The 212,130-nt window shown below is 34.8% G+C and carries 212 protein-coding genes and 1 riboswitch (1 of these 213 cut by a window edge); of the genes, 112 read left to right on the top strand and 100 right to left on the bottom strand.

All coding sequences use genetic code 11. The features are described 5' to 3' along the window. From ACFSJT_RS12915 to ACFSJT_RS12895, 5 genes are all read right to left on the bottom strand, one after another. On the bottom strand, positions 1-57 hold a 57-nt coding region (locus tag ACFSJT_RS12915), incomplete at its 3' end, for a class I lanthipeptide (RefSeq protein WP_378320708.1). A gap of 77 nt (positions 58-134) precedes the next feature. Then, positions 135-305 (bottom strand): class I lanthipeptide, encoded by a 171-nt coding sequence (locus ACFSJT_RS12910; RefSeq protein ID WP_378320704.1) that lies wholly within the window; start codon positions 303-305, stop codon positions 135-137. Positions 306-432: 127 nt separating this feature from the next. Then, positions 433-1,335 carry a thiopeptide-type bacteriocin biosynthesis protein gene (locus ACFSJT_RS12905; RefSeq protein ID WP_378320703.1) on the bottom strand — a complete coding sequence of 301 codons (903 nt, stop codon included), beginning with the start codon at positions 1,333-1,335 and terminating at the stop codon, positions 433-435. 6 nt (positions 1,336-1,341) lie between these two features. Then, entirely contained in the window at positions 1,342-3,495 is a 2,154-nt protein-coding gene (locus tag ACFSJT_RS12900) for a lantibiotic dehydratase family protein (RefSeq protein ID WP_378320702.1), read from the bottom strand. Positions 3,496-3,532: 37 nt separating this feature from the next. Then, complete coding sequence (locus ACFSJT_RS12895) at positions 3,533-4,741, bottom strand: aspartyl protease family protein (protein WP_378320700.1); 1,209 nt, start codon at positions 4,739-4,741, stop codon at positions 3,533-3,535. Between the two features lie 1,256 nt (positions 4,742-5,997). On the opposite strand from ACFSJT_RS12895, the gene ACFSJT_RS12890 reads away from it, so the two are divergent. The 5 genes from ACFSJT_RS12890 (at position 5,998) to ACFSJT_RS12870 (ending at position 12,081) form a co-directional block, all read left to right on the top strand. Next, positions 5,998-7,752 carry a helix-turn-helix domain-containing protein gene (locus ACFSJT_RS12890; RefSeq protein WP_378320698.1) on the top strand — a complete coding sequence of 585 codons (1,755 nt, stop codon included), beginning with the start codon at positions 5,998-6,000 and terminating at the stop codon, positions 7,750-7,752. A 152-nt stretch (positions 7,753-7,904) separates the two neighbouring features. Continuing rightward, positions 7,905-8,063, top strand: a complete 159-nt coding sequence (locus ACFSJT_RS12885; RefSeq protein WP_378320697.1) for a class I lanthipeptide — start codon at positions 7,905-7,907, stop codon at positions 8,061-8,063. Positions 8,064-8,077: 14 nt separating this feature from the next. Next, entirely contained in the window at positions 8,078-10,243 is a 2,166-nt protein-coding gene (locus ACFSJT_RS12880) for a prolyl oligopeptidase family serine peptidase (protein WP_378320696.1), read from the top strand. 463 nt (positions 10,244-10,706) lie between these two features. Then, positions 10,707-11,615: a tetratricopeptide repeat protein gene (locus ACFSJT_RS12875; protein WP_378320694.1), complete on the top strand. Its 909-nt coding sequence runs from the start codon at positions 10,707-10,709 to the stop codon at positions 11,613-11,615. Positions 11,616-11,646: 31 nt separating this feature from the next. Then, positions 11,647-12,081, top strand: a complete 435-nt coding sequence (locus ACFSJT_RS12870) for a helix-turn-helix domain-containing protein (RefSeq protein ID WP_378320693.1) — start codon at positions 11,647-11,649, stop codon at positions 12,079-12,081. Between the two features lie 57 nt (positions 12,082-12,138). Here the strand turns inward: ACFSJT_RS12870 and ACFSJT_RS12865 are convergent, their stop codons facing one another. The 3 genes from ACFSJT_RS12865 to ACFSJT_RS12855 all read right to left on the bottom strand — a co-directional run bounded on the left by ACFSJT_RS12865 (position 12,139) and on the right by ACFSJT_RS12855 (position 15,078). Next, the gene (locus tag ACFSJT_RS12865) at positions 12,139-12,411 is read right to left on the bottom strand and encodes a hypothetical protein (RefSeq protein WP_378320692.1); all 273 of its coding nucleotides are present in this window, start codon (positions 12,409-12,411) and stop codon (positions 12,139-12,141) included. Positions 12,412-12,878: 467 nt separating this feature from the next. Beyond that, the gene (locus ACFSJT_RS12860) at positions 12,879-14,417 is read right to left on the bottom strand and encodes an Rne/Rng family ribonuclease (RefSeq protein ID WP_378320691.1); all 1,539 of its coding nucleotides are present in this window, start codon (positions 14,415-14,417) and stop codon (positions 12,879-12,881) included. Between the two features lie 370 nt (positions 14,418-14,787). Beyond that, entirely contained in the window at positions 14,788-15,078 is a 291-nt protein-coding gene (locus tag ACFSJT_RS12855; RefSeq protein WP_024768281.1) for an HU family DNA-binding protein, read from the bottom strand. A 129-nt stretch (positions 15,079-15,207) separates the two neighbouring features. On the opposite strand from ACFSJT_RS12855, the gene mutY reads away from it, so the two are divergent. From mutY to ACFSJT_RS12810, 9 genes are all read left to right on the top strand, one after another. Continuing rightward, positions 15,208-16,260, top strand: a complete 1,053-nt coding sequence (gene mutY, locus ACFSJT_RS12850; RefSeq protein ID WP_378320690.1) for an A/G-specific adenine glycosylase — start codon at positions 15,208-15,210, stop codon at positions 16,258-16,260. A 276-nt stretch (positions 16,261-16,536) separates the two neighbouring features. Beyond that, positions 16,537-16,995, top strand: coding sequence for a single-stranded DNA-binding protein (locus ACFSJT_RS12845; RefSeq protein WP_378320689.1), 459 nt, complete (start codon positions 16,537-16,539; stop codon positions 16,993-16,995). A 24-nt stretch (positions 16,996-17,019) separates the two neighbouring features. After that, a complete protein-coding gene (locus ACFSJT_RS12840) occupies positions 17,020-18,351 on the top strand; it encodes a gliding motility-associated protein GldE (RefSeq protein WP_378320688.1) in 1,332 nt (443 codons plus the stop codon). Continuing rightward, entirely contained in the window at positions 18,332-18,907 is a 576-nt protein-coding gene (gldD, locus tag ACFSJT_RS12835; protein WP_378320687.1) for a gliding motility lipoprotein GldD, read from the top strand. The genes ACFSJT_RS12840 and gldD overlap by 20 nt, the downstream gene beginning before the upstream one ends. A gap of 106 nt (positions 18,908-19,013) precedes the next feature. Then, on the top strand, positions 19,014-19,865 hold the full coding sequence (locus tag ACFSJT_RS12830) for a DMT family transporter (protein WP_378320686.1): 852 nt from the start codon (positions 19,014-19,016) through the stop codon (positions 19,863-19,865). A gap of 93 nt (positions 19,866-19,958) precedes the next feature. Continuing rightward, the gene (locus tag ACFSJT_RS12825; RefSeq protein WP_378320685.1) at positions 19,959-20,432 is read left to right on the top strand and encodes a DUF4199 domain-containing protein; all 474 of its coding nucleotides are present in this window, start codon (positions 19,959-19,961) and stop codon (positions 20,430-20,432) included. Positions 20,433-20,536: 104 nt separating this feature from the next. Then, positions 20,537-21,121: a 50S ribosomal protein L21 gene (rplU, locus tag ACFSJT_RS12820; protein ID WP_378320684.1), complete on the top strand. Its 585-nt coding sequence runs from the start codon at positions 20,537-20,539 to the stop codon at positions 21,119-21,121. A 48-nt stretch (positions 21,122-21,169) separates the two neighbouring features. Then, a complete protein-coding gene (rpmA, locus tag ACFSJT_RS12815; RefSeq protein ID WP_210196327.1) occupies positions 21,170-21,430 on the top strand; it encodes a 50S ribosomal protein L27 in 261 nt (86 codons plus the stop codon). Positions 21,431-21,533: 103 nt separating this feature from the next. Next, positions 21,534-21,872 carry a hypothetical protein gene (locus ACFSJT_RS12810; RefSeq protein WP_378320683.1) on the top strand — a complete coding sequence of 113 codons (339 nt, stop codon included), beginning with the start codon at positions 21,534-21,536 and terminating at the stop codon, positions 21,870-21,872. A 70-nt stretch (positions 21,873-21,942) separates the two neighbouring features. Here the strand turns inward: ACFSJT_RS12810 and ahcY are convergent, their stop codons facing one another. After that, positions 21,943-23,259, bottom strand: coding sequence for an adenosylhomocysteinase (gene ahcY, locus ACFSJT_RS12805; RefSeq protein WP_378320682.1), 1,317 nt, complete (start codon positions 23,257-23,259; stop codon positions 21,943-21,945). A gap of 134 nt (positions 23,260-23,393) precedes the next feature. On the opposite strand from ahcY, the gene ACFSJT_RS12800 reads away from it, so the two are divergent. The 8 genes from ACFSJT_RS12800 (at position 23,394) to ACFSJT_RS12765 (ending at position 29,528) form a co-directional block, all read left to right on the top strand. Beyond that, positions 23,394-24,035 carry a 4'-phosphopantetheinyl transferase family protein gene (locus tag ACFSJT_RS12800; RefSeq protein ID WP_378320681.1) on the top strand — a complete coding sequence of 214 codons (642 nt, stop codon included), beginning with the start codon at positions 23,394-23,396 and terminating at the stop codon, positions 24,033-24,035. 82 nt (positions 24,036-24,117) lie between these two features. Continuing rightward, positions 24,118-24,378: a thiamine-binding protein gene (locus tag ACFSJT_RS12795; protein ID WP_378320680.1), complete on the top strand. Its 261-nt coding sequence runs from the start codon at positions 24,118-24,120 to the stop codon at positions 24,376-24,378. Next, entirely contained in the window at positions 24,362-24,994 is a 633-nt protein-coding gene (gene pnuC / locus ACFSJT_RS12790) for a nicotinamide riboside transporter PnuC (protein ID WP_378320679.1), read from the top strand. Before ACFSJT_RS12795 ends, pnuC begins: the two co-directional genes overlap by 17 nt. Next, positions 24,955-25,536: an AAA family ATPase gene (locus ACFSJT_RS12785; RefSeq protein WP_378320678.1), complete on the top strand. Its 582-nt coding sequence runs from the start codon at positions 24,955-24,957 to the stop codon at positions 25,534-25,536. Before pnuC ends, ACFSJT_RS12785 begins: the two co-directional genes overlap by 40 nt. Continuing rightward, entirely contained in the window at positions 25,520-27,085 is a 1,566-nt protein-coding gene (locus ACFSJT_RS12780) for a DUF4301 family protein (RefSeq protein ID WP_378320677.1), read from the top strand. The genes ACFSJT_RS12785 and ACFSJT_RS12780 overlap by 17 nt, the downstream gene beginning before the upstream one ends. Next, a complete protein-coding gene (arfB, locus tag ACFSJT_RS12775; RefSeq protein WP_378320676.1) occupies positions 27,082-27,483 on the top strand; it encodes an alternative ribosome rescue aminoacyl-tRNA hydrolase ArfB in 402 nt (133 codons plus the stop codon). Before ACFSJT_RS12780 ends, arfB begins: the two co-directional genes overlap by 4 nt. 207 nt (positions 27,484-27,690) lie before the next feature. Further along, positions 27,691-28,008 (top strand): hypothetical protein, encoded by a 318-nt coding sequence (locus ACFSJT_RS12770; protein WP_378320675.1) that lies wholly within the window; start codon positions 27,691-27,693, stop codon positions 28,006-28,008. Between the two features lie 170 nt (positions 28,009-28,178). Then, positions 28,179-29,528 carry a sigma-54-dependent transcriptional regulator gene (locus tag ACFSJT_RS12765; RefSeq protein ID WP_378320674.1) on the top strand — a complete coding sequence of 450 codons (1,350 nt, stop codon included), beginning with the start codon at positions 28,179-28,181 and terminating at the stop codon, positions 29,526-29,528. Here ACFSJT_RS12765 and ACFSJT_RS12760 read toward each other — a convergent pair. Then, a complete protein-coding gene (locus tag ACFSJT_RS12760) occupies positions 29,525-31,951 on the bottom strand; it encodes a hybrid sensor histidine kinase/response regulator (RefSeq protein ID WP_378320673.1) in 2,427 nt (808 codons plus the stop codon). The two genes, ACFSJT_RS12765 and ACFSJT_RS12760, sit on opposite strands and share 4 nt — an antisense overlap. A gap of 417 nt (positions 31,952-32,368) precedes the next feature. Here ACFSJT_RS12760 and ACFSJT_RS12755 point away from each other — a divergent pair, with 417 nt between their 5' ends. The 8 genes from ACFSJT_RS12755 to thiH all read left to right on the top strand — a co-directional run bounded on the left by ACFSJT_RS12755 (position 32,369) and on the right by thiH (position 40,980). Beyond that, positions 32,369-34,558 carry a TonB-dependent receptor gene (locus tag ACFSJT_RS12755; RefSeq protein WP_378320672.1) on the top strand — a complete coding sequence of 730 codons (2,190 nt, stop codon included), beginning with the start codon at positions 32,369-32,371 and terminating at the stop codon, positions 34,556-34,558. A 55-nt stretch (positions 34,559-34,613) separates the two neighbouring features. Further along, a riboswitch (TPP riboswitch) is annotated at positions 34,614-34,714 on the top strand. A gap of 71 nt (positions 34,715-34,785) precedes the next feature. Then, positions 34,786-34,986 carry a sulfur carrier protein ThiS gene (gene thiS / locus ACFSJT_RS12750; RefSeq protein ID WP_378320671.1) on the top strand — a complete coding sequence of 67 codons (201 nt, stop codon included), beginning with the start codon at positions 34,786-34,788 and terminating at the stop codon, positions 34,984-34,986. Between the two features lie 37 nt (positions 34,987-35,023). After that, the gene (gene thiC / locus ACFSJT_RS12745; protein WP_378320670.1) at positions 35,024-36,883 is read left to right on the top strand and encodes a phosphomethylpyrimidine synthase ThiC; all 1,860 of its coding nucleotides are present in this window, start codon (positions 35,024-35,026) and stop codon (positions 36,881-36,883) included. A gap of 10 nt (positions 36,884-36,893) precedes the next feature. After that, on the top strand, positions 36,894-37,493 hold the full coding sequence (locus ACFSJT_RS12740) for a thiamine phosphate synthase (protein WP_378320669.1): 600 nt from the start codon (positions 36,894-36,896) through the stop codon (positions 37,491-37,493). A 21-nt stretch (positions 37,494-37,514) separates the two neighbouring features. Then, entirely contained in the window at positions 37,515-38,279 is a 765-nt protein-coding gene (locus ACFSJT_RS12735) for a hydroxymethylpyrimidine/phosphomethylpyrimidine kinase (RefSeq protein WP_378320668.1), read from the top strand. Between the two features lie 12 nt (positions 38,280-38,291). After that, positions 38,292-38,984, top strand: a complete 693-nt coding sequence (locus tag ACFSJT_RS12730; RefSeq protein ID WP_378320667.1) for a thiamine phosphate synthase — start codon at positions 38,292-38,294, stop codon at positions 38,982-38,984. Beyond that, positions 38,977-39,753 carry a thiazole synthase gene (locus ACFSJT_RS12725; protein WP_378320666.1) on the top strand — a complete coding sequence of 259 codons (777 nt, stop codon included), beginning with the start codon at positions 38,977-38,979 and terminating at the stop codon, positions 39,751-39,753. The genes ACFSJT_RS12730 and ACFSJT_RS12725 overlap by 8 nt, the downstream gene beginning before the upstream one ends. A gap of 114 nt (positions 39,754-39,867) precedes the next feature. Next, positions 39,868-40,980: a 2-iminoacetate synthase ThiH gene (thiH, locus tag ACFSJT_RS12720; RefSeq protein WP_378320665.1), complete on the top strand. Its 1,113-nt coding sequence runs from the start codon at positions 39,868-39,870 to the stop codon at positions 40,978-40,980. A gap of 14 nt (positions 40,981-40,994) precedes the next feature. Here the strand turns inward: thiH and ACFSJT_RS12715 are convergent, their stop codons facing one another. Beyond that, a complete protein-coding gene (locus tag ACFSJT_RS12715) occupies positions 40,995-41,432 on the bottom strand; it encodes a hypothetical protein (RefSeq protein ID WP_378320664.1) in 438 nt (145 codons plus the stop codon). A gap of 121 nt (positions 41,433-41,553) precedes the next feature. Between ACFSJT_RS12715 and greA the strand changes: the two genes are divergently transcribed. The 3 genes from greA to ACFSJT_RS12700 all read left to right on the top strand — a co-directional run bounded on the left by greA (position 41,554) and on the right by ACFSJT_RS12700 (position 43,040). Beyond that, positions 41,554-42,030 (top strand): transcription elongation factor GreA, encoded by a 477-nt coding sequence (gene greA, locus ACFSJT_RS12710; RefSeq protein WP_378320663.1) that lies wholly within the window; start codon positions 41,554-41,556, stop codon positions 42,028-42,030. Between the two features lie 206 nt (positions 42,031-42,236). Next, entirely contained in the window at positions 42,237-42,626 is a 390-nt protein-coding gene (locus ACFSJT_RS12705; protein ID WP_378320662.1) for an HIT family protein, read from the top strand. Between the two features lie 3 nt (positions 42,627-42,629). After that, the gene (locus ACFSJT_RS12700) at positions 42,630-43,040 is read left to right on the top strand and encodes an acyl-CoA thioesterase (RefSeq protein WP_378320661.1); all 411 of its coding nucleotides are present in this window, start codon (positions 42,630-42,632) and stop codon (positions 43,038-43,040) included. Position 43,041: 1 nt separating this feature from the next. Here the strand turns inward: ACFSJT_RS12700 and ACFSJT_RS12695 are convergent, their stop codons facing one another. Together ACFSJT_RS12695 and ACFSJT_RS12690 are read right to left on the bottom strand one after the other, a co-directional pair. Then, positions 43,042-43,407 (bottom strand): hypothetical protein, encoded by a 366-nt coding sequence (locus tag ACFSJT_RS12695; RefSeq protein WP_378320659.1) that lies wholly within the window; start codon positions 43,405-43,407, stop codon positions 43,042-43,044. A gap of 85 nt (positions 43,408-43,492) precedes the next feature. Beyond that, positions 43,493-44,680 (bottom strand): sensor histidine kinase, encoded by a 1,188-nt coding sequence (locus ACFSJT_RS12690; RefSeq protein WP_378320658.1) that lies wholly within the window; start codon positions 44,678-44,680, stop codon positions 43,493-43,495. A 134-nt stretch (positions 44,681-44,814) separates the two neighbouring features. Here ACFSJT_RS12690 and ACFSJT_RS12685 point away from each other — a divergent pair, with 134 nt between their 5' ends. From ACFSJT_RS12685 to upp, 4 genes are all read left to right on the top strand, one after another. Then, positions 44,815-45,687, top strand: a complete 873-nt coding sequence (locus tag ACFSJT_RS12685) for a flavin reductase family protein (protein ID WP_378320657.1) — start codon at positions 44,815-44,817, stop codon at positions 45,685-45,687. Between the two features lie 13 nt (positions 45,688-45,700). Continuing rightward, positions 45,701-46,081 (top strand): DUF3127 domain-containing protein, encoded by a 381-nt coding sequence (locus tag ACFSJT_RS12680; RefSeq protein ID WP_378320656.1) that lies wholly within the window; start codon positions 45,701-45,703, stop codon positions 46,079-46,081. A 243-nt stretch (positions 46,082-46,324) separates the two neighbouring features. Further along, positions 46,325-46,969 carry a leucyl/phenylalanyl-tRNA--protein transferase gene (gene aat, locus ACFSJT_RS12675; protein WP_378320655.1) on the top strand — a complete coding sequence of 215 codons (645 nt, stop codon included), beginning with the start codon at positions 46,325-46,327 and terminating at the stop codon, positions 46,967-46,969. Positions 46,970-46,996: 27 nt separating this feature from the next. Next, positions 46,997-47,653, top strand: a complete 657-nt coding sequence (gene upp, locus ACFSJT_RS12670; RefSeq protein ID WP_378320654.1) for a uracil phosphoribosyltransferase — start codon at positions 46,997-46,999, stop codon at positions 47,651-47,653. Here the strand turns inward: upp and ACFSJT_RS12665 are convergent. After that, positions 47,650-48,213: a DNA-3-methyladenine glycosylase I gene (locus ACFSJT_RS12665; RefSeq protein WP_378320653.1), complete on the bottom strand. Its 564-nt coding sequence runs from the start codon at positions 48,211-48,213 to the stop codon at positions 47,650-47,652. The genes upp and ACFSJT_RS12665 overlap by 4 nt on opposite strands. Positions 48,214-48,318: 105 nt before the next feature. Here ACFSJT_RS12665 and ACFSJT_RS12660 point away from each other — a divergent pair, with 105 nt between their 5' ends. Beyond that, complete coding sequence (locus ACFSJT_RS12660; protein WP_378320652.1) at positions 48,319-48,933, top strand: thioredoxin family protein; 615 nt, start codon at positions 48,319-48,321, stop codon at positions 48,931-48,933. Here ACFSJT_RS12660 and ACFSJT_RS12655 read toward each other — a convergent pair whose 3' ends face one another. From ACFSJT_RS12655 to ACFSJT_RS12625, 7 genes are all read right to left on the bottom strand, one after another. Then, entirely contained in the window at positions 48,934-49,548 is a 615-nt protein-coding gene (locus tag ACFSJT_RS12655) for a hypothetical protein (protein ID WP_378320651.1), read from the bottom strand. Between the two features lie 119 nt (positions 49,549-49,667). Further along, the gene (gene truB, locus ACFSJT_RS12650) at positions 49,668-50,375 is read right to left on the bottom strand and encodes a tRNA pseudouridine(55) synthase TruB (protein ID WP_378320650.1); all 708 of its coding nucleotides are present in this window, start codon (positions 50,373-50,375) and stop codon (positions 49,668-49,670) included. A gap of 11 nt (positions 50,376-50,386) precedes the next feature. Next, positions 50,387-51,181, bottom strand: a complete 795-nt coding sequence (locus ACFSJT_RS12645) for an undecaprenyl-diphosphate phosphatase (protein ID WP_378320649.1) — start codon at positions 51,179-51,181, stop codon at positions 50,387-50,389. 65 nt (positions 51,182-51,246) lie between these two features. Further along, positions 51,247-51,513, bottom strand: coding sequence for a DUF3098 domain-containing protein (locus ACFSJT_RS12640; RefSeq protein WP_378320648.1), 267 nt, complete (start codon positions 51,511-51,513; stop codon positions 51,247-51,249). Next, on the bottom strand, positions 51,494-51,844 hold the full coding sequence (locus ACFSJT_RS12635; RefSeq protein WP_378320646.1) for a hypothetical protein: 351 nt from the start codon (positions 51,842-51,844) through the stop codon (positions 51,494-51,496). Before ACFSJT_RS12635 ends, ACFSJT_RS12640 begins: the two co-directional genes overlap by 20 nt. A 61-nt stretch (positions 51,845-51,905) precedes the next feature. Further along, positions 51,906-52,730, bottom strand: coding sequence for a prolipoprotein diacylglyceryl transferase (gene lgt, locus ACFSJT_RS12630; RefSeq protein WP_378320645.1), 825 nt, complete (start codon positions 52,728-52,730; stop codon positions 51,906-51,908). Positions 52,731-52,810: 80 nt separating this feature from the next. After that, positions 52,811-53,689, bottom strand: a complete 879-nt coding sequence (locus ACFSJT_RS12625) for a cell division protein FtsX (protein ID WP_378320644.1) — start codon at positions 53,687-53,689, stop codon at positions 52,811-52,813. Positions 53,690-53,915: 226 nt separating this feature from the next. Between ACFSJT_RS12625 and ACFSJT_RS12620 the strand changes: the two genes are divergently transcribed. The 5 genes from ACFSJT_RS12620 to ACFSJT_RS12600 all read left to right on the top strand — a co-directional run bounded on the left by ACFSJT_RS12620 (position 53,916) and on the right by ACFSJT_RS12600 (position 60,791). Next, positions 53,916-54,845 carry a 2-dehydropantoate 2-reductase gene (locus ACFSJT_RS12620; RefSeq protein ID WP_378320643.1) on the top strand — a complete coding sequence of 310 codons (930 nt, stop codon included), beginning with the start codon at positions 53,916-53,918 and terminating at the stop codon, positions 54,843-54,845. A 136-nt stretch (positions 54,846-54,981) separates the two neighbouring features. Further along, positions 54,982-58,365, top strand: coding sequence for a leucine--tRNA ligase (locus ACFSJT_RS12615; RefSeq protein WP_378320642.1), 3,384 nt, complete (start codon positions 54,982-54,984; stop codon positions 58,363-58,365). A 115-nt stretch (positions 58,366-58,480) separates the two neighbouring features. Further along, the gene (locus ACFSJT_RS12610; protein WP_378320641.1) at positions 58,481-58,747 is read left to right on the top strand and encodes a SemiSWEET family sugar transporter; all 267 of its coding nucleotides are present in this window, start codon (positions 58,481-58,483) and stop codon (positions 58,745-58,747) included. Between the two features lie 128 nt (positions 58,748-58,875). Beyond that, positions 58,876-59,991, top strand: a complete 1,116-nt coding sequence (gene ald, locus ACFSJT_RS12605; RefSeq protein WP_378320640.1) for an alanine dehydrogenase — start codon at positions 58,876-58,878, stop codon at positions 59,989-59,991. A gap of 107 nt (positions 59,992-60,098) precedes the next feature. After that, positions 60,099-60,791, top strand: a complete 693-nt coding sequence (locus ACFSJT_RS12600) for a zinc metallopeptidase (protein ID WP_378320638.1) — start codon at positions 60,099-60,101, stop codon at positions 60,789-60,791. A gap of 477 nt (positions 60,792-61,268) precedes the next feature. Here the strand turns inward: ACFSJT_RS12600 and ACFSJT_RS12595 are convergent, their stop codons facing one another. Together ACFSJT_RS12595 and ACFSJT_RS12590 are read right to left on the bottom strand one after the other, a co-directional pair. After that, a complete protein-coding gene (locus tag ACFSJT_RS12595) occupies positions 61,269-61,739 on the bottom strand; it encodes an Lrp/AsnC ligand binding domain-containing protein (RefSeq protein WP_378320636.1) in 471 nt (156 codons plus the stop codon). A 197-nt stretch (positions 61,740-61,936) separates the two neighbouring features. Continuing rightward, positions 61,937-63,307 carry a saccharopine dehydrogenase family protein gene (locus ACFSJT_RS12590; protein ID WP_378320635.1) on the bottom strand — a complete coding sequence of 457 codons (1,371 nt, stop codon included), beginning with the start codon at positions 63,305-63,307 and terminating at the stop codon, positions 61,937-61,939. Between the two features lie 137 nt (positions 63,308-63,444). Between ACFSJT_RS12590 and ACFSJT_RS12585 the strand changes: the two genes are divergently transcribed. Both ACFSJT_RS12585 and pckA (ACFSJT_RS12580) read left to right on the top strand, forming a co-directional pair. Then, complete coding sequence (locus ACFSJT_RS12585; RefSeq protein ID WP_378320634.1) at positions 63,445-63,843, top strand: DUF423 domain-containing protein; 399 nt, start codon at positions 63,445-63,447, stop codon at positions 63,841-63,843. 68 nt (positions 63,844-63,911) lie between these two features. Next, entirely contained in the window at positions 63,912-65,525 is a 1,614-nt protein-coding gene (gene pckA, locus ACFSJT_RS12580; protein ID WP_378320633.1) for a phosphoenolpyruvate carboxykinase (ATP), read from the top strand. 84 nt (positions 65,526-65,609) lie between these two features. Here the strand turns inward: pckA (ACFSJT_RS12580) and ACFSJT_RS12575 are convergent, their stop codons facing one another. Next, positions 65,610-66,356: a uroporphyrinogen-III synthase gene (locus ACFSJT_RS12575; protein ID WP_378320632.1), complete on the bottom strand. Its 747-nt coding sequence runs from the start codon at positions 66,354-66,356 to the stop codon at positions 65,610-65,612. Between the two features lie 26 nt (positions 66,357-66,382). Then, positions 66,383-67,039: a DUF4271 domain-containing protein gene (locus ACFSJT_RS12570; protein ID WP_378320631.1), complete on the bottom strand. Its 657-nt coding sequence runs from the start codon at positions 67,037-67,039 to the stop codon at positions 66,383-66,385. 91 nt (positions 67,040-67,130) lie between these two features. Between ACFSJT_RS12570 and ACFSJT_RS12565 the strand changes: the two genes are divergently transcribed. From ACFSJT_RS12565 to ACFSJT_RS12555, 3 genes are read left to right on the top strand one after another with little or no spacing between them, the layout of a single operon-like run. Continuing rightward, the gene (locus ACFSJT_RS12565; RefSeq protein ID WP_378320630.1) at positions 67,131-67,862 is read left to right on the top strand and encodes a polyprenol monophosphomannose synthase; all 732 of its coding nucleotides are present in this window, start codon (positions 67,131-67,133) and stop codon (positions 67,860-67,862) included. Then, positions 67,859-69,205: a dihydroorotase gene (locus ACFSJT_RS12560; protein ID WP_378320629.1), complete on the top strand. Its 1,347-nt coding sequence runs from the start codon at positions 67,859-67,861 to the stop codon at positions 69,203-69,205. Before ACFSJT_RS12565 ends, ACFSJT_RS12560 begins: the two co-directional genes overlap by 4 nt. Further along, positions 69,202-69,684, top strand: a complete 483-nt coding sequence (locus ACFSJT_RS12555; protein ID WP_378320628.1) for a DUF4296 domain-containing protein — start codon at positions 69,202-69,204, stop codon at positions 69,682-69,684. Before ACFSJT_RS12560 ends, ACFSJT_RS12555 begins: the two co-directional genes overlap by 4 nt. Here the strand turns inward: ACFSJT_RS12555 and ACFSJT_RS12550 are convergent. Then, a complete protein-coding gene (locus ACFSJT_RS12550) occupies positions 69,659-70,669 on the bottom strand; it encodes an NAD-dependent epimerase/dehydratase family protein (RefSeq protein ID WP_378320627.1) in 1,011 nt (336 codons plus the stop codon). The two genes, ACFSJT_RS12555 and ACFSJT_RS12550, sit on opposite strands and share 26 nt — an antisense overlap. 110 nt (positions 70,670-70,779) lie before the next feature. Between ACFSJT_RS12550 and tyrS the strand changes: the two genes are divergently transcribed. Then, positions 70,780-72,075 carry a tyrosine--tRNA ligase gene (gene tyrS / locus ACFSJT_RS12545; RefSeq protein WP_378320626.1) on the top strand — a complete coding sequence of 432 codons (1,296 nt, stop codon included), beginning with the start codon at positions 70,780-70,782 and terminating at the stop codon, positions 72,073-72,075. Positions 72,076-72,218: 143 nt separating this feature from the next. Here the strand turns inward: tyrS and ACFSJT_RS12540 are convergent, their stop codons facing one another. From ACFSJT_RS12540 to ACFSJT_RS12530, 3 genes are all read right to left on the bottom strand, one after another. After that, positions 72,219-72,668 (bottom strand): YHS domain-containing (seleno)protein, encoded by a 450-nt coding sequence (locus ACFSJT_RS12540; RefSeq protein ID WP_378320625.1) that lies wholly within the window; start codon positions 72,666-72,668, stop codon positions 72,219-72,221. A gap of 123 nt (positions 72,669-72,791) precedes the next feature. Continuing rightward, positions 72,792-73,775 carry a LuxE/PaaK family acyltransferase gene (locus tag ACFSJT_RS12535; protein WP_378320624.1) on the bottom strand — a complete coding sequence of 328 codons (984 nt, stop codon included), beginning with the start codon at positions 73,773-73,775 and terminating at the stop codon, positions 72,792-72,794. Positions 73,776-73,881: 106 nt separating this feature from the next. Then, on the bottom strand, positions 73,882-74,232 hold the full coding sequence (locus tag ACFSJT_RS12530) for a T9SS type A sorting domain-containing protein (protein WP_378320623.1): 351 nt from the start codon (positions 74,230-74,232) through the stop codon (positions 73,882-73,884). 291 nt (positions 74,233-74,523) lie between these two features. On the opposite strand from ACFSJT_RS12530, the gene ACFSJT_RS12525 reads away from it, so the two are divergent. Continuing rightward, positions 74,524-75,930 (top strand): MATE family efflux transporter, encoded by a 1,407-nt coding sequence (locus ACFSJT_RS12525; protein ID WP_378320622.1) that lies wholly within the window; start codon positions 74,524-74,526, stop codon positions 75,928-75,930. Between the two features lie 210 nt (positions 75,931-76,140). Here the strand turns inward: ACFSJT_RS12525 and ACFSJT_RS12520 are convergent, their stop codons facing one another. After that, positions 76,141-76,506: an endonuclease domain-containing protein gene (locus tag ACFSJT_RS12520; RefSeq protein ID WP_378320621.1), complete on the bottom strand. Its 366-nt coding sequence runs from the start codon at positions 76,504-76,506 to the stop codon at positions 76,141-76,143. An 859-nt stretch (positions 76,507-77,365) separates the two neighbouring features. Between ACFSJT_RS12520 and ACFSJT_RS12515 the strand changes: the two genes are divergently transcribed. Together ACFSJT_RS12515 and ACFSJT_RS12510 are read left to right on the top strand one after the other, a co-directional pair. Beyond that, positions 77,366-77,683, top strand: a complete 318-nt coding sequence (locus tag ACFSJT_RS12515; RefSeq protein ID WP_378320620.1) for a hypothetical protein — start codon at positions 77,366-77,368, stop codon at positions 77,681-77,683. A 74-nt stretch (positions 77,684-77,757) separates the two neighbouring features. Beyond that, complete coding sequence (locus ACFSJT_RS12510; protein ID WP_378320619.1) at positions 77,758-77,961, top strand: hypothetical protein; 204 nt, start codon at positions 77,758-77,760, stop codon at positions 77,959-77,961. A 115-nt stretch (positions 77,962-78,076) separates the two neighbouring features. Here the strand turns inward: ACFSJT_RS12510 and ACFSJT_RS12505 are convergent, their stop codons facing one another. The 5 genes from ACFSJT_RS12505 to ACFSJT_RS12485 form a co-directional block, all read right to left on the bottom strand. After that, positions 78,077-79,996, bottom strand: a complete 1,920-nt coding sequence (locus ACFSJT_RS12505; RefSeq protein WP_378320618.1) for a hypothetical protein — start codon at positions 79,994-79,996, stop codon at positions 78,077-78,079. Between the two features lie 15 nt (positions 79,997-80,011). Then, complete coding sequence (locus ACFSJT_RS12500) at positions 80,012-82,861, bottom strand: TonB-dependent receptor (protein ID WP_378320617.1); 2,850 nt, start codon at positions 82,859-82,861, stop codon at positions 80,012-80,014. Positions 82,862-83,365: 504 nt separating this feature from the next. Beyond that, positions 83,366-84,709, bottom strand: coding sequence for a multidrug transporter (locus tag ACFSJT_RS12495; RefSeq protein ID WP_378320616.1), 1,344 nt, complete (start codon positions 84,707-84,709; stop codon positions 83,366-83,368). 33 nt (positions 84,710-84,742) lie between these two features. Continuing rightward, positions 84,743-87,544: a TonB-dependent receptor gene (locus tag ACFSJT_RS12490; RefSeq protein WP_378320615.1), complete on the bottom strand. Its 2,802-nt coding sequence runs from the start codon at positions 87,542-87,544 to the stop codon at positions 84,743-84,745. A 370-nt stretch (positions 87,545-87,914) separates the two neighbouring features. After that, on the bottom strand, positions 87,915-88,274 hold the full coding sequence (locus ACFSJT_RS12485; RefSeq protein ID WP_378320614.1) for a toxin-antitoxin system YwqK family antitoxin: 360 nt from the start codon (positions 88,272-88,274) through the stop codon (positions 87,915-87,917). A 486-nt stretch (positions 88,275-88,760) separates the two neighbouring features. Between ACFSJT_RS12485 and ACFSJT_RS12480 the strand changes: the two genes are divergently transcribed. The 3 genes from ACFSJT_RS12480 to ACFSJT_RS12470 all read left to right on the top strand — a co-directional run bounded on the left by ACFSJT_RS12480 (position 88,761) and on the right by ACFSJT_RS12470 (position 93,063). Next, positions 88,761-91,157, top strand: coding sequence for an inorganic phosphate transporter (locus ACFSJT_RS12480; protein WP_378320613.1), 2,397 nt, complete (start codon positions 88,761-88,763; stop codon positions 91,155-91,157). Between the two features lie 143 nt (positions 91,158-91,300). Then, a complete protein-coding gene (locus ACFSJT_RS12475; RefSeq protein ID WP_378320612.1) occupies positions 91,301-91,984 on the top strand; it encodes a response regulator transcription factor in 684 nt (227 codons plus the stop codon). After that, on the top strand, positions 91,984-93,063 hold the full coding sequence (locus tag ACFSJT_RS12470) for a sensor histidine kinase (RefSeq protein ID WP_378320611.1): 1,080 nt from the start codon (positions 91,984-91,986) through the stop codon (positions 93,061-93,063). The genes ACFSJT_RS12475 and ACFSJT_RS12470 overlap by 1 nt, the downstream gene beginning before the upstream one ends. Here the strand turns inward: ACFSJT_RS12470 and ACFSJT_RS12465 are convergent. Continuing rightward, a complete protein-coding gene (locus ACFSJT_RS12465) occupies positions 93,001-94,056 on the bottom strand; it encodes a glycosyltransferase (protein WP_378320610.1) in 1,056 nt (351 codons plus the stop codon). The two genes, ACFSJT_RS12470 and ACFSJT_RS12465, sit on opposite strands and share 63 nt — an antisense overlap. A gap of 184 nt (positions 94,057-94,240) precedes the next feature. Here ACFSJT_RS12465 and trmB point away from each other — a divergent pair, with 184 nt between their 5' ends. Genes trmB through ACFSJT_RS12450 form a run of 3 tightly spaced genes read left to right on the top strand, consistent with a single transcriptional unit; the run spans position 94,241 to position 95,909 of the window. Next, the gene (trmB, locus tag ACFSJT_RS12460) at positions 94,241-94,915 is read left to right on the top strand and encodes a tRNA (guanosine(46)-N7)-methyltransferase TrmB (protein WP_378320609.1); all 675 of its coding nucleotides are present in this window, start codon (positions 94,241-94,243) and stop codon (positions 94,913-94,915) included. A gap of 14 nt (positions 94,916-94,929) precedes the next feature. Then, positions 94,930-95,559, top strand: a complete 630-nt coding sequence (locus ACFSJT_RS12455; protein WP_378320608.1) for a LysE family translocator — start codon at positions 94,930-94,932, stop codon at positions 95,557-95,559. Next, a complete protein-coding gene (locus ACFSJT_RS12450) occupies positions 95,550-95,909 on the top strand; it encodes an MGMT family protein (protein WP_378320607.1) in 360 nt (119 codons plus the stop codon). The genes ACFSJT_RS12455 and ACFSJT_RS12450 overlap by 10 nt, the downstream gene beginning before the upstream one ends. Positions 95,910-96,050: 141 nt before the next feature. Here ACFSJT_RS12450 and ACFSJT_RS12445 read toward each other — a convergent pair whose 3' ends face one another. Continuing rightward, positions 96,051-96,824 (bottom strand): hypothetical protein, encoded by a 774-nt coding sequence (locus ACFSJT_RS12445; RefSeq protein WP_378320606.1) that lies wholly within the window; start codon positions 96,822-96,824, stop codon positions 96,051-96,053. A 194-nt stretch (positions 96,825-97,018) separates the two neighbouring features. On the opposite strand from ACFSJT_RS12445, the gene ACFSJT_RS12440 reads away from it, so the two are divergent. Further along, entirely contained in the window at positions 97,019-98,158 is a 1,140-nt protein-coding gene (locus ACFSJT_RS12440; RefSeq protein WP_378320605.1) for an Mrp/NBP35 family ATP-binding protein, read from the top strand. A 3-nt stretch (positions 98,159-98,161) separates the two neighbouring features. Continuing rightward, positions 98,162-98,401, top strand: a complete 240-nt coding sequence (locus tag ACFSJT_RS12435) for a NifU family protein (protein ID WP_378320604.1) — start codon at positions 98,162-98,164, stop codon at positions 98,399-98,401. 215 nt (positions 98,402-98,616) lie between these two features. Here the strand turns inward: ACFSJT_RS12435 and ACFSJT_RS12430 are convergent, their stop codons facing one another. The 4 genes from ACFSJT_RS12430 to ACFSJT_RS12415 form a co-directional block, all read right to left on the bottom strand. Continuing rightward, entirely contained in the window at positions 98,617-99,513 is an 897-nt protein-coding gene (locus ACFSJT_RS12430) for a metallophosphoesterase (protein ID WP_378320603.1), read from the bottom strand. A gap of 184 nt (positions 99,514-99,697) precedes the next feature. Continuing rightward, positions 99,698-101,125, bottom strand: a complete 1,428-nt coding sequence (locus ACFSJT_RS12425; RefSeq protein WP_378320602.1) for a tagaturonate reductase — start codon at positions 101,123-101,125, stop codon at positions 99,698-99,700. A 12-nt stretch (positions 101,126-101,137) separates the two neighbouring features. Further along, the gene (gene uxaC / locus ACFSJT_RS12420) at positions 101,138-102,598 is read right to left on the bottom strand and encodes a glucuronate isomerase (protein WP_378320601.1); all 1,461 of its coding nucleotides are present in this window, start codon (positions 102,596-102,598) and stop codon (positions 101,138-101,140) included. Positions 102,599-102,607: 9 nt separating this feature from the next. Beyond that, positions 102,608-103,636, bottom strand: a complete 1,029-nt coding sequence (locus tag ACFSJT_RS12415) for a LacI family DNA-binding transcriptional regulator (protein ID WP_378320600.1) — start codon at positions 103,634-103,636, stop codon at positions 102,608-102,610. Between the two features lie 343 nt (positions 103,637-103,979). Between ACFSJT_RS12415 and ACFSJT_RS12410 the strand changes: the two genes are divergently transcribed. From ACFSJT_RS12410 to ACFSJT_RS12355, 12 genes are all read left to right on the top strand, one after another. Beyond that, positions 103,980-106,847: a TonB-dependent receptor gene (locus tag ACFSJT_RS12410; RefSeq protein ID WP_378320599.1), complete on the top strand. Its 2,868-nt coding sequence runs from the start codon at positions 103,980-103,982 to the stop codon at positions 106,845-106,847. A gap of 5 nt (positions 106,848-106,852) precedes the next feature. Beyond that, positions 106,853-108,367 carry a hypothetical protein gene (locus tag ACFSJT_RS12405; protein WP_378320598.1) on the top strand — a complete coding sequence of 505 codons (1,515 nt, stop codon included), beginning with the start codon at positions 106,853-106,855 and terminating at the stop codon, positions 108,365-108,367. A 120-nt stretch (positions 108,368-108,487) separates the two neighbouring features. Beyond that, positions 108,488-109,849, top strand: coding sequence for a glycoside hydrolase family 28 protein (locus tag ACFSJT_RS12400; protein ID WP_378320597.1), 1,362 nt, complete (start codon positions 108,488-108,490; stop codon positions 109,847-109,849). Positions 109,850-109,853: 4 nt separating this feature from the next. Continuing rightward, complete coding sequence (locus ACFSJT_RS12395; RefSeq protein ID WP_378320596.1) at positions 109,854-111,107, top strand: beta-L-arabinofuranosidase domain-containing protein; 1,254 nt, start codon at positions 109,854-109,856, stop codon at positions 111,105-111,107. Between the two features lie 41 nt (positions 111,108-111,148). Further along, positions 111,149-112,549 carry a glycoside hydrolase family 28 protein gene (locus ACFSJT_RS12390; protein ID WP_378320595.1) on the top strand — a complete coding sequence of 467 codons (1,401 nt, stop codon included), beginning with the start codon at positions 111,149-111,151 and terminating at the stop codon, positions 112,547-112,549. 3 nt (positions 112,550-112,552) lie between these two features. Beyond that, positions 112,553-113,845 carry a mandelate racemase/muconate lactonizing enzyme family protein gene (locus ACFSJT_RS12385; RefSeq protein ID WP_378320594.1) on the top strand — a complete coding sequence of 431 codons (1,293 nt, stop codon included), beginning with the start codon at positions 112,553-112,555 and terminating at the stop codon, positions 113,843-113,845. Positions 113,846-113,866: 21 nt separating this feature from the next. Beyond that, entirely contained in the window at positions 113,867-115,741 is a 1,875-nt protein-coding gene (locus tag ACFSJT_RS12380; RefSeq protein ID WP_378320593.1) for a glycoside hydrolase family 2 protein, read from the top strand. Positions 115,742-115,756: 15 nt separating this feature from the next. Further along, positions 115,757-116,701 carry a hypothetical protein gene (locus ACFSJT_RS12375; protein WP_378320592.1) on the top strand — a complete coding sequence of 315 codons (945 nt, stop codon included), beginning with the start codon at positions 115,757-115,759 and terminating at the stop codon, positions 116,699-116,701. Between the two features lie 124 nt (positions 116,702-116,825). Further along, a complete protein-coding gene (locus ACFSJT_RS12370; protein WP_378320591.1) occupies positions 116,826-117,776 on the top strand; it encodes a hypothetical protein in 951 nt (316 codons plus the stop codon). A gap of 14 nt (positions 117,777-117,790) precedes the next feature. Continuing rightward, entirely contained in the window at positions 117,791-119,362 is a 1,572-nt protein-coding gene (locus tag ACFSJT_RS12365; RefSeq protein WP_378320590.1) for an arylsulfatase, read from the top strand. Positions 119,363-119,387: 25 nt separating this feature from the next. Then, complete coding sequence (locus tag ACFSJT_RS12360) at positions 119,388-121,280, top strand: hypothetical protein (RefSeq protein ID WP_378320589.1); 1,893 nt, start codon at positions 119,388-119,390, stop codon at positions 121,278-121,280. Positions 121,281-121,290: 10 nt separating this feature from the next. Further along, the gene (locus ACFSJT_RS12355; RefSeq protein WP_378320588.1) at positions 121,291-122,526 is read left to right on the top strand and encodes a mandelate racemase/muconate lactonizing enzyme family protein; all 1,236 of its coding nucleotides are present in this window, start codon (positions 121,291-121,293) and stop codon (positions 122,524-122,526) included. A 9-nt stretch (positions 122,527-122,535) separates the two neighbouring features. On the opposite strand, the gene ACFSJT_RS12350 is transcribed toward ACFSJT_RS12355, so the two are convergent. Genes ACFSJT_RS12350 through ACFSJT_RS12305 form a run of 10 tightly spaced genes read right to left on the bottom strand, consistent with a single transcriptional unit; the run spans position 122,536 to position 134,443 of the window. Then, positions 122,536-123,315 (bottom strand): hypothetical protein, encoded by a 780-nt coding sequence (locus tag ACFSJT_RS12350; protein WP_378320587.1) that lies wholly within the window; start codon positions 123,313-123,315, stop codon positions 122,536-122,538. Between the two features lie 9 nt (positions 123,316-123,324). After that, positions 123,325-124,428 (bottom strand): WD40 repeat domain-containing protein, encoded by a 1,104-nt coding sequence (locus ACFSJT_RS12345; RefSeq protein ID WP_378320586.1) that lies wholly within the window; start codon positions 124,426-124,428, stop codon positions 123,325-123,327. A 2-nt stretch (positions 124,429-124,430) separates the two neighbouring features. Next, the gene (locus ACFSJT_RS12340) at positions 124,431-125,855 is read right to left on the bottom strand and encodes a sulfatase (protein WP_378320584.1); all 1,425 of its coding nucleotides are present in this window, start codon (positions 125,853-125,855) and stop codon (positions 124,431-124,433) included. Next, entirely contained in the window at positions 125,855-126,913 is a 1,059-nt protein-coding gene (locus ACFSJT_RS12335) for a hypothetical protein (protein WP_378320583.1), read from the bottom strand. Before ACFSJT_RS12335 ends, ACFSJT_RS12340 begins: the two co-directional genes overlap by 1 nt. A gap of 44 nt (positions 126,914-126,957) precedes the next feature. Further along, a complete protein-coding gene (locus ACFSJT_RS12330) occupies positions 126,958-128,793 on the bottom strand; it encodes a sulfatase-like hydrolase/transferase (protein ID WP_378320582.1) in 1,836 nt (611 codons plus the stop codon). Next, on the bottom strand, positions 128,790-130,193 hold the full coding sequence (locus ACFSJT_RS12325; protein WP_378320581.1) for a sulfatase: 1,404 nt from the start codon (positions 130,191-130,193) through the stop codon (positions 128,790-128,792). Before ACFSJT_RS12325 ends, ACFSJT_RS12330 begins: the two co-directional genes overlap by 4 nt. Continuing rightward, a complete protein-coding gene (locus tag ACFSJT_RS12320) occupies positions 130,190-130,783 on the bottom strand; it encodes an SUMF1/EgtB/PvdO family nonheme iron enzyme (RefSeq protein ID WP_378320580.1) in 594 nt (197 codons plus the stop codon). Before ACFSJT_RS12320 ends, ACFSJT_RS12325 begins: the two co-directional genes overlap by 4 nt. 5 nt (positions 130,784-130,788) lie before the next feature. Further along, positions 130,789-131,958 (bottom strand): mannonate dehydratase, encoded by a 1,170-nt coding sequence (gene uxuA, locus ACFSJT_RS12315; RefSeq protein ID WP_378320579.1) that lies wholly within the window; start codon positions 131,956-131,958, stop codon positions 130,789-130,791. Between the two features lie 15 nt (positions 131,959-131,973). Continuing rightward, the gene (locus ACFSJT_RS12310; RefSeq protein ID WP_378320578.1) at positions 131,974-132,789 is read right to left on the bottom strand and encodes an SDR family oxidoreductase; all 816 of its coding nucleotides are present in this window, start codon (positions 132,787-132,789) and stop codon (positions 131,974-131,976) included. A gap of 10 nt (positions 132,790-132,799) precedes the next feature. Continuing rightward, positions 132,800-134,443: a UxaA family hydrolase gene (locus ACFSJT_RS12305; protein ID WP_378320577.1), complete on the bottom strand. Its 1,644-nt coding sequence runs from the start codon at positions 134,441-134,443 to the stop codon at positions 132,800-132,802. A 118-nt stretch (positions 134,444-134,561) separates the two neighbouring features. Here ACFSJT_RS12305 and ACFSJT_RS12300 point away from each other — a divergent pair, with 118 nt between their 5' ends. The 6 genes from ACFSJT_RS12300 (at position 134,562) to ACFSJT_RS12275 (ending at position 139,799) form a co-directional block, all read left to right on the top strand. Continuing rightward, a complete protein-coding gene (locus ACFSJT_RS12300) occupies positions 134,562-135,560 on the top strand; it encodes a PfkB family carbohydrate kinase (protein ID WP_378320576.1) in 999 nt (332 codons plus the stop codon). Continuing rightward, a complete protein-coding gene (locus ACFSJT_RS12295) occupies positions 135,560-136,225 on the top strand; it encodes a bifunctional 4-hydroxy-2-oxoglutarate aldolase/2-dehydro-3-deoxy-phosphogluconate aldolase (RefSeq protein WP_378320575.1) in 666 nt (221 codons plus the stop codon). Before ACFSJT_RS12300 ends, ACFSJT_RS12295 begins: the two co-directional genes overlap by 1 nt. A gap of 1 nt (position 136,226) precedes the next feature. After that, positions 136,227-137,201 carry a TRAP transporter substrate-binding protein gene (locus tag ACFSJT_RS12290; RefSeq protein ID WP_378320574.1) on the top strand — a complete coding sequence of 325 codons (975 nt, stop codon included), beginning with the start codon at positions 136,227-136,229 and terminating at the stop codon, positions 137,199-137,201. A gap of 29 nt (positions 137,202-137,230) precedes the next feature. After that, a complete protein-coding gene (locus tag ACFSJT_RS12285; RefSeq protein ID WP_378320573.1) occupies positions 137,231-137,680 on the top strand; it encodes a TRAP transporter small permease in 450 nt (149 codons plus the stop codon). Then, the gene (locus ACFSJT_RS12280) at positions 137,677-138,972 is read left to right on the top strand and encodes a TRAP transporter large permease (RefSeq protein WP_378320572.1); all 1,296 of its coding nucleotides are present in this window, start codon (positions 137,677-137,679) and stop codon (positions 138,970-138,972) included. Before ACFSJT_RS12285 ends, ACFSJT_RS12280 begins: the two co-directional genes overlap by 4 nt. 98 nt (positions 138,973-139,070) lie before the next feature. Beyond that, positions 139,071-139,799, top strand: a complete 729-nt coding sequence (locus ACFSJT_RS12275) for a sulfite exporter TauE/SafE family protein (RefSeq protein WP_378320571.1) — start codon at positions 139,071-139,073, stop codon at positions 139,797-139,799. Between the two features lie 29 nt (positions 139,800-139,828). Here ACFSJT_RS12275 and ACFSJT_RS12270 read toward each other — a convergent pair whose 3' ends face one another. Beyond that, positions 139,829-140,014: a hypothetical protein gene (locus ACFSJT_RS12270; RefSeq protein WP_378320570.1), complete on the bottom strand. Its 186-nt coding sequence runs from the start codon at positions 140,012-140,014 to the stop codon at positions 139,829-139,831. A 31-nt stretch (positions 140,015-140,045) separates the two neighbouring features. Further along, positions 140,046-140,315, bottom strand: coding sequence for a heavy-metal-associated domain-containing protein (locus tag ACFSJT_RS12265; protein WP_378320569.1), 270 nt, complete (start codon positions 140,313-140,315; stop codon positions 140,046-140,048). A gap of 147 nt (positions 140,316-140,462) precedes the next feature. Between ACFSJT_RS12265 and ACFSJT_RS12260 the strand changes: the two genes are divergently transcribed. The 5 genes from ACFSJT_RS12260 to ACFSJT_RS12240 all read left to right on the top strand — a co-directional run bounded on the left by ACFSJT_RS12260 (position 140,463) and on the right by ACFSJT_RS12240 (position 144,430). Continuing rightward, on the top strand, positions 140,463-141,245 hold the full coding sequence (locus ACFSJT_RS12260) for an MlaE family ABC transporter permease (RefSeq protein WP_378320568.1): 783 nt from the start codon (positions 140,463-140,465) through the stop codon (positions 141,243-141,245). A 3-nt stretch (positions 141,246-141,248) separates the two neighbouring features. After that, on the top strand, positions 141,249-142,001 hold the full coding sequence (locus tag ACFSJT_RS12255; protein WP_378320567.1) for an ABC transporter ATP-binding protein: 753 nt from the start codon (positions 141,249-141,251) through the stop codon (positions 141,999-142,001). Between the two features lie 20 nt (positions 142,002-142,021). After that, a complete protein-coding gene (locus tag ACFSJT_RS12250; RefSeq protein WP_378320566.1) occupies positions 142,022-143,002 on the top strand; it encodes an MlaD family protein in 981 nt (326 codons plus the stop codon). 85 nt (positions 143,003-143,087) lie between these two features. Next, the gene (locus tag ACFSJT_RS12245; RefSeq protein ID WP_378320565.1) at positions 143,088-143,576 is read left to right on the top strand and encodes a hypothetical protein; all 489 of its coding nucleotides are present in this window, start codon (positions 143,088-143,090) and stop codon (positions 143,574-143,576) included. A 272-nt stretch (positions 143,577-143,848) separates the two neighbouring features. Continuing rightward, positions 143,849-144,430 carry an outer membrane beta-barrel protein gene (locus ACFSJT_RS12240; RefSeq protein ID WP_378320564.1) on the top strand — a complete coding sequence of 194 codons (582 nt, stop codon included), beginning with the start codon at positions 143,849-143,851 and terminating at the stop codon, positions 144,428-144,430. 103 nt (positions 144,431-144,533) lie between these two features. On the opposite strand, the gene ACFSJT_RS12235 is transcribed toward ACFSJT_RS12240, so the two are convergent. From ACFSJT_RS12235 to ACFSJT_RS12205, 7 genes are all read right to left on the bottom strand, one after another. Further along, the gene (locus tag ACFSJT_RS12235) at positions 144,534-145,307 is read right to left on the bottom strand and encodes an LOG family protein (RefSeq protein ID WP_378320563.1); all 774 of its coding nucleotides are present in this window, start codon (positions 145,305-145,307) and stop codon (positions 144,534-144,536) included. Between the two features lie 292 nt (positions 145,308-145,599). Further along, complete coding sequence (locus ACFSJT_RS12230) at positions 145,600-145,965, bottom strand: arsenate reductase family protein (RefSeq protein ID WP_378320562.1); 366 nt, start codon at positions 145,963-145,965, stop codon at positions 145,600-145,602. Between the two features lie 20 nt (positions 145,966-145,985). Then, positions 145,986-146,198, bottom strand: coding sequence for a hypothetical protein (locus tag ACFSJT_RS12225; RefSeq protein ID WP_378320560.1), 213 nt, complete (start codon positions 146,196-146,198; stop codon positions 145,986-145,988). Positions 146,199-146,405: 207 nt separating this feature from the next. Continuing rightward, positions 146,406-147,257, bottom strand: a complete 852-nt coding sequence (locus ACFSJT_RS12220) for a DUF6544 family protein (protein ID WP_378320559.1) — start codon at positions 147,255-147,257, stop codon at positions 146,406-146,408. Next, entirely contained in the window at positions 147,238-147,912 is a 675-nt protein-coding gene (locus ACFSJT_RS12215; RefSeq protein ID WP_378320558.1) for an ABC transporter ATP-binding protein, read from the bottom strand. Before ACFSJT_RS12215 ends, ACFSJT_RS12220 begins: the two co-directional genes overlap by 20 nt. 3 nt (positions 147,913-147,915) lie before the next feature. Continuing rightward, a complete protein-coding gene (locus ACFSJT_RS12210; protein WP_378320557.1) occupies positions 147,916-149,178 on the bottom strand; it encodes an ABC transporter permease in 1,263 nt (420 codons plus the stop codon). After that, positions 149,178-150,260 (bottom strand): efflux RND transporter periplasmic adaptor subunit, encoded by a 1,083-nt coding sequence (locus tag ACFSJT_RS12205; protein ID WP_378320556.1) that lies wholly within the window; start codon positions 150,258-150,260, stop codon positions 149,178-149,180. Before ACFSJT_RS12205 ends, ACFSJT_RS12210 begins: the two co-directional genes overlap by 1 nt. Positions 150,261-150,374: 114 nt before the next feature. On the opposite strand from ACFSJT_RS12205, the gene ACFSJT_RS12200 reads away from it, so the two are divergent. Genes ACFSJT_RS12200 through hpf form a run of 4 tightly spaced genes read left to right on the top strand, consistent with a single transcriptional unit; the run spans position 150,375 to position 154,136 of the window. Then, a complete protein-coding gene (locus ACFSJT_RS12200; protein ID WP_378320555.1) occupies positions 150,375-150,761 on the top strand; it encodes a hypothetical protein in 387 nt (128 codons plus the stop codon). Positions 150,762-150,779: 18 nt separating this feature from the next. Continuing rightward, entirely contained in the window at positions 150,780-153,167 is a 2,388-nt protein-coding gene (gene ppsA, locus ACFSJT_RS12195; RefSeq protein ID WP_378320554.1) for a phosphoenolpyruvate synthase, read from the top strand. A 41-nt stretch (positions 153,168-153,208) separates the two neighbouring features. Continuing rightward, positions 153,209-153,802, top strand: coding sequence for a hypothetical protein (locus tag ACFSJT_RS12190; RefSeq protein WP_378320553.1), 594 nt, complete (start codon positions 153,209-153,211; stop codon positions 153,800-153,802). 31 nt (positions 153,803-153,833) lie between these two features. Beyond that, a complete protein-coding gene (gene hpf, locus ACFSJT_RS12185; RefSeq protein WP_378320552.1) occupies positions 153,834-154,136 on the top strand; it encodes a ribosome hibernation-promoting factor, HPF/YfiA family in 303 nt (100 codons plus the stop codon). A gap of 488 nt (positions 154,137-154,624) precedes the next feature. On the opposite strand, the gene ACFSJT_RS12180 is transcribed toward hpf, so the two are convergent. Next, the gene (locus tag ACFSJT_RS12180) at positions 154,625-155,314 is read right to left on the bottom strand and encodes a hypothetical protein (protein ID WP_378320551.1); all 690 of its coding nucleotides are present in this window, start codon (positions 155,312-155,314) and stop codon (positions 154,625-154,627) included. 349 nt (positions 155,315-155,663) lie between these two features. On the opposite strand from ACFSJT_RS12180, the gene ACFSJT_RS12175 reads away from it, so the two are divergent. Further along, a complete protein-coding gene (locus tag ACFSJT_RS12175) occupies positions 155,664-157,148 on the top strand; it encodes a serine hydrolase (protein ID WP_378320550.1) in 1,485 nt (494 codons plus the stop codon). A gap of 101 nt (positions 157,149-157,249) precedes the next feature. Here the strand turns inward: ACFSJT_RS12175 and ACFSJT_RS12170 are convergent, their stop codons facing one another. After that, entirely contained in the window at positions 157,250-157,726 is a 477-nt protein-coding gene (locus tag ACFSJT_RS12170) for a hypothetical protein (protein ID WP_378320707.1), read from the bottom strand. 21 nt (positions 157,727-157,747) lie between these two features. Then, a complete protein-coding gene (locus tag ACFSJT_RS12165; RefSeq protein ID WP_378320549.1) occupies positions 157,748-158,299 on the bottom strand; it encodes a lipid-binding SYLF domain-containing protein in 552 nt (183 codons plus the stop codon). 239 nt (positions 158,300-158,538) lie between these two features. Here ACFSJT_RS12165 and ACFSJT_RS12160 point away from each other — a divergent pair, with 239 nt between their 5' ends. From ACFSJT_RS12160 to ACFSJT_RS12150, 3 genes are read left to right on the top strand one after another with little or no spacing between them, the layout of a single operon-like run. After that, positions 158,539-159,075, top strand: a complete 537-nt coding sequence (locus ACFSJT_RS12160) for a flavodoxin family protein (RefSeq protein ID WP_378320548.1) — start codon at positions 158,539-158,541, stop codon at positions 159,073-159,075. A gap of 16 nt (positions 159,076-159,091) precedes the next feature. Continuing rightward, entirely contained in the window at positions 159,092-159,487 is a 396-nt protein-coding gene (locus tag ACFSJT_RS12155; RefSeq protein ID WP_378320547.1) for a DUF302 domain-containing protein, read from the top strand. A gap of 27 nt (positions 159,488-159,514) precedes the next feature. Then, positions 159,515-160,015, top strand: coding sequence for a hydrolase (locus ACFSJT_RS12150; protein ID WP_378320546.1), 501 nt, complete (start codon positions 159,515-159,517; stop codon positions 160,013-160,015). A gap of 158 nt (positions 160,016-160,173) precedes the next feature. On the opposite strand, the gene ACFSJT_RS12145 is transcribed toward ACFSJT_RS12150, so the two are convergent. Beyond that, positions 160,174-160,692: a hypothetical protein gene (locus tag ACFSJT_RS12145; RefSeq protein ID WP_378320545.1), complete on the bottom strand. Its 519-nt coding sequence runs from the start codon at positions 160,690-160,692 to the stop codon at positions 160,174-160,176. Between the two features lie 401 nt (positions 160,693-161,093). Here ACFSJT_RS12145 and ACFSJT_RS12140 point away from each other — a divergent pair, with 401 nt between their 5' ends. Beyond that, a complete protein-coding gene (locus ACFSJT_RS12140) occupies positions 161,094-161,768 on the top strand; it encodes a DUF4332 domain-containing protein (RefSeq protein WP_378320544.1) in 675 nt (224 codons plus the stop codon). A gap of 15 nt (positions 161,769-161,783) precedes the next feature. Here ACFSJT_RS12140 and ACFSJT_RS12135 read toward each other — a convergent pair whose 3' ends face one another. From ACFSJT_RS12135 to ACFSJT_RS12120, 4 genes are read right to left on the bottom strand one after another with little or no spacing between them, the layout of a single operon-like run. Then, complete coding sequence (locus tag ACFSJT_RS12135) at positions 161,784-162,278, bottom strand: hypothetical protein (RefSeq protein WP_378320543.1); 495 nt, start codon at positions 162,276-162,278, stop codon at positions 161,784-161,786. Beyond that, positions 162,278-162,943, bottom strand: a complete 666-nt coding sequence (locus ACFSJT_RS12130; protein WP_378320542.1) for a peroxiredoxin — start codon at positions 162,941-162,943, stop codon at positions 162,278-162,280. The genes ACFSJT_RS12135 and ACFSJT_RS12130 overlap by 1 nt, the downstream gene beginning before the upstream one ends. A gap of 26 nt (positions 162,944-162,969) precedes the next feature. Continuing rightward, a complete protein-coding gene (locus ACFSJT_RS12125) occupies positions 162,970-163,731 on the bottom strand; it encodes an SDR family NAD(P)-dependent oxidoreductase (protein ID WP_378320541.1) in 762 nt (253 codons plus the stop codon). 18 nt (positions 163,732-163,749) lie between these two features. Then, complete coding sequence (locus ACFSJT_RS12120; protein WP_378320540.1) at positions 163,750-164,373, bottom strand: WG repeat-containing protein; 624 nt, start codon at positions 164,371-164,373, stop codon at positions 163,750-163,752. Between the two features lie 170 nt (positions 164,374-164,543). On the opposite strand from ACFSJT_RS12120, the gene ACFSJT_RS12115 reads away from it, so the two are divergent. Both ACFSJT_RS12115 and ACFSJT_RS12110 read left to right on the top strand, forming a co-directional pair. Then, positions 164,544-164,807: an SHOCT domain-containing protein gene (locus ACFSJT_RS12115; RefSeq protein WP_378320539.1), complete on the top strand. Its 264-nt coding sequence runs from the start codon at positions 164,544-164,546 to the stop codon at positions 164,805-164,807. 35 nt (positions 164,808-164,842) lie between these two features. After that, complete coding sequence (locus tag ACFSJT_RS12110) at positions 164,843-165,772, top strand: hypothetical protein (protein WP_378320537.1); 930 nt, start codon at positions 164,843-164,845, stop codon at positions 165,770-165,772. Positions 165,773-165,781: 9 nt separating this feature from the next. Here ACFSJT_RS12110 and ACFSJT_RS12105 read toward each other — a convergent pair whose 3' ends face one another. Continuing rightward, positions 165,782-166,054: an acylphosphatase gene (locus tag ACFSJT_RS12105; protein ID WP_378320536.1), complete on the bottom strand. Its 273-nt coding sequence runs from the start codon at positions 166,052-166,054 to the stop codon at positions 165,782-165,784. 293 nt (positions 166,055-166,347) lie between these two features. Here ACFSJT_RS12105 and ACFSJT_RS12100 point away from each other — a divergent pair, with 293 nt between their 5' ends. The 3 genes from ACFSJT_RS12100 to ACFSJT_RS12090 all read left to right on the top strand — a co-directional run bounded on the left by ACFSJT_RS12100 (position 166,348) and on the right by ACFSJT_RS12090 (position 169,012). Then, positions 166,348-166,986 carry a class I SAM-dependent methyltransferase gene (locus ACFSJT_RS12100; protein ID WP_378320535.1) on the top strand — a complete coding sequence of 213 codons (639 nt, stop codon included), beginning with the start codon at positions 166,348-166,350 and terminating at the stop codon, positions 166,984-166,986. Positions 166,987-167,149: 163 nt separating this feature from the next. Next, entirely contained in the window at positions 167,150-167,563 is a 414-nt protein-coding gene (locus ACFSJT_RS12095; protein WP_378320534.1) for an archease, read from the top strand. Beyond that, the gene (locus ACFSJT_RS12090; RefSeq protein ID WP_378320533.1) at positions 167,564-169,012 is read left to right on the top strand and encodes an RtcB family protein; all 1,449 of its coding nucleotides are present in this window, start codon (positions 167,564-167,566) and stop codon (positions 169,010-169,012) included. Here ACFSJT_RS12090 and ACFSJT_RS12085 read toward each other — a convergent pair. The 3 genes from ACFSJT_RS12085 to ACFSJT_RS12075 are packed head-to-tail and all read right to left on the bottom strand — an operon-like array spanning position 169,002 to position 171,484. Then, positions 169,002-169,643, bottom strand: a complete 642-nt coding sequence (locus ACFSJT_RS12085) for a phosphoribosyltransferase (protein ID WP_378320532.1) — start codon at positions 169,641-169,643, stop codon at positions 169,002-169,004. The genes ACFSJT_RS12090 and ACFSJT_RS12085 overlap by 11 nt on opposite strands. Then, positions 169,636-170,292, bottom strand: coding sequence for a dienelactone hydrolase family protein (locus tag ACFSJT_RS12080; protein ID WP_378320531.1), 657 nt, complete (start codon positions 170,290-170,292; stop codon positions 169,636-169,638). The genes ACFSJT_RS12085 and ACFSJT_RS12080 overlap by 8 nt, the downstream gene beginning before the upstream one ends. Positions 170,293-170,302: 10 nt before the next feature. Then, positions 170,303-171,484, bottom strand: coding sequence for a DUF8173 domain-containing protein (locus tag ACFSJT_RS12075; protein ID WP_378320530.1), 1,182 nt, complete (start codon positions 171,482-171,484; stop codon positions 170,303-170,305). 167 nt (positions 171,485-171,651) lie between these two features. Between ACFSJT_RS12075 and ACFSJT_RS12070 the strand changes: the two genes are divergently transcribed. The 6 genes from ACFSJT_RS12070 to ACFSJT_RS12045 all read left to right on the top strand — a co-directional run bounded on the left by ACFSJT_RS12070 (position 171,652) and on the right by ACFSJT_RS12045 (position 176,402). Then, positions 171,652-172,251: a flavin reductase gene (locus tag ACFSJT_RS12070; RefSeq protein WP_378320529.1), complete on the top strand. Its 600-nt coding sequence runs from the start codon at positions 171,652-171,654 to the stop codon at positions 172,249-172,251. After that, complete coding sequence (locus ACFSJT_RS12065; RefSeq protein WP_378320527.1) at positions 172,248-173,423, top strand: M20 family metallopeptidase; 1,176 nt, start codon at positions 172,248-172,250, stop codon at positions 173,421-173,423. The genes ACFSJT_RS12070 and ACFSJT_RS12065 overlap by 4 nt, the downstream gene beginning before the upstream one ends. Then, complete coding sequence (locus ACFSJT_RS12060; protein WP_378320526.1) at positions 173,420-174,439, top strand: hypothetical protein; 1,020 nt, start codon at positions 173,420-173,422, stop codon at positions 174,437-174,439. The genes ACFSJT_RS12065 and ACFSJT_RS12060 overlap by 4 nt, the downstream gene beginning before the upstream one ends. Positions 174,440-174,538: 99 nt before the next feature. Continuing rightward, complete coding sequence (locus ACFSJT_RS12055; protein WP_378320525.1) at positions 174,539-175,132, top strand: hypothetical protein; 594 nt, start codon at positions 174,539-174,541, stop codon at positions 175,130-175,132. Positions 175,133-175,219: 87 nt separating this feature from the next. Next, positions 175,220-175,735, top strand: a complete 516-nt coding sequence (locus ACFSJT_RS12050) for a hypothetical protein (protein ID WP_378320524.1) — start codon at positions 175,220-175,222, stop codon at positions 175,733-175,735. 34 nt (positions 175,736-175,769) lie between these two features. Continuing rightward, positions 175,770-176,402, top strand: a complete 633-nt coding sequence (locus ACFSJT_RS12045) for a hypothetical protein (RefSeq protein WP_378320523.1) — start codon at positions 175,770-175,772, stop codon at positions 176,400-176,402. Between the two features lie 18 nt (positions 176,403-176,420). On the opposite strand, the gene ACFSJT_RS12040 is transcribed toward ACFSJT_RS12045, so the two are convergent. Then, positions 176,421-176,870 (bottom strand): DUF2267 domain-containing protein, encoded by a 450-nt coding sequence (locus tag ACFSJT_RS12040; RefSeq protein ID WP_378320522.1) that lies wholly within the window; start codon positions 176,868-176,870, stop codon positions 176,421-176,423. A 237-nt stretch (positions 176,871-177,107) separates the two neighbouring features. Here ACFSJT_RS12040 and ACFSJT_RS12035 point away from each other — a divergent pair, with 237 nt between their 5' ends. Beyond that, positions 177,108-177,947 (top strand): universal stress protein, encoded by an 840-nt coding sequence (locus ACFSJT_RS12035; RefSeq protein ID WP_378320521.1) that lies wholly within the window; start codon positions 177,108-177,110, stop codon positions 177,945-177,947. A 154-nt stretch (positions 177,948-178,101) separates the two neighbouring features. Here ACFSJT_RS12035 and deoD read toward each other — a convergent pair whose 3' ends face one another. The 9 genes from deoD to ACFSJT_RS11990 form a co-directional block, all read right to left on the bottom strand. Continuing rightward, the gene (gene deoD / locus ACFSJT_RS12030) at positions 178,102-178,800 is read right to left on the bottom strand and encodes a purine-nucleoside phosphorylase (RefSeq protein WP_378320520.1); all 699 of its coding nucleotides are present in this window, start codon (positions 178,798-178,800) and stop codon (positions 178,102-178,104) included. A 2-nt stretch (positions 178,801-178,802) separates the two neighbouring features. Continuing rightward, positions 178,803-179,450: a deoxyribose-phosphate aldolase gene (gene deoC, locus ACFSJT_RS12025; RefSeq protein ID WP_378320519.1), complete on the bottom strand. Its 648-nt coding sequence runs from the start codon at positions 179,448-179,450 to the stop codon at positions 178,803-178,805. A 2-nt stretch (positions 179,451-179,452) separates the two neighbouring features. Beyond that, complete coding sequence (gene trxA / locus ACFSJT_RS12020) at positions 179,453-179,752, bottom strand: thioredoxin (protein WP_378320518.1); 300 nt, start codon at positions 179,750-179,752, stop codon at positions 179,453-179,455. Positions 179,753-179,826: 74 nt separating this feature from the next. Beyond that, entirely contained in the window at positions 179,827-180,717 is an 891-nt protein-coding gene (locus ACFSJT_RS12015; RefSeq protein WP_378320517.1) for an RsiV family protein, read from the bottom strand. Between the two features lie 167 nt (positions 180,718-180,884). Next, positions 180,885-181,382: a ClbS/DfsB family four-helix bundle protein gene (locus tag ACFSJT_RS12010; protein WP_378320516.1), complete on the bottom strand. Its 498-nt coding sequence runs from the start codon at positions 181,380-181,382 to the stop codon at positions 180,885-180,887. Positions 181,383-181,499: 117 nt separating this feature from the next. Further along, the gene (locus tag ACFSJT_RS12005) at positions 181,500-181,796 is read right to left on the bottom strand and encodes a chaperone modulator CbpM (RefSeq protein WP_378320515.1); all 297 of its coding nucleotides are present in this window, start codon (positions 181,794-181,796) and stop codon (positions 181,500-181,502) included. A gap of 4 nt (positions 181,797-181,800) precedes the next feature. Then, on the bottom strand, positions 181,801-182,688 hold the full coding sequence (locus ACFSJT_RS12000; protein ID WP_378320514.1) for a DnaJ C-terminal domain-containing protein: 888 nt from the start codon (positions 182,686-182,688) through the stop codon (positions 181,801-181,803). Positions 182,689-182,715: 27 nt separating this feature from the next. Next, complete coding sequence (locus tag ACFSJT_RS11995) at positions 182,716-183,120, bottom strand: hypothetical protein (protein WP_378320513.1); 405 nt, start codon at positions 183,118-183,120, stop codon at positions 182,716-182,718. A 97-nt stretch (positions 183,121-183,217) separates the two neighbouring features. Further along, positions 183,218-184,309 (bottom strand): site-2 protease family protein, encoded by a 1,092-nt coding sequence (locus ACFSJT_RS11990; RefSeq protein WP_378320512.1) that lies wholly within the window; start codon positions 184,307-184,309, stop codon positions 183,218-183,220. 210 nt (positions 184,310-184,519) lie between these two features. Between ACFSJT_RS11990 and ACFSJT_RS11985 the strand changes: the two genes are divergently transcribed. The 5 genes from ACFSJT_RS11985 to ACFSJT_RS11965 all read left to right on the top strand — a co-directional run bounded on the left by ACFSJT_RS11985 (position 184,520) and on the right by ACFSJT_RS11965 (position 189,797). Beyond that, the gene (locus ACFSJT_RS11985; RefSeq protein WP_378320511.1) at positions 184,520-185,764 is read left to right on the top strand and encodes a PAS domain-containing sensor histidine kinase; all 1,245 of its coding nucleotides are present in this window, start codon (positions 184,520-184,522) and stop codon (positions 185,762-185,764) included. 64 nt (positions 185,765-185,828) lie between these two features. Beyond that, positions 185,829-186,887, top strand: coding sequence for a response regulator (locus ACFSJT_RS11980; RefSeq protein ID WP_378320510.1), 1,059 nt, complete (start codon positions 185,829-185,831; stop codon positions 186,885-186,887). Between the two features lie 86 nt (positions 186,888-186,973). After that, on the top strand, positions 186,974-187,813 hold the full coding sequence (locus ACFSJT_RS11975) for a universal stress protein (protein ID WP_378320509.1): 840 nt from the start codon (positions 186,974-186,976) through the stop codon (positions 187,811-187,813). A 36-nt stretch (positions 187,814-187,849) separates the two neighbouring features. Further along, the gene (hemN, locus tag ACFSJT_RS11970; RefSeq protein ID WP_378320706.1) at positions 187,850-189,214 is read left to right on the top strand and encodes an oxygen-independent coproporphyrinogen III oxidase; all 1,365 of its coding nucleotides are present in this window, start codon (positions 187,850-187,852) and stop codon (positions 189,212-189,214) included. A gap of 217 nt (positions 189,215-189,431) precedes the next feature. Next, positions 189,432-189,797 carry a rhodanese-like domain-containing protein gene (locus ACFSJT_RS11965; RefSeq protein ID WP_378320508.1) on the top strand — a complete coding sequence of 122 codons (366 nt, stop codon included), beginning with the start codon at positions 189,432-189,434 and terminating at the stop codon, positions 189,795-189,797. An 11-nt stretch (positions 189,798-189,808) separates the two neighbouring features. Here ACFSJT_RS11965 and ACFSJT_RS11960 read toward each other — a convergent pair whose 3' ends face one another. From ACFSJT_RS11960 to ACFSJT_RS11945, 4 genes are read right to left on the bottom strand one after another with little or no spacing between them, the layout of a single operon-like run. After that, positions 189,809-190,681: a sterol desaturase family protein gene (locus ACFSJT_RS11960; protein WP_378320507.1), complete on the bottom strand. Its 873-nt coding sequence runs from the start codon at positions 190,679-190,681 to the stop codon at positions 189,809-189,811. A 3-nt stretch (positions 190,682-190,684) separates the two neighbouring features. Beyond that, positions 190,685-191,656, bottom strand: a complete 972-nt coding sequence (locus tag ACFSJT_RS11955) for a sulfurtransferase (RefSeq protein ID WP_378320506.1) — start codon at positions 191,654-191,656, stop codon at positions 190,685-190,687. Further along, on the bottom strand, positions 191,640-192,128 hold the full coding sequence (locus ACFSJT_RS11950; protein WP_378320505.1) for a monoheme cytochrome C: 489 nt from the start codon (positions 192,126-192,128) through the stop codon (positions 191,640-191,642). Before ACFSJT_RS11950 ends, ACFSJT_RS11955 begins: the two co-directional genes overlap by 17 nt. 3 nt (positions 192,129-192,131) lie before the next feature. Further along, a complete protein-coding gene (locus ACFSJT_RS11945; protein ID WP_378320504.1) occupies positions 192,132-193,352 on the bottom strand; it encodes a sulfite oxidase in 1,221 nt (406 codons plus the stop codon). Between the two features lie 197 nt (positions 193,353-193,549). Here ACFSJT_RS11945 and ACFSJT_RS11940 point away from each other — a divergent pair, with 197 nt between their 5' ends. Together ACFSJT_RS11940 and ACFSJT_RS11935 are read left to right on the top strand one after the other, a co-directional pair. After that, positions 193,550-194,812, top strand: coding sequence for an NAD(P)/FAD-dependent oxidoreductase (locus tag ACFSJT_RS11940; protein WP_378320503.1), 1,263 nt, complete (start codon positions 193,550-193,552; stop codon positions 194,810-194,812). A gap of 82 nt (positions 194,813-194,894) precedes the next feature. Further along, positions 194,895-195,509: a DUF6799 domain-containing protein gene (locus ACFSJT_RS11935; protein ID WP_378320502.1), complete on the top strand. Its 615-nt coding sequence runs from the start codon at positions 194,895-194,897 to the stop codon at positions 195,507-195,509. Positions 195,510-195,585: 76 nt separating this feature from the next. Here the strand turns inward: ACFSJT_RS11935 and ACFSJT_RS11930 are convergent, their stop codons facing one another. The 12 genes from ACFSJT_RS11930 to ACFSJT_RS11875 form a co-directional block, all read right to left on the bottom strand. Beyond that, positions 195,586-196,290, bottom strand: coding sequence for a sulfite exporter TauE/SafE family protein (locus ACFSJT_RS11930; protein WP_378320501.1), 705 nt, complete (start codon positions 196,288-196,290; stop codon positions 195,586-195,588). Continuing rightward, a complete protein-coding gene (locus ACFSJT_RS11925) occupies positions 196,291-196,737 on the bottom strand; it encodes a FixH family protein (RefSeq protein ID WP_378320500.1) in 447 nt (148 codons plus the stop codon). It abuts the gene before it with no gap. 254 nt (positions 196,738-196,991) lie between these two features. Further along, the gene (gene ccoG / locus ACFSJT_RS11920; protein WP_378320499.1) at positions 196,992-198,416 is read right to left on the bottom strand and encodes a cytochrome c oxidase accessory protein CcoG; all 1,425 of its coding nucleotides are present in this window, start codon (positions 198,414-198,416) and stop codon (positions 196,992-196,994) included. A 72-nt stretch (positions 198,417-198,488) separates the two neighbouring features. Further along, on the bottom strand, positions 198,489-199,466 hold the full coding sequence (locus tag ACFSJT_RS11915) for a cbb3-type cytochrome c oxidase N-terminal domain-containing protein (RefSeq protein WP_378320498.1): 978 nt from the start codon (positions 199,464-199,466) through the stop codon (positions 198,489-198,491). Next, on the bottom strand, positions 199,463-199,648 hold the full coding sequence (locus tag ACFSJT_RS11910) for a CcoQ/FixQ family Cbb3-type cytochrome c oxidase assembly chaperone (protein WP_378320497.1): 186 nt from the start codon (positions 199,646-199,648) through the stop codon (positions 199,463-199,465). Before ACFSJT_RS11910 ends, ACFSJT_RS11915 begins: the two co-directional genes overlap by 4 nt. Before the next feature lie 4 nt (positions 199,649-199,652). Further along, on the bottom strand, positions 199,653-201,860 hold the full coding sequence (ccoN, locus tag ACFSJT_RS11905) for a cytochrome-c oxidase, cbb3-type subunit I (RefSeq protein WP_378320496.1): 2,208 nt from the start codon (positions 201,858-201,860) through the stop codon (positions 199,653-199,655). A 1-nt stretch (position 201,861) separates the two neighbouring features. Further along, complete coding sequence (ccoS, locus tag ACFSJT_RS11900; protein ID WP_378320494.1) at positions 201,862-202,056, bottom strand: cbb3-type cytochrome oxidase assembly protein CcoS; 195 nt, start codon at positions 202,054-202,056, stop codon at positions 201,862-201,864. 83 nt (positions 202,057-202,139) lie between these two features. After that, on the bottom strand, positions 202,140-203,471 hold the full coding sequence (locus tag ACFSJT_RS11895; protein WP_378320493.1) for a porin family protein: 1,332 nt from the start codon (positions 203,469-203,471) through the stop codon (positions 202,140-202,142). Beyond that, the gene (locus ACFSJT_RS11890) at positions 203,468-204,808 is read right to left on the bottom strand and encodes a porin (protein WP_378320492.1); all 1,341 of its coding nucleotides are present in this window, start codon (positions 204,806-204,808) and stop codon (positions 203,468-203,470) included. Before ACFSJT_RS11890 ends, ACFSJT_RS11895 begins: the two co-directional genes overlap by 4 nt. A 148-nt stretch (positions 204,809-204,956) precedes the next feature. Beyond that, a complete protein-coding gene (gene pckA, locus ACFSJT_RS11885) occupies positions 204,957-206,582 on the bottom strand; it encodes a phosphoenolpyruvate carboxykinase (ATP) (RefSeq protein ID WP_378320490.1) in 1,626 nt (541 codons plus the stop codon). Between the two features lie 31 nt (positions 206,583-206,613). Then, positions 206,614-208,452, bottom strand: a complete 1,839-nt coding sequence (locus tag ACFSJT_RS11880) for an SLC13 family permease (RefSeq protein WP_378320489.1) — start codon at positions 208,450-208,452, stop codon at positions 206,614-206,616. Between the two features lie 96 nt (positions 208,453-208,548). After that, positions 208,549-209,334 (bottom strand): universal stress protein, encoded by a 786-nt coding sequence (locus ACFSJT_RS11875; RefSeq protein WP_378320487.1) that lies wholly within the window; start codon positions 209,332-209,334, stop codon positions 208,549-208,551. A gap of 180 nt (positions 209,335-209,514) precedes the next feature. On the opposite strand from ACFSJT_RS11875, the gene ACFSJT_RS11870 reads away from it, so the two are divergent. Continuing rightward, positions 209,515-209,673, top strand: a complete 159-nt coding sequence (locus ACFSJT_RS11870; RefSeq protein WP_378320486.1) for a hypothetical protein — start codon at positions 209,515-209,517, stop codon at positions 209,671-209,673. Positions 209,674-209,746: 73 nt separating this feature from the next. On the opposite strand, the gene pdxH is transcribed toward ACFSJT_RS11870, so the two are convergent. Continuing rightward, the gene (gene pdxH / locus ACFSJT_RS11865) at positions 209,747-210,352 is read right to left on the bottom strand and encodes a pyridoxamine 5'-phosphate oxidase (RefSeq protein ID WP_378320485.1); all 606 of its coding nucleotides are present in this window, start codon (positions 210,350-210,352) and stop codon (positions 209,747-209,749) included. Further along, a protein-coding gene (locus tag ACFSJT_RS11860) for a heavy metal translocating P-type ATPase (protein WP_378320484.1) crosses the window boundary here: on the bottom strand, positions 210,349-212,130 show its 3' portion. The gene runs 618 nt beyond the window's last position; only the last 1,782 of its 2,400 coding nucleotides appear in the window; its start codon lies beyond the right edge, outside the window — the gene reads right to left on this strand; the stop codon is at positions 210,349-210,351. The genes pdxH and ACFSJT_RS11860 overlap by 4 nt, the downstream gene beginning before the upstream one ends.

Genomic DNA, 212,130 nt, shown 5'->3' with positions numbered 1-212,130 from the left:
GTTTTGCATTTCCTGGTTGCTTAAGTTTGCTACTGTTTTTTTGTTTAAATCTAACATGATAAATAGTTTTTAAAATTAATGCCTACTCTATTAAGGATTTTCGGCAATCTCCTTACAAATTGATTTTTTATCTACTATGCAACCATACCATCGTTGCGCGAGGCATCGATATCCGTATTGCCTTTTCCAATTTCAATTTTCCAGGTACATTGTCTTTTTGTACTCTTAATACAAAGTCCCCCTGTTACCTTTTGTAATTCCTGATTGCTTAAGTTTGCTACTGTTTTTTTGTTTAAATCCAACATACTGTATTTGTTATAAATTATTTTTTTTCTTGATTTTATTTTGAGAACTATCCCATCGATTATTACATCCCCTTTTAGGAGAGATAGTCTCGTTCTGTTTTATTAAATCTGCTTTTAGTTATTTTTTTTATACGGCTATTTTCATAGATTCATTTTCCTTTTTTCTTCTGGCTAGTTGACTATAATAGTATTGGTATAATAGATCATATAACACCCATTCATTCATTCGTTGTTTGGATGGAAACAGTCGATTGCAATGCATATGTAAATAACTGTACATCAAATAATCCGTATCTTTCTGGAGACTTTCTTTGCGTAATTTTCGGATTGTTTTTTTGGCTACACCACGATAACTCAAAGCATAATCTTTTAACAATGGATCTACTTCATGTTGAGAATCAGGTTGTAGTATTTCTTCTATAGATTTTCTGTACTTTCTAAACTTCATGCTCAGTTGTTTTCTGACATTTTTATTTACACCAAACTCATTTCCAAAATCTGTCTTAAGCTCCAGAAGTAAATTGCGTTTTTGTTCCAGATTGTAGTCAAATTCATTGAGCAGCGTGTCAATAGCCTTCATGCCCCATAACCATCTTTTATTTTCATCATCATTCATTGCATTTAGCAGTGTTATCATCATTTCGCTGTTTATATTAAATAGTTCTTCTGAAACCTCCATGGTATAATACCCGTATCGCTCTATCTCTCTGGAGTAGGTGTCCACTTGTATTTTATGAATCAACCGCTCTTCCAACATGGGCTCCAGTATGTTATACAATACTTTGGCTAAAGTTCCTATTTGATTAGTATCTTTTAACCGAAATCTTAATCGCAGGTGGAAATCGGGGTCTGCGTATCTTATAAAAAACCAACTATCGATCATTTCTCTTTCTTGTAAATCACCTATTATGCGGGGTAATTGGTTTTTGATAAAGGTATCTGTCGTTTGAGTACCCATATATATTTTGTACGAGAGCCATTCGCTTCCAATTATAAATTTTCGTTGTATGTCTTTTGTTTTTTCTAACATGATTTCTTATTTGTGAAGAGAGAATATAAATTCATTGTTATACGAATGTTTTCCTTTTTTTACAATCGAATCAAATTCGTTGTATAAATTTTCTTTTAATAAAACTCCCGGTTTATTTTTTATTTCAGATAAGAACATATCTCGGCTTATATCATTTTCTAGATCTATCAACAATTCATTGTCGTAATCGGTTACCAGAAAGACAGAAGGAATTTTATGTTTTTCCTGCCATTTGGTAATACTTTCTTTATTGTTTAGCTGCTTTAACTCTTGACCACTAATCCTCCATCGCGCTGCAGATAAGATGACATTTTTGTACCGTACGCGAGGGTAAAAGGTTTCTTCGAATAAACTATCTCCCCAATCAAAATTTACCGTGCTACGCTGATTTTGAGTTTGCATATCTCCCAAGAACTGATATATAGGTAAAGGAGTATCTTCATAATTGTGTGCGTTTGCCATTTTTGGTTCGATACGTCGGTTTAGCTTTTTGGATCTCAATACAAGGGTGTCATTTTGTACAGAGATGTACAGATCTGAAATATATATTTGCTGATCTAGGGGTAGATTGCTTTGTGCCAAATATGCAATTTCATGTTTTCTAACATTGTTTCTGTACAAGATATTTCCGGTTCTCGATTCTGGGAGGTGTACAATTTCTGCCAATATTCGATCATCTTTCTTTTCTTTTTCTACGATCTCTTCAATAATCTCTTTGATTTCTGAATTGGTGTGGCTAAATCTTCCTAGAAGATAACTTGCCGATGGACCTCCTGTATCTACTATAGAGATCAATGGGCCTTCATTTCTTTCAAAAAGATTACACATTACCGGAAATGTGGTAGGCAAATCATCCCAGTTGTCTTTCAGGTCTTTTAGATCGTTGTCGGTAAAAACAACTTCGTGAGCACTTTTTGATTTTGCTTCCGTAAATTTTTGATTGATTAACGTATCTACTTTACCTAGAGTATATTTATAAGATGTGGTTACGTCTGAATCTTGTGCAGTAGTTCCTGAAAGGCGTAAATCATCTATCAACGGACATACATCAAAAGAACCTTTGTGATTTTGATCATAACCAATACCAGCTTCAACATCTAGTGCTATAGATAATGGAATTTCTTCATCTTCATATCGATCGTAAAATGCCTTTTTAAATTGCTCTAATTTATGTTTTTTAGACGGTCTGGAAAGTTTATTAAGAGCACGTAACCCCATTTGAATATCTTTTGTAATACCACTATCGAGTTCATTTGATTTTGTAATCGTGACCAAGTCAGTTTGAAATAAAAACTTCTTATTGAATGGAATCTCAAATTGTTTCAGAAATTCAATAATATCTTGATAGGGTTTTAAATTCTTATGAGATACTTTCTGATCCAAGACATGGATTAGCTCTTTGACTTCTTTCAACCAACTTACTCCTGTGTTTTTATAGATGTGGTCTAGATAATCACCTCCAGAAACTGTAGGAGATATAGAACTTAGTAAGATTTGGTTATCGATTAGATTATGTATAAAATTCTCGGCATCGGTGCTGCTAATTTCTGGAGAAACAATAGCTTGTGCCAGTTCTGCAATTTTGGCTCCTTTTTCTGCAAGTTTCAAAACTTTTCCAATATACAACGAAGCATCGATGGCAATCATGTAATGGTGTCTTGTAGCATTTTTATAACCGTATTCTATATATCTGTATTTACTACCAATTTTATAAAGACTATTGTTAGGATAGTATGTCAAGTTGTTACGAAGTTGTGGTATACTTTCCAGCTCCTGAACCAAAGAACACAGATAGTTCATATCTAATCTGGTAGTTCTAGTAAACTGTGCAATGTCATTTAGCTCAATATTGGTTTCTCCATTTAACCTTCCAACCGAAATCCCCGCAAATAATCCAAATGGCGTGCATCGATAACCCATACGAGTAATGTATTTTAGAAGCGACGACTCTAATCTTGGGTTGTCGTAATCTTTATCGGTAAGATATTTTTGCATCTCGGCATGAAGTTCTGGAGAGGCTAGAAAAATAGCTTCAGAAACTATTGGATCTTTGCACAGTTCTTTAATCTTTTCCGAAGAGATATCATGTAATACCTTACTCGAAAAAATTGGAGTTCTAAGTACATATCTATCTAGTAAAGTATGTGGTTTTGAATTCATGACGTATTAATTTTATCTACTTCTTTTTTTCTCTTTGTTATTGTAATACTACAGTTTTATTTAAGGTTAACTTGGTGATTACACTATCTCGTTGTATAGTCATATTTATAGTTTTTGCAGCATTATCAACCACTCCATTTTGCAGTGATGTGCACCACTGGTTTTGTGTAACTGTACTGAAATCTACTTCATTAATAGCAAGGATTTGATCTCCTATCTTCAACCCATTTTCATTTGCGCTAGATCCATCTATTATTGATTTTACATACAATTTGTTTTCTTTGAAAGATGGCCCAAAACCATAGGTACTTACCTCAGTATTATTATAAGGTGTTGTTGGGATAAACTTTGCCTTTCTGATATTCCAGTTTAAAATGACACGATAATTCTTTAAGAATTTTAATCCCAGAAGCTTTTGATCCAATCCAGTGAAAGAAACCACCGTATTATGTAACTCTAGATCTCCATAGGATAGATTGTCGATAATTCCGTGGTAAAAAGGTTCAGGTTTTCCTGATCCATATACTCCCACAGAAGTACTACCATTACCTTTTATGTATTGTGATATTCTATTCTTATTGATCAATTTTTGAAGCTCTACTCGAGATAAACTTAAAGCCCCTGTATATCCAGTATCGATACGATTATTTAAGGCAGTTATCCCGTTTACTTTTGCACTTATTGATGGAGTGCCTTGATACCCTACAAAGAAATTAATAGCTTTATGATTTACAGGAATATCCAAAGTATCCTCTGTACTGGTAATGGTAATTTTTTGATTTTTGAAATCAATATCCCATATAGCTTTGCGCATTAGGTTGGCACCAATAATGCCATCCACATTTATACAAGCGATTTCTGGGATTGCATTAAGATCATGAATGGCAGTTATCGTATTTACAAAATCTATATCACCGATTTTGATACTGCCTACCGATGCATATTCGAGTTCCTGACCAGCGCCGTGAACGCCGTATACCATTTCAGAATCCAAAGGCTGTAACGCTAACTCTTGTTGTAACTCTTTAGAAAACACATTAGAAGCACCGGTGTCTAGTATAAAGTCACCTTCTTTACCCGCTACAGATGCTTTGATTACCATAAGCCCTTGTCGGTATTCAAAAGGTACGGTTACTGTAAAAGATGGGTTTACTACGGATCCTGAACTAAGTACTTTTTGGAGCTTTGACCCTCCGCATCCCAGAAACAGGAATATAATTGGCGCTATTTTTAAGAGTGATTTCAAAAGATTTGTGTTTTCTAGGTTAATATTCTTTTTTGTGATTTTTAAAAAGCGAGCATAATTGTCGTTAACAGATCAACCAATAGGGTTGTGATTTCTAAAATACCTTTTGTTAATACTGCAATCATTTTGTTTTTGTTATCGAGTTAAAAATTATTGTTCTTTTTTGTTGTTTTGACTGGAGCAAATATAGGGGCGAAAAAAGCCTGAAAACAAGCCAAGTAAGTCGGGATTCCTGAATACAAACCCGGTATTCTTAGAATCCAGACTTCAGAAATTGTAGTTTAAAGTATTGATATATAATACTTTAAAAATTATTTAGGATTGAATATGTAAAAAACTACAAAACCCAAATGCTAAGACCTCGTTTTCATGAATACAGAGTGTCTTTTTCTTGAAATAAGGGTTTTTGTCAAAGGATATTTATGTAAATATTCGGAGAATACCAGCATATTTTTGCCTTAGATTTTGAGTCGTGAAATGAGCATAAAAGATATTACAAGAACCATCTTTTTAATCATCGTGTTGTTTTCAGTTTTATAGAAATAGCCAGGAAATAGAAAAGTTTGTGATTCCAGATTCTTTTTCACGGTTAACGTGTAATGAATTGAAAAATGAATCATATTCACAGCAAAGAAGAATTAAAAATTAGCAAAAAAGCATGAGCCAATATATAAACGATCTTCGTATGGATTATGTTCTGGAACGTTGGTAACAGGACACCAAATTTAGAAAATATACGATCAAAGCCATCGCCCGGGAGATTGGATTCACTACCACAGAGTCTTTTGCCAAAACTTTTTATAAAAAAACAGGTATTTATCCATCCTATTATATCAAACAGTTACAAACAAATGTGTAAAACTCTTGTAGTGTTAATGTTATCTTAATATGTTATGTCTTTTAAACCATATAAAATAGTATATTTGTTGCTTTATAATGTGTAATTGCACACTATAAAAAATATAAAAAACCCCATTCTTACTTTTTTGAAACCAGTAGTGTACAAACTACATACTGGGTACTACTATATTATGGTGTTCATGTGGCCAGACGCCTCATCGAATAGTTGTTTTTGTATGGCATGGTGCATATAGCCTTACAAAAACTACAATATTAATAGAGTAATTTAAGTAACACTATTACTGGTTTTGCTATACAGTGTAAGTGCTATAAAATATAGTTTACTGAATATCGTTGATAGCATAATGCAACATAGTAACCAGAAAATGGTTACCTAAATGTAAGAAATAATACAAATGAAGAACGTACTACAGATCACCATTCTTATCCTCTTTATTCATATAGAAAACAGTAATGCTCAAACCACCCCAAAATTTACGATCCCGGATTCTTTGGCACATTTGGATTATAATGATTTAAGAGAAAAATCTTACAAACAATTGGAAAGGAATAGTAAATTAGCAAAACAATATGCAAAAATATATTTGAGAAAAGCTAGGGTGGAAGGTAATCAATTGGAAATGGCTATGGGATATGCATTAATTGGATATGCTCATTTTTCCAAACATGAATATGAAAAAAGAATAATGTATTTGGATAGTGCTATTGAAAGTTCAAAGACATTAAAAAACAAAAAATTCCCAGCTTTTTTCTTTATTAACAAAGGTGCGGTTTATGAGAATTCGGGTGATTTTAAAAAAGCATTAGATAACTATTTAGTATCTATTGAATGGTCAAAAAAAAATGAGCATAAGGATTTAGAATATGTAGCAATACATAATATAGGTATTTTGAAACGGAAACTTGGAAAGTATGAAGAAGCAAAGGCTATTTTTAAAAAATGTCTATTATACGATATAAGTAAGGAAAAAATGACTTCACGAGATTCTCTAAGTTATCTTGCTACACTTTCTGAGTTAGTTCAAACTTATCATAGAAATAATGAAATTGATTCTGCTGTTATAACAAATAAGAAAGGATTTAATCCGTCCAAAGGAAAAAATGTTCTTTATTTGTTTAAATTGAATGACGCCCTTCTTCAATATTATGATGGTAAATATAAGGAGGTTATTAAAGATACCGATACGTTGTTACCGATTCTTTTGAAAACTGAAAATAAATATTTATTTCAGAAATCTTATTTAATCAATACCTATTTATATCGAGGGAAATCTTATAAAGCGTTAAATAAATTAGATTCTTCAATTAGTTCTTTCAAACGAATCGATTCACTCCTTCAGGTGGACACTTATACTATTCCTGAGATTAGAACTGTATATACAAATCTAATCAACTATTATAAATCTCAAGGAGATAAGAACCAGCAATTGTTTTACGTAAACAGACTGTTGCGTGCTGATAGTATCCTAGACAGTAATTATAAGTATGTAAGTGATCGATTGGTAAAAGATTATGATACTCCAGAATTGTTACTGCAAAAAGAAGCATTGATTGAAGATCTGGAAGATAAACATACTACTTCTTCTATAGGGATACTAATCTTATCGGTAGTATTAGGTATTGGATGCGTGTTTTTGTTTTTATCTTATAAAAAACAAAAACGCTACCAACAGCGTTTTGAAGAGTTGATGGCCACCAGAACCAAACCTGTTCAAGAGATAAAACAAGAAGTAGAAGAGGTAAAAACTAAAACCACCCCCGCTTCTATCGGTATTTCTGAGGAGATTGTAAATGCCATTTTGGAGCAGCTTGACAATTTTGAACAAAAACAAGGCTATATCAAAATGAATCTTACCACCAGCGGTTTGGCCAGTAAATTTGGTACCAATAGTAAATACTTATCCAAAGTCATCAATACCTATAAGCAAAAAAGTTTTATACAATATATTAATGATTTACGTATCGAGTTCATCGTCGACAAATTAAAAACCGAAGCCAAATACCGAATGTATACCATTAAAGCCCTGGCGACCGAGTCGGGTTTTAATACCACCGAGGCGTTTTCGAAGTCGTTTTATAAGAAAACCGGGATTTATCCCTCGTATTTTATAAAACAGTTTGAAAAACAGCAGGAATACGTTAATCGATAGATAATCAAAAGGTTACGTAGTCTGAATTCGGGAATTAACACTCCGAATTCCTGAATCCAGACACCCACCACCGTCAAAACACCCAATTTTGGATTTTTTCATTCTATATTCGCTTCATCAGAAATAAATATTCACACAAAACAAAAGGAAACATGAAAACAAAAGCAAAAAAACTAAAATTAAATAAAATAGCAGTAGCGAGATTAACAGATGAAGAATTAACAACAATTAAAGGAAATGGTGATGGTGAAAGAAGTTATCCGGGAGACCCTATTTGCCCTGGTATGTTGTTAATTCCTCATGCTTTGTAAACTTTCTTTATAGTATGATTAAAAAACTTGTAATTTTCATCATGTTTGTATCTTGCTCTGATAATGTCAAACAACAACATGTAATTGAAGGTAAACCTGAGGTCAATATATATCATGGTAAAAAGATAAAAGATCCGTACAGAAATTTGGAAAATTTAGAGGATTCTACTGTTCTAAAATGGCTAAAGAATCAAGGTGATTATGCATTTAAAACTCTAGAAAAACTCGATAGAAGACAGTTTTTAATCCAAAAATATAAGGAATTTGATAATCAAAAATTGTTTAGAATAGACAAGTTGAAGAGTTTGACTAATGGCAAGTTTTTTTATATAAAGACAAAAGCAGATGAAAATGTAGGTAAATTATACATGCGAAATAATCTTCATGATGAAGAAATTCTGTTATTTGATCCATCAAAATTTAGAAAGGAAACAAAAGAAACTTATGTAATAGGGAGTTTGCAGCCAGATTGGAATGGTAATAATGTGGTGATTTGTGTTTCACAAGAAGGAGAAGAGTTGTCAGAAGTAATTATTGTTAATTCATTGACAAGAAAAGTTTTTCCAAGGAGTATTAAAAATAATAACTCTCATATTAATGAAGTACAATGGTTACCTGATAATACAGGTTTTGTTTACCTTTATTCTCCGGTTGAAGATCCTAAAAATCCTAATTATGGACTTAATACTAGTTCAAAACTGTTTAAGTTGGAAGAGGATTTTTCTGACTCAATAGAACTTTTTTCGTTGAATAATAATCCACGTTTGTCACTTAAGCCTGAAGACTATCCGCTTTTACATATTCGAAATAAACATGACAATATAGTTTTTGCAGAGGTTAGTGGTTCATCATCTTTTAAGGATATGTATTATAAATCAATTGATGATCTTCTTTCAAAAGATAGCCCCTGGGAGTTATTGTACAGAAAGTCAGATAAGGTTAAAAAAGCAGTTCTAGTAAATAATAAACTGGTTTTTTTGACAGCCAAAAATGCTTCGAATTATAAAATTGCTAGAACCCCAATTGATAACCTTGATTTTGAAACTCCGGAAGTTTTAGTGGCCGAAAATCGGAATTCGGTCATTCAAGATTTTGAAATAACCAAAGATGGGATGTTTTTTGTGAAAGTCAAAAATGGAGTTGATGCGAGACTATATCATTATAGGAACAGTAAAGAAGAAGAGATTGTATTACCTAATCCTTCTGGGAAAATACAGATTAGTTCTAGAGGCCCTAAAGACAATTATCTAGAGATTTCTACTTATGGATGGATTGAAGGTAATACCACTTATCAATATGATGTTACCAATAATACATTTACTAATCTTAATTTAGAACCTAGTATTCATTATAAAGACTTTGAAGATTTGGTGGTAGAAGAGATAGAGGTACCATCGCACGATGGGGTTTTGGTTCCTGTATCGGTTATTTATAAAAAAGGAATTAAAAAGGATGGGAACACCCCAACACTATTTTACGGATATGGATCATATGGGGGTTCAATAAGCCCTTTCTTTTCTCCAAATTTTTTAAGTTGGGTTACTGAAGGAGGTATTCTGACAATAGCCCATGTTCGGGGAGGTGGGGAAAAAGGAGATGATTGGCATAAGGCCGGTTTTAAAACCACTAAACCCAATACCTGGAAGGATATGATTGCCTGTACGGAGTATATGATTAAAGAAGGATATACTAGGCCTGAAAAATCGGCCATATGGGGGACTAGCGCTGGAGGTATCATGGCTGGTAGGGCTATGACGGAGCGACCAGATTTATATGCAGCAGTTATTATGTATTCCCCTTCTACTAATTTAGTGAGGTCGGAAATACAACCTAACGGCCCAAATAGTGTTAAAGAATTTGGTACCGTTAAAATTAGGGAGGAATTTGAAGCTTTGTTAGAGATGGATTCATATCATCATATTAAAAAAGGAGTTAAGTACCCTGCCACTCTTGTCGGGGCAGGAATGAAAGATGGAAGAGTAGTGGTTTGGGATCCAGCTAAATTTATAGCTAGACTGCAAGCATCAAATGTTTCTAACAACCCTATATTATTTGCTGTGGATTTTAAATCAGGTCATGGTGGTATGAGTAGTACACAAAATAAAAGATATGAATTATATGCTAATGCCCTAGCCTTTGCTTTTTGGCAAACAGGCCATCCTGGATATCAACCCGAATAAAATGAGTTAGTGAGTATAAAAAAAACCGGTAGAAACCGGTTTTTTTTGTTTTCTACCCCAGCACGTATATGATACCACGATTATTTCCATATTTTGAGAGGAATATTTAACTCCTATCCATGAGATACTGTTATCTCATCATTATCTATTTGTGTTTTTCTTTTTTTGGATATACCCAAGGATTTCAAATTCCGGATTCGTTGGCAGGTTTAAGTTCTGAAGAGTTAAGGGAGAGGTTTTACTCTAAAAGGTTCGGTTTCATTCTAAATAAAAATAGCAGGATGTATGCGAAGACCTACTTACAAAAAAGTAAACATGAACAAGACACTCTCAATACCGCTCTAGGTTATGCAATGGTGGTTTATACCTTTTCAAATAAGAATGTTGATTTTAAGAAACGGTTTCTTTATTTAGATAGCGCCATTGTGATAACGAAACCATTAAAAATAATGAGTACCCTGCCATGTTCTATCTTAATAAAGGAGCATCTTATGGGATTTATGGAAACTTTAAGAAAGCGATTGATAATTATTTAGAGGTAATAAAATGGTCTACAAAACAAAAAAATGATCGTTTATTAAATATAGCAATCCATAATATTGGATCTTTAAAAAAGAGACTGGGAAAATACAAGGAGGCCAAAGTTCTATTTAAACGTTGTATGTCACAGTCAATTGATAAAGACAAAATGACTAGAGGAGATACGCTAAGGTATCTTGGAAATATGCATGACCTTATACATACTTATAGATTGAGTAATCAGATAGATTCCATGTCTATTTTTAATAAACAAGGACTTGTATTTTCAAAAAAAGAAGAAATTAAATGCTTATTTGAGTTAAATGATTTAATACTTAAATATTATAAAGGTGAATACTCCGTTATAATTACTCAAGCGGATACAATTGTATTGGAAATGTTAAAACCAAAAAACAGGTACTTTCTTTGGAAATCTGATCTAATCAATGCTTATTTATATCAAGGAAAGTCCTATGAGGCCTTATCAGATACTGAAAATGCCATCAAGTATTATAAAAAGATAGATTCTATAGTACATGTATCAAATTATGTGGTCCCAGAAACACGATGGGTATATAAACGATTAATACAGCATCACAAATCATTAGGCGACCGGGATCAGCAATTGGTGTATATTGATAAATTATTGCGTTCTGATAGTATATTGTATAGTAACCACAAGTATGTAAGTGATAAATTGATCAAAGAATATGATACACCCAACTTATTAAAAGAAAAAGAACGACTTATTGCTTCTTTAGAAGGAGATAAAAAAAGATCGTCTGGCAATGTTTTGGTATTATCATTGTTTTTGTTGGTAAACATGGGTGGTTGTTGGGTACTATTACTATAAATAACGTCGCTATAAACAACGATTTTTACAATTGATAGAAACCAAAAACAACCCAGTGGTTGCAAAAGAAAAAGCTGTAAAAAACAAACCTTCTGTTACTAATATAAGTGATGAGGTCCGGGATCATTTGCTCGTCAAGCTACAAAAATTCGAAGAGTCTCGGGGCTATCTTAAGTCCAAGCTCAATACCAAAGACCTAGCTAAAAGCTTTGGGTCGAATTCTAGCTACCTATCGATTGTAGTCAATACCTATAAACAAAAGAGTTTTAGCCAATATATTAACGATCTTTGTATTGATTATGCAGTAGCGCGCCTACAAACTGATACCAAATTCAGGAAATATACGGTCAAAGCCATCGCACAAGAGATCGGTTTTAATACGGCTGAGGCCTTTGCCAAAACCTTTTATAAAAACACAGGGATCTATCCTTCGTATTTTATTAAGCAGTTAGAGAGTAGGGATTAGCTATTAGAAACCGTGCCCTGAGCCTGTCGAAGGGTACCTTACCCTACAAACCTACAATCACCGCACAAATGGATTCAACATATCAGGATCACCGTTTTTATGATAAAACCCAAAGCTAAAACCCACCGATTTTTCATAGATAAAACTCTGCGATGTCATGTCATAAACTACTGGGGCATTAAGTTCACGCATGGTATTAATGGTTCGGTACAATTTGGTTTTTGAGATGCCCAATCGATCGGCCAGCTCGACAGGATTTCCCGTGGCTTGCATTCGTATTAATTGATCAATACGCTCTATAAGCTCGATTTGTTTGATTATTATGTTCATGATACATTCCCTTTTATTTCTTGGTTGTTGGTTAGGTCATGTTCAAACAAATTGTTTTATGGGTGTGTGTGGGGTAAACAACGACCTTTGATGAGATCAAATGTAGTGTGTTCTCCAGCTTAAAAACAAGCCCAGCATATCTGTTTTTATAAAATACGAGTGAAAAAACATATGTTAAGTAATTGATAAACAAGTATTTGTTGAAAAGAGTTCGTTGTTAGAATGTAAAGGGTTATTGTGTAAAAAGTGAGGGGATTAAGATAAGAATGTTCGATATGAAGATACCCTCATTACTGAAAAAAGTTCAGCACAAGGGTTAAACTTCTCCCCTGAGGAGAAGGAATTTTTAATATCTGTTTATACAGTAATTAGTAAATTTTTTTAGATAGACCAATTCAAACGGATGGGATTTTTTATTGGATTTTTCTTAAAACAAAAAACCCGGCTTCATGGGCCGGGTTTTATTTTTACTTTATCAATTCACCATTTTTATCGTGAAAATGATATTCTAAATACGTGTAAGCGTCTCTAGGTACAATCTTAACCCATCGTTTATGGTCAAAAAACCATTTTGATCGGGTCGATGGAAATCCTTTGGTTAAAAAAGCAGCAATAAAAGGATGTGCACTTAATGTGATCTTTTTATGCTCTTTTTTAATTAATTTTTCTAATTCGACCTTTATTTTTTCTACCAAAACAATAGGCGCCTCAACTTCGCCATTCATTCCGTTAGGATCATCCTCACGGGTTTTGATATTCATTTCTGGTCGCACACGCTGTCGCGTGATTTGAATCAAGCCAAATTTACTTGGCGGTAAAATTTTATGCTTCGCTCTATCGTCTTTCATCTCTTCTCTCAAATGATTGAAAAGAGTTCTACGGTTATCGGCATTATTCATATCTATAAAATCGACTACGATAATACCTCCCATGTCTCTAAGACGAAGTTGTCGAGCAACTTCAGCCGCGCTAATTAGATTTACCTCTAGTGCGGTATCTTCTTGATTTTTGGCTTTATTAGAACGGTTACCGCTATTTACATCGATAACATGCATTGCTTCTGTATGTTCGATGACCAAATATGCTCCCTTACTCATCGATACCGTCTTACCAAAACTTGTTTTGATTTGCCGTTCGATACCATGTTTTTCAAAAATAGGTACCTTGGCATTATGAAGCTTTACAATTGACTCCTTTTTTGGCGCAATTTCTTGCAGATACTCTTTGATTCTGTTGTAAAGATCTTCATCATCTACAACAATAGATGTAAAGGTGTCATTAAAAACATCTCTTAATATTGAAGATGCTCTGTTCATTTCACCTAATACTTTTGATGGATGGTGAGCTTTGTATAATTTTTTACACATAGCTTTCCAGCGATCCACCAGGTTTTGCAAATCTTTGTCTAGTTCTGCTACTTTTTTGCCTTCTGCTACTGTACGAACAATAACTCCGAAACCTTTAGGTCTTATACTCTTAACGAGTCTTTTTAATCGTTCTTTTTCTTCAGAGGATTCTATTTTTTGAGAAATAGAAATTCGGTTAGAAAAAGGAACTAAAACTATATATCTTCCTGCAATCGAAAGCTCAGAGCTTATTCGAGGGCCTTTGGTTGATATGGGTTCCTTTACTATCTGTACTAATAGTGATTGATTTGATTTTAACACATTGGTTATAGTACCGTGTTTATCAATATCATCTTCTAAAGGAAAATCCTTTAGAGAATAATTTTTTAATTTACCTGTGCTTACACGTTTGATGAATTTAAGTAAAGAAGATACTTGAGGACCAAGGTCATGATAATGCAAAAATGCATCTTTTTCGTAGCCAACATTTACAAATGCGGCGTTAAGACCAGGGACAGATTTTCTGATTTTGGCAATAAAAATATCACCTACCGAAAAATTACTGTCGTCTTCTTCCTTATGTAATTCAATAAGTTTTCCATCCTTTAATAAGGCAAAATCTGTAGAGGAACCAGATCTGATGATCAATTCTTTGTTCACTCGTATTTAGATTTTAATCTCGATAATAATCGAGACGGATTAAACAATTTTTTCATGATTCAGAAAGTTTTTGTCAGATAAAAAAGACAAAAATCTCTTACATTATGAATTCATAGAACAAAAACTAAGCTCTGTTGCTATTATTTTCACAGGAATTTTTGATAATTCCGTTGAAATAAAACAAATGCATCGGTAGTAGATTTTTGTTTTATTTCGATTTCAAAGAACATTACTTTTAAACAGAAAAAGTAGTTAGAAAACTACTTTTTCTTATGACGGTTGGCTCTTCTTCTTTTTTTACGCTTGTGCGTAGCTACCTTGTGTCTTTTTCGTTTTTTACCACTTGGCATAGTGTACTGTTTATTTATTATTATTTAACTTCTACGTTTGTTTTTACACCTTCTACAAATACTTTAGCAGGTTTAAATGCTGGTATATTGTGTGCAGGAATTTTGATGGTAGTATTTTTTGAAATATTACGTCCCGTTTTTTCTGCTCTTGTTTTGATGATAAAGCTTCCAAATCCTCTAAGATAAACGTTATCTCCGCTCTCTAAAGAACTCTTTACTTCTTCCATAAATGTTTCAACAGTGGCTTGAACATCTCCTTTTTCTATTCCTAGCTTCTCTGAAATTTTTGCTACGATATCTGCTTTAGTCATTATATTCCTATTTAGGGGTTTTTAAATTTTCAAGGGGGCAAATATAAGAATTTAAATTCCAAAATATCAATACTTAAGATGAAATTATCATCTTTAATCGTTTAATTTTACAAAACTAACAATTTTGTGATGAAATTTTCTAAAAAACTCATAACGTGGTACTTACAAAACAAAAGATCAATGCCATGGAGAGAAACTACCGATCCATATCGTATTTGGCTAAGCGAAATAATACTTCAACAGACAAGAGTTGCGCAAGGACTACCTTATTATTTGTCTTTTACTAAGACCTTTCCTACTGTTTTTGACTTGGCTAATGCAAAGGAAGAAGAAGTATTAAAATTATGGCAGGGTTTGGGATACTATTCGCGGGCAAGAAATTTACATGCAACGGCAAAATATGTGGCTAACGAATTAAAAGGAGTGTTTCCCAAGACATATAAGGATCTGTTAGAATTAAAAGGGGTTGGAGATTATACGGCAAGTGCCATTGCTTCGATTTGTTACAAGGAGGCTGTCCCGGTTGTTGATGGAAACGTATATAGGGTATTATCCAGATATTTTGGAATTGAAACTCCTATTAATAGTACCCAGGGAATAAAGGAATACAAAAAGCTTGCTATCGAATTGATGGATCACGAAGATCCTGCGGATTATAATCAAGCTATTATGGAGTTTGGAGCATTGCAATGCAAGCCCAAGAATCCCTATTGTATTGTATGCCCTCTTAATGATAGTTGCGAAGGATTAAAAAAAGGAAAGATTGAAGAATTACCAGTTAAACTAAAAAAACTAAAAGTCAAAAAAAGGTACTTTAATTATTTGGTATACATTATTAATGAGAAGCAAACTATTATACAGCAGCGAACAGGCAATGGAATATGGCAAGGGTTGTACGAATTTCCTTTAGTCGAAAATAATCAAAATAATCTTGAGAGTATTCAGTCTGATAGTATATTTAAAAAAATGGTAAATGGTGTAAAATATGACATTACCTCTTTTAAAGAAGAGCCTATCGTACATAAATTGTCTCACCAGCATTTATACACAAAATTCTACATTATAAAATTGAGTGTCATCCCAAAATTAGAAGGGCATCAGAAAATTGTAAATTATAAAGACATACACAATTATCCGGTTCCTATTCTGCTAGGTAAGTTTATAGATTCTTTTTTTCAGTGAGAAATTGAAGCCAACCCACTATATATAATCAGCTTGAATGGCTAGCTAATTAAATGAAGATTCCTCAACTTTGCTAGTGATAACTTTAATGATCCTCTTAATAATAGTTAACATGATTATTTCGGTTATTGGTTTATCAATTTTTTACTACATTTACTATATAACAACACTGTTTTAGAAGCATATGAAAATAAGAAGCGCATAAATAGCGTTATTTATAAAGGTTTATTATTTCTTTGCAATTCTAAAATTTAAACAACAAACTGTAAACAAACAATGTCTGGAACATTAAATAAGGTAATGCTTATAGGGCATACGGGAGATGAAGTAAAAATGCATTATTTTGAAGGAGGAAATTGCATAGGTAGATTTCCGCTTGCGACTAATGATTCTTATGTGAACAAATCCACAAACGAGAGAGTAACAACCACCGAGTGGCACAATATTGTTGTTAGAAATAAGGCTGCCGAAATTTGTGAAAAATACCTAAAGAAAGGAGATAAAATTTATATAGAAGGTCGTCTTAAGACCAGAAAATGGCAAGACGAGCAGGGTAAAGATAGGTACAGTACTGAAATACAGTGTACAGATTTTACTTTTCTAACACCTAAAAATGAGAACCAACCATCTGGGACTACACCTCAGAATACGCCACAAACGAATCCTCCTGCAGCTAATCCGCAGGTAAGTTCATCTAATACATCAGTAACAGAAGAGGATGATCTTCCGTTCTGATATGTTTAACTAAACAAAGATAATTTGGACCCTGATCCTGAACCGTTATTTATTTCATTATTCGTTTTTGATTTGATGCAAACCTTTAATCTGGCTTTATTGTTGGTTTTACTCTTTTTTTCTGCATTGATATCAGGAAGCGAAGTCGCTTTGTTTTCTTTAACGTCCACAGATTTAAAAGAGGAGGAAAATAGTTCTAAGAATATTAGAATCATATCCAAACTACTAAGCAGTCCTAAAAAGCTTTTGGCAACCATATTGGTGGCGAATAACTTTATCAATATTGCAATAGTTCTTCTATTTGACTCTATTGGCGAAATATATTTTAACAACCTGGATTATACCTGGTTTGGTTGGATCAATGTCAGGTTTGTAGTTGAAGTGGGTGTGGCTACTTTTTTAATTTTGTTATTTGGAGAAATTCTTCCTAAAATCTACGCAAGTAGAAATAGAGTAAAGTTTTCTAATTTTATGGCAAAACCTCTTGGAGTTTTAGACTGGATTTTATCACCAGTAAGTTTTCCAATGCGCAGGATCACAGTCGGTATACATAATCGTCTGGGAAAACAAAAATCCAATTTAAGCGTTGATCAATTGTCTCAGGCCTTAGAGCTTACGTCAGATCATGATACTACAGTAGAAGAAAAGAAAATACTCGAGGGTATTGTATCTTTTGGGAATACTGATACGAAACAGGTAATGAAGCCTCGTATGGATATTTTTGCCCTTAACAATGCCTCTACATACAAAGAAATCATGCCGCAAGTTGTAGAAAATGGATATTCCCGTATCCCTGTATTCGAAGAAAATATTGATAAGGTAATAGGTATTTTATATGTAAAAGATCTATTACCCCATGTTAATAAGACTGATTATGCTTGGACTACTTTATTAAGAGACCCGTACTTTGTTCCAGAAAATAAAAAGCTCGATGATTTACTTAACGATTTTAAAGTTAAAAAGAATCATTTGGCTATCGTTGTTGATGAGTATGGAGGTACAAGTGGGCTGATTTCTCTTGAAGATATTATTGAAGAAATTGTAGGGGATATTAGTGATGAATTTGATGATGAAGATCTTATATTTTCCAAACTTGATGACAATAACTACGTTTTTGAGGGGAGAACAACGTTAAAAGATTTTTATAAAGTCTTAAAGCTCGAAGATAATAGCATTTTTGAGAGTAGAAAAGGAGATTCTGAAACCATTGCAGGTCTTTTATTAGAAATTTCGGGAAGTTTTCCGAGACCAGGAGAGAAAATAGCATTGAATAATTATGTGTTCAAAATAGAAGCTTTGGACAACAAACGAATAAAGCAAGTGAAACTTACGATTAATGAAAAAGAAAACGTATAAACTTTTTGGCATAGCTCTGGCATCGTTGCTCCTATTCTCTTGTGGAGGAGAAATTTTACCAAAACCAAAGGGTATGTTGCGTTTAAGCTATCCATCTCCAAAATATAAAGAAGTGGTATCTGCCTGTCCGTATTCATTTGAGAAGAATGACTTTTCAAAACTACAAAGAGCACAAAGAAATAGAAAATGCTGGTATAACCTTGAGTATAAAAAGCTAAAGGCCACCATGTATATTTCGTATTATCAAGTTCGAAACAACCTGGATTCATTATTAAGGGATGCTCAAAATCTTACACAAGAGCATGTGATTAAGGCAGACGGAATTTTACAGGAACCTTTTGTTGATCCAGAAAATGAAGTATATGGGATGTTTTATGAGGTGTCAGGGGATGCCGCATCTCAGTCTCAGTTTTACCTTACCGATAGTGTTCGGCATTTTGTAGTGGGTTCTATTTATTTTAAAGTAAAGCCTAACTATGACTCCATTCTTCCGGCTGCCGATTATCTGCGTAATGATATGCGACATCTAATGGAGTCATTAAGATGGAAAGAGTAAGCACAAATTTTGGTTAATTTTCTTCCAAAAACAGTTGAATGCATTGAAAATTTTATAATTTTCGCAACTTACGTAAAGGGAAATGCAAAATATAAAACTTAAATGGATGTACTTAATTGTACTATCTCTTATTTGGGGTAGTTCATTTATTCTTATCAAGAAATCACTTATCGGCCTTTCACCATTACAATTGGGAGCACTAAGAACCGTATTTGCTGCCATTTTTTTGTTTTCCATTGGTATAAAAAGTATCAAGACCATTCAAGGGAATGAATGGAAATGGGTAGCTATTTCTGCTTTTGTAGGGACTTTTATACCTGCTTTCTTGTTTGCTTTTGCAGAAACTGAAATTGATAGTGGGATTACTTCTATTCTTAATTCCCTTACACCTTTGATCACATTTGCCTTAGGAATTTTATTATTTGCAATTCGTTTTAACAAGAACCAGCTTATTGGCGTTATTATAGGTTTGGTTGGTAGCATAGGGCTTATCTGGGAAGGCTCAATTATTAATCCCGATCAAAATTATGGCTATGCCTTTCTTGTTATTATTGCCACATTTGGCTACGGAATTAACGTTAATATCATTAAGCGTCATCTACAACATGTTTCACCAATGGCCATTGCTAATGGTAATTTTGTTGTTCTCATAATTCCAGCATTAATTGTATTATTCGCTTCAGACTTTTTTACTACAAGTTTATTTACCGATCTGGATGTGCAAACCAGTATTGCATATATGGCATTATTGGCTATTTTGGGAACAGGGATTGCCAAAATAATGTTTAATAAACTGATTCAGATAAGTACCCCCGTATTTGCAAGTTCTGTTACTTATATAATGCCGATTATTGCCTTATTTTGGGGGTTGTGGGATGGAGAGAAATTTTCGCTATATCAACTATTAGCTTCCGTTGTTATTATATTTGGCGTATATCTCACCAATAAAAACAGGTAATTTCTGAGGGTCTAAGAATTGTTAAATTAACAAGGCTTTAAGGTTAAAAAACTCTTAATTTTCTTACTTTTAAAGAAAAACAAACATGAAATTATGAAAAGATCTACTCTACCCGTTAAATACGGAGTGTTTATTGCCATAGGGCTCATTGTATACTTTTTACTTCTTTCACTTATAGGAGTGCAAACTAATCCCATTTTCAGCTTAGGTAATGGTATTATTGTTGCTTTTGGATTATATGCAGCCATGAAAAAATATAAGAAAGAAAAAGGAGGTGACTTTGATTATCAAAAAGGGTTTATGGCTGGTTTATTTACAGGATTTAATGCTACTATTATTTTTACCATTTTCTTTGCCATATATGTCACGCACATAAATACGAACTTTTTACCCAACATGTTGGCGAATTGGAGCTCTCATTATCATGTGGGAGTAGGTATCGTGGTGTTTATTGCGGCTATAATGGGATTTGCTACTACTTTTGTCCTCACCTTATCTTTTATGCAACTGTTCAAAGAAAGCTGGAATCCAAAAAAAAAACATAACTCTCCCCCTGTAGAGGTGTAAAAAGATTTGTCATTTAATTAATTAGCAGTATATTTGCACCCGCCTATTGAAAAAATAGGCCATGTTCTTTGTATTTAAAATAAATTAATTAAACGTTACGCTATATGTACGCAATTGTAGAGATAGCAGGGCAGCAATTCAAAGTTGCGAAAGACCAAAAAGTATTTGTACATCGTTTAGCAGGAGAAGAAGGAGATAAAGTTTCTTTTGATAAAGTTCTTCTTGCAGCAGATGGAGATAAAGTTACTTTAGGCGCCCCAGCTATAGATGGAGCTCAAGTAGGAGCAAAAATCACGAGACACCTAAAGGGTGATAAAGTTATTGTTTTCAAGAAAAAGAGACGTAAAGGATACCGTGTAAAAAATGGTCACCGTCAAGCTCTTACAGAAATTGTAATTGAAAGTATTGTAACTTCTGGAGCTAAGAAAGCAGCTCCTAAAAAAGAAACTAAAAAAGCTGAGCCAAAAGCCAAGGCCGAAACGCAAGTAAAAGCCAAAGCAACTGCTCCAAAAGCAGAAACCAAGCCTAAGGCTGCAGCTCCAAAGAAAGAAGTTGCTCCAAAAGCAAGCACTGAAGATTTAAGCGCTAAAACAGTAGCTGAATTAAAGGAAATGGCAAAAGCCAAAGGAATATCTGGAATTTCTTCTATGAAGAAAGCAGAGTTAATTGAAGCTTTGCAAGGAAAATAAATAGACGGCAGGTAATACTGTTATTATTAATAATAAAACCTAAAGAAAATGGCTCATAAAAAAGGAGTTGGTAGTTCGAAAAACGGTAGAGAATCAGAATCGAAACGCTTAGGTGTAAAGATATTTGGTGGACAAGCTGCCGTGGCTGGTAACATTATTGTAAGACAAAGAGGTACAGCCCATAAACCAGGTGAAAACGTTTATGCTGGTAAAGATCATACCCTTCACGCCAAAGTGGACGGTATCGTAAAGTTTACTAAGAAAAAGGATAATAAATCTTATGTTTCTATAGAACCATTTGAAGCCTAAGGTATTCTTTGATTGTAATAAAATAATTGACCCTCTTTAGGAAACTAAAGAGGGTTTTTGTTTGACCTTCATTATCTTTAGCTTTAAAATAATAATGTATTATATGAAAACTTTATTGATTAATACCCTGTGGTGTACTCTTTTCCTTGTATTTGTTTCTTTTCAAGTTACCGCACAAGAAATACCCAAATACGATTACCTCGAGGTTATTGTAATTCAAAAAGCTAATAACAGCGGAAAAGTTAAAAGAATAAAAGTGGAAGCACAGCAATCTTTAGAAGGAAAACAAATCACGATAAAACAATTAGAAAAATTAGTAAATACTTCTGATCTACTAAATTTTATGAACGCTGCAAATTGGGAATTTGTAGACAGACAATCAATAGTTTCTGAGGAAAATGATCCCGTTTGGATGAGTTATATTTTTAGGAAGAAAAAGTAAAGGTATAAAAGCAAAAACCCTCACTTTTGCGTGAGGGTTTAGCTATATATTCTAAAAGAGTCTTGAACTTCTAATATCTGTAGTACTCTGGTTTATAAGGCCCTTCAACCGTTACACCAATATATTCTGCTTGTTCTGGTCTTAGGGTTTCTAGTTCCACTCCAAGACGTGCCAAATGTAATTTTGCAACTTTTTCGTCAAGATGCTTAGGTAGCATATACACTTCATTCTTGTAATTTTCAGAATTGTTCCAAAGTTCAATTTGTGCCAATGTTTGGTTGGTAAATGAATTGCTCATCACAAAACTAGGGTGTCCCGTAGCACAACCAAGGTTTACCAAACGTCCTTCGGCAAGAATAATAATATCTTTACCATCAATAGTATATTTGTCTACCTGCGGCTTGATTTCATCTCTGGTGTTTCCATAGTTATTATTTAGCCAAGCCATGTCAATTTCATTGTCAAAGTGACCTATATTACATACGATAGCTTTGTCTTTTAAAGCTTTAAAATGCTGTGCTTGTACAATATCTTTATTACCAGTAGTAGTGATTACGATATCAGCATTTTCGATTACTGTTTCTAGTTTTTTTACCTCAAAACCATCCATAGCTGCCTGTAAAGCACAAATTGGGTCAATTTCTGTTACTGTAACGATTGATCCTGCTCCTCTAAACGATGCTGCGGTACCTTTACCTACATCACCATATCCACAAACCACAACACGTTTACCAGCAAGCATAGTATCTGTGGCTCTACGAATAGCATCTACAGCACTCTCGCGACAGCCATACTTGTTGTCAAATTTAGACTTGGTTACAGAGTCATTTACATTTATAGCAGGCATAGGAAGCGTTCCGTTCTTCATTCTTTCATATAAACGGTGTACTCCTGTAGTAGTTTCCTCAGATAATCCCTTGATCCCATCCACCAACTCTGGATATCTGTCTAGTACCATATTGGTAAGATCTCCACCATCATCAAGGATCATATTTAATGGTTTTCTGTCTTCACCAAAAAATAAGGTCTGCTCAATACACCAGTCAAATTCTTCTTCATTCATACCTTTCCAGGCATACACAGGTATTCCTGCCTCGGCAATTGCAGCAGCAGCTTGATCTTGGGTAGAGAAAATGTTACAAGAACTCCAGGTTACTTCGGCGCCTAGCGCTTGAAGTGTTTCGATAAGCACAGCAGTCTGGATAGTCATATGAAGACAACCAGCAATACGAGCACCTTTAAGAGGTTGCTCATCTTTATACTCTTCACGAAGAGACATCAATCCTGGCATTTCTGCTTCTGCTAATTCAATTTCTTTTCTTCCCCAGGCAGCTAATGAAATATCTTTCACTTTGTAAGGAACATAGGGTACTGTTTTGGTACTCATAGTAGTTTTATTTATGTTTATGAAGTGCATTTTAGTATTTAGCACTAAATTATTCTATTTTCGTTTTTTGAAAAGAAGGCTACAATCCTTCATTTTTCAGTTTGCAAAGGTACATAATAACTTTAAGAATTTAAATGCCTCTTTACAAAACTATAACAGTAGATGAAAGTACTAATGTGTTGATTTGGAAGATTGAAGAAACATATGAGTCACTTTGTGAAGGAATAGAATTGACCCAACATTGTCAGGATCGAGTAGATCATATGAAATCTGAGATTCACCGCAGGGGCTTTATGAGTGTAAGACATTTATTAGCAGTTATGGGATATGTGGATCACGATTTGTATTATGACGAATATGGAAAACCGCATCTTAAAGATGGAAGAAAAATTTCGATCACTCATTCTTTTGAGTTTGCAGGAATTATCATTAGCGATAAAGAAGTGGGGATTGATATCGAAAAACAACGTGAAAAAATTCAGAGTATCGCTCATAAGTTTGTAAAGACTTCTGAGAATGAATATGTAGAAGAGAATAGTATGGATAGAGTTCGAGCGCTAACTATTATCTGGGGGGCTAAAGAATCATTATACAAAATGTATGCAACACCGGGGCTAAGCTTTCAAGAGCATATTTATATTTCTTCGTTTATGCTGGATTATCCTTTTGTTTTTGGTGCAATTAATTATAAAAATGTAATCAGTCATTATGATTTAGCTTTTATAGAATTCGATGGGTATACTTGTGTATATGCCCTGCCAGCTTCTCAAGTTTAATAATTTTTTATTGTATAAAACACTTTTAAAAGTGTAACAATATCTACCTTCGTAAGATCAATAATTAATCTTACTTTACTAAATGCAGGTATCTATAGAACTCACACTTACCCCACTTCAAGATGATTATGAAGAACATATTATTCAATTCATAAAGCGATTACGGGAATCAGAATTTACAGTTTTAGAAAATCCATTAAGTACTCAAATTTATGGGGAATATGACCGAGTAATGGCTTTTGTAACCAAAGAAATAAAATCCGCTTTTGGCGACATGGATCACGTTTTGGTATATATGAAAATGGTAAAAACTAATAGAAGTGATTATGAGCCAAATTTTTGAATACCTATTTGGACAATATGCTGAATATTCTACACTCGATATCTCGTTAGAAATTATTGCTGTTGTTTTTGGTATTGCCAGTGTGTTATTTGCGTGGTTTAACAAAATATGGGTGTATCCAGCGGGTATGATTAGCACGATAATTTATGTGTATTTACTTCTTAAATGGTCTTTACTTGGTGATATGATGATTAACGCATATTACTTTATAATGAGTATTTATGGTTGGTATGTATGGACTCGCAAGATTGACGATACTCACGTTACACCGATCTCAAGAACAACGGCAATGGAAAAAATAGTGGAGGTTTTGATCTTTGTCGCTACCTTAATTTTCGTCTATGTAGTTTATATTACTTTTGATAAATGGAATGATTGGACTGCATATGTTGATACACTAACTACTGCAATATTTTTTGTTGGAATGTGGTTAATGGCAAGAAGAAAAATCGAAAACTGGATTTTTTGGATAATCGGTGATATTATTTCTGTACCATTGTATTTTTACAAAGGGTTTACATTTACTAGTTTTCAGTATATAATTTTTACAATTATGGCATTTTTTGGATATCTGGCATGGAAGAAAAACTTAGACAACAACCTGGCAACTGTATAAAAATTGTACTTTTTGGTCCTGAGTCTTCGGGTAAAACAACGTTATCTAAGCAGTTAGCAGAGCATTACCAGTGCGAGTGGGTTCCAGAATATATGAGAGAATATCTTCAAGAGAAATGGGACAAGTATAGTGAGGTTTGTTCATATGAAGACTTATTGCCAATAGCAGAGGGCCAAATAAAGTTAGAAAACGAATACTCTAAAAAGACAAATAAACTATTAATTTGCGATACCAATCTTTTGGAACTTAAAGTGTACGCTAAAGTATATTTTGAAGGCAAAGTGCCAAAAATATTGAATAAAATTTCACAAGAAAATGTTTACGATTTATATCTTTTAACTTATATTGACACTCCTTGGATAGCTGATGATTTAAGAGATAGACCCCACCAAAGAGAAGAAATGTTTTTGACATTCAAAGCGTCTCTTGATCAATATAATCTTCCATATATTGTTTTAAAGGGAGACAAAGTCTCTAGATTAGAAAAAGCAATACAAACTATAGACGAATTAATAGAGCAAAAAGGTGAATATAACAGATAAGGATATTAGGCTAATTAAATCGAAAGGGTTAACCGTTGACAAAGTACTTTCACAAATAGAAATCTTTAAAAACGGAATTCCCTTTGTACCCTTAAGAAGTGCAGCAACATTGAATAATGGAATTCTTAAATTCACAGAACACTATCAATCTGAATTAACCAAACTATACGATTCTCGAATATCAAACCTTGAAACTATAAAGTTTGTTCCTGCTTCTGGTGCTGCTACTCGAATGTTTAAAGATTTATTTAAATTTTTAGATAATTATGATTTCAAGAAAGAGAGCTTAAACTCTTATACCAATCATGAAAAAGCAAATGCAATACGTCTATTTTTAATAGGTTTAGAAAAATTTCCTTTCTACGATATTGTTATGCAAGAGATAAAGGTTTCCTATCCAAAATTTGAATCTTTATCTGAGGGAAGACAACTTTATATTTTTGTCGAAACGATGCTCAAAGAAAAGGGATTGAATTATGGAGATTTCCCTAAGGGATTGCTTCCTTTTCATAAATATACAGATAGTATAGCAACATCATTTGAAGAACATCTGTATGAAGCTGCAGGATACAATAAAAATCATAAAGGTGAATCTAAGTTACATTTTACAATTTCTAAAGATCATCTCGATGGCTTTAAAGAGGAGTTTGATAGAATCAGGAAAAAAGTAGAAGAAAAAACAAATACTAATTTTAATATTACATACTCTTTTCAAAAACCGGAAACAGATACCATAGCGGTAACAGAAGATAATGAGCCTTTTAGAAAAGAAGATGGTTCTTTATTATTTAGACCAGGAGGACATGGGGCATTGATTGAAAATTTGAATGATCTTAACGGAGATATAATTTACATTAAAAATATTGATAATGTTGTAGTTCGTAAATATCAAGACGAGGTCACAGGTTATAAGAAAGTGTTGGCTGGTAAGTTACTTGAGATTCAGGATGAAGTGTTTAGAATTTTGAACGCTATTGATCAAAAAACCCCTACTGAAGCAGAACTAAAGGACATCAAAAAATTTTTGGTACAGCAGCTTAATGTTAGATTACCACTGGATTTTGATAAGTTTTCAGAGAAATATAAACTAGAGTTCTTAAGAGAGTCTTTAAATCGCCCGATACGTGTTTGTGGAATGGTGATTAATGAAGGAGAACCAGGAGGAGGGCCGTTCTGGATAAAACGAGAAAATGGTAGGTTAATATTACAAATTATAGAGTCTCCACAAATCAATAAAGCAGATAGCAGACAAAAGAATATTTTAGCAAGTTCTACACATTTTAATCCGGTCGATTTGGTTTGTGGAGTTCGGGATTATGAAGGGAATAAGTTCAATTTATTGGATTTTGTAGATCCAGACGCTGGTTTTATTACCAAAAAAAGTATGAATGGCGAGGTACTAAAAGCATTAGAACTTCCCGGTCTATGGAATGGAGCTATGGCAAATTGGATAAGTGTATTTGTTGAAGTACCTATTACTACATTTAACCCGGTAAAAACGGTAAATGATTTGTTGAAATCTGCACATCAGGTAACTCTTTTTTCGTGAATACTTCAAAAATTATAAGTGAGTTAAAATTTAAAGCTGTACGAAGTTCTGGCGCGGGTGGACAGCACGTTAATAAAGTTTCTTCAAAAGTTGAGCTTAGTTTCGATATTACAACTTCAGAGGGACTTACAAACGATGAAAAACTGCTTCTTACTCAAAAATTATCTTCACGCTTAACGAAATCAGGTATTTTGGTCATACAGTGTGGGGATAGTAGGAGCCAGCATAAAAATAAAGAGCTGGTCATACAAAGATTGCTGGATATATTGAAGACAAATCTTCATATTCCTAAAAAACGAATCGCTACAAGACCTTCAAAAACTTCTATCGCTAAACGCTTAGAAAACAAAAAAAAACTGGCCCAAAAGAAAAGTAATCGAAAAAAGCCTCCTATGTAAATTTATCTTCCCATAGAAGTGTGTAATTTTTCTACACTTTTGTGTGTATTCCACGGTTTCTGGTTATTTGATGCAACCATTTATTTAAAATTAAAAACCTGATAATCAAACAAATACATGTTTATCTGATCGATCTCATCTTTTGGAACAATTATTACTTATTAATTATTGTTGATATAACGCAATAACCCAATGAAAAAGTTACCAATGATAGTAGTAATAGTAGTAAGTATCTTTTCTGCACAGGGTGCAATAGCTCAAGACGAATTGGCCATGAATGATGGTAACGAATTTTTTGATTATGAGTATGAGCTGCAAGAATATACTGAGATTAATGTTGTAGAGTTACCGCTTTCAATTCAGGAAACTGCGGCAAAAGATTATCACAGGTTCAAAATCGTAGAAGCATATATGTCTAAAGACAATACCTATAAAATTGTTTTAAAAGATAATAACGATAATACAAAAATTGTATTTGCAAGCGCTAATGGCAAATGGATAAAGCCAAACGACAATAAATCTTAAATCTAGGGGTAGAAAAAGGATATCGTTTTGCAACCAAGGACGATATAAAGTTGTTTAGTGCTAAAAAAGAGACTCACTCCCAAGGGTCTCTTTTTTTATGTTTTTGTTCATACTAAGTTTTTTAAATTGTAATTTTATATCATTAATTTTTAATCAACAAATTCTTAGACATGTCCAAAATACTTATTGTAGAAGATGACGTAGCTTTTTGTACGATGCTCAAGACCTTTTTACAAAAAAAAGATTATGAGGTGGTTACTGCATTCTCCGGCAATGAGGCTGTTCCAAAAATTAAGCAAGATGTTTTCGATGTGGTCTTGGCAGACGTAAGGCTTCCAGACAGGGATGGAATAACATTATTAGAGGAAATTCTTAAGAGCAATCCAAGTACCCAGGTAATAATTATGACTGGTTATGCCGAGATTAATATGGCTGTGAACGCAATTAAACAAGGTGCTTTTGACTATGTTTCTAAACCTTTTAACCCGGATACCATTCTTCAAACAATAGAAAAGGCCCTAAGTGCATCTAGCAATGCAACTCACGTTTTAAATCAGGTTAAAGTAGTTCCAAAGGTTACCAAAAATGTAAATAATTCTTTTGTAAGAGGGGTAAGTGACGCTTCAAAAAAATTGAACGAATATGTTGCTTTGGTGGCACCAACACGTATGTCTGTTCTTATTGTAGGAGATAGCGGAACAGGTAAGGAATATGTTGCCAGTAGTATTCATAAGTCAAGTAAAAGATCAGAAAAACCTTTTGTACCTGTTGATTGCGGAGCTATACCAAAGGAAATTGCTTCCAGTGAATTTTTTGGACATATAAAAGGATCATTTACGGGAGCTGTAAATGATAAAGTCGGACATTTTGAGGCTGCAAATGGAGGCACCTTATTTCTTGATGAGATAGGAAACCTAGGTTATGAATTGCAGGTTCAATTATTAAGAGCCCTTCAGGAAAGAAAAATAAAGCCTGTAGGTAGTAATAAAGAAATTGAGGTTGATATCAGAGTAATAGCGGCTACCAATGAAGATTTAAGCAATGCAGTTAAAGAAGGTGATTTTAGAGAAGATTTGTATCATCGATTGAATGAATTTACAATAAAAGTCCCTCCTCTTAAAGATAGAATTGAGGACTTAATGCTATTTGCGAATCATTTCTTAGAAGAATCTAATATGGAATTGGATAAAAACGTAGTTGGTTTTACAGATGAAGTATTAGAAGCTTTCAAAAAATATGACTGGCCGGGAAATCTTAGAGAACTTAAAAATATAGTAAAACGCTCTGTTCTTCTTTCTCAAAAGGATATGATCACACTAGATATTTTACCCACAGATATTGCCAATGCATCTAAAAGTACAAAACATACATACGGATTATTTAAAAATCAAAACGAGCAGGAGCTTATTTTAGACGCTTTAGAGAAAGCAAACGGAAATAAGGCAAAAGCTGCCAGAATGCTTTCTATAGATCGTAAAACTTTATATAACAAATTGAAACAATACGATATTAGTCTTTAATTTTCGACTTTAAGTTTACTTATTAAATCTTCTATTTTTTCGATTCCACTCTTAGTTAAATACACTATTGATTCTTTATCCAACTCATATTGATCGGGATGCTCTAATTTTATCAAAATAGGAACAACATCCTTTGCCTTTATTTGCTTAAACATTGGAAGCATTTTATGCGCAATTTTTTTGATACCGCTAATATCTTCGTCTTTAACCTTCGTTTTTAACTCTTTCACATTTTCAATTGTACTTTCATAAAATGTATCCAAAATTGCATATAAGGAATCAGAATCACCGTGTGCAAAAAGCATCAGGTCTTCCAAAGAATATGCTTCTTTCGAATCTTCGTCAGATGTAGTACTTGAATATGCTACCAAATCAACACTTAAAATTTCAGCGATAAGATCAATAAGTTCTCCTGGTGCATAGGGTTTTCTTAAGCTTCCAGAAAATCCTGCTTCTTGATATTCTGTAAACGAGGTGCTTGTTCTTCCTGATAATGCGATTACCGGTAAATTAGAATATGATGAATTATTTTTTATAGTTTTTAGTAGTTCAAATCCATCCATTTTTGGCATTTGAATATCAGTAAGGACTAGATCATATTCATTGTTTTGTAAAAATGAAATGGCTTCAATACCATTTTTACAAACATCATACGATAGTCCTGCCAAAGAAGCAACCTCGCTGGTTAATGCGAGCTGACTGGGATCATCATCAACAATCAGAACTTTTTTGTTCGAAAAACTTTGTATTTCAAGAACCTCGTGCTCTTCTTCAGGAGCTAATGAATTTGAAAGCTTTATGGGGATCTGAAAGGTAAATTCACTTCCTTTATCAGGTTTACTATCTAAACTAATGGTACCATCAAGTAACTCTATTATTTTTTTGGTAATGGCAAGACCAAGACCAAATCCTCCATATCTTTTTTCGGTATTTTCATCCCCTTGTGAAAACTCTTCAAATATATATTTTTGCTGTTCTTTTGTAATACCAATTCCAGTATCCTTTACAGAAACAACTAATTGTTTTTCACCTAATCCATTTTCAATAATTTTGCTTTCAACAGTAATAGCACCTTCGTCAGTAAATTTATAAGCGTTATTAACCAGATTAGTTAGCACTTGCTTGATTCTGAAAGGGTCACTTAGAAATTGTTTTTTCAATTGATCATCTGAGCGAATAAAAACATCCAAATTTTTCTTGTCATTAATAGGAATTACGCTAGATATGGTGTTTTCGATAAGTTTCTTTGGGGAGAATGGTAACTCTTCAATTATCATTCTGCCAGCTTCAAGTTTGGATAAATCAAGAAGGTCGTTTACCAGATGAAGGATATAGTCTGACGATTTTTTTAAATGATCCAGATAATGTTTTTGCTTATTATTTAACCCTGTTCTTTCTAGTAAGTCCGAATATCCAATTACTGTATTTAGTGGAGAACGAAGGTCGTGTGTAACAGTATTTATAAGGGATTCACGTGTTTTTAAAAGAGATTCAGTATACGTTTTTTCTGCCTCAAGTTCATTACGGTATTTTTGACTTTTAGAAACATCTTTGGTAATTAGAAATAAGAAAATAACTGCAATCAAGAAACTAATGGCAGCAATAATTAATATGATATTTGAAGTAGTTTCTAACACCTCATTGGAAGCATCCAGACGGGCAAAGTATTGCTTTCGTTCGTTTCGTTCAATAGCAGCAAGTAAATCTCTTAATTGTTTAGTTATAATCTGATCATTCTTAAGAAGATTATCCTCCTTTGCCGAGATTTCACGTTTGTATTTTCTATCCTTTTCTTCAAGTTCTGCCAGAACCTGTTTTACCGATGTTGCCAGAGAATCAACTGTTTGGTTGGTTAATCGTTTAGCATTGTCTTTTTTCGTATATTCAAGAATATCAATAAGTGCTCTTTTGGTACGGGCATCATATTTTCTGAATCTTTCATCATAATTGTCATATCCTCCAAAACTTTTATTTACCTTTTTTAGTTCATCAATTGCAGTCTCGTATAGCCCTTTTTGTTTTCGTTGCTCATAAATTCTAACAAGCTCTTCAAGGTTTTTGTTTTTACTATCGATAAGATCTTTGATACTGTCAATTTTTTTGGTTTGCAGGGTGTCATCTGATATTTCAGAGACTTTGTTAATTGTCTTAAGTATCGTGTCTATCTTTGCTTTGTACGTTTCAAATTTTATGATATCAGAAGTTTGTATGATGTTTCTTGTTAGACTTTCCGCTTCGTACAATCCTGTAATTGCTTCTCCAACCAAGAATAGCTTCTCATTGTTTTCACTTTTTATCTCTGTAATTTGTGTATAGTTGGTTATTTGGCGATAAATTATCCAAAAAGCAGTCACAGCAAGTACCCCCGCAAGCAAATATCCCGCAATGATTTTAAAGGTAACCGATCTTTTCGTATTCTTCATCTTCTTATTTTACCTACTATAATAACTTAAAAAATCAAAAAGCATTGTTTATTTGAGATTCCATTAAATAAAGTTACAATAAATCAACAAAACATAGTATTTTTGACCCGAAATCTCAAAGGGGTGCTTTTTGAAGTTTTGAATATAAGTTCGAAGTTTAAGAACGGTTACTTAAAATTTAAAACTTAATATCTATAATTTCAAACGGCTGAGATCATACCCGATGAACCTGGGCAGGTAATGCTGCCAAGGGACTGCGGAGCAAAAAAGATACTATGTATCTTTTGCGACGAGCGAGATGGTGTGGAGGATGATTATCTAGCTGATACCAAACTCATATCAATAGGCCATCAAGCAGTTATTAAATTTTTAACAATAGAATAATTACCCCTTTTATTCGTAAAAAATCATTTACGAATGAAAAATGTGTTATTTTATCTTACACTTTCGGCACTGAGTATAAACACATGGGCTCAGGAAAAACAAAAAGATTCTTTATCTAAGAAAATTGAAAAACTTGATGAAGTTTTAGTGAAATCTGTACGTGTTGATGCAGATTCACCCATAACTCATTCTAATATATCAAAAGAAGAACTTGCAGAGCGTAATCTTGGTCAGGATATTCCAATTCTTTTGAATTATTTACCAGGAGTGGTAACGACCACTGATGCCGGAACAGGAATTGGATATACGTATATAAGAGTTAGGGGTAGTGATGCTTCAAGGGTGAATGTCACTCTAAACGGAATACCTTTTAACGATGCAGAGAGTCAAGGTACTTTCTGGGTGAACTTACCGGATTTTGCATCTTCAATCGAGGATTTACAGTTGCAAAGAGGAGTAGGTACCTCGACTAATGGTTCTGGCGCTTTTGGAGCAAGTTTAAACTTGCTTACCGATGCTGTTTCAGAAATTGCAAATGCAGAAATTTCAAACTCTTTTGGCTCATTCGGGACCCGAAGACATAATGTTAAGTTTAGTACCGGATTAATTAATGAAAATATTGAGATTGCAGGCCGTCTATCAAATATTGTATCAGATGGATACGTAGATCGAGCTTTTGCAGACTTAAAATCTTACTTTTTACAAGGCTCTTATGTAGATGACAATACATTAATAAAAGCCATAACTTTTGGAGGACATAATATCACTTACCAATCCTGGGATGGTATAGATGCACAAACTTTAGAAAGAGATAGAACTTTTAACCCCATAGGACAATATACCGATGAAGAGGGGAATACTCGTTTTTATGATAATGAAGTTGATGATTACAAACAGGATCATTATCAATTGCATTGGAATCAAAGGTATGATAATCATTGGTCTACAAACCTGGGATTAAATTATACCTATGGGCGAGGATTTTTTGAACAGTATAAAGAAGACGAAGATTTTGCTGATTATGATTTTACGCCTATAGTTATAGGAGGAGAAACAATTAATTCAACAGATCTAGTACGTCGTAGATGGTTAGATAATGACTTTTATGTAATTAATGCTACTGCAAATTATAAAAACAACACTGCAGATATTGATTTTGGGGCTTATTATAGTCATTATGATGGGGATCACTTTGGTGAAGTCATTTGGGCTCAAAATGCTGGAGGGTCTGAAATACGTGATAATTATTACTTCGGAAACGGAAAAAAAGATGAATTCACGATTTTTGGAAAAGCTACCTATAGGATTAATGATCAGTGGAGTACTTTTTTAGATCTACAAGGTCGATTTGTAAATTATGAAACTACTGGCGATGCTTCGACCGGAGAACCACTAGAAGTTGACGAAAACTTTAATTTCTTTAATCCAAAAGCCGGTCTTACCTATCAGATTGATCCCTCAAATCAATTATATGCTTCTTATGCAAGAGCGAATAGGGAGCCAAGAAGAGATGATTTTGAGAATGGGATCAACACTGCCGAGACCTTAAATGATTTTGAATTAGGATGGCGATACAACAATAAAAGAACAGTTGTAAATACAAACCTTTACTATATGCAATATAGAAATCAGTTAGTATTAACTGGTGCATTAGATGATGTGGGAGCACCAATTCGGGAAACCAGCGGAGAAAGTTATCGTTTAGGGATAGAAATTGATGCTGATATCCAAATGTTAAATTCATTTAGAATTAAACCTAATATCGCTCTTAGTACTAATAAAAACAAAGATTTTGTTGCCACTGTAGATGGTGCTGTTACTAATCTTGGAGATACAGAAATTTCATATTCTCCAAGTATAGTTGCGGGTAACATGTTGATTTACCAACCAACAAAAGGTTTACAACTTGGATTTCTTTCAAAATATGTGGGAGAACAACATCTTAGTAACCTGGATAATGACGATCTAAAACTAGATAGCTTCTTTGTTAACGATTTGAACATTGTTTATGAGATCAAAGAAGTCTCTGTTTTCAGATCCATTGTGTTTACAGGATTAGTTAATAATATATTTGATCTCGAATATGAGTCAAATGGCTATTCTTTTGCTTTGGGTGACGTTCCTGATAATCAAAGTCCAACAGGAGTGAGAACAACATATTTTACCGGTTTTTATCCTCAAGCAGGAATCAACTTTCTGGTAGGAGCAACGCTAAAATTTTAGTTAAAACCATGGCTTAAAATAATTTTAAGCCATAGTTTTATTACCTTTATATGTATATAGACTTTAGGGGTGTCCTGGATTTCTGTCCAGGTCTGAGAAATACCCTTTGAACCTGATACGGTTAATGCCGGCGAAGGGAAAAGTTAAGATCACAAACGGTTTATGTGATTTTTCTTCTTCAAAATAGGTATATACGACCTAAAGTTTATGGAATTAATTTAAAAAATATGACCATAAACATAAACAATCAATCTCAAGTTATTTCAAAAAGTAGCTCCATTTCAACCTTACTGGAACAGTTAAATGTATCTTCTAATGGTATTGCTATTGCTGTTAATAACAAAATTATCACCAAAGAAAAATGGGGTCAGACTTTGATACAAAGTTCTGATAATATTACTATCATTAAAGCCACTCAAGGAGGTTAGCGGCACAAAACTTTTCAAAAAACTTAAAACTCATACCATGAAGAAAAAAAGTCCCGTATCACAAGTAAATATGATTACTACCAAACCATTTCCGAATTCAAAAAAAATCTATGTTAAAGGAAATATCTACCCACAAATCAATGTCGCTATGCGGGAGGTTTCCTTAGATGATACCCTTGATAGTTTTACAGGAAAAAAAACACCAAATCAACCGGTAACTATTTATGATACCAGTGGGCCATATACAGATCCTTTGCAGAAAATTGATGTACATAAAGGTATAAAGCGAATACGGGAACAGTGGGTAATGGATCGAGGAGATGTTGAGGAGTTAGATAATTTTTCTTCAAAATATTGTAATGAGAGATTAGAGAATTCCAGTTTGGATCCCATACGATTCAAATACATTCGAAAACCAAAGAAGGCAAAAAAAAGCAAGAATGTTTCGCAAATGTATTATGCAAAACAAGGCATTATTACTCCTGAAATGGAATATGTAGCCATTCGGGAAAACCAAAAAATACACCAGGCAAAACGTATTTCAGAACAACATCCAGGACAAGATTTTGGAGCAAGTATCCCTAAAGTTATTACTCCAGAATTTGTAAGAGATGAGGTTGCAAAAGGAAGAGCAGTAATCCCTTCCAATATAAATCATCCAGAAAGTGAGCCGATGATTATTGGTAGAAACTTCCTGGTAAAAATTAATGCCAATATTGGTAATTCTGCTACAACATCCGGTATTGAAGAAGAAGTAGAAAAAGCAGTTTGGGCTTGCCGTTGGGGAGCCGATAATATTATGGACTTATCTACGGGCAAGAATATTCATGAAACCCGAGAATGGATCATTCGTAACTCACCAGTGCCTATTGGAACAGTACCAATTTATCAGGCTTTAGAAAAGGTAAAAGGCAAAGCCGAAGACCTGACTTGGGAAATTTTTAAAGATACTTTGATCGAGCAAGCAGAACAAGGAGTAGATTATTTTACCATTCATGCAGGAGTACGATTAGCGTACGTACCTATGACTGCCAAAAGAATTACAGGTATTGTTTCTCGAGGAGGATCGATTATGGCCAAATGGTGTTTGGCACATCATCAAGAGAGTTTTTTATATACACATTTTGAAGAAATTTGTGAAATCATGAAAGCTTATGATGTTGCTTTTTCACTTGGGGATGGATTACGCCCTGGATGTATTGCAGATGCTAATGACGAAGCGCAGTTTGCTGAGTTAGAGACGCTTGGAGAACTCACAAAAATAGCATGGAAGCATGATGTGCAAACTTTTATTGAGGGACCTGGGCACATACCTATGCATATGATCAAAGAAAATATGGATAAACAAATAGAAGCCTGTGGAGAAGCTCCTTTTTATACTTTGGGACCGCTAACTACCGATATTGCACCGGGCTATGATCATATAACTTCAGGAATCGGGGCAGCTATGATTGGCTGGTATGGTACTGCTATGTTATGCTATGTAACGCCAAAAGAGCATTTAGGTTTGCCAAATAAAGAAGATGTTCGAACCGGAGTAATTACTTATAAACTAGCAGCTCATGCGGCAGATTTGGCAAAAGGGCATCCGGGAGCTCAGCACAGAGATGATGCATTAAGTAAAGCCCGTTTTGAGTTTCGTTGGGAAGACCAGTTTAATCTTTCTCTTGATCCAGAACTGGCCAGAGCTTATCATGATGAAACATTGCCTGCAGAAGGTGCAAAAATTGCCCATTTCTGTAGTATGTGCGGACCTAAATTTTGCTCAATGAAAATCTCGCAAGAAGTTCGAGATTATGCAGCCAAAAAAGAAATGGATGATCAAAGAGCTATAGAAGCAGGTATGCAGGAAAAGGCCGAGGAGTTCAAAGAAAAAGGAAGCGAAGTTTATTTGTAAAAATGATATTATGCTCATAGTGCTTTCCTCAGAGCGAGAATTAGAAAACGAAGCCCATCAAATCAATAAGCTTTTTGAAAACGATTTAGAAGTACTTCATTTCAGAAAACCAACTTTGGGCTTAGAAGGATATAAAGCGCTGATTCAAAAAATTAACCCGGTATATCATGATCGTATTGTATTACATCAATATCATGAACTAGGTAACTCATTTAAATGTAGAGGTATACATATACAGGAGCGATTAAGAGAAGGCCTAGAGAAGGCCTTAAAAATATATGTGAATGATTACAAAGAAAAAGGATTGACAGTAAGCAGTTCTTTTCATTCTATCAAGGATATCGAAAACTGTTCAGTCGATTTTGACTATGTTTTGCTAAGCCCTGTTTTCGAATCAATTTCCAAAGCAGGTTATCTCGGAAAGAGCTTTGATGTTAATGGTCTAAATCAGTTTGTTATAGGGATGGGAGGAATTAATGAAAATACATTACAAGCAACTTTTGATCTGGGATTTAAAGGTGTAGGAGTTTTAGGAGGAATCTGGAATACCAAAGACTCATTGAAAAGCTTTAAAACTATTTATGAAAAACTCAAAATCATCAAGAAGTAGTTCATTCGCAAAATAGTAATTATGAAAAATCATCCATATGTACTCACTATTGCTGGTTTTGATCCATCTGGCGGAGCAGGAATTACAGCAGATGTCAAAACATTTGAGGCTCTAAAAGTATATGGGTTATCAGTTTGTACTGCAAATACAATTCAAAATGATATTGATTTTAAGGCTTGTTTTTGGATCGATATTGATGTGATAAAAAAACAGATTGAAGTCCTGTGTAACCGGTTTAAAATTACCCATGTGAAAATTGGCATTGTACAACACTGGAAGATATTAAATGAAATCATTGATATTTTAATTGAAAAGAACAAAGAAATAAAGATTATTCTTGACCCAATAATAAGGTCGAGTACTCATTTCAGCTTTCAAGAAATTTCACCAAAACCAGAATCTGTACATCAACTGGATAAGGTGTTAGATAAAATCTATTTGTTAACACCAAATTATCAGGAGATAGAAAAACTGTATGTAGATAAAAGTATACAAGAAACAATTGATCACATAAAGAAGAAAACGAATATCCTTTTAAAAGGAGGACACAGAACAGATGTTATTGGCAAAGATGAATTGTTTATGAAAAACGGAAGTCATTTCACCCTTAATCCCAAGAGACAAAACATTTATGAAAAACATGGTAGCGGTTGTGTTCTTTCTTCGGCAATTACTGCAAATTTGGCATTAGGATTTCCTCTTTTAAAATCATGTTACAGGGCAAAAAAATATACCGAAAACTTTTTAGGTTCAAATAAATCATTATTGGGTTATCACAGCATGTAAGAGTATCAAAGAATGATAAAATCAGAAAATATAGAAAACAAAATTATCTTTCCTATTTGGGACAGACTAAAAGAAGTTTCTCTACAGTATATATCACAAGGAAAAACTCCTCAGGATCACCTACAGAACATCCAAAAAGTTTGTAAAGCTGGTGGTAAGTGGATACAGTTACGTCTCAAGGATGTTGATACCGTTACTTATTTAAATACAGCTTTAGAATGCCGGAATATCTGCGATCAATATGAAGTGATCATGATTATTAATGATAGTGTGGCTACAGCAAAAGCAACCCTGGCCGACGGTGTTCATTTAGGGTTGAAAGACACCAGTATCTCTGAAGCAAGAAAGATTTTGGGAGATAGTTTTATTATTGGCGGTACGGCTAACACTATTGAAGACTGCATGCAACATCTCGAATCTGGGGTAGATTATATAGGATTGGGACCTTTTAGATACACTACTACCAAAAAGAAACTTGAACCAATATTAGGGTTACGTGGCTATAGAAACATTCTTTATAAACTTAAAAAACAAAATGTAAAAGTGCCCATTATAGCAATAGGAGGTATTATTGAACAAGATATTGAGGATCTCATGAAAACAGGAGTTTCTGGAATTGCGGTCTCAAAAATCTTAACCGGTCAAAAAGAGTTAAATCAGAATATAAATAATATAAAAATGCTTATTACCCAAGCCCATGGATAGACTTAAAATCGCAGATAAAGAGTTCTCATCCCGGTTATTTACTGGGACCGGAAAATTTAGTTCTTCTCAAATTATGAGAGATGCTTTGTTAGCTTCAGGAAGTGAATTAATTACTGTTGCATTAAAACGAGTAGATGTAAACAGCGAAAAAGATAATATTGTAAGTCATTTAGATCATCCAAGAATTAATTTATTGCCCAATACCTCAGGAGTTCGTAATGCAAAAGAGGCAGTTTTTGCAGCGCAATTAGCTCGTGAAGCGCTTGAGACGAATTGGATAAAGCTAGAAATTCATCCAGATCCCAAATACCTATTACCTGACCCCATCGAAACTTTAAAAGCAGCTGAGGAACTCGTGAAACTTGGATTTACTGTCATGCCTTACATTCATGCCGATCCGGTTTTGTGTAAACGCTTAGAAGAAGTTGGCGCACAATGCGTAATGCCATTGGGTGCGCCAATAGGCAGCAATAAGGGATTAAAAACTTTGGAGTTTTTAGAAATCATTATTGATCAAAGCAATATACCTGTAATTATTGATGCAGGAATTGGGAGTCCGTCACATGCAGCTTTTGCCATGGAGATAGGGGCAGATGCTGTATTGGTTAACACTGCTATTGCAGTATCTCAGCAGCCGATCAATATGGCCAAAGCATTTAGATTGGCAGTAGAGGCAGGTCGTATAGCGTATAATGCAAAGTTGGCACCGATACAGCAATATGCAGAGGCAAGTAGTCCCTTAACATCGTTTTTGGGTGAAGAAATATAATATGGAATTAAGTTCCTTCTCCCTCGAGGGAGAAGGTTAGGATGAGGGTGTTAAATTAAATCTCCTCACTTTAATCCTCTCCCCAAGGAGAGGAAACTCAAAATAGATAGAAGAATGGATACCTTCAAAAATATATTTGAACAATACGATTGGAACAATACACTTTCTAGTATTTTTTCCAAGACTGAAAACGATGTTATTAATGCTTTGTCCAAAACCAAAAGAGATCTTGAGGATTTTAAAGCTTTAATTTCCCCAGCTGCAAAACCCTATTTAGAAAATATGGCTCAGATGAGTAGCTGTATGACCAAAAAGCGCTTTGGCAATACAATACAGATGTACGCACCTATGTATTTGAGTAATGAGTGTCAAAATATTTGTACGTATTGCGGATTTAGTATAACGAATAAGATTCCCAGAAGAACGTTGACAGATAAAGAGATTCTTATTGAGGTTGATTTCTTAAAATCGAAAGGCTATGATCATATTCTTTTAGTTACCGGAGAAGCTAATAGAACGGTCGGAGTGAACTACATTAAAAATGCAATACAACTTATACAATCAAAATTTGCAAACATTACCATAGAGGTGCAGCCAATGAATCAAGAGGACTATGAACTTTTGATACATCATGGTTTGTATGCTGTATTGGTATATCAAGAAACGTATCATAGAGCAGAATATAAAAAACATCATCCTAAAGGGAAAAAGTCGAATTTCTATTATCGATTAGAAACTCCAGATCGATTAGGTCGCGCCGGAATTCATAAAATAGGCTTGGGTGCTTTGTTGGGATTAGAAGACTGGAGAGCTGATAGTTTTTTTACAGCATTACATTTACAGTACTTGAAAAAAACATATTGGAAAACTAAATATTCAATATCTTTTCCAAGATTGCGACCTCATAGTGGTGGTTTAGAACCAAAAGTAGAAATGACAGACTCAGATTTAGTACAACTTATCTGTGCGTTTAGGTTGCTCGACGAAGATGTAGAATTGTCAATGTCCACCCGAGAGAGTGGGGTTTTTAGGGAAAATGCTGTGAATCTCGGAATTACATCCATAAGTGCTGAGTCAAAAACAAATCCAGGAGGATACGTAATAGAACCACAGTCCTTAAAGCAATTCGAAATATCAGACGAACGATCAACTGAAGAGGTAGTACAAATGTTACAGCGAAAAGGTTTAGCCGTTGTTTGGAAGGACTGGGCCAATAACTGGCAATAAAATCCTAAAGAAAATTAGTTAGAAACGAAAACGGTGTTTCCTTCTTTAACAGCTCTATAACCTAATAAAGGAAACCCGCCTTCTCCTTTAATTTGTTGGCCAAATGCAGCAACATCATAAATATTCTCTTTTCCGTCGCAAGTTGAAGAAAATCGTGTTCCTGTCCCTGAAAGTGTAGAGCATTCAAGATTAGGATCTAGATTAGGATCACTTAATTCATAAGCAAAAAATTGTTGATCATTTTGATTGTAAATAATGACTCCTTTAATTCCTCTTCCAGCGGTACGATCTACAAAAATACCTCCGGGAACCCTAAGATTAACATATTCAGGTAAATTAAGATTAATTTGAAAGTTAAAAGAAACATTGGGTAAAAAAGTATTTCTTTCACCATCATCACTGCTACATGATAAAATCAATATAAAACATACTAAAAAAAGGATCTTCTTCATAACACTATTATTGTTTTGCCAAATTACGTAAATTTGTATTCTTCAGTAAAATTTTTGTTATCTTTGAATAACAAATCCCATACCTATGGGATTTTTTTGTATTTATATAAACGATGAAGTTATGAGCAAAGTATCTTATTACACTGCAGAGGGGCTAAAAAAATTAAGAGACGAATTAAATCATCTTAAAGATATAGAACGCCCAAAGGCATCTCAAGCAATTGCAGAAGCAAGAGACAAAGGAGATTTAAGTGAAAATGCTGAGTATGATGCGGCAAAAGAAGCCCAGGGACTGCTAGAAATGAGAATTTCTAAATTAGAAGAGACATTATCTGGTGCACGTTTGATTGATGAATCTCAATTAGATACTTCAAAAGTCTTGATTCATTCAACAGTAAAGATTAAAAACCAGACCAATGGAGCAGAAATGACCTACAAGTTGGTGGCACAAAGTGAAGCAGATCTCAAATCGGGAAAAATTTCAGTAGATTCACCTATTGGCAAAGGGCTTTTAGGAAAGAGTGTGGGTGAAGTAGCAGAAATACAGGTGCCAAATGGGATTATGAAGTTTGATGTTGTAGAAATTACAAGAGAATAATCTTACCAAGTGAACTATCCTGGGGCAAGACCACGAGGCATCGGTTGGAAATTAATTATGATTTAGCGGCAAGCCACGGAGCATTTAAATCTCGATTATCGAGTAACGCTAAAAGCCTTTTTTGAATTCAAAAAAGGCTTTTTTATAGTTTTCTTATAAATAAATAGAGTATATTTCGATTTAATAATCCAACTAAAATTTTATAAATGCCTACCCTATTCACTAAAATTATTAATGGTGAAATTCCGTCTTATAAAGTTGCCGAAGATGAGAATTTCTATGCTTTTTTGGATATTCATCCTAATGCAAAAGGCCACACATTATGCATACCTAAAAAGGAAGAAGACAAACTGTTCGATCTTGACGAGGAAACGTATCTAGGATTAATGAGTTTCTCACGTAAAGTAGCCAAAGCACTAAAAAAAACAGTATCATGTAAACGTGTTGGTGTTGCCGTTGTCGGGCTTGAAGTGCCTCACGTTCATGTTCACCTGATACCTTTAAACCAGATGAAGGAAATGACATTTGAGCATAAAATTTCTATGACAACTGCTGCATTTGAAGAGTTAGCCTCCGAAATTCAATCGAATTTATAAGGTATGCAGGATTCAGATTTTAAGTTATCCTTGACACTTCGGATCGATTGGAGTGAAATGGATACGTATATGCATGTCAATAATGTTAATTTTATGAAATACATGCAAAGTGCTCGTGTTCAGTTTTGGGAAGTAACCGGGTTGTCTCAACTTTATGAAGAGACCAAAAAAGGTCCGATGTTGGTTTCTACCAAATGTGATTTCAAGCATCCTTTATTTTTTCCTGGGAACGTTATTATCAAAACTAAAGTCGAGTTTATAAAACACTCCAGTTTTGGTTTATATCACAGGCTTTATAATGATGAGGGTATTCTTTGCGCCAAAGGGCATGATGTAGCCGTTTGTTTTGATTTTAATATTGACAAAACGTTTAAAATCACAAAAGAGATACGACAAATAATGGAGAAATATTAATTTAAGAAGTTAGACCTAAAAGATTGGGGTGATAAGCATATACATATCCAACACCAACTATTGCAAGAACTATGAAAAGTAATATATAAAATAAGCCGGTAAATTTTAAAGAAGAGGGTTTAGATGTAATGGTTTTTTTATGGTAATCATACACTCGTTCGATATCCATAGTCCACTGTCCCGGATAAATAGCGTTTTCGCATTTACTGCATTCAATACTTTCAATTACATTTTTTTTGGTTCTCACTAAAAGTTTTGATTTTTGTTTTTCTTGTTTGAACGAAAGTACCATTCCGTCATTCGAATAACATTCAGGACAATTATTGGTAAGGGTTGTTTCTTTAAGGACAATGTATTCTGTTTTCACGGGATTTAATTTAGTGTCTCAATGACTTATAACGCACTGAAGAAAATATTGTTATATCATTTTGCATTAAAACAGGTACAAAGGGTTACACTTTGATCCCTGATTTACGAAGTGTGATCTGAAAAGTAGTTCCTTTATCAATTTCAGAACGTAGAACTTTGATGCGTCCCAGGTGATATTCTTCAATGATTCTTTTGGCTAAGGATAATCCAAGACCCCATCCTCGACTTTTAGAAGTATACCCGGGTTCAAAAATTTTTGTAAACTTACTTTTAGGCAAACCCTTTCCGGTGTCCTTTATATAAATGAATACGCGCTTTGCATCATCGGTAAGGCCAATTTTAAGGTCTCCCTTTCCACGCATGGCATCAATAGCATTTTTAACAAGGTTTTCTATAGTCCAACTAAATAGTTGAGAGTTTAAAGAGACATAAATAGGTTTATCTGGTAAATCAAGGGAAAAGTTAATTAATTTTGAGCTTCTGGATTGCAGATAGGTATAAGCCTCTCTCGTTTCTTCCACTATATCAACTTCCTCCAGATTGGGGATAGATCCAATTTTAGAAAAACGCTCCGTAATCACCTTTAACCTAGAAATATCTTTTTCTATTTCGGTAATATACTCAGGATTTACATGTTCTGCTTTTAGAATCTCATTCCATCCTACCAAAGAGGATAACGGGGTCCCGATCTGATGAGCAGTTTCTTTTGCCATACCCGCCCAAAGTTTGTTTTGCTCACTTGCTTTTGATGTAGTAAAAAAGAAATAAATTACACCTATTAGTAAGAACAAAATTAATGCTATAGCAATGGGATAATATTTTAATTTGTTCAGTATATCAGAGTGCCCGTAGTATATATATTGAACGGTGCCTCGCAGATTTAATTCTATAGGTTTATTTTCTGATTTCAGTTTGCTTAAATATGATTTGAGCCTTTTTTCATTATTAATCAAGGTTTCTGATAAATTTTGGAAATAACTAGGGTCAGGTTTTCCAATAGAATCTCTTATAAAATCTCCACTAGAGTCTGTGATGATAATGGGTATAGATCTGTTTGTTGCTCCAATTAAAATTGACAATTCCAGATAATCATCAGATTGTTCGCTGTTCAAAGCTTTTTGAGATTGAGCCCATATTTCTATTTTGGTGCGTTCATCATCTTTAAGTCGTTGTAAAAATAGTGAAGTACTCCATAATACAAGAGCCGTAATAACAACAACAGCAATGATTATAAAATAGCTTGAAAAATTACGCTCATCAGAGAAGTTCATAAAGAGATGTTAACTAAATCTTAATTATAACGGTTTTAAACAATTTTATTGTCTACAAAATAGAATGCAAAACTTGTTTATACAATAATTTAACGGCCAAAGTTTAATTATCTTTGCTCAATATAAAACAAATTATGATTACAATCGATCCTTCAGCGGTTTCTACAGGAAAATTACATGGTCTTATGTTAGGTGCAGTTGGGCCCAGACCCATTGCTTTTGCCAGTACAATAGATGCAGATGGCAATCCTAATTTATCGCCTTTTAGTTTTTTTAATGTATTTAGTGCAAACCCACCCATTCTTATATTTTCTCCCGCCAGGAGAGTGAGAGACAATACTATTAAACATACGTTAGAAAATGCAAAAAGTACCAAAGAAGTAGTGATTAATATAGTAAACTACAATATTGTTCAGCAAATGTCTTTATCCAGCACTGAATATCCTGGCAGAGTCAATGAATTTGTAAAATCCGGGCTTACTATGGTGCCTTCAGAAAAGATCAATGCTTTTCGAGTTGGTGAATCTCCTGTACAGTTCGAATGTAAGGTAAATGAAATTGTGGCAATGGGTGAAGAAGGAGGTGCCGGAAACCTGATTATTTGCGAAGTATTGTTAATGCATATTAATGAAGAAATTCTTGATGAAAATGAGAGAATTGATCAGCATAAAATAGACCAGGTAGCGCGAATGGGGGGGAATTGGTATACTCGAGCCAACAAAGGTATGTTTGAGGTTCCTAAACCACTAAGTGCAATAGGGATAGGAGTAGATTCGTTACCAGAAGATATTAAGAATAGTAAAGTTTTTACAGGTAACGATTTGGGTAAACTGGCGAATGTAGAAGGTATTCCAACTAAGGAAGATGCACGTACATTTGTTAATAACCGAGATGATATAAAGGTTAAAATAGAGCATGCTAACCAAATAGAAATTCATAAATTTGTAAAGCAATATCTAGATCAAAACGATATAGATACAGCGTGGAATATTTTATCAGCAAAATAACAATATAGTAGAGATGGAAGTACAAGGTAAAGTAAAAATGATAGGTGAGACGCAAACCTTTGGTAGCAATGGTTTTAGAAAGAGAGAGATTGTGGTAACTACAAATGAGCAATACCCGCAACATATTATGGTAGAGTTTATTCAGGACAAATGTGATTTACTAAATAATTTTCAGGTTGGTCAGGATGTAAAGATTAGTATAAATCTTCGTGGTCGTGAATGGGTAAATCCGCAGGGAGAAACTAAGTATTTTAATTCGATTCAGGGATGGAGAATAGAGAATTTACAAGCTGCAGCACCTGCTTCAGGTTCTATTCCACCCACCCCACCTGCAGATACTTTTGAGCCGGCTACAGACTTCTCTGAAGAAGAACATGATGATTTACCATTTTAGGTAAATTTGTAACTATAGATATTATACTAAACTTGTCAAAGTATTGTCGAAGTGTAAAGCAAAAAGTCCGATAGAAATATCGGACTTTTCATATTGTGGTTTTAGGTTAACCTTTTAATAAAACTCAAAAAAGCAATGATGAACAAAATTTATCTTAAAAGGTCTTCACAAATATTGCGATTTTTTTGGTCAATTCAAACAACTGATTGATATTTAACGTTGTATAATAGAGAAACTCGTATTTTGTATATTCTAACAGATTTAATTCAGTTTCCTCCGGCTAGTCACGCAGATGTTGACGGATTATTGGCAATAGGAGGAGATTTATCAATAGCAAGATTGTTAGAAGCTTATAATAACGGTATTTTTCCCTGGTATAGTGCTGATCAACCTATTTTGTGGTTTAGTCCGGATCCAAGAATGGTATTATTTCCAACAGAACTCAAGGTGAGTAAGAGTATGAAACAACTCATCAAAAAGGATCAGTTCAAAGTAACTTTTAATAAAGATTTTGAAAGCGTAATTCATCATTGTGCCCATATTAAAAGAAGAGAACAAGAAGGCACCTGGATAACTAATGAGATGCAAAGAGCATATACAAAGCTACATGAATTAGGACATGCCATCTCTGTTGAGGTTTGGAAAAATGAAGAATTGGCAGGGGGGTTGTATGGAATCTGGCTGGAAAGTAAAAAAATATTTTGTGGAGAAAGTATGTTTTCTTCAGTGAGCAATGCGTCAAAATATGGTTTTATTAAATTAGTTGAAAAATTACAGCAAAAAGAGGTAAAGTTAATTGATTGTCAGGTATACACAGATCATTTGGCCAGCTTGGGAGCCAGAGAAATTCCCAGAGAAGAGTTTTTGAAGTATTTAAGTAATTCGTAACTACAGTAACAGGCTAAAGTAAACGATATGATTGTCCATAATTTGGGGTTAGAAAATTCGGTTTTAAATCAATTTGTATTAGAACTTAGAGATGTCGAAATACAAAAAGATAGTATGCGTTTTAGGAAGAATATAGAACGTATAGGAGAAATACTTAGTTATGAACTAAGTAAAAAACTGGATTATGAAAACGAAAAGGTCCAAACACCTTTAGGGACCAAAGAAGTATCTGTTCCCAATAATGAACTTGTGCTCTGTTCGATCCTGAGAGCGGGATTGCCATTACATCAAGGGTTGTTGAATTATTTTGATAAAGCCGAAAATGCATTTATTTCTGCATATCGGGATCATAAAAATGATGATGAAGATGATTTTGATATCATTGTAGAATATTTAGCTTCTCCATCACTACAAAATAAAACGCTAATTCTGGCCGACCCGATGTTGGCGACAGGCAAAACTTTGGAAAATACATTTAGAGCAATGCAGAATCATGGTACTCCCAAACAAATTCATATGGTTTCTGTAATTGGGTCAGAGCAGGGCGTAGCGCATGTAAAAAATGTATTTCCCGAAAATACACATCTGTGGATTGCAGCAATAGATGAAAAACTGAGTAATCGCAGTTATATCATTCCCGGGCTAGGAGATGCCGGGGATTTGTCTTTCGGGATAAAACTCTAGACCTGACTATATCTAAAACAATCGATCGTATGATCATTAACCATACCCGTAGCTTGCATAAATGCGTACATTATTGTAGATCCAACAAACTTGAAACCGCGTTTTTTTAGATCTTTACTCATTTTATCAGAAATCTCTGTTTTGGCTGGGCTATCTTTATGATGTTTCCATTTATTTTGAACAGGTTTGTTATTTACAAAACTCCAAATATAGCTATCAAAACTACCAAATTCTTCCTGAATTTTTATAAAATTTTGAGCGTTGGTAATAGCAGAATTAACTTTCAATTTATTGCGAATAATACCTGCATTTTGAAGTAATGCTGACTTTTTTCTTTCATCATATCGTGCAACAATTCGATAATCAAAGTTATCAAAAGCTATTCTGAAATTATCTCTTTTGCGTAAAATAGTGATCCAACTTAATCCCGCCTGAAAGGTTTCTAATACCAAAAATTCAAATAAAAGTTGCTCATCGTGTACAGGTACTCCCCACTCATGATCATGGTAAGCTTCATAAAGAGAATCTCCTACACACCATCCACATCTTTGTTTTTGCATATCCTAAGCTTTGAATTTTAAATATACTATTTTCGTGAAGAATTTTGCATATTGTAAGTTTTAAAGATAACAATCGTCTTACCAGGATAGCATTGAGCAATGATTATGGAAGAAACTAAAACGATGACAGTAAATAAATTAATTGAAGAAGGAATCAACAACTCTTATTCTTATCAGGAATATAAACAATTGGTAAGTGATCTATTGGCCAAAGGAAAATCAACTGGTCACAAGCAATCTGAAGCATTAACCAATTATAGTATGCTTAATGATCGAAGAATGAAACGTCTGGATAAAACTCTAAAAATAGATAAATCAATAACTGAGGTATTCTCTAGCACTAATACGAAGGTAACATGGTTGGTGCTGTCTGAAGGTTGGTGTGGTGATGCTGCTCAATCGTTACCGGTAATTAATACATTGGCACGATTAAACGAAGGAATAGATTTTAAGATTATTTTGAGAGATGATCATGACGAATTAATGAACAATTTTTTAACTAATGGAGGAAAAGCGATACCAAAATTGATAGCATACGACACTCAAAATCAAAAAGTATTAAATACGTGGGGTCCTAGGCCGTCGATAGCTACAAAAATGGTAAACGACTACAAAGCTCAAAACGGTAGTTTAGATCCACAATTCAAACAGGATTTACAGGTATGGTACAATAAAGACCGTGGGGTCAATATTGCCCAGGATTTAGTACAATTATTATGATTAATTACTATAATTAAAATAATAGGTAATAGACCCCTGTTGTTCTTCTATAGTGGTGCGTGAAAATAATGCTTTTCTAGCATAGTTCATAGCATTATCAAAAAGGCATTCGTTACGTGTAGTAGACCTTTTTTTGTCGACCTTTGCATCTACTACATATCCGTTTTTATTTACTTCAATTTTTACTACTACTTTACCGCTTCCGTTACACGTGTACACGGGATTTGGTAGTTCGACAGATTTCCTGCCTTTTAGGCTGTAGGTAAGAGAACTATTTCGATTATTAGTTTCTTCATCCTCTGGTTTTACTTCTTCCTTTTTGGCCTCATCGTTTTTGTCTTCTTCCAATGGGACTTCACTATCCTCATTAATTAAGGCCTCTTCACTTTGAGCCATATCTTCGGTCTCAGTCAGTGATTTAATACGCTGTTCAATCTCATCGTGATCTTCAAAATCCTCATTAAATGCGTTATGAGTTCTTTTGTTGGCATCGAGTTGCCTATTTTCTTGGGCAATAAGTTCTTCTTCGGGTTGCTGCTCTTTTTCTTGCTCTGCCAAAAATTCTTCAGGAATTTCCATCATAATTTCAGCTTGTTCTTTTTGCTTTTTTATCATATTGATATTGTATAAGCTAAGAACAAAGATTCCCATCAACATTGATGTGATAATTAGGGCTTTATGTTTCTCTATGAACTCCATAAGTGTATGTATAACTAATTTTCTTCCACAATATTTTATGTAGTTTTAATTTTTGCCGGTAACTGTTTAATAAAAGATTCCATATTAGTTGCGTTTTCAACAGAAAATGCTCCTATTCTGGTCCTTCTTAATGCAGTTAGGTGCCCCCCGCTATTTAAAGTTTTTCCGAAATCGTGTGCCAAAGATCTAATATATGTTCCCTTGCTACAGACCACTCTAAAATCTACCTCGGGCAGTGCAATCCTTGTGATTTCAAATTGTGCTATAGTAATTTTTCGTGGTTTTATTTCTACTGCTGAGCCTTCTCTTGCATACTCATATAATCGTTTTCCATCTTTTTTTAAGGCCGAAAACACAGGTGGGTATTGTTCTATTTCGCCTATAAAATGAGAAGTAGCTTCTTTTATATTGTTTTCTGTAATATGATCGATTGGAAATGTTTGGTCTATTTCGGTTTCAAGATCATATGATGGTGTTGTTGCTCCAAGAGTAATTGTGCCTATGTATTCTTTTGCCTGCCCTTGAAACTCCTGAATTCGTTTTGTAAATTTTCCTGTGCAAATGATAAGAAGACCAGATGCTAAAGGATCTAATGTTCCTGCGTGTCCTACTTTAATTTTTTTGATCCCGAAATTTTTTCGAATAGCCCAACGAAGTTTGTTTACAACCTGGAAAGAAGTCCATTGCAATGGCTTATCGATCAAAATAATTTGACCGTCTTTATAGTCTTGTTCGGTTAACATTATATATGGGGCTATTTAATAAAACCAAAAATGATGGCCAATAAGCCAACAAGAATACAATATACGGCAAAATAAGTTAACTTACTCTTTTTCACCAAAGAAATCATCCATGTACATGCGAATAGCCCCGAAACAAACGCAGCCATAAAACCAACAATAACAGCTATATTATTTTCTGAGGAAAACACAAGATCACCGCTTAAAATATCTTTAGCTATTTTACCAAAAATTAGTGGAATTACCATCAAGAAAGAAAAACGTGCTGCTTTGGTTTTATCATTGCCCAATAATACCGAAGTAGAAATAGTAGCACCACTTCTTGAAATACCTGGTAGCATAGCAATCGCCTGCGCAATACCAATAACAAAGGCATTTGAAGTACTTACTGGTTTTCTGGTGCTTTTGGCTTTATCAGCAAACCATAATAGGGCAGCAGTAATAAGCAACATAAAGCCCACAAACATAACATTGCCACCAAAAAGTTGTTCTAACTGTTCTTCAAAAAACAATCCTACGAGCACAGCAGGGATCATAGAGATGATAATTTTGATAGAAAATAAAGTTTCTTCGTTTTTTTTGAATTTCAACAAACCATTCAAGATGGTCCAGATATCCCTTCTAAAAACTACAATGGTACTTAATGCAGTGGCAAAATGAAGTACTACGGTAAAAAGTAAGGATTCTTCTGGGATGCTAGTGTCACCAAGTATAGCTTTGCCTAATTCTAAATGACCGCTTGAAGAAACCGGTAAAAATTCTGTAAGACCTTGTACTATACCTAATATAATCGCATCAATGATTTCCATGAAATATGAAGGGTTTTCTTAAAAATTGATGCAAATATATAATTACAGAAAGATAAATTACTGAATTACTGTTTTTTCTTCTTATCCGGATTTAAAAGAATAGCATAGACTTCGATACCAAAACCTATTAACACAATAGTTGGAGCCAGTCTAATCCTTCTGAAGTTGTAGATCTCTGGATTAAAAACATTAGGATTGTCACTACCTCCTCCTGCCATAAGAATAAATCCTAATGCGATCACAGCGATTCCGATAGCCATGACAACATAGTTCTTCTTGCCAAAAACATAATCTGGTTTGTGAGGAGTGTTTTTATTTTGTTGTTTGCTCATGAATGTCATTATTTATTTTATTAAATACTACCTTGTCACCAATCATTATTTTGGCAATATGTCCCATGTTTCCATCACGGGTAAAGATAGTCCATCTTTCGATAGCATACAAAGTAACCTTTTTATTAAGAATATTGCTGCTCAATTGTTCAACGGTTAAGCCATGTAATAACCCCCTGTTTATATAGTAGTAATGATCATCATTTTCTAAGGTGATTACAATATCATATCCCGAAGCTTCTTGCACTTTGGTAACAATGCCTTCGATTTTTAGAACATCGTCAGGCTGTATATTGCGCACGGGTCTAAAGGTTTGAATAACAACTGCCATAAATACAATAAAAAGTATTGAAGCACTTAAAAACCATATTTTACCAATTTTACCCATAAAGTTAAATAACTACTTCATTTTTTTGTTTACTTAAGATCAGAAGAACAATTCCCCCAATAATAAAGGGAATACTAAGCCATTGACCCATATTGAATAGCATGTTGTCTTCAAAAGCTACTTGATTTTCTTTAAAGAATTCTAATAATAATCTTACTGTAAATAAGACGATTAACAACGTGCCGAATAGAAATCCTTCTTTACTCTTTAGATTCGTTTTTTTGTAAAGATACCATAGCAATCCAAAAATAATCAAATATGCAAAAGCTTCGTATAATTGTGTAGGATGTCTTGGTATTAAATCATTTTGCATAAAGATGACACCGTAATCACCTTTTGTTGGTTTTCCGTAAATTTCAGAATTCATAAAGTTTCCAAAGCGAATAAAAGCTCCCGTGACCGGAGCACCAATTGCCACTCGATCTAATATCCAGAGCAAAGATATTCTGTTCTCCCAACGGTATATAATGATAGCTAAGATTGCCCCAATACTTCCTCCATGACTTGCCAATCCTGAAAACCCTGTAAAACTCCAGTTACCATTTGTAATTCGAAATGGTAAGAATATTTCTAGAGGATATTTGGAGAAATATTCAAAATCATAAAAAAGACAATGACCTAACCTCGCTCCTAATAATATCCCTATGAATAGGTAAGTAGAGAGTTTTTCTAGATTTTCTACAGGTACATTTTCAGATTTATATATTCGTTTTACAATCTCATATCCAAGTAAAAGACCAATGACAAATAAAATTCCATAATACTTTATAGGAAAAGTGCCAAAAAGCCTCGTGATTTCGGGATCAACGTTCCACTCCAAAGCTTTCATACTATATCATTGTTTTGATATTACTTTTATTTCCCAAAGTCGAGATTTAAATACATAATTTTTAACTTCCTCATCACTCACTAATAATATAATTCATCGGTCCTAAGATTCAAGAATCGTTGCGTAGCAAAAAATGTACTAATCCAGGTAATGAGTACACCAATACCAAAAACACCTAGAAACAATATAATTAATAATATTTCATCGTCTAACAGTGCTAGTTCGGGAAATGTTTTGTTAAGGTAGTATAATACTACACCCACTCCGGTCAGGGCTACAATTGCTCCTATCATTCCCAGACGTACACTCTTCCAAATAAAAGGTCCGCGAATAAATTTTTTGGTGGCTCCTACCATTTGCATGGTTTTAATAATAAATCTCTTTGAATAGACCGATAAACGAATGGAACTGTTAATAAGCAATACTGCAATAAAGGTGAAAATACCGCTAATTAATAATACCCAAAAACTAATCTTTTTGATGTTGTCATTAAGTAACGAAATTAAGGGTTTATCATAGATCACTTCGTCAACAAAATTCTTTCTGGTAATAGACGTTGAAATTCCCTCAATTTTCGCAGGATCAACAAAATCAGCTTTCAGATATACATCAATCGAGTTTTGTAGTGGATTATATCCTAAAAAATCCATAAAGTTTTCTCCAATATCTTTACTGTGTTCTTCAGCAGCTTCGTCTTTAGAAATATAGGTTGTTGATTTAGTATATTCGGCAAGCGCCAATGTTTTTTCCAGTTGTTTGATCTCTACGTCTTTTGCAGTGTCCTTGAGGTAGATAGTTAATGCAATTTTTTCTTTAAAATGATCTGCAATTTTTTTGGTATTCAAAACCAACAAGCCCAACAAGCCCAATAAAAATAATACCAAAGAAATACTAATGACTACAGAAAAATAAGAAGAAATTAGTCTACGTTTTTGATACTTTTCAAATGATGAGCTCATAAATAATCTAATTTTTGGTAAAAATAATAAAGTTAATGAGACTTTGTATTGTAAAATGTGCCACATTTTGCAATACAATCACCTAACCTACCTTTGTGAACAGGAAGGTTAATCCCTTTATAAAATGAGATTTAACTCTTCAATCTGTTATGTGTTTTCATTAACTTTGGTTGATAAAAGAATAACGTATACTTAAAGGTATTCTTATCTATTAAATAGTTTAGCTATGCATACAGTTATCATTGGAGTTGGAGGGGTCGGAGGATATTTTGGAGGAAGAATTGCAAACTCAGGCCAAAAAGTTACCCTAATTGCCAGGGGTAAGCATCTTGAGGCTATTCAGCAAAACGGTCTGCATGTTAAAAGTATCGATGGGGATTTTGTAACCCATCCATTCATGGTTACAAATGATATCAATCAAGTAGAAAAAGCAGATCTGGTTTTGGTTTGTACCAAATCCTGGCAAGTAGCCCAAGCTGCAAGATTGATCAAACCGATTCTTAAAGATGATACAGTCGTTATTCCTTTACAAAATGGAGCCGATAATGTAGATACATTGCTTGCTGTACTGCCAACAAAACATGTAATTGGAGGTTTGTGTAAGATATATAGTAAGATTGAAGCTCCAGGTATTATTTCACACTTCGGGTTTCCTCCCGAAATAGTTTTTGGAGAGTTAGATAGAAGTAAAACCAATCGTCTTCAAAAAATAAAAGAAGTATTTGACAAAGCAGGTTTTAACAATACAATTTCTGAAGATATTCACGTTGATATATGGAGTAAATTCATGTTTATCGCAACGGTAAGCGGTTTGGGAGCGTTGACCAGAGCTACTATTGGAGAAATGTATCAAAGCCCGGGAACACGAGCAATTTTAGAACAAACTGCCAGAGAAATTCATCAAATTGGATCTGCCAAAGGAGTTAACTTATCTAAAGATCTTGTAGATAGCATCATGACAATTATTAGTAAACAACCGTACGATTCTACCGCCTCTACTCAAAGAGATATTATAGAAGGTCGTCCATCAGAACTAGATAATTTTAATGGGTTTATAGTGAAAGAAGGAAAGAAACTAGGTATTGAAACTCCTGTAAATACCTTTGTTTATAGTTGCTTACAACCTATGGAAGCGAAGGCTAGAGGTCTATCTTAAATTGAAAAGAAACAATTCTACCGTCTCTCTGTGGGAGAGGGGTTGGGGATGAGGGCTTTGATAGTTCGAAGGTATCCTTCAAAAACCTTGAAGGTGTAACATAAAATCGTAAATTTGCGGTCTTAATTTTAGATTGATGAGCTACGATTTTAGAGATATTGAAACCAGATGGCAAAAATATTGGGCAGAAAACGGAACGTTTAGAGCGGAAAATGATAGTGCTAAACCAAAATATTACGTGCTGGATATGTTTCCATACCCATCGGGGGCAGGATTGCATGTCGGGCATCCGTTAGGATATATAGCCAGTGATATCTATGCCAGATATAAGCGTCACAAAGGATTTAATGTTTTACATCCTCAAGGCTATGATTCCTTTGGCTTGCCGGCAGAGCAGTATGCCATCCAAACCGGGCAACATCCTGCCATCACTACCAAAGAAAATATCGCTCGGTATCGCGAGCAATTAGATAAAATAGGATTCTCATTTGATTGGAGCCGCGAGGTACGTACCAGTGACCCAACGTTTTATAAATGGACCCAATGGATTTTTATCCAACTTTTCAATTCATGGTACGATAATCATGAAGATAAGGCAAGAAAGATAGCCGATCTCGAAGCGATTTTTGTTTCCGAAGGAAATACAAAAGTAAATGCGGTTTGTGACGAAGATGTAAGTGAATTTACGGCAGCCGATTGGAGCAATTTCTCCTCAAAAGAAAAGCAGGAAATATTACTAAAATACAGGTTAACCTATTTGGCAGAGACCGAAGTAAATTGGTGTCCGCAATTAGGAACCGTACTTGCTAATGATGAGATCGTAAATGGGGTCTCAGAACGTGGTGGTTACCCTGTGGTTCGTAAAAAAATGACCCAGTGGAGCATGCGTATTTCAGCTTATGCACAGCGGTTATTAGATGGATTGGATACCATCGATTGGCCGCAGCCTCTTAAAGATTCTCAAACCAATTGGATAGGCCGTTCTGAGGGAGCCGTTGTCAAGTTTAGAGTTCTTCCATCCCATCCCCAGCCATTCCCAGAGGGAAGAGGGTCAAATGCAGGTTATCTGACTGGAAATCCTAAAATAGCCGGAGAACTTTTAAGAAGGGCGAAAGAGATGAGGACTAATCCAACAAAATCAGAAGCTTTTTTATGGGAAAGGTTAAAAACAAAAAAGTTAGGGTTTAAGTTTAGACAACAGCACCCTATTGATAATTATATAGTCGATTTTGTGTGTCTTTCCAAAAAACTGATTATTGAAGTTGATGGTGAAATTCATAAACTTCAAAAAGAGGAAGATCAAGAAAGACAAGTATTGTTACAGGAAAAAAAAGGATATACCTTTTTACGTTTTTCAAATGATGAAATATTGAATGATATAGATAATGTGATATCATCAATAGAAAACGCTTTAAAAGTTCTTCCCTCTGGGGAGGATTTAGGAGGGGATGAGAAGCAACATACAATTGAAGTATTCACAACCAGACCCGATACCATTTTTGGAGTGAGCTTTATGACATTAGCTCCAGAGCATGAATTGGTACAAAAGGTAACTACTCCCGAACAAAAAGCCGAGGTAGAAGCCTATGTCGAAGCGACTGCAAAGCGAAGCGAGCGCGAACGAATGGCAGATGTAAAAACCATTAGTGGTGTATTTACAGGGGCGTATGCAGAACATCCGTTCACCAAAGAACCCGTACCCATCTGGATTGGGGATTATGTGTTGGCAGGTTACGGTACCGGTGCAGTAATGGCAGTACCCTGCGGAGATCAACGTGATTATGACTTTGCAAAACACTATGGGATTGATATACCTAATATTTTTGAAGGCGTAGATATTTCTGAGGAAGCATTCGCCGATAAAGAAAATACCATTATTGCCAATTCTGATTTCCTGAATGGGTTGAGTTATAAGAAAGCAACCAAAAGAGCCATTGATGAGCTGGAGCAATTGGGTCAGGGAAAAGGAAAGATTAATTATAGGTTAAGAGATGCCGTTTTTAGTCGTCAGCGGTATTGGGGAGAGCCATTCCCGGTGTATTATGTAGACGGAATGCCGCAAATGATCGAAGAGCATTACCTGCCTATCGAATTACCCGAAGTAGAAAAGTATTTGCCTACCGAAACTGGTGAGCCACCATTAGGTCGTGCGGATGTGTGGGCTTGGGATACCAAGAATAGCGAAGTTGTTGCCAATGATAAGATCGATCATAAAACAGTGTTTCCTTTAGAATTGAATACCATGCCGGGTTGGGCAGGAAGTTCCTATTACTTTAACAGATATATGGACCCACATAATGAAGAAGAAATATTCTCTGCAGCAGCAATTAACTATTGGAAAGAAGTAGATCTATATATCGGTGGTAGCGAGCATGCCACCGGACATTTATTATACGCACGTTTCTGGCAAAAGTTTTTGTTCGACTGCGGAATCGTGCCTGTGGATGAATTTGCTAAAAAATTGATCAATCAAGGGATGATTTTGGGGACGAGTGCGTTTGTGCATAGAGTCATAATTGGAAAAATTTTACAAAAAGCAGTTGGTTACAAAGTTGAGTTACCGCAAGATGTTTTTGTTTCTAAAGGTATTTTGAATGATAAAAAAGCATTGGGTGAAGCCAAAAAATTATTCCAAGAAAAACTACAACTTTTGAGTGGTCATACAAACTTTAAAATAAACGATTACAATATTCAAATACAACCCATTCACGTTGATGTTTCTTTTGTAAATTCTTCAGACGAATTAGATGTTGAAGCTTTTAAGAATTGGAGACCTGAATTCACTAATGCAAAATTTGTTCTAGAAAATGGAAAGTATATAGTTCATCGAGAAGTCGAAAAAATGTCCAAATCCAAATACAATGTCGTCAACCCCGATGGAATTTGTGAAGATTATGGAGCCGATAGCTTGCGTTTATATGAAATGTTTCTGGGGCCATTAGAACAAGCAAAACCCTGGAACACGGCTGGGATCACCGGGGTGCACTCGTTCCTTAAAAAATTATGGAAGTTATACCATAATGGAGATACTTTCGAGGTTTCAGATGCAGAACCCACAAAAGATAATTTAAAAACATTACACAAAACCATCAAAAAGGTAGAAGAAGATATCGAGAATTTCTCCTTTAATACTTCGGTAAGTACTTTTATGATTGCGGTGAACGAATTAACAGCTCAGCAATGTAATGCCAGAGCAATTTTGGAACCTTTATTAGTATTGATTTCGCCTTACGCGCCACACATTGCTGAAGAATTATGGCAAAAGATGGGACATCAAGAATCCATCTCGACTGCTGCATTTCCTGTTTTTGAAGAGAAACACTTGATAGAAAGCACAAAAGAGTATCCCATATCATTTAACGGTAAAATGCGTTTTACCTTAGAGCTATCTTTAGATTTGAATAAAGACGAAATAGAAGCTGCGGTAATGGCACATGAGAAAACACAACAGCAACTCGAGGGGCGAGCGCCAAAAAAAGTGATCGTAGTTCCCGGTAAGATTGTGAATGTGGTAGGTTAAGGAAATAGCGCCTAGCTTAGAGAGACTCAGCCCTCTTAGAAGAGACGAACCCAGAGGCTCCCGAAGGGTAAGCTCTTACAGATACCCACATAACTATTGTAGTTAATATAGAAACATGATCAATTCGATAGAAATTCTAGGATTAGTAGCGGCAACCCTAACCACAGCAGCATTTTTACCTCAGGTATATAAGACCTGGAAAACAAAATCTGCCGACAGTTTGTCTTTATCTATGCTACTCATTTTTGTCTCAGGGGTACTTTGTTGGTTGGTTTATGGGTTCTTGATTGATAGTTTGCCTATTATTTTGGCAAATTTTGTTACTGCGATCTCTGGATTCGCGTTGCTACATTTTAAGTATCGATATAAAAATAAAAATTGAATTTGTAAGTCTTTAATTTTTTAACATATTCAGTACATTCTTCTTAAAATTATTAATAAGATATTTTTTGAATATGATTTATTGGTTTATTTCATAAAAACAGCTATTTTCGACAAAAAAATAAGAATATGATAATTGGTGTTCCTAAGGAAATCAAGAATAACGAGAATCGCGTAGGTGTTACACCTGCTGGAACGATGGAACTCGTTAGACATGGCCACACGGTTTTCATTCAGCAAAATGCTGGTCTTCAAAGTGGTTTTAGTGATGAGGAGTATGTTAGCGCCGGAGGTAAAATTTTACCTACAATAGAAGAGGTGTACCAGACTGCTGAGATGATCATCAAGGTCAAGGAACCCATAGAACCAGAATATAAGTTGATCAAGAAGGATCAATTGGTATTTACATATTTTCATTTCGCATCTAGCGAACCACTTACCAATGCAATGATCGAAAGTGGGTCGGTTTGCATTTCTTATGAAACCGTAGAGGATCCAGACCGTAGCTTACCATTGTTAACACCAATGAGCGAAGTTGCTGGTCGAATGTCAATCCAACAAGGCGCAAAATATTTAGAAAAGCCCTTAAAAGGAAGAGGAATCCTTCTTGGTGGTGTTCCCGGTGTAGCTCCTGCCAAAGTTTTGGTATTAGGAGGCGGAGTAGTTGGTACCCAGGCAGCAAAAATGGCTGCAGGGATGGGTGCTGATGTGACCATATTGGATATTAGCCCTAAAAGACTAAAATATCTTGATGATATAATGCCGGCGAATGTAAATACTGAATATTCTAATGAATATACTATCCGTAAGCATATTAAGACATCAGATCTTATTATAGGAGGCGTATTGATCCCGGGTGCCAAGGCACCTAAACTAATCACACGCGATATGCTTAAAGATATACGTCCGGGTACGGTATTGGTTGATGTAGCTGTAGATCAGGGAGGTTGTTTTGAAACTACAAAACCTACCACACACCAGGATCCTGTATATATTATTGATGATGTAGTGCATTATTCTGTGGCAAATATGCCAGGTGCGGTACCTTTTACGTCCACTTTGGCATTAACAAATGTCACTTTGCCATACGCGGTGCAGTTGGCAAACAGAGGATGGAAAGCTGCCTGTACAGATAATGAACCCCTTAAAAAAGGACTTAATGTTATTAATGGAGATGTTGTGTATCCCGCAATATCAGAGGCTTTTAACCTTCCATTAGTAGATGTAGAAACGTATTTAAAGTAAACTCGACTTATTGGCTAACTCAAGTTTATTTAACCAGGAACCTCGCTATTGTGGCGAGGTTTTTGCTTTTAATATTGTATATTAATACACATAAAAAGTAGTTAGTTATGATGGGATATTATGTCATTGCCGGTGTCATATTTTTGGTAAGTATGTACGTGAGCAATAAACTAAAAAGTAAATTTAAGAAATACTCTAATATTCGTTTACAAAATGGAATGAGTGGAGCCGAGATTGCCACCAAAATGTTACAAGATAATGGGATATATGATGTGAAAGTAATTTCTACATCAGGAATGCTTACCGATCATTATAATCCGGCTAATAAGACGGTTAATCTAAGCGAGGGGGTGTATCACCAAAGAAATGCAGCCTCTGCAGCTGTAGCTGCTCACGAAGTTGGGCATGCAGTACAACATGCGACAGCGTATAGTTGGTTAACGATGCGATCCAAAATCGTTCCTGCTGTAGGAATAGCTAGTAAGCTTTCTAATATAGTGATCATGGCGGGTTTGATATTAACAGCGTCGGGGATGGTTTTTGGTAATTTGATTTTCTTAGTGGGTATCATCTTGTTTGCTGCAACAACATTATTTGCATTTATTACACTTCCTGTAGAATATGATGCAAGCAACAGGGCATTGGCTTGGCTAGAAAACAGAAATATGGTAACCGGTCAAGAGTATAACGGAGCAAAAGATGCACTTAAATGGGCAGCAAGGACTTATGTAGTCGCTGCGCTGGGATCGCTTGCTACGTTGTTGTACTTTATTTCCCTTTTCTTGGGAAGTAGGGATTAATGTAAAAAATAAACTGAGTTCAAAGAATTGTACCCTGAGCCTGTCGAAGGGTACAATTCTTTCAATTCAGTAGTATATACATGTAGAAGCTTTCATAAAATACAATTATTTGAATATCCGTTTTAGGTAATACAGATACTTTTGGCGTCATTCCGAATTTATTTCGGAATCTCATTGCATTTATAATTAGCGAATTAGTTTGAGAACCTGAAACAAGTTCAGGTTGACGACTATATTTATGATTAATTGAGTAGTTACAAATAGATTTATAAAGCTAAGTAAAGAAAGATCAGTGTTAATGTATACGGATTTATACCAGTTCTAACATGAAGTTACTGATATACGAATTGAACTATTTTGATTTTAGGCAAGGCAAAAAATTTATGGATAGCCATAGCTATCGATCAATTTTATAACGAAGCATCAAGTCAAAAGAGACAATTTTATACGGTAATTTCATGTGAGAAGTGGTATTAGCTATATCTTGATCTGTCGATCAATTTGCTGATCCAAAGAAATAAAAGTTTCAGTTCGTGAAACTCCTTCGATCGCTTGAATTTCTTTATTCAATACATTCATCAAGTGCTCATTATCTTTACATAGGATTTTGATAAAAATAGACCAGTTACCGGTGGTATAGTGACATTCAATAACTTCTGGAATATTTTTTAACTGTTTTACGGCTTTTGGATTACTTACGGCTTTATCCAAAAACACACCTACGAAAGCCATAGTTTTGTATCCTAATACTTTGGGATCGATAATAAATTTGGATCCAGCGATAAGTCCTGAAGCTTCAAGCTTGCGAAGCCTTTGATGAATCGCCGCACCAGATATACCAACCTTTCTGGCAATCTCAAGAATAGGCCTTCGGGCATCTTCCATGAGATTGCGTAATATTTCTTTATCGATGCCATCAATCTTTACAGGATTGTTTTGACTTTTCATAATTTCAAATTACAGTTATTAATCAAAAATACAATTAAAGGTTTGTAATTGAAATAGAATAAGTAAAATTGAATAGGTTTTTATAAAAAAGTCTGTCAAAAGCCTTTAAAATTAATTCTGTACAAGCGTATAAAAGATCAGGTAGTATAATATTACCTTTAAAAATTGTGCGTTAGAAGTCAGATCTTGACCTCTTTTCACCCTTTTACCCCGTCAGGATTGTATCCCAGGTATTCACACTCTTTTTCATTGAATCCTATGCCATATTCTTTGAGCTCTTTAAGTATAGGCTCATACACTTCTTCATGAATAGGAATTTGGATACCAGTAGAGGTAATTTGTTTATTCAAGATACGCAATGTTGCCATTGCTACGGGCAATCCTACTGTTCTGGCCATGGCAGTATACGTTTGGTCTTCACCTGTACTTACCATGGTGGCATCAATCTGTTTGCGTTTGCCATTGAGTTCATAACCAAACTTATGATACATAACGATCATATCTTTGTCTCCTTCATCAAGCGTCCATTTATCCATTAAAATTTTCTGAAGTATTTGTGCTGGAGTAGCATTGGGGATTCCAACTTTTTTATCAGGATTAAAGATATCGAGCTCAAGGAGTTTATCCCACATAATGTCATCCTGATCTATTTTGAGATAATGACGAAGCTTAAGTTCTACAGAGTCTGTTGGAGAATATGCCAGGAAAGAATTGATAAAGTCGCGATAACTCATATCCTCAGAGTTTGTCATGGTATAATCATCTGCCGTCATTCCTAATTGTACAAAAGTGTTCCATGCTCTAGAAAAACCTACTCTTCTTATAGTGCCTCTATATAGGGTTAGGATATCATCTAAACCATAAATACTTTGGTATTTAAGAGAATTTCGGTTAGCATACGCTTCAAATCGACCGTATTCTTCTACTTCAAGAAATTCTGTTCTTCTAAATAATTTATGGTAGGGGATATATTTATAAGTCCCTTCCTGTAGAAATTTTGCAGCTCCACCCTGCCCTGCTGTAACTACATTACGAGGGTTCCATGTGAATTTATAGTTCCATAAATTGGTATCACTTTCGGGAGCAACTAATCCACCGGTAAAAGATTCGAATAAAATCATATTACCACCTTGATTTCTGATACGATCTATTATTTGCATGGCGCTCATATGGTCTATCCCGGGATCTACACCAATTTCATTCATAAAAATCAATCCTTTTTTATGAACATGGTCATTCAACTCTTGCATTTCCGGACTCACGTAGGAAGCGGTAACCATAGACTTACCAAATTCAAGACAATCTTTCGCTACCTCGATATGAAATCGTGCTGGAAGCATAGAAACCACAATATCAGCTTTTTTAATTGCTTGTTCACGAGAGTTTTTATCAAAAATATCTAGAGATATCGCTTTGGAATTTGGATGATTACTTGCCAGGTTTTGAGCATTTTGTATAGAAATATCTCCAATAGTGATATGAAGATTTTCGGAAACAGATTTATCCTGAAAATACTTAATCAAAACGGCGGTAGATTTACCTGCACCAATAACTAGAATCTTTCGCATACCTGCTGATATTTTGATAACTTTGATACGAATGTAATAAATACTCTAAAAAGTAAGTAGTCAATTTTGTGGTATTAATTACGTTTTGATAAAAAAAGTGTTTAAAACATAACATCTATTCTACAACATAGTCAATTATGGATAAAAAGGGCGTGAATAAAACAATTTTGATTACGGGAGCGGTATTGGGTTTGATAGGGGTGCTTTTAGATGCTTTTGGTGCCCATGGTTTAGAAAAGCTAGTAGATACAAAAAGCATAGATTCTTTTAAAACAGGAGTACGGTATCAAATGTATCACGCAATCGTATGCATTATTTTGGGGAATATGACAGTTTTGAACATGACTTCTAAGAGACGGATTTTTTATTTTTTTATAGGGGGAATCACCCTTTTTTCAGGATCAATATACCTTTTGGCCATCGATGAAGCTTTAGGAATGTCTTTGTCAAGTATTGGTTTTATTACGCCTTTGGGTGGTTTATTGTTAATTTTTGGATGGATTCTTTTAATTATTAATGCAGCAAAGATTAAGTGATCAATTAGGAGGTTAGTGTAATTATTATTTATAATTTTGCACATACATAACAAACACGATATATTTTTATGGAACCACTGTATCCAACTACGAAAACGTTTTCGTTAAAGCATTACGGTATTAAAGATGCTACAATGCGTTACCAATTATCTCCTAAAGAATTACAGGAAGAGGTATTGCAAAAAGGTCAAGGGCAACTTACTAAATCTGGAACACTTGCTATTAATACAGGTGAGTTTACAGGACGTTCTCCTATGGATCGATTTATTGTTAAAGATCACATCACCAAAGATAAAATTTGGTGGGGAGCTATTAATATTCCTTTTGAGCCTGATGCATTTGATGCATTGTATGATAAAGTGACAGCTTATCTTTCTGGAAAAGAAATTTTTGTACGTGATAGTTATGCATGTGCCGATCCCGAGTACCGATTGAATATAAGAGTAATTAATGAGTATCCCTGGTCTAATATGTTTGCTTATAACATGTTCTTAAGACCAACTAATGAAGAATTGAAGGATTTCGATCCAGAGTGGATCGTAGTTAATGCGCCTGGTTTTATGGCAGATCCAAAAGTCGATGGTACTCGTCAACATAATTTCGCAATTTTGAACTTTGATAGAAAAATTGCACTTATCGGTGGCACGGGGTATACAGGTGAGATTAAAAAAGGAATTTTCTCTGCATTAAACTTTATCCTTCCGGTTGAAAAGGATTGTTTTCCTATGCACTGCTCTGCTAATATAGGTGAAGAAGGAGATACCGCTATATTTTTTGGCCTTTCAGGTACTGGAAAAACAACATTGTCTACAGATCCTAATCGTAAGTTGATCGGTGATGATGAACATGGCTGGACTAAAGAAAATACCATATTTAATTTTGAAGGAGGATGTTATGCAAAAGTAATTGATCTTTCTGCAGAAAAAGAACCCGAAATATATGGAGCTATCAAAGAAGGGGCAATCCTTGAAAATGTAATTATCAAAGATGGTGAGGTAGACTATGCAGATACTTCTATTACTCAAAATACAAGAGTAAGCTATCCAATCTATCATATAGAGAACATTCAAACTCCTTCTATTGGCAAAAACCCGAAGAATATATTCTTTTTAACGGCTGATGCTTTTGGAGTTATGCCTCCGATTTCTAAACTTACTCCTAGTCAGGCGGCATACCATTTTATATCTGGTTACACAGCAAAAGTAGCAGGTACCGAAGCTGGGGTTGTAGAGCCTCAACCCTCATTTTCTGCTTGTTTTGGAGCACCATTTATGCCATTACATCCTGCAGAATATGCCGAGATGTTGGTTAAAAAAATGAAAGATACCGGTGTAAATGTATGGTTAGTAAATACGGGATGGACCGGTGGACCTTATGGAGTTGGAACCAGAATTAAATTAAAATACACACGTGCTATGATTCAGGCAGTATTGAATGGCGATTTGGGCTTGTATTCTTACGATGACTATCATATTCATTCTGTTTTTGGGGTAGCACAGCCTAGAAGATGCCCGGGAGTACCTGATAGCGTATTGAGTCCGAGAGCTACCTGGAACAACGATGAAGCTTACTATACAACGGCATTTAAATTGACCAATGCCTTTAGAGAGAATTTCAAGAAATTCGAGTCGTATGCCAATGAAGAAATAAGACGTGGAGGTCCTCAACGTTATTCGTTTTAAACGAGATATCTTAATAAAACAAAAAAGGTCTGAAAACATTTCAGACCTTTTTTATGGTGATATTTTTTCTAATTAGAAAAAATATTATTTTTTATTTACTTCTTTAATATATTTTTGAAGTGCCATCGTCATTGATGGAGTCTCTGGTGTAGGAGCTTGTATGTTAACTACAAGATTATGCTCCTCAGCAGCTTTTACCGTAGAATTACCAAAAACGGCAATTCTAGTGTCATTTTGCTTAAAATCCGGGAAGTTTTCGAATAAAGATTGTATGCCCGAGGGACTAAAGAAAACTAATATATCATAAAATACATCTCTTAGGTCAGACAAATCGCTTACAACGGTTCTATAAAACACCCCTTGTTTCCACTCAACTTTAAGCTCATTAAGCGCATTGGGAATCTCTGGTTTTAACTTATCAGAAGAAGGTAATAAAAACTTTTCGCTTTTATACTTCTTGATTAAAGGAGCGAGTTCCTGAAAAGTACGTTTCCCCACATAGATCTTTCTTTTACGGTACACTACATATTTTTGCAGATAATAAGCTACTGCCTCACTTTGACAAAAGTATTTAAGAGTATCCGGCACTTTATAACGCATCTCCTCTGCGATTCTAAAGAAATGATCGACAGAATTACGACTTGTAAGAACAATAGCAGTGTATTGTGATAAATCCACTTTTTGTAACCTTACTTCTTTAGCATCAACTCCTTCAACATGAATAAACGGAATAAAGTCAATTTTTACTTTTTCCTTTTCTTCTAAATCAAAATAAGGTGAATTTTCCACTTTAGGCTCTGGTTGTGAGACCAAAATTGTTTTCACTTTCATATATATTCTTTTTGTAAACGGCTCTACTAATTACTAATAAGCTTATATAGTATAAAATAGGGTGCAATTTCAAGTGCGCAAAGATACAAAATAAAATAAAACAAGTGGTTGAAAATGATATTTTCATTTTTCCTGTAAAAGGATACAAGTACTACAAGATTCAAAATAATTAGTAAAATAACTAATATTAAATATACGATTCGGGTAGGTTGTAAAGCATATATAAATACGATATTAAAAGGTAAAAGAATGACTCCCAAAAAATTGCGGTAAGATACTTTGTAAAATAAATATTCATCTACAATTCCATCGATAGAAAAAATCGTAGCGATAATTTTTTCTATTAATAATTTACAAATGACGATTACCGCATAAATGATAGTAATCTTAATGTATAATGTGATCTCTGTGGCAACTACCTGCAATTCAAAAATGTCAAAGTACAAATATAGAAATAAGGACACTGAAGCAATCTGTAGTAGTAATAGCACTGCATTAAAAGGAGAAGATAGTTTATTGGGTTTTTGGTAAGATATGATATACTTGTTATTACTAAAAAGCATCATAAAATCTGAAAAGCGCAGTGCGTTTAATCCTTTAGCTATAGCCAGTAATCCAAGGCATATCAATAATAAGATCGTAAGCCAGTTGGTTGATACTATTTCTCTTGTAATATACTCCATACCTGATTGTGGTGATAAAATTACGATCTATTCACGTATAAAAACAAAAAAATAGGTATGATTAATTATATTTGCTTGAAAAATAACATCGATGGCAGAGGCCTTAGTCATTATTCCTACCTATAATGAAATTGAAAATGTGGAGCGTATTATTAGAAATGTGTTTTCGCTTCAGCGTGATTTTCATATACTTATTGTTGATGACAGTTCTCCAGATGGTACTGGTGATAAAGTAAGAGAATTACAATTAGAATATTCAGAATATCTTTTTTTATTGGAACGAGCTGGTAAATTAGGATTGGGGACGGCATATATTGCAGGTTTTAAATGGGCTTTGGAGCGATCTTATGAATATATTTTTGAGATGGATGCTGATTTTTCTCATAATCCAAATGATCTGATACGATTATATAATGCTTGTTCAAAAGGAACATCTCAGATGGCAATAGGCTCGAGATATGTTACCGGAGTAAATGTGGTAAACTGGCCAATGAGTAGGGTTTTATTATCATGGTTAGCCTCAAAATATGTTCGATTTATTACTGGAATGAATATTCATGACACAACTGCCGGATTTATCTGTTATAAAAGAGAGGTACTTGAAAGAATAAATCTGGATAAAATCAAATTTGTGGGATATGCTTTTCAAATAGAAATGAAATTTAAGGCATATCTGCTGAAGTTTAAGATAAAAGAGATCCCTGTGGTCTTTACAGACAGGACTAATGGAACCTCAAAAATGAGTAAGGGAATTATTTCTGAAGCCGTTTTTGGAGTTATAAAAATGAAATTTAAAAGCTTATTTAAGAGTTACGAGATATGAGCAAGAATAGTGTACTTATTAAAAATGCAAATATAGTTAATGAGGGAACGATCTTCAATGGAGATGTGTTTATAGAGAACGGTATTTTTAAGGAAATAGCCCCACAGATAAGTGCAAAAACTCCAGATGTTCAGGTTTTTGATGCTGAAGGTAAATATCTGTTACCGGGTGTAATAGATGATCAGGTGCATTTTAGAGAACCAGGATTGACACATAAAGCGACGATAGAAACAGAATCCCGAGCAGCTATAGCTGGTGGTATTACTTCTTTTATAGAAATGCCCAATACGGTGCCACAAACCACAACAATCAAGAAGCTTGAGGAGAAGTTTGAGATTGCAGCAAAAACAAGTCATGCCAATTATTCTTTTATGTTTGGTGGTACCAATGATAACCTGGAGGAGATTTTAAAGGTGGATCCTAAAAAAGTGGCAGGGCTTAAATTGTTTTTGGGTTCATCAACCGGGAACATGCTTGTAGACGATCCCAAAGTATTGGAAAAGATATTTTCTTCTACAGATTTGGTGATCTCTGTTCATTGTGAAGACGAACAGACCATTAGAGATAACACTTCAAAATATAGAGCAGAATACGGAGATGATATTCCGATAGAACTCCACCCTATTATTAGAAGTGAAGACGCATGCTATATTTCTTCATCTAACGCAGTGGCTTTGGCAAAAAAGACAGGAGCTAGACTTCATGTTTTTCATCTTTCTACAGCAAAGGAATTATCGTTATTTACTAATAAAATTCCGTTAGAAGAGAAGAAAATTACTGCCGAAGTATGCATTCATCACCTATGGTTTTCAGACGAAGACTATAAAGAAAAAGGTACTTTGATTAAATGGAATCCAGCTGTAAAAACAGCCAAAGACCGAGATGCTTTGTTTGAAGCATTGTTAGACGACCGATTAGATGTTATCGCGACAGATCATGCCCCACATACGATAGAAGAAAAAGATAATGTATATACAAAGGCTCCTTCTGGAGGGCCATTGGTACAACATGCGCTTCCTGCAATGTTAGAGTTTTATCATGAGGGCAAGATTAGTTTAGAGAAGATCGTAGAAAAGATGTGCCATAACCCGGCAATTTTATTTCAAGTTGAAAAAAGAGGATATATTAAAGAAGGATATTACGCTGATGCCGTATTAGTAGATATTAATGCGCCATGGACTGTAAACAAGGATAATATTGCCTATAAATGTGGTTGGTCTCCATTTGAGGGTTCTACTTTCAAATCAAGAATTACACACACATTTGTTAACGGAGGCTTGGTATATAAGAATTTCAAGTTTTATGATGTTAAGAATGCACAGCGATTAACTTTTAATAGATGATTAAAAAATATACATACATTTTAATTCTTGTGGCAGTTTTTTCTTGTCAGAGTCTTGATAAACCTCCTAAGCCTGAAGTGTTTCTAGAAGAGGATAAAATGGTTGAGATCCTTAGTGATATTGCTTTTGTAAAAGCTGCCAAAACCTCATTTAGAAAGGTGTTAGAGATAGAAAAGATTAATCCTGAGGCTTACATTCTTAAGAAGCACAAAATTGATAGTACTGTTTTTGCTCAAAATAACATTTGGTATGCTAGCCAATTAGAGGAGTATGAAAAGATTTTTACTCGGGTAAAATCAAATCTTGAGGCATCTAAGAATAAATACGAGAAAATTAAAAAAGAAGAAGATTCTATAAAAAAAATACAGGATTCTATTAAAAAAGCTAAAGATACATTAGATACGCCTGATAAAAGTATTGAGAAAGAAATAGAAAATGCAAAGTCAAAAAGATTTAATGCTGCTTCAGAAAAAGAGTAGCTGTTTCTTCAATTGCTCGTTCTATCGGTGTAAAAGTGTGGTTCAATTCTTCTTTAACTTTGTCATTTTTATAAAATGAAGTGGACAAAGCACTTCTAATCGAGGATTTAAATATTGAACGTTTAGTCCTAAAAAAGAAATGACCTATCCATTGAAGATAATACGCAAATTTTAATAAAAAAGGAGAAGCTTCCTGGGTTGGGACAGGTTTATTCAGGGCATTTGCAATCATAGTAAATGCTTCTTTATAGCTTAGGTTTTCACCAACCAGAACATATCTTTCATTATGATAATGACCCATCATAAGTTGTAGCATAATATTAGTAACATCTTCAATAGCCACATATCCTGTAGTTCCCCGGGTATAATATTTCATGCCAGCATGTATTCTTTTGAATAAGTATCCGCTGCCATTATCAAAAAAGCCCGGGCCAATTATAATTCCGGGATTAACAATGATTACTTGTAGGTTTTCTTGCGCTCCCCGCCATACTTCCATTTCGGCACCATACTTCGTGATTGCATATATCGATTTATGAGTTTCAGGATTCCATTCAGCTGTTTCATCAATAAAAGATTTGGCTGGATCTTCTTCTAAAGTGGCAATTGAACTTACATGACACAATTTTTTCACACGATGAATCAAGCAAAGATTTACAATGTTTGCAGTTCCTTCAATATTGATTTTACGCAGTTTTTTACTATGCTTTGGATTAAAAGTGATCCATGCTGCGCAATGGTATACATGGCTAACATTGTCAAAAGCCTCTGTAAGAGCTGGAATATCGATGATATCAGCCTTTACCCAATCTATAGTGTCAAATATCTCTGTATTTTGTTGACCGAAATAATAAGAAACTACTTTTCTGGCATGTTCTTTTTTAGCTTCAGATCGGTATAGTGCCCGTACTTGCTGTTTTTCTTTAATCAGCTTTACCAATAAGTGAGTCCCTACTAATCCTGTTGCTCCTGTGACTAATATCATGGTGTGTATTATACGATACTAAAGTAAGTATATTTTGGATTTCTTATGTATTCGTAGCTCAATATTATCCATATTTTTATCTTTGTCGATCTTAAAGGAAATCGACAAAAATGACCAAGAATTTTATAGAAGAGTTACGTTGGAGAGGTATGTTGCATGATGCAATGCCGGGTACCGAAGAATACCTGATGCAACAAATGAGATCTGCCTATGTTGGTTTTGATCCTACCGCAGATTCATTACATATAGGTAATCTGGTTCCTATTATGTTATTGGCACATTATCAAAGAGCTGGTCATAAACCCTTTGCTTTGGTAGGTGGCGCTACAGGAATGATTGGAGATCCTTCGGGGAAATCTACAGAACGCAATCTTCTAGACGAAAAAACATTGCGTTATAATCAAGAAGCAATAAAATCTCAGCTGTCGCGATTTTTGGATTTTGAAAGTAATGTGCCTAATGCAGCTATTTTAGTCAATAATTATGATTGGATGAAAGATTTCTCATTTCTTGACTTTATTAGAGATGTAGGTAAACACATCACTGTAAATTATATGATGGCTAAGGATTCTGTAAAGAATAGAATTTCTTCAGAGTCTACAGAGGGGATGTCATTTACCGAATTTACGTACCAATTGGTGCAAGGATATGATTTTCTTCATCTATATAAAGAACATGATTGTACGCTGCAAATGGGGGGTAGCGATCAATGGGGTAATATTACGACAGGGACAGAATTAATCAGAAGAATTGCCGGAGGAAAAGGTTATGCATTAACGTGTCCATTAATAACAAAATCTGATGGCTCCAAATTTGGTAAATCTGAAGGTGGAAATGTATGGTTAGATGCTAAAAGAACCTCACCCTATAAATTTTATCAATATTGGTTAAATACTAGTGATGAGGACGCAGAAAAATACATCAAGATCTTTACCTTCTTAAACAAAGAAGAAATCGAAAGCCTGATTGCAGAACACAAAGAGGCTGCACATATGCGAATTCTTCAAAAAAGATTGGCAGATGAGGTGACCGTTATTGTCCACTCTCAAGAGGATTTAGATAATGCAATCAAAGCTTCTAATATTTTGTTTGGTAAATCTACTTCTGAAGATTTAAAAGACCTGGATGAAGCTACATTTTTAGATGTTTTTGATGGAGTACCTCAGGCAGAAATCCCGAAAAATGTCATTACCAATGGTCTGGAAATCATCAGCGCATTGGCAGAACATACGGGTTTCTTAAAATCGAACGGGGAAGCAAGAAGGGCATTAAAAGAAAATTCTATTTCAGTAAATAAAGAAAAAGTAACCGATACTTTTTCAATATCAGAAAAAGACCTGATTAATCATCAGTTTGTTTTACTCCAACGAGGTAAAAAAAATTATTTTGTAATTAGAGCAGTATAATGAAGTAGTAGTCTTCGACAAGCGCAGACACGTAGATAGATATAAAAACAAAGCCTACCAGAATTTATTCTAGGTAGGCTTTGTCAACTAACCAATCAATTATTGAAAAAACTTAACATTCAATACAGTTCGATGCAACTGTATTATCTTCTTATCTTTATATTACCCCAATTTTTATCTGCTTTTTCTTTCAGTTTTTTGGGATCTTCTTCAGTCCATTTCTCCAAGGTGTTTACTCCCCAGGCATTATAAAATAGATATAACTTACCATCTCTTATCTCGAACGTCTTCGGATTAATATCCACTTTTTCGTTATTCACTGCCACGGCATAGGCACAGTATCCCCCGTATTGTGGAACAAACTTTTCAGGATTATTTTTGAACGTTTCTAAATTTTCTTTACTTGCAAATTTATAGCTCACACCATCATGCGTACCTACAAACTTACTATCTCCTTTTACTGCTTTATTATTAAAATATTCGGTAACATCGTAACCTTCAGCCACAAAACTTTTTTTGGTATTATAATCTACTTGTTGAGCATTTAAGGTCGTTACCAAAGCAATTAGTATGAGGGTCAATTTTTTTTTCATTTTTATGCTCTTCTACATGAGTTACATAAATTAAGTCGTAAAAAAATCCAATCATTACAACTTTAACATAATTATAAGACTTCAAAAGATATTGTAATAAAGGACTGATAGTTTTTGGAAGTGTTACAAAGCCATTAAATTACATCCTCTAATATCGCTGTGATCAAATCTCCCCAGGATTTCAAAGCTATTTTCTTTGTGGATTTTACCAAGATCTTGAGTAGCAATAAATGAACAGGAATTAATGTTTGCCAGGTCAATTACATTGATACCTCCCGTTTTATTAGTGCTTAATAATGTAAGAGGATCTTCGGGATTTCTAATAGATATTTTCATCCAGGGCGGACAATGAAAGATACCACCGCCTTTTGAGTAGGCTTGAGATAGTAACTCAGTCATGCCATATTCACTATGAATTTTGGATACATTAAAGCCGTTTTTAAGAATTTCATGAAGCTCTTCTCGTATCATTTCTTTTCTTCTTCCTTTCATTCCACCGGTTTCTATAACGATGATATTGTCATTTAATGTAATGGGGTGATTCTCTACAAGATCAAGTAAAGCAAAAGAAACTCCCAAAAGCAGCACTTTTTTATTTTCTGAAATACATTTTTGAAGAACAGTAACCAATTTTTCTGTCTCGTATAGATAAAAATCACTTTCTGGTTGGTTACTGTCTTGAATTAATTTTTCTGCCATGTAGACCAATGAAGAGCCTGCCCTCTCTAGATAAGAAGGGAGTAACGCTAATATAATATATTCTTTTATATCCCCATAGAAATGCAGAAATCCTTGCCTGAAACTCTTTTCATATATGGAAAGATCACTAACATAATGTTTGCTAGTAATACTGCCTGTTGTACCACTACTCGTAAAGATTTTGGAAATTGGAGCCGAGTCACTAATTATTTTTTCATGCTTGAAAAAATCAATGGGTAAATAAGGAATATCTGTTATGCAGTTTACCGAAGTTTTGGTAACCCCAAGTAGGTTGCAAAATCTTTGATAAATTTTATTATTAATATATTGATGATTAAATACTCTTAACGCTACTTGCTCAAACTGGGTATCGTTTTGAATAGAAAAAATAGTTTCAGCAAGCATCAAAATTGTTCTATATATTTATAAAACAAAGGTAAAAAAAGAGTTTGTAAATTCGATGCGTCTGCAGAAGATATAACACCAAGTAGAGAACGGTGTAAAAACGTAAGACTTATTCAAGAATGAGTTTTAAAGTCTTTTGGTGGTTTTTTCCTTCTGTAACCTTAAGTATATAAACTCCTGGAGGAAAAGTACTAATATCAAGTTCTTTACCAATTAAAACTTTAAAAAGCATTTGCTTACCTAAAACATTAAAAATCCTAACGGTTTTGGTGCGTTGTAAATCCGAAGTAATATACAATATATCTCTCGTAGCAGGGCTTTGATATACTTGTAGTCCTGCAATGTCCTGTTGTGCTTTTGTCTCAGAGTTTTGAGACGTGCTGATCTGAGCTTGGATTCCCGTTGTGAAGGAAAAGCATATCAATCCAACAAATGTAATTAGCAAGTAGATTTTTCTCATAAAAAATTATTTTGGGACGTTAAAGATACAATTTTATAATTAATAATTTTTAAAAATACCCACATACTTCACTGTTAAATCTTGACTAAAAGGCTGTTCTGTAAATGAATTACGGTTTTTACTTATAAAATTGTTTTGAAATTCAAAAATAATACCGCATATTTGTCTCATTATGAAGCTATAAAGAATTATGTACATCGTTGTGCATATAGTCACTCCTAGATTTAGAAGCTAAAGATTTCTTTAGCACTTCCCTTTATTTTTAATTCTAATTCATAATTCTTTTACATAATGGCTAAGGATCAACTTACTATTAATCGTTTATTTTCTTATTTTAAAATTGCAATTTCAGGCAAAGAGCAGGAATTCACTTCTGGTAGTATACGAAGGGCAATTTTTATGCTTTCGGTACCTATGGTACTCGAAATGATGATGGAATCTGTATTCTTTCTGGTAGATGCGTATTTCGTTTCAAGTCTGGGTGCTAATGCCATTGCTACCGTAGGATTAACAGAATCTGTACTCACGCTTGTTTATGCTGTAGCTATTGGACTCAGTATGGGAGTAACGGCTATCGTTGCTCGTAGAGTAGGAGAGCGCGATATAACAGGTGCTTCGCAAGCAGCTATACAGTCTATATTTCTTGGAATTGCTGTGGCACTTGTTATAAGTGTACTAGGTATTATTTTTCCAAAGGAAATCCTTGGACTTATGGGTGCCGAACCTGATCTTATTGCCGATGGCTATGGTTATACACAAGTATTATTGGGTGGTAATTTTACCATAATGTTACTTTTTTTGATTAACGCAGTATTTAGAGGAGCAGGAGATGCCTCTGTAGCCATGAGGGTATTGATTTTTTCGAATATTTTAAATATCATTTTAGATCCTCTTTTTATATTTGGTTTTGGCCCTGTCCCAGCTTTTGGAGTACAGGGCGCTGCTATTGCCACCACAATTGGCAGAGGAAGTGCAGTGATCTTTCAGTTATTAATTCTCTTTTATGGTTGGAGTAAGATCAAAGTTGGTTTTAAGGATATCGTTTTTCGCGCCAGGGTCATGCTTAATTTGATCAGGATTTCTCTCGGAGGGATCGGTCAATTTATAATAGGAACCTCAAGTTGGGTATTCTTGATGCGAATTATGGCAGAGTTTGGCAGCGAAGTACTGGCAGGGTATACCATTGCTATTCGAGTATTGATGTTTACCTTAATGCCCTCATGGGGGATGAGTAATGCTGCTGCCACATTAGTAGGTCAAAATCTTGGCGCCCATAAACCTGAACGTGCCGAAACATCGGTCTGGAAAACTGGAAAATACAATGCATATTTTATGTTGATTGTATCTATATTCTATTTACTATTCGCAGAAATGATCATAAAAATTTTCAGCGATGAGGCATTAGTCGTGCAATATGGTGCTTTAAGTTTACGAGTAATTGCAGCAGGTTATGTTTTTTATGCCTACGGAATGGTCATTATACAATCTTTTAATGGAGCCGGAGATACCAAAACTCCTACTATTATTAATTTCTTTTGTTTTTGGGTGTTTCAGTTGCCCTTTGCTTATCTGGCAGCCATAACTTTTGACTGGGGGGCTATGGGTGTGTTTGTAGCCATAACTTTTGCCGAAGTACTCATTGCGGTAATTGGGATTATTTGGTTTAAAAGAGGGAAATGGAAGGAAGTAAAGGTGTAGTTAGTGAGTATGTGAGTCTATGAGTTGATGAGTTTTCGACAACTTCAAGAGAGAGGTCTGCTAAACGAATGTTTTAAGTAAAATAGCTTCGTTTATGGATTGCAACAGTTTTTGAGGCTTCTATAAACCCTCCGTCTTTATGCTTTTCTAAGGAAAAGTATAAAGCCACCTCCTTTTGATAAAGGGAGGAGTTTTTAAGAGTATTAGTTTTTAAGTATTAAAATGATCCTGTATTTCTGATAATACTGACGGTAAGTGATCAAAGACCATTTTATTTTCAAACCTGATTACTGTAAAACCTAATTCATTAAGTCTTCTAGTGCGGATTCTATCTTTTTCGATAACTTCAGGAAGGTTATGGATTTCACCGTCTAATTCGATGACTAGTTTTTCTGAAGCACAATAGAAGTCTACAATATAATTTTCTATACTATGCTGCCTTTGAAATTTTTTTCCGTTTAGTTTTTTAGATTTCAAATGTTTCCAAAGAAAAGCTTCTGCTGGAGTCATATTCTTTCGAAGCTCACTTCTGTATTCCTGTAAGCTCTTTTTAGTATGGATTTGTTGTCTTTTCATCACCATAAACATAATAAAAATTACCACAAATAAGCTCTCCTTTTTGTAAAGGGGAGAATGAATTGAAGTTTTTTTGAAAACTTCAAGAAAGAGGGTTTTACTACGCGCATAGTTTAAGCTAAGTATCTTTTGTTTAATCAGAGTAACAGTGTTCTAGCCTTTTTCAAACCCTCCGTCTTAATACTTTTCTAGGGAAAAGTATTAAGCCACCTCCCTTTGTCTAAAGGGAGGAGCTTTTGTGTGGTGTTTTTTGCCCATTTTAAAGCTCTCCCCTTATGTAAAGGGGAGAATGAATTGAAGTTTTTTTGAAAACTTCAAGAAAGAGGGTTTTACTACACGCAAAGCTCAAACAAGTACCCTCTATTTAATCAAGGTAACATTGCTTAAGCTTATTTTGAACCCTCCGTCTTTACCTTTTTTTGTAAAAAAAGGTAAATCCTCTTCCTTTGTCTAAAGGGAGGAGTTTTTTTTTAAAATTTTTATCAGTTTCAAAAAATGAAACTCATACGCAGTATCATTGTGTTTCAAATATTTTAGAAAATAATTTTTATCCGTTCAAAATTGTTTGATTAAAAAACAAAAACCTTTGATTAAGGTTTGTTGGTGATTGTATAGGGTCAAGAATATAAAAAATGTTGTTCAGTTTTGCTTGAATGTAAAACGAAAATTATTGAATGTAGATCATTGATGTCTAAATGCGATTGATAAGTTGTTGAATACATTTTATCGATCCTTGAATACGGTTGAAAAACTCTTGAATGCACTTCATCGATGCTTGAATGGAGTTAAGAAGTGTTTGAATGAACTAAAAAAGGAAATTTATAATCAATGTTAATAATCATTAAAATCAGAAAAAAGTATGAACAAAAATCAATTAAAGAATTACCGTATGTTTTTAGAGGTACAAAACACTTTGGACCACAACAATACTACATGGAGTGGAAATCCTAAGTTTACAGAAACCAAAAAAATGTTAGATATCGAAATCGACGGCATTGAAATTCTAGGTGAAGATGCTTCTAAAACCACCAAAGGGATGACGCGAGATAAGAATCTAATTCGTAATGCTTTGGAAAAGAAGTTGGTTGCCCTGGCAGGTGCTATGTCTGTACATGCTTCGATTACTCAAAATGAGACCTTAAAGAGTATCATGATTACCTCAAAGGCGGCTTTATAAAACACAAAAGAGACCGATATTGTTGTTTATGGTAAAACGTTAGTAAAACAAGCTGGGGATATAGAAAAGTATTAATGACCGAATATGGGGTGACCACTGCTGAGATCGAAGATATTAAAACCACTATTGCAGAATTTCAACCGTTAATTGGTAATGCCAAACCCGAGCAATCGGCTATTAATGCAGCAAAGCGCAATATCGATGATCATGTACAACAAGGTAAGTTTTTACTGAAAGAAATTTTGGATAAACCTCATGATACGGTACCAGTTTACTGACATAACTTTTTTTAATTAGTATCAACAGTCTAGAACTATTGTGGATGTGTAGATCGTGACAAAAAAAGACCGCCAAATTTTGGCGGTCTTAAAATAATATTATCTGGATTTAATGTTATTGTTGCGCAGTAGCCCAAGCAAACAAATTTATCTCAGTTGTTGAAGAAGCATACACTATTGCTTCGACTGCATCAGCACCGTCTACTTGAACGTTAGAAGGAGCACCGTTATCTCTAAAGTCGAATTGAGTGTCAAATCCTGTCAAAGTTAGTCCATTTATAGTACAACCGGAATTAACTTTGAGCTGTATTGCAGTCCCACCGGTAGTTGATACGGCAGTAAAATTATTTAATGTAGGATTAGCGTTGATCCCGTCAGCTTCGATCGCAGTAGAGAAATCTGCTACAGTAATGTTTACAAATGCATTTGAAAGTGTTCCATTCCATCCTTCTGTCCAATCCACAGCGTCATCTTCTAGATTTTCAGCATAAAAATTAGTCACACTTACAGTACCTCCGAAGAATTCAACTCCATCATCAGAACCTTCGATTACGGCTATGTTAGAAATAGTGGTACCACTACCTACAGCATAAAGTGTCAAACCATTAAATTGTGAATCTGCATTAATTTGTGCTCCAGTATTTCTTAGAATAAGATAGTTGATGGTACCAGAATTATCGGCATCATTATTTCCTCCATATACAAGGCCACCAACTTCGGCAATGGCATCAACACCTTCGGTAGTTGTAGCGTCACCACAGATTAATAATCCACCCCAAGCTTCACCATCATTAGATTCCATTATTACTGGATCTGCCATAGTTCCTTGAATATCAATAGAAGCTCCTTTCAATACAGCTACATAATTTGCTGTTCCAGATTCGGAAACAATTTTCGTACCTGCAGGAATAGTCAAAGTTGCACCGTTGCTTACTAAAACAGGTCCACTTACTTGATATTCCACAGAAGCATCTAAAGTAAGGTCAATAGAAATGTTGGCTGGAAGCCTTGTGTCAGAACCACCGCCAGCATTTGTTATCCATGCAAATAAACTTGCATTTGTCGAAGATGAACTAAATACTGCATCAGCAGCGGTATCGGCGTCAGCACCATCGATTTGTAAATTAGATGCTGGAGCGCTGTCTCTAAAGTCAAAAGATGTATCAAAACCGGTTAAAGTTAAACCATTGATAGTGGCTCCAGAGTCATTCTTAATTTGAATAGCTGTACCTCCTGTTGAAGAGATCGCTGTAAAATTAACAAGGGTAGGATTATTATTCACTCCATCTGCTTCGATAGCTGTAGAGAAATCTGCAATTGTGTTTGTTACATATCCATTTGTAAGAGTTCCACTCCAACCTTCAGTCCAGTCTACAGAATCATCCTCGTTATTTTCAAGATAAATATTTGTTACAGAAACTGTTCCTCCGAAAAACTCGACACCGTCGTCAGTACCATTGATTATACCAACATTGTCAATTGTAGTTCCAGAACCAACAGCATACAATGTTAAACCATTAAATTGTGAATCTGCATTAATTTGCGCACCCGCATCTCTAATGATTAAGTAATCAATATTACCAGAACTATCGGCATTATTGGTTCCACCATAAATAAGACCTCCAACTTCTGCTATCGCATTTGTCCCTTCAGTAGTTGTGGCATCTCCACAGATCACCAATCCACCCCAGGCACCTGCCTGACCATTGGATCTCATAATTACAGGATTTGCTGCAGTTCCCTGAATATCAATGTCAGCACCTTTTAATACTGCAAGATACTTATCTGTTCCTGTTTCTGAAACGATCTCTGTACCTGCAGGGATAGTTAGTGTTACTCCGTCTGCAACAGTTACAGTTCCAGTAATCTTGTATTCAATATTGGGGTCCAGAGTAAGGTTGGCAGTAATAATACCAGAAAGTTCATCTGGATTATTTCCTCCTGTTCCTGGTCCATTATCATCATCATCACTACAGGATACCAAAACCAATCCTGTAATTAATAAAAGGCTTAATAATTTACTTAACGTTTTCATCATTGTTTAATTTAATTAAAATTTATAGCTTAAATTCAAAGAAGTTTCTACTCCGGTAGAATAGGATAATATGGTACTATCAAATCGGTCTCCACTTACTACCTCTTGTATGAACTGTGTTCGCTCTATTGTTGGATTTAGTAAGTTTCTAGCTGTCAACCCTAGACTCCAATGGTCATTAATCTCTTTATTGAGTATCAAGTCTAGTGTTACAAAACCTTTTTCTGTAATTTCACCATTAAAGAATACATCGGGTTGCTGTTGATTTCTAGGAGCACCTAGTGCAAAAATCTTATCAGAAGCATAATTACCGGTAAGAGTAAATTCGTAAGGGAATTCGTTACCAGAGTTGAAAGTAAGTGATAGATTAGTGATCCAGTCGGATGCCCCTTCTAATCCTATTTCGGTTCTATCACCATATTTGAAGGTTTGCTCAAGCGTTCCATCTTCTCTGAAAACATCTTTCAGGTCTTGTATGTGATCTAGATAAGAAATATTACCACTTAAACGCAGGTTAGGATATGACTCTCGTTTTTTTATAATGTATACTCTTCCTTCAAGCTCGAAGCCTATAATACGTGCTCGATCACCTGTATTGAAGTACGAAAAAATATCTTCTCCTCCTCTTTGTAATCCACGATTAATAGGATCATTAATTCGTTTATAGAAAGCACTAAAGGATAACAACTCATCATTTTGTGGGAAAAACTCTACTTTGAAGTCTATGTTATAGTTTTCTGATCTTTCTACATCAGGATTACCTTGAAACACTTGCCCCACTTGAGAAACATATTGGAAAGGTGCAATTTCTTTAAATTCTGGTAAGGTTTGCCCCAAACTTCCGGAAAGGCGTAAGGCCAATTTATCATTTACTTCGTATTTTAAGTTAATATAAGGATAGATGTTTTCGTAATCCTTGTTTGAAGAGCCAATTCTTGCTTGACCTGTTTCACGATTAACAAAGTTTCCGACATCAAAGTTAACATCGATTTCGTCTTTTTGATAACGAAGACCAACTTGAGCAGTTAATTTATTTAATTTTCCGGTAAAGTTCGCATAGCCCGCGTAAGAAAGAAGTTCAGCATCATATATATCTAAAGGTTGAATGTTGAGTTGTAATAATCCATTGTCAAAATTTTCTTGAATAAAAATGTCACCTATGACATCTATTGATGTTGGATTAATATCGGAGTTATTTCCTTCTTCTATACCGAAGAATTGTGAAGCAAAATCTCTTGTTTTATTTCTAAAATTTCCACCAACATCTAAAATAAAAACATCTTCATCCTCATTTTGCTTAAGAATCAATTCATCAGATATGCGAGCATTAAACTCTTCGTCAGTAATTTCCTGTACCGATTTTCTTTGTTGGAATCCGCCAGTAAAACCGAGTTCAATAACCCCTTCTTCGTTTTCTGGGGTATTGGGGTTATCGTTAAGAATGTTTACTTCATTTCGAATCCTGTTAGGTTCATTAGCTATTAAATAATTGAATCCTGCAGCCCATTCTAAAGTATTCTTTTCAGTTATATTGTGTTCGCCAATAAGTTGTGTAGCTGACAACAGAGTATTCTTTATATTTTGATCTCTTATAAACTGTGAACCTTCTTCAATGTTATCTAATTCTTCAAATATTTCCGTTGTACCTTCACGCCCTGCCTCAAGAGTTTCTTCAAAGACTTTGTTGATAACAAAGGTGTTGAAAGACAGATTATTTTTATCATTGATTTTATATTGACTATGCAACATTCCTGTTGTATTAACAGACCGTAACCAACGTCTTAGATCATCAGGTGGTACAAAATCTCGTAAATTTCCTTGATCAAATTCTCTAAACAGACCTTCTCTGTATTCATTGTCGATAGACTGACCTCCACTAAAATAGAGCTTAAGTTTTCTTTCCTCACCTAGTATACCGCCAATATTAAAACCAAATCCATAGTTAATAGGTGTTGAAATTTCAATTGGATTCCACGATTGCTCTGTTAGGGCATTAACAAGATTCTCTGATTCGTAGGCACGACTATAAATCCCTAACGAAATATCCTCATTGTTCGCAGTAGCTTTAAAACTGTCAAAAATATCACCATCACTGACATTAGAATTAATGCCACCAGTAATACTCAAAGCAATGTCCCTTCTTTTGGAAACTTCTTTTGAGACAATATCAATATTCCCCGAAGCTAAATCAGCTGAATTTGCGGGAGAAAATGTTTTGCTTATCGAAACATTTCCTATAAATCTGGATGGAAATAATTCTAAATTGATATTCTTTTTGTCAATATTATCAGAAGGTATTGGTAACCCATTAAGTGTAGTACTCAAGTAACGATCACCTAAACCTCTCACATAGATTTGACCTGATCCTTGGGTCTTTGAAACACCAGATATTTTTGTAGTTGCTCCAGAAGCATTAGAAACTCCAAGTCTGGTTAACTGCTCGGCTCCTATACTTTCTTTGATTTGTACAGCTGCTTTTTGTTCCAACAACAGCGCTTCTTCACGCTCTCTATTGGTGACTACTTTAATCACAACCTCCTCTAGGGTAGCTGCTGTGGCACCCATCGTTGCATCAACCACAGATACTTTATTGGCCTCTACTAGCACATTGGGAACTTCTACAGTTTGATATCCAGTAAAGCTAAATTCTATGGTATATGTGCCTACAGGTATGTCATTAATTTCATATAAACCATCAAAGTCTGTAGAAGATCCTTTGGTGGTTCCTTTTACAACTACGTTAGCAAAGGGTAGTGGTTGATTGTTTGATTCTTTATCTAATAGTTTCCCGGCAATTGTCCCGGTTTCTTGGGCGTTACTAAATCCTATAAGTAATAATGCTAAAACTGTAAATACTCTTTTCATTGTATGTTTTCAAAATCTGCTACAAATAAATACGGTTTTACAGTAAATGATTTTATGTCACTATTAAGGTTGTTTTAAGGGATTGTGATGTAGGAAGAAAAGTAATAATTGTCTTTTTTGTAGGATTTTCAAGGGAAATTTCATCCTAAACAAAGTTTAAAAACAAATCTATCTGTTTGTTTATCAGATGATTATTTTAATTTTTTGTTGATTGTTTATTTTGTAATTATTTGTATACTTACGTAGAATAACAATAAGATCCCAATTTTTAGTAATCATCAAAGAATTGTTACCTATGGGTTAATACCCATATTATTGGTAGATCGTCCTTAACAATAAGGTAAAGTTGTATAGAGAGCCATGAGATTATTATACTTTTTTCTTTACATTTATAAGCTTTTAAATTGATTTAAAAGGAACTATAAATTTTTGGTTGTAAGAAATTATAAAAAAATAAGCCTGACTATTGCGTCAGGCTCATGGTAATTCAAAATATATATAATGTTATAAACGAGTCCAATCTGATGTCCAGGTATCTCCTTCTCGTAACGCTCCAACGTAATTAGCAGCATCAAAGAAAGAATTTATTGTAGAGGGGTCAAAATTGTCCACACCATCTATAGCAGTGGTATATTGATATGACCCTCTAAAACCATTGATCACAAATTCTTCATTTTCTGGATCAACGTCTGGGATAAAAGTCCCGGTAGTATTAAATGGTTCCCCAGAACCATCCAATGTATAATTTGCAAAAGTTGAAAAATCAGCTAGATTAACTGTAGCACCACCATGATCCAGGTCAAATGAGTTTACATTGTCTATGATAGAGTTTCTTACGATCACTTCGTTATTATTGAGATTGGTAAGCGTTTGATCATCATCTACCTCTATACCCTGTCCCGGAAATGCTTTGATAATAGTGTTATATAAAGCGACTTTAGTTCCTGCTCTAAACTCAATTCCTTTATTTTCACCATCTCCATCTTCTGCACCAATTAGAGTGATATTAGAAAGGGTAGGATTAGAAAAAGGCACGGCAGATGGATTATCGGCAAAATTATCGGCTTCTATCCCTTTATCTCCCTGAAAAGAAGTTTGTTGAGCGATCCAAAACTGACCATTACCTACCCATCCATCTGTCCAGTCAAAAGAATCATCACCGGCACCTGTTACAATAGCATACTTTAAGTTTACGCTTCCTCCAAAAAATTCTATTCCATCATCATTTCCATTGAACGCCTGGATGTATTCTACAGTAGTCCCGCTACCAACACCATATAATGAAAGACCATTAAACTCTGAATCATCATTTATTTTACCGCCTGTATATTCTAAACGAACGTAACGCAAAACTCCAGAATTATCCTGTGGATCTGTTCCACCATACGTTAAGTTGGCTACTTCTGCAGTAGCAACAGATCCTCTATTAATAGGGGCTCTTCCTGCAAGAATTAATCCTCCCCAATCTCCTGGATTAGGTGTAGCTTTATTTGAAGTGAAAACAATGGGTCTTGAAGCAGTACCTTCTGCGATAATTTGAGCTCCTTGTTCGATCGCTAGATAAGCAAACACCCCCCCGGTATTTCCTGCTATAATTCTTGTTCCGGCTTCAATGGTTAAAGTAACTCCTTCGATAACTGATACACCTCCTCTTAATTCGTAAACTTCGTTTGAAGTTAAAATACGGTTTTCTGTTATCTGACCTTCAAGCACAACAGTTCCATTGGTATTCGAACCACCTCCCTGGTTGATTATAATATCACCAATGTTGTCTTCTTGTATGGTGCATGCACTAAAAAACATTGCTGCACCAATTATAATTCCTGTAATTAAATTTGTAGTTTTCATTTTGATATATTAAATAATTTTGTTGTGTTTTGATTATAGTTTAAATGTTACTCCCAGACTGAAATTAACTCCTCTGTCAAATTCATAAATGGTATATTCTTCATTTAAATTTTCTTGATCCTGAAATCTTTCTATCGATGGATTTAATAAGTTTTTTGCTTTAAGGCTTACTTCTATATGATCTCCTATTTCATCTTTGAAGTTGAAGTTTAATACTCCAAATCCTCTTTCAAAAATATCGCCTCTACCGTTGCTTCCAGCTGCGTAAATTCGATCACCAAAAATGTTAAAATCGATGGCAGAAGTTATTTTATGGTTTTCAAATTCTTTGATATATGATAAGTCGGTGTTGATTAAATAAGGAGAAGCACCTTGGAGTTGACGACTATTATTTGTAGGTGATATTTGCGAATTATTAATCGTTATGTTTTCATCGATCTCTACATTCGAATACATAATGGTTGTGTTTATTCCAAAATTAAGATTGTTCCAAACTGTTTCTTCCAATTTAAATAGGTTACCTAAATTCTTTTTATATTCTAATTCGAGACCAAAAACTATGGCATAGTCAGTATTTCCAAAGGAATTGAAGTTTGATGCAGATGCGATTCCTATTTTTTCGATTGGGTTATCTAAGTATTTACCAAAAAGAGTAGCGGTAATTAATTCACCCGACTGCTCTGGAAAATATTCCCATTTTAGATCGGCATTGTAATTATCAGAATTTTTTAATGCGGTGTTACCTAACGTGCTTTCGGTTACGTCCTCATAAAGAAAGGGTGCCACCTCTGTAAACTTTGGAAGTGTTACTGTCTTACTTGCCGCAAAACGTAGGTTTGATCTTTCATTAAGCACATATTTAAGATCCAAACTTGGTAATATAAATGTTTCGTCAATTTGTGCCTGCTCAAAAGGATTAGTTTCTAAATCCTGAGGATTTCTGAAGAAGATATTTTGTTCAAAAATTTCTGTTCTGATTCCTGCATTAAGTGTAAGTTTTTCAGAAAAACTGTATTGTAGGTTCAGGTATCCTCCTACATTGGTAAAATCTGCTTCGTAAATACGGGTAGGGTTTAGATTTTCTAAAACTATATATTGTCCACTTAAAAAGTTTTCTTCATTTAAAAGCGCATCAGGATTATTAAAGTCAACATTAAAGCTGTTGATATTCAAAAGATTATAGTTTAATTGATTAGCTTCGAAATCACGATCTTTAAATCTGGCAAATGTACCTACGGTAAACTTATTCTTAAAGACCTCTTCTTCATCTTTTCCAAAATTGATATCAAAATCAGCTTTCGCCGAATAGTCATTCTCATCTAATTCTTGATAGAAACGTTGATTATTTGCAAAATCAGGACTTGTTGCGTCACCTAAGATCAGATTTCCATTATCGATTTCGGTAAAGAGCAATTGTCTTCTATCCGGGATTAATCCCTGAGCCTTATTGTAAGCAACTCCCCAGGTGAATTGATACTTTCCATCAGTAAGTCTATGATCTCCGGTAAGTTGTTGTGTAAATAACGAATTTTGTTCATACGTACCTCTTCGAATTCTAATAAATACATCCGTATCTTCACTACTAACACCTCTGAACTCTCTAAGCTCATCCTGCGTATCGTTTACAAATAAGGTGGTTGCAAGAATTTTATTATTAGTATTCCAACGATATCCAAGGCTTCCTAATAAAGTGGTATTGGTTTTGTATCTAAATCGGTCTACATCTTCAAAGAAACCTATCCCAACAGTATTTTCACCTTGAGCATTATAAGTAGCTTCGGTACCATCTAATGCAGTTTCATGATTCTGACTAAAGGATCCAGAAAATAATACATCAAGTTTACTTTCTTCTCCTATAGAAAATGTTTTTCCACCCACAATGTTAGCTCCACCATCTGGAGCATTAAATCTTTTTTCTGGATTAAATGAAGTATCAAAAGGAAAAAAATCAATGTCTGTACTCACATAATTATAATTAGGGATATCAAGAAAAATAGGTACTCTTCTTGATCCATCATCTATCCCCCAGTCATCATATTGTCCTCCGTTTAATAAAAAGAAATCATTACTAACAGCATTGGTGTTTACACCAGAGTTGAAACCAACTTCCAAAAATCCCTTGCCAGGACGATCTTTGGTGTCTATATTGACACTAGCACCGGCAAAATCACCATATAATGAAGCCGAGTACGTTTTAAAAATACCTAGGTTTTCTACGATATCTGTTGGGAAAATCCCAAGATCTATTAGTTTCAAATTTGGATTTAATGAGGGAATCGGCAAACCATTTAGGTATGCATTGTTGTAACGATCTCCAAGACCACGCACATACAGCTTATCACTTTCTTTAGAGATACCAGTAGCCTTGGTTAATCCTGTAGCCACGTCGCTTACCCCTTTTTTGGCAAGTTCTTGAGCACCGATTTTTTGTTGAATAGTAACTGCATTTTTTTGCTCTAATAAAATAGCAGCTTCAGATTCTTTTTTGGTAGTAGTTTTGATGATAACCTCGTCAAGCGCCGCCGCACTTGCCCCGATAGAGGTATTAACAGTAACCGTTTCACCAGCTTTGATAGTTACTTCCTTGTCTAATGTCTCGTATCCTACAAAACTAAACTCCAATGTATACGTGCCGGGCTCTAGGTTGTCGATCGTGTATAGACCATCAAAATCTGTAGTGGTTCCTTTGGTTGTTCCTTTGATCAATACATTGGCAAAAGGAAGCGGTTGATCGTTAGATTCTTTGTCTAACAATATACCGGTAACCGAACCGGTTTCTTGCGCTAAGAGTATTCCTACAAAAAATAGCGCAACTAGGGTAACAATTTTTCTCATTTAACTTGTTCTCAAATTCCGGGCAAAGAACGAGAGGTAGTGTTAAATAGGTGTTATTCAAAAATTAATTATATATGATGATAATGTTAGATAATTGTTATGCAAAGCTGTTTAGAATATGTTTTGTTAACATTAAGCAGATGTTAAGAATATTTCGAAGTACTTAAAAATAGGGAAACAGATACCATTCCAGTCTTAAATGGTATTGAGTTAAGATAATATTATTTGGTTGTATTATGTAAAAAAAGTATTAAGAAAACCTAGAGATCAAAAGTCAAATTACAATTTAGATCATAATGGTTTTCGACTCATTTTTATCAAAAAAAACGCCTCAACATAGTGAAGCGTTTTTGCCGATTTTGTATAAAATTTAATTGTTATAGTTCACCACAACGTTGTCTTTATTTGACCAGGTGGTAACTTCTGCAATCTGATTGTTTGAATAATTTACTTCTGATAATTTATCGGCAGACCAGAAAAACCATTTTCCGGTTTTCACTCCATTATCATATTGTCCCATGGCAATCTTTTTACCTGTAGTGTCAAAAGACTTCCACTCACCATGAAGTTTACCTTGCTTATTGTAAAAACCAAATTGTTTTACGGTTCCATCTTCATGATAAAATGTACCTTTAATTTGATTTCCTTGTTTTTCAAACGTAGGTTTTACTTCTTGAGCAAATATAGTTGCCGAAAACATCAGTGCTAATATCATTACTAAATTTCTCATAACTTTGTATATTTAAAATTGGGGTTCTTGATGATTACCTTACAAAGGTAACATTAATTTTACTTTCAAACAACAATTACGTAACAATAAATTAACATTAAACTTATAATTATTTGAAAATCAATATATTATAATAACATCTATTTCCTAACGCTGGCTTTATGGATTTTCTGAGAATAAATGACAATACGGTCTTTGATTTTAAGAACCGAAGCTCTGAATCAATTTTTAAGGTTTGATTTTCGCTTTAAATATTTTAAAATTCTGATTGTCAATACGTTAAAATTTTCTTATGGTTTGGTTTTTTATGGTTTTGGTTTTAAAGTAGTGATATTGGGTTATACTGATATAGTGATGAACGATTCATTCGCGATCAATGATGCCTTATATGTAAAGAATAAAAGGCTCTGAAAAGATAACATTTCAATAACATACGGCTTGAATTTTAATAACATTTTTGTGGTCAATAAGTACGTAAGGTAATATATGAGCGATATTTACATCTGGATGATCATAGCACTGGCAGTTTTGGCCATTGCAGATCTTATTGTTGGAGTAAGCAATGATGCGGTTAATTTTTTAAATTCTGCTATCGGTTCTAAAGCGATATCTTTTAAAACTATCATGATAGTTGCGAGTATTGGTATTGCAGCAGGTGCTATTTTTTCGAGTGGTTTGATGGAGGTAGCGCGTAAAGGGATTTTTGTTCCGGGGGAGTTTTATTTTGATGAGATCATGATGATCTTTATGGCGGTGATGATCACAGATATTTTATTACTTGATTTTTTTAATACATTGGGAATGCCTACTTCAACAACAGTCTCTATTGTATTCGAATTATTAGGGGCAGCAGTATGTGTTGCACTTTTAAAAATATCAGCAGATGTAAATCTTTCGGTATCTGATCTCGGTAATTTTATTAATACAAAAAAGGCAGGAGAGATTATTGCGGGGATATTGTTATCGGTAGTAGTTGCCTTTACGATAGGGGCAATAGTTCAGTATGTATCCCGCCTATTATTGTCTTTTAATTTTGAGAAGAAAGCAAAGTGGGTAGGAGCTTTGTTTGGCGGAATAGCACTTACCTCTATTTTATACTTTATATTTATTAAGGGAATTAAGGGAACTAATTATGCCAGCGCTGTTGTAGAAGTTTTATATAATGGTGGTGCAGAAGGTTTATTAGATTGGGCAAATATTTATTTTAATAGTACCTATGAAAGTACCCAAGAATTCATAAAAGCTCAAAGTGATCTTTTTAAAATAGATCCTAAAGAAGGGACAGTGGCTTTGACACTTAGAGGTTTTTTGGAAACCAATGTGTTACTTATCGTGCTTACAGGTTTTACTATTTTGTCGTTCCTATCTTATCTGATAATTTCAGTGTTTAAAATAAGTATTTATAGAATTATTATTATCGTTGGTACGTTTGCTTTGGCACTTGCCTTCGCAGGAAATGATTTAGTGAATTTTATCGGGGTGCCTATTGCCGCTTGGCAATCGTATGAAGCCTGGGTGGCTTCTGGAGCTCCCGCAGATTCTTTTACCATGGGTGTGTTAGCTTCAAAAGTGGCTACACCCACCTACTTATTACTTACAGCAGGTCTTATCATGGTGTTAACGTTGTGGTTTTCTGCAAAAGCACGAAATGTGGTGAAAACTTCTATTGATCTATCCCGTCAAGGTGATGGTGACGAAAAATTTCGACCAAATTTTTTATCCAGAGAAGTAGTAAGAATTACTATTATTTTATCCCAAGGAATTGCTGAAGTCACTCCAAAATCGTTAAAAAAATTTAGTGATAAACAGTTTGACGAAAAAGAAGTTTTAGCCGCAAATGCTTATACCAAAAAAGAAGACCAGCCAGCTTTTGATATGGTAAGGGCAGCGGTAAATTTGATGGTTGCCGGTATTTTAATATCTATAGCAACCTCTATGAAACTGCCATTGTCGACCACTTACGTGACTTTCATGGTTGCCATGGGTACCTCTTTAGCAGATAGAGCATGGGGGAGTGAAAGTGCAGTATATCGTGTTGCCGGAGTTCTTAATGTTATAGGGGGGTGGTTTTTTACGGCTATCAGTGCGTTTACCGCTGCAGCAATTGTAGCCTTCCTGATTAATATAAATCAACCAATAATGACTGGAGTTTTACTCTTGGTTGCTTTGCTATTGATCATTAGAAGCACTATTAAATATCGAAATCAAACCAGGGCAGAAAAAGCTGAAGACAAACTGAAAAAATCAGAAAGTAGTTCTATCAAAGGGGTTATTGAAGAAAGTGCAGACAACATTAAGTCTTTTGTTCATAGAGGGAATAAAATTTATGCAGGTACAATTGATAGCCTTGCAAAATACGATTTATCTGCATTGAAAAAGAATAGAAAAGGTATTGCCAAATTAGAGAATGAAGTAGAAGGGCTGAGAGATAGTATATTTTATTTCATCAAAAATCTAGATGAATCTAGTGTAGGAGCCAGTAATTTTTACATTTCGATCTTAGATTATCTCGAGGATATTGCTCAGTCATTAGAGTATATTTCAAAAGTTAGTCATAAACATGTCAATAACAATCATAAGAAGCTTAGATTTAATCAAATCAAAGACTTAAAGGAAATAGAGGATCACTTGAACTCGTTCTTTGGGCATATAAAAACTGTTTTTGACCAAAGAGAATTTAATAAACTCAATGGTATTATTAGTGAAAAACAAGAATTGTTTACTATAGTTAATGATAAAATCAATAAACAAGTAGCAAGAACAAGAACCGAAGAAAGTAGTCCTAAAAACACTACTTTATATTTTAGCCTCTTGACAGAGACCAAAGATTTAATTGAAGCTACTATGAATCTGTTAGCAACTTATAGAGATCATCAGGACTAAAATTGAAAAAGATTTTATAACGTTAAGGAATTGTTATCCTTACGAGATTTTTTTGTTAGATTACTATTTCCTTGCTAGATAGTTGTTAAAACTTCCATTGTAACATAGTATATTTACTTGTCGTGATATAATTTTAGGAAAACATGAACAAAAAAGAAATTACAATTTTATTAGTAGACGATGAGCCGGATATTTTGGAAATCGTGGGATACAATCTTAGTTCAGAAGGTTATAATGTAGTAACTGCAGAAAATGGTATACAAGCGGTAAAAATTGCAAAAAAGAAAAAACCACACTTAATTATTTTAGATGTCATGATGCCAGAAATGGATGGTATCGAAGCTTGTGAACAAATACGAAAGTTGCCAGACTTACAAGATACAATCATCACTTTTCTTACTGCTAGAGGTGAAGATTACTCTCAGGTTGCTGGATTTGACGCAGGTGCAGATGATTATATCACCAAACCCATTCGTCCCAAAGTTTTAGTTAGTAAAGTGAAAGCATTGCTTCGTAGATTGAAGGAAGAAAAATCTTCAGATGATGTTGTTAAAATAGGGAATTTGGTGATCAATAGAGATGAATATAAGATCATTAAGGACAAAAAAGAAATCGTATTACCTAGAAAAGAGTTTGAATTATTATCTTTATTGGCCTCTAAACCTGGAAAAGTTTTCAAGCGAGAAGATATTTTGGATAAGGTTTGGGGTAATGAGGTCATCGTGGGGGGTCGTACCATAGATGTTCACATTAGAAAACTAAGAGAGAAAATCGGCGATAATAGTTTTAAGACTATCAAAGGTGTTGGATATAAGTTTGTGGTTTAATGGCAGAAAACTTTAAAAAGTCGTATAGGTTCGCATACCTATCGTCTTTATATATTACCATATTACTAACGCTCGCATTGGGCGTTTTTTTATATTTTGAATCAATCCTCAATCTATTTTTTTTAATTGGTTTTGCAGTGATTTGCTATACAATTTGTTTTTTAATTGTTCAATATAGAGTAGAAAAATTTATTTATCGAAGGGTACGCAAAATCTATGATGATATAGAAATGCTAGATGTCGATGCTATTGGCGATAGCCCGGTAACAACAGATATGAGAACCCTAATCAAAGAAGTAGAGAAATTTGCACAGCAAAGAAAATCTGAAATTGAAAGACTTAAAATAAGAGAAACGTATCGTAAAGAGTTTATGGGTAATGTATCCCATGAGCTAAAAACTCCATTGTTTACTGTGCAGGGATATATTCTGACACTTTTGGATGGCGCCATGAAAGACCCCAAAACTTTGGAGAAATATCTTAACCGTGCAAATAAAGGAGTAGAACGGCTCATTTATATTGTTAACGATTTGGATATGATCACCAAATTAGAAACAGGTGACCTTAATCTAAACTACACCAATTTTGATATTGTCGAATTAGTACAAAGTGTATTTGATCTATTTGAAATGAAAGCATCAAAGAAAAATATTGCACTTACTTTTGATATGAATTATACCGAGCCTATAATGGTTCATGCTGACAAAGAGAGAATACAACAAGTTTTGTCTAATCTTATCGTGAATTCTATTAAATATGGAAAAGAAGACGGTACCACAGAGGTAAGTATTGAAGATTTGATCCGTAATAAGGTAATTGTTAGAGTAACCGATAACGGAGAAGGAATTGCTCAAGCCCATATCCCTAGATTGTTTGAACGCTTTTATAGGGTTGATAAAAGTGGTTCACGCAAAGAAGGAGGTTCTGGTCTTGGGTTAGCAATAGTAAAGCATATTATCGAAGCTCACCACGAACGCATTTATGTAGAAAGTGATTATCGTGTAGGAAGTGAATTTTCATTTACTCTGGAAAAAGTGAAAAAGTTCCCTGTAGTCGATGTCGGTACTAAAACTGCTTAGGCCACGATACATATTTAAATCCCGTAATTTTTTAAGCGTAAAATCATTCTGATTGCAACTAGGAACCAACTTGTTTATAGTCAAACGCTCTGCTAGATATTCCTGTTCAAATTGTCCGGGAGTTGGTATAAAGAATGCTTTTTTCTTCAGCTTAGCAAGGTCCATTACTGTGGTATATCCCGACCTAGAGATAATTAAATTACTACTATTAATAGTATTTTCAAGGTCCTTTCCCGAAAGATAATTATGAATAGTTATATTGTTTTTCGTAAAGGTTTGTTGCGTATCTTCAACCAGACCACGCACAAATACGATTTTTTTATCGCTCTGTTCAAATTCCTGGAAAAGCTTTTGCTCAAGTAAAGTGCGCTGTGGTTCTGGGCCTGAAAGTAATACCATAATATCGTATTTTTTAGGTACTACCTGATACTCAAATCTGCTAAGTGGGCCAAGATAAGTAACAGGCATCGTAATTTTTTTAGGATGTCCTAATTCGCCACTTAAATTGGGGTCTTCTGCCATATCGGGCACCCAACACACATCAAATTTCTTTATATATTTATTGTGTAGCTTTGTGCTAAAAGATGTAGTAAATCCACTTAGCACAGTAAGTTGATGTGTTATAAAAACCGAAGGAACATCTTTGTGTCGTACCCCCATCCTATTATCCGAGATAATACCACAAAACTTCTCTTCTTCTAATATTTTTTTTATTGCTTTTTTTTCAGCATTAATAGCATGAGCTATCTTAGGACTGTTTAAAAGCATTTTAAGTTTAAAATTGCTCGCCTTTCTAGAATATTCTATGTTGTAGGAAGGTAATGTTTTTGTTTGTAATTCTGGAAACTCCTTTTTCAATAACAAAAGGGCGGCTCCATCTGAGGCGATAACAGGTTCTATTCCTTGATCTAAAAGTGCATTAATAATTGGGATGCAACGAGTTGCATGCCCTAAACCCCAATTAAGAGGAGCTACAAGTACTTTTTTGTCCAAATGTCTTAGTTTTAAGTTTGTTGTAGTGACTTACTATTTCAATCTAATTTTAAAAGTAATCCTATTTCCTTATCCGTATATTTCCTTAATTTTACCAAAAAATTATCTTTAGTGAAACTGGAAATTAGGAAGCTATGAAACTATATTAATTCTTAATACTAGTGAATAAGAAATAAAAGAATTAGTGGGAAGTAAGAATAAATTAAAACGATTTAACGAAAATAAAACCTTTCGTAATGTAGTCGAGCCTACACGAGATGAGGTGCTTAACAATACTTTGGATCTCAAAGGTAAATGGAATGAAAAATTCTTTAAAAACTCAAATCCTATAGTTCTCGAATTGGGATGTGGTAAAGGAGAATATACTGTAGGTCTTGCAAAGAAATATCCTGATAAGAATTTTATAGGAATCGATATTAAAGGAGCCCGTTTCTGGCGTGGAGCCAAAACTGCGGTAGAAGAAGGAATGAACAATGTAGGTTTTATTAGAACACAGATCGAATTAATCGATTATATTTTTGAGAACGAAGAAGTCGATGAGATTTGGATCACGTTCCCCGATCCTCAGATTAAATATAAACGTACCAAGCATCGGTTAACTAATCATGACTTCTTACAACGGTATCAGAAGATTCTAAAATCAAATGGGATTGTACACCTTAAAACGGATAGCGAGTTTATGCACGGGTATACCTTAGGATTGTTACATGGTGAAGGCCATAAGGTGCTCTATGCCAATCATGATATATACCACAATGAAGGTGCTCCAGAGGTCGTGACTTCAATTCAAACTTTTTATGAAAAACAATATTTAGAAAAAAATAAACCCATAACTTACATCCAGTTTAAGATTACATAATTGGGACTACAATTTTGGAAACTACTAGACTTTTTTTGGTTACCTTTTTTGCATCACTAGTTGGAGTCATTCCTCCTGGATTGGTGAATATGACCGTGGCAAGAACTTGCCTGGAAAGAGGAAAAAACAACGGAATTTTGGTAGCCATAGGAGCTTCTCTAGTTGTTGTGTTTCAGTCGTTGATCGCAATTCTCTTGGCCAAATATATTTTTTTTAATCCCTTTGTAAAAAATATTTTACTTAGAACTGGTGCGGTAATATTCTTTTTAATGGCAATTTATTTCTTTGCCAAAGCAAAACAGCGAGAGACAAAAATTAAAGTGTATCGAAAAAGTAATACTCGAAGTTTCTTTAAGGGAATGATGATGTCGGCAATTAATGTCTTGCCAATTCCTTATTTTGTAGCTATTGCAGCAGGGATGAGTGTAAGTGGCGAAATAGAATATGACGCTCCCCGTATTATTGCATTTATTATCGCAGCAGGAAGCGGAACTTTTGTAACACTCTATTTTTATGTCTTTTCTTTTTTAAAAATTGAAAAAAAGACAGCTTCAATAACGAAATACTCTAATTATTTCATGGGAATCTTAATGTTGATTTTGGTGATGATCACATTAGCAAGAATTATCTATACATGGGAGTGAAGGATGAAATAGATATTGAATCTGAGTCTGAAATGAACTTTTTTGATAGAGTGTATAATGTAGCAAGGCTTATTCCACATGGTAGAGTTACTTCCTATGGAGCTATAGCTAAACATTTAGGCGCAGCTCGTAGCGCACGTATGGTGGGTTGGGCTATGAATGCATGTGGTGGTCGAGAAGATGTACCAGCACATCGCGTGGTTAATCGAAAAGGAGTGCTTACAGGAAAACATCATTTTCAGGGAACCAATCTTATGCAACAACTATTAGAAAGTGAAGGGATAAGAGTGATCGATAATCAAATACAGAATTTTGAAAGTTTATTTTGGGATCCGATGAAGGAACTTTAATATCTCCTAATTCTTTTTAGAATGATTTAAAAAGTGAACTGGAGAAAATGATCCTTTAACAGAAGCGTCAGTCTCATATTTTTCTGTTACTAGGTCGAGAGTAGGTAAACAAGTTGAAAATTTAAAGTGTAAAATTTGCTATTAAAAAGAAACTCCTACGCCTACAGAAAACATAGAAAAATCTGGATCACCTATTTTAAGAAACTCATATCCTCCAGAGAATATATAACGCTTATAATGATAATTTAATCCTGTAGAATATGATTGTATTGTACCACCATTAAAAGACCAATATAGATTGGTTTCGAAACTCATAGGTTGAATAAAAAAATATTCAGCCCCAATGCCTGCAGATAATCCCCAATCTGATATATTATCCTCCAAAAAATTAGCCCCTAACCCGATCCAAGTATCAAATCGCTCCTCATGTATCCAATAATATTTTAATAATCCTGTAGTTATGGCCAGAGAGTTATAACCAAAATTAGTATTGTTTTCCCAGAGTTGTAAATAATCAATCTCTAAGCCAAATCCGTCTGCACTTCTTACTCCAATATTTAGATGATTTCCATACAGTTTAGGATTTTCGAAGATAAATCTATTCAAAATTTCAACTCTGAAATTCTTTGTTATGGTATCAGGAGCGAAATAGACATAGTTTCCTGGTTTTGTACTTTTGAAGTAAGGATATTTAGTCACTTTTTTGTGAGATACATAATCGGTATCATTAGAGGAACCATCTGGGAATAACGAAGAAATGAATCCGAAAGCATCCAATAAAATGTAGCTATCGTCGTCAGGTATTGGTTGATTATTAACTTTTAAACTTTTCTTAGCTTTTTCTAATTTGCTTTGAGTATATCCATGATTACAGATAAAGAGAAATGGAAATAAAATTAGAAAGATCCGGTTCATTAGGTTATTTTCAGAAAGTCAAAATAGCTCAGGATCACAAATCGTACCATTCTATATTTAAGACGTATTATGAATAGCGATACTGCTATAGATCATTTCGATTTAGGAGCTTTATAATGTTAACTTTTCAACTTATCTTTGTTTTTTGGAAGAAATCAAGATAGATTTCATTTTTGCAGATAAGAAAAATACCTATGAAGTTAGAAAAATCGGATATATTAAAAGCACTAGAAACAATCTCTGTAGCTGGAGAAGGAAAGAATATGGTCGAAAGTGGTGCCGTTAAAAATATAATCACCTTTGGAGACGAAGTCATTGTTGATTTAGTATTATCGACTCCTGCGTTGCATATACGTAAACGTGCCGAAGTAGATGTTATGAAGGCGATTCATGAGAAAGTATACGAAAAGGCAAAAGTGAAAGTAAATATCAAAGTCGAAGCTCCTGAAAAGCCAGACCTAAAAAACTCGATCAAAGGCAAACCAATTCCTGGAATTACTAATATTGTAGCAGTAGCCTCTGGTAAAGGTGGGGTTGGTAAATCTACGGTAACTTCTAACCTGGCTGTAACTCTTGCCAAAATGGGATTTAAAGTTGGGCTTCTGGACGCAGATATTTATGGTCCATCGGCTCCAATAATGTTCGATGTAGAGCAAGAACGACCTCTTTCGGTAAAAGTAGGTGATAAATCGAAGATGAAACCAATAGAGAATTATGGAGTAAAAATATTGTCGATAGGATTTTTCACGCAGCCTAATCAAGCTGTGGTTTGGAGAGGGCCTATGGCTGCAAAAGCATTAAATCAAATGATTTTTGATGCAGCATGGGGAGAACTGGATTTTCTACTTGTAGACTTACCTCCAGGTACAGGGGATATTCATTTGTCAATTATGCAGTCTTTACCAATAACCGGGGCTGTGGTAGTAAGTACTCCCCAAAATGTGGCACTGGCCGATGCTAGAAAGGGAGTTGCTATGTTTCAGCAGGATAGTATTAATGTACCTGTATTAGGGATTATTGAAAATATGGCGTATTTCACCCCAGAAGAGCTTCCTAACAATAAATATTATATCTTTGGTAAAGAGGGAGCTAAATATTTGGCCGAAGATCTAGAGGTTCCGTTTTTGGGTGAGATTCCTTTAGTCCAAAGCATTCGTGAAGCGGGAGATGTTGGAAGACCTGCAGCGTTACAAACGGCTACTCCTATTGAAAAGGCCTTTGAAGAATTAACAAAGAATGTAGTTCAAGAAGTAGTTGACAGAAATGAGAGTTTACCTCCAACTGAAGCAATTAAAATAACAACAATGGCAGGATGTTCTGCTGTAAAAAAATAACGAATGACTTCTGAAGAATTAAGAATAAATGTAGAAAAAGCCCTAGATGAAATCAGGCCTTTTTTGGAGAGTGACGGAGGTAATATTTCTTTGGTTGCTATTGAGGACGATAAAAGGGTTAAGGTACAACTAGAGGGTGCATGTGTGGGTTGTAGCGTAAATCAAATGACACTAAAATCTGGTGTTGAAATGACCATCAAAAAATACGCTCCGCAGATTGAAGAAGTCTTGAATATAGAGTGATTCTTACAACCATTGATGTAATCTTTTAACTTGATCGTTTTTTTAACCCAAATAAAGAGTGTAATTAAGGAATTCTTAAAATAATGAAGTGATAGGATGATCCAACTCTCTCCAAAAGTTAAAATTCCTAGAAAAATGAAATACGATATAAGATTGTGCCGTATTGGAATGTGATCTATTATATATTGTGTAGTATCCCTAAATGATAAGTCTACTTACTCTGTAATAAAATCGGTAAGCTTTCTTGGACCTTCAAGTACGGACCTTACGATTCTTAAGATACCGTCTTCGGTAGTTGAGATTTGCCATTTAATTAGTGCAATAGTCCCATGATCAATTTCTATTCCGGTAATACACCTTGGATGTACACAACTTCCATCATTAAAAAGTGCTGTACCGCCAGGCTCAGGAAATCTTGGGCGATGAGTATGCCCCATGACCGTAAGTTTATTCTTCTGCTTTAGAATCCATTTTTTTATTCTTCGCTCTACACGTATCGTTTCTTTGTAATTATGGGCAGGGCTGGTGGGATCTAAAATTCCTATGACTTGTAAAGGTCTCCATAAAATACGCACCAAAAATCTATGAATACGCCATCCATTATAATTCATAAAATCTGCCTGATGCCCATGCAATAGAAAAATTTCTTGCGATGTAATTTCATGTTTGAGTACGATGGCCTCTTCAAATGTGATACCCGGGAAAAGAGGAACTTCTTTATTCAGTTTATGATCAAGATAATAGCTAAGATGCTTTTTTACATAAGCTTTATCTCGATATACCATATCGTGATTCCCCCATATCATTTGTAATCTATTTTCTTTATAAAAAAGCTGAAGTAAATCATATACATCTTTGTGGGCTCGAAGCAACATACTAAAGTTTATATTTTCCCAGAGTTCATCGCCATCACCAAGTTCGTAATACGTAAATCCTTCTTTGTAGTAATGCTTTAATGCATGAATGTAAATGTTTCTATTGTTTGCAAATTCATCTGCAAAGCTATTGTCCCCTCTATGACAGTCACTAAAAAGAATGAATTTGGATGTATTATCAAACGGAATTACTTTGGCATTTTTATAAGCACGATCCAGACGAGATTGAGAAGACATTAACTTATGTTTTCAGTAAATATACAATACAAAACCATTTTAGAAAATACATGCAAATAATAAACCGTTAATAAATAAAAAGACTCCCTAGATTAGAGAGTCTTTTCAGAAACATGCGAATTGACGTATGAGTTTACAAAATCGTTAAGATTAATTAATCCGCTATTAGGGTAAGTAGCATGATTTATTTTGTATTAGTTATTATTTCAGTTTTTAAAATTTCTTGAATCTCGCCTACAATTTGTTTCTGCAATCCATAGATCTTGGTCAAATCCATTTCCCAAAAAACCGTATTAGAAAGTACTTGATTTACTATATGATTAGTATCTGAGGTTTCCCATAGGATTGCAAAAAAATCTATAATAGCTTTATCATCTTGTAAAGGAATCCTTTTTTCATTGAAATGACCTCGATAGAACACAATAAGATGAGCAAAAGAACTTACAAGACCTTTAGGGAGCTTATTTTTTCTTTCATAATAAACAAGTAATGAGGGTACTACTCGCACTTTAAACTTTGCTATCGAATTGAGGGAAATGCTAAGTAATTTGTGTTTAATAAAGGGATTCTTAAACCGTTCAATCACAGAATTTGCATAGACTCTCAATTCTTCTTCCGGAAGATCTATTGTGGGTATAATTTCATCAAAAATTAGTTGTCTTATAAAGTGCTCGATTTTCGGGTTATCAAATATTTCGTTTACGGTTTCTAATCCCTTCAGATAGCCATAAGTAGCTATCGCAGTGTGCGCACCGTTTAGAATTCTTACTTTTCTGGTTTTATATATAGATAAATTAGTCACAAATTTAACTTCTAATCCAGCTTTTTCGACGGGAAATACATTCTTGACGTTACCTTGATCTTCTATTATCCATGAATGGTAAGGTTCTGCCGTTACCACCATGTCATCTGTAAATCCAATGTTTTCTTGAATTTCTACAATTCGATCTCTAGGAAACCCCGTAACAATTCGATCTACCAAGGTGTTACAAAACATCGTATGATCATCAAGCCAAATTTTAAATCGGCCGGGAAGCTTCCACAGATTGGCATAACGCAAGATTATCTCTTTGAGCGTATCTCCATTATAGTCAATGAGTTCGCAAGGCAGAACAATGAGTTTTTTATTATTAGCTTCTTTAAAATGTAAAAAGCGGTAATATAGAAATGCAGTTAATCTACCTGGAAACGAATTAGGTAAGGTGTTATAATCAATATCATTGGGGTCAAAAATAATACCAGCTTCTGTTGTATTCGAAATGATAAATTCGAGATCTGGATTCTTACCCATTTTGAGGAAAGCTTTATAATCGTCATTAGGATTAAAAACTCCTCGCACACTCTTTACAATTCTTATTTGTTGAAGCTTTTTACCATTTTGCAATCCTTCTAAAAGCACATGATAAAGACCCTCTTGCCTGTTAATTTTTGCAGCAAGCCCGTTATCATTGGATTCAATAATTTGAATATCTCCATTAAAATCTGTTTTTTCATTTAGAATATCGATCACCCAATCGGCAAAACCGCGTAAAAAGTTCCCTTTCCCAAATTGTAGTACCTTGATGGGTCTTCTGGAGATAGAATTTGATGTATCTCTGTTTAACTTTTTCATAGCCTAACGTCTTTAAAAACCGAAATATTCTTTCGCATTGTTATAACAGACATCACTTATAATCTTGCCTAGCCATTTTTCATCAGCTGGAAGTTCTCCGTTTTCTACATCTTGTCCAATAATATTGCAAAGAATCCGTCTAAAATATTCATGTCTGGGAAAAGACAAAAAACTGCGCGAGTCGGTCAACATTCCTATAAAGCAGCTTAAAAGTCCTAGATTAGAAAGCGAGTTGATTTGTTTTTCCATACCATCTTTTTGATCTAGGAACCACCAAGCCGAGCCAAATTGTATTTTACCTTTTACGCTTCCGTCATTAAAGTTACCTGTCATAGTAGCCATAACTTCATTATCTGCAGGATTAAGATTGTAAATAATAGTTTTGGTTAACTGATTAGTGGTATCAAGCGCATTCAGAAATTTACTCAGCGTAGCGGCTTGAGAAAAATCTCCAATAGAATCAAAACCCGTATCAGGTCCAAGCTGAGCAAGCATTCTTTGATTAGTATTTCTTAAAGCACCTAGATGAAACTGTTGAGTCCAGCCTTGGGCATGATACATTCTGCAGAGATGAAGTAACGTCTCGAATTTAAAATAATTAGTTTCTTGATGGTCTAAAGACTTCTTATTTTTAAGTTTGTTGAAAAGAATATCTATATCATAAGTTCCGAGCTCAAAATAATATAATTGTTCCAGGCCGTGATCAGAGAGACATCCTCCGTGTTTATGGAAATAAACAATTCTATCATTAAGCGCAGCTATCAGATCCTGGTATGAGTCAATATTAATGTCCGAAACATCACCTAACTTTTCAAGATAATCCAAATATTCTAAGGGATTTTCAACTGTGTATGCTTTATCTGGTCTAAAGGTTGGTAAAAGCTTAGAGTTAATTTTATTTTTTTTTGCTTTTTGATGATGGATTAGTTCGTCAATTGGGTCATCGGTTGTACATACTACTTCAACATTCATTTGGCGTAAAAGACCATTGGTACTATGACTTTTCTGTTGTAATACGGCAGAGGTTTTTTCATATATTTCAACTGCATTTTCTTTACAGAGTAATTGATCAATATCAAAATAACGTTGAAGTTCTAGATGCGTCCAATGAAATAATGGGTTTCTTATGGTATAAGGTACGGTTTCTGCCCATTTTCCAAATTTCTTGATATCAGATGCATCACCGGTAATGAATTTTTCATCTACACCCAGTGTGCGCATCGCTCTCCATTTATAATGGTCGCCAGCTAGCCATGCCTGAGAACAATTTTCAAATTGTTTATCATTGGCTATTAACTCTGGAGAAAGATGACAATGATAATCTATTATGGGAAGATTTTTTGCATGATTATAATATAGTTTTTTAGAAAATTCACTTTGTAGGAGAAAATCAGGAGACATAAAACCGTTTGACGATACGTGCAATCGATTGTCTTTCTTTTTAAAACTTCTTATTTTTGAATTTTGATCCATAGTTGCTTTCTATTTGCCCTTCTTGAGTGAAGAAGCCCTTACAATGAGCTCGGGGTGTAATACGGTTTTTTGTGGGATAATTTTCTTTTTAGTAGAATTGAGAATTTCGAAAAATAATTCTGCAGCGGCTTGTCCCATTTCTATTGGGAATTGATCCACAGTAGTTAAAGGAGGGTCTGTAAAAGAAGTAAAAGGTTCGTTACTAAATCCTACAAGAGCAACTTCTTCTGGAATTTTTATGTTTTTTTCTTTCAAAACCTGCATAGCTCCCATTGCAGCGTAATCACTGGCAGAGAAAATAGCGTCAAATTCTTCTCCAGAAGCGATGAGTTGTTTTGTACATTCTCTCCCATCTTCAAGTTGCATATTGCCTTCGAGAACAAGGGATTTTTCAAAAGGAATATTATAATCTTTCAAAGCTTCTAAATATCCTCTATAGCGTTCTTTATATATATTAACTTTATGGTAGTTGGTTATATGCGCAATCTTCTTACAACCTTGCTTGATTAGGTGCTCAGTAGCCATATAGCCAGCAACAAAATCATCAATGACTACCTGACTGGTGCTTATCTCATTAGTCGTTCGATCAAATAAAACCAAAGGGATTCCCCGTTCGATTAACTCTTGATAATGACCAAATTGTTTTGTGTTCTTGCCTATGGATACCAATATTCCATCAACTCTCGCATTAATTAAAGCATTGAGGGTTGCTATTTCGTTATCGACATCTTCATTAGACTGACTAACCACTACGCGATAATCTAGCTTATTGGCTAACTCTTCTATTCCGCGAATAACAGAAGAGAAAAATGCTCTATTAATAGTTGGAACAATTACACCGATGAGTTGACTTTTTCCTTTTCTTAAAGCAGCCGCCAAATTATTTGGCTGATAGTTAAGGCTTCTAGCCATATCTAGTACTGTTTTCTTAGTAGCTTCACTTATCCTGGGGTTATTATTTAGGGCTCTCGAGACTGTCGAAGCGGTTATATTCAGCTTTTCAGCAATATCATGTATGGTAGTTTTCTTAGAGTTCATTAGGCGTAAAATACAAAAATCAAGTAGAAACCGTATAATTAAATGTACTAGTTATAATTTTTAATCAAAAATACAAATATCGTAAAATTATGTAATCGATTGCATAAAAACGATTATTTTCTAAAAAACAAAGTATTATTTCCATATAATATGTACGCTTTACTAATCTTTTTAACAAAAATAAAGGTTTTTAACAAAATTATTAGGTAATATTTGCATTTTTTAAGAATTATTTATAATATGCAATCGATTGCATAATGTTTTAGAATTTACATAAAAAAATTATAGGATGTAATTGATCAAGAAGGAAAACAAACAATTCTCAAATTTAATCTATGAAAACATGAATGAAATTACGAGACTTTACAAAAAAGTATTGATTCTGCTGATTAGTTTCGGACTTGTCCAGTCGGCTATTGCGGTAGAAAACACGTCAAAAATTGATGTCGTTGAGAGTTTACAACAAGAATATGCTACGGTTACAGGTAAAATTCTTGGTGACTCTGAAGATCCCTTGCCTGGTGTAAATGTGATTATTAAATCACTCAATTTAGGTGCTTCTACAGATTGGGATGGTTTATTTACTTTAGATAAAGTTCCTAAAGGAACTTATACTATTCAAGTATCCTATTTGGGTTTTGATACGTTTGAACAGGAAATTGAAATATCAGGAACTTCAGTTATAAATCTTGGAGACATTGTATTAAGACCCTCCACTAATGAGTTGGGAGAGGTCATTGTAACTGCCAATGTTGAAGGACAACAAAAAGCATACAACCTTCAAAGAACTTCAGATAATATAAAGACAGTGGTTTCGGCAGATCTGGTAAACCAGTTTCCAGATATTAATGTGAGTGAAGCTTTACAAAGAGTGCCTGGTGTGAATATTGAGCGTAATAATGGCGAAGGTGCCAATATAAGAGTGCGTGGTACTCCTAGAAACTTTACTACAGTTACAATTGATGGTGCTCAATTGCCCGTGACCGACGGAAATGGTGCTCGTACAGAATCATTAGATTTAATACCAGCAGAACTTCTTTCTTCTATGGAAGTTACAAAGGCTCCTACTCCTGATATGGATGGAGATGCTATAGGGGGTGCCGTAAATTTAATTACACCTACGGCTAGAAGCCGTAAAGGGACAATTAAAGGAACCATTGCAGGTGGATACGCTGATATTTTTGAAGAAGGAAGTCTAAGGACAAAACTAAAATTTGATAAGCGTTTTGCTGATGGTAAATTAGGAGTATTGGTAGGAGGAAGTTATTATAATACGGTTATAGGTGAAGAAAGATTTGAAACTCTATGGAGAGAAAGAAGAATTGGAGAGTCAAGCGATCCTAACAGTTTTAGAGCTACTGTTTTAGATGAACTTGAACTGCGCCCTCGTGAGAATGTAAGAACACGATTTGGAGTGAATACGACTATTGATTATAAATTTACCGAACGATCAAAGATTTTTGCTAAATTCATTTTAAACCGACTCGAGGATGAATCAGAAAGATATAGAATAAGATATAGGGCAAGAGGAGAATTCTTAGATCCATTGAATCCTGATATTGCAGGAGGACCTGATACCGATGCACGTTTTCGTAAAGATGTAGCAGATCAAATTGTGACAAGAGAGAACGTTACTTTTACCTTTGGAGGAGAACAGAATATAGGTTCATTTGGAAAATTAGATTATGGATATTCTGCTTCTCGATCAGAACGAATTCAAAATGTTGAGCGTTCTGTTTTCAGAAGGAGGGGAATCACCTATAGGATAGATCTTTCAGAACGGGATTTTCCACAATTCATTCCGTTGGATTTTGATCCAACAGATGCGACACAATTAGAATTCAGTGGATATCAAAGAGACGTACCTCAACTGACACAAGGTAATATACAAACTACATATTTTAATATGACTATACCTTATGTCCTAGGTACTAAAGCGAACGGGCAGATTAAATTGGGCGGTAAATTTCGTTTTCAAGAGAATTTAAGAAGAAGAGTCAACAGACAATATGGAGACTTCGACGGGGTTTACACTTTAGATCAGGTAATTGGTGACGATCAAGGATCAATTCTGGGAGGAAGATATAATCTTGGAGCTTTTCCATCACCTTCAAGGACTAGAAGACATTTTATTGACAATTTTGATCTGTACGAATTTGAAGAAGACAATGCATTTCAAAATGAGCAGAGAGACACTTTTGACCTCACTGAAGATGTTCAAGCAGGTTACATTCAAGGGAAAATTAATTTTAATAATTTGACAGTTTTGGCAGGGGTTAGATACGAAAATACTGATGCAGGGTATACTGCTATAAGGGTTATTGAAGAACTCAATGGTGATTTTTCTGCAGAACCTGCTTTTGGCTCTCCATCTTATGATTTTTGGCTACCTGGTATTCATCTAAAGTACACATTGACAGATCTTACTAATATTCGTTTATCATATAATAAATCTTTTGCAAGGCCAGATTTGTTTGATTTAGTGCCAAGAGAAAATAGAAATTTTGCTGGAGAAGTTCTAGAGAGAGGAAATCCTGATTTGCAACCCGCTTTATCCCAAAACTTCGATTTTCAAATAGAGCATTATTTCGCAACAGATGGTATCGCTTCGGGAGGAGTATTTTATAAAGATATAGACGATTTTATTTTTGACCAGATTTCTTTCGTAGACGGAGGTGCTTTCGATGGATGGCGACTGCAGGAACCTGTTAATGGAGAAAATTCGCAATTACTGGGAGTTGAAATCGCACTGTCAAAAAAATTCAGCTTTTTACCAGGATTCTTATCGGGCTTTGGAGTATATCTCAATTACACATATGTAAACAGCGAAAGTACCTTTGTGAGTTTTGACGAAGACACAGGAGAAGAGCTAAGAAGAGAAGACATCCCGTTTGTAGGACAAGCAGATAATACCTGGAATGCTGCCTTGTATTATGATAAGAAAAAATTTAGTGCCCGTTTGTCTCTTAATTATAATGATAGATCATTACTAAGTTTTTCAGACGATCCCGAATTTGATTTATTTCTTGAAGAACGTTACCAATTAGACGGAAATGCTTCCTACAAACTAAATGACCACCTTACCTTTTTCGTAGAGATGCAAAATTTATTAGACGATCCTGTTGTAGAATTTCAAAATATCAGGAGCCAGGTAACCAACTATGAATTATATGGTTGGACAGGTAGATTTGGTGTTAATTTCAAATTTTAATGATTATGAGAAAACATATTTTATATAAAGCATACATTTTGATTTTATGTACAGTTGTATTCACCTCGTGTGATAGAAATGATGACGAAAATTTTCCACCACCGGAATATAACAGTCCCGAAATTGAACTCACAGATAACAGTGCCGAATTGGGAGCTGGACAATTAATTAATATTAGTGCTTCAATCAACGCTTCAGTAGCGCTTACATCGTTACGAGTTACTGAAGGAAATTCCGTTATAGATCAGATAAATTATGATGGCGCAAGGGGCACTGACACCTATTCATTTCTATTTCAAATACCTACAGATTGGTTGGGTACTACCAGAGATATTAATTTTTTAATTACTGATCGTCTAAATCAAACTGATACTGCTACTTTTTCGGTTACCGTATCTGAAATTATTCCGCAGTACACGATAGAAGACGTAACTATAGAGGGTCAGACGTATAAAGAGATAAATGGGATTATCAACTTTAATGAAACACTGACCAATGATAACCTTTATCTGCTAGATGGTGAAGTTTCGGTAGGGCAGTCGACAACGTTGACTATCGAACCTGGGACCACGATCTACGGTAAGGACGCTTCCTCTAGACTTGATGTGAGAGAATTTGGAATGATTGTAGCAGATGGAACAGCAGAAGATCCCATTGTATTTACTTCTTTTAATACGGCGCCAGGACAATCTGGAAACCCTGCACATGGGGATTGGAGTGGGATTCAAATTAACGGAAGCGGCCAAGGTGACAATTCTGGTGTGATAAAGTATGTTCGTATTGAGTACGGAGGGAGTAATGATGACACTTTCCAGATTCAAAATGTTGGTGACCAGACTGTAATCGAATATGTTCAGGTATTTAAGTCTTTGGATAATGCATTTAGAGTTAACGAAGGAAATGTAAATATCAGGTATATCATAGCTACCGATTGCGAAGATGCAGGTATTCGTTTTGATGACATGTGGAACGGGCACGGCCAATTTTGGGTAGTGAACAGTATTTCCACGAGTAACGCTATCGAAGGTAGAGACGAATCAAATACGATATTGTCGAACATCACTATTACCGGTGTAGGATTTAACGATTCTTCTCAAGGTCCGGCAGGAAATGGTTTCAGAATAAGAAATAATGCAAAAGCTCGTATCTATAATAGTGTTGTAACAGGAGTGGATCGATCAATAAGGTTTAGCGATGGATCAGAGGCTTTTACTACTACAGGAGAAAATATTTTCAGTAATTCGGCCTCATTTAGTAATGATGAGGATAGCGGAACAGGGTTTCATAGTTCTGCAGATCTTTTTAACCCTACTGATGGTGATTATGACCCTACTTTCAATAATTCTATCGCATCATTCCAAATTGAAAATTCTTATGTAGGAACTTCAACCGTAAATTCTCGTGAAGCCGGACCATTAAGCTCGTTCTTCGAGAATGTAAATTACATAGGAGCTGTTCCTGCAGATAATGATTGGACTTTAGGTTGGACACGTAATATTGATGGAAATATAAGAGAATAATCTTAAAGCTTAAATAACTTTTTAAAAGTGTTTCATATTAGTTTGTTTGAAAAGAGTTATTATCAAGCCTATTCTACAACGGATAGGCTGGTAGTAACTCATGCCAAAAAAAACAAGAGTATGAGATTTTTCATATTAACAATAACAGTGTTGATATCAATATCCTGTCAAATAAATAATGATCGTAGTTTTAATATTGTAGCATATGGAGCTATACCAGATGGAAAAACGTTAAATACAAAATCCATACAGGAAGCGATTGAGAAAGCAATTGAAAACAAAGGAAAAGTAATTATTCCCAAAGGAAAGTTTTATACAGGTAGTCTAACTTTAGGACCAAACATGACGCTCCAGTTAAACGAAGGAGCCGAGTTGATAGCTTCTTCAAATATGCAAAATTATTCAGGGCCTAATTTCATTTTTGCCCCAGATGCAGATAATCTTACCATAAGAGGGAAAGGAGTTATTAATGGAAACGGAGAATCTTTTTTTGACGAGCAATGGAATTACGATCAACGTCCGCGACCCTGGATTGTCATTCAGGACGCAAAGAATGTATCAGTTTCCGGAATTACTTTGGTGAATAGTCCATCTCATTGTTTGGTGTTCAATTTTTGTGAAGATGTAGCGGTTGATAGTCTTACCATCAAGAATCATCCAAGAAGCCCAAACACCGATGGAATCGATATTATAAACTCAAAAAACATACTGATCACCAATTGTATTATATCCACGGGAGATGATGCAATTTGTATAAAAAATAAAAGAAGTTCAAAATATTTTGAAAATGAAGCTCTTAACAGAAGTAGGTATACAGAAAATATTCTCGTAAAAAATTGTATTTTGGAGAGTGATGATGCGGCCCTCAAACTGGGAACAGGATCTTCTTATCATACCAGAAACTGTAGTTTTCAGGATGTTAGAATAAAAAACTCGCGTTATGGTATTGCTCTTTTTATGATGGATGGAGGGATATATTCTGATCTTAGTTTCAAAAATATAACTATCAAAACCGGAGGAAGACAAAAGGATGAATATGGTATATTCGTGGATACGCACAGAAGAGATAGCCTCTCAGCAATAGGAACTATAAAGAATATTAATTTCAAAGATATTGACATAACTACTAATGGTTTGCTATACTTCTCGGGTTATCCTGAAAAAGAAATTTCCAAAATCACTTTAGAAAATGTAAAGGTAACCGTACCCGATGCAGATAATACGATTACTGCCGGATGGAAAAAGCCAAAAGGCAATAAGAAAATCAAATACTGGAATAATACAGTAAGTTATATACAATCACCTGGTTCTATGATTGTAGCTCATGCCAAAGATTTTAAAATCAAAAATCTAATGATACATCATCAACAAGGAAAAATGGATCGTCATGGGATATATTTAATCGATGTAAAGGGATTGGATACTATGGATGTAAAGGGAAATACTTTATATAAAGAAAGCTTTGTATTTACAAAAAAGTAAACCGATGAAAATTAGAATTGCAGTTATACTTTCGATGAGTTTTATGATTCAGGCATGCGCTCAAAAGTCTACATTACCTTTGGATCTAGAATACAAAGAAAAAATAGTCAAATCATTAAATCAAGCTATACAACATACCAGTGAAGCCATGATTGACGAACACGGAATGGCCAAGGGTAATTATCATATCATTTCTGGAGAATGGAAAGAATATGAAGCCGCCTGGCATACCGGACAAGCTATTTATGGGTTGTTAGAAGCTTATGAAGTAACTGGCAATCAAAAAGCGCTTGATGTCGCTATTCGAGCTGGAAATTGGTGGGTGGGATTACAATTTCCTAAAGGCCATAAACTAGAAGGGTATCTTAATGCCAAACATGGAAATAAGCTTGGAGATTTGATCAATACCACAACGATTGCCGATGGTACTCCAGGTCTGTTCAATCTTACCGATATGACAAACGATAAAACATATGCAGATGTGGCTACCAGTGCTGGTGCATGGATTTTAGACCATCTATATATACCAGAAGAGAGACTTAGTTATAATATTGTAGATGGCAAAACAGGAGAAGTTTGGAAAGATCGTAGCCCTCATGCACAACACCAAGGCCTACCCCTCACTATTAAGCATGTAGCTAGACCCAATGCCGAAGGATATCTCTGGAGAGACATGTATACCCATACAGGGGAAGAACGCTATAAAAAAGCATTTCTGGAAATATGTAATAAACTAGTTGATGACCAATCCGAAAACGGTTGGTGGATGGATTTTGAACCTAATGATCCAGAAACGGGTAAAATTCATGGTCGATTTAATACTTGGAATGCCGAGGCATTAATTGAGGCCTACACCCTTACCAATGAACAAAAATATTTGGATGCCGCTGTCAAAACTGCCAGAGCACTTGCAGGTGTGCAGGATAGAACAGGAGTGATTTGGTATAGCAGTTATTTAGATAGTAATCACGACAAACGTAGCCCATGTGGTAGCGCAGCAAGCTTTGCAGGGATTTTGTGGTTGCAGTTATACGAACTGGGAATTACTGATTTTGAAGAAAATATTAAACGTGCATTGGATTTTACGTTAAAAAATCAATTCAGCGAAAATCACAAAGATCCTAATTTGGCAGGAGCTTATTACGAAATTCGTCAACGAGCCAAAAAAGACGGAACATTCCAGCTGTATTATCGGGATATAGCCACCAGTTTCGGAATGCGATTTTTAAGCGATGTGTACCAAAGTGCATACCAATAAGAAGATCGTCTTCTTATTGAGGTAAGTAAAAAACATATTTAATGAAAAAAATACTTCTCATACTTATTCTAATAATAACCATCTCTTGTAAAAAGAATCAGAAGGCAGAGCATAGTTTTGATGAAAATTATGCTCAGGCCAAAATAGATACCGCTTGGAATCATACCATGCCCGATATTTTGAAACAAATTGTTCCTCCTACATTTAAGGATACCACCTATTCAATTTCTGATACCCTTAATTTTAGAGAAACTATTAATAAAGTAATTGAGCAGGTATCTGTAAATGGCGGAGGAACTATAAGCGTGGCACCTGGGGATTACTTTGTAAAAGGTTCCATTTTTATGAAATCTAATGTGAATTTACACCTTTTGGAAGGTGTGGTTTTAAATTTTTCTCCAAATCCTTTGGATTATCTACCTGTAGTAAAAATGAGATGGGAGGGCACTTTTATTATGAATTACTCTCCCTTGATTTATGCCATTGAACAAGAAAATATAGCGATTACGGGTAAAGGGATAATCGATGGTCATTGTGAAGAAATCTGGGCATCCTGGAAACAAAAGCAAAAACCAGATAAAATGCGTGCCCGGCAAATGGGAAATGATAAAATACCATTAGAAGAGCGTGTATTTGGAGAAGAACATTTTCTACGCCCAACCGGAATCCAGTTTATCGAATGTAAAAATGTTCTGCTCGAAGATTTTACTATAAAAAGCACTCCGTTTTGGACCATCAATCCGATTCTTTCAGAAAATATTACCGTAAGAAGACTGAATATTCAACGCGGTATAACCAATGACGATGGTATTGATCCTGAAAGTTGCAAAAATGTATTGATTGAGCATTGTGTGATCAATACGCATGATGATTGTATTGCGATCAAAGCGGGTCGTGATCAGGATGGATGGCCGTATCCTCCTTCAGAAAATATCATTATCCGGAATAACGATTTTACCAATATTGTAGGGAGCGGATTTTGTATTGGTTCAGAAATGTCAGCAGGTGTACGCAATGTATTTGCCGAAAACAATATCCTTCGGGGTAGTGATAAGCATGCTTTTCAGTTCAAAAGCAATCCGGATCGTGGAGGTTTCATAGAAGAAGTGTATATGCGAAATATGCAGGTAAAGAATCCCGTTAAATATGGATTCGAATTTACCACAGATTATAAGGGATGGAGAGGCAATAAACATTTTGTGAAGTATAACAATTTTTACTTTCAAAATATAACACTAGAAGAAGCTTCAGAGATTTCTATAAAAATTAATGGCCGGGTTGAAGAAAATATTCATAAAATCTACATGGAAAATATTTCCGTGAAAAGATCCCCGGCTCCTGTAATTGCAAATCATACCAAAGACTTATTGCTAAAGAACATTTCCGTAAACGGAAAGATAATCAATGATCAAGATATCATTACAACTATTAAAAAGAAATAAGTAATGCTAGATAGACGAAAATTTCTGAAAAAGACGGCAACGGCAGGAGCTACTGCTTTTATTGTTCCTGCATTAGCTTGTGGTGATAGTACTAGGACCAACCTTGATAGAAATATTGCAAAAGGAAATGTCCCTTTAAGCAATCTGGAGAATGAGATAACAGGCCGTGTAAAAAAAACAATATCAAATCCCGTTGTAATCGACAAAATTGAAGTAGTCAAAACGAAATCCAGGGTTTTTATCAGAGTAACAGATAAAGAAGGAGAGTATGGAGTTACCCGAGTTAATGACAAGAGACTTTTTAGCACATTTACGATGTTCAAAAAGTTGATTGCTCCTTTTTTTCTAGGAAAGGATGCACGCGATATAGCTCACTACCCTTCAGAATTGCTCAGAATTGATCGTAATTACAAATATGTAGGTCTGCCTTTTTGGAATTCTGTAGGAATCATCGAAGTAGCAATTTGGGATCTATTAGGCAAAAAAGCGAATAAACCAGTTTACCAGTTTTTAGGAGAAAAAGTGCGAGATAATTATCCCGTATATATTTCTAGCCTTGACCGGGAAAATCCTATAGAAAACGAAACAGATTTAATTAAGCAAACCGCTGAAGCTACCGGAGCTACAGCTACAAAGATCAAGATTGGTGGACGAATGAAAAATATAGAACCTTACATTACAAGAACTAATCAATTCGTTCCTTATGTAAGGAAAACCATGGGAGACGATTTTACCATTTATGTTGATGGAAACAGCTCTTACACGGCCGAAGAAGCCATTGAAGTATTAAAAATGTTGGAAAGTTATGATGTCAAGTTCTTTGAAGAACCCTGCTACTGGCAGGATCTATGGTCTCACAAATTAGTAAAGGAATCGGCGACTACCTGTGCGATTGCCGGGGGAGAACAGGACAGCAGTGTAGACCAGTTTAGATTAATGTGCGAAATCAAGGCCATGGATATTTTGCAACCTGATGTTTTTTATGTAGGAGGTATGATTAGGGCATTAAAAGTTTCATATATCGCAAAAGAATACGGCATAGGGTTTACCCCACATTCACCCAAGGCTGGGCCAATGGCCGCGGCTCCTAATCAATTATTTGCAGTTTGCCCGGTACTTACAGGACACCAGGAATATAGGGTAATGGGCCACGAAAAGCAAAAAGACTGGCACACTCCGGTAGTTCCAGTCAATGGAAAGCTTCCCATCTTTGAAAAACCTGGTTTGGGGATAGAGTATAACGAGAAGATCTGGAAAAAGGAAGAAATAATTTGGAATAGTAAAGAAGAAATTTAAAAAACACAAAAAGTCGCTACAATGAAATTACTCAAAACTATTACTATTTTTTTTAGTTTTCTGTTATCTGTATATAATGTATCATCCCAACAAGAAAACCGATACCTTCCATTATTGCATAACGCTTATAATCGTCCGGCTACATTGCTCAATGGTAATTGGAAATTTGTAATTGATCCTTACGAAACAGGATATAGAAATCACCGAAATTGGACGCCTTTTGATCAGGCAGAATCCACAAAAGAATCCGCAAAACCCTATTATACCGATAAGCAGATGAAAAATAGATGGGACAGGATCGAATATAATTTTGAACTTAGTGATGAAATTGCCGTACCGGGAGATTGGAATTCGCAGAAGGAAAAGTTACAATATTATGAAGGCTCTCTATGGTACAGGACAAAATTTGATAATGAACTGCAAGAAGATAAAAGATTGATTCTCTATTTTGGAGCAGCCAATTATCAAACGGACGTGTATCTCAATGGAGTGAAAGTAGGACAACATCTTGGAGGTTATGACCCTTTCAATTTTGATATCACGCAGCTACTGAAATCTAAAGATAACTCACTAGTTGTTAGGGTTGATAACAGACGTGAGAAAAACAGAGTGCCAAATTTGACTACAGATTGGTGGAATTATGGCGGAATTACACGAAGTGTAAAGCTAATCGAGGTTCCTAAAACCTATATTCAGGATTACGCTATTCAGCTGGATAAAGATACTCCCGATAGCGTAAAAGGATACCTACAATTAGGAGGAGATCTGAAAACTCAGAAGGTAACGATTGAAATTCCCGAAGTGAAAATAAAAATAGAAGGAATGACAAATTCAGAAGGTAACTATGAGTTTGATTTTTCTGCCAAAAAATTAAAAAAATGGTATCCCAAAAGACCAAAATTATATGATGTCACCATAACTTCTGGAACGGATAAGATAACAGATCAAATCGGTTTCAGAACTATTGAAGCAAAAGGAGATGACATTCTTTTAAATGGAAAGTCTATTTTTCTTAGGGGAATTAGCCTTCACGAAGAAAACCCCTTGCGGAAAGGACGTGCCCACAGTATCGAGGATGCAACAATGCTTTTTGGATGGGCAAAAGAATTAAATTGTAATTTCGTTAGGCTAGCGCATTATCCCCATAACGAAAATATGCCTAGGTTAGCAGATCAATTGGGATTATTGCTTTGGGAAGAAATCCCGGTATATTGGGGGATCGATTACGAAAATCCGGTAGCTTTTAATCAGGCTAAGTCGCAACTCGAAACCCTCGTGCATCGTGATAAAAATAGAGCGAGTGTTATTGTTTGGTCTGTAGCCAATGAAACTCCAGAAGTCGAATCAAGATTAATCTTTCTTAAAAAACTTAAAGATATTGCATTAGCAATCGACGACACTCGTTTTATTAGTGCTGCGCTCGAAAGAGATGAAAAAAGTACAGCAAACACCGTAAAAATTCCGGATCCTTTTGCGGTAGACGTGGATATGCTCGCCTGTAATGAATATATTGGTTGGTACTCTGGTTTGCCAGCAAGATGTAGTGAAGTAACCTGGGATTTACCGTCAGATAAGCCATTCTTTGTGAGCGAATTCGGAGGTGGAGCTTTGTATAATTATCACGGAGATAAACTAACACGATGGACAGAAGATTACCAAAAATATCTGTACGAGGAACAAATCAAGATGCTTAAAAAGATTCCTACGCTAAGAGGCATGACTCCTTGGATTCTGGCAGATTTTAGATCACCACGTAGAAATCTCCCCATTATTCAGGATGGTTGGAATCGAAAGGGATTGATCTCTGATGGAGGTTTTAAAAAAGACGCATTTCATGTTTTAAAAGCATATTATGATGAAATGGAGAAAAAATATACTTATAAAGTAGATAACTAAAAATTTTTTTTAGCCATGTCAGAAAGAATAACACATATTGCAGTAGCTGAAGATTGTGCTAGATTAGTGAGTCTTGATCCCGAATTCAGCAAGACAATTTTGAATTGCATCCAAAAATTTCCAGAGGCTCTTAGGTTAGGAAGTGTAAGCCGATCAGGAGATAAGTTTATCCTTCCACTTTTAGAAAAATGGAGAGACGACTGGAAGAACGATGATCTCAGAAGCGAAAAAATGTCTTATGTTTTAGGTTGGTCCGGGCATCTGGCTGCAGATCGAATTTTTAAACCTATTTGTAGAATTACAAATCTCGATCACTATGTAGAAGAAAGGCCTTCGCCTTCAAATTCTGCAATTTATCACGATGTGGTCACTTTTACGCACGTTTTTGATCTTGGTACAGAAGAGCCTTTTCATCCTCATATTTTGAGTTATAACCTTTCTGAACATTCTGCATCACGTTATCTTCCTGTTAGCAAAATTGAAAAAGTTATTTCGGGCAAAATGATGGTAGATTTAGCACAGATTAAAACTTTTTTTCCTAAAACAGAAAAACAATGGAAGGAAGACTGGAAGAGCTTGAACCAGGAGAAGCAATCTTTTTATGTCGATTTGGATAGATATAGCAAAGCGTATTACAATGGAGATGCATATCTAATCAATAAATTAATCGAGGATCCTAATGTATATAATCCTAAGAATGAAATTATTCAGCTTGTACGGAATATAAAAAATAAGGAAACACCTAAATTTTCATTGGAAGAGGCTCTGGCTAAAGCAGAAAAACAAAGCCTGTATGCTCAGGCATTAAAACTGGGTCACCAGTTTATGAGAGCAGACAGTGATTTTTTTGAAAAGAAAATCAATATTGAGGTTGCTTCTAAAAGGCATAGAAGAGGAGAAAAACATAAGCAAAAACTTCAATACTACATTGATTTGGTAGAAAACCAGAACAAAAAGTAAACTGCCTCAGGGCAAGCCCAAGGGGCATTCGTTAGAAACCAATTTTTAATTTCGAGGCAAGCCCTGGTGTATTTTACCGTGTGGCGGAGCCAATATAGGTTCATAGAATTAAATAATACTAATTATGGAAAGAAGACAATTCATAGGAACTTCTCTAATCGCAGGCCTTGGGACTTTCTTGGTAAACCCCTCTGAATTATTTTCGGGTACGATCGTAGAACAAGTCAACCTGAGCCCAAATAATGACATTTCTCTATCTCCATTTTTATGGGGTGATGACCTACATAAAGTATTACAAGTATCTAATTTGGATAAAACGGTCAGGGAAGCATTACACCATAACTATGAATATTTTCAGCTAGGAATGGGATGGAAAGTTGGTTCTCAAGATCTATTAAAGATTATAGATTATCTAAAATACGAAATTAAGGAAAATCCTGAAAGTAAATGGTTTAGCCAAAAGATATCTTTATATTTTGGGTTGCTGGTAGGTAAGGCACATACTAAATTCATTCATAGTTCTTCTGAAACATCACAAGGTATTTCTGAAAAAGACATATACCGGGACTGTTATCTTATTAAAATGCTTCAAAACGCAGGCGAAGAAAAAAATCGAATCCCGATAACTAAGTCATTGAAAAAAGAGAGTTATGATTCGGTAAAGGAAGGTTTTCGTTTGATGAGAGAACGTAATTTACTTAGAATGCATACATACAAAGCTGAATTTTCAGATGCCGAAAAATGGATTGGAGACGTTATTGATTTGCATCATGAATCTGCAGATAATGACGAAAAATATGCTAAGATATATTGTAATCCTAATCCTGAGAAAATTGAAAAATACATTCTAACCCCTCAGTTTTACAATGAAGAGGATCTTATAATCAAAACAGCTAAAGATATACAAATGTTTACTATAGCTGGGCAGATAGATTTGAAACCAAGTCTTAACTCCGAGGCGAAGTCTCAGCATGCCAAGGCACTTCAAGAAGGCTGTAATCTGTCTTTTGCCTGCGGTGACTATTTAAAAAGTACTATTTCTAAAGACGCCTGGGGAAAAATACTAGGCGATTAACAAATCGAATTCTAATGATAAGAGAAATATCCCTAATATTGTTAGCCTTTCTTATTTTCTCGTGTAAGGAAAATAAAAAACAAATTCATGGGCAGTCAGAAAAAAAAGAGTTTCAAAAGCCCAATATTATCTTGATTCTGGCAGACGATATGGGTTGGTCAGATCTGGGTTGCTACGGAAGTGAAATTAATACTCCTGTATTAGATAGTCTGGCATACAACGGACTTCGGTTTACACAGTTTTATAATACTTCTAAATGCTTTCCTTCCAGAGCGGCTTTATTAACCGGTTTATATGCTCAGCAAGTCGGGGCAGGACGTACTTGGCAGAATACATGGAGAAATAGCACTACCATAGCAGCTTCTTTGAAAGAAGCGGGGTATATGACTTGGATGTCCGGGAAACATCACGGCGTAGACGTGCCGACAGACAAAGGATTTGATAAATATTACGGGCTACTTAGTGGCGCAGCTAATCAATTCAATCCGGGAGAAAGGCGTCCCGGAGAACCTAAGCCTGCTCAGAAACGTATTCGTCCTTTTTATGTAGACGGAAAACGTTATGAGCCCTACACACCAGACAGTACCTACTACTCTACCGATGCATTTACTACGGCAGCTTTAGATTGGATAGAAACCTCAGAAAAAGAGACAAAGCCTTTCTTTTTATATTTATCGTATACCGCACCACACGACCCGTTAATGGCTTGGCCTGAAGATATAGCAAAATACAGGGGAAAATACAAAGTCGGGTATGAGACCATTAGAATGCAACGTTTTGCAAAACAAAAAGAATTGGGATTGATCCCGCAAGATTTTAAACTTTCAGAACCAATATACGTACCTTGGGAGAGTCTATCTGAAAAAGAAAAGGATAAAGAAGATCTGAAAATGGCTATCTACGCTGCGATGATCGATCGGATGGACTATAATATTGGACGAGTACTTAATACGCTTAGATCACAGGAAAAATTACAAAACACAATAGTGTTGTTCCTTTCTGATAACGGTAGCAGTGCCGAGGTGGTTGAGATTCCCGGAAATGGAAATATAGGTACTGTAGGACAATGGACATCACTGGGTAGTGATTGGGCCAACGTGAGCAATACACCTTTTAGGATGTATAAAAATAATAGCTATGAAGGAGGAATTAATACCCCTGCGATTTTGAGCTGGCCAGAGATGAATTCAAAAGGAATGATCAATGATACATTTTACGGTCACTTCATTGATGTGTTTCCAACTCTATTGAAAGCTGCCGGGCATAGTTATCCAAAGAATGATACCATTTTTCCTTTAGAAGGTCTATCCTTTGCCCGTAATACATATCCTCCTCATATGAAAATGAGCGAAAAAGATAGATTGATGATCGACCGTCCGCTTTTTTTCGAATGGGCAGATGGTGCGGCAGTACGTAAAGGTAATTGGAAAATCGTCCGTGAAAAAACAGAGCAATGGGAGTTATATGACCTGTCTAGGGATGCCGGCGAAACATACAACCTGGCTGCTGTGATGCCCGATAAAGTATTAGAAATGAATGCTGCTTTTGAAGCCTGGCAGGAACGTGTTAATAAAGATAACCAATGAAACAAACATTAAAAAGTTTAGACGTGTGAAAAAGCCAAAGTTACCCATACTGCTATTTGTGTTCTTCTTTTTTGAAATAGGAAACGCGCAAAATATTTTTGATACTAATATCGAAAAAGAATACTTTGTAACGCTTAAGGAATTATGTGAGGCCTTACTGAAACAACAAAATTTAGATAAAAATAGCCTGGAGTTTGGTGGTCTTCTGGATCCTGAAAATGATATCTATTATACCAGAGCTGCCGAAGCATTGTATCCCTTTACGGTAATGTATCAGTATACCAACGATAAAAAATACCTTAGAGCCGCTATAGATTTAGGAAATTGGCTAATTACAAAACAAGAAAAGACCGGGGAGTGGATCGAAAATCCCTGGGAATGGACAGGCACTACAGCAGATCAGTTGTTAATGATGGCAGCCGCTTATCCCGAATTAAAGAAGCATCTTTCAAAAGAAGAAAAAAATAATTGGGAAACTTCTATGCGGGCTGCAGGGATGTACTTGGTTGAAAAAATGAAGCCTGATTTTGCCAGTATCAACTATGTTCCTACTTCTTCTGGAACGATGGCAATGTTATGGAAGAATGTGCTTCAGGAAGATATTTTTAAAGAAAAAGCGAAAAAACTGGCCTGGCAAACCATCGCCAAAATGGATGAAGACCAGTTTATTCATGGGGAAGCTGCACGTACTCACGGAGTAAAATATGGGGTGGATCTAAGTTATCAGATGGATATGTCGTTATGGGGGTTAACACTATACGCCCGTTTCACCGGAGACAAAAAGGTCGAGGACTACGTACGCAAATCATTATCAAAGGTGATCCATTTTGTATACCCCAACGGAATTATAAATGGTTCCTGGGGAGCCAGATCTTATAAATGGACAGGATATGGCACCAAAACAGCAGATGGTTCACAAATTCTATTTAGCTTGTTTGCTAATGAAAACTCAGCCTATCAGACAGCAGCTTTTCGTAATTTGGAATACCTGAGAACGGCTATCAAAGATGGATTAGTAGGTTATGGGCGAGATGTTTGGGCTTTTGGTAGTAAAACCGGGAAACCGAATCTGTACCCTACCTTTGCCAGGGCAAAAAACTTGGCTTTAGCCCTAGAATACGGAAACCATCAAAACGGGGAAACAAAAGCGATTCCTGCCGATCAGGGAGATTGGGTGAAATACTTTCCTACCATTAAAGTGGCCACACTTCGCAAAGGAGATTGGATGGCAACGGTCTCCTCCTATGATTACCACGATTATACCGGTTGGGGAAAAGATAAATATCGGCATTTCCCTCGTGGAGGAGCCATGTTGAATCTATGGCTAAAAGATTTTGGCATGCTTACCACTGCTTCACAAACCCAGTATGTACGTGGTGAAACGATTCATATGCCGCCGATTGAAGATTCACTTCGCTCTTTAACTCCAAGAATTGAATTTAGAAATAAAACCGGATATTTTACCAATCTATATGATACAAAGTCCCATATATTTATTGATGAGCGGTCTGATGTTATACAAATCAAAACCTCAGGAGAATTAAGTGATAAGGAATTCTTGCCCGGGGGCGTGGCCTACAAATATGATTATATAATTAAGGATCAGTCTTTAACCAAGAAAATAACAATACGCTATCATGACCGCAAACCTAACGTGCAGATTATAGAACCCATCGTACTGAATGAAGGAGTAAAAGTTATTCAGATAGATAACAAAGCAGTTCGGATTACCTCTCCTAATAGTAATGTGTTGTTTAAAATTAACGAGGGTAATGTTACGCTTGAGGTAGGAAAAGACAAAGATAAATATTGGTTTCCGTTTCCTGGATTGTATACCTATCCCATTGTAATGAAGATAACCACTCCGGCAGAAGGATTTAAGGAAGAAATAAGTTTTACGTACAGCGTAGAGAAATAAAAAACAGTGAATGATGAAAAGTTTTGATCGACGTAAATTTATAACAGCTCTAGGGCTTTCTGCTACAGCAACTGCAATAGCAACTACAAGTTCTTTTACTAATGAGCTTGTAGAGAATTCGTTAACTTTAATACCTGCAGATACACCAAGCGATATTAAAATTACCCATGTAAGCACCTTTAGAGTTAAGCGTGCTATTTTCATAAAGATTGAAACCAATGCAGGTGTGACCGGTTGGGGAGAGGCCAGCTCCAACAGTCCTATGGAAGTTGTTGAGTCTTTTATTTTGAAGACAATGCCGAAGACTATCATCGGTATGAACCCATTTGATACGGAATTGATCTGGAATAGGTTGTTTTGGGAAAATCATGATTTGGGACCTTCTGGGGCGTTGAGCTATGCTATTGCAGGGATAGATTTGGCATTGTGGGATATCAAAGGAAAAATCCTGAATCAACCGGTGTATAATTTACTTGGTGGGCGATTCCTAACCGAAGTACCTGCCTATTGTGGGATTCCGCTTAAAGGAGGAAAAATTCCTGTTGAAAAGGCGGTGGAAAGGGCATTAAAAGTAGCATCTTTAGGTTATAAGACTATTAAGTTACGTATGCAAATCAGGGAATATAATCTCAATCCGATACCTGATCCAACATTACGATATTATGAAGCGGTACGAAAGGCGCTTCCACAGGATATAGATCTTTTTGTGGATCCAAATGAGGGGTATACGGCTTCAAGAGCTATTGAAGTGGGGAAGGCATTACAAGCAATGGGGATGAAGTATTTTGAAAGCCCGGTACCTAGAGAAAATAATAAAGATTTAGCTGAAGTAGTTGATGCCTTGGACATTCCAGTGATGGCTGGCGAAAAATGTTACACCCGTTGGGAGTTCCGGGATTTGATCTTGGAAGGAAATCCGGATATTATTAATCCCGATCTTATTAAAGCAGGAGGGATTACTGAAGTTAAACGCATTGCTACCGTTGCTCAAATCTTTTTTAAACAAATAGTACCACACAATACCAAACCAACTTTAGGTACAGCTGCAGCTTTACATTTGATGGCTTCCATATCCAACGCAGGACCTTTACTAGAATATGTAGAATTAGACACTTATGATGAAGTAATGACCTGTTTTGATGCTGATCAGCACTTGAAACTTATTGATGGTAAGTTACGGGTACCCCATAGTCCCGGATTAGGGATGGAGATCAATGAAAAAAAGTTGCAACAAATAGCCAAATAATTCTCTAAACTACAACTTCAATTCGGATGTAATTATCTCCATACTTCGTTTAGGTGATGCTACATTGGGGGGATAATCAAAATAACAAAACATTTTTGGTTTTTTTCTTAAAAGAGTTTTGGTTTCCGAAGCTAAGTTTTCGATGTCTTTGTTATGGTAATTGCGATGATCTAAAATTTGTATATCGTCATTAAAGTATCTTAATCCTTTAATTTCATTTATATCTAGTGTGCCTGACTCATCTTTTTTACGATACCAATCGATAGTTTTTTCTAAACCAAAGTTGTCTTTAATATAAAGATTTAATTCCGAAAAAATTTGTTCACACTTATTTTCCGAAGCCATATTTTGATATAATAATGGTTTATACCACAACATTCCATCAAATCCAAATCCCGAGAAACACTCTTTCAATTTCCTTTTTAGGAATTTAATAGTTGTTTTTTCTGAAAGGGAGGCTACAGGTCCTAAATCTGTTATGCGAAGTTTTCCATCGGGATTTTTTAAGCAAGAACTCCTGTTTTTTACTGCGAAAACACTGGGAAACCCTGAAACACCCTCTAATATATTGCACCAACCGTCTGGCAAAAAATAGACCTTTAAGTTGTGCTTTTGAGCAATTGAAATCACTAATAGAATGTTCTCTCTGGCAGCTTTATAGTCCTGTTCGATTATATTTAGCGTCATACTGCGTGCACCTGTATTTTTGATGCGCACAATATCTTCCTCAATCTGCCAGGGAACAAACGTATAGGCATATTTTCCGAAATAGAAACAGTTGATTTCCATTTTAGCCAATTATTTTTTTAAAGCGTCGGGTGAAATCTGGTCTTTCTTGATTCCCTTGTGACGATTTTTGTTGAGGTTAGGATCTTCACCCATCCAAGCCCAGAGTTTGATCAACCCATTTTGATGCGCACTTACCAAGAAACTTCCATCTTTATTAAAATCAATATACTCTGCATGATCACCTGCCCAGACTTGTGCCGCTATACGAATTTGATCTACACTGTAATCTTTAATATCTGAAACACGATAGATAAAAATATGTGGATCATGCCCAGTGAAGGCAATATATTCTCCATTAGGATGCCAGCTTACCGTCTCAATCTTTTTTCCCATATGCGAAAAAGACTTATTAATTTTGCCTTTTTTCCAATCAATAAGATGAATAGTGCCTTTTACTGGTTTATTCTGGGCAGCAATAATCCATTTTCCATCGGGAGAAAAACCTCCGGCAGTAAAAATGACATCGCTTTCAGTAAATAATTCTTTTTCTAATGACCAATTTGAAGTGTTATATACTTTTACACCTGCATGTCCTATTGCGACAATATATTTATCATCTTCAGTAAAAAATAGTTCGTTAATGGTGCTTCCATAATTTATTTTTGCCACCTCTTTGCGTTTCTGCATATCATAGATTCCCAGGAAACCTTGCTTTTTTCCGCCTTTATCATAACTGTACTCTTCTCCGGTCGCCAGTAGCATGCTATTATTGGACCATATCAGTCCGTCGATGCCTTGATTATGCTGTATGGTTTCAACCACTTTACCGGTTCGTGCTTCGTAAATGGTAGTTTTAAAGTCTTCGCTACAGGCGGCAACGTATTGGTTATCACTAGACCAACCTACACGTTCAATCTCTGCAGGATGATAGGCTCTCCATAATTCTGCGCCGTCACTAGTACGCCACATCACAACGCTATAGTCGTATTTGGTACCACTTACTATAAATTTTCCATTTGGTGAAAACTCTGCGCTTTCAACCGAGCCAGGTTCGCCTAAGGCATCGGCCACACGAGACCAAACGGGTTCAAGGCGTAATTGATAGTCTAAATAATGTTGTTGAGCTACTCCTAATATTGGCAGAAGTAGAAATAAGAATACTTTTTTCATCATTTTTAATTTATAGTTTTATTATGTTTCTCTAATATCTCTTTGAGCTCTGTAACGATTTCGTCCATGTCAGGCAAATGGGCAATATTTTGGTTTTCGTAGGGGTCAGTTTGATGATCAAAAAGCATCTCATTAACAAAAATTCCTTTATCATCAATAAACTGCACATAGAAATAGCGATCCGAACGGACCGAAACCGTAGTTTTAAATCGGGAAAAGATATATTCTTTGCCCTTTTCTTTTATGTTTTTAAGTAAAGGCATAAAACTTTTTCCTTGAATAGTTTCAGGTTTTTGTAATCCTGTCAATTCACAAAGAGTAGGGAATATGTCTACGTATTCCACCATACCCTCAACTTTTTTACCTGATTGCATATCCGGAACCTTAATTATTAGAGGAACCTGAATTGTGTTTTGAAATGTGACGTGTTTACAAAAAAGATCATGTTCTCCAAGATGAAAACCATGGTCACCCCACAACACGATGATGGTATTCTTATCCTGACCCGTTTCTTTAAGCTTGTTTAAAACGTCACCAATCATTTGGTCAACATAAGATATACTAGCACGATAACCTCGGTTCATGCGGTGAACAATACTATCGGGTACAGGATATTTCTTCGGTACATATTGGTATTTTTTTAATTCACCAAAACCAAAGGGTCTTTTACCAGGAGCATCTTTTGGCCAGAAGCGGTTATTAGGAATTTCGATTTCTTCTTCAGGATATAGGTTCCAATATTTTTTAGGAACACTAAAAGGGAGATGGGGTCTTAGAAATCCAACAGCAAGGAAAAAAGGTTTGTCAACCTCCTTTAAACTGTCTAATACACGTATCGCCTTATTTGAAATCATACCATCAACGTATACACTATCGGGAACATCAGCTATCTCATAATAGGGACCTGCTTTATCCGGTTGGGCCTGACGGGCACGATTTTTAGGAATTACATAATCTTTTGATAAATGTGGTACTTGTGGCTGCCATGCTGGTTTAGACCAACTTTCGGGGCTGTCTTCAGGAAAATGGAATACTTTACCTAAACTAAATGTGCTGTACCCACTCTTTTTAAAATGTGCAGGGATTGTTATTGCCTCTGGAACATCTTCATCAGCTCTTGCTTTGTGGTCTACAAAACGATTTAACGCTGGATATATTCCTGTCATAATACTAGCTCGACTGGCACCACATACAGGAATGTTACAAAAAGCATTGTTAAACTGGTAACTTTTATTTGCAAGGCTATCTATATTTGGGGTTATCATTCCTTTAACCCCATATGTGCCAAGTTCCGGTCTTAAGTCATCGACAGAAATAAAAAGAATATTATAATTTTCTCTATCAGTGTTCTTTAATTCCTTTTTATCTTCCTTGCATCCAAAAAATAGAAAGGACAAGCTTAATACAATAAGAATGACACTATTTTTCATTACACAATTTTTTTTAAATGTTTAGTAATTAGCTGCATAGCCTTGTCTGGTTCTGCACAACTTCTTGGATAGTAGTAGTAAGCAAACTGATCGGCCATCGTAATAATCGTATCAAGATGTTTTTCCAGAAGTGGGTATTCTTGGATCTGAGTATTAAAATTTTCTATCAGCACCATACTTTTTAATTTTTTTTCCGTGGCTTTCTCGATGTATCGTTTTCCTACTTTACCTTCTCCAATTAAATATTTCTTTCCTCTAAAACTTTCAGGTTTTTCTGCCTTCGGGTAGGCTCTGCCATCTGCACCATAGTAATCAAGATGTCTGATTTTGGATGCCTCTTCTATAAATGAATTTGATAAATAAGGATAAGCAAAAAAGTTGATGATTTTGTTACCATGTTTATTACGAATATGATCATTTAATTTTGAAATAAATTCGCAATAATTAGCTTCGTGAGTTTCTACTGAAGGACGCTCTCCTAAAGTTTCTCTTGCGTTTGGCGCATAATCCAATTGATATGCTTTAGGTTCGTCCCAAACCACTCCATCGAGATCCCAGGTCATAAAAGCTTTGTCAAGATGTTCTATAAAAAAATTGAATACCTCGGGATAGTATATACTACAAATAGGCCCAGAACTATGAAAATAGGGTTTTCCTTTTTTGTTTAGCGACCAGGTATGCGGATTTTTGGCAGCAAAGATACTGGGCATTTTAGGAGCTCCCGCGAATACCCCAGCCCAACGCGAAGTGACAAAAAAAACTTTGATTCCTCTTTTATGTGCTTCATTGATGATAGTTTCAATATTTTGTTCTGCAGTATTGAAATCGACTTCAGAAATGGCCATAGTTAGCGCATTGGTGCCGTGATCTGCCATCCACTGCATATCGGCTGCGATATGTGCAGGATTATAATGAAAGGTATTGGCCCGATAATACAGATTGTTAATCAGGCTAGGTTTTTTATCACCTTTGGCCACATTGCAGGCATAAGGAATGCCAAGGATTGAGGTTCCTATAGCTCCTAGTGCGGTTATTTTTGTAAAATCACGTCGTTTCATTCTCAAAATACTCTAAAATTAATCAGCAATATCCCTATAACTCTTCATAATGATTTAGTTTTTAAAATATGAGTAGCTAATCTTGCATCGTACGGCAACTTTTTCCCATTTCGTTGTTCTGCTAACTGTTGCAAGCGTGGTATCATTTCATTTCCAACTTTATTTAGCAAACTAATGGTATTTAGAACCTGAACCCGTACAATTAGCTGATCGCTATTAAGTTGTTTTTGCAAATAATTTATTGCGTACTCGTATTCATTATTTCGAAATAATACTTCGGCAATTGTAATACCTACGTATGATGGTTCGTTATAGAGCAGTTTTTTTAGTGTCGCTAAGGTTTTAGAATTTAGCTTATCAGTAAATAATAAAGCCTGAACTGCCCATAATCTGATCAAAGGATTTTTACTTTCAAAATTCTTGATCAACTCATTTTGATCAACTTCATTTTTTTTATAGAAAGTTTCCGTAAGATTAATCAACTTCTCTATAGGATATGCTTCACTATGTGTATACTCATAGACCAATTGATTTTTGTTTAATTCTTGAAGCATAGCTTCAGGTATAAATCCTGCATCCCTATTTTCAACTTGCCAGTTTCTTAACGCTTCAGATAGTTTTGATTTCACATAAAAAAAAGAGGAGTTGTTTGCCAGGTTCTTTAATTGATAAGGATCCTTTGTGAGATCATATAATTCTTCGAATGGACGGGGTATGAAAAAAGTTGATTGCTCTTTATTAGTTTTTCCTTCAAGGTATGTCTTATACCAACTCTGCATTCCTTTTGCTTTCCAGAGGGTTTGTATATGGGCTCCGTAGGATCGATTTGGTAAATAATTGCGGATATATCGATAACGTCCATCGGTGACGGTACGCACCATATTGATTCGTTCATCCATTCGTCCGGCAAAGCCGAAAACCAGATTGTTGTCGTTTTCAGGATTTAAAAAAGGAGTGCCCTGAAATTGTTCGGGAATGTCTTCTCCGATCAGTTTGAATAACGTAGGAGGAAAGTCTATAAAACTTACGGGTCTATCAACTTTATCACCCTGTTTATATTTGGTTACATGTTTAAATTTTTCTGGAACTCTAACAATTAGTGGAACGTGTAACCCTTGTTGCGTAGCAAAACGCTTTGTACCGGCAACAGCACCACCATGATCACTGTAGTAAAAAATAATCGTATTTTCTGAGAGTCCTTCTTTTTCCAACTCATCGAGAATTTTGCCAACTTTGGTATCTAAATCTTGTAATCGATCATAGTACACAGCATAATCCGATCGCATTTCTGGCGTATCAGGATGATATGGATACAACTTTATGTCTTCAAGACGATGATTTCGGGGAATACTATCACGGTGTAAACGACTTTCATGGGTATCATGAAGATTGAAAATGGCAAAGAAGGGCTGTCCTTCTGGTCTATTTTTGTACGTTGCCGTTTTGCTACTTTCGCTCCAAACCTCGGGTTGATCTGTAGTATTGTAGTCTTTTTTTACATTGTTTGAAGTGTAATAACCTGCCTCTTTTAATAACTTTGGATAAAATTGGATGCTATCTGGAATCTTATAAGTCGAACGCATATGTTGCGTTCCAAGAGCTGGGGAATACATTCCGGTGATAAGCGAATTTCTAGAGGGTGCGCAAACTGGGGCATTACTATAAGCATTGGTAAAAAGAATTCCTTTAGATGCCAATCGATCTAGATGTGGAGTGGTGGCAATGCTATCGCCATAACATCCAAGCCAAGGACTGTTATCTTCAGAAACAATCCACAGAATATTGAGTCGTTCTTCTGCTGAGATTGTAGTCTTTTCAGCTTGTTTACATGAACTTGTGAGGGCAATATAAAAACCAATATATAGATAAAAATTTTTCATAGACAATCGGTTTTTACACCAAACCAAAGCTTTTGCATTGCATTCAAAGTGTTTTGATATTTAGGATTATTGACTAGATTGATAATTTCTGAAGGGTCATCGTTGTGGTCGTATAGTTCTTCAGAACCATCTATGTAACGCGTGTATCTGAAATTAATATTTCGTAAAGAAGTTCCGGCTTCACTAGTGGTAGCTACATGATTACGTTTAAGTTTTATTTCTGGGTTGATTATTAATGGAGAAATGTCTTGCCCGTCCAATCCTGCCTTTTGTGGAAGACCACATAACCTGACTAAAGTAGGATAAAGATCCAAAAGGCTTACGGGATGGTTGGTTTGCAAAGCAGTTTTAGTTTTTTCCGGAATACGAATCATTAAAGGTACTCGTGTTGATTCTTCCCACAATGAATTTTTACGCCACCACATTTTCTCACCTAAATGGAAACCATGATCAGACCAAATAACAACAATTGTATTTTTATACTGATCGCTTTCATTTAAATTATTGAGAATTCTGCCTAATTCATAATCAACGTAATGAATGGCCGCCAGGTAACTCTTAACTGCTTTTGCATGAAGGTCGTTACTTATAATTATATGATGTCCTTTTTCATTTTTTGGACTATAATTTTTTACGAAATCAGGAATGTCATCATAATCACTTGCTGACCAATTAGGGGTTTTAGTTTCTATGTTGTCAAAAGGTTTGTAAAACTTCGGGGGTATCCACCAGGCGAGATGTGGTAAACGAAAACCTACTGCAGCAAAGAAGGGTTGGTCGTGCTTTGTTTTCAGGAAATCAATAACGCCTTGAGCTGCCTTATGCTCGCCCCATTTCTCTATTGGAGCATCAACAGGCCCCCAATCAAAATAACGATAGATACTGTCGATTAATATTTTTGTTTTATGAGCAGGAAACTTCTTCGGTTTTGGCCTTCCGGAAGCCCACGTATATTCGTCCCATGGTTCTGTTCGACTGTCATTTTTGTGAAAGATTTTGCCCCATCCAGCGGTGTAGTATCCATTTTTTTCGAAATACTGGATTAAAGTCTCTGCATCAGGAACATATTTCCTGAATGGATAAAAAGCATTATTTGAAATTACCCCAGTATTTCTTGGGTCTAGTCCAGTAAGAAGACTTACTCTAGAAGGATTACAAAGTGGAGCGGAAGCATGAGCATTGGTAAAAGTCATTGCCCGATGGCTGAAGTCTTTAAGATTGGGAGTTTTAGTTTGTGGGTGTCCGTCATAAGGTTCTATCCAATCGTTTAGATCATCGATAGCAATAAAAAGAACATTCGGTTTCGTAGCTTTTTTTTCGTTTGTTTTTGAAGGTTTTTGACAACTATGAAAGATAATAAAAAGTGTCATAAGTACTGTGGAAAACATAATTCTTCTCATAATTCTTCTTTTTCACTTACGATTACTGCAAAACTAACGTGAATATTACCGGTCATAGGATCAACAATCAACTCACGTTCACGGTTAGTACCATCGCAGGTATTTTTATTACACAAATAAGAACCGCCGGCTAGTCGAATTTCATTTTGATTTTTAGGCTCTGTAATTTCCCACACATTTCCCACCAAATTTACGGTCTTAGAAGGCAATATACTATCATAGAAAACATTAATACGTCGATGATCTTTTGAGGCTATTTTCCAATATTCGCTATATGTTGGTAATCGTGTGCCCGACCATTTGCAATAAGCTACTGCATCATTGTAACTGACTTGTGTAACTGGATCGTTAGGTTTGGACGGGTACTGGCCATCAGGATATCTCCAAGTAGCATCGGTAACGATCTTAAAATCACGAACAGTCTGTTGTACCACAGACCAACCAAATTTTTCAGCATCAGTTATATAGTTAGTAGCATGTACAAATTCAGAAAAATCTTCTACGGTAACAGCTTGTATTGCTTTATAATTTTGACAGCTTGCCATCATAAAATAACTAGAAATAATTATTACGAGTTTTCTTTTCAACATAAATTTTAGTTCATTCCTGCTATAATTCCTAATTCTAGTCCACGTAACTCAGCCAATCCTTTTAAACGGCCTATTGCAGTATATCCTGGATTTGTTTTTTTGTGTAAGTCATCTAGTATTTGATGTCCATGATCGGGGCGCATTGGCAACGATTTTTTTCTTTTTTGTTGTAAGCGAATCAATTCTTTCATCACATCGTACATCGGGACATTGCCTTCTAAGTGGTTAGCTTCATAAAAGTTTCCTTCTGCGTCACGGTTAATGCTTCTTAAATGTATAAAATGGATATGATCTCCAAATTCTCGAATCATTTGAGGTAAATTGTTATCATCTCTTACTCCAAAGGAACCTGTACAGAATGTGATTCCATTATAAGGGCTATATGTTTGGGAAAGAATACGTTTTACATTGGCCGAGGTACTTACAACTCTAGGTAATCCAAATATGGGGAAAGGTGGATCGTCTGGATGTATGGCCATAAAAACTCCTTGTTCTTCTGCTATTGGAATAATTTCATCCAAAAATAATTTGAGGTTTTCTGCTAATGTATATTCATTGATATTTTGATAAGTATCTAAAGCTTGCTGAAATTGTTTTAAACTATATCCTTCTTCCGCACCGGGTAACCCGGCTATTATAGTTTTTGTTAAGGTATCTATCTCTTTTTTTGAAAGATTTTTATAATATATCTTCCCTTTTTCTAATTGTTCTTTGGTATAGTCTGTTTGCGCATTGGGTCTCTTTAGAATGAAACAATCAAAAGCGACTAATGCTTGTATCTCAAGCCTAAGTGCCTTGGCACCATTTGGAAGTTCAAATTCTAGATTTGTTCGAGTCCAGTCTAGTACCGGCATAAAATTGTAGCATATGGTATATATGCCTTGAGAAGCTAGATTTTTGATGCTTGTTTTATAGTTTTCAATATACGTTTTATAGTTTCCACTTCTTGTTTTTATATTTTCGTGTATGGGGATACTTTCTACAACTGACCAATGAAGTCCGTTATTTTCTATTATTTTTTTTCTAATATTAATTTCAGATGTGGTCCAGACTTGTCCATTGGGGATGTGATGTAACGCTGTAACAATTCCAGTAGCACCTGCCTGCTGGATGTAGGATAAGCTTACGGGATCATCAGGTCCGTACCATCGCATAGTTTGTTCTAATCTCTTCATTTTGAATCTATTTTTTTACACTCCAGAATAGGCATTAAATCCTCCATCAATCGGGATAGTAGTTCCGGTTACAAATTTTGAGGCATCACTACAAAGCCATTGTATAACGCCAAATAGCTCTTTAGGCTCTCCAAAGCGCCCCATGGGAGTATGTTCTATTATTTTATGACCTCGCTTAGTAAGACTTCCATCTTCATTAGTCAATAGATTTTTGTTTTGCTCTGTGAGAAAAAAACCGGGAGCAACAGCATTTACACGAATACCTTCTCCATATTTTTGATTACATTCTACTGCGAGCCATTGGGTCAGATTGTCAATCGCTGCTTTTGAAGAAGAATATCCCATCACACGAGTTAAAGGTCTTATTGCAGCCATTGATGATAAATTGATGATACTACCTTTTTTTTCATTCAGGAAAAGCGATAATAATGTTTTGGTGGGTAAAAAGGTTCCTAGATAATTCAATTCTATAACCTTTTGGAGCTCAGTAATATCGCAATCAAGAATTGTTTGATTGGGCATTATTACTGCACCAGGCATATTTCCTCCTGCGGCATTTATTAAAATATCAATTTTTCCGAATTCTTGATCAAGCTGTTTTTCTACAATCTTTAGTTGAGTTTCATTAGTGACATCAGCAATTGCCGAAAAAGCATTGCCTCCGTTTTTTTTAATCTCTTTAACAAGTTTTTCTACTTTTGAAACTGTTCTTCCCAAAATAACTATAATTGCTTCTTCCTGGGCCAAGTACTTGGATATGGCAGTGCCTAAAATACCAGTAGCACCACTAATCACAATAATCTTATCTTTTATTGAAAACAATTCTGACATTTAGTAATTTTTAAAGTGAAACTCCTCTTTTCCATGGTATAAAATCGTCCTGATTCAACTGCTGAGCTTTAGTTTTTTTCCTCCCGCTAGCTATTTCGATAATGAAATCGAGTAGATCTTCGCCCATTTGTTTAATTGTTTTTTGTCCGGTAATTACTTCTCCGGTATCTATATCAATGATATCTATCATCCGTTTAGCTAAAGATGTATTTGATGAAATCTTAATAACAGGGGTAATGGGATTACCTGTTGGAGTGCCCAGACCGGTAGTGAAAAGAATAATATTGGCCCCAGACCCTGCTAGTGCAGTTGTACTTTCTACATCATTACCCGGTGTACATAGGAGATTTAGACCATTTTTCTTTGCGTATTCTGCATAATCTAAGACATCTACCACGGGCGAAGTACCTCCTTTCTTGGCAGCCCCTGCACTTTTCATAGCATCTGTTATAAGACCATCTTTAATATTACCGGGACTTGGATTCATATCAAAGCCAGAATCTACAGCTTCTGCAGAAGCAGCATAAGATTGCATAAGATTGATAAATTTGTCGGAGATAGCATTGCTTTGACATCTGTTTATCAATTCTTGTTCAACTCCGCAAAGCTCGGGAAACTCGGCTAATATTGTTTTTCCTCCAAGGGCAACGATAAGATCTGATACTTGGCCAACTGCAGGATTTGAAGATATGCCCGAAAATCCGTCTGATCCACCACATTCTAACCCGATAGTTAATTTACTTAAAGGGGCAGGTTTACGTTCTGTTTTATTTGCTTCAACAAGACCAGTGAATGTCTTTTGAATAGCTTTGGTAATCATGTTTTGCTCAGTACCTTCTTTTTGATGTTCTAAATAGTATACTGGTTTTCCGAAATCAGGATTAATATTTTGTAGTTTTTCTTCAAGAATAGAAATCTGGGCATTTTGACATCCTAGACTGAGTATGGTAGCTCCTGCAACATTGGGATTAGTGACATAACCAGCTAATAACGTACATAACATCTCAGAGTCTTGTCTTGTGCCTCCACAACCTCCAGTATGAGTCAAAAATTTAATTCCGTCTACGTGTGCAAAGAGTGAAGAATTTTCAAGTTCGGGATTAGCGATTTTAGCATATTCAATGTCTATCTCTTTGCCTTGTTGATATAGATTTACCATTTGACGTACATAATTTTTGTACGGATTAGGTTTGGTAAAACCGAGTTCTTCAAGAAAGGCATATTTCATCACTTCGACATTTCTATTTTCACAAAAAACTAGAGGAATCACAAGCCAGTAGTTGGCCGTACCAACTTGTCCGTCTTTTCTATGATACCCCATGAAAGTCTTACTTTTCCACTTATTAACATTAGGTGCGTCCCAATCAGAAATGATCTCTTTTTTTGAAAAGGATGTAGTTTGATGAGCTACATTAGCAATGGTAAGCCTCGAGCCTTTTGTAATAGTAGTATTCGCTTTTCCAACCAGAGTGCCATACATTATAATCCCATCGCCCGGCAGCAAATTGTTTTTAGAGAATTTATGTTTAGCAGGTATATTTTCCAGAATTAAAATTTCTTTATTTTCATGAACTAACCTTTCTCCTTTTTTGAGATTCTTAAGCGCAACAAAAACATTGTCTCTTGGATGTATTTTCAAAATTTTATAGTTCATTCTAATTTTAAATTATTATATTGCGCAATCGATTGCACAATTTACATAAAAAAGTATAATCAAGCGTAAAAAAGATTAAAAAAAATTAAATTGTAGCAATATAAGAACCCTGTTTCCAATGAAAAAACGAATAATAACCATAGGAGAAGTTATGATGCGTTTGGTAACTAACGATCACCAACGTTTCTTACAAGCAAACCATTACAATGTTTATTTTGGAGGAGCAGAAGCTAATGTAGCGATATCACTATCTCATTTTGGCCAGGAGACTGTTCATATCACTGCCTATCCAGATAATGATTTGGGGAGGGCTGCTTATAATTATTTAAAAAAGAATGGTGTAGATACTTCATATATATCTTTTCTAGAAAAAGGAAGAATGGGTGTGTATTTTCATGAAAAAGGCAGTATGCAGCGTTCTTCGCGAATTATTTATGATCGATTCGGGTCTTCTTTCTCTCTATTGAAAGATAGTGATTTTGATTGGGATGCTATTTTTGAAGATGCTAGCTGGTTGCATTGGACAGGAATCACACCTGCCATTTCTGAGTCTGCCTCCAGTCTCTGCAAGACTGCTATTCAAAAAGCCAGAGAAAAAGGAATAACAGTTAGTGGTGACATCAACTATAGAAGAAATCTTTGGCAATATGGGAAACGTCCTTTGGATATTATGCCAGAGCTTATAGCGAATACTGATGTTATCATTGCAGGGCTTTCCGATTTTGAAAATTGTATAGGTATTAAAAAGGATAGTTTTGAAGAAGCTTGTAACGAAACTCATAAAAGGTTTCCAGAAATTAAGACTATAGCCGTGACACGCCGAATATCTATTTCTGCATCAGAAAACAAATTGTCTGCTTTACTATATGATAAAGGACAGTTATACATATCAAAAGAATATGAAATGTCGAATATGGTTGATCGTATAGGTGGTGGAGATGCATTTATGGCAGGACTCATTTACGGGTTATTATTTAAAAACAAACAGGAGGCTTTAGAATTTGCTCTAGCAGCTTCAGTACTTAAACATTCAATTCCGGGAGATGCCAATTTGGTTACCGTTGATGAAGTGAATCAATTAGTTAAGGAAGAGAATTTAGGAAGATTGTTAAGGTGATGAAAAAACACAGTATCACAAATATCATTCAGATTATGGAAAAAACAGGCATGATTCCAGTTTTTAATCATAGCGATATTGATGTCTCCAAACAGATTATAAATGCTTCATACGATGGAGGAGTGCGAGTATTTGAATTTACCAATCGAGGAGATAATGCCATTGAGGTTTTTACAGAGCTAGCAAAATATTCAAAAAAATATGAAGACTTAATCTTGGGAGTAGGTACCATTTTTGATTCAAAAACTGCTAAAATTTTTTTGGATGCAGGGGCTCAATTTATTGTTTCACCTGCACTGGTAAAAGAATTGGCAAATTTTGCCAATGAAAAAAATGTATTATGGATCCCTGGTTGCAGTACCGTAACTGAAGTATATTGTGCTACCAAATTGGGGGCCGAGCTCATTAAAGCATTTCCAGGAAATATGTTAGGTCCTGCTTTTGTTAAAGCTATTAAATCTGTACTTCCTGGGATTAAGATTATGCCTACTGGTGGTGTTTCTCCCAACAAAGAAAATCTTAAGAATTGGTTTGAGACTGGGGTCAGTTGTGTTGGAATGGGTTCACAACTGTTCAAAAAAGAGTTTATAGAGACTAAAGACTACATTGAACTATCCAAAGTGATTAGTGAAACCCTCGAAATTATAAAAAGTTTTCGCAATTAATATGTATCTAAAATTAGTGATTAGTGTTCTTGGAGTTTTATTATTGTTTTCTTGTAAGAAAGAGAACGATATTAAAACTTTACGATTAGCTCATGGTCTGGATACCAAGCACCCAGTTCATAAGGCTATGGTGCACTTGGGGGAAAGATTAGAGGATAAATCTCAAGGAAAGTTAAAAGTTGAAATTTATCCTAGTGGGCAGCTTGGTGGCGAACGAGAGTGTTTGGAGCTATTACAAATAGGAAGCTTGGACATCACAAAAGTTTCTGCTGCAGTACTAGAGAATTTTGTTTCAGAATATAAAATATTTAGTATCCCTTATATATTTAGAGATAAATCCCATAGTCATCTGGTATATGATAGTGAAGTAGGAGAAAAATTTCTATTGAAAGGAGAACCTTTTAGGCTTAGAGGATTATCTTTTTATGATGCTGGCAGTAGGAGTTTCTACACGAAGAAAAAGATGATTAATTCTCCAGAAGATCTAAAAGGATTAAAAATAAGAGTTCAAAAAAGCAATATGGCGGTATCAATGGTACAGCAATTAGGTGGATCACCAACTCCAATCTCCTGGGGAGAGTTATATACCGCTTTGCAACAAGGTGTTGTAGATGGTGCAGAGAACAATTTACCAAGTTTTTATTCTTCAAAGCATTATGAGGTATGTAAATTCTACAGTTTTGATGAGCATACTGCAGTACCTGATATTTTATTAATTGGCACTGAAAGTTGGGGTAGATTGTCCGAGCAAGAACAAAAATGGTTACAAGAGGCTGCAAATGAGTCGGCTGTTTTTCAGAGAAGAGTATGGGAAGAATCTGAAAAAATATCCTTAAATGCCATCAAAGAATCAGGGGTTGAGGTTAGTTATCCTGACAAGAAGCCTTTTATCATCAAAACAAAAAAAATAAAAACTATGTTTAGTAATAACGAAGAAATTATGCGTCTTATAAAAGAGATAAAGGCAATACAATGATGCGAGCAACTATAAATAAAATACTCGAAATGTTACTGATAACAATTTTCTCTATTATGCTTATTGCAGTAATCTGGCAGGTGATTTCAAGATATTTACTGGGTGCTCCAAGTACTTTGACAGACGAAATTGCAAGTTTCTCGTTGATATGGTTAGGGCTTTTTGGAGCAGCATATGCTACCGGAAAAGAATTACATTTAGCCATAGATCTTATCCCTACAAGAGTAATTAAGAGATCTCCAAATTTTTTTTTGGGAATTGTAACATTTTCTACAGGGATCTTTGCCTTTTTGGTAATGGTTATAGGCGGATTAAGACTTTGTTGGTTAACCTATACACTTGATCAACATTCTGCTGCTTTAGAAATCCCGTTAGCGTTGATTTATTTGGTAGTACCTGTGAGTGGGCTATTGATAGTATATTACAGTATTGATATTTTTATTAAAAAGAGTAAAGCACTCAAATTAGAAGATTTATGAACTATATCGAGGTAATAATTTTAATCACTAGTTTTTTGATTTTTTTATCATTGCGTGTTCCTATTGCTTATAGTATTGGGCTCTCAGCATTATTCACTTTGATTATATCAATGCCATTTTTACCTTCGGTAACCACCTTGGCACAGCGTATGGCTACCTCTTTAGATAGTTTTGCTTTGTTGGCTATTCCTTTTTTTATTCTTGCAGGACAAATAATGAATCGAGGAGGTATTGCTCATCGATTAATAGAATTTGCTAAAGCTATAGTGGGACCTTTACCAGGAGGATTAGCTTTTGTAAACATTATTGCTTGTATGTTATTTGGAGCAATCTCGGGATCTGCAGTGGCTGCAGCTTCGGCAATTGGAGGTTTTATGAATCCTATGATGGAAAAGGAAGGATATGATAAATCTTTTAGTGCTGCAGTTAACATCACTAGTGCCACAACAGGATTAATCATTCCGCCTAGTAATATTTTAATTATTTATTCCTTGGCGAGTGGAGGAGTATCTATCGCAGCTCTATTTCTTGCAGGTTATATTCCTGGCATTCTAATAGGTATTGCTTTGATGATGGTAGCAGGATTGTATTCTTTCGTAAAAAAATATCCTACAGAAAAAACGGTCGGATTCAAAATTTTTATAAAGCGTTTTTTGGATGCATTTCCCAGCTTACTACTCCTGGTAATAGTTATCGGTGGTATTGTAGCAGGAATATTTACGGCTACCGAGGCTTCGGCAGTTGCGGTGATTTATACATTTGTTTTAGCTTTTGTTTATAAAGAGATAACACCTAAAGATATTTCAACCATTCTATTGGAAACCACAAAGACTACTGCAATTGTGATGTTGCTCATTGCAACATCTGTGGCCATGTCCTGGGTGATGTCTTATGAAAATATTCCTCAAGAAATCAGTAGTGCCTTACTAGCGATAAGCGATAATCCAATTGTGATTATGATCATCATCAATCTAATTTTACTTTTTGTAGGTGTTTTTATGGATATGACCCCTGCAGTTTTAATTTTTACTCCCATTTTTTTACCTATCGTGTCAAATATAGGAATAGATCCTGTTCATTTTGGTATTATCATGATTATGAATTTGTGTATTGGTTTATGTACACCACCAGTTGGATCTGTACTTTTTGTAGGTTGTGGTGTAGCAAATCTAAGTATTCAAAAAGTGATACGGCCGTTATTACCTTTGTTTATTGTGATGATAGTGGTTTTGGTGATTGTAACGTATGTACCTGAATTAAGTTTATGGGTTCCAGGAATCTTTGGTTTTTAGATTATTGTTCATAAAATCTCAAATCATATAGTTGATATTTATCATAAGATTAGGAAGTAGATTCACTTACATTTGAGAATATATCATTTCAATATCAAATGCTATCCAAGTATCTTCCTGTTTTTGTTATACTTGCTATCCTTTCAGAAATATTGGGAACGGTGGGCGGTTTTGGATCTTCTGTATATTTTGTTCCTATTGCTAACTTTTTTCTTGATTTTCAGTCCGTTTTAGGGATCACTGCCCTTTTTCACTTATCTAGTAATGTTACCAAAATTGCATTTTTTAAAAAGGGATTGGATAAAAACCTCATTTTAACTTTGGGCATACCTGCTATCGTATTTGTATCTGTAGGAGCATATTTTAGTAAATTTCTCGATCCCAAGCTGCTAACTTATTTTTTAGGTTTTTTCTTAATAGGTTTAAGTTTATTATTTCTGATATTTAAACAACTCAGGGTCAATTCAAACACGAAGAGTGCAATTATTGGAGGGTCATTATCAGGATTAAGCGCTGGAATTCTTGGTACCGGAGGTGCGATAAGAGGAATTACAATGGCAGCTTTTAAAATGAATAAGGATAAGTTTATTGCTACCTCTGCAGTTATCGACTTAGGGGTAGATTTAAGTCGAACGATTGTATACTTTTTGAACGGATATATACATCAGCATGATTTATACCTGATTCCTATTTTAATTGTGGTCGGCATTTTTGGAACTTGGATAGGTAAAAAAATCCTAAATAGAATATCCCAAGATCAATTCAGAAAATTCGTATTGTTTCTAATTTTAGGGATTGGGATTGTAAGCGTGGTAATAAATGTATAATATCTGAATTTAAGCGTCTAGAACTTTATCTAGGAAACCCCAATATAATCGAGGACTTCATATACCAATATTGCAGGCCATACTATTGCTTTAAGAACGCCTAATACTCCCATCCAAAAGCTGGTAGCATGACTTATAAAATAAATTACAGCACCAATAAATCCAAGTCCATACACTTTACTTGAAGAAGCTTCTTTTTTTGCTGTTTCTTTCATTACAAAACTGTTTTATAGTCCAAATATATATCTATTTATTTATTCTTCCTATAGCACAGCTTACATATGATTTTGCTTTCCTTCCCAAGGTATTTTTATCACTTTCAATTGGGTAACCAAGTCTTGAAAGCTCTTTTTGTACGGTCTCAATACCGTCTTCAGTCTCATAGCTGAATGAAACAGTACAGTTTTCGGTATTTACAGATATATTCTTGATTCCTTCAAGTGTATAAAGTTTTTTTGCAATCGTACTTTCACAACCGCTACACTTTAAGTTTTGTATTGTGACAGATGTTCTCATTATTTTAATTTTAAGAGCTAAACATATCAAAATATCTTCTGTTATAAAATGATAAATATCAGTATTTGTGGTTTATATACCTGATTTATGTCATTTTTATTAGAAAAAGCTACTTCTATATTTGAATACGTAAGAAGCAGATGAATTATGACACAATCCCTTCGCATAGTAGAAAGAACAAAAGCTTTTTTTACAGAGATTGGCGATTTGTCATTTTTTGCCGGACGCTTCTTTAAAGAAGTTCTCACAAGACCTTTTGAGTTTCAGGAATTACTTCGGCAATGCTACCATATAGGTAATCGTTCTTTACTGTTAGTAGGGGTAACAGGCTTTATATTAGGATTAGTGTTTACGTTGCAATCCAGACCTACTCTTATGGAGTTTGGTGCAGAGTCATGGATGCCTTCTATGGTAGGAATTTCTATTGTAAGAGAAATAGGACCTGTAATTACAGCACTAATTTGCGCGGGGCGTATTGGTTCTGGGATTGGAGCAGAATTGGGCTCGATGCGAGTTACAGAACAAATTGATGCCATGGAGGTCTCGGGAACAAACCCTTTTAAATACTTGGTTGTTACCAGAATTACAGCAACTACATTTATGCTACCCATCTTGATTGTGTTTGGTGATGCAATTGCATTATTTGGTTCTGCTATTGTCGAAAACTTAAAGGGAGCAGTATCCTTTCAATTATATTTTAATCAGGTTTTTGATGCTATCGAATATAGTGATATTATCCCTGCTACTATAAAATCATTCTTTTTTGGCTTTGCTATCGGGTTGGTAGGTTGCTACAAAGGGTATTTTTGCAAGAAAGGAACGGCAGGGGTTGGAGAAGCGTCAAATTCTGCTGTGGTGTATACTTCGATGTTGTTATTTATTATTGATTTTATCGCAGTATTTCTGGCTGATATATTTTTTGAAATTTGAAAAATGGAAACTCAAAAAAAAATAGTACCTGTTTTGGAAATCAAAAATTTACAAAAAAGTTTTGGTGATAATCACGTACTTAATGGTTTCAGCCTACAACTATTTGAAGGAGAAAATCTGGTAGTAATGGGTAAATCAGGTTCTGGGAAATCGGTGATGATCAAATGTCTGGTGGGTCTAATGCAAGCCGATAGTGGTAGCATTAGAATAAAAGATCAGGATATTACTGTTTTGGGCCAAACAGAATTGGATCTGTTGCGAACAGAAATTGGTTTTTTGTTTCAGGGAAGCGCTTTATATGATTCAATGACTGTGAGAGAAAACCTGGAGTTTCCGTTAAGAAGGCATAAAGAAAAATTGAACATGACAGAACATACAGAAGCACTGGTAATTGAGGCTTTAGAAAATGTAGGTTTGGCAGATGCAATAGATCTAATGCCCGCAGAACTATCTGGAGGGATGCAACGGCGAGTAGCCCTGGCCAGGGCACTTATTCTGAAACCTAAAATTATCCTTTATGATGAACCAACAACAGGACTGGACCCAATCACAGCCAAAGAAATTATTCAGTTAATGCGTAGCATTCAGAAAAAATATGGTACCTCATCATTGATTATTACTCATGATGTAGATTGTGCCAGAGTGATTTCTAACCGGATCATTTTATTAGTAGACGGAATCAATTATGTAGAGGGTACTTACCAAGAACTATCTATATCTAATGATCCTAAGGTACAGGCATTTTTTAAACATTAGAACAGCATAATATCATGAGTATGAAAAAGACGGCTTCACAAAAATTAAAATTAGGTGTTTTTGTTGTAGTGGGGACATTGTTACTTATTGCGGCGTTATATTCTATAGGAAATCGACAGAACCTTTTTGGAAGTAATATCATAATATTTACCCAATTTAAGAATGTAAATGGTCTTGAATTAGGTAATAATGTACGATACTCTGGGATCAATGTAGGGACAGTAAGTAAAATACGAATGATAAGAGATAACCAAATCCTTGTTGAAATGCTTATTCAGGAAAAAATTGGAAAGCATATCAAAAAAGATGCGGTTGCCACTATAGGTTCTGATGGATTAGTAGGCAATATGATTGTAAACATTATCCCTCGGGAAAGCAAAAAACCACCTGTGATTTCAGGAGATACTATTCAGTCGTATAGTAAGATAGGAACAGATGATATGTTGACCACCTTAAATGTGACTAATGAAAATGCAGCCTTATTAACAGCAGATTTATTAAAGATAACTACCGAGATTATTGAGGGTAAAGGTACTATTGGATTATTGATCAACGATTCGATCATGGCTAATGATCTCAAAAGAACTATGTATGAATTACGTAAAGCAAGTGCAGGAGCATCACTAGCAATTACAGAACTTAAAGAGATCATTTCTTCGATCAATCAAAGTGAGAGTGTAGCCGGGGTTTTACTAAGTGATAGTGTTTCTGGACAGAAGATGAAAACCATACTAGGTAATCTCGAACAATCCAGCATGGATATTAGTGAAGTGAGTAAAAATTTAAATGTAGTATTAAAAGATATTAAGGAAGGAGAAGGTGCTCTAAACTATTTAGCTAAAGACCCTGCTTTGGTCAAAAACATAGATTCTACCATGAATAATATTAAAGAAGGAACCCAGAGGTTTAATCAGAATATGGAAGCGTTAAGACATAATTTCCTTTTTAGAGGATATTTTAAGAAGCTAGAAAAGGAAAAGAACAAAGAAAGTAAAAATTAAATCCAACGGTCATGAAAAACCTGCTTTTTTTAGCAATCGATTTATTCTTGAAAAGAAAAGAAGAACAGTTTTAAAATTTTAAATCATGAAAATAGAACATCTTGAAGAGCGGATAACCGATTACAGAAATTCTATAAAGACAGTTGTTGATAAGCGAATACTTTGGAAGAATACAACGAAAAATATACTTCTAAAGACCTTACAAGGAATTGTAGAACAATTCGATATCGGTTGGAAAGTACAAGAATTAAGCTGGATACGTAATAATGAAGCAGTCAATATTACATTTGATTCTTTTCCGCCAGAAATGATAGATTGTACCAATCTAATCCCTGCATATCAGTTTCTACCCGGTGGGGCACTCATTTTTTCACAGTCTTATAATGGAGACATTTATGTTTTTATGTTGTTTCCCGAGATTGATAATACGCCCCAGGAAAATAACCTCGTAGAATTAGGTCAATACACACCAGAAATGATCACCGAGAAACTAATTGTTGAAAAAGTAGATGAGTTTCTTAAAGAGATGATTCGATGGGAGGTGCCTTCTTTAAAAAATAAGGTTGGATATTAATAACCAGGGCTAAAATTAAAAGCTTATGCTATCACGATTACTAAATTAGTACTTTCTTAAACATTTAAAAATTTTAAGTTATACTATCCCCAAAAAACGTTGAGTTTACCTTTCTAAAAACAACTCCTTTATTTACTTTTTTTAAGTTAAATATTTCACGAAATAAATGAATAATATCATCAGGTTATAGAGGGTTTGATGATAATTATCATAGTCAAAATTAACTACTGGATTTACATTTGTATCATGCTAATATTAATCAATTCGACATCATGAAAAACTTAAAAACATCAAGTATTGCATTTTTAATAGTATTGATAAGCCAAACACTTTTGGCACAAGAAAAATGGTCTGTAGAAATTAGACCCGGACTAAAATTGGCAACCAAAGATATTGATAATGCCGATCTCAAAGTAGGTTTTGGATTTGAAGCGACCATCGGTTATAATTTTATGGAACATACCGCAGCATATGTTGGCTGGGGATATAATAGATTCAGAGCGGTCAATTCTTTTGCAGGTGAAGATGCAGATTTTGAAGAAACGGGATATACGTTTGGACTGCGATTTATTCACCCATTAGGTGATTCTTCTCTTTCTCTTCTTGTACGTGCGGGGGGAATTTATAACCATATAGAAATTGAAAATGATTCGGGTGATATTATTGATGATTCAGGACATGGATTAGGATGGGAAATAGGTGCTGGTCTGGCTATTGACATGGGCAAAAACTGGAGTTTACGACCGCAGATAGGATATCGTTCGTTGTCAAGAGACATTGAGGTAGCTGCTACCACGATAGATGCCAAGTTGAATTACATTTCATTTGATATGGGGGTTTCTAAACGCTTTTAATTCTATTAAAACATAGGATCGTATTAATAAAATTATACGATCCTATGTTTGATTTCTTTGAGAGACATTTTTAATATATGAAATACCAATTTAAGCGTGAAAGTTATTTTGTTATGAACTTGTCTTTTGTATGATTCTGTTCCCATAACCACCATTTTCTTCTAAAAAAGACCTTTTTCAAGCCATGTTTTTTTACTGAGTATGTTTCCAGATATTCAACTACTTCTTCAACTGAATCGGTAATGAATAGAGAACTTAACTCCCCTTCAGAAATCATTTCATTAGTTTTCATTAGTTCAATATGTTCTACAAGTTCTTTGTGATATTCTTTTCCAAATAAAATAACAGGAAACTCTTCGATCATTTTGGTCTGAACCAGTAATAAAGATTCAAAAAATTCATCCATCGTACCAAAACCCCCTGGCATAACAATAAAAGCATAAGAGTATTTTACCAATAAAACTTTACGAATAAAAAAATAAGGAATGTTGATCCATTTGTGTAAATATGGGTTAGGTTCCTGCTCCGTTGGGAGTATAATTTTGCATCCTACAGAATATCCGCCAGCCATATAAGCACCTTTATTGGCAGCTTCCATAATTCCCGGTCCGCCACCTGTCATTACCGTAAATCCCATTTTTGCTATTGCCGTACCAATTTGTTCAGCTTTTTGATAAAAGGGATCAGAAGATTCTGTTCTTGCCGATCCAAAAACCGTTACACAAGGACCTATAAAATGCATGGTTCTAAATCCACGAACAAAATTCCAAAATACTTTTAGAGTAAAATATAATTCTCTAAACCTGGAACGAGGACCTGCAAGGAATGAATATTCTTCGGTCAATTTTGGTAAATCTCTTTTATTAGATCTGTTCATGAACATATATTAGAAACTGGTTACAGTGAATTAAAAGTAAATGCTAAAAATAGTATCAACAATGATATTTATCACGAGGGTTTTTCTGTCGTTTATGTTGAATAAAACACTTACACTAAATATTTTACTTGTTTAGAAGTACATACACTTAAGCTAAATACTTTAAACAATCTTTGTCTATACCGTACAGGAAATGGAAGAATAAAAATTTTTGATGTTGAGGTATCTGCAGTATCATAACTCTAAAAAGCCATTTAATTAATCCATTTTATAGTAGCTTGGATTTTTTGCTTTATATTTTGATAATATCTGTAGGGGTTTCAACAAGTATAGTGATATTACCTCTAAGAGCTATAGGCTGTTTCATGATCTCTGGATGATGTTGTATCATTTTTATCCAGTCATTAGAAGAAAAATCATGAGGTTCGAAATGTGATTTGTATGCGGGATGATCTTGATTTACCAGGTCTTTGATTTCTATTTGTAGTCTATCTGCAAGTTCTGCTATCTGAGTTCCGGTCAACGGTGTTTTCAGGATATCAATCTCTTGTATGGGCCAACCCTCAGCCTTAGCATATGCCAAAGTTTGTTTGGCTCGTACAGATTTAGAGCTGTAGAACAAAGTAATTTGTCTATTGGATGTTGCTATCTCTCCCATATTATTATATTATTGATAAATCAATTCTTATGATGTGTATCCAAATGATGCCGTAACAATTCTTTCAAACTTTCTAAATAATCAAGTAGATTTTTTTCATCGGTCTTAGGGTGATTACTAGATGGAACAGTGATGGGTTGTTCATCAATGAATTTATACAATTCAGGATAATTGGTTTCTATTTGAGTAGTCAGTTCGGTAATCTGAGTAATTAAGGTTTTTGATGCATCCATAACGAAGATATTTAAATGTTTGAATCCCTCATAGAGGATTTAATTCCCCTAGGCTTGCCTTGAAAACAAAATGTTTTTTCTGAAGCATACCTCATAAGCTTGCTTCGAGGTTTTTGATGTTGAATCACACAAACTCATTGATGCTACTGAAGATACGAAAAAATGATCTTAATTCTAGTTAAAATAACATCAACCTTTTACAAAAAATCAAGGGATAGTTTCAGTGAGTTCACAACTCACTATATCAGCTTTAAAATACTCAAATTTTTCTCCTTTTAGGTTCCAGATTGCCGTCATTTTATTGGGGATTAATAATCCGTCATAATTTTGATATTCGCCAGCCTCAGCAATAAAATCTTCAAGCGTGGTATCTCTATATCTTTGGGTACTAAAAGATTTGATCATCCCGGTCTCGTCGAAATAAAAATAACCGGTTAAGGACAGATCACCTTTTGTAATCGTTCCTTTTACTTTTGTCGTGTCTATTTGCTTCCAGATAATATCAGGATCCAGGAAACCTATCGGAAACCAAATCAGCTCACCAAAATATCTTCCCAAAGAGCTTTGATCTACCTCTGGACCCAACGACGCCACATCTTTCAAACCTAACAGACTTATCTTTACCTCTCCTTTTTGATCTATGTATTTATCCCGAATCAGCATAGGTAGCGCTCTTGCTTTCCAAATAAAGCCAGGATTTTTTGAAGACATATATTGTACTGCCGTAAATGAGATCCATCCTTTTTTTGGATCAGTTTTGATAGTTCCTTTTTGCGAGAAAGTAACATTGCAATATTTAGATTTTCCAATGATTTGAGCTTTGATAAGATAATTCTTCATCAATTCTGGAAGGTGTTCGAGATCGGCTTCAGAGATCTTTTCAACGGGTATTGATTTCGAATCAAATAAAAGAGATTTTTCTTTTTTAATAGTGTTGTTAAAGGAAGATACGTTGAAAAGTATAATAACCAAGAATAGTAATATTAAAATTCCAATTGCTGTAAGTGTCATTTTAATAGGTATTTTCATTTCATCTTCTTTATTTAAGTATTCTTCCATCTCCCATTTCGATAATGCGATCTGTTTTTTCTGCAAAATCGATATCGTGAGTTACCACAAGAAGTGACAATCCTTGTTCGTCACTAAGTTGTTTAAAGATATTAAAGACGTTATCAGAATTATAGCTGTCCAGATTTCCCGTAGGTTCATCTCCCATAATAATAGAAGGATTGTTTATCAAAGCCCGAGCAATAGCCACTCGCTGTTTTTCGCCACCTGATATTCTGGAAGCTCTTTTTTTGGCCAGATGATCGATTTCTAAAACCCTCAGTTTTTCGATAGCGTTATGTTCAATTTCTGCTAAAGATTTTTCTGCCAATTTTTTAGCGGGAAGCATTACGTTTTCCAGTACCGAAAATTCCGATAATAAATAGTGAAATTGAAATACGAACCCTATGTGTTTATTTCTAATGTAAGACAGTTTCTCTCTCTCTTGGCCTGTTACAAGTTCATTATTTAGGTACAATTCGCCTTCATAATCGGTATCCATCGTAGATAAGATATATAACAAGGTAGATTTACCACAACCTGATTTTCCCATGATAGAAGAGAACTCCCCACGCTTTATTTTGAAACTGATGTCCTTTAGGACATGAAATAATACGGGTTTTTTGAAGTACTTATTGATATTTTTTGCTTCCAGAACTGTTTCCATGGTTTATTGTCCTCTAATGATTTTAACGGGATCAATCTTTTTTGCTTTTCTGGAGGGCAAAAAGCCGGCCAGAAATGTGGACACCATAGCAAATACAATTCCAATCATATAAAAATTGGGATTGTGATTGATAGGATATGTAGTGATGGTTGGGAGTGCCTCAGTTTCAAAGGGTAGATTATCAATAAAATGAGAAAGGCCAAAACCAATGAGTAGCCCTAAAACTCCACCTACTGCCCCAATAATCATTGCCTGACTCATAAAGATAAGTTGGACATCTTTTCCAGAAAATCCTGTTGCTTTCAAAATAGCAATATCGTTCATCTTTTCATAGATCAGCATATTTAGAATGTTATAGATTCCAAAACCAGCTACAATGAGTAAAGTGATCGAAACAGAATAGGTAATTAAGTTTCTGATAGTAGTTCCTGTTTCAAATTGAGCGTTGGCAGTTTTGATATCAGTAGCTTTGAGATTGAATTGTTGTTCGATTTTTTGTGCTAGTGGAATTGCGTATTCAATATTGTGTAATTTTACATTAATATCAGTAATATAATTTTCGGCCTCACCCAAAATACGCTGTACTGTTTTTACATTAGAAAAACTCTGAATATTGTCGATGTCTGCAATTCCACTCTGATAAATTCCAACAATTTTTAATGGAAAGATATCTCCTTTAATAGTACTTATTTGTACCCGATCCCCTACTTTTAAAGACATTTTTTCGGCTACACCTGCACCCAAAAGAATTCCATTCTCATTATTATGTAAAGCTTGCGGAGTTCCTTCTACAATATAATCGCTAAAATTAAAGAGGGCAACCTCTTTTAAAACATTGATACCAGTTAAATTACCCCCCAATTCGATCGAGCCCGCTACATAAAATATCTGTTCCTGTATTTGAGGAATAGCTCCTCTTACTTTTGGATCTTTATTTAAATAATTCATAATTGGCAATGCGTTATGAATTCTTTTCTGACTCTGCTTTGGTTTTACAGAGTGAACCACGTTAAAAGTATTTTGAAGTTCGCTGTACAGGTCTACTGGTTGCTTTTTTGAAGGCTCTATCTCATTAAAAATATGTACATGCGGGGTTACATTTAGAATAAGATCATCCAACATGGCATTAAGACCTGTCATAAAACAAACCAATGTAATGTAGGCACCAATACCAAAGGTTACTCCTAAAGCAGCTGTAGCGGTTTGCTTTATTTTGGTAAGCAGATGTGTCTTGGCGATATTTAGTATGACTTTCCAGTTGATCATTATTCGGGTTTATAGATCCATGTTTCTTCAGTGATTCCAGAGATAACTTCTACTGTATCCATACTTTGCAAACCAACAATAATATCAATCACTCCCTGTTCAGTCTTTACTTTAGAATTATCAATTAGAAACTGTTTAGGGATAGTTAGTACCTGTTTTTTATGGTCAATGATAATATTTGCTTCTCCAGATAACCCAGGATACAAAATTTCGGGCTCTTCGTTAAATAAGGCCTCAACCATAAAAGTTTGATTGCGTTCATCTTTTTTTGGATAGATCTTACTTACTTGAGCAGTAAAAACTTTTCCATTATACGCATCCAGTGTAATAATTGCTTTTTGACCTTTTTTAATTTTTACAATATCAACTTCATCAACCAACATTTCGATCACAAATACAGTAGAACTTCCTAACGAAGCTAATGGCTCTAAAGTATTTACAAGTTCACCAGGATTTTTATATAATGCGTACACTTTTCCGTTGATCTTACTGTTCACCGTGAAGTCTTCAGTAGTGATTAATGAGGTCTTATAGTTGTTTTCGGCTTGTTTGAGCTGTGTTTGAAGCTCTTCTTTGGTACGCTGGTATTTATTTTTAAGAAGATTTAGAGTGTTTGTCGAGAGCTCATAGGCCAGTTTTTTGGTGTCATATTCTACTTTAGAACCAATCTTTTGATCCCAAAGATTTTTCTGGCGACAGTAGTTTATAGAATCATTAGTCAATGTTAATGTTGCTGCTTTAATTTCATCTTCAATGCTACTTAGGATAGCCGCACTGCCATTATAATTTTTTTTAGCAAGTTCTAGAGATAGTTTAGCATTTTCAGTATTCAATTTGGGGTTGCTATTAATAATTTGAAGTATCGGAGCTTCTTTCTTGACTACATCACCTTCTTCTACAAGATTTTTGTCCAGGATGCCATTAACCGCAGCGTATGCCTGGTATAAGCTATCGGGTTGAATGGTAATCGAAGAATATACAGACTCTGTAATATCTGTAACCGCAGGAAGTATCTTTTCTTCATTAGTATTGCATGACACAAAAAAGACAAAAATAAGTATCCAGAAGACCAGCCTAATCATATGCTTTGTTTTTATTCAAATGTCTATCATAGCTACGATTTTCGGAATGACATTTATCATATTTAATACCAGATAGAGCTCTTATTTTTGAATAGGTTATAAAACAATCGGTATATGGATATTTCTATTTTTTTAGCAAAGTTTTGGGGCTGGTACCTTATTATTTTCTTCTTCATATTAAGTTTTAATCCAACCAGGATTCGCCAAATTTTTGAAGATCTTAAGGATCAGAAATTTGTAATCATTACCTCTTTTGTGGCCATTATTGTTGGGTTACTTAACATCCTTGTTCATAATGTGTGGGAACCCAACTGGAAATTTATAGTTACTGCTATTGGCTGGGTTGCGTTGGGGATTGGCTTAAATCTTTTTATTTTTCCTGCAGGAACCGCAAAGTGGTTAGAGTTTATCAATATAAAGTTGGTTCAGGTACTGTATATTGTATTGTTCTTAACAGGAATTTTTTTGTTGAATGCAGCATATGAACTTGTACCCTATTAATTAGTAAAACATAAAGCGATGAATACATTCATCAAAAAATTTGAAGAAATAACCATAAACGATATACCATGGGTTGGGGGTAAGAATGCATCTCTAGGTGAAATGTATAATCAGTTATCCTCCAAAGGAGTTCGGATTCCAAATGGGTTTGCAACTACAGCAAATGCTTTTTGGCTATTTCTGAAAGAAAATTGTTTAAAAGAGCCACTGGAGAACCTCTTAATGGGTTTGGATAGAAAAGATTTTTCAAACCTTGAAGAAATTGGTGCTATTGCAAGACGACTCATTCTTGGCGGAACTTTTTCTGATGCTTTTTCAGAAGCCATTATTAATTCGTATCAAGATTTGAGTGCCGGGCAAGATATTGCAGTGGCGGTTAGAAGTAGTGCCACTGCAGAAGATTTACCTCAAGCTAGTTTTGCTGGTCAGCACGATACCTTTTTGAATATAAAAGGGGATAAGGCACTACTAAGTGCTGTAAAAAAATGTTTTGCTTCGCTATATACAAACCGTGCTATCAAATATCGAGAAGATAAAGGTTTTTTACATCACGAAATAGCATTGTCTGTGGGGGTACAAAAAATGGTACGCTCTGATAAAGGATGCTCAGGAGTAGGGTTTACTATAGAACCTGAATCTGGTTTCAAAAATATTATTCATATATCTGGTGTATGGGGATTAGGAGAAAATATAGTGCAAGGGACTATTAATCCAGACGAATTTTATGTGTTCAAACCCACATTGATACAAGAAAAAAATGCTATTGTACAAAAGAAATTAGGTGACAAAGAAAAAACAATGATCTATTCAGAGATTGATGGGCAATCATCAACTGTAAATATAGATACAGAAGCCTCAAAGCAGAAACAGTTTGTATTATCAGATGAAGAAATTACCGTGTTGGCCAAGTGGGCATTAGAAATTGAGAAGCACTACCAAAAACCAATGGATATCGAATGGGCCAAGGATGGAATTACCGAAGATCTTTTTATTACCCAGGCGAGACCCGAGACGGTTCACCATATCAAAGATAAAAATGTACATATTGAGTATACATTAAAAGAACGAAGCAAGGTATTAGCTGTAGGGAATGCCATTGGTTCTAAAATCACCAAAGGAACAGCAAAAATACTTGAATCTCCCAAGGACTCTTATAAACTGCAAGAAGGAGATATCATTATTACAGATGTCACCAGTCCGGATTGGGATCCATTGCTTAAAAAAGCAGGAGCGATTATTACAAATCGTGGCGGAAGAACGAGTCATGCAGCCATTGTAGCAAGAGAGCTAGGGGTTCCTGCCATTGTGGGAACCAACAGTGCAACAAGGGGAATCAAAGATGGGCAAACCATTACGGTTTCATGTGCAGAAGGTAAAACCGGTTATGTATATGATGGCGCACTAGCGTTTACAGAAAAAGAAATAGATTTTAGCCGTGTCCAAATGCCTCGCACCGAAGTTAAACTTATTCTTTCTGATCCAGAAAAAGCATTTTATTTCTCTTCCTATCCCAATGATGGCATCGGATTATTAAGAATGGAATTTATCATCACACATACCATTAAAATACATCCCATGGCCTTGGTAAAATTTGAAGAAATAGAAAACCCTGAGGTTAAAAAGGAAATCGAGGCATTAACTATGGGGTACACTAATAAAGAAGATTATTTTATCGATAAGCTTGCAGAGGGAATTGCAACTATGGCCGCCGCTTTTTATCCAAAAGAGGTCATCGTACGAATGAGTGATTTTAAAACTAATGAATATGCAAATCTCATAGGAGGGGCACAATTTGAACCCAAAGAAGAAAATCCGATGTTGGGCTTTAGAGGAGCAGCCAGATACTATAGCGATGCATATAAGGATGGTTTTAGACTTGAATGTGCAGCCATCAAAAAGGTACGGGACATTATGGGATTGACCAACGTAAAAGTAATGATCCCATTTTGCAGAACGGTAGAAGAAGGGGGAAAAGTAATCGATATCATGGCTCAAAATAGCCTGAGACAAGGAGAGAATGGATTAGAGGTTTATGTAATGTCTGAAATCCCCAGCAATGTATTAATGGCAGAAGAATTTGCCAAGATTTTTGACGGTTTTTCTATAGGTTCTAATGACCTTACACAACTTACTTTAGGAATAGATAGGGACTCAGAAATTATGTCTTCAGTTTTTGATGAAAATGATCCTGCAACCAAAAAAATGATTGCGCTGGCAATAGAAAAGGCAAATTATGCAGATAAAAAGATCGGATTATGCGGGCAGGCACCTAGTGATTTTGAAGACTATGCTGCTTTTTTGGTCAAAGCCGGAATAGATAGTATTTCATTTAATCCAGATGCCTTATTAAAAGGAATAGAAAATATTAATAAAGTAGAAGCATATATGGCCGCAATAGCAAATTAGAGTACGTGATGTATTTCTATGCCAAATTTTATAGGTGACAGATGGAAAGAACAAAAAGAATGATGGTGACCTTACTAATAATTTTAGTCTTGACCGCAATTATATGGATAGTACTTTCTGTTGTGGTGTCAAAAACAGGATCCGAAAAAATAGCTTTTATTGGAGAAGATGGTGATTATAAAGCACTTATTGTATATGATCCTGATCCTATTTATAACCTTGATGAATTAATAAGCATCGCCTTTGCCGAAGGTCTTACCGAGAGTAGATGGGAATCTAAAATAGCAACCGTAGCAGCTGCAACAAAAATTAAACAGCCATTTGATTTGTATGTCTTGTGTGCTAATACCTACAATTGGGCGCCAGATAAAGCGATACGTAATTATATCAAGGGTAATAAACACCTTAAAGGAAGCAAAGTAGTTGCTATCACACTGGGGAGTGGTGCTACCATAAGATCGCAACGTTTGCTTGAGGAGTTGATTATAGAGAAGCAAGCGATATTAATCGAATCGAAATCCTTTTGGCTAATAAAACCCAATAACGAATCTAAGACAAAAAGATCAAACCGAAAGATTGCCATTGAGATGGCAAATGACTTTGGAAAAGAAATAGCAAAAAAGCTTGAGAACTAAAATGAATATTAAAATTTAAAAAAGTAATACTATGAAAACTAACATTCAATTTGTACAAATGCCAACGAGTGAAACGATGGAGAGCTATGTACACGAAAAACTAGATAAGTTCTATAAAAAATACGACTGGGTAATCAAATCTGATGTGTTCTTTAAAAAAGAAAATGATCCAAAAGGAAAAGGAAAGATTTGTGATATAGAGTTAAGTGTACCGGGGCCAAAAATATATGCGACCTCAAATGAGAAAAACTATGAGATGGCGTTTAAAGAAACTCTTAGTGACCTGGAACGACAACTCAAAAAAAGAAAACAAGATATGAAGCCTTACATGTAAAAGAGGTCTGGATTAGTTTTTAAATTTTAACATATAAAAAGCTGAAAACTGACATTTATCATGTTTTTTACTTTATCAATTGATTACTTTAGAGGTGTAGTTAAAAAATGATTCTTTGTATTAATTAAAAAACTGGTTTTTGTGATAGCAATGTGGCAAAAACCTTGGAAGGTGTTAAAGGTATTTTTAGACCTTGTATACTCTAACCACTTTAGCAATAAAGTGTTCTTTAGAAATGCTGTAAGCGTTTGATCGTATTATTAATATCTTCTAGGAAACAGGGATGTCTATCCGACATCTCTGTTTCTATCTTTGATACTTAAAAAAATAGGTTTTTGTGATAGCAATGTTACAAAAACTGAAACGAAGAAGTCAACTATATCTTTTAGTGGATTTATCTGATGTTGGATATCCAGCGATTGAATATTGAGGGTAATGAAGCTATAGGTAAAATTAATTTCTTCGGAAGGAAACAGGTAGGTGAAGGTCTACCTGTTTCTGTGTTTATGGAGATCAGCAGTAAGTAGTTTTTTTCTGAAGACTATTCCCATCAACAAGAAGGCAAATGGTGCTACCACGGCATAACCAATAATCCCAATGTTTCTGATAAGCATATTTTCTAACGGAATTCCAACTAACCCTCCTAAACTTAATATTCCACTGACGATAAGTAGAATTCTTACCACTCTTTCCAGTCGATTTCCGTTAAAAACAGGTGTAATGAAGAAAAGCGAAATAGCAAAAAACCAATCCCATGCAAGAATATCTAACACATAAACTAATGATGGCCAGGTAAATGAAAAGTAAAGAGTAAAGGTTTCAGGATTTGTAAATTCAACATACCTCCCCAGGATAATGATCACAAAATGTACACAAGAGGTAATACCCATCGCGATAAATATGAACAATACTGCAATCATACTAAAAATTCTATTTTCTGGAGAATTATAAAAATGAGCAGTCACTACACTTACAGCCATTAAAGGGGCAATAAACAGAATCAGCAATTCCATGATCGTAAAGAAAGGATCATCAATTTGATCATGAGGTGTTTTGAGCGAAAGAAAACCAAGGGCTGTAGTAATGATATACATTATGCCCAATAAAAAAACACCCCAACAAGAAATAGTTCCTATCTTGACTAAATTATGCTCAAATTGTTTCGATGCATACTGCATAAGATTCCTTTACCGTATAATAAAAGGTGAATATGAAAACAAATACTGACAACAAAAATGATATAGATCAATTACAGAGCTATTGTTTTGTTTGACATCTCTGTTTCTATTTTATATCATTTGTTTTTTTACAAACCTAGGTTAATGTGATTGTATAAACCTGTCCATTAGAGGACCAACCAAACTAATTCGTCCCTGGAATTCTAAAGGGAGTACATGTAAAATTTTTCAGTGGAAATCAAGATAATAAAAAGACAACTAGCATTAATACTAGGTTTAGTAAGATAGCGATCTATAATTCGTTAATAAAATGTACATTAGACAAATAAATTCAATCAATTGAAAAACAATGAATTCATACAAATTACTCACTTGGGCGTGTCTATTCTCAGTATGTTTATTTTCGTGTAAGACGAAAACTGAAGATACTTTTACCATTACCTATGATGATCTAATACACGAGTTTAAAACTCTTGGAATCGCTACAGGTAATTTACTGGTGTATAAGAATGGCCAAATTGTACATCAAAGCTCCAATGGATTGCAGAGTATTGATTCGGCAGAGAGTTTAGATTTACAATCCCAATTTCGTTTGGCTTCAGTAAGCAAACAGTTTACCGGCATGTCTATTATGAAATTAAAAGAAGCTGAAAAGCTGGACTACGATCAGAAAGTGAATAGCATTCTTCCCGATTTTCCGTATGATAATATTACGATTAGGCATTTGCTTAATCATGTTTCAGGTCTAGAGGATTATGAGCGTATGGTACACGAGCATTGGCAATCTCGAGACAGCACTGAAACCGAGACCATTGGTAATAATAAGATTATGAAGCTGTTGTATCAACGTAATCCCAAACTGCGTTTTGAACCCGGTGACAAGTATGAATATAGTAATACTGGCTATCTGATATTAGCTTCAATCGTAGAAAAGATATCGGGTCAGCATTTTAGAGAGTTTCTCAAAGAAAATATTTTTGATCCTGTGGGTATGAAAAATACTGTACTGTATTCGTATCAAATAGCACCAGATCGTAATATGCCCAATCGTGTTTTTGGATATAACACTGCCCTTAATCAGGTTGATTTGGTCTCAGATGATTATCATTTGGTAAATGATGTGCGCGGTGATGGCGGTATCTACTCTACATTAGAGGATCTTTATAAATGGAACCTGGCGCTGGCCAATCATACGATCATTGCGAAAGAGTATCTAGACGAAGCCTTTACCTCAGGGGTGTTGAATAATGGCGAAAAAACAGATTATGGTTTTGGTTGGCAATTAAGTAAAGACCCCGGCAAAGAGGAAGTATTTCACTCTGGGTCATGGGTAGGTTTTAGAACCTTTTTATTAAACGATCTAAAAACCAAAAGCGGTTTGGTACTGCTTACCAATAATAACAACGATAACTTCTTTGATATCCTAAACGGAGCCGCTAACATTCTTAACAATAAACCTGTTGAGCTACCAAAACGTGCATTACACAAAGAAATGGCTCAAAAGATCATGGCCGAAAATATTGAAAGTGGTATAAACTACTATCACGCTAAGAAATTAGATACGGTCACTTACCAAATTTCTGAAAAGGCTATAAACGCTTTAGGCTATCAATTCCTTGGTAATGATCATTTGGATGAGGCGTTGAAGATATTCAAACTGAATATAGAGGAATATCCAAATTCGGCGAATACTTATGATAGTTATGCCGATGCGTTGCTAATAAAAGGAGATTCGCTTAAGGCTTTAGATAATTTCAAAAAATGTTATCAAATGGATACTACCCTTATGTATGCTAAGGATAAAGCCAAAAAGCTAGAAGCGTTACTAAAGTAAGTGGTATACAATTTAATCTGAAGGATATTTAAATAGTACTTGCATAGATCACAGCTCCGCGATATCGGAAAATTTTTTCTCGCTATTTGTATGTGATCTATTTACAATCGCCTTTTAAAGATATATCGGGTTATAAATATTCCTTGTTCATCGGTTTCGCCAGCATCACTTTCTACAGCGCTTGTAACAAATATTAAATCCCAGCCATTGGCCAACATTGATGTTAGCTTTGATGATATCACCGCATCGTTGGCGGCAATATTTTGAAAGCGTATCCCTGTTACATTATAGAAATTAAGTAATTTGGTTTCTTCAAAGTCTTTGACACGAATATCTTTTCGCTTTGATTTATTTCGAGTATTATCTTCTTCAGTTTGATCTGATGAGAATTCTCTATAATCTCTTTCCGCATTCGCTGAAATAAGTCGAGAACGACCTAAACCCATAGGAACTATAGACTCTACACTGGTTATTACTTTAACCTCAAATTTTGGCTTCGTATTTTCTGATTCGCTTTGTGCTATTACACTAAAAATTGCTGCGAAGGCGAATATGCCAGCTAAAATTGATTTTTTCATTAGTCTTTGAGTATTCATGGATTACTTTTTTGGTGTATACTTGAAATGTTGGCCACCAATAGAAGCCTCAACCATTACTCCTCCTTTGGTTGATGTAAATACAGCTACGCCTTCCTGATAGGCAACATCGACTGAAGCTCCTTCTTTTAAGACCACAGCCGAGGCTTGAGCGTCGAACTTTAATTTTCCGTTGGTGAAACGTTCAAAAAACTCCTGATTTTCGAAAAAGATCACCTCACTGTATTGCTGTCCTCCAAATTGCAAACCAAATGATGCTTGTTTCAATTTTGCAGTCCCTACAACCTTCTTATTTTTATACACAACACCATTGCCAATAGCACCACCTATAGTTATTGCAGCTTTGGTCACTTTGGGAAATACAGCGTATCCATAGGATTGATCGCGATAAGACTTCAGTTTAGGTGTTTTTTTGATCATTGCTTGTAGTGCTTCTTTCGCCTCGTTTTCTAGTTCAGGATTCCATCCTCCTATTTGCGCATTTATTGTTGAAGGCAATACAAAACTTAATAGTACTATTGCGATTTTTAAATCTTTAAATTTTAATGTTTTCATGACATCTGATTTTTAAGGTTGAAATTAACTCTCGCTATAATGTTTTTGAGCTAGAACTAAAATAGGCTACCCTAATTAGTAATAATATGATTATGGTCATGTTGTTAGCAGAAGAACTGGCATAACTTGATTTCTTTAGCCAGAGAAAGTCATTCTTGACCTGATCAAAATCATTTTTTTTGTGGAGATGGTTAACTAATTTATGTTTTTAACACGCTACTCATAAAAACACAATAATAATGAAAACACTTATCGTCTATTTTTCGTTCACGGGGAATAATGAATTATTAGCCAATGCCATGGGCAGGGATCTGGAGGCAGATGTATTGCAGATTACAGAACCTAAAAAACGTGGGATGTTTAGGATCATGACGGATATGCTGTTTAATCGTTTTCCAAAGATTGATACTCTCAAGATCTCCTGGAAAAAGTATGATCGTATTGTTTTGATGGCTCCGATCTGGAACTACCTGATTGCCCACCCTATGAAATCTTTCATCAAAAACAATAAGGAATCTCTAAAAAGCTATTCGTTCATCACACTTTGTTCTGGGCGAGATACACAAAAGGAAAAGATTGCAAAGCAATTAAAAAAGTTAGTCAGATATGAACCACAAGCAATCATAGAATTTGAGATCTTGAAACTGCCTACATACAAAGAGCAAAAAGATTCGATGTATAAGGTAACTCAGGATGATTTAAACACTTTTAGGCAAGAGGAAGTATACCAAAAGCTTCTAAAATCTCATTCGGCCAAAGAAGAACTGTTACAATAATATAACTTATCGAACCATGGACTATTATTTTATTACCATATTAAAAGGAGTTGCATTTAATGAAGCTGTAGAAAGAGTAATTCATGAGCTTAAAAATGAAGGTTTTGGGGTGTTAACAGAGATAGATATGAAAGCTACATTAAAAAGAAAATTAGACGTAGATTTTTATAATTATAAAATTCTTGGAGCCTGTAATCCGCCATTTGCATATAAAGCTTTGCAAGCCGAAGACAAAATCGGAACTATGTTACCTTGTAATGTAATTATTCAGGAAAAAGAAAAAGGCAATGTTGAGATATCTGCTGTTGATCCTGCAGCCTCTATGATGGCTGTTGGTAACGAAGAATTAACTATCGTTGCGGAAGAAGTAAGAGATAAATTAAAGAAAGTCGTTGCGAGTTTAACCTCATGAATTCTATAATTTGAAAAACGAAATGATATGAAAACCGCACCTGAAATACTAAAGGAAGAATGTTGTCCTTTATTCAATGCAGAAAAATGGGATGAAAAAACATTGGTTTGGGATGAAAAACCATTTATTAAGGCATCAGTTCCTGCGATATTTCATATTCCTTTTCGCAAAATGTTGGGTAAAAAGATCACAAAACTTATGCAATTGGCAGAATACCAAGATAGTTTAGAAAAAGATAAAACCGATACTTTGTTACTATTTAACGATCCGCATCCTTTTAGGTCAGATATGTATCTTTCTGTAAAGGGAAAAGTTCCAAAAGCCAATAATGTACATCTGTCTGGAGAGTTTATCACCAAAGTCTTTGATGGTCCATACCGTGCCATACCTATATTTATAAAAGAAATGGATCACCAACTTCAAATTCAGCAGAAAAAGGCAAAAAAGTATTATGTGCATTATGCATATTGCCCCAAATGTGCTGAAGAAAGAGGTTATAATTATATGATATTGTTTGCAGAGACGTAAAATTATCATATGCCAAAATATTAGGAGAAACATTTTAGAAAATGGCAAAAAAGAATATTATATAAACTTAAGAAGATATTCATTCTTCTATTAAATTTCTCAACGCCTATTTGGCAATGTAACGAAGACACTTATTTCATTACAACACCTCTTTACATTTAATTTCTTACTAATTCTAAGTTGTAGCTGGCAGGATCTTCTACATCATCTTCATTAAAATCATAGGTTGATTCTCCTCTTAATGTTAGATTATTACCATTTGTGCTAAGTTCTATGAACCAATAATTGTACTCTTCAGGATCACTATCATAACCAATAACAAGCCATTCTCCTTCAAAACCAAGCGGACCTGTAAAAACATCATCAGCTCTGGTTGGACGTTTAATTGTAAGAGTGTAACGCCCGTTTGATTGGACCGTCAGGGTAACAGACCCTCCTTCATCTATAACATCCACTGATAAAGGTTGAGAATCAGGAGTAAGGTTTCCAATCAGCACACTTGTGGCTGTCCAACTTCCTGAGATATCACTTATAGAGATATTAGCACCAACTAAGGAAATTTCATCGTCATCATCACTTCCACAAGAGATAAAAGCTAGTAGAACTGATAAGAGTACAACAAGATATAACGCATATCTCGTTCCTTCTGGAATGTGGTAATTGTTTAGTGTTTTCATTTTTTACTGGTTTATTTTGTTGTTGAACTTGAGATGAACCAACTATTAAAAGACTTTTTTATAGTAAAGAGTACTAAGATTCTTTACATAAAAATTTTTATAAGTTAAATAGAATAGAATGGTTTTCCCTAAGTTTAAATATATTGAAAATAGATATTTATCTAAATGACTAAAGTCAGCTTTAAAAAATGATTTCCAGAATAGAAGGCTCTCTATTCTATTAATTGAGCTTGATTACTAATACATTACTTTGATGAAAGTCATTGGTAATAAAACAAAAGCCGTCTATCTTGCAAAAACAACATAAATACATATATGATGAAGTTTACAGAAGAGACATGTCATAATTATATAGTGCTATTTACGGAATTGAGTTAATCACACCAATTAGAGAAGAAATTATGGGGTATTATATAGATTTAGAACAAATTAGTATCGAGGATTATGGGAATATCTTAAGATCAACCCATCTGATCCCTAGCTGGAAGATTTTAAAAGAAAACATGGATATAAATCTTGAAACCATTAAAAAAAAGGGGATTCATAACCTCCGGCAGTTACAAGAAACGCTTAAACAAAAAGATGATCTTCAGGAATTTTCAAAACAAAGTGGTCTGCCCGAACAGTACCTTACAGTATTGCGAAGAATGATTAATGGCTATCAATCAAAACCCAATAGGATTAAAGATTTCCCTGAAACTTCAAAAGACATAATATTAACATTAGAAAAAACTGGAATTAAAAATACGCGTCATTTGTATGATAAAATAATAACTCCAAATGACAGAGCGCTACTTTCCAAACAAACGGGAATTGGGGATCAAGAGATTTTAAGACTTACTAAATTGACAGATCTTTGTAGAATTCGATGGGTAAATCACACCTTTGCTTATGTTTTATATGAAGCGGGATATGATACTGCAGAGAAAGTGGCAAACGCTAATCCCGAACTTCTATACGACACGATAAAACAATTGAATGCAGAGAGAAAATTTTACGCGGCTCATATTGGATTAAATGATATGAAAATGCTTGTGGAGTCAGCAAATATGATATCCCTGGATATAAAATATTAATGAGTTATTTTCCTGTTATTGCAAACTATCTCTACTTCGAGTAGTTCTACTTCTCGTACTCCTACTATTGTCTCTGCTTCCTTCGGTGGCCCTACTTTTCGTACTTCTACTTCTAGAAGTATTATTTCTATCGTATCTACTTCTGCTATCATATCTGCTACGGCTATTATATCGATTGGTGCTATGATAACTGCGTATGTTATCCCCGCGATAATTACGAATACGAACATATCTGGACCTCCTTAAATTGATATCATTAAAACGAGGAGGTAAAACCATTACTGTAAGCCATACTCCATTGTCGAAATATGTATAATTTCTTAGATGGATATCATAATAAATCTGATACTCCGGAAAATAGATATATCGTACTACCTCGACTCTATTAGGATAAAACCATACCGGAGGAGGTGCATCGGGTCTAGAAGAAATAACTACGGGACCACAACTTCCTATGAGTAATATACCCATAGGAATAATTAATAGTTTAAGGATTATGAATCTTTTCATCAATTTAAATTTAACTCCTTTCTTGCCAGATAAAAATCTACTTTTTCACAAGAGGTATCCTGTATTCTATCTTCCATTTCTTCAAGGGTTTTTGGTGGTGGCACGATCACTTTATCTCCTTTTTTCCAGTTTAATGGCAAGGCAACTTTATGCTTGTCTGATACCTGAAGTCCTTCTAGCACTCTCAAAATCTCATTCATATTACGTCCAACGTTAAGAGGGTAATACATAATAAGACGGATTTTGAGATAGGGATCGATAAAGAATACGGCTCTTACAGCTGCTGTTTCACTCTCGTTGGGTTGCAACATACCATATAATTTGGCAACCTTCATATCCAGATCGGCAATGATCGGAAAGTCAAGGTAGACTCCTGTTTTTTCACGTACATTGTTTACCCAGGCTAAGTGAGAATGAATACTATCAATACTTAATCCTATTAACTTCGTGTTAAGTGCTTCAAACTCTTGTTTTCTCTCTGCAAAACCACTAAGCTCTGTTGTGCACACCGGAGTAAAATCAGCAGGGTGAGAGAATAATACGATCCATTTCCCTTCAGCAAACTCAGAGAATTTCATTTTACCTTGTGTAGTTAACGCTTCAAAATCTGGGGCATCATCACCAATTCTGGGCATTGTGTTTATTTCTATTTCTTTAGGTTCCATAATTTTTAGTTTTATTTTTTAACATATTAAGCTACAATCATTCCTCCATCGATTACCTGTGTTGTTCCTGTGATATATTTACTTTCATCAGATGCTAGAAATAATACCAGTTCTGCAATTTCTTTTGGATCTGCATATCGCACAAAGGGAATTATAGTTTCAAACCCCTCTTGAGCTTCCTTTGGATTATCAGGAGAAATATCTTTTTCAATAGATCGCATCATACGAGTATGAACAGGTCCGGGATGTACAGAATTCACTCTAATATTACGGTCAGCAAACTCAAGAGCTGCAGTACGCATGATTCCTAATTCGCCATGTTTGCTGGCTACATAAGGACCCAAACCTTTAAAGCCTTTGAGGCCTGCTACAGATGAGGTAATGATAACACTGCCCCCATCAGTCATTTTTGGAATTACATATTGGCATCCCAGCCAAACTCCTTTCAAGTTTACTGCCATGATCCTGTCAAAAATATCTTCGGGATACTCCAAAATTGGAGTAACTGTACCCACAATTCCGGCATTATTAAAGAAGATATCAATTTTACCAAAGGCAGACAAGGTTTGTGATACATAGTCTTTTGTGTCTTGTGATTTAGAAACATCTGAGACACAATAGGCTGCATCAGCAGTATTGAATTCTTGAATCGTAGCTTTTAATTCACTTTCTGCAATATCTACTAGCATTACTTTTGCTCCATGATCCAAAAATAATTTGGCAGTCGCTTTTCCTATCCCTTGACCACCACCAGTTATAACAGCAACCTTATCTTTTAACCTGTTCATTTTTTAAAATTTTTAAGATTAATTAGAAGAATTCAATGTATATAGTTGCCATCCACTATCTTTAGATTTAGACGCGACTAAGTTCGGAGATAAAAAATAAGACTGTATCATTGGTGGTTTTCTAAGTCTGTCTTTCTTATAAACCAAATGAACAGGACCTATTAAAAAGGTTTTTTGAGCCCCCAAATGATCAATAACTATTTCGTCATAACTATAAGACACTACTTTTTTATCCAAAAGATCGTTTCTTCCTAATTCTTCTTTAGAAACTTTAAGAACGATAGCGTGCCCGTTATCAAAATTGGTAGCGTTTAGATATTCTGGTTTAATTACAATTTCTCCAGTGATATCCATATAACCATAGTAAACAATACCGTTAATTTTTTGTGTAATCAAACATCTGCCATCGCTGAAATAGGGATAGCTAGTAGTTTTGTTCTTTGTTTTGGATTTCACCAAATCTTCTCGGTAATCGATTACAATATCCCCTTTAGTATTGATAAATGCCCATTTATCCCCTTTTCTGACTGCTGCCAATTCTTCATGAAAAGGAGTTACCTCATCTATGTTTTTCAAGATTTGTGATACCCCTATAAAAGGAAAAACAATCAAACATATTAATAAAATGCGTATACTTTTCATTTCAGTGTGTTTTAAGAATTATCGTCTTAAAAATACCATCTGTTACAGGAGAATACAATGAGAAATGTCATATAAATCAGAGTAATAAGTTTTGGTATTAATGACGTAAGTCATAATTTTTCTAGTGAAGTCTTGCTACCTTTAATACAATAACCAAAACACGAAAGTTTATGAATCTTATTAATCTGCATCAAGGGAGTATGCATTGGGATGGTTGGTATACTTTCCCGATCATCATGGGTTTTGTAATGATACTTTTCTTTTTTCTCTTTTTAAGTCGAAGGAGTTTTGGAGGGTCATGGCGTCGCTTTGATGATTATCATTATAGAAGAAGAACTTCAGAAACAGCACTTGAAATACTTAAAAAGAGATATGCCAAAGGTGAAATTGACAAAGATGAGTATGAACAGATACAAAACGAATTACTAAAGTAAATGATCTTTCTTATGAATTCGATATTTAGATTAAGATGAATGATCAGGAAACCTTACAATGGTTACTTAAAGGTGATGTTTCAGTTAAGTATCAGGTTAATCGTGATTTACTCTTAAAAGAGCAAAAGGACCTTCAGGAAAAAATAGCAGTAGAAGGCTGGGGGGCAAAATTTTTATCAAAACGAAGAGGTGGCGAACATTGGGGTAGGTCTTTCTATCAACCCAAATGGACGTCTACACACTATACGTTAATGGATTTGCGCAATCTATGTATCTCTCCAGGTAATTTACCCATAAAAGCATCTATTGATAAGATATTAAGAGAGTGTAAAGCTGACGATGGTGGAATATATCCGAATGCAAAAAAAAGTGATGCCTGTATCGATGGAATGTTTTTGAATTATGCAAGTTATTTTAAAGCTAGTGAAGAACAGTTAAGGTCAGTAATTGATAATTTATTGAATGGGTTGATGCTCGATGGTGGATTTAATTGCAGACTATATCGTTCTGGTGCCAAGCACAGTTCGCTACATACAACACTTTCGGTATTGGAAGGTATGACCGAATATGAGCGTAACGAATATACTTATAGATTACCAGAAGTTAAAAAAGCAATACAATCGTCGAAGGAGTTTATACTACTACATCAATTTTATATTTCTGATAGAACAGGAAAAATTATTAATAAGGACTTTCTTAAACTAAGTTATCCCAGAAGATGGCGGTATGATATTCTTAGTGCTTTGGATTATTTTCAATACTCAAATACAAAATGGGATCAAAGAATGCAACCTGCTATTGATGTATTACTGAAGAAAAGAAATGCAGATGGTACCTGGAATGTACAGGCCAAACATCCGGGAAAAACTCATTTTGATATGGAAAAAGCAGGTAAACCAAGTCGCTGGAATACCTTGAGAGCTTTACGGGTATTAAAACATTTTGGAATTGTAAAAGGTTTTTAAGAGCTATTCTCAATGCAAAATCTCAAAATCTTGGTATGCTTTGACCTGTGATTCTTCAAAAATCACGTCATCAACGTTTGCAAACTCTGGTCCAATGGCACACCATTTTATTAAAGATTGAAGTTGATTTTGACTTCCTTCAGCTTCGATATACACATCGCTGTTGGAAAGATTTTTTACAAATCCTGTAATACCCAATTCGCGGGCTTTATCTTGTGTACTTTTTCTGTACCAGACCCCTTGTACTTTTCCTTTAACGGTGATATTATAATGTTTTAGCATAACCATGTGACTTAAATACCAGATATTCAAAAGTATCTTTCTAATACACTACAAATCTATAGCTTCAAAAAGTAATAAAAAAGCAAAACAAATGTATGATTATGTTGAAGCTTGACCATTGTCATATTTTAAACAACTAATTTACAATATATTAAAGCTTATTTATAATCCTTACATAATTAGACAATATCTCTTTTGAAGGTTATAGATCAAACATACCCTTTAATGGATTGTTATCACTGACATTTCATTTGATACATAAGAATAAACTTGTAAATTAATTATTGATAATCATGATACAAACAGAAATATTTAACAAGAATGTTGAGGCATATGAAGCTTGGTATGAAACCTATCACGAAGTATATATGTCTGAAGTTGCAGCTATACGAGAGCAGCTTTTGAAATTACCAGAAAATATTAGAGGAATTGAAGTAGGTCTTGGTACAGGAAGATTTTCACAACCGCTGGGAATTAAGGAAGGTATAGAACCTTCTGCAGAAATGGCAAAAAAAGCAGTGAAGAGAGAAATAGAAATTATGCAAGGAGTGGCAGAAAACCTTCCTTACAGTGATATGCAATTTGATTTTGTTTTGTTTGTCACAGTTTGTCATTTGGATAATATCAAAAATGCATTTCAAGAGGCTTATCGAGTTTTAAAGTCAGGAGGGTCTATCATAGTTGGTTTTTTAGATAAAAATCAAAGCATTGCAAAACAATATGAACAAAAGCGGAAACAAAGTACTTTCTTTAGGAATGCAATTTTTTATTCAACAGAACGTATTCAGAAATTAATTCGGGAAATAGGATTCAGAGATTTAGAATTTAATCAGACTTTGTTTGGAGATCTAGATGAAATTAAAAAGATTCAAGTGCCAAAAGAAGGGTTTGGAGAAGGTTCTTTTGTAGTTGTAAAAGCAATCAAAAAATAAAAAACCAGAACAGATGAAACGAACATTAATAAATTCTAGATATTATTTCACAAAAGGAAATGTTTAAAATTTTTAATGAGAGAACGAAACAAAGTGGAGTGCTTACATTCGTTCTAAATTTTTTAATTCATTTATTTTCAATTAATTAAAAATATTTAAACGTATGAAAATTGAATATCTTCCACATACCGCAGACATTAGGATGAAAATAGAAGATTTATCTATGCAGGATTTGTTTTTGACTGGACTAAAAGGGATGAACAATATTTTGCAAAAAGGATTTTGTGACCAAATTCACAGGTTTTATTGTAGAACTCGAATTGAAACACATTCGTTAGATTATACAAATTTATTAGTTGATTTCCTCTCTGACATCTTATCGCTTTCTTGTACAGAAAAAGTAATTTATTGCAGGATTCAATTTATAGAGTTTTCAGAAAGTAATATTGTTGCAGATATATTTGGAGCACCTGTCAATTCTTTTGATCAAGAGATCAAAGCGGTCACCTATCACGAAGCAGACATCTATAAGAATTCTAATGATAAATGGGAAACAAACATAGTTTTTGATATTTAAATGAAAAAGGTTCAAAAAAAGGATATAAAAAAGGTAGAAGACTATCTGTGGGAGGTGCCAAAATCTTTTAGAGAAGATATGTTGGTTCCAGCAAGAATACTAGCTTTTGAGCATATGTTGGATGATATCCTAAAGGATAGATCCCTTAATCAACTTATTAACGTAGCAACCTTACCAGGGATTAAAGTAGCATCTTTTGTAATGCCCGATGTACATGAAGGATATGGTTTTCCTATAGGTGGGGTTGCAGCTACACAATATCCCGATGGTGTAATTTCACCTGGTGGTATTGGGTATGATATAAATTGTGGCGTTCGATTGCTTGTATCAGAGCTTCAGATAGAGCAGATCAAGGATAAGGTGGAAGTATTGTCTAAAGAGATGTATCATCAGATTCCATCGGGAATGGGAAAAGGTGGACAAATTAAACTTTCGATCGAAGAAATAGACAAAGTGCTAACCCAAGGTGCAGAATGGGCCGTTGCCAGGGGTTATGGGTTGCAAGAAGATTTGGAGTATATCGAAAGCAATGGAAAGTTAGATGATGCCGATTCTGCATTTGTTTCTGATATGGCTAAAAAAAGAGGTGCCGATCAATTAGGTACTATAGGTTCTGGGAATCATTTTGTTGAAGTAGATTACATAGAAGAAATTTATGATGAAGCAATAGCAAAGGTGTATGGATTGTATAAAGGCCAGGTGGTTGTTTTAATTCACACTGGTTCCAGGGGATTAGGTCATCAAGTGGCTACAGATTATATACGTACGATGATCAATGCTATGCCAAAATATAATATTAAACTACCAGATAGAGAATTGGCTTGCGTACCCTTTAATTCTGAAGAAGGGCAGCAATATTTTAAAGCCATGTGTGCTGCGGCAAATTTTGCCTGGTGTAATAGAGAGGTTATTTCTTGGGAAGTCAGAACTGCCTGGGGAAACATTTTTAGAAAAGAAAAGAAGCCATTAAAATTGTTGTATGATGTAGCCCATAACATCGCTAAGATTGAAACCCATAGGATTAAGGGTAAAGATCGCAAGGTAATTGTACACCGAAAAGGTGCTACTAGGGCATTTGGGCCAGGTTTCAAGGAACTGCCTAATAGATATTCTGACGTCGGACAACCAGTCATTATTCCGGGTAGCATGGGAACCTGTTCTTATATCCTGGCAGGAGCCTCAAGTGAGAATATTACCTTTGGCTCATGTTGTCACGGGGCAGGAAGGAGGTTATCCAGGACCGCAGCCAAACGGCAAGTAAATGCTCCTGTACTTAAGGAAGCCCTAAGAGAAAAAGGTATTTTTGTAGAGGCGGGTTCATTTAGAGGGATTGCTGAAGAGGCTCCTATAGCGTACAAGGATGTTAATATGGTGGTAGAAACGGTAAGTGCATCTGGAATTGCTAAAAAAGTCGCAAAATTAAAACCTGTGGCTGTTGTTAAAGGATAGCCTTATTACATTCTTCCAGTATTCGAATAGCTTCTTCATCGGTTACCGTATTAAACTCATCATAAAACTGACCAACAGCCCTAAAATTATTGGGCGTATGTAAACAAATTACTTCATCTACATGAGCAGAGCTTTTTAATTTTTCAACAGCTGTTGCTGGTGCCACAGGGACAGCAACTATAATTTTGGCAGGTTGATTTTGATATATCAGCTCAATGGTAGCAAGAATGGTGTTACCCGTTGCGATTCCATCATCTACAATAATGACCGTTTTATCCTTTAAATTTTGAGGTTTTAGATTTTTATAATACTGCTTTTGACGATGAATCAACACTTCTCGTATTCGTTTTGTTTCCTCCTCGATATATTCTTCAGAAGCTTCAAGGGCAGCACTCAATATTCTACTGTTAAGGCTTACAGCTCCTATTGCATATTCTTTGTTGTAAGGATGTCCAATTTTTTTGGTAAGTGCAACATCAAGAGGTGCTTCTAATACCCTTGCTACAGCTGCACCCAGAGGCAAGCCCCCACGGGGGATGGCTAAAACTACCACAGGCTTATCTTTGTAGGAGTGCAATTCTTTTGCTAACTGCAACCCTGCTTGTATTCTATCTCTAAAAGTATTAATCATCTTCTACTGATATTTTCTTAATAAACCAATGAGCAGAAATATTTGCGACTTCTTCAAGTTTTCCTGGTTCTTCAAAAAGATGTGAGGCTCCCGAAATAATCTTTAGCTCACGATCACATTGTAATTTTTGATATGCTTTTTGATTTAATTGAATAACGATATCGTCTCGACCTCCTACAATCAATAAAGTAGGAGCGGTTACTTTATTTAGTTCTTTCATAGCAAGATCTGGTCTGCCTCCTCTCGAGATAACAGCGCTAATATCACTGCCTAAAGAAGCAGCAGCTCTTAATGCAGAGGCAGCACCCGTACTTGCGCCAAAATACATCATTTTTAAACCTTTTGTATCGGTATAATTCTTAACCCAATTAGTTACGGCGATTAATCTTTTGGTTAATAAATCTATGTCAAATCGATTTTCATAAATGGTGTCTTCCTGTTCTGTTAACAGATCAAATAACAAGGTTGCCAATCCTTTTTCTTGCAATACTTTAGCAACATAATTATTTCTTGGGCTTAGTCTGCTACTTCCACTCCCATGTGAGAAAATTATAATTCCCAACGGGTTTTCAGGAATGGTGAGGTTACCTTGTAAAACAACATCACCAATCTTAATTGAAATCGGTTTATGTTTATCTTGTAGGATCATATTTTTTATTTTAAGTACTCAATTTTAATGAAGCTTTATACCGCAATAAGGTAATAACTAATGCACCATAACCTACTGCAAGAATAAGGAAAGAAATGATCCCACCAAGGAAGGGTACAAAGGTTACCAAGCGTATAATTATAGCAATGGCAAGTGCTAAGAAAATAATAGTCCAGAAATTCCAGGATTTCTCATTCTTGTTATTTAGGTAATGAGATATAAGCAATGCCGCTACCAAATGACCAAATAATAAACTGAATAGATAAAGGGTGGTTAGAAATAACCCAACCGGGATCCCGATAACAATTATAAAGGTAACCACAATCAATAGTGGTACTCCTATAAGATAGGCTACCCCATTTCCCAAACTTTTAAAAAGATCCTTATCTAAGTTGCCAACAGCTTTTGAAAACCAATTTTTAAATAATGCATTAAAGAGTAGAATAATTAAAAAGGCAGAAAGAATATAGAATATCCAAAAACCTAAGGCAGCGGCACCAAAAAATCCCCAGGAAAGTTTCTTTTCCTTTCTGGCAAGATCTTCATTGAAGTTAGCAGAAGCTTTGACAAGAGAGTTTTTAAAGTCTACATCACGATTTTCTGACCAATATTCTACATCGGCATAGAATTTTGCATTATCTCCAATTTTGATGGTTTCTGCAACTATTTTAGATGGGCCTCGCACTTCTCCATTTATAATGACCGTTCCTCCATAAAATGTTGCTTCCTTAGCTATTATACCATTCAATGTGATTTCACCACCACATACTTTGGCCAATCCTTTTATTTCACCATCGATGTCTAATTTACCAGAGCAAGCAATGAGATTACCCTGTACTGTAGTCTCTTCTGATATCATAATTTCACCTCCAGCTGCTACCAGATCATCACCCACATCACCATCGATAGTTAAGCTTCCGCCAGCAGTACGAATATCGTCTCCCACATATCCCTGGATTACTATTTCACCTCCTGCAGCTATTAAATCCTGACTTATAGAATCTTTTGAAGTAATACTTGCACCTGCAGTGACCAAATCTCCATTTACTTTAGCATTTATTTTTACATTTTCACCAGTAAGATATATATCGTCATCCTGTTCATTTGATACAGTAACTTCTTCTTGAGCTTCAAACTGGGCAATTGAGAAAATGGGTAACAGTAAAGCAAATAACAGTATAATAGTTTTCATGTTTTTAAGGTTTTGGTTGTGGTACTCAATGTATTAATAACATGAGTATTAAAATATGATATTGGTCATTTGACTTTGGTTTTTTAAGGGGAATAAGATGATAAAAATCAGTTTCTTAACTAATCGCCTTTTGTACCTTGATCACCTACAAGATCAAGGATATGAACATGCAAAAGGATTTCATTACATTAAATACGTCTTATCCCATTTGGAGTCACTTTTTTACGGTAGCTCCTTTGATTATTATTGGAACTAAAGAAGATAATGGATATGATATGGCCCCAAAACATTTAGCAATGCCTGTTGGTTTTGATAATTACTTTGGCTTTGTTTGTACGCCAAGACATGGTACCTATCAAAATATTTTAAAGCATAAAGAATTTTCGGTAAGTTTTCCACTGCCTAGCCAGGTATTGCTGGCTTCACTCAGTGCTTCACCAAGAACCAAAGGTATTTCAAAATCAGATCAGATAGTTTCTGCATTACCTACTATAAAAGCGAGTGTAATAGACGCACTATTAGTTGTTGATTCTTACCTGCATCTGGAGTGTAAGTTGTTTAAAATTATTGATGGATTTGAGGAGAACAGCATCATAACTGGTAAAATTAGTGCAGCATCAGTGCACCCAAACTATTTAAAAGTTTCTGAAAAAGATGAACAAGAACAACTAAATAAACATCCATTATTAGCTTATGTTGCCGATGGACGTTTTGCCAGAATTTCTGAAACATTCAATTTTCCTTTTCCAAAAGATTTCTCGCGATGAAAAATAATAAAGACATAGTTGATATTATACGAGGTTATCTTACTACAAGTGAAGAGGAAATGTTGATTTTCTTGAAAAAATTGGTAACAATTGAATCACCTTCCACTTCTATTAAATCACAACATCAAATCATTGATTTCCTTAAAAAAGAGTTTGAAGAGATTGCATATAATACGCTACATGTTCCAGGAAAAAAAACAGGCGGATATCTATATGCACGTCCCAAAAAGAGAGATAAACAATTTCCCTTACAGCTTTTAGTTGGGCACTGTGATACGGTATGGCCTTTGGATACAATAAAAGAAATGCCCATAGTCAATAAGAATAATGAAATTAGAGGTCCTGGAGTCTATGACATGAAAATAGGCCTCACTCAAATAATTTTTGCATTGCGTGCAATTAAAGAGTTGGGGTTACCTTTGCCTGTGAATCCTGTTGTTTTAATTAATTCTGACGAAGAGATCGGGAGCAGAGAATCGACTAATGCTATCAAAAGACTAGCCAAGATCTCTATTAGGGCTTATGTTTTAGAACCACCTCTTGGCTTGGAAGGAAAGATAAAAACAGCCAGAAAGGGTATAGGTCGGTTTATAATTACGGTTAAAGGAAAAGCGGCACACGCAGGCTTAGATCCCAAGAAGGGAATTAACGCCATTGTAGAACTATCACATCAGGTGCAAAAACTCTATGCAATGAACGATTTTGAAAGAGGAATCACTGTAAATGTTGGAATGATCGAAGGAGGTATTTCGCCTAATGTTGTAGCACCAGAAAGTAGAGCAATAGTTGATGTAAGAGTACTTAATGCAAATGATGGCGAATATATTACCAAGAAAATTAAATCTCTAAAGCCAAATCTTCCAGACGTAGAATTACAGGTTGAAGGAGCCATTAAAAGACCGCCTATGGAAAAAACCATACGTAATCAAGAGTTGTGGAAAGTAGCAAAAAGTAAGGGAGAACTTTTAGGTATTGATTTGCAGCAAGCCACTGCAGGAGGAGGTTCTGATGCTAATACGACAAGTCAGTTTACAGCTACATTAGATGGATTGGGAACCCCTGGTGATGGAGCCCATGCTACACATGAATATATTTTTCATCATAAAATTGTCGAAAGAACAATCTTACTTACACTTTTACTTCTTGAACAACCTTTAAAAACTAAAAAATGAAGCATCGATTTATATATACATCTCTCACCCGAATTTCTGATCTTCAGGAAAAAGGGTTTACATTAAAAGCGTTACCTAAAAAACAATGGAAAACTGGCGACTATGTAATTTGTAAGATTCTGGATGCAGGTAGTAATACTCTAAGTCTCGAGCTTCCTAACGGAAGAATGCGCGGTGTTATGGGAGGTGAATCTATCGTTGGAGCATTAGGCGAACGGTTTGCAACATTAGAAGCCACGGGAACCTGGAAAAAGGTTGAAGATGATCTTGAAATGGATGTATTAACAGGTGCCGGCTTATTAGGAAAAATGACTTCAAAGTCGGTTTTTATTCCTAATATGATGAAAGTAGCTTATGTTGCTCATGCCTTCAGGGGAGCAGAAAGACTTACAATGGACACCTTTGTTGAGCCTTTAAATGAAATGCGATTTACCACTCCAACCGTTCTTTTTGTTGGTACATCGATGTCTGCAGGCAAGACCACTTCGGGCCGTATTGTAACCAATCTGTTTAAATTGGCAGGATTAAAAGTAGTAGGAGCTAAACTCACAGGAGCAGGACGTTATAAGGATATTCTGGCATTTAAAGATGTGGGCGCCGATGCTGTGGTGGACTTTGTAGATGTTGGATTGCCATCCTCAATTTATCCAAGAGAAAAATATAAAAAAAAACTGAAACAGTTAATGAGTAGAATCGAATCCCATAAAGCAGATGTAGCAGTTATCGAAATAGGAGCATCACCTCTAGAACCATATAATGGAGATATAGCAATTAATACGATAAGAAAGCAAATAAAATGCATAATTCTAAGCGCTTCAGACCCTTACGCCGTTTATGGACTGATGAAAGCTTTTAATATTACACCAGATATTGTAACCGGGATTTCAACAAATACACTTGCAGGACGAAAAATGGTTGAAGAGTTATGTGCTGTGAAAGCGCTAAATTTGATAGATCCAACAACGACTAATGAATTAAAAAGAATTGTATCTTCAAAAACCGGTTTTTCGCTTTAAAAAACCATGTAATTTCAAATACAACATATCCCTGAAGTATGATAAAGATCATATCATATGGTATGATATCCCAGTACATTGTTCGTTCAATACACAAAGATGAAAAAATTAATAAACATACTCTTTTTATGTGTAGTATTTATAAACGTACACGGACAAACGGCTCCACAGAAAAATAAAGAGAATACTGAAAAAACAAAAACTTTCTTGCCTAAAAAAATCGTCATCATTGGTTTGACAGATAATATCGAAGCGCGTAGGACTTTTGAAACAAAAATGAAAGAAAAGCTAACAGCTTATGACATTGATGCTTATGAAAGTATAAAGGTTTCAACAATGCTTTTTACTGAAATCGATAAAGCCGAACAAGAACTGAATGAACTCATAGGGATAATTGCAAAAATGGATTTCGATAGTTTTATGATAACTGCTGTAACCAGAGTTGATGAAAAGCAAGATACCATAGAAGGAGGGCGGTTGGGAAACTATAAAATATATCACCTAGAAACTGATATTTACACTTTTGAAAAAGAAAAGATCTCACTATTATGGGGATTGTGTCTGGATATATATGATTATCAATTGGTACAGCTTAAAATAGAAGATTATGTGGATGCAATAGTACTTCAAATGCAAAATGAGCGAATTGTCCCAAAAAGTGATGAACCAAAACAACTTCAGGTCACAAATTAATAATCGGGTGATTATAAGATGATTTTTGTCATATTTTTCTTACTGAGAGTTCAATATTTTAGTGAGTGACCCTTAAAGCACACAAAAATGAAACGTCCAAAAAAAGTATTATGGATCATCCTATCGGTTATCGTGCTATTTTTCCTGTTTTCGATATGGTACAAATACGAGTACTCGATGGAAGTAGTAGAGGCCTACGAGGTAAATACTCCTGATTTTGATCGTAAGCTTCTTATTGCGACACAAGGCAGTACTTTTAAAGATAGTATTACTAACAAACTTGTAAATCACTATAAATCAGATTCAATATTTATTAAAGTTATCGATGTTTCTTCTTTAGTTGATATAAAACCAGATGAATATACCGGGATTGTTATTATGCATACTTGGGAAAATTGGAAACCACCTTTTGTAGTAAGAGAATTTATAGAACAAACAATTGATCAACGGGACAAAATAGTGGTGTTAACCACTTCTGGAGAAGGGACCTATAAGATGGCAGAAGTTGATGCAATAACCGGTGAATCTAATCTTGAAGAAATTTCAAACTATGCCAAAAAAATGATAACAAGAACCGAACTAATCCTAAAATCCAAAGACTGATTTTCAATAATCAATAAATAATAAATAATAAATAATGAAAAAAATAATTCTAGTTGTAATGATAATCCTAATCTCGGGATGCTCATCTGTAAGAGTGGTAGATAGCTGGAAAAATGAAACAGTTTTATTTTTTAAACCACAGAAACTTCTTGTTCTCGGAGTAACGCAAAATCTTACTGCACGTAAAATTTTTGAAGAAAGCCTCAAGGAAGAGTTTGTAAGTCGTAATATCAATGCATACGAGAGCACTATGATTTTTGATGAATCATTTACAGATTCTAAAAAGACTGAAGAAGAAGTCAACACAATGATAAAAGATCTTTCTGAAAAAGGTTTTGACGCTGTCATTATAACTGCAGTAAAAGGGGTTGACGAACGAAGAAGTTATGATAGAGGATATTATACCGTGGGATATAGCTGGACTCGTTTTGGTGGTTATTATTACAGATTTCAAGATGTATACTACAATCCCGGATATTATGATGATTATAAAGTTTACCACGTAGAAACCTCTATTTATAATATTAACGAAGATGACAATAAATCGTTAGTATGGGTAGGGGCATTGGATATTGTAGACCCACAAGGTATTACAACTACTGTTAATGAGTATGTAAATGCAATCATAGCTACCTTAGAACGTGAGCGAGTAATTACGAGACTCTAACGGTTAATTACTTACTTTCTAAAAAAATGATTTATCAAAAATTATATTCTTTAAGTTTTTAGGCAATTCGTCTCTGATATCTTCCATTTCTCCTGGTGAAATATATTTTCGCAATACGAAGAATGTAGTTTGGATATAATGTTCTGCTACCTCATTTGATTCAAAATCATATATAGAAGTAACTCCATCATGAGATCTAACCAGATCAATAAATTGTTCCATATGCTTTATTTTATTCTTTCGTTGCTTTGCAGTCCATCCATTTACATAAACAGCTTTTAGAAACATAGGCAACTGTGATAGTAATTGTAATGACTCTTCAATAGATATAATTTCTCGTAATCCATGAAGCACAGAGGATAAAATTCGTGCTGCTTTATCTGGATTGTCCTCTAGGTTTAATTCTTCTGCATATTCCTTTAAAAAGGTATTCGCTTCTTTTGCATATTGATTAAAATTGAGTGCCATAATGAACAGGTTTTTGGTTTCTAAATTGCTTTAAGTGTTTGATAAATAAAGTTATATACTTTGATGAAAGATTGTTATGATAATTGTCATATTATTTAAAGATAACATCATCTAATTTTGAAAATATATTAACAGAAAACAATGAAATGAGCATAATTTGAGTAATTCCTTATGAAGAGATATTATTAGTTATGCGAATTACATCTGACAATTTAAAAAACAATAAAGACCATACAGATGAAAAAAATTCTTGTACCCATAGATTTTTCTGAATATTCAGAATATGCATTGCAAGCTGCAGCAACTATTGCAAAAAAACAAAATGCTGAAATTATTGTATTGCATATGCTCGGGTTGTCTGAAGCTGTACTCACCAAAAATGAAGGCCAGGAAGTAGCAGAAGCAATGTACTATATGAAACTTGCTGAAAAACGATTCGCAACTTTTTTGGATAAAGACTATTTGAAAGGAATCAAAGTAACCGAAACAGTACAGAATTATAAGATCTTTAGTGAAATTAATGAAGTAGCACATGAAAATGATGTAGATTTGGTTGTGATGGGGTCTCACGGTGTAAGTGGTTTACGAGAAGAAGTTTTTATTGGATCTAATACAGAAAAAGTGGTTCGTACTTCTGATATTCCTGTTTTGGTCATTAAAAACCCAGGAGATAATTTTAAAATGGACGAAGTGGTATTTGCATGTGATTTTAAAATGGAAAATTTACGCCCATATCATAATGCGATGAAGCTGTTTGAATCCCTTGGTGCTAACGTACATTTATTATACGTAAATCTACCTGGAGAGCGATTTAAAAGCACTAATCAAATGGAGGATAGAGTAAAAGAATTTTTGTTCAAAGCAGATGCCGGTAATCTGGAAGTGCATGATAAGGTCGTATATTATTGCGATTATACTGTTGAAAGCGGAGTCTTTAACTATAGTAATAAAATCGATGCAGATGTGATTGCAATCCCAACACATGGTCGAAGGGGATTAGCACATTTCTTTAGCGGAAGCATAGGAGAAGACATAGCTAATCATGCTAATAAGCCTGTATTAACATTTAAGATTTGAATATTCCAAATACCAAAAGATAACGTTTGAATCACTACTGTCATATTGAGCCCTTAGACGGGCTCAAGACAGGCTTGGTCGAAATATATAAAAATCATACAAACTCATTTCTCGACTCTGCTCGAAATGACAAAAAAGAGAATTCTCGAATTTTTTACAAAGTTCCTAATGCAATTTCTATCATTTTACTAAATGTAGTTTCTCTTTCTGCAGAGGATGTTTTTTCGCCAGTAACCAATGAGTCTGAAATGGTTAAGATAGTTAAGGCCTTTACATTAAACTTTGCTGCGATGGTATATAGTCCTGCAGCCTCCATTTCTACACAAAGTATTCCAAAATCTGCCCATTGTTTATAAGAATTAGGATCATCTTCATAAAATTCATCAGAGGATAATACATTTCCGGCTTTTATAGCAATATCATTTTCTCTGGCATATGTAGTTGCCTTCATGAACAATTCAAAATTGGCAGTCGGGGAATAATCAGAATTAATAAATCTTGAATTGTTAATACCAGAGGTAGAAGAAGCTGCCATTGCAATTACAATATCTCTAATTTTTACATCTTCTTGATACGATCCGGCAGAGCCTACCCTAATTAAGTTTTTTACTCCGTAATCTTTGATCAACTCATGACAGTAAATAAGAGCAGAGGGAATTCCCATTCCGGTTCCTTGTACCGAAACCTTTTTTCCTTTATAAGTTCCTGTATAGCCAAACATTCCGCGTACCTCGTTGTAACAAAATGGATTGTCAAAGAATGTTTCTGCAATCCATTTGGCCCGTAAAGGGTCTCCAGGGAGTAAAACGGTTTCTGCAATTTCTCCCTTTTTTGCTGCAATATGTATACTCATTTTTATTGATTTGAAGTTACAATGGCCACTCCAGATGAGGTTCCTATTCGTGAGACCCCTAATTCGATGTATTTTTTAGCAGTATCTAGATCTCGTATACCACCCGAAGCTTTTATTTTTAAATAATCTCCTACCTCATTTTTCATAAGTTGTACATCTTCTATGGTAGCTCCACCTGTTCCAAAACCGGTTGAGGTTTTTATGAAATCTGCTCCGGCATTTAGAGAAAGTTTACAGGCGATTTTCTTTTCTTCGTTAGTGAGATAACAATTCTCAAAGATTACTTTCAACGTATGATCACCAATTACTTTTTTAATAGATCTGATTTCATCTTCTACGATGCTATGATAACCAGATTTCAGCAAACCAATGTTAATTACCATATCAATTTCATTGGCCCCTTGATCTATACATTGTTTAGCCTCAAATACTTTAACCCGAGTAGTCATAGATCCAAGTGGAAACCCAACTACACAAGCTACTTTAACATTAGTATGCATAAGTTCACTATCGGCCAGGGCAACAAAATAACTGCTTACGCAAACAGAGAAAAAATCATACTTTTTAGCCTCGGTACATAGATTTTTTATGTTTTCTACTGTTGCATCAGCTTTTAACAATGTATGATCTATGTATTGATTGAGTTGCATGCCTATTGATATGAATTAATCACTCCTACAATATCATTTTTTTGTAGTACTCCGGATTGTCTCCAGAGTTGTTTGCCATTTTTAAACAATATCATGGTAGGTACTCCTCGAACTTGATATTTTGCAGATAGTGGTTGGTTTTTATCAACATCAATCTTTACAATTTTTATACGATCTCCCAGCTCATCTTTGACCTCCTTAAGAATTGGGGTGAGCACTTTACATGGCCCACACCAGTCTGCAAAAAAATCTACTAATACCGGGGTTTCAGAATTTATAATAGTATTAAAATTACTTTTCATCTATTTAAAATTTTATTCATGCACGTATAACAAATCAAAATTAGAATAATCAAATGAAAACTTAAGTATCTAAGCTAGCTTACTTTGGGACGGAAATTGTATTTTTTTATCAAGTGCATTATTTTTTTAATCGGGATTTCTACAGAGTAAGTTCCTGTGTACGATGGGCAAATAACACAATCATCAAAATAGTATTCGACGGTATCGTCGTTTATTACAAAATTGTTTTTATAAGCCTTAAAATCCCCTTTTGATAATTCCCAACATTCATAATATAACTCTCCTGATTCTATACCTTCTTTTATAAGGGTATTTATAGTGCTGTATACTTCTTCTTCAGAGTCTGCTACAAAAAAATCATCATAATATACAAAAACATGCTCTTTCAGGTCGAAGTTGACACAATCAAAAAGGTAAGTAGAATATCGCATCCCCGAATAATAATTTTCTTTATACAACACAGTACTTAATAACTTATCATTTAGGCTATATATTTTGTAATCTATAATTCTTTTATCTCGAAATCTATTGATTTTTAAAGTGTCGCAAAGTAATTCTTTGTCTTCCAGGATTTGATTTTCGGTTTTTTCAATATTTAAATAGTTTTCTTTAATAAAATTATTAAAAACCGCATAACCAGGATCAATTTTCTCGTTCATATAGGGATATTTATAATCCAAAAGGTATAGATCCTCTTCTTTGAAGAAACTTTTTGAAACTACTAATTCTTGCAGACTAGGTTTATCATCTTCCGCCTTTATAAGACGTTCTCTTTTGATCGCTTTTGTTTTCTCTTTTTCGAGTTCAAGGCTTTCTTCAGAAAAAACTACTGTAGAATCTGGAATATCCTGATCTATTTTTTCCTCATTTTCTATTTGTTTAGAATCAGTTTTTTTTTGAGGTGTAGTCTCATTTTTACAAGCAATAAAACTTAGAAAGATAAGACCAAAGATTAACGTTTTCATCTGTTTAAAATTTTTTAGTTTACTGAAAATGAAGAAACAAAAATTTCTGCACATTCAGGAATTCGCATAAAAAATTGAATCATATGGTTTAGTATACTTATGATGTAATTTGTTTATGGTCATTTCATATAATAGATCTTTATTTGTACAACGAAATAGTTTTGGAGCTATTTCATCGATTTCTTAATTAATTTATAGGCCCAGTCATAATGACTAGAGGTAGCAGAAATTAGGTAGGCAGCTAATGAGGTTGTTCCAGTCCATTTGTATCTGCGTTTTTCGAATAATTCTTCTTCGGTGTGCTTGTGGATTATTTTTTGCAGATCTTCAAATGAGATTTGTAGTTGCTTTTTTATATCATCTAAATCTGCAGTGTTGTATTTTTTCCATATTTCCCGATTAAGATCTGGTGTAGTTTTCCAGGTATATCCTTTTGCTGGCATTTCAGGCTTATTTCCTTTCATTCCCACAGTATACCAATCCATCATCATAAGATGCCAATGATGAAGATGTGCCAATACATCTCTAACATTTCTATTTAAAAGTCCTTTAGGAAATTCAGAAGCCAATTTCTCCTCTGAAAAAGAATTAACATAGTCCAGTAATCTTTTATAATTTTTAGTACTCAATTCAACTAATTCATTCTTCGTTTTTGGTCTTGGCATTAGTATGTATTTATATGACAATAAATGTAGTTGAGTTTCTATTTTAAAAATATGATATCGATCAGTTAATTTGTAAGGTAAAAGTAAGTTGTCATTAAATTTCAGGTTGAATCTAAATCACAAATTCTCGTAAAGCCTTAATTTATTTTTTAGGATTGTCATTTCATTTTGAATTTGATCAACACGCTCCAGTAGTCTTATGATGACTTCAATTCCTTCTAGGTTGATTTCTAGTTCTTTATTGAAAAGTAAAATTTGTTCTAGTTTAGGCAGTTCCTCTTGGTTTAAAAAAGCTGTTTGCCTAATAGTAATAATTTCAATTAATCCAAACTCATACAAAGAGTTTATGAACGAGAATTCTACCCTGTGGTTAGTGCAAAATTCTTCGGCCGGTATGAGATTTTCATTAGTCATTGTATTAAATTTTAGATAGTTCTCTAAATAACTCTTTTTGTTTTTCAGAAAGATTTTTTGGTATTTTGATGGTATATGTAATATATAAATCCCCAAATTGTCCTTCTTTTTTATATACAGGAAACCCTTTTCCTTTTAATTTAACCTTAGTAGCATTCTGGGTCTCGGGTTTTACTTTTAATTTCACCTTTCCATCCAAAGTAGTAACAGTAATCTCACCACCCAAAACTGCTGTATATAGATCAATATCTTTATTGAGATAAAGGTCACTTTTATCGCGTTTAAAAGCGCTTTTGTTTTCTATAATAAAAGTAATGTATAAATCGCCATTGGGGCCACCACCAATACCGGGACCACCATGTCCTTTGATTTTTATCGTTTGTCCATTTTCAACTCCTGCAGGAATAGTAATTCTAATATTTTTATCGTTAACAGTGAGTGTTCTTTTGTGGGTTTTATAGACGTCCATTAAGTCGAGACGAAGCTCGGCGTTATAATCTTCTCCTCTAAATCTTGCCTGACTCCTACGATAACTTCGACCTGTGCCGCCAAACATTGATTCAAAAAAGTCTGAAAAATCACTCTCAGAGAAATCGCCGTAATACTGCTGTCTACCAGACCGATTATATTGTTGTTGTGACTGTCTTGCTTTTTCAAACTCTTCGGCATGTTTCCAATCTTTACCGTATTGGTCATACTTTTTACGGTTTTCGGGATTGCTTAATACCTCATTAGCCTCATTGATTTCTTTAAATTTTCTTTCTGCTTCTTTATCATTTGGATTTAAATCGGGATGATATTTTCTAGCTAATTTTCGGTATGCTTTTTTGATATCTCCCTCTGAAGCATTTTTATTAATACCTAGTATTTTGTAATAATCAATAAACTCCATTTCTCGATTAAGGATAAGTATTAGTTATTATTTTTCAAAAAGTAACTTCAGCCTGCCCAACATCATTAATTCTGACTTGTTTTTACCAGAAAACGCACCAGCAATGGTATTAGCAGTATCCCAGATTAAATCTTTTATACGATCTGTGAAACGTGATTGATGTTCTTTATAGAAAGATTCGAACTCTTCAAAGCAAGATTGTGCGTTGGGAGTTTCATAATCCATCCAATCAAAAACAATCTCAATCTGAAAAGCAGCATCAGCGCCAAACTCATCTTCAATATCATCCACATCTAACCATTCTGATTTTACAATTTTTCTTAAAGAATCATATTCTGACTCACGAACTACATTATCTGAAGCAGCTATAGCATAGAATAGCTTTCCTAAGTTTTGATAAAATGTAACTCCTATGTTTTGTGAAGTTTCCATGGGTATAGTCTTTAGTAATTTTTATTAAAGTAAAGTTAACTTGAGTTCTTCAGGATTTTTATGATATAAATCAGTTGTAATAATGAAAATAACAAAATTATCGAGTTATCAAATTACTTTGAATAAGCATAAACTCACTCAAATTGGACAGATCGATAGCACCAACTAATGTATCATCATCGATGACTGCAAAAAAATCTCTTTTTTCGGTATTGATTAGCTTAAAAATTTCTTTTAAATCTGAATCCGTATGAATTGTTTTAAAAGATTTAGACATGATGTCTCGTATGGATAAGCTTTTGTTTTTTGAATTTTTAATAATATCTTTATGATAAAGAATCCCCACAATTTTTGAGTTTTCGGTAACTACAAAGCTTTTTTCTGTTCCAGAAAGTAAAAGTTCGATCACGTCTTCAATAGTATCGTCTGGTTTTAGAATAGAAATATTGGTAAGCATAGCCTCTTGTACTTTATGACCTTTTAACAAGGCGAGTTGGCGTACCATTTTATTTTCTCCATAAGCACCAAAAAAGATAAATAATGCAATAACGATCAAAAATGGATTATATAATATGCCTACAAATACAAAAATTAAAGCTACAAATTGACCTATACCAGAAGCAATATTGGTGGCTGTTACCCGATCCATTTTCATCGCTAAGATTGCACGCAGTACACGACCCCCGTCCATTGGAAATGCAGGAATAAAATTGAATATCGCCAAAGCTATATTGGCAGAAAAAAGATAAATCAATAAGTTTTGCGGTGTAACGTGGCTTAATGTTTCTTCAATTTGTGTAGGGTTTTGATCTAAGAAAATTGAGATGTTAATAAAGAGAGATAAGCCTAATGCAATAAGAATATTCACTGCAGGACCAGCCAGCGAAATTAATAACTCTTCCTTGGGATTTTCGGGTATAGTTTCCATGGATGCAACTCCTCCGATAGGTAATAGTGTTATTTTTTTTGTAGTTACTCCAAATTTTCTGGCGGTGAGTATATGTCCAAATTCATGACACACCACGCATACAAACAATAATAGAATAAAAACAGTACTCATAAGAGCATTTTCAATAGTTCCTCCTGATTTTAGTTCTAAAAATATTACCCAAGCCAGGATAAAGATAAAGGTCCAATGAATTTCAATATTTACATTGAACAGTTTCCCCAAATTTAAAACACCCTTCATGATTCATAAATTTTGGTTAAAGTATCCAAAGGGCTGTTAATAAGAAATGATAGATATCAGTTTTTATATTAGATTATGCTATTTTTGAAGTCTTAATGATTTAATGAATTTTTGTAAGAATTATCTGAAACATAACCACTATATTTATAAACCGATTTAAATCTAAATACGATCAATCAATTTAAAGATAACCAACCACCAGTTCGTTTTATGAAGGTTTTTAAGGAGAACGACAATATTTTTAGATTACTTTCTGAAGCTGTTTCCGAAGGTATTATTGTGGTGAACAAAGAACAGATTGTGGTGGCAACAAACAAATCTGCCAACGATATTTTTGGCTATGCTACTGATGAGTTGATTGGCAAACATTTGAATATTTTAATTCCTCAGAAGTACCATCATAATCATGAAACTCATTTCAAAGGCTTTGTAGAGCATAGTGAAAAACGCAGTATGGGAAAAGGACGCGATCTTTTTGGGGTTCGCAAAGATGGTACAGAATTTCCCGTAGAAGCAGGTCTTAATCCATTCACTATTTATGGTAACGATTATGTTATGGCTTTGGTAATTGATATTACTGAAAGAAAAGAGCAAGAGCTTAGAATTTATGAATTAAACAACCAGTTAGAGCAGAAAATAGAAAAACGCACAGAAGAGTTACACGATACTATTCAAGAACTTAAGGAAGAAGTAAAGCTTAGAAAAGAGGCAGAAGCCAGAATGAAAGAATCTCTGAAAAAAGAAAGAGACCTTAGTGAATTAAAGACCAAGTTTTTATCATTGGTTTCTCATGAGTTCAAGACACCACTTGGTGGTATTCTAACCTCGGCGACATTAATTGGAAAGTATACCAAAGACGAACAGCAAGACAAGAGAGAAAAACACCTTACTACCATAAAAAATAAGGTGAAGTATTTAGACAATATCCTAAACGACTTTCTATCCATTGAGCGCTTAGAAACCGGAAAAGTGAGCTATAAATTTAGCGAGTTTCCGCTTAGTAAAGTGATTAATGAAGTAGTATACAATGCCAATATGCTATTAAAGGATGGACAAAGAATAAATTATCCACAAGATATAGATGATTATAGCATCGAGTTTGATGAAAAGATTTTAGAACTTGCATTATCAAATCTTATTCATAATGCAGTGAAGTATTCAGGAGAAAATACTGTTATCGATTTACAAGTAAATTTTGAAGATGGAATGCTTAAATTTAAAATCATAGATCAGGGTATTGGTATCCCAAAGAAAGAGCAAAAATTTATCTTTAAAAGATATTTTAGAGCAGAAAATGCATTATTAGATCAAGGAACCGGAATCGGGTTAAATATTGTAAAGAGCCATTTGGAAAACCTGGGAGGGAGTATTACTTTTACAAGTAAAGAAAATCAAGGTTCAACATTTATCGTCAAAATACCTGTTGAGAATAATCATAAAGTTGTAATGCACTAGAATGATTATTAATATTTCGATAATTATTGCAACCATCTGACCATTCAAAAAACAAAATAAACAGATGAAAACCATTTTATTAATCGAGGATGATACAGCACTTAGAGAAAACACCGCTGAGCTTTTAGAACTTTCAGATTATAAAGTAATTACATCTCCTAACGGGAAAATAGGTATTGCCAAAGCTAAAGAAGAAAAACCAGACATCATTGTTTGTGATATCATGATGCCTGAAGTAGATGGTTATGGTGTCCTGGAAGCTTTATCTTATGATGCGACGACCAATCAGATACCTTTTATATTTCTATCTGCGAAAACAGAACATAAAGAAATCAGAAAGGGAATGGATATGGGGGCAGACGATTATCTCACCAAACCTTTCGAAGAAGAAGAACTTATAAGTGCCATAGAAAGTCGTTTGGCCAAAGCCAAGATTATTGCCAACATACTGCAAGAGCAATCTTCAAAAACCATAGAAGATCAAAACGATGATGGATTAAGAAATCTTCATGAGTTAAAAAATTTCTTCGATGATCATGGTGAACTTTCAGAATATAAAAAAGGAGAAACAATTTATAAAGAGGACGAGCATTCTAATAAAGTATATCTGATTTTGAAAGGGGTTGTAAAATCTCATAAAATGGACGAGAGTGGTAAAGAATTGATTACGGCTTTGTATAAAGCAGACGATTTTCTTGGGTTTACTTCTTTTATAGACAATATTCCTTATCAAGAATCGGCCACAGCTGTAGAGGATTGCGAAGTTGCAGGAATATCGAAAAATAGCCTTAAAGAAATCCTGGAGAAGAGCAAAAATATTTCTCTTGAGTTAATGGAACTACTTACTGATAATCTCACTGAAATAAAGGAGCAATTACTACAAATGGCATATAGCTCGGTACGCAGGAAAACTGCACAAACTATATTACAATTTGCTGAGATACTCAACAAAAAACCTGAAGAAAGTATAAAGATATCCCGAAATGATCTTGCCAGTGTAGCCGGGATTGCTACAGAAAGTTTAATTCGCACATTATCAAGCTTCAAAAAAGATGGATTAATAGAAATTGAAGGACGAAATATTAAAATTCTTGACTTATCAGGCCTCCAATTGGTAGAATAAAAAAATCATTCTTCTTGTAAACTGATTTTTATCATTCTTTTCATAAATGCTACCTGATACATTTGTTGTATTAGAAAGTATTTAAAATGAAGAATGTTCTGATCCCGACAGATTTTTCAGAAAACTCCTGGAACGCCATTGAATATGCATTACTATTTTTTAAAAAAATAAAATGTAATTTTTATTTTCTGCATGTATCCTCTTACGAAGAAATGATAGGGGGTGAGTCCTTTTATGACACAAAAGATACCGTTATAGAGAAAATCACACGTAGTGATAAAGAGCAGATGCAACGCTTGCTAAAAAGAATCGAGAAATTACCGTTAAATACAAAACATCGTTTTTTTACTAGTAATGAATATATCTTCTTTATAGATGCAATTAGAAAGCAAATTGAAGAAAAGAATATTGACTTTATTGTAATGGGTACCAAAGGTGCTTCTGGATTAAAAGAAATGACAGTTGGCAGCAACACTGGCGATGTTATTACCAAAGTGAAATGTCCAGTTTTGGTGATACCCGAACATGCCAAATATGTAAAACCCAAAGAAATTGCCTTTCCGACCGATTATAATTTATATTACAAAAGCAGAGTTCTAAATACCATCACAAGTGTTCTTCAAATGAATGATGCTGCCCTTAGGGTATTACATATTACCAAAAAAGAACAAGAATTGAGCGATTTACAGAAAAAGAATAAGGATTTTTTAAATGACTATCTAAAAGATGATTTAGAGCATAGTTTTCATTTTTTATCCAATCCCAATATCGAAGAAGCTATACAATGTTTTGTAGAAAGCAGAAATATAGATATGATTACCATGGTCGCCAAGAATCTCAATTTTTTTCAACGTATACTGTTTCATCCCACCATAGAAAAAATAAGCTATCATACCCATATTCCTTTTTTGGTATTGCATGAATGATCTTCAATAAAGAAAAATTTGAAATTAGATAAAAATATGTGTTCTACTCTAATCGATAAATACAATATACCAGGTCCACGTTATACAAGTTATCCTACTGTACCCTATTGGGATAATACTACCTTTTCTTTAAAAGATTGGATAATTTCTGTTAAGAAATCTTTTGATGAAAGTAATGATACAGAGGGGATTAGTCTTTATATTCATTTGCCATTTTGTGAAAGTATGTGCACATTTTGTGGTTGCCATAAACGAATTACCAAACGACATGACGTAGAGGAACCTTATATGAATTCAATATTGAAAGAATGGCAACTGTATCTTAACCTATTAAGAAATAAACCAAAAATCAAAGAACTACATTTAGGGGGTGGTACACCAACTTTTTTTTCTCCTGAAAATTTGGATTATTTGATCAATGGAATTTTCTTGCATGCAGAACGTGCCGAAGATTGTGAACTTAGTTTTGAAGGACATCCTAACAATACTACTCGAGAGCATTTACAAGCTTTATATGATGTGGGGTTTAGAAGGGTAAGTTTTGGTGTACAGGATTATAACGAAAAGGTTCAAAAAGCAATTAATCGTATACAATCCTTTGAAAATGTAAAATATATTACTGAAACCGCAAGAGCGGTAGGATTTACTTCTGTTGGTCATGATATAATTTTTGGATTACCTTTTCAAACTGAAGAAGCCGTAATAAATACCATCCTTAAAACTAAAGAATTACTCCCAGACCGATTAGCTTTTTATAGCTATGCCCATGTACCATGGCAAAAAGGAAATGGACAACGGGGTTTCGATGAATCTAATTTACCAACAGCAAAGCAAAAAAGGGATCAATATGAAACCGGTAAAAAGTTATTATCTGAGGTTGGGTATGTAGAAATTGGAATGGATCATTTTGCTCTACAAAACGATTCGTTATACAAGTCTATGAAAGATGAAACCCTACATCGCAATTTTATGGGATATACAGCATCCAAAACACAAATGATGATTGGCTTGGGGGTTTCATCTATTAGTGATAGTTGGTATGGTTTTGCACAAAATGTGAAAGGTGTTGAAGAATATGAACATCTTATCAATGAAGGAATTATTCCTGTGTATCGGGGACACATATTAACACAGGAAGATGAGATTATCAGAAAACACATTCTAAGCTTAATGTGTCATTTTGAAACTAGTTGGGATCTGGAAGCATATCATTTTAGTGAGTTGCCTGAAGTGCTGATTCGACTCAAAGAAATGGAAAAAGATGAATTATTAGAAATATCTAATTCTCAAATAAGAGTCACAGACAAAGGTCGACCTTTTGTACGCAACATTTGCATGGCCTTTGATCTTCGTTTGCAACATAGCAAACCAGAAACACAGTTATTTTCGATGACAATGTAGACTTAGACTACAAGCCTGTAAATTTTGAGCTCATACATACTTTTTATAAATTATTCAATACGTCCTGTTCTGTAACTTTTGTTACTGTAATAAAGATAATCTTAATATATTTTTGCGGTGTAAAAAACTATGGTTAATAAGTTTTTATTTATTGGTTTGTTTGGTGGAAGTAGTTTGTTATAAGCTTACTACTTCCTTTTTATTGAAGAAAAGTTAAATGAAAAATGTTCTAAAAATTATGTTCTTATCAGGTTTCTTTTTTGGAGCACGGGCCCAAGAATCAAAAAAAATAGAAGTGTTAGATCGCACAACGTACAAAGAAGCAGTGTCAAACAATAAAGTCCAACTCGTTGATGTACGTACCCCAAAAGAATTCAAAAACGGACATATCGAGGGTGCTATAAATATAGATTTTTTCTCAAAGGATTTGTTTGAAGAATCTTTTGAGAAACTAAATAAAGATCTTCCTGTATATATTTATTGTCGTTCTGGTGGAAGAAGCCAAGTAACAGCTAGAAAACTAGTAAAAATGGGATTCTCTAAGATCTACGATTTAAAAGGCGGATTTTTGATTTGGAAATAAAAGATGAGTAGTTATTTCTGCTTTCTAAAACCGTAAATAATTTGCCCAAAAAAGTTTTTAGGTATTTTTTTATCTCCCGGGAAACCAATTTCTATAGTGCCACTGTCTTCAGGAATATAATTAGTTTTAAAAATATAGTCCCAGATACTTAAGCTAATCCCAAAATTTACGCCATAAGAACCTTTTGGCAATATATAAGAATGATGATAAAGATGCATCACCGGATTATTTAAAATATATTTTAACGGTCCCCAGGTAATCTTAATATTAGCGTGATTAAGGTGTCCAATAGCAATAGCAATGAAATGTACAATATAAGCTTGCTCGGGCTCGAAGCCGCCTAGAATCATTACTCCCATAGTTTTTAAGGGTTTATAAAAAATATTTTCCATCCAGTGGTAACGCAAGTGGGCTGCGAATCCCATTTCCTTTACAGAATGATGAATTTTATGAAACCTCCATAAGAATGGATATTTATGAAGTAATACATGCGTAAACCATTGTACAAAATCCAGGATAATAAAGAAAATCAATAATTGGGTCCACATTGGTAGGCTAGAAATGTTTATAATTGTTAAACTCTTTGTAGAAATTCCAATATCCTCAAAAAATACTCCCAGCAATTTATAGAAACCACTTATTACAATTGCAAAAACGAAAAAATTAAAGAACATATAGAAACCATCCAACCAAAAGTCCTTTCTAAAAACAGATTGTTCTTTACGCCAGGGAAAAACAATTTCTAGACCCCAAACGAACAAGGAGATAGCTATTAACCCCCAAAAATAGTTGGTGTACCATGGTACTTCAAATAGCATGGATTTCCAAGTCCAGTTAACACTACTAGTAAAGGCATCTGTAAATGCAGATATATACTTTTCCATAATTTATTTTTTTATTATTGTTATACTATCTTGTTTAAAAGGCAGATCATCAAAATAACTCCACTCTACCCAGGAACCATCATAGTTTTTTACATTTTTATAGCCTAGTAACTCGGTTAATACAAAAGTGGTATGTGCCGATCGAACTCCGCTATGACAGTAGGTAATCACAAGATCATGTTTTGACGCATTCATTCTGCTATAGATCGTTTCTAATTGATGAAATGGTTTAAATTTTTGTGTACCTTGATAGTCAATAGCTTCAGCCCAATCTATGAGTATGCTTTTGGGAATCCTTCCTGCCTTTTGGGCTCCATTTTTTTGTCTTTTTCCGCTAAACTCATCCATGTTTCGGGTATCTAGGATAATTTCTTTTCCTTCTGAAGAAACTATTTCTAGAATTTCTTCTTTACCAATCCATAACTTAAAAGAACTATTGGCGGGAAGCGTAAATTCTGAAGGCGTTAGAACAACAGGTTCATCATTAATTGGTCCTCCAATTTTTTTCCAGGCTTCTAATCCTCCGTTTAAAAGTTTTACCGATTCGAAATCATAATTTTTCAGGACCCACCATAAACGAGCCGCGTCACATGCCCCTTGATCATCATATAGTACAAGAGTGTCTTCATTTTTAATTCCTAAACTGCTAAATAGAGCTTCAATATGTTCTTTTGTAGCCATCATCCCTTTATAAGGATACGATATGTCTTCTATATCTGAGCGCCAAATATTGATCGCTCCTTGAATATGAGATTTCTCATAGACCTCTGGTTTTCTGAAATCTACTATCTTAATACGTTCTTTCTCAAAAAGAGAATGTAATTCATCAACATCTAGCAGATGTTTGGTACTAAAGTATGTCTTTGTTTCAGATGCTATTATAGGAGTAATATCTTCTTTATTTTTCTCCTTAGTTTGTGTACATGAAAAAAAAAGCAACCCCAAAATAATACTCAAATTACTCCTGCAAATCATACCATTCAATATTGGTTAGTATTTCCCGCCTTCCTTTTTTATATGAAGGATAGTTCTTTACCAAATAGTTTACTATAATTTCTTCATTATCTCCCAAATTCCATAAATTTTGGGTTTCCTGCATCCATCTTATGGTAGCTATCCAGCGCTCTCTATTCATCCTGTTTTGGGTCACCAGTTTTGATGAATGACAAGTAGTACAATTATTTACCACAGTCATTAACCCTTCTGCATCAATAAGTCCGGTTCGTACATGTATTCCGTTTTCTATTTTGTCTTCATCTTCATCTTCTTTTTCTTTTTGAACAATTGTATACTCCAAATCGGTTTCTACTTTTTTAAAAGCAGACAGTGTGGGATCAGTAATCATATATATTCCGACAACGGTAATCAATCCCACCATAGTGAATACTACTACCAGGAGTCTATAAATGGTTCTGACCTGTTTTCGAAATTGTTCTTGCCCATCCATAAGTTACTTTACTTTAATTGCAATGCGATGACAGGCATTATTTAGATATCCTTTTGGGTTCCAACCTGGTAAAATCATAGGTTGGCTCGTACCTTTTGAATCTGTTGCTTTGGCCCATACTTCATAGTAGCCTTTCTTTGGAAAATCTACGGAAGCGGAAAAATGTTGCCATGCTAATCGATTTACTGGCTTTTCTATAGGGCATTCCTTCCAAGTAGCACCAAAATCGATAGAGTATTCCATTTTAGTCACTTCCAGCTCACCAGCCCAGGCATGTCCTCTAATATCTAGTTTTTTACCCTGATCGATCATTGCACCGGATTTTGGATAAGTAATTAGAGACTTTACAGGCATCGATTCTATGATACACATATCTTCATCTTTTACTTTTTCGCCTGGGGCAATAGACTCGCAAGGTATTCTATAAGCAGTACCGGTCATTTTGGTGCCATCATGTATTTTATTCCGGATACTGATTCTATTCACCCATTTACCGGATACAGATGCAGGCCATCCTCCGGCAACTAACCGCAGAGGATATCCATGTGCCAAAGGGATATCTTCTCCATTCATTCTATATGCTAATAATGTTTCATCCTGTAAGGCTTTGGACATGGGAACACCTCGCGAGATTGGTTCTTTTTTGGGATCTCCACTAAGGTGAGTATCTGCAGCATGATAACCAATATATACAGCATTATCTTTAATACCAGTGTCTTCAAGAATATCCCGTAGTCTAACACCAGTCCATTGAGCACATGATACAGCGCCAACCGTCCATTGATTTCCCTTTGCAGGAGGATCGAATTCACTACGGCCATTACCCCCACACTCCAGAGTAAGCTGATATGTGTATTCGGTAAATTTCGATTTTAGATCAGCAAGAGTATAGGTTTTTTGTTGTTTTACAGATTCTCCATCAATAGTTAATGTCCAGGTTTTGCTCTCTAAATTTTCTGGAATTAACCCGTTATTACGAATGAACATAAATTTATTAGGGGTGATCTTATCATTGAGCAAATGTGCTTTTGCTTCAATATTCCAGGGCCTGTCATTCAGTACTTCCATCCCTTTATCCTTATTGAACATTTTATATGGATCTGGATCTTGCAGGATTATTGGTTGATATCCGTTGGGCATTGTAGTTCCAAAAACAATATCTACTCCAATTAAGGTGGCCATGGAGCTTAATACAGTTTTTTTAACAAAATTTCGTCGTTTCATTGGGTCAAGATATGTTGTTACCGATTTATAAATTTAGCACTTTTCAATATCTATTTATGTAACTAAAGTTACAATGCATATTTATGCAGTACCTTTTGAAGGGCTCTAAATTTTGTAAAGCTTCTTTGTAACATAAGTTACTGTAGGATTGTATTCAAGGTTTTACATTTGAAAGAATTACCTAAATTACAGCAAAAATGAAAACCCATTATCAAATTCTAATTATAGGAGGAGGAACTGGCGGAATTATGACTGCCGCACAGTTTCTAAAAAAAGATAAAACCTTAAATATTGCCATTATCGAACCGTCAGAAGTGCATTACTATCAACCTGCATGGACTTTGGTGGGTGCTGGTACTTATGATTTTAAAAAAACGGCACGGCCTATGGCAAAGGTAATGCCAAAGGGTGTTGAATGGATCAAGGATTATGCAACGAGTTTTGATCCTAAAAATAACATGATATCAACAAAAGGGAGTGGAAATATTACTTATGATTATTTGGTAGTTGCCCCCGGACTTGTTATGGATCTATCGCTTATTGAAGGTTTGCCAGAGGCGCTCGATAAAGGCGTTGTATGTAGTAACTATACCAATCCTAATCATACTTGGGAAGTGATAAGAAATTTTAAAGGAGGAAATGCTGTATTCACACAACCTACCACCCCTATAAAATGTGGTGGAGCTCCTCAAAAGACTGCATACTTGGCCGCAGATTATTTTCGAAAACATGGTCTGGCTCATAAAACCAATGTAATTTTTGCTACGCCTGGATCTGTAATTTTTGGGGTAAAGCCTATAAGAGAAACGTTAATGAAGGTCATTCATAGATACGGGATTCATTTTAAGCCATTTTATGCTCCTTATAAGATTGATGCAGAAAAGCAGATCATTTATTTCAGGAACACATCCCCTGACGAAAGCCAGTATATAATTACAGAAGATAACCCATTAGGAGAGAGCCTGAAAGGAGATGCTGTTATAGAAATGCCTTTTGATATGCTCCACCTTGCGCCACCACAAACTGCACCAAAATTTGTAAAAGAATCTGTTTTAGTTAATGAAAATGGGTGGTTAGATGTGGATCATTATTCTCTTCAACATAAAAAATATAAGAATATTTTTGGTTTGGGTGACGTAGCAGGTCTACCAACAGCAAAAACCGGAGCTGCCATAAGAAAACAGGCACCAGTGGTAGTTGATAATATTTTAAGATTAATTCAGCATCGAGAAGCGAATAATGCTTCCTACAACGGATATTCTTCATGTCCTTTAGTAACTGCTTATGGTAAAATGGTTTTGGGAGAGTTTGATTATGAAAGTAATTTTACACCAGATCCAGAACTAAAAAAAATGTTGATTTTTGATAGCTCTAAAGAACATTGGCGTTTATGGATACTTAAGAAATATATGCTTCCTTATCTATATTGGAATAAAATGTTGAAAGGAAAAAAGGTTTAGGATTACTTTTGAAGATGACATATATCATCGTTTTTTATGCTTTTAGAGCGTACATTTATTAGTAATTTTAAACCATGAAATCATGAGAAAAATAGTATTGTTTTTTACAATGGTTTTTACCATTGTAACCGTATTAGCACAAAATCTTGATCAGGTAAATTTAATGTACGTTGATGGTGATATGATAAAAATTAAAGACGGTGATCAGGAACAACTTCAAGAAAGCACTATGCTTGCCGATTGTACTACTCTTTATCCTGACGGAACTTTTAAGACTGCCGATGGTGAGCAATTTCGTCTAAAAGACGGCGAATGTCTCGATATGTATGGAATTCGTTATCGAAACGAGTATCAATATAGATATAAAGTGAAAAAGGAAAACAAAGGTCTTTCTCAAACTCAGCTACAAAATAAATATCAAAATAGATTTCACTATTTAAGAGTAGATGGAAATGTATTTAAAATACAGAATCTGGCACAGAACCGTGTTCGTAAACCGATTACCCTTGAAAATAAAATAATAGTAGATCCTTTTGGTACCTATCAAACACCTGACCAACAAGAAATACGCTTCAACGATGGTGAACTTTTAAATATGAAGGGTGTAAAATACGATGGAATTTATGAGTATCGTAAAGTTCTTGCCCAAATGAATAAGACACAGCAAAAGAATAAAAAATCTGACGCTTTGCGATAGATAAATAAAGAGATTTGATAATAAGAGCCTTTCGATGGTAATTAGCGTAAGTTATTATCGGAAGGTTTTTTATCTTTTATTGATGACACTCAAAATCTGCCGAGACAATTTCGGTTACAGGTTTTGGAGAAACATAAGGGATACCCAGCCCCATGCCACGTATAATAAAAAGTAACCCAATTACCATGATAAATACAGGAATTACTTTCTGAATATGTTGTCTTGTTTTTGCGGTCAAAAAGTTGCCTAAATAAATTGTAGTGGTCATTAAAGGAACAGTACCTAATCCAAAGAGTATCATATACAAACTACTGTTTAAGATATTGGCTGAGGCGATGGCTCCAAAAACAGCCATGTAAACTAATCCGCAGGGTAGAAAACCATTTAAAAAGCCAATGGTTAGAAAAGTATCAGGAGTTTTCTTTTTAAGTGCTGCACCCAAAGCATTTTTTACTTTAGAAATAATTGAATACATAGGTTTAGAAAAATTATACTTCAACAGAAATGAAGATGGAATCAAAACTATAAGAATCATCAGTACGCCTATGGCTATAGAAAGTCCTTGTTGCAATCCAAAGATATTAAGGCTCTTTCCTATGATTCCAAAGAATAACCCGATAATACTATAGGCTAATATTCTACCAAAATGATACAAGAATATCTGGTAGAATTTTTGAAATGAATTTGATCTACTTACGGGCAGCATGAAGGCAATGGGGCCACACATTCCTATACAGTGAAAACTACCTAATAAACCTAATATGAATGCAGATAATAACATCTAATAAGTAAAAGATTCTTTAAACAGATACAGCGTATCTAAATATGTCCAGTTGATAGTAATATTCCAACGTCCTTCTATCAGATTATTATTGGATATCGTGACTTTTGAATTTGATAGCTTGATTGGGATTTCAAAATCCAGCTTCTTGTTTGATGGCCGATACAATGATATAGTTCCCGTTATATCTTCATAGTTTTTATCTTCAGGAAATGTAATAACCAATCCATCAGAGGTCTTTTCTACTCTAATATTGTTTTTTAAGGCCTTAGCATTTTTTTCGGCATCGATTTCTTTCTGAAAAGCAAGTTCTTCCTTATAATATTCTTCTGTAACCAGATCGTGTTGGTATTTATCGTTAGTATTCATTTTTACAACGAAATACATAATAAAAGAAATGAATCCTATAAATACGAGTACAATGGCTGTTCCCCAGTTAATTTTCATGATGTTTAGTTTTTTAGTATGTGAGTTATTGAGAGATGAGGTTTTTACTTTTGGCACACATACTCATCTTCTTCTTTACAATGTTACTCTCGTTTTTCTTTATTTTTTATTTTGTTATAATCTGATTATTAATGTTTTGTGGGATGATTTGGTAGAGCACTTCTTCATGCATAGCTCAAATTCAGAATCCCTAATCCGTTGTATTGGAGCCACTCACAAACTCAAAGAGAAGCGTCCTAAAAATACTCACATACTTATTTATAACTTCTAGGCCCTAAAAAAGCTGTTGTAGTAGTTTCGATTAACTCATCATTACTATAAACACCTATTTTGACTTTATCTTTGTCACCACTAAGCACCGATGCATTTACTTCTATAAACAGTGTTCCTTCGGCTAAGCCTTGTTTTGGAACCATGAAATTTTTATGTGTTACTAGTTCAATCTTTCCTTTATGTGATAATAATTTAAAATGAACATCTTCAATATCATCAGTAGTTTTATTAACTAATTTATAAGTATATACATTACTAATGATATTATTTTCTTTTCTTTCATAAAGTTGCCCTGGTAGTCTAAGGATATTGGCTTCAACATCATTTCTAAGAAATAACATCCCGATTAATACACCCGTAAGTATAGTGAGCACTGCACTATATCCCTTTAACCTTGGTGTAAATTCGAACTTTACCTTTTTAGCAATATTCTCTTCACTTGCATATCGTATTAATCCTTTAGGAAGATGTACACTTTCCATCATGTGATCACAAGCATCAATACATGCGGTACAATTCACACATTCTAATTGTGTCCCGTTACGAATATCAATTCCGGTAGGGCATACATGCACACATTGAAAACAATCAATACAATCTCCTTTTCCGGTAGATGGCCGATCCTCATTCTTTTTAAATTTTGCTCGGCCAGCTTCTTTTTCTCCTCGTTTATAATCATAAGCGACTACAATTGATTTTGAATCCAGTAACACACCTTGTAATCTACCGTATGGACAGGCGATAATACAAACCTGTTCTCGAAACCATGCAAATACAAAATAGAAGACAGCAGTAAATATGAGTAATGAGATTAAAGTGCTTATATGTTTAAAAGGGCCATCTATAAAGATATATTGAATCAGGTTATCGCTTCCGATAAGATAGGCCAAAAATACATTAGCAATCAAGAAAGAGATAATGAAGAATATAATCCACTTTGTTACCCGTTTTCTTATTTTTTCTGAATTCCAGGGTTGTTTATCCAGTCGAATTTGTTTACCGCGATCTCCCTCGATCCAATATTCAATTCTGCGAAAAACCATTTCCATAAAAATAGTTTGCGGGCATACCCAACCACAAAATAGTCTTCCAAAGGCTACAGTAAAAAAAGTGATAAATATTACCCCTATGATCATAGAGATTACAAATAAATGAAAATCTTGTGGCCAAAAGGGAGCACCAAAAACATTGAATCGTCTTTCTAAAACATTGAAAAGTAAAAATTGGTTACCATTAATTTTGATGAAGGGCGCCGCAAATAGAAATATTAACAATCCATAACTCACCCATTTGCGATATTCATAAAACTTACCGCTTGGTTTTTTTGGATACACCCAAGCACGCTTGCCCTCTTCATTTACTGTGGCAATCGAATCTCTAAATTTTTCGTTTGTGGGTGTCTCCAATTGGGATATTTTTAATTGTATAATTATAATGAGTTCCTTCTCCTCGGGGAGAGGACACTACATTGTTTTCAATTATTTGTCATCCCGAGGGGAGTCGAGAGACATTACTACAGCAGTCGAATCAGAAACTGTTTCCTGAATTTCTTCTTTTGGAGCTTCTTCTTTTGGAGCATCGGGATCAATCCAGATTTCTCCCTGAGCTTCTTTAGGCTCTGCAGGAGTCGTTCCTACTAATGTGAGTAGATAACTTGCTACCTGAGCCATTTCAACAGGTTTTAAAGTTTGTTTCCATGCAACCATTCCTTTGCCATCTCGTCCTCCTTCAGAAATGGTGCGGAATACATTTTTGATTCCACCTCCCAAGATCCAATACTCATCGGTAAGATTAGGCCCGATTCCTCCACCTCCATCAGCTTTATGGCATGCCACACAGTTAGTAGTGAAGATAGCTTTTCCTGCACTTAAATCAGACGCATCTGTAAGTAAGGTAACGGTATTTACATCGACCAGATCCTTGGCAGTTTTCTTATATTCTTCAATAGCAATTTTGGCCTCTGCTACTTCGGTTTCATACTCTTCTGTCTGAGTGTAATCATTAAACACATGAAAACGAGCTAAGTATATTACTCCAAATATTATGGTGGCATAAAATCCATATACCCACCAAGGTGGTAAGTTATTGTCTAACTCTTTGATGCCATCATAGTTATGATCCAGAATGATTTCTTCTTCTTCCTCAACCGGTTTACTATCCAGAAGTTTTAAATAGGTATCTTTGGCCCATCTAAATTGCTTATCTTTTTTAGTTTTTTCGACAAGAAGATATCGTTCTTGCGCTTCAGGTTTTAATGACCTGAATAAGATGGTTTTTAATGCCTCTAAACTAATTTCTATGGCTATTATAAAGAGTAAAACCATTCCTAAGATCAACCAGGTTAGTGGTTGAGCAATAAATGCAGATTGATCTCCTGATTCAACAGTGAGTTCAATCAGAATATAAGTAATCAATAAAAAGACAATAATTCTTATGTAGGATGCTGTACTTCTCATAGTTGAATATCGTTTTCAGTTTCTAATGGAATGTTGCTCACTTCTTTGATATGTTCTTTTTTTGCGGTGAATACCCACCAGAACAATGCGGCAAAGAAGATGAAAAATATAAGTAGGGAAATCATAGGATAAATTTCAATGCCTTCGATACTTTCCATATGGCCTTTTACAAATTTTAGCATGGCTTTATTCTTTATTTTGAACTATAGTTTCTTCGTTTTCGGTTTTTACCTTGATATCGGTTCCTAATCGTTGTATGTATGCAATTAGGGCAACGACCTCGCGGTCACGCATCTCTATAAAATCCAATCCATTTTCTTTTGCGTATTTTTTGTCGGCTTCATAGGTCTTGGCAAAATCAGGATCGGTATACAAGTTCTTTTCAATTTGAGTCGCTTGTTCATCCATCCATTGCTGTGCCCTGGTAATCTCTTCTGGAGTATAAGGGACCCCAAGAGATACCATAGCTTCCATCTTAGATTCTGTTTGAGAGCGATCCAGCTCGTTTTGTATTAACCATTTATAACTTGGCATAATAGATCCAGATGAGGTGCTTTGTGGGTCATAAAAATGATTGAGATGCCAATTATCTGAGTACTTTCCACCAATACGCATCAAATCAGGTCCTGTACGTTTACTTCCCCACAGGAAAGGATGATCGTATACATATTCTCCAGCTTTAGAATACTCTCCATACCGTTCTACTTCACTTCTAAAGGGACGAATCATCTGTGAATGACAAGACACGCAGCTTTCTCTGATATAAAGATCTCTACCTTCTAATTCGAGAGGAGTATAAGGTTTAACACTGGTTATAGTAGGAATATTAGAGTCTACCAGCAATGTAGGGATGATTTGTACCGCACCACCAATAAGAATAGCAATAGTAGCAAAGATAGTCAGTTTTACAGGTCTTCTTTCTAACCAGGTATGATATCCTTCTTTAGCAGTTCTATGTCTGGTTACCTTTGTAAGTGGAGCAGCTTCTGCTAATTCATCGGTTACTTTACTACCACTTTTTACTGTTTTAACTACATTATATAGCATAATGAAGATTCCGAAGATATAGATGCTTCCACCAATGGCACGCATCCAATACATTGGAATAATTTCGTTTACAGTTTCTAAGAAGTTACCATATACTAAACTTCCGTCAGGATTAAATTGTTTCCACATAGAAGCCTGTACAAATCCGGCAACATACATTGGTAATGCGTACATAATAATTCCTAAGGTACCCAGCCAGAAATGAGCATTTGCCAATCCATTAGACCATAATTTGGTTTTGAACAACCTAGGAATTAACCAATAGGCCATCCCAAAAGTTAAGAACCCGTTCCATGCCAAAGCTCCTACGTGTACATGGGCAATCACCCAGTCACTGAAGTGTGCTATTGCATTTACATTTTTTAGCGAAAGCATAGGTCCTTCAAAAGTAGCCATACCATATCCTGTAATAGCCACTACCATAAATTTCAATACAGGATCTGTGCGCACTTTATCCCAAGCACCTCTAAGGGTAAGTAATCCATTGATCATACCTCCCCAGGATGGAGCAATAAGCATCACCGAAAAGGCAACACCAAGATTTTGAGCCCAATCTGGCAAAGATGAATATAACAGGTGATGGGGACCAGCCCAGATATAAATAAATATCAATGACCAGAAATGTACAATAGATAATCGGTATGAATATACAGGTCGATTAGCAGCTTTTGGAATGAAATAGTACATTAACCCTAAGAAAGGAGTAGTGAGAAAAAATGCTACTGCATTGTGCCCGTACCACCATTGTACTAAGGCATCTTGCACCCCGGCATAAACAGAATAACTTTTTAATGCACTTATTGGTAATTCAAGGCTGTTAAAAATATGAAGAACAGCAACTGTCACTACGGTAGCGAGATAAAACCATATAGCTACGTATAGATGGCGTTGTCTTCTTTTTAAAATGGTTCCGATAAGGTTCCATCCAAAAACAACCCAGATAACAGCAATGGCAATATCAAATGGCCATTCTAGCTCTGCATACTCTTTTGAAGTAGTAAATCCCAAGGGTAACGTAATGGCGGCACCTACAATGATTAACTGCCATCCCCAAAAGTTAATATTACTAAGCACATCACTAAACATTCTGGCTTTAAGTAAACGCTGGGTAGAATAATATACCCCGGCATAAATAGCATTACCAACAAAAGCAAAGATAACAGCATTGGTATGCAATGGTCTTAATCGACCAAAACTCAACCAGGAGATACCATCTGTAAGATTGGGGAATAAAAACATAAATGCCAGTAGTAGACCAACCGACATCCCGACAACACCCCAAAGCATTGTGGCATACAAGAATTTTTTTACGATTTTGTTATCGTAATAGAATTTTTCCATTTCCATTTTAAGATTGTTTAGTTTTAGTGGGTATAGAAGATTTTTCTTTAGGTTCTTTGACAAGTTCGTCCTCAAAAAGCATTCGTATTGAAGGCGTATAAACATCGTCATATTGACCATTTCTTACCGAAAAGATAAATGCCACAAAAAAGATGATGGCAACAACAATACTAATAGTTAAGAGTACATAAATAACACCCATACTTGTTTTGATTATGCACCAAAAGTATGTGTGAACATTTTCTTAAAAAATGACATTTGTCAGGTTTTATTCCCAATTGGTAATTATTGAAGTTTAAACTGATACTGCAACACCAACATCCATTTACGTTTATCTACTTCTAGTCCATTTGTCGTGTCCAAATAGATAGGCCTATTTTGGGCGTTAAAGCTGAATTTAGATAAATGTCCGTTCAGATACCAGTTAATTCCCAAGTCATAATAAAATAAGGGATCTTCGAGTCGTTCAAAATCTGAATTTTGAAACATAATATAGGGTTGTAATTGTCCGTGGTTTTTTGATTTTCCCATAGGAGCAAAAAGATATCCCAATTGTGTAAGAAAAGTATCACCCGTTCCTAAACGAGGAAAAGTGTTTCCTCTTCCGTTAAAAGAACTCAAATTAGGATCTATACCATTGGCAGGATTATTGGCACCAATCTGTCTCAGGTAATTAGGGCCAAAATGATAATTGAAATATGCTATGTAGCCTGTAAAACTAGTTTTTTTGGATACCTTAATAGGAATATCGATAAATAGATCAGTTGCAAACAATAACATGTTGTGATATGATACGTTTCCCTGATCTAATGACCACAATGCATCCTGTTGCAGGTTGAAGCCAACGCCCAGATTGAAAACTTTTTTAGAACTTAAATAACTTCCCACATGCGAGAATGTTCTATTACTTTCCTGATCAAAGAATTCATATTTTAAGTATCCTGCATACTTTAAATTGGGTTTGTTATCTGTAATTCTAGCTATTCCTTCAGTTGGATTAGGATCAAAAGATCTGCTGTTTTGAGCAGTGAATGGTTTTGCAACTACAAAGCGATAATCAAATTTATTGATCTTTCCTTTAACATAGATACTAAGTTTTCGAGTGAGATCGTCTGTTTCATTTAAGGTAGGAAGTGCCACAAAAGGCAGATCATATGTCATTTGCTTCGAACTGTTGGGAGATGTATAACGTGATAAACCATCCCAGGCAGATTTACCACCCCCAACCGAAAACTCACGCGAAAAATTATATTCTGCATATACATCTAAAAGATCTATTGAGGTTCCTCTGGGAGAAAGGTAATTAAGGTTATTCACTCCCAATTGTATAAAAGCAAATAATTTGTCTGATGGTTTTAGTTGAAAAGCTAATCTAAACCTTCTTATAGAAAGATCTTTCGTAAGGTCTTCGGGTTTGTCATTTACCAAAGTGCCTGGATTATTTTCGGTGATTCTACCCCAAAACTGAACAAAGGTACTTAGTTTTGCCCAATGTGTTTTTTCAGTATTCAAATGGTAAATAAGAGGGCTATTCTTTTCTTGATTTTGGGCGAAGCCAGAAAAAGAAATTATCAAAACACATAGAACTAAGTTGTATTTTAAAATAAAATCTCTCATTCTAAACGAATTATGTATTGTAGGATAGCCATCCATTTTCTATCATCGAATTCGATACCGTTAATTGTTTCTGTAAATACAGGACGATTCTGGAAGTTAAGAGAGAGTTTGGACAAATGCCCGTTGAACAACCAATTAAGTCCTAGGTCATAATATATCATTGGATCTTCCAGTTGTTCAAAATCTGAATATTGAATTGAAAAATAAGACTGCAACTGACTTTTTTTGTCAGGTTTTCCCATATAAGAGAATAGATATCCTGCTTGTACGAAAAAAGAATCTCCTGTCCCTACAACCGGAAATGCATTTCCTGGTCCGTTAAAAGAACTTTCTATAGGATCTAAAGAAGTTGCAGGGTTATTAGCTCCAATATTCTTGAGGTAATTTGGACCAAAATCATAGTTGAAATATCCTGTATAGAAGGTAAGTACCGTATTCTTTTTAGGATTGATGGGTTGATCAAGAAAGAAATCAATTGCCCAAAGTTTCATATCACTAAAAGTAACTTCACCATTTTCTAGATACCATAAAGCATCGGGCTGATATTCTATTCCTGCTCCAACATTTAGAACAGATTTTTTGCCCAAGTAGGTTCCATCAGAAAAAGGAATTTTGTTAGATTCCCGATCTTTAAATTCCCACTTGACATATCCCGAATACGAGCCCCCTGATCCTTGATCTGTAAATTTGGCAATATGCTCCTGAGGGGTTTCATCAAAGTCTTCACTGTTTCTAGCAGAAAAAGGTTTGGAAACTACTAGTCTATAATCAAGTTTTCCTAACTTTCCTTTGGTATATAAACTTAGTTTTCTAATCAAGTCATTGGTCTCATCATTGGTGGGTAACGCCAGAAATAAGAGATCATAGGACAGAAGTTTAGAAGTATTAGGAGCCGAGTATCTCGACAAACCTGTCCAGGCTGTTTTTCCTGCTCCGATGCTTAGTTGCGGAAAAAGGTCATACTCTATATAAGCATCCAGCAAATCTAAAGAAGTTCCTCTAGGGGATAGATAGTTTAGATTATTAATTCCTAACTGAGTGTAGGCAAATAGTTTTTCGGTGATTTGGCTTTGAACGGCCAGTCGAAATCTTCTAATAGAAATATCGGTTGTAGTGTTTTGTATTTCTTCTGAAATAATACTACCGGGATTATTTTCGTTTACTCTGGCCCATAGTTGAAGATAGGTATGAAGACCAATCCACCTGGTATTTTTTTCGTTGAGAGACCATTTTAGTGGTTTGTTCCCGAAAGGATTTTCTCCTTCTTGTGCAATAGATGATTGTAAAAAAAATAAGTTGAATCCTATGAGTATAGGGATTATAGTTTTATAGTTCATGAATCAAAATGATGCCTGGTTAGGCCCGTAGTTTTGTCGGAAAACAATTGAAAGTCAAACGGGTTTCATACCGCCATTTTGAGTACCCTGAAGATTCAAGGCACTCTTTTGGCAGTATTTAAATTAGTGTTTAAGTGTTAGCGTTTTATTATACATGCTCTCCTAAATGATGATGCTCATCAATTAATGGTCCGCCTTCAATAATTTGTTGAGAAGCTTGATTGGCAAACTTTTCAAAGTTAAGATGGAAAGAATGAGCCAATTGAATTGCTTTACTAACATAAGCACCTTTTTGTAACCAGGTGTTCATCGGATCGAGAATTTCTGAAGGTACACCCGGGCAATATTCTGGCATAAATAATCCAAAAATAGGATGTTGTTCATAATTAACCTTGTTTAATTTTCCTTCAAGGATAGCAGATATCATTGCCCTGGTGTGTCTTAGTCTAATACGAGAGCCTACCCCATAAGGTCCACCGCTCCAACCGGTATTGATTAACCAAACATTCACGTTTGCCTCCTCCATTTTTTTACTTAACATCTCTGCATATACTGTTGGGTGCAATGGCATGAAGGGCTCTCCAAAACATGCAGAAAATGAAGGAACTGGCTCTGTAATTCCGGCTTCTGTTCCAGCTACCTTAGCTGTGTATCCTGAAATAAAATGATAAGCAGCCTGACCAGGTGTTAATTTTGATACCGGTGGTAGCACTCCAAATGCATCACAAGTTAAGAAGAAGATGTTTTTGGGGTTTTTAGCGTATGATGGTTGCTGAATATTATCAATATGATATATAGGATAGCTTACTCGGGTATTTTGAGTAATACTACTATCTTCAAAATCTACTTCACCATTTTCTTTGAAGACTACATTTTCTAGAATAGCACCTGGTTTGATAGCTCTATAGATATCGGGTTCTTTTTCTTCGGTAAGATCAATAACCTTTGCATAGCAACCTCCTTCAAAATTAAAGATCGTATTTTCTGCTGTCCATCCGTGTTCATCATCTCCAATAAGTTTACGATCCGGATCTGCAGATAAGGTAGTTTTACCTGTACCTGACAATCCAAAAAAGATAGCTGTATCTCCGGCTTCACCAACATTTGCAGAGCAATGCATTGGTAACACATTTTTTTCTATGGGAAGGATTAAGTTTAATGCAGAGAAAATACCTTTTTTCATTTCTCCGGTATATGCCGAGCCTCCTACTAATGCAATCTTTTTAGTGAAGTTTAGAATAGAGAAGTTTCCTTGTCTGATTCCATAAGCAGCTGGATCTTTTGCTTCATATCCTGGAGCACAAAGTACCAGCCATTCTTCCTTAAAGTTTTCTAATTCAGAATTTTCCAAACGCAAGAACATATTATAAATGAACATATTTGACCAAGGATACTCCGTGATAGTACGTACATTCATCTTATACTCTGGATCTGCACATACGTAAGCATCTCTTACATAAAGTTCTTTTCCGGATAAGTAATTAATAATTTCATCTTGAAGTAGGTCAAACTTATCAGGATCAATAGGTTTGTTGGTTTTACCCCACCAGACCTTGTCTTTGGTATACTCATCTTTTACTAAGAAACGATCTTTTGGAGACCTTCCTGTAAACTTGCCTGTATTAATAGCCAAGGTTCCGTTAGGAGTCTCTCGCCCCATTTTTTTTTCGATTGTAATTTCCTGAAGTTTTTCAGGAGAGAGATTATAATGAACTGTTGTATTTTTCAGTCCATATTTCTCAAGGTTTACATTTGTTTTTAAAAGGTTTTCCATTTTTAATAATTTTAATTTTTAATACTGTTGGTTAAAAGGGCCAAATAATTGGCACCAGGAAAAGGGTCATTGCAAAAAATAGTAATAGTAGTGGGGCACCCACTTTTACATAATCCAAGAATTTATAACCTCCGGCCGACAATACCATAGCGTTGGTAGTAGTGCCTACTGGAGTAAGAAATGCTGTCGAAGCGCTAATTGCTACTGTGATCATAACGGGTTTAGGAGAAATGCCTAAACTAGTGGCTGCCAAAATTGCAATTGGCGCCATTAGTACAGCAGTAGCAGAGTTATTGATTGTTTGACTAAAAGCAGTAGTTAATAAGAAAATACCTCCTAATAAAGCTAGTGGATGAATAGCTCCTAAATAGGTAACCAGATTGTCTGCAGCAATTTGTGCTGCACCTGTTTTTTGCAATGCTATTCCCATAGGGATCATACCCGCTATCATAACAACACTTGTCCAGCTTATTCCTTTATAGGCTTTTGAAATTGGCACACAGCCGGTTATCAATATAATTCCTGCACAGACTAAAGCAGCTATTGCCCCAGGGACAATCTTGAATACCAATAAAAGAATCATTAATAACAAGGTTCCTAATGCTATAAATGACTTTGGGGTAAGATTTTCCACATTCCTGGCCATTCCTTCGGGGCTTCCGCAAATTACCAGATTTTCATACATTTCCTGAAGGTCACCAATATTATGCCACGCACCTCTGATCAGGAAAGCATCTCCAGCTTTTACAGTTATTTCTTTGTCTTGAAGAGGTTCATTGTTTCTAGACGCTCCCAAAAGCTGAATATCAAATCTCTCAAAATAATTACCGATTTTAATTTTTCTATCTACAAACAGTGATTTTGGAGTTACAATAACTTCGGCCATTCCTACTTCCTGATTAATCAGGTTGTTTTTTAGTTCTTCCTCAATAGGATCCAATCTCCATAATCCTAACCTAAAATCGATCATAATTTTATTAATAGCTTCTGTTCCTCCTTTTACTGTAATAATATCATGATACATAAACTCTGTTTCTTCTTTTGGAAATTCTATAAAAGCAGGTGTTCTTTTTAACATGTTAGGATGTCTTCGTTTTAATCGAATAATAGAAATGTTATACTTGTTTTCAAAATCCCAGTCTTTAATTTTGGTTCCTATTAACGGAGATATGGATCGAACACGAAGTCTATAATAATTATGATCTACTCGGTATGCTTTAATCCATTTGTGGAGTTCTGAATCTATATTAACAGGTCTATTTCTGGTTTTATATTCGGGTAGTAATTTGTAACCGAAATACCTAAAATAGACTATTGAGATAATTAATAATGGCAATCCAATTAAACCAAACTCAAAAAATGAAAAACCGTCAAACCCTTGTTCGATAAGAGCATTACTTGCTATAATATTGGGAGGAGTTCCTGTTAAGGTAAGTAATCCTCCTGTATTAGAACCAAAAGCAACAGGCATTAATAATTTGGAAGGCAAGGTTCCTATATTCCAAGCTGCAGAAATAGTCACAGGGAGTAGCGTAGCAACAGTTCCAGTATTACTTACAAAACCAGATAATACTCCTGATCCTAATGTTACAATCACCAGCAATTTAGGAACACTTTTACCAGCCCATTCGATAAATTTATTACCAGCCATAGCGGTCCATCCTGTTTGTGAAAGACCTTCTCCTATTATAAAAAGCGCAGCGATCATAATTACTGTCGAATTACTAAAACCGCTAAAGGTTTCTGAGATATCTAAAATACCAGTAAGGTATAAACTAAGCATTGATAATAAGGCTACTACATCTGGTGGGTATTTCCCCCAAATAAATAACCCTATGGTTATCCCAAAAATAATTAACATGATATACATTCGATATCTCTTTTGAAGTTTAATTAAGATGGTTCTTTAGATGAGAATCATCTTAATTTAATTGATTAATTTTTCGAAAAAGTTTCTTGTTTCAGCTCAATCAATCGTTAAAAGAGGTACTTCTGTATGGAGTGTTAATAATTTTGTTAGTCTACCTTCTGAAGGTTTATCTTTTTTAGCATGAATTCTTGGTAAAATAGCCAAGAGATCAATTTCTTTATCGTTAATATAGGTAAAGATGCCTTTTTCAATATCTTCATTTTCCTGAAAAGTATGGTGCGAGTAGAAGTTTTCCAGATAGTATTCCAGAATATTTTCATTCTTTTCATCTATTTCTGAATAGCCATATGTTCCCTTTTCGTTACAAATCGTAAGCACATGTACTTCGGCATGAAATCTTCTTGCAATATCCAGAAGTATTTCTAAGACTGAAGTGTCATCGATTTCATTTTTTCCTAATACTAAAGCTATTTTTTTAATGGCAAACTCTTTAGAGCTTTCTGGAATTGCAATTACAGGACAGTCTGCTTCTAATACCAGTTTAGAAGTGTTGGTCATTGTTGTTTCTTCTTGAGAACCTTTGGTTCCCATAATAATCAGGTCAGCCTGGTGCTCATTTTGAATTTCTAAGATGTTGTCAATCAAATCTCCCGATTTTATAACCCAATCTATAGTACCTCTAAAAACGGGGAAGTCCTTTTTAACTCTTTCTATACTGCTTTCTATTTCACTTTCAATAGAAGTATCTTTAGATTGATAAACATGAGTTAGAAGAATTTTAATGGTCTTGTCGCCGCCGGCAAAATTGATTGCATATTCAAGAGCATTTGTGGTGGTGGTGGTAGAATCAAAAGGGACAAGAATTTTGGTGATCTCTTTCATAATGTGAGTTTTTAATTGTAGGCAAATGTGGTGATACCTAAATTGTTGGTTTTCTTAATATAAAAGTACAAAGTTTGACTTATTCCTGTCGCGATAAAATGATATTTATCATCTTTTCTTTTTAATTTCTTTATGAACTTTGTTTGTACTCTATATTTAACTCATTAAGCCAAAAAAATCATGAAAATCAGTTCTGGTAAACTTAATTTAAGAAGAAAATTACTAATTGCCTTGATCATAGTATGTTTGGGAATTGCCCTCTCTTATTTATTTAAAAATGAAGGAATAGTGCGATTAATATTGAAGGCTTTTTCTCCATATCCCGAAAGTCAGTTATAATAAATTTTAGAAACTTGGTTTCCAATATTTTTTCCAGATGTTAGATGAGATCAATAAAGTTATCGTTGTTATTTCATTTCAAAATGAATGTAATATTCTTTGACCATTCATAATTTGGTTGCAGCTTATATGTAATAACTTTGTTGAAACCCATTAGAGCTTCATGCTCTATAAATTTCATTATAAAAGGTTTAACAATATAACCCCCCCAATATTCTGGTTTTGGGATCGATTTGTTTTTAAATTTGTTTTTAAAATCTTCCAAACGATCCTCGAGTATTTTACGCGAAGGAATAATTGCACTTTGGTTAGAGGCCCATGCACTCAATTTACTTCCTTTGGGTCTGGATTCAAAATACCCCTCGGATAAATTATTAGGTATTTTTTCTGCTTTTCCCATAATAGAGACTTCCCGCTTTGATGCTATCCAGTTAAAAGAGATAGAGACCTTATTATTTTTAGTAATCGCCATTCCTTTTTCGCTATTATAATTCGTAAAAAAGATAAAACCTTCCCAGGTAAATCGTTTTAATAAAACAATTCTACTTTTTGGAAATCCATCTAGCCCTATTGTCGAAAGCTGCATGGCATTGGCTTCATCTTCGGGATGCGCGGTTTCCACTTCGTGAAACCATTTCTGAAAATGTTCTACGGGGTTATGATCTTTTGAACTACTCATTTTTTAGAGGTCAATTTTCTACTGGAAATATTGGTAAGTACAGTGACATATAGTACTATTGAAATAGAACTTAGCGGCATCAATATGGCCGCTATTATAGGAGATAACTGCCCGGTAACGGCATAGTACAGACCAATTAAATTATATAAAAATGACAAGACAAAACTTGATTTAATAATCTTTATGACATTTTTTGAAATTTTAAGATACTTGGTGATATTCTCAAATTGGGAAGCATCTAAAATTGCATCACAAGCAGGAGAAAATACATTTACATTTTCTGAAATCGCAATACCTACATCACTTTGCGCCAAAGCGCCTGCATCATTTAACCCATCGCCAACCATAATTACCTGCTGTTGATGTTGCTGTAATGAATGGATATAATTGAGTTTGTCGTCGGGTTTTTGATTGAACAATAGCTTTATGTTTTTTGGCAACAATTGTCGAAGATATGCTTTTTCGCCTTCATTATCCCCAGATAAAATAAATAGGTTATAGGTTTTTGATAAGGTTTTAAATACTTTTTTAATGCCTTTTCTATATTGATTATGAAAAATATATTGTCCTTTGTACTTATTATTCGCACTTATATGTACTGCTGTATTCAGGGTTTCTGAATGATGATCCTTTCCTACAAAACCGGGAGAACCTATTTTAATTGTATTTTGTGCAGATTTACCTTCAATTCCTTTTCCGGTATGCTCCTGAAATTCATCTAAAGTATAAATATTGTGCCCGGCCAGGATTTTGTAGAGCGATCTGCTTAATGGATGATTCGACGCCCTAAGCGTATTTTTAAGCAAAGATTCTTCATCTACAGATAATTGCAATCCTTGATATTCAATACTGCTTTTTTGGTCGGTAGTTATGGTGCCGGTTTTATCAAAAATTATAGTATCAGCCTTTGCTAATTGTTCAATCACATCAGAATTCTTAAGATAAAATTTTCTTTTCCCGAAGATTCTAAGAATATTTCCCAGTGCAAAAGGTCTTGCCAAGGCTAATGCACAAGGGCAAGCAATAATAAGCACTGCTGTAAATACATTGATAGCTTTTGTTGCATCTGTAAATAGCCAGAACATGGTTGCTACAATGGCGATACATAAAATAGCGATCGTAAAATATTGACTTATTACATCGGTTAAGTTGGTGAAAGATGCAGATTTGTCCTTATTAAAAACATCATTACTCCATAACTGAGTGAGGTAACTTTGTTCTACAGGTTTTAAGGCTTCAATTTCAATAGCTCCCGATAATTGTCTTCCACCTGCAAACAGTTTTTCACCAGAGGTTTTGGCAACCGATTCACTTTCGCCGGTAACAAAACTATAGTCGATTTGGGCATTACCTTCAATTAAAATAGCATCTACAGGAATTAATTCTTCATTTCTAATTAATAGTCGGTCTCCTTGTTTAATATCATAAACCTGTATATTTTCTTCAGTTCTTTTTTTCTTTTGTTTTACCTTGGCAATTCTAGTAACTGCAATAGGGAAATAGGATTTGTAATCTCTTTCAAATGATAAAAATGAATAGGTTTTCTGTTGAAAAAACTTTCCTAAAAGAAGAAAGAAAACAAGCCCGGTCAAACTGTCAAAAAAACCAGTTCCTAAATCAAAAATTATCTCGGTTGTGCTTCTAATAAACAGTACCAGAATCCCTAAAGCGATAGGCACATCTATATTCAACAATTTGGATCGCAATCCTTTGTAAGCAGAAACAAAGTAGTCTTGAGCTGCATACAATACAACGGGCAATGAAAATGCAAACATGAG

The organism is Aquimarina celericrescens, from assembly GCF_042682765.1.
Classification (GTDB): domain Bacteria; phylum Bacteroidota; class Bacteroidia; order Flavobacteriales; family Flavobacteriaceae; genus Aquimarina; species Aquimarina celericrescens.
The sequence above is the reverse complement of the archived record's forward strand: the minus strand, read 5'-3'. Positions and strand labels throughout refer to the sequence as shown.

Coding starts and splice junctions, on each gene's coding strand:
- ACFSJT_RS12910 (WP_378320704.1), bottom strand. CDS start 305: ATGTTGGATTTAAACAAAAAAACAGTAGCAAACTTAAGCAATCAGGAA.
- ACFSJT_RS12905 (WP_378320703.1), bottom strand. CDS start 1,335: ATGTTAGAAAAAACAAAAGACATACAACGAAAATTTATAATTGGAAGC.
- ACFSJT_RS12900 (WP_378320702.1), bottom strand. CDS start 3,495: ATGAATTCAAAACCACATACTTTACTAGATAGATATGTACTTAGAACT.
- ACFSJT_RS12890 (WP_378320698.1), top strand. CDS start 5,998: ATGAAGAACGTACTACAGATCACCATTCTTATCCTCTTTATTCATATA.
- ACFSJT_RS12885 (WP_378320697.1), top strand. CDS start 7,905: ATGAAAACAAAAGCAAAAAAACTAAAATTAAATAAAATAGCAGTAGCG.
- ACFSJT_RS12880 (WP_378320696.1), top strand. CDS start 8,078: ATGATTAAAAAACTTGTAATTTTCATCATGTTTGTATCTTGCTCTGAT.
- ACFSJT_RS12875 (WP_378320694.1), top strand. CDS start 10,707: ATGTTCTATCTTAATAAAGGAGCATCTTATGGGATTTATGGAAACTTT.
- ACFSJT_RS12865 (WP_378320692.1), bottom strand. CDS start 12,411: ATGAACATAATAATCAAACAAATCGAGCTTATAGAGCGTATTGATCAA.
- ACFSJT_RS12855 (WP_024768281.1), bottom strand. CDS start 15,078: ATGACTAAAGCAGATATCGTAGCAAAAATTTCAGAGAAGCTAGGAATA.
- mutY (WP_378320690.1), top strand. CDS start 15,208: ATGAAATTTTCTAAAAAACTCATAACGTGGTACTTACAAAACAAAAGA.
- ACFSJT_RS12845 (WP_378320689.1), top strand. CDS start 16,537: ATGTCTGGAACATTAAATAAGGTAATGCTTATAGGGCATACGGGAGAT.
- gldD (WP_378320687.1), top strand. CDS start 18,332: ATGAAAAAGAAAACGTATAAACTTTTTGGCATAGCTCTGGCATCGTTG.
- ACFSJT_RS12830 (WP_378320686.1), top strand. CDS start 19,014: ATGTACTTAATTGTACTATCTCTTATTTGGGGTAGTTCATTTATTCTT.
- ACFSJT_RS12825 (WP_378320685.1), top strand. CDS start 19,959: ATGAAAAGATCTACTCTACCCGTTAAATACGGAGTGTTTATTGCCATA.
- rplU (WP_378320684.1), top strand. CDS start 20,537: ATGTACGCAATTGTAGAGATAGCAGGGCAGCAATTCAAAGTTGCGAAA.
- rpmA (WP_210196327.1), top strand. CDS start 21,170: ATGGCTCATAAAAAAGGAGTTGGTAGTTCGAAAAACGGTAGAGAATCA.
- ACFSJT_RS12810 (WP_378320683.1), top strand. CDS start 21,534: ATGAAAACTTTATTGATTAATACCCTGTGGTGTACTCTTTTCCTTGTA.
- ahcY (WP_378320682.1), bottom strand. CDS start 23,259: ATGAGTACCAAAACAGTACCCTATGTTCCTTACAAAGTGAAAGATATT.
- ACFSJT_RS12800 (WP_378320681.1), top strand. CDS start 23,394: ATGCCTCTTTACAAAACTATAACAGTAGATGAAAGTACTAATGTGTTG.
- ACFSJT_RS12795 (WP_378320680.1), top strand. CDS start 24,118: ATGCAGGTATCTATAGAACTCACACTTACCCCACTTCAAGATGATTAT.
- pnuC (WP_378320679.1), top strand. CDS start 24,362: ATGAGCCAAATTTTTGAATACCTATTTGGACAATATGCTGAATATTCT.
- ACFSJT_RS12785 (WP_378320678.1), top strand. CDS start 24,955: ATGGAAGAAAAACTTAGACAACAACCTGGCAACTGTATAAAAATTGTA.
- ACFSJT_RS12770 (WP_378320675.1), top strand. CDS start 27,691: ATGATAGTAGTAATAGTAGTAAGTATCTTTTCTGCACAGGGTGCAATA.
- ACFSJT_RS12765 (WP_378320674.1), top strand. CDS start 28,179: ATGTCCAAAATACTTATTGTAGAAGATGACGTAGCTTTTTGTACGATG.
- ACFSJT_RS12760 (WP_378320673.1), bottom strand. CDS start 31,951: ATGAAGAATACGAAAAGATCGGTTACCTTTAAAATCATTGCGGGATAT.
- ACFSJT_RS12755 (WP_378320672.1), top strand. CDS start 32,369: ATGAAAAATGTGTTATTTTATCTTACACTTTCGGCACTGAGTATAAAC.
- thiS (WP_378320671.1), top strand. CDS start 34,786: ATGACCATAAACATAAACAATCAATCTCAAGTTATTTCAAAAAGTAGC.
- thiC (WP_378320670.1), top strand. CDS start 35,024: ATGAAGAAAAAAAGTCCCGTATCACAAGTAAATATGATTACTACCAAA.
- ACFSJT_RS12740 (WP_378320669.1), top strand. CDS start 36,894: ATGCTCATAGTGCTTTCCTCAGAGCGAGAATTAGAAAACGAAGCCCAT.
- ACFSJT_RS12735 (WP_378320668.1), top strand. CDS start 37,515: ATGAAAAATCATCCATATGTACTCACTATTGCTGGTTTTGATCCATCT.
- ACFSJT_RS12730 (WP_378320667.1), top strand. CDS start 38,292: ATGATAAAATCAGAAAATATAGAAAACAAAATTATCTTTCCTATTTGG.
- ACFSJT_RS12725 (WP_378320666.1), top strand. CDS start 38,977: ATGGATAGACTTAAAATCGCAGATAAAGAGTTCTCATCCCGGTTATTT.
- thiH (WP_378320665.1), top strand. CDS start 39,868: ATGGATACCTTCAAAAATATATTTGAACAATACGATTGGAACAATACA.
- ACFSJT_RS12715 (WP_378320664.1), bottom strand. CDS start 41,432: ATGAAGAAGATCCTTTTTTTAGTATGTTTTATATTGATTTTATCATGT.
- greA (WP_378320663.1), top strand. CDS start 41,554: ATGAGCAAAGTATCTTATTACACTGCAGAGGGGCTAAAAAAATTAAGA.
- ACFSJT_RS12705 (WP_378320662.1), top strand. CDS start 42,237: ATGCCTACCCTATTCACTAAAATTATTAATGGTGAAATTCCGTCTTAT.
- ACFSJT_RS12700 (WP_378320661.1), top strand. CDS start 42,630: ATGCAGGATTCAGATTTTAAGTTATCCTTGACACTTCGGATCGATTGG.
- ACFSJT_RS12690 (WP_378320658.1), bottom strand. CDS start 44,680: ATGAACTTCTCTGATGAGCGTAATTTTTCAAGCTATTTTATAATCATT.
- ACFSJT_RS12685 (WP_378320657.1), top strand. CDS start 44,815: ATGATTACAATCGATCCTTCAGCGGTTTCTACAGGAAAATTACATGGT.
- ACFSJT_RS12680 (WP_378320656.1), top strand. CDS start 45,701: ATGGAAGTACAAGGTAAAGTAAAAATGATAGGTGAGACGCAAACCTTT.
- upp (WP_378320654.1), top strand. CDS start 46,997: ATGATTGTCCATAATTTGGGGTTAGAAAATTCGGTTTTAAATCAATTT.
- ACFSJT_RS12665 (WP_378320653.1), bottom strand. CDS start 48,213: ATGCAAAAACAAAGATGTGGATGGTGTGTAGGAGATTCTCTTTATGAA.
- ACFSJT_RS12660 (WP_378320652.1), top strand. CDS start 48,319: ATGGAAGAAACTAAAACGATGACAGTAAATAAATTAATTGAAGAAGGA.
- ACFSJT_RS12655 (WP_378320651.1), bottom strand. CDS start 49,548: ATGATAAAAAAGCAAAAAGAACAAGCTGAAATTATGATGGAAATTCCT.
- truB (WP_378320650.1), bottom strand. CDS start 50,375: ATGTTAACCGAACAAGACTATAAAGACGGTCAAATTATTTTGATCGAT.
- ACFSJT_RS12645 (WP_378320649.1), bottom strand. CDS start 51,181: ATGGAAATCATTGATGCGATTATATTAGGTATAGTACAAGGTCTTACA.
- ACFSJT_RS12640 (WP_378320648.1), bottom strand. CDS start 51,513: ATGAGCAAACAACAAAATAAAAACACTCCTCACAAACCAGATTATGTT.
- ACFSJT_RS12635 (WP_378320646.1), bottom strand. CDS start 51,844: ATGGCAGTTGTTATTCAAACCTTTAGACCCGTGCGCAATATACAGCCT.
- lgt (WP_378320645.1), bottom strand. CDS start 52,730: ATGAAAGCTTTGGAGTGGAACGTTGATCCCGAAATCACGAGGCTTTTT.
- ACFSJT_RS12625 (WP_378320644.1), bottom strand. CDS start 53,689: ATGAGCTCATCATTTGAAAAGTATCAAAAACGTAGACTAATTTCTTCT.
- ACFSJT_RS12620 (WP_378320643.1), top strand. CDS start 53,916: ATGCATACAGTTATCATTGGAGTTGGAGGGGTCGGAGGATATTTTGGA.
- ACFSJT_RS12615 (WP_378320642.1), top strand. CDS start 54,982: ATGAGCTACGATTTTAGAGATATTGAAACCAGATGGCAAAAATATTGG.
- ACFSJT_RS12610 (WP_378320641.1), top strand. CDS start 58,481: ATGATCAATTCGATAGAAATTCTAGGATTAGTAGCGGCAACCCTAACC.
- ald (WP_378320640.1), top strand. CDS start 58,876: ATGATAATTGGTGTTCCTAAGGAAATCAAGAATAACGAGAATCGCGTA.
- ACFSJT_RS12600 (WP_378320638.1), top strand. CDS start 60,099: ATGATGGGATATTATGTCATTGCCGGTGTCATATTTTTGGTAAGTATG.
- ACFSJT_RS12595 (WP_378320636.1), bottom strand. CDS start 61,739: ATGAAAAGTCAAAACAATCCTGTAAAGATTGATGGCATCGATAAAGAA.
- ACFSJT_RS12590 (WP_378320635.1), bottom strand. CDS start 63,307: ATGCGAAAGATTCTAGTTATTGGTGCAGGTAAATCTACCGCCGTTTTG.
- ACFSJT_RS12585 (WP_378320634.1), top strand. CDS start 63,445: ATGGATAAAAAGGGCGTGAATAAAACAATTTTGATTACGGGAGCGGTA.
- pckA (WP_378320633.1), top strand. CDS start 63,912: ATGGAACCACTGTATCCAACTACGAAAACGTTTTCGTTAAAGCATTAC.
- ACFSJT_RS12575 (WP_378320632.1), bottom strand. CDS start 66,356: ATGAAAGTGAAAACAATTTTGGTCTCACAACCAGAGCCTAAAGTGGAA.
- ACFSJT_RS12570 (WP_378320631.1), bottom strand. CDS start 67,039: ATGGAGTATATTACAAGAGAAATAGTATCAACCAACTGGCTTACGATC.
- ACFSJT_RS12565 (WP_378320630.1), top strand. CDS start 67,131: ATGGCAGAGGCCTTAGTCATTATTCCTACCTATAATGAAATTGAAAAT.
- ACFSJT_RS12560 (WP_378320629.1), top strand. CDS start 67,859: ATGAGCAAGAATAGTGTACTTATTAAAAATGCAAATATAGTTAATGAG.
- ACFSJT_RS12555 (WP_378320628.1), top strand. CDS start 69,202: ATGATTAAAAAATATACATACATTTTAATTCTTGTGGCAGTTTTTTCT.
- ACFSJT_RS12550 (WP_378320627.1), bottom strand. CDS start 70,669: ATGATATTAGTCACAGGAGCAACAGGATTAGTAGGGACTCACTTATTG.
- tyrS (WP_378320626.1), top strand. CDS start 70,780: ATGACCAAGAATTTTATAGAAGAGTTACGTTGGAGAGGTATGTTGCAT.
- ACFSJT_RS12540 (WP_378320625.1), bottom strand. CDS start 72,668: ATGAAAAAAAAATTGACCCTCATACTAATTGCTTTGGTAACGACCTTA.
- ACFSJT_RS12530 (WP_378320623.1), bottom strand. CDS start 74,232: ATGAGAAAAATCTACTTGCTAATTACATTTGTTGGATTGATATGCTTT.
- ACFSJT_RS12525 (WP_378320622.1), top strand. CDS start 74,524: ATGGCTAAGGATCAACTTACTATTAATCGTTTATTTTCTTATTTTAAA.
- ACFSJT_RS12520 (WP_378320621.1), bottom strand. CDS start 76,506: ATGAAAAGACAACAAATCCATACTAAAAAGAGCTTACAGGAATACAGA.
- ACFSJT_RS12515 (WP_378320620.1), top strand. CDS start 77,366: ATGAACAAAAATCAATTAAAGAATTACCGTATGTTTTTAGAGGTACAA.
- ACFSJT_RS12510 (WP_378320619.1), top strand. CDS start 77,758: ATGACCGAATATGGGGTGACCACTGCTGAGATCGAAGATATTAAAACC.
- ACFSJT_RS12505 (WP_378320618.1), bottom strand. CDS start 79,996: ATGAAAACGTTAAGTAAATTATTAAGCCTTTTATTAATTACAGGATTG.
- ACFSJT_RS12500 (WP_378320617.1), bottom strand. CDS start 82,861: ATGAAAAGAGTATTTACAGTTTTAGCATTATTACTTATAGGATTTAGT.
- ACFSJT_RS12495 (WP_378320616.1), bottom strand. CDS start 84,709: ATGAAAACTACAAATTTAATTACAGGAATTATAATTGGTGCAGCAATG.
- ACFSJT_RS12490 (WP_378320615.1), bottom strand. CDS start 87,544: ATGAGAAAAATTGTTACCCTAGTTGCGCTATTTTTTGTAGGAATACTC.
- ACFSJT_RS12485 (WP_378320614.1), bottom strand. CDS start 88,274: ATGAGAAATTTAGTAATGATATTAGCACTGATGTTTTCGGCAACTATA.
- ACFSJT_RS12480 (WP_378320613.1), top strand. CDS start 88,761: ATGAGCGATATTTACATCTGGATGATCATAGCACTGGCAGTTTTGGCC.
- ACFSJT_RS12475 (WP_378320612.1), top strand. CDS start 91,301: ATGAACAAAAAAGAAATTACAATTTTATTAGTAGACGATGAGCCGGAT.
- ACFSJT_RS12470 (WP_378320611.1), top strand. CDS start 91,984: ATGGCAGAAAACTTTAAAAAGTCGTATAGGTTCGCATACCTATCGTCT.
- ACFSJT_RS12450 (WP_378320607.1), top strand. CDS start 95,550: ATGGGAGTGAAGGATGAAATAGATATTGAATCTGAGTCTGAAATGAAC.
- ACFSJT_RS12445 (WP_378320606.1), bottom strand. CDS start 96,824: ATGAACCGGATCTTTCTAATTTTATTTCCATTTCTCTTTATCTGTAAT.
- ACFSJT_RS12440 (WP_378320605.1), top strand. CDS start 97,019: ATGAAGTTAGAAAAATCGGATATATTAAAAGCACTAGAAACAATCTCT.
- ACFSJT_RS12435 (WP_378320604.1), top strand. CDS start 98,162: ATGACTTCTGAAGAATTAAGAATAAATGTAGAAAAAGCCCTAGATGAA.
- ACFSJT_RS12430 (WP_378320603.1), bottom strand. CDS start 99,513: ATGTCTTCTCAATCTCGTCTGGATCGTGCTTATAAAAATGCCAAAGTA.
- ACFSJT_RS12425 (WP_378320602.1), bottom strand. CDS start 101,125: ATGAAAAAGTTAAACAGAGATACATCAAATTCTATCTCCAGAAGACCC.
- uxaC (WP_378320601.1), bottom strand. CDS start 102,598: ATGGATCAAAATTCAAAAATAAGAAGTTTTAAAAAGAAAGACAATCGA.
- ACFSJT_RS12415 (WP_378320600.1), bottom strand. CDS start 103,636: ATGAACTCTAAGAAAACTACCATACATGATATTGCTGAAAAGCTGAAT.
- ACFSJT_RS12410 (WP_378320599.1), top strand. CDS start 103,980: ATGAATGAAATTACGAGACTTTACAAAAAAGTATTGATTCTGCTGATT.
- ACFSJT_RS12405 (WP_378320598.1), top strand. CDS start 106,853: ATGAGAAAACATATTTTATATAAAGCATACATTTTGATTTTATGTACA.
- ACFSJT_RS12400 (WP_378320597.1), top strand. CDS start 108,488: ATGAGATTTTTCATATTAACAATAACAGTGTTGATATCAATATCCTGT.
- ACFSJT_RS12395 (WP_378320596.1), top strand. CDS start 109,854: ATGAAAATTAGAATTGCAGTTATACTTTCGATGAGTTTTATGATTCAG.
- ACFSJT_RS12390 (WP_378320595.1), top strand. CDS start 111,149: ATGAAAAAAATACTTCTCATACTTATTCTAATAATAACCATCTCTTGT.
- ACFSJT_RS12385 (WP_378320594.1), top strand. CDS start 112,553: ATGCTAGATAGACGAAAATTTCTGAAAAAGACGGCAACGGCAGGAGCT.
- ACFSJT_RS12380 (WP_378320593.1), top strand. CDS start 113,867: ATGAAATTACTCAAAACTATTACTATTTTTTTTAGTTTTCTGTTATCT.
- ACFSJT_RS12375 (WP_378320592.1), top strand. CDS start 115,757: ATGTCAGAAAGAATAACACATATTGCAGTAGCTGAAGATTGTGCTAGA.
- ACFSJT_RS12370 (WP_378320591.1), top strand. CDS start 116,826: ATGGAAAGAAGACAATTCATAGGAACTTCTCTAATCGCAGGCCTTGGG.
- ACFSJT_RS12365 (WP_378320590.1), top strand. CDS start 117,791: ATGATAAGAGAAATATCCCTAATATTGTTAGCCTTTCTTATTTTCTCG.
- ACFSJT_RS12355 (WP_378320588.1), top strand. CDS start 121,291: ATGATGAAAAGTTTTGATCGACGTAAATTTATAACAGCTCTAGGGCTT.
- ACFSJT_RS12350 (WP_378320587.1), bottom strand. CDS start 123,315: ATGGAAATCAACTGTTTCTATTTCGGAAAATATGCCTATACGTTTGTT.
- ACFSJT_RS12345 (WP_378320586.1), bottom strand. CDS start 124,428: ATGATGAAAAAAGTATTCTTATTTCTACTTCTGCCAATATTAGGAGTA.
- ACFSJT_RS12340 (WP_378320584.1), bottom strand. CDS start 125,855: ATGAAAAATAGTGTCATTCTTATTGTATTAAGCTTGTCCTTTCTATTT.
- ACFSJT_RS12335 (WP_378320583.1), bottom strand. CDS start 126,913: ATGAAACGACGTGATTTTACAAAAATAACCGCACTAGGAGCTATAGGA.
- ACFSJT_RS12330 (WP_378320582.1), bottom strand. CDS start 128,793: ATGAAAAATTTTTATCTATATATTGGTTTTTATATTGCCCTCACAAGT.
- ACFSJT_RS12325 (WP_378320581.1), bottom strand. CDS start 130,193: ATGAGAAGAATTATGTTTTCCACAGTACTTATGACACTTTTTATTATC.
- ACFSJT_RS12320 (WP_378320580.1), bottom strand. CDS start 130,783: ATGTTGAAAAGAAAACTCGTAATAATTATTTCTAGTTATTTTATGATG.
- uxuA (WP_378320579.1), bottom strand. CDS start 131,958: ATGAAGAGATTAGAACAAACTATGCGATGGTACGGACCTGATGATCCC.
- ACFSJT_RS12310 (WP_378320578.1), bottom strand. CDS start 132,789: ATGTCAGAATTGTTTTCAATAAAAGATAAGATTATTGTGATTAGTGGT.
- ACFSJT_RS12305 (WP_378320577.1), bottom strand. CDS start 134,443: ATGAACTATAAAATTTTGAAAATACATCCAAGAGACAATGTTTTTGTT.
- ACFSJT_RS12300 (WP_378320576.1), top strand. CDS start 134,562: ATGAAAAAACGAATAATAACCATAGGAGAAGTTATGATGCGTTTGGTA.
- ACFSJT_RS12295 (WP_378320575.1), top strand. CDS start 135,560: ATGAAAAAACACAGTATCACAAATATCATTCAGATTATGGAAAAAACA.
- ACFSJT_RS12290 (WP_378320574.1), top strand. CDS start 136,227: ATGTATCTAAAATTAGTGATTAGTGTTCTTGGAGTTTTATTATTGTTT.
- ACFSJT_RS12285 (WP_378320573.1), top strand. CDS start 137,231: ATGTTACTGATAACAATTTTCTCTATTATGCTTATTGCAGTAATCTGG.
- ACFSJT_RS12280 (WP_378320572.1), top strand. CDS start 137,677: ATGAACTATATCGAGGTAATAATTTTAATCACTAGTTTTTTGATTTTT.
- ACFSJT_RS12275 (WP_378320571.1), top strand. CDS start 139,071: ATGCTATCCAAGTATCTTCCTGTTTTTGTTATACTTGCTATCCTTTCA.
- ACFSJT_RS12270 (WP_378320570.1), bottom strand. CDS start 140,014: ATGAAAGAAACAGCAAAAAAAGAAGCTTCTTCAAGTAAAGTGTATGGA.
- ACFSJT_RS12265 (WP_378320569.1), bottom strand. CDS start 140,315: ATGAGAACATCTGTCACAATACAAAACTTAAAGTGTAGCGGTTGTGAA.
- ACFSJT_RS12260 (WP_378320568.1), top strand. CDS start 140,463: ATGACACAATCCCTTCGCATAGTAGAAAGAACAAAAGCTTTTTTTACA.
- ACFSJT_RS12255 (WP_378320567.1), top strand. CDS start 141,249: ATGGAAACTCAAAAAAAAATAGTACCTGTTTTGGAAATCAAAAATTTA.
- ACFSJT_RS12250 (WP_378320566.1), top strand. CDS start 142,022: ATGAAAAAGACGGCTTCACAAAAATTAAAATTAGGTGTTTTTGTTGTA.
- ACFSJT_RS12245 (WP_378320565.1), top strand. CDS start 143,088: ATGAAAATAGAACATCTTGAAGAGCGGATAACCGATTACAGAAATTCT.
- ACFSJT_RS12240 (WP_378320564.1), top strand. CDS start 143,849: ATGAAAAACTTAAAAACATCAAGTATTGCATTTTTAATAGTATTGATA.
- ACFSJT_RS12235 (WP_378320563.1), bottom strand. CDS start 145,307: ATGAACAGATCTAATAAAAGAGATTTACCAAAATTGACCGAAGAATAT.
- ACFSJT_RS12230 (WP_378320562.1), bottom strand. CDS start 145,965: ATGGGAGAGATAGCAACATCCAATAGACAAATTACTTTGTTCTACAGC.
- ACFSJT_RS12225 (WP_378320560.1), bottom strand. CDS start 146,198: ATGGATGCATCAAAAACCTTAATTACTCAGATTACCGAACTGACTACT.
- ACFSJT_RS12220 (WP_378320559.1), bottom strand. CDS start 147,257: ATGGAAGAATACTTAAATAAAGAAGATGAAATGAAAATACCTATTAAA.
- ACFSJT_RS12215 (WP_378320558.1), bottom strand. CDS start 147,912: ATGGAAACAGTTCTGGAAGCAAAAAATATCAATAAGTACTTCAAAAAA.
- ACFSJT_RS12210 (WP_378320557.1), bottom strand. CDS start 149,178: ATGATCAACTGGAAAGTCATACTAAATATCGCCAAGACACATCTGCTT.
- ACFSJT_RS12205 (WP_378320556.1), bottom strand. CDS start 150,260: ATGATTAGGCTGGTCTTCTGGATACTTATTTTTGTCTTTTTTGTGTCA.
- ACFSJT_RS12200 (WP_378320555.1), top strand. CDS start 150,375: ATGGATATTTCTATTTTTTTAGCAAAGTTTTGGGGCTGGTACCTTATT.
- ppsA (WP_378320554.1), top strand. CDS start 150,780: ATGAATACATTCATCAAAAAATTTGAAGAAATAACCATAAACGATATA.
- ACFSJT_RS12190 (WP_378320553.1), top strand. CDS start 153,209: ATGGAAAGAACAAAAAGAATGATGGTGACCTTACTAATAATTTTAGTC.
- hpf (WP_378320552.1), top strand. CDS start 153,834: ATGAAAACTAACATTCAATTTGTACAAATGCCAACGAGTGAAACGATG.
- ACFSJT_RS12180 (WP_378320551.1), bottom strand. CDS start 155,314: ATGCAGTATGCATCGAAACAATTTGAGCATAATTTAGTCAAGATAGGA.
- ACFSJT_RS12175 (WP_378320550.1), top strand. CDS start 155,664: ATGAATTCATACAAATTACTCACTTGGGCGTGTCTATTCTCAGTATGT.
- ACFSJT_RS12170 (WP_378320707.1), bottom strand. CDS start 157,726: ATGAAAAAATCAATTTTAGCTGGCATATTCGCCTTCGCAGCAATTTTT.
- ACFSJT_RS12165 (WP_378320549.1), bottom strand. CDS start 158,299: ATGAAAACATTAAAATTTAAAGATTTAAAAATCGCAATAGTACTATTA.
- ACFSJT_RS12160 (WP_378320548.1), top strand. CDS start 158,539: ATGAAAACACTTATCGTCTATTTTTCGTTCACGGGGAATAATGAATTA.
- ACFSJT_RS12155 (WP_378320547.1), top strand. CDS start 159,092: ATGGACTATTATTTTATTACCATATTAAAAGGAGTTGCATTTAATGAA.
- ACFSJT_RS12150 (WP_378320546.1), top strand. CDS start 159,515: ATGAAAACCGCACCTGAAATACTAAAGGAAGAATGTTGTCCTTTATTC.
- ACFSJT_RS12145 (WP_378320545.1), bottom strand. CDS start 160,692: ATGAAAACACTAAACAATTACCACATTCCAGAAGGAACGAGATATGCG.
- ACFSJT_RS12140 (WP_378320544.1), top strand. CDS start 161,094: ATGGGGTATTATATAGATTTAGAACAAATTAGTATCGAGGATTATGGG.
- ACFSJT_RS12135 (WP_378320543.1), bottom strand. CDS start 162,278: ATGAAAAGATTCATAATCCTTAAACTATTAATTATTCCTATGGGTATA.
- ACFSJT_RS12130 (WP_378320542.1), bottom strand. CDS start 162,943: ATGGAACCTAAAGAAATAGAAATAAACACAATGCCCAGAATTGGTGAT.
- ACFSJT_RS12125 (WP_378320541.1), bottom strand. CDS start 163,731: ATGAACAGGTTAAAAGATAAGGTTGCTGTTATAACTGGTGGTGGTCAA.
- ACFSJT_RS12120 (WP_378320540.1), bottom strand. CDS start 164,373: ATGAAAAGTATACGCATTTTATTAATATGTTTGATTGTTTTTCCTTTT.
- ACFSJT_RS12115 (WP_378320539.1), top strand. CDS start 164,544: ATGAATCTTATTAATCTGCATCAAGGGAGTATGCATTGGGATGGTTGG.
- ACFSJT_RS12110 (WP_378320537.1), top strand. CDS start 164,843: ATGAATGATCAGGAAACCTTACAATGGTTACTTAAAGGTGATGTTTCA.
- ACFSJT_RS12105 (WP_378320536.1), bottom strand. CDS start 166,054: ATGCTAAAACATTATAATATCACCGTTAAAGGAAAAGTACAAGGGGTC.
- ACFSJT_RS12100 (WP_378320535.1), top strand. CDS start 166,348: ATGATACAAACAGAAATATTTAACAAGAATGTTGAGGCATATGAAGCT.
- ACFSJT_RS12095 (WP_378320534.1), top strand. CDS start 167,150: ATGAAAATTGAATATCTTCCACATACCGCAGACATTAGGATGAAAATA.
- ACFSJT_RS12090 (WP_378320533.1), top strand. CDS start 167,564: ATGAAAAAGGTTCAAAAAAAGGATATAAAAAAGGTAGAAGACTATCTG.
- ACFSJT_RS12085 (WP_378320532.1), bottom strand. CDS start 169,643: ATGATTAATACTTTTAGAGATAGAATACAAGCAGGGTTGCAGTTAGCA.
- ACFSJT_RS12080 (WP_378320531.1), bottom strand. CDS start 170,292: ATGATCCTACAAGATAAACATAAACCGATTTCAATTAAGATTGGTGAT.
- ACFSJT_RS12075 (WP_378320530.1), bottom strand. CDS start 171,484: ATGAAAACTATTATACTGTTATTTGCTTTACTGTTACCCATTTTCTCA.
- ACFSJT_RS12070 (WP_378320529.1), top strand. CDS start 171,652: ATGCAAAAGGATTTCATTACATTAAATACGTCTTATCCCATTTGGAGT.
- ACFSJT_RS12065 (WP_378320527.1), top strand. CDS start 172,248: ATGAAAAATAATAAAGACATAGTTGATATTATACGAGGTTATCTTACT.
- ACFSJT_RS12060 (WP_378320526.1), top strand. CDS start 173,420: ATGAAGCATCGATTTATATATACATCTCTCACCCGAATTTCTGATCTT.
- ACFSJT_RS12055 (WP_378320525.1), top strand. CDS start 174,539: ATGAAAAAATTAATAAACATACTCTTTTTATGTGTAGTATTTATAAAC.
- ACFSJT_RS12050 (WP_378320524.1), top strand. CDS start 175,220: ATGAAACGTCCAAAAAAAGTATTATGGATCATCCTATCGGTTATCGTG.
- ACFSJT_RS12045 (WP_378320523.1), top strand. CDS start 175,770: ATGAAAAAAATAATTCTAGTTGTAATGATAATCCTAATCTCGGGATGC.
- ACFSJT_RS12040 (WP_378320522.1), bottom strand. CDS start 176,870: ATGGCACTCAATTTTAATCAATATGCAAAAGAAGCGAATACCTTTTTA.
- ACFSJT_RS12035 (WP_378320521.1), top strand. CDS start 177,108: ATGAAAAAAATTCTTGTACCCATAGATTTTTCTGAATATTCAGAATAT.
- deoD (WP_378320520.1), bottom strand. CDS start 178,800: ATGAGTATACATATTGCAGCAAAAAAGGGAGAAATTGCAGAAACCGTT.
- deoC (WP_378320519.1), bottom strand. CDS start 179,450: ATGCAACTCAATCAATACATAGATCATACATTGTTAAAAGCTGATGCA.
- trxA (WP_378320518.1), bottom strand. CDS start 179,752: ATGAAAAGTAATTTTAATACTATTATAAATTCTGAAACCCCGGTATTA.
- ACFSJT_RS12015 (WP_378320517.1), bottom strand. CDS start 180,717: ATGAAAACGTTAATCTTTGGTCTTATCTTTCTAAGTTTTATTGCTTGT.
- ACFSJT_RS12010 (WP_378320516.1), bottom strand. CDS start 181,382: ATGCCAAGACCAAAAACGAAGAATGAATTAGTTGAATTGAGTACTAAA.
- ACFSJT_RS12005 (WP_378320515.1), bottom strand. CDS start 181,796: ATGACTAATGAAAATCTCATACCGGCCGAAGAATTTTGCACTAACCAC.
- ACFSJT_RS12000 (WP_378320514.1), bottom strand. CDS start 182,688: ATGGAGTTTATTGATTATTACAAAATACTAGGTATTAATAAAAATGCT.
- ACFSJT_RS11995 (WP_378320513.1), bottom strand. CDS start 183,120: ATGGAAACTTCACAAAACATAGGAGTTACATTTTATCAAAACTTAGGA.
- ACFSJT_RS11990 (WP_378320512.1), bottom strand. CDS start 184,309: ATGAAGGGTGTTTTAAATTTGGGGAAACTGTTCAATGTAAATATTGAA.
- ACFSJT_RS11985 (WP_378320511.1), top strand. CDS start 184,520: ATGAAGGTTTTTAAGGAGAACGACAATATTTTTAGATTACTTTCTGAA.
- ACFSJT_RS11980 (WP_378320510.1), top strand. CDS start 185,829: ATGAAAACCATTTTATTAATCGAGGATGATACAGCACTTAGAGAAAAC.
- ACFSJT_RS11975 (WP_378320509.1), top strand. CDS start 186,974: ATGAAGAATGTTCTGATCCCGACAGATTTTTCAGAAAACTCCTGGAAC.
- hemN (WP_378320706.1), top strand. CDS start 187,850: ATGTGTTCTACTCTAATCGATAAATACAATATACCAGGTCCACGTTAT.
- ACFSJT_RS11965 (WP_378320508.1), top strand. CDS start 189,432: ATGAAAAATGTTCTAAAAATTATGTTCTTATCAGGTTTCTTTTTTGGA.
- ACFSJT_RS11960 (WP_378320507.1), bottom strand. CDS start 190,681: ATGGAAAAGTATATATCTGCATTTACAGATGCCTTTACTAGTAGTGTT.
- ACFSJT_RS11955 (WP_378320506.1), bottom strand. CDS start 191,656: ATGATTTGCAGGAGTAATTTGAGTATTATTTTGGGGTTGCTTTTTTTT.
- ACFSJT_RS11950 (WP_378320505.1), bottom strand. CDS start 192,128: ATGGATGGGCAAGAACAATTTCGAAAACAGGTCAGAACCATTTATAGA.
- ACFSJT_RS11945 (WP_378320504.1), bottom strand. CDS start 193,352: ATGAAACGACGAAATTTTGTTAAAAAAACTGTATTAAGCTCCATGGCC.
- ACFSJT_RS11940 (WP_378320503.1), top strand. CDS start 193,550: ATGAAAACCCATTATCAAATTCTAATTATAGGAGGAGGAACTGGCGGA.
- ACFSJT_RS11935 (WP_378320502.1), top strand. CDS start 194,895: ATGAGAAAAATAGTATTGTTTTTTACAATGGTTTTTACCATTGTAACC.
- ACFSJT_RS11930 (WP_378320501.1), bottom strand. CDS start 196,290: ATGTTATTATCTGCATTCATATTAGGTTTATTAGGTAGTTTTCACTGT.
- ACFSJT_RS11925 (WP_378320500.1), bottom strand. CDS start 196,737: ATGAAAATTAACTGGGGAACAGCCATTGTACTCGTATTTATAGGATTC.
- ACFSJT_RS11915 (WP_378320498.1), bottom strand. CDS start 199,466: ATGAGAAGTACAGCATCCTACATAAGAATTATTGTCTTTTTATTGATT.
- ACFSJT_RS11910 (WP_378320497.1), bottom strand. CDS start 199,648: ATGCTAAAATTTGTAAAAGGCCATATGGAAAGTATCGAAGGCATTGAA.
- ccoN (WP_378320496.1), bottom strand. CDS start 201,860: ATGGAAATGGAAAAATTCTATTACGATAACAAAATCGTAAAAAAATTC.
- ccoS (WP_378320494.1), bottom strand. CDS start 202,056: ATGGGTGTTATTTATGTACTCTTAACTATTAGTATTGTTGTTGCCATC.
- ACFSJT_RS11895 (WP_378320493.1), bottom strand. CDS start 203,471: ATGAGAGATTTTATTTTAAAATACAACTTAGTTCTATGTGTTTTGATA.
- ACFSJT_RS11890 (WP_378320492.1), bottom strand. CDS start 204,808: ATGAACTATAAAACTATAATCCCTATACTCATAGGATTCAACTTATTT.
- pckA (WP_378320490.1), bottom strand. CDS start 206,582: ATGGAAAACCTTTTAAAAACAAATGTAAACCTTGAGAAATATGGACTG.
- ACFSJT_RS11880 (WP_378320489.1), bottom strand. CDS start 208,452: ATGTATATCATGTTAATTATTTTTGGGATAACCATAGGGTTATTTATT.
- ACFSJT_RS11875 (WP_378320487.1), bottom strand. CDS start 209,334: ATGAAAGAGATCACCAAAATTCTTGTCCCTTTTGATTCTACCACCACC.
- ACFSJT_RS11870 (WP_378320486.1), top strand. CDS start 209,515: ATGAAAATCAGTTCTGGTAAACTTAATTTAAGAAGAAAATTACTAATT.
- pdxH (WP_378320485.1), bottom strand. CDS start 210,352: ATGAGTAGTTCAAAAGATCATAACCCCGTAGAACATTTTCAGAAATGG.